We start from the raw sequence: 230,686 nt of genomic DNA on the forward strand, positions 1-230,686 counted from the left end.
TCGGTGGTGTTTGCCGTGTTGCTGGTGATCTGCAGCGGCACTTCGGCCTGGCTGCAGGTGCGCTCCAACCACATGCATGAACTGGAAGTGGTGCAAGGCCTGTCCCGCGACCTGGCGGCGCACATTGCCCGCGATACCCAACTGATGGACGCCGACGGCCTCAAGCCCGATGCCGTGCGCAACCTGTTCAGCCAACTGATGCTGGTTAACCCAAGTGTCGAGGTGTACCTGCTCGATATTGACGGCCGTGTGGTCGGTAACGCCGCCCCCAGCGGGCATTTGCTGCGTGACCATGTGGATCTTGCGCCAGTGCGACGCTTTCTGAGCGGCGCCATGCTGCCGATTCTGGGGGACGACCCGCGCAGCGTCGACGGGCGCAAAGTGTTCAGCGCGGCGCCGCTCAAGGCCAACGGCCAGCAAACCGGCTTTCTGTACGTGGTGCTGCTGGGCGAAGCCCATGATGTGTACGACGCTAAGGATGCCACCGGCATGGCCTTGAAGATCGCCCTGTGGTCCATCGGCCTGGTCGCCCTGCTCTGCCTGATGGCTGGCTTGATCGCCTTTGCCTGGATCACCCGGCCCCTGCGCCAACTGACCGACAAGGTCGGCCAGTTCGACATTAACGGCGCGCCGAAAGCCGCCGAAACGACGGTGCCCGAACTCAACAGCGGCGATGAAATCGCCGTGCTCGATCACGCCTTCGTGCAAATGGAAAACCGCCTCGGCGAGCAATGGCGCGCCATCACCCATCAAGATCAGGAACGCCGGGAGATGGTCGCCAATATTTCCCACGACCTACGCACGCCGCTGGCGTCCTTGCACGGCTACCTGGAAACCCTGTCGCTCAAGGATGCGAGCCTGAGCCCCGAAGAACGCCGGCGCTACCTGGGTATCGCGCTGGACCAGAGCCGCAAAGTCGGCGGGCTGGCCCAGTCACTGCTGGAGTTGGTGCGCCTGGAGCATGGTTTTGTGCAGCCGGTGATTGAAGGCTTCTCGCTGCCGGATCTGGTACAGGACATTTTCCAGAAATTCGAACTGACCGCCGAAGCCCGCGCCATTACCCTCACCGCCACTCTGCCGCCCCAGGTGCCGACAGTGCTGGCCGACCTGGGCCTGATCGAGCGGGTGCTCACCAACCTGCTGGACAATGCGCTGCGCCATACCCCGGTGAATGGAGAAGTCGAGGTGATCCTGGCGCCCGAGGCCGGTGCTGTAGCAGTCACGGTCAGCGACAGCGGCCCCGGAATCGCTGCCGAATTGCACGAAGGCTTGTTTCTGCGCGCCTTCACCATCGGCGGCGCGCGTCGCGATGGCGGCCTCGGCCTGCGCATCGTGCACCGCATCCTGCAATTGCATGGGCGCAGCATCCAGTTGGTGGAACGGCCTGGGCATGGCGCGACGTTCAGGTTCTCCCTGGAAACCCGCGCATCAGCGCGTTGAGTGACCTCTGAACGGGGGTGGCGGCCTGCCCTTTGGCGTGCCTCCGACCTTAGGGCGCTGGATTGTGTGGGGGCTGGCTTGTCTGCGATGGCGGGTTGTTGGTGGTGGTGTACATATCCGTTGCTGCGGTAACGGCTGAGTAGGGTTCCGCTCTTACAGCGGGTCACTTTTGTAAAGACACAAAAGTAACCAAAAAGTCTTCGCCCCAACACTCGGTGCCTCGCTTAGGCTCGGCATGCCCGCAATCCGCCAGTGATTTGGGGGGCCGCCGCGATGGGCCATCCTTGGCCCAGCGCGGCTAAACCGGCATCCCTGCCGGTTTACCCCCCAAATCCCTGTCGAATTCCGGCCATCGTGTTTAACGGGGCGATTTCAGATCAAGATCAAAAGCGCAGATCAAAAGACCGCTGACTTCGCCAGCGAAAAGGATGTAAGGGCCGGAGCAACAGCAACAGCAACAGCAGAGTCATACTCGGTCAAAGGTGGGAGGCCCCGCCACCTCTTCGATGTAGCGCTGTCGCGCATCAAACTGGTTCATCGTAAGGTTGAAGAACGCGGGCGGGGCAAAGGCCGTAACCAGCACTGGTGTGACAGCACCCGAGTGGGAGAGTGGCCTGCACGGTATCGGCGTGGAGTCATTGTCGGCACAGCTAGCTGTGACCACGTATAAGAGAGTGAATCCGCTCGCCACCGTGTACCCCGCCCGCGTCATTCAATCCTGCGAGGAATTGTCATGACGCGCAAGAACCAAAAACGGTTTGAAGTTATTCACCCTGACTGCGCTGCCGTTGATGTTGGCGGCGGTGAACATTTGGCTGCCGTTGATCCGACGAAATGCGATGACCCGGTTAAAAGGTTTTCAACCTTCACCGACGATTTGCACGCCATGGCCGATTGGTTTGAGTCCATGGGCGTCAAGATGGTGGCGATGGAGGCGACCGGCGTTTATTGGATCCCACTTTTCGAGATACTGGATAGACGAGGTTTTGAGGTCTATCTCGTTAACTCCCGCGCGACTCGACAAATTACCGGACGAAAGTCCGATGTACTGGATTGCCAGTGGATTCTTCAGCTCATGACGCACGGCCTGTTGAGAGGCGCTTTTCGGCCCTCGGACGAAGTGTGCTCACTGCGCTCACTGGTCCGTCAGCGTGGCAATAAGGTGCGTGACCAAGCCAAAGCGCTTAATCGGATGCAAAAGGCGCTGGTCCAAATGAACATCCAGCTGGCTCAGGTCATCAGCAACATTGCCGGGGTGACGGGCATGAGCATTTTGCGAGCAATCGTTAAAGGCGAACGGGACCCCGAAGTACTCGCCATGCTCAGAGACAAGCGCGTCAAAGCAGACCAGGCCACTGTCGCCCGCAGCTTGCGCGGTAATTGGCGAGCCGAGCATTTGCATGCGCTGAGTCAGGAGTTGGCAGCTTATGATTTTCTGGAAAAACAGATTGGCGAGTGTGATCAAGCCATTGCGCAGGCACTGGAGCGACTACCCGTTCTTCAGGCGGATGTTGTTCCGCCCAGCAAAACACTGCGCAACCCACACCGCTCAAATGAGCAGCAACTGATTTTGCATCGCGCGCTGAACAAGGTCATGGGCGTGGATTTGACCGCAATCCCAACCATCGGAATCGACACGGCGTTGGTTTTGGCCAGTGAATTGGGGGCGGATTTATCACGCTTTCCGACTTCGCAGCACTTCTGTTCGTGGCTAGGCCTTGCACCGCCGACGAGAATTTCGGGAGGAAAACCCCTTCCTGGAAAGACGGTGAAAGTGATTAATCGAGCTGCGCAAGCGCTGAAGCAAGCTGCCTCTATTGCACGCAACGATAAAAGTTTTATCGGTGCCAGCCACCGAGCGCGCCTGACCCGGATGGACACCTGTTGTGCCATCAAGGCGACAGCTCATCAACTGGCACGGCTGATCTACGCGATGCTGACCAAAGGTCAGCCTTATGTTGAGAAGGGAATGGAGGAATTTGAAGAACGTAGCCGAGACCGACAACTGCGCGCCCTGGAACGCAAGGCGCGAAAGTTGGGGTTGCAGCTGATTGAAGCGGCTTAATTTTTAAGAGCAAAAACAATGAGTTATTTTTTGTTTGATAAGAGCTGGCTTGCCTGCGATAGCATCAACCGGTTGTACCTGATGTACCGAGGTGCCTGCATCGCAGGCAAGCCAGCTCCCACAGAAAAGCAGTTCTTCAGTGTATTCAGACAGGCTTTTGCTTTGCACTTGATCTGGCTCTTGCTTCAACCACTCAGGTCGGCTTTCAGGCCGCCGTGCTGTAGATCTTGATCTTGATTTTGATCTGAGACGCCCCGTTAACCACGATGGCCGAACGCAGGCTTGAATCCGTGGGTAACCCGGCAGGACGCCGGGTTAGCCGCGCTGGGCCAAGGATGGCCCATCGCGGCGGCCCAAGGATTCAAGCCGGAGTGAGGGCATGCCGAGCCTAGGCGAGGCACCGAGTGGTGGGGCACAGACCTTTTGGTTACTTTTGGGGCGTTTGCCAAAAGTGACCCGCTTTAAGAGCGGAACCAATAGAAGCCGTTACCGCAGAAATGGATATGTACACCGACAAACCGCTATCGCAGGCAAGCCAGCTCCCACATTTTTCACCGAGTTTGACCTGAACTAATGTTCCAGCCGTTACATCCCTTCCACCGCCCACCAGCGCGGCAACAGCTGCCGCACACGGGCTTCGCCAAAGCGGTCATCGATCAACATCACCACGCCTCGGTCCTGCTGGCTGCGGATTACCCTACCTGCCGCCTGCACGACCTTTTGAATGCCGGGATACAAATAGGTGTAGTCATAACCCGCGCCGAAAATCGCGCCCATCCGCGCTTTCATCTGTTCGTTGACCGGGTTCAGTTGCGGCAACCCCAGTGTGGCGATAAACGCGCCGATCAACCGCGTGCCAGGCAAATCGATGCCTTCGCCAAACGCGCCACCCAGCACCGCAAAGCCGATGCCTTGGCTGTGCTGAGTGAATTGGTCCAGAAACCCCTGACGCTCGGCCTCGGCCATGCCGCGTGACTGCAACCACAGCGCAATCTGCGGGTGCCGCTCGGCCATCAACTGCGCCACCTGTTGCAGGTAATCAAAGCTTGAAAAGAAGGCCAGATAGTTGCCCGGCTGCACAGCGAACTGCCGGGCAATCAACTCGACAATCGGCCCCAGAGAGGCTTGGCGATGCACAAAACGCGTGGAGATCGCATCAACGATGCGCACCTGCAGTTGCTCGGCCTGAAACGGCGACTCCACATCGATCCACGCGGTGTCGGCAGGCAAGCCGAGCAAGTCAGCGTAATAGTGGCGCGGGCTCAGGGTCGCAGAGAACAGCACACTGCTGCGCGCTGCGGTCAGCCTGGGCCTGATGAATTCGGCCGGCACCACGTTGCGCAGGCACAAGGTCGAAGCGCTGCGTTTGCCGAACTGGCGTTTGCTGATATCGAAGATGAAGTGTTCATTGAACAACTCCGCCACCTTGGCAAACTGCAACGCCTCGAAATAGAAGGCTTGCAGGTCGCCGCTGAGAGCTTCGGGGTGGTCGTTGAAGTAATCGCCCATGGCGCTGGTGCACAGGCTCAACGCCTGGAGCAGCTTGTCGGGTCTGCTGGCGTAAGCCTGGTACGGCGCGACCTGGTCCTTATGCACGGCGTTCCATTCGCGGTTCAGGCGCTGCAAGGGTTTTTTCAGCGGCTCCGGCGCGCTGTCGCGCAGGGTCTTGAGGCTGTATTGATCGAGGCTGGCGCTGTACATCGAGCGGGCGCGTTCCACCAGGTTGTGGGCTTCGTCCACCAGCACCGCCGCGCGCCATTGGTTCAACTGGGCCAGGCCGAACAGCATGGCGCCGAAGTCAAAATAGTAGTTGTAGTCGGCGACCACCAGGTCGGCCCAGCGCGCCATTTCCTGGCTCAGGTAATACGGGCAGACGTCATGGGCCAACGCCACCTCGCGCAGGTTGCGCTGGTCCAACAGGCGCACCTTGGACGCCGCCACGCGTGCCGCCGGCAAGCGATCATAAAAGCCCTTGGCCAATGGGCAGGAATCACCGTGGCAGGCTTTGTCCAGGTGCTCGCAGGCCTTGTCACGCGCCACCAGTTCGAGCACCCGCAACGGCAAGTCGGGGCTGCTGGCGTAGAGCACTTGCGCGGCGTCGAGGGCCAACTTGCGGCCGGGCGTCTTGGCGGTGAGGAAGAACACCTTGTCCAGCTGCTGCGGCGCCAGCGCCTTGAGCAGCGGGAAGATCGTGCCGACGGTCTTGCCAATGCCGGTAGGCGCCTGGGCCATCAGGCAGCGGCCGGTGCTGACGGCCTTGTAGACCGACTCGGCCAACGCACGCTGGCCGGTGCGAAACGCGGCGTGGGGAAACGCCAACGCCTGTGCGGCCTGGTTGCGTGCCTCGCGGTGCTGCATTTCCTTGCGCGCCCAGCCGAGGAACAGCGCACATTGCTGGTTGAAGAACTGCTCAAGATCGCCCGCTGCAAAGCGCTGGTTCAGCAAAGTTTCGCCTTCGCCGACAATATCGAAGTACACCAGCGCCAGATCGATCTCTTGCAGGCCGAGCTTCTGGCACATCAGCCAGCCATACACCTTGACCTGCGCCCAATGCAATTGGCGATGGTTGGCGGGCTGGGCATCGAGGTCGCCGCGATAGGTTTTGACTTCTTCCAGGCGATTGCTGTCCGGGTCGTAGCCGTCTGCCCTGCCCCGCACCTTGAGCTGCTGGTACTCGCCTTCCAGCGCCACTTCATTCTGGTAATGGGCGCTGCGGCGCGAGGCTACCGTGCGATGGCCAATAATGCCTTCCTGGGCGCTGGGCGACGGCGTAAAGCGCAGGTCCAGGTCGCCGACCTTGGCCGTGAACTCGCACAGCGCGCGCACCGCAACGTTGTAGCTCAAGCGGTTTGCGCCCAGCGCACATAACAGACGGTCACCGGCATCTGGTTCTCGCCGCAGAACTCCAGCCAGCGCAGTTGGTTGTCTTGCAAACGGTCACCGGGGCCTTTGACTTCGATCATGCGATAGGTCTTTTGCGCCGGCCAGAACTGGATCAGGTCCGGCATGCCGGCGCGGTTGGCGCGGATATCCAACAGCAGGCGTTCAAACCAGTAGCGCAGGTGTTCGGCGGGCAGGCACGTCAGGGCTTGCTCCAGCAGCTCTTCGCTGAGCAGGTTCCAGAACACGAACGGCGACTGGATGCCCCATTTGTCCACGTAGCGCTGGCGGATGGTGGTTTTGTAACGTTCATCCGTAAGCTGTTCGAAGCACGCGGCGAACAACACCGCGCGACGCTGATGAAAGTCTTCGCTGTGCAGGTCCACCGGCCCGCGTTGGAACGGGTGGAAAAACGAACCTGGCAGCGGCGCGAAAATCGCCTCCCAGCACAACAGCCCGAACAGTGAATTGATCAGCCCGTTTTCGACGTAATGCACCGGCGCATCGGGCTCACTCAAGTGCGCTTGCACGCAGGATTCCACCGACATCAGCGGCGCCTGCACCAGTGCCAGGTCCAGGCGCGTGACTTCACGTGGCTTGACCTTGGGCAGCGCCGGTTCACCGAGCTTGCGCCGCAGGCGTGGCAGCACGCGCAACAGGTGTTGTTGTTCGCCGGCGCTTTGCGGTGCTTGCTGCGCCGCGCACGCCAGGGCCATGGCTTGCGCGTAATCCTCCTGGCGCTCGAGCACGCGAATCAACCGCGCGCGCGCGCCGGGATAGGCGCAATCACGGTAGATCCGGGCCGCCAAATCCAGCTCGGCACTGCGCTCGCAATAGTGGCCGATCTGGAACAGCAATTTAGCCCGACGTTTTTCCAGCCAGGGGTTGTCGGTGGCCAGCAGCACGATCTGCGCCAGTACCTCGTCCAGTGCCTGCCCGGCTTCGAAGGCTTGCTGGCATTGGTGCAGGAACAGAAAGCCGTGCACATCGTCACGGCTGCGCAGGCCACGGGACTCGGCGCAGAACTCGACTTTTTCGTAGGTATAGATGCCCAGATCAGCCAGCACGAACTCGGACCAGTCCTGGTGCAGGTTGCCGAAGAACATCAGCCGCAGGCGGTCGCACAGGTCCATCACGGTGAGGCTGTAGAGCCTGTCGTTCAGCTCGGGGCACCACTGTGCAAAGCTGCGTGACTCGGTGAACTGCACCGCCAGCCCGTCCAGCCAGTCGGCCTTCTTGCCTTTGGGTTGGTCAATCCACGGCGCGAAGGCGGCGAGGATTTCGCCTTTTTGCAGCAGCGCAAACAGCTCAGCAAAACTCAACGGGCCCTGCTGATCGACCCAACCCAACTGCACCAGTGCCAGCGCTGCCGTGTGGGGGCAGCCAATTTCGAGGTAATTGAGTTTGCTCCCGCGAAAATGCACACCTTTGCGCATCACCATACGCACCAGTAGCGCCTGGGACGGCTGCGGCAACCTGTCAAATTGCTGAATAAACTGCATTTCGTCCGGGTCGAGCAAATCGGCATAACGCTGCCCCAGCCACAGCAGTACTTGGCGGAAGTTATGCAGGTAATACAGGGGATCGTCGAGGGGGTTGGCCATGTCGCGCACTGATTGAATACTGGTTATGCATACAGAGTGCCGCCAGCGGCGGGCTGTTGCAATGAGTAATAGATAAATGGCCCACGCAACTTTTTGCATAAAAGTGATCAGATAGGACAGTTGATGGCGTAACATTTGTGGCCCGAAGCCTTAGGCGCGGGACTTTTCAGGGTTAAAGGTAAGGGTAATGAACATGAAGAATTTGGGTCTGCCGTTGGTTGCACTCACTTTTCTGCTGATGGCCGGTTGCTCCACGCAAACCGTAGTGACATTGCAAAATGGCACGCAGTATTTGACCAAGGACACCCCCAAGACCAAGACAGCCGATGGGTTCTATGAATTCACCGACATCGCCGGCAAGCACATCCGCATCAAGGCGGATGACGTTGCGACGGTTCGCAGCGAAAAGTGAAAGCAATCGTCTGAACATCAAAAGCCCCGCAATGCGGGGCTTTTTTGATCGTTCCCATGCCCCGCGTGGGCATGCAGCCCAGGACGCTCCGCGTCCAAAGGCGTGACGCAGAGCGTCACAAGAGGCATTCCCACGCAGAGTGAACTGACCCCCAAAGGTTGGACACAACCTTTGGGGGTGTCATGGGTAAGTACACAGAGCAAGTAAAACTGGCAGCAGTGCAGGACTACTGTTCCGGTAGCGCGGGTTTGAGGGATGTGGCACACCGTCACAATGTGGATTTTTCATCCCTTCGCCAGTGGGTTGCGGCCTATCAGGTGCATGGCGCTGCCGGGCTGAAACAGAAAAAGCTGCAGCGCTATAGCAACGACTTCAAACTGTCTGTTTTGAAACGTATGCGTAAGGAACAGCTGTCCTATCGGCAGACGGCGGCCTTGTTCGACATCCGCAGGTTCGGCATCATCGGCCTCTGGGAGCGCCGCTATGATGAGGGCGGTTTTGATGCCCTTACCAAGCAGCCTAATAGAGCCGGACGTCCGAAAAAAATGCCAACCACCATTCCTCCTGTTCAACCCGACTCACCCGATGATGAGTCGCGCTCACGCGATGATTTGCTTGCCGAGGTAAAGCAGTTGCGGATGGAAAACGACTACCTAAAAAAGCTCGATGCCTTGGTTCAGGAGAAGAAACGAGTAGCGCAGCAGAAAAAGCGCGAATCGTAATAGGACTGAGGCCGCGGCACTCTCTCGAAAGCCTGCTGAAGTTCGCCGGTTTGGCACGCAGCACCTTTTACTATCAGCAAAAGGCGCTGCAAGCGGCTGATAAGCACGCTGAGCTGAAAGACAAGATTCGTTCGACGTTCGATGAGCATAAGGGCCGGTATGGCTACCGCCGGATAACGGCTGCGGTACGAAGCGCTGGTCATCTCGTCAATCACAAGACGGTTCAGCGACTGATGGCGCAGCTTCAGCTCAAGAGCTTGGTGCGCGTGAAGAAATACCGAGCCTACAAGGGTGAGGTAGGCAAGGTAGCGGCAAATCTTTTGAGGCGTGAGTTCGAAGCTCCGTCACCCAATCAAAAGTGGGTAACCGACGTTACAGAGTTCAAAGTTGGAGGCCAGAAGCTTTATCTGTCGCCCGTTTTGGATCTGTACAACGGCGAAATCATTTCCTATGAGGTTGCCAGAAGGCCGCTGTTCGATATGGTCGGGAAGATGCTCAAAGGTGCATTCAAGCGACTTCAGCCGCATGAAAAACCGGTTTTGCACTCAGACCAGGGCTGGCAGTATCGAATGCCCATTTACCTGCAGGCTCTCAAAAAAAGCTCCGTGACGCCGAGCATGTCGCGCAAGGGTAACTGCTACGACAATGCGGCCATGGAGAGTTTTTTCGGCACACTGAAGTCAGAGTTTTTTTATCTGAATAAATTTAACGACCTTGATGAGCTTCACGCTGGCATCGACGAGTACATCCAGTATTACAATCACTCGCGTATCAGACTGAAGCTAAACGGCCTGAGTCCTGTTGAATACAGAACTCAGGCCGCTCAGGCATAGATGGGTAAACGTCCAACTTTGTGGGGTCAGTTCAGAGCGTGGGAACGATCAGTAACGATCAGTACCGGTAGTACGGGTGGTAATACGGGTGATAGTAGGGATGGTAGTAGTACGAGTGGTAGTACGGCCGATAGCAGCATGGGCCGGGATAGGCCGGATACACCGCACACCCGCCCAAGCCCAACAGCACCAGGGCGCACAGCAGCAATCGAAATCGGGACATGCTCGGTTCCTCACATGACGCGCAAAACAGCTCGCGGGTAGTGATTAAACGCGTGAGGCCTGCCGAACCCGTCGCAGCGTTGCGCCGCTGATCGGTGAAGATTTATTTACCGAAGGATTTTCGCCAACCCGGCGTTTAACCGATAAGCCGCCTTCATCTTCGAAGGCGGTAGAACGGAGAAAGACGGCCATGGCACTCATGTCCCGGACGGTACGCGCGCTGTTACTCATCCCCCTGAGCCTGGCGGCCCTGGCCAGTGCGCCGGTGTTTGCCGACACCATCATCATTCGCCAGCCGCCGCGGGTCATCGTGGTTGCTCCCCCGCCGCCGCCGGTTTATTACGGGCACTGGGGTTACGCCCCTCGGCCTTATTACTACCCACATCATGTTTACAGCTACGGCTATGGTTACCCCCACCGGCCGTACTATGGTGGCGGCTGGCGGGGGCACAATTGGCGCTGATCAGCCGATGCTGACGCCGTCCGCCCACAGGCCGCCATGCCCGACGCCGACCAGGGTCACCGAGTCGGCGCCAAAGGTCAGCACCGTGTCTGCGCCGACCACTTTGGCATGATCACGCAGGTCGGTGCTGCCCTCCACGTTCTGGAACACCAGCTTGTCCGTGGTTTGGTAGCCAATCACCCGATCGTTGCCAAAATGGCCGCTGAACAGGAAGGTGTTATGCCCACTGTTGTCGCGGATCGTGTCATTGCCTTTGCCGCCTTCGATAAAGTCTGCGCCCTTGCCGCCCTGGATCAGGTCATTGCCGTCGCTGCCGATGATGAAGGTGTTGCCCTTGTGCGGTTCGGCGTTGCGGTTAAGGTCCTGCACCCAGGTGGTGGCCCGCGCCGGGTCGGACAGGTTGGCGACAATCACTGTGGAGTCGCGGGTCATCTGGTCGTAGAAGCCGGACTCGAGGATGCGCGTCATGCCGTCGCCATAACCGGTGGGCAAATGCGAGACCCAGGTCGGCAGGTTGACGATCGAAAACGGCAGGATATTCCACAACGTCGAAGCGTAGTGGTCGTTGAAGCTGACGATATTGTCGGTGGTCGAGTCGTGGGGTTTGTCGTGCACGCCCAAGGACGACAAGTTGAAGGATGAGCCGTCGAGCGCGCGGAACACCGGGTCGTTTTCGTAGCCGATGTTCAGCACTTTATCGCCGGCACTCTGGGTCGGTGAGGCATAGGCCACGTAGTTGGCGTCTTTGTAGAACCCCGACCATTTGTTGTTGCTTAAATCCGCCATGCTGTTGACCGCGAGCCCGCCCAGGCTGTGGCCGCTGACCACCACGTCCTTGCCGCTCAGGCCATGCGCGCCGGCATAGTCGGCGACATTTTTGAGCAAGCCGCCGAAAGCTTCACCCGCATAGTTTTTTGCATAATCCTTGGGGCCAAAGGCCGCCAGCAGGTCGCTGATCACATCGCCGATGGAGTCGGTGATCAGGCTTTCCCGTGGCCCCGAGGTGCCACGAAAGCCGATGCCGATTTCGAGCAATTTGCCGGCGTCATCGTACTTACCCAGCACCTCGACCTGGGCCGTGGTGTAGCCGGCCTTTTCGCCAAAGAAAGTGCCGCGCGCATCGACCTTGCCGCCATAGCCCAGGGCACTGGCGCTGATGGGCGTCCAGCCGGCTTTCTGCACCGCCGCAAGCGCAGCTTTTTCCGAGTCGGGGTTCCAGGGAATGCCGGGGATCACACCTTGTGAATCCGTGCTTCCCAGCAGCGCCCCCACCAGCGTGGCCGGCAAGCCAAGCCCCAGGCCGTTGTGCTGGTAACCCACGGCAAAGCCGTTGTCCAGGTTGTGGTAGGAATACAGCGTGATCGCCATGGCATCGGCGAACAGCGTTTTGGAGCCCTCGGTGCCGAGGTTTTTATAGTCAAAGATACCCATGGTAGTGCCTCTCTGTTGTTGGATTTGTAGAGAAAGCGAAAACACGTTTCAGCGTTGGACGCTGGTTTTATGTGGGAGCTGGCTTGCCTGCGATAGCCTCGCCTCAGTGTCACTGACACACCGAGTTGCCTGCATCGCGGGCAAGCCCGGCTCCCACATAAGCCCAACCCCACACAAGGGATGAAGCCTTTTAGAACGCCCAGTCGAGGCTCAACCCCACCCCGTGGACCTTGTCCTTGCTGGCCAAGAGACCGTTGTAATCAAAGTTCACCCGCGCATCCTTACTCAGCGCCAGGCTGACCCGCGCACCGACCAACGCGGCATCGCGCACCATCGGTGCACTTTCTACCGCAAACGCCGGGCCGCCCGAGGCAAATGCCAGGTGCTGCTCGGAATCGGTGCTGCTCAGGTTGTGCTGCCAGCCCAGCGAACCGGACACTTCCAACTGCTGGTGATCATTCACATTGAAGGTTTTCAAGGCGCGTACGCCCAGGGTGCTCAGCACCACATCGCGGGTGTCGTCATGGCCTTTGAGCGCGGCGGCGTCACCCTTTTCGGTAAAACCGTCGGTATCCAGGTGCACATAGGCCAGGTTGGCGAACGGCTCCAGGGCCAGCGGTTGCAGGTTGACGCGGTAAGCCGCCTCACCAAACACCTGAGTGCTGCTCGCGTCGACTTTGACCTTCTGCTTGCCGGCCACATCGCCGTATTGCAGGTCACGCTTCACATCGGCGCGATGCCAGCTGTAGGTTGCCCCACCGCTCAGGCGCAAGGCACCGATCTCATGCCCGGCATAGGCACCGAAGTGGTAGCTGTCGACCGAGGCCCGGGAATGGGTGTCGTTACCCATGTTCAACGAGGTGTCGCTGTAGCCGGCGACCAAACCGATACGCGTCGACTCATCCAGCGCGCCATCCACACCGGCGAGCATGCCGCCCAGCGAGGTGGTGTAGCCCGCGGTGTCGCTGCGGCTGTCGGTCTTGCCCCACGCGCCCAAGGCCTTAACCCAGACGTTGCCACGGCTGTCGATGGTTTCGCTGCTGGCGCCCATCTCGCCATTGCGCAGACGCTCGCCGACGGCTTCGCGCACGTAACGGCTGTCGTTGATCAACGCACTTTGCAGTGCCGGGTAGATTTCGCCGGAGAGCTGCTGGAACGCGCCTTGGGCCGAGGCCGCATTCGGTGCCAGCAACAGGCTTTCATACACCGCGTTGCCGGCGCCTAACTGGTCCGCCGCCGCCGCGACCGCACGCTGGTTCGGCGTGACCGCCACACTGGCAAAGCTGTTGGTGCGTGCCACGTCCAACTGCACGCCGTTGGCGGCATAGTTGAGGGTGCCGCCGATAAACAGGTAGTTCGGCAACACCGCGCCGAAGGTTCCGGTCACGCCGCCTGCGGCTTGCAGGATGTTGTACTGGCGGCCGATCAAGCTTTGCGCCTGGGCGTTCGTCAACAGCGTCGGGCTGTTTTCCAGCGCCAGGGTCACAGTACCGCCATTGAGCGTGGCGGTGCCGCCGGCCACAATGCGGTCGCTGCTGGTGGGCGACAGCTCCACCGCGTAGGTCGAACCCGCGTCAAAGGTGACATTGCCCGCCACATTCAAGGTGCCGATGGAGTTGCCCGGCGCCACGGTGCCGCCGCTTTTGGCGGTCAGCGAGCCGATACGGCCCGAGCCACCGAGCACACCGGCCTGGCTGACGGTGACGTCGGAAGTGACCGAACCGTTGATTGCCAGCAAGCCCTGGTTGACCAAAGTCGGCCCGCTGTAGGTGTTAGTGCCAGTCAGTACCAGCGCGCCGATGCCCTGCTTGGTCAGGCCGCCATGGCCGGAGATGTCATTGCTCCACACATCCAGGCCGCAATGCACGTCGGTGCACAGACGCTGGGTCGGTTTACCGGCATCCACCACCGCACCGATGCCTGGCAGGTCGGCGACAAACTGGCTGCTGCCATAGGCACCGTCGATACGGAACTCAGCAGGAATGTCCTCGGCGGTGACGAACATCCCTGGCCCGTTGACTGCTTTGCCCAGGTTGATCATGCCCCAGCCATACAGCGCGTCGATGCCCGGCGCGCCAAGGTCGGTGGCGGTGGTTTTGAGCACGGTGGCGACCTGCTCGCCGCTCATGTAGGGGAAGCGCTCCATCAACACCGCCGCTGCGCCAGCCACATGGGGCGCCGCCATGGAGGTGCCGTTTTTGTTGGCCCAGTCGGTGGTCAGGTTGCTCAGGTCGGTGCCGTTGATGATCGAACTGAAGATTTTGGTACCGGGTGCCGACACACAAAAGCTCGCCGCATAACCGCAGCGCGACGAGAAGGTGCTGATCACATACGGGTTGGCACTCGCGGTGTCCGGGTTTTGTTGCAAGGCGGCTACCGACAGCCAGTTCGGTGCAATTTCCGGCACAAAGTACGCCAGGCCCGACATCGCGTCCGGGTTGTTGCGGTTGTAGTCGTTACCAGCGGCAAAGATGGTCAGCACGCCGCTGCGGGCCGCATCGATTGCGCCTTGGTAGGCGCCACCGGCAAGCGTGCCGAGGATCGGCCGGATGTTGTTGAACTGAGCCTGGGCTTCATTGACCGTGAAATTGGGGTACGCCGGATCGCGCCCGCCCTTGGCGTATTGATCGCCAATGCCGATACCCCAGCTGTTGTTGATGATGCGTGCGCCGCTGGCCACCAGACCATCCCAACCGGCCTTGTACACCGCACCGTCGTTGCCGAGGATGATCCCGTCTTCCGGACCTGGGTCGCCGTTTTCGGCGCTGAGGATTTGCGCATTGAACGCCACGCCGTGCATCGGCCCGCCGTCACGGTTACCGGCGGCAATCCCGCCGACGTGGGTGCCGTGGTTACCCAGCTTGCCGTTGGAGTCCTTGGATGGCGTGCCGTCATAGCGGAACGCATCACCGGCCTTCACCGGAATATACGGGTCGGTGTATTGGCGGATGCCTTCGGTGACAATCGTCACCACCTTGTTGGGGCTGGCGAACTCCGGGTGCTGCGCATACACCGGCTGGTCAAAGATGCCCAGTTTGACGCCTTTGCCGGTGTAGCCGGCGGCATACGCGGTGTCTGAGTGGATGGCGCCCAGGCCCCAATCGGCCTTGAACTCACTGCTGCGCCAACTGGCGGCATCGCCCAGTTTGCCGGTTTCCACATAGGGTGCGGCCTGGGCGGTCCCCAGACTTGCCAGGCAGCACAGCAGCGCGCCGTATGGCACGCAGCTCAAAGCCTTGAGCGGGTAGCCCGGGCCTGTGTGAGTGGCGGTATTTAACCCTGGTTTGCGTTTGTTCACGGTGACCTTCCTTAGTTTTCTTATTGCCGGTAGGTGAATCACTTTTCTTCAGCGCCGCAGTGCTCAGGTGGGAGCTGGCTTGCCTGCGATAGCGTCAGCTCAGCCGACCTTTTCATCGACTGACCCACCGCCATCGCAGGCAAGCCAGCTCCCACAGTTAGAACTGCCAGTTCAGGCTCAGCCCCACGCCTTGGGTTTTCGCGCGCCCACTCAACTGGCCGTTGTAATCCAGGTTGACCCGCGTGGCCTTGCTCAGCGCCAGGCTGGCCTGCACACCGACCAGCGCGGCATCACGCAACAACGGCGAACTGCGCACGGCAAACGACGGCCCGCCGGCGACAAACGCCAAGTGTTCTTCGGATTCAACTGCCGTCAGGCTGTGCTGCCAGCCCAGCGAACCGGACAGTTCCAACTGCTGATGGTCGTTCAGTGGCAGGGTTTTCAAGGCACGCAGCCCGAGGGTGCTGAGCACCGCATCGCGCCGATCGCTGCCACGCTCAAGCGCAGCCGAATCACCTTTTTCATGGAACGAGTCACTGTCCAGGTGGACATAGGCCAGGTTGGCGAACGGCTCCAGCGCCAGCGGTTGCAGGTGAATGCGGTACGCCGCTTCAGTGAACAACTGCGCCGTGCGCGCATCCAGCTTGGTCTTTTGCTTGCCGCTGACTTCGCCGTATTGCAGGTCACGCTTTACGTCGCCGCGATGCCAGCTGTAGGCGCCGCCCACGCTGACGCGCCAGTCGCCCAGTTCACGCCCGGCGTAAGCGCCGAAGTGATAACTGTCGATGGACGCCGATGAATGCGTGCCACTGCCCATGTTCAGCGAACTGTCGCTGTAGCCGGCGACCACACCCACGCGGGTCTGTTCGTCCAGCGCGCCGTCCACACCGGCGAGCAAACCGCCAATCGAGGTGGTCGAGCCTGCCGTTTCGCTGCGGCTGTCGATCTTGCCCCAGGCGCCAAGTGCCTTGAGCCACAGGTTGCTTTCGCCGCTCACCGGCACATGGCGCAGGCGTTCACCCACAGCGTCACGCAGTTGCAGGCTGTCGTTGATCAGCATCGCGCCAATCGCCGGGTAGATCTCACCCGACAGTTGCTGCAAACCCTGGCGGGCGGTGGCCACCGAGTCCGACTGCAACAGGCTTTCATACACCGAGTTACCGGCGCCCAGTTGCTCGGCCGCCGCCGCGACATTGCGCTGGTTACGCGTGGCGGCAACGCTGGCGAACGCTGCGTTATTGCGCCCCACATCCAACTGCACGCCGTTGGCGGCATAATCGAGGGTGCCGCCGAGGAACAGGTAATTAGGCAGCACCTGGCCGAACTGGCCCTGGATGCCACCCGCTGCCTGGAGGATGGTGTATTGGCGGCCGATCAGGCTTTGCACCTGGCTCTGGCTGAGCAGTGTCGGGCTGTTTTCCAGTGCCAGGGTCACGGTGCCGCCGCCCAGCACGGCTTTGCCGCCTGCGACGATGCGGTCGCTGCTGGTAGGCGTGAGTTCCACCGCATAGGTGGAGCCTGCGCCCAGGTTCACATCACCGGCCACCTGCAAGGTGCCTACGGAATTGCCCGGTGCCACGGTGCCGCCGCTGTTGACGCTCAAGGCGCCGATACGTCCGGAGCCGCCGAGGGTGCCGCTGTTGTTGACGGTCACCGCCGAGGTCAGCGAACCGTTGACTGCCAGCAGGCCGCCATTGACGCTGGTCGTACCGCGATACGTGCTGTCGCCGCTGAGCACCAGGCTGCCGGCGCCGGATTTGATCAGGCTGCCCTCGTACACGCGGTTGGCGGCGGCCTGATCACGGGCAGTGCCAACGGCGTAATCGGTCTGGTCCTGCTGGCTGGCATTTGCGCCCACGCCGTTCTGCCAGCCCTTATCGATCAGGGTTTGCTGCCAGGCGCTGTGCTCGGCGCGGTCTTCGGCCTGGCGCTGAACCAAGGCTTGGTCGGAGATACCATTGCTCCACACATCGCCCTGCCCGGCCGCCAAGTTGACGTTCATTGCGCCGAGCAATTGCCCCGGCCCGTGCATCGCTCGGCCGAGGTCCGGTACGCCCCAGCCCACAGTGGTGTTGGGCGCCTGGGTGATCGAGCCGTCGAGCTGCGTGGCGGTGGTCAACAGCACTTGCAACGCCTGCTCATTGCTCATGTACGGGTAGCGCTCCATCACCAGCGCCAGCGCGCCGGTGGCATGCGGTGCCGACATCGAGGTGCCGGATTTGACCCCGTAACCGCCGTCGGGAATGGTGCTGTTGATCAGCGCGCCAGGCGTAGAGATGCACCAGTATTTGGCAATGCCGCACTTGTTGTATTTCTGGTTATTGGCTTTATCCAGGCCGGATACCGCCAGCCAGTGGCCTTCCAGTTCCGGCTGGAAATACGGCAATGCCGAGCGCACGCTGGCATTCGCATAACCGCTGTTGCCGGCGCTGAACACGTTAATCACCCCGGCTTTGGCCACGTCCGCTGCGGCATCCAGCCAGGTGCCCTGGTTGTAATGCTGGGCATAGGCGGCGTGCAGGTCGCCGAGGGTCTGGTAGCTGACATCCTTGGGCTGGCTGCCCCAGCTGTTGTTGATCGCACGCACGCCGGAATCCACCAGCGCGGTATACACCGCCTTGAAATACTTGGGGTCCGGGGTCGGGCCAAACAGGAAGCTGTCGTTGGCGTTGGTATTGCCCACATAGATTTGCGCGTTATACGCCACGCCATGTATGCCCACGCCATCACGTGCCGCGCCCATGGTGCCGGTGACATGGGTGCCGTGGGAGTCATTGTTGGGGTTGAGCGCGCCGGTGGTGCTGAACGCGCTGCCATCCACATACGTGCCGCTGGCGCTGACCGCGTGGTAGCGGTCTTTGGAAGCTTCCGGGTGGTTGGGATCAAAACCCGAGTCCAACGCGCCGACTTTGACCCCGATGCCGGTAATGCCGGCCGCATAGGCCTCATCCGCCTTCATGCGCCCCAGGCCCCAGTCACTCTGGAATTCGGCGGAGCGCCAACTGGCGGGATTACCCGCTTGGCCGTTTTCGGTATAGGCCGCCTGCGCCGCAACGGACAACAGGAGTAACGAGCCTGCGGTAAACGGTTTGAAACGTGGTGAATGGGTGATCATCTAACCCCTCCTTATTCTTCTTATGGATGCTCATTTCACCGGGCCGAAGGCCTCATCGACTTTCGCCAGGTCGGTGTCACGCAAGTTGCCCGCGTAGTAGTGCAATTTGGTCCAGGCCATCAAATAGTCGTAACGCGCCTGGGCCAGGTCGCGACGGGTGCTGTACAGCTGCTGCTCGGCGTTCAGCGCATCGAGGTTGACCCGCTCGCCGCCGAGGATGCTTTGCTTGGTCGACACCACCAGCGCTTCGGCCGAGGTCAGGGCCTTTTGGTACGCGCGCAATTTGCTCACGCCCGACAGGCACGCACTGAACTGGCGGCGCAGTTCGATCAGGGTTTCGCGGGTCTTGCCTTCCAGTTCGTACTCGGCCTGTTCCATGCCACGGCTGGCCTGGCGGGTTGAGGCGGAGATACCGCCACCGGCATACAACGGCAGGCTGACTTCGACGCCGATGGTGTTGGTGTCGTAGCGCTGGTTGTAGGTGTTGCCGCTGTCGGACTCCTGTTTGCGCGAGCTGGCATACGCGGTGATCTTGGGCAAATGCCCGGCGCGGTTGCGCTCCACTTCATAACGCGCGACTTCCACGGCCTGGCGCTGCGATGCCAGCGTGGGGTTATTGCTCAGCGCCAGTTCATGCCAGGTGTCGTAGTTGGCCGGGGTCAGGGTGAAGGCGGCAAAGCTCTGGTTCAGCGGCGCCAGGTCGTGAATGTCGACGCTTTGCACGCCGATCAACGCCCCCAGTTCACGCAAGGACGCGTCCTGCTCATCCAGTGCCTGGATCTCTTCGGCGGTGGCCAGCTCATAGCGCGACTCGGCTTCGAGAATATCGGTGCGTGTGCCTTCGCCCTGTTGGAACAGGTGCTGGTTCTGCTGGAACTGCTGCTCGTAGGCCTTTTTCTTGGCGCGGGCAATGTCGATCTGGTCCTGGGCGAATAGCGCCTGGGTGTAATAACTCAGCACGCGCACCAGCAACGCCTGGCTCTTGTCGCGAAAGCTTTCATCGGCAAACAGCGCCTGGGCCACGCCCTTGCGGTAGTTGGCGTAGGCTTCGTAATCGAACAAAGGCTGTTGCAAGCTGAAAGTCGAGCCATAGCTGTTGTAGTTGCGGTCGTCGCGGTAACTGCCGCCGCGCCCGTCCGGCAGGTGCGCTTCGGAGTTGTTGCGGCCCTTGTTGTAGTTGTACGACAGGCGCGGCAACAGCCCGGCACGGCCAATGGTGCGGTTTTCCAGGCCGGCATCGCGCTCCTTGATCGCGCCCAGAAACACCGGGTCGTTACGCAAGGCCTGTTCGTATACATCAAACGGGCCCATGGCGGCGTGGGCACTGGTGCAGCTCAACAATAAGGTGATGAACACAACGCGCATGCTCATTCCTCAGTCAACGCAGAACCGGCGCGATCGAGCAGCGGCTTGAACAGGTAATTGAGCAGCGAACGTTCGCCAGTACGCACAAACATTTCGGCGGGCATGCCCGGCTTGATCACTAGGCCGTGGAGTTTTTCCAATGCAGCCTCGCTGACCGTGGTGCGCAGCACGTAGTAAGGCTGGCCGGTCTTTTCATCGAGCATCTGGTCGGCCGAGATCAGGCTGACTTCGCCCGGTACACGCGGGGTGCGGCTCTGGTTGAAGGCGGTAAACAGAATGTCGACGGGTAAGTGCGTACCCACCTTGTCGACCAGGTGCACCGGCAAATGCCCTTCCACTTCCAGGCGCGTGCCTTGTGGCACGATCTCCAACAGGGTTTCACCGGCGCGCACCACGGCGCCCTCGGTGTGCACACTGAGGTTGACTGCAATGCCATCGGCTGGCGCATTGATCTCGCTGTGCTGCAAATCAAAGCCCGCCGAGGTCAGTTGCTGCTCCAGGGTCAGGCTGCGCAGTTGCGCGTCGGCCAGTTGGCTGCGCACTTCTTTCTGATATTCCTCACTGTGCTGCTGCAACTTGAGGCGTGACTCGAGAATGCCCTGCTCCACGCGTCCGCTTTCGCCAGTGTTCTGCGCCAGGTCCTGTTGCACCTGGGACAGTTGTCGCTGGTAGTCCAACAAGCGGTTGCGCGGGATATAGCCGTTGTCGGCCAAGGGTTGCAGGTTGGCGAGTTGATCACGCAGCGATTGCGCCTGGGCGGACAGGTCGGTGCGCGCGCGGCGCATGCCACTCAGTTGCGAGGTGGCGCCATCGATATTGGCGCGGATCCCGGCCTGCTCGCGGGCAAAGGCTTCGCGGCGGCTGCTGAACAATTGGCGCTGGCCTTCCAGCACCAACGCCAAAGCCGGATCGGGGTTGGCGCTCAGCTCAGCGGGAAAGGTAATCGCTGCCTGGTTGTCGCGCTCGCTCTGCCAGCGTGCCACGCTGGCCCAGGCCATGCGGTACTGGGCTTGCAGCGACTGCACGTCGGCCTGGTTCTGGGTCTGGTCGAGGCGAAACAGCGGCTGGCCTTGTTTGACCAACTCGCCCTCCTTCACCAGGATCCGGCTGACCACGCCGGGGCTGAAGGTTTGCACGGCCTTGCGCTTGCCCGAGACCACCACCGTGCCTTGCACGGGAATGCCTTGGTCCAATGGCGCGAGGCTCGCCCAGAGGAAAAACCCACCGGCGCCGACAACCGTCAGCAACCAACCCATCTTCACGAAAAAACCGGCATCACGCTCTTTAAAACGGGGCTCAACTGTAAGGCTGCTCATGCGCCTGGATTCCTTCCGGTCTGGTACTGACGGCTAAGGCTCACACCGGCCTTTTCCCGTGGCGCTTCCTGCTGTTGCTGGCCCGACAACGCGCGCAGCACTTCCTGGCTGGGGCCGAATGCCTGCAATTGGCCTTCGCTGAGCACCAGCAACTTGTCGGCCTGGGCCAACGCCGAGGAGCGGTGGGTGACCAGCACCACGCTGCTGCCCTGGGCTTTCATCTGCACGATGGCGCTGGCCAGGGCGGCCTCGCCCACGGTGTCAAGGTTGGAGTTGGGTTCATCCAGCACGATCAAACGCGGCGCGCCGTACAGCGCACGCGCCAGGGCCACCCGCTGCTTCTGGCCACCGGAGAGGCCGCCACCGTTGTCGCCCAGCACGGTGTCGTAGCCTTGCGGCAGACGCAGGATCAACTCATGCACGCCCGCCTGTTGCGCGGCTTTCACCACCAAATCCGGGTCGGCGTCACAAAAGCGCGCAATGTTGTCGGCAATGCTGCCGCTGAACAGTTCGATGTCTTGGGGCAAGTAGCCGATATGCGGGCCGAGGTCGTCGCGGTTCCAGCGATGGATATCCGCGCCGTCCAGGCGCACGGTGCCGGCCAGGGTTGGCCACACCCCAACCAGTACGCGGGCCAGGGTCGACTTGCCCGAACCCGAGGCACCGAGCACGCCCAGCACTTCACCGGCGCCAAGGCTGAAACTGACCTGCTGCAGGGTTGCCATACGCCGCCCGGGCGGACCGGCGCTGACGTGTTCGAAACTCATCTGGCCCTTGGGCGCCGGCAAGGTCATTGGCTCGGCTTCGGGTGGAAATTCACGCAACAGGTCGTCAAGGCGCTGGTAAGCCAGCTTGGCCGAACTCCACTGCTTCCAAACCGCAATCAGTTGGTCGATGGGGCTGAGCACGCGGCCCATCAGGATGGAACCGGCGATCATCATCCCCGCCGTCATCTCGCCCTTGATCACCAGAAAGGCGCCCAGGCCCAGCACCAAGGATTGCAGGCACAGGCGCAGGGATTTGCTCAGCGAGGTAATCACCGAACCGGTGTCGCTGGCCCGGTTCTGAAACCCGAGGAACTGCGAATGCACCGCGAACCAGCGTTTGCGCAACGCGCCGAGCATGCCCATGGCCTGGATGGTCTCGGCGTTGTGCAAGTGGCTGGTGGCCAACTGGGTCGACTGCTGGGAAAAGGCTCCCGCCTCGCCCAGTGGTTTTTTGGTCAGGTACTCATTCAGGCACGCCAGTGCGATCAACAGCACAGCGCCCGCCGTGGCCAACACGCCCAGCCACACGTTGAACAGGAAAATCACAAACAGGTAGATGGGAAACCACGGCGCATCGAAGAACGCAAACAGCGCAGGCCCGGTGATGAATTGGCGGATCACGGTCAAATCGCCCAGCGACTGCCCGGCATGCCCCTGGCCGCGTTGCAGGTTGCGCTCAAACGCGGCTTTGTACACCCGCAAGTTGAAGCGCCGTTCCAACTGACTGCCGATGCGTATCACGACAAAACTGCGCAGCACTTCCAGCGTGCCGATAAACACAAAGAAGCCCACGACCATCAGCGTCAACATCACCAGGGTGGTTTCATTCTGGGAGGACAACACACGGTCATACACTTGCAGCATGTAAATCGACGGCACCAGCATCAACAGGTTAATCAAGGCGGTAAAGCAACCGATGCTGATCAAAATGCTCTTGTATTCACCCAACGCCCTGAATAAAGGCGCAACCGCATGGGACTTCGCCATAGTGTCTGATCTTCCCCAAAGCCAATGACGCGCAATAGTTGCCCCTGCCCTGAAGTGGGACGGCCAACTATTAATCTCTAGCTATAAGCTTATAACTTTTTAATTAAGGTGTTCGTTGCAGCACAACTTCCGCTATTGAAGGTGTGTGCCCTTTGTATTCACCGTCTTTCTCGCGGTTCAAATGAACAATTCCGCTGCCCTCGGCGTTAAACAGCCAGATACCGTCCGGGGTCGGCGACCAGCTCAGCGGTTTATCACCCAGCCAACGTTCGGCACAGTCGACATCACCGGCCACGGCGTTGGGCTGATCCAACAGGTCGAGTGCACACACCTGGTCCTTTTGCTGCAATTGCCAATGGCCGGCCAATTGCGCGGTGGTGGGTAAAACCAGACTACTCGCCATGACGTGGGCTCCTGCCGAAACGAACAACACCTGTGAAGCACAGGCGATCAAATGGGAAAAACGCGGCATCTGCTGCTCCATCCTGAGTGCGCGGCGCCGGGGCGCCGCGCGCTTTACATCAGGCTACGATGTCGCTGGCGACGGCCTGGCCGACGGTGGTGACGAGGAAATCCGCCACGCCGTGCCCGGAGAAGTCCACCGCCAAGGTGCCCAGGTTGGTACCCGAGGCGTAGCTCAGTACAGCATCGCCGGCATGCCCGGTGAATGCATTGACGAAGCTCAAGCCCGCACCTTTGGTGATGCCGGACAGGTCGATCTTGTCCGAACCGGAGGTGAAGTCAAAGATCTTGTCCGCCGCACCCGGCTTGGAGTCGGAACTGGCACCGTACACAAAGGTGTCGTTGCCGGCGCCGCCCCACAGTTGGTCCGCACCGCCACCGCCGTAGATGATGTCGTTGCCGGCACCGCCTTTGATGATGTTGACGGCGTTGTTGCCGATGATCAGATCGTTGCCCGCACCACCGAACGCGTTCTCGACGGTAACGCCCTGGGCGATGGACACGTTGCCCACCAGGCCGCCAACGTCGGAGAACGAGCCTTCATTGAGGTTGATCTTCTGGTTTTGGGTAAAACCGGAGAAGTCCAGGGTGTCGTTGCCGCCACCGTCCCATACCGAGAACACCAGCTTGTCGGCATTGGATGTGGCGCTGAGGAAATCACGCCCGGTGTTGGAGTTGAAACCGTAGGTGGTGTCGCCGGCGCGAGTGGCGTAGTTGGCACCATAGAGCTTCTGGATCGCGGCAATGTCGTCGATCAGCGGGCCGGACGAATAGGCTTCGACCCCGCCTTTGCTGAAGTTCTGGTTAGTGTTGCTTTCGCTCCAGTAACTCATGACGCTGTAGCCACGCGTGTCCTGTCCATAGTCCGCGTCTTTGTACGATGGGTTGCCGGTCCCGGCGTTGTAGTCGCCAGGGTGAGCCAGGCCCAGGGTGTGGCCGATTTCGTGGGTCAGGGTCTGCCGGCCATAGTTGTTCAGGTCCGGGGTCTTGTTCGGCGTGTAGCTGTTGTTGGTCAGGTACCACGAGGTGCCGTCATAGCCCGCGCCGGTGCCCGGCAGGTAGGCGAACGCTGCTGCGCCGGCCTGGCCTCCGCTGTAGTTGCCGAAGGTCATGTGTGTGTCACCACCCGAGGCGCTTTCGGTAAAGCTCACGTTGGCGACATCCGCCCAGGATTGCATGGCCAGTACGGCCTGTGCTTTCTGCTGGGTGTTGAACTGGCTGAACCCGGAGATGCCATGTTTGTTCATGGTGGCCGAGGAAGCCGAGGTGAGGAAGGTGTAAGTCAGATCGATCTTGCCGTTGTGATTCACATCCTTGTACGAGGCGCCATCACGCAGCAGGTGGTCTGCTGCCTGGTCCACGGAAAAGGACGGTTTGCCATTGACCGTGAGGTTGCCGCCACGGTCATACAGATGGCTGAAGCTATCGATTTGCGAGTAAGCAGTGCTGGCTTGCGCGGCAGATACAATAGCTTTGTCTTTTACTTTTGACATAAACGTACTTCCTTGTTTGCAAGTGCATCAGTCTTTGTTCGATAGGAACCTCGCGGGCGAGGATCGTCCTATCACTCGCCTCTTTTGAAGGCGTATCGAAACTGACACAACTTGAAATCTTTCGTCTACAAATATTTCCGCAACAAAAATGTGACGTAGATTCAACTTGAGGAAGTCGCACACAGCGTTTATTGGGGGTAATTGCGCTTGCGCGGCAAATCGCCGCCGACTGTTATTTAAATATTAAATAGCGGTAAAGCCGCTCTAGCTGAACGGCCCTCTTGAATAATGGATCCAATATATTGACACGGTGTCATAGTTCAATATTAAAGAGCCACCACCCGCACTATTAAAGTGCGTGCCCCCAATTACCGGGACAGGCTCCAACCGCACTTGTTTAACGCGCCGATTAATACTTCGTCGCCAAGACCGGGCACCGTGATGCCTTCTTCCGTCGTCATGTCCTCGCCCGCCAGGATCGCGTTGATGATCGCTTCCTCCACCGCCTCTGCGGCGGCACTGAACAAGGGCGAAATATGGTCGTTGTTGACCATGCGCAACACGCTGCTGAGTGCCAGGTCCTTGCGCCCGTAATCTGCCGGTGGCAACCCGTGATTGCCCGTGGCGAAGGCCAGGAACAGGTCGCCACTGGAATCCTCGGTGCCGCCGCCGGTGCGCGCGATACCGATGGAGGCGCGTTGCGCCAGGCGCTGGCATTGATGGGGCAGCAACGGCGCGTCCGTGGCGATGATCACCACGATCGAACCCATGCCCGGTGTGCCGCGCTCAGCGAAGGGCGATGGAATGCCCATCAACTGGCGCCCGACCGGGTAGCCATCCACGCGCAACTCCTGGCGCTTGCCATGGTTGGCCTGCACCAGCACGCCGACGGTCCAACCGCCCTGCTCCTCAGACACCCGCCGGGATGCGGTGCCGATGCCGCCCTTGAACTCATGGCAGATCATGCCGGTGCCGCCGCCGACTGCGCCCTCTTGCACCGGCCCGCCCTCGGCCGCGTCCAGCGCCTGGCGTACATGTTCAGGCTTGACATGCTGGCCCCAGATATCGTTGAGCAAGCCATCGTAGGTTTCCATCACCACCGGCATGCACCAGTACACCGCCGGGTCCGCCAGGCGCTCGCGCTCCAGGGCGATCAGGCTGTCGCGCACAATCCCGATGCTGTGGGTGTTGGTGATGGCGATGGGGGTAGTCAGCAGCCCCGCCTCGTTGATCCACTCAAGGCCGGTGGCATCGCCATTGCCGTTGAGCACGTGGTAGCCGGCGAAACACGGTTGCTGTCGCGCCTCCCCGGCGCGCGGCTGGATCACACTGACGCCGGTGCGCACCTGCTTGCCGTCGACACTGGCCTTGAGCGTGGCGTGACCCACGCGGACGCCGGGAACATCGGTGATTGCATTCAATTCGCCGGGTGTGCCCAGCCCCAACGTAATGCCCAACTGACGTGCACGCATACCCACTCCTTACAATTTCTGATACGCCGGACTCGTCCGGCCACTGATGCAATACAAAATCACCGACAAGGCCAGCAAGCCGATAATGATCATGATGTCGCGTACCGACGCCGCCGCGATCAGGGTCACCAACAGGTAACCGGCGCCCAGCACGGCCAGCAATGCCGGCAGCGGCCATAGCGGCATGCGATATGGATGCTCGCGATCACGCAGCAGTACCCGGCTCATCAGCGCGCTCAACGCCACCACCAGGTACACCAGTATGATCAGCAATACACTGAACGACGTCAGGTCCGCCAAGTTCGAGCTGAAACTCAACAGCGCCGAAGGCACCGCCAAAAACAGCGTAGCCAGCCACGGTGAATCCCAGCGCGGGTGAATGCGCGTAAACAGCGCGTTGATGCGCGGCGTCCACAGGGCATCACGGCCGCTGCTGAACACCACTCGGCCAATCTGAATGACAATGGCGACAATTGCGTTGAACACCGACAGGAAGATCCCGGCGCTGACCAGGCGTGACAGGGTTTCATTGCCGTGGCTGGTCAGCAGATAGCCAATCGGGTCAGGACTGCTGATCATCGCGCTCAGCGACGGCGCGCCGATCAACAGCGCCGTGATCGGCACCAACTCGATCACCACCACCAGCCCCAGCGACCACAGCACCGCCTTGTGTACGCCTTTGCCACCACACTTCATGTCTTCGGCCAGCAAAACCGCAGGGCCATAACCATTGAACGAGAACAGACCGATGCCCACGGCGCCAATCACCAGTGCCCAAGGCGCCAGATGCAGCACACCGTTTTCGACGATCTGCGGCTGGAACAGCACGCTGGCCGGTTGTGCCGGGTTGCCAAAACCGATAAACACGATCACCAGCAACGCCGCCACTTCCAAGAGCAGGCACGTGCCGGTAATCCAGGCATTGAGCTTGATATTGAGGATACCCAAGGCGTAGCTGCACACCACGATGACGAGGGCGACGGTTTGTGCGTCGAATTTTGTGCCCAGGGCATTGTTCAGGTACGTCGCGGCGCCGGTGGCCAAGACCGGCGGGATAAACAACAGCATCACCAGCACCGTCAGAAACGTCGCATAACCGGCCATGCCGCCAAACACCCGCTTGGCATACACATATTCACCACCGGCGCTGTTATGGGCACGACCGAGTTCGGCGTAACAGAAGGCGAACATCAGCGCGAGCAAGGCGGCCATCACAAACGCCAGAAACACACCACTGCCCGCTTGCTGGATGGCAAACGGGGCAATCACGAATACGGAGCTGGCCGGCGTGACCGCCGAAACCGTAATGGCCACCACATCAAAAACACTCAGCGTTGGCTTGAGCACGCCGTCTGGCGCGGGGGAAGCACTCATATCGTTATCCTCTGTCGTTTTTTTTGGTAGGAGGCAGAAACGAAAAAAGTCAGGCGGTGGCGAGATATGCTTCCCGCTGGATGACGGCAAAGTAAACGCTGTGTTTATGCAGGCCAATGCCCCTATTGGCGTACTCCCCTTGACGATACCCGGCAAAAGCCGAACCCTTGGCTGATCTATTGAGGGCTGGAGCCGTGTTTATGAGCCTGTTCAGAGAGGTCGGCATGCATGCTGGCCTGGGCCGCACCGTCGCACACCTGGGCACCGAGCGCTTCTGGAAGCAGTTGGTACTGTTGCTGCACCAATGCCTACCGTTCGATAACGCCCTGGCGATTTTTTACCCCCTCGATGGCCCGCCCCTGGCTCTGGAAGAATACGACGCCCAGCCCAGCAGCAAACCAGCCTCGATGCTGGTGTACCTTAATGGCCTATACCTGATCGACCCGTTTTACCAGGCCTACCGCGACGGTTATGCCAGTGGCGTGTATCGCCTGGAGGAAGTGGCGCCGGACCATTTTCGCCAGAGTGAATACTTCCTCAACTACTTCCACGACAACGTGCTCGAAGACGAGGTGCAATTCATTTTGCAATTGCCGGGTACGGGGACGTTGTCGTTATCGCTGGGCATGCAGCGGCGTTTCAACTTTGAAGAAACCGGGTTGATGACGACGCTGGCGGCCTGGGTGCTGCCGTTGATGCAACAGCACTGGCAGCAAAGCACCCAGCGTACGCCGGCGATGGACACGCAAATTCGCGACGCGCTTAGCCATTTTGGCAGCGGTGTACTGTCGGAGCGCGAGCTGGAAGTGGCGCGCCTGGTGTTGCGCGGGTTCTCGTCCAAAGCCATGGCCGAGCGTTTGAAGATCTCGCCGGATACCGTGAAGGTGCACCGGCGACACCTGTATGCAAAGCTGGATATTTCGTCACAGCCGGAGCTGTTTTCGTTGTTTATCCAGTCGTTGGGGCATGACGTGGAAAAACCTTAGCCATTTAAATAAATCAACGTCAGCACGGCGCTACTTGGCAGTGTGGGTATTACCAGTAAAGGCCACTAGGAACGAAGAGTTTATTTTTGGAATCTATAATGTGGTCTTTGTTAACCGACCGACCATCAATTTTAACCATGAAGTCCGGCCCATGCTCATTGACCTTGACCCTCAGCGTGGTGATACGCATTGTATTGTCCACCCGCAGATAACCGTCACCGACGTTTTTAAGCTTTTCGCCATCACCCACATAGTTGATTTTATCGATTCCCTCTTCCCACAGCATATCGGAAATATCAACCTTATCCCGTTCGGGGCGAAAACTGAAAATGATATCCGACCGGGTACTAAGGGAATCACTTAACCTGTTGTATTTAAATGTGGTTTCGCCTTCCGGGCTAAACAAATGGTCAGCGCCGCCGCCGCCGACCATGACGTTGGGCAGGTTGGTCTTGGGTGCCAAGCTCTCGTCGGCTTTTGTTCCGCGAAATTCAGGAGCGGAAAAGCCTGGACGAATCCATTGACCACTGCTGGGTGGGCTTGCATAGGTAGTCATATAATCACCTGTGTAAATTAGGATTGAGTGTTTTTTCAATCGCCACAAGGAGTAAACCTCTTACAACCTAATACGCTAACGAACAATGCTACATCATTAAATACTGCTGCTCGCTACTCCCTGCGACAGACTAAAATCTCCCACACAATCGTCATTACCTGCCATCTAATATCTTTAACAATTCCTTTCTGGCAAATCTCGAAACAAGTATTGAATATAATTAAATATTTACAGCTACATTCCAAACATCAGCAGACTTAACGGGGTTTGTTGTTTATCCCGCTAAAATCTGTAAAACCAGGACGCAGAGCGTCGCTGGCTGCATTCCCACGCAGAACATGGGAACGATCGTACGATCGTATGGCTGAGGGCTTAATGTGGCGAGCGGGCTTGCCCCGCGTTGGGGCGCGAAGCGGCCCCAGTGAGGAAGAATGCGCTGTATCAGGCAGTTCTCAGTGGGGGGTTTTGGGGCTGCTTCGCAGCCCAACGCGGGGCAAGCCCGCTCGCCACAACAGGCCCGCTTGCCACAACAAGCGGGCTAGCCACAGGAAGCGGACCAGCCACAGAAAGCAGGCCTCCAAAGCAGGCCTAGCGGCCGGTTCGAATGGTGTTCCACACCCGCGTACGAATCCGGTCGATGTTCAGCGGCATTGCTTCAAGTGCAAACAGCTTGCCCATCATTTCCGGGCTTGGGTACACCTTGGTGTCGGTCTTGATCAGCGGGTCTACCAGGCTGTCGGCAGCGGCGTTGCCGTTGGCGTAGTGCACGTAGTTGGTGATGCTGGCCATCACTTCCGGGCGCAGCAGGTAGTTCATGAACGCGTAACCGGCTTTTTCATCCGGGGCATCGGCGGGCATGGCGACCATGTCGAACCAGATGGCGGCGCCTTCCTTGGGAATGTTGTAGCCGATGTTCACGCCATTCTTGGCTTCCTTGGCACGGCTTTCGGCCTGCAGGATGTCGCCGGAGAAGCCGACGGCCACGCAGATATCGCCGTTGGCCAGGTCGGCGGTGTATTTCGAGGAATGGAAGTAGGCCACATACGGGCGCACTTTCATCAGCAGGTCTTCAGCTTTTTTGTAGTCCTCGGCCTTCTTGCTGTGGGGCGGCAGGCCCAGGTAATTAAGCGCCGCTGGCAGCAGTTCCGGGCCGTTGTCGAGAATCGCCACGCCACATTTTTGCAGCTTGGCCATGTTCTCGGGTTTGAAGATCAGGTCCCAGGAGTCCACGGGCGCGTTATCGCCGAGCACCGCCTTGACCTTGTCGATGTTGTAGCCGATGCCGGTGCTGCCCCACAGGTATGGGAAACCATGCTCGTTGCCCGGGTCGTTGTTTTGCAGGGCCTTGAGCAGCACCGGGTTGAGGTTTTTCCAGTTGGGCAGCTGGCTCTTGTCGAGTTTTTTAAGCGCGCCGCCCTGGATCTGCCGGGCCATGAAGTGGTTGGACGGAAACACCACGTCATAGCCGGATTTGCCGGTCATCAGCTTGCCGTCGAGGGTTTCGTTGCTGTCGTACACGTCGTAGGTGAAACCGATACCGGTTTCTTTCTGGAAGTTCTTGGTGGTGTCCGGCGCGATGTAGTCCGACCAGTTGTAGATCTTCACCGTCTCGGCGGCCTGGCTGATAGCGGCCACCAACATCAAGGGCAACAGGGCAATGGCTTTCATGGTTCGATTTCCTGGCGGTTTTAGGGCTGTTTTTATGGCAGGCGATCAAGGATCAAAGCGTTACAGCATCAATACGTAGGTCTTGCGCACGGTCTCGTGGATGTCCCAGATACCGGTGCTGTTGGCCGGCAACATCAGTGCATCGCCGGCTTGTAGGTGAACGACTTCACCGTCGTCGGGGGTGAAGGTGCAGCGGCCCTGGATGAAGTGGCAAAACTCCTGGGATTTGATCTGTCGGCGCCAGCGGCCTGTGGTGCATTGCCAGATGCCGGTTTCGACGCCATCGTTGCGCTCAACACTTAAGGTCGAGGCCACGGCGATGGGCTCGCCCAAGGGCACGGCCACCGGTGACGAGTCCGGCAGGTGGGCATTCAGCGCGTCTTTGAAGTGAGTGATGCTCATGGGTTTTCCCGTGTGAGTGAAACGTCTCAGTGCATGAAACCTTCCATGAACCCGGCCACGCCGGTCGCCAATTTGCGCCGCCAAGGCGCGGTGTTGGGGTTGGCCAACACCTGGTCTTCATGGACAAAACTGCGAATGATCGCGTTGTAACCCAGCCATCGGCAGGGCTCGGGCTCCCACGCCTTGAGCGCGTCCAGGCCACGCTCGCGGATCACCCAGGGCTGAGTGGTCAGCGGCGTATCGAGGCCCAGAATCATGTCGGCCAGCGTACGACCACCGAGGTTGGTGGCGCCGACGCCCTCCCCGCCATAACCGCCGGACAGCGCGATACCGGTTTTGTGATCGCAGAGCATGTGCGGTCGGAAGTTGCGCGACATGCCGAGGTTGCCGCCCCAGGAGTGGGTAATCCTGACGTTTTTGAGCTGTGGGAAGAGTTCGCTGAACAGGTAGCGACGCAGCTCCACCTCGTCGGTGCTCAGGTCAAAGTTATGGCGCAGCTTGCCGGCAAACTGATAGCCGCCACGGGCGCCGAATATCAGGCGGTCATCCGCCGAACGCTGGCCGTAGGTGACCTGGCGGCTGCTTTCGCCAAACGCCTGGCCTCGGTTCAAGCCGATCTCATCCCAGGTGCTGGCCGGCAACGGTTCGGTGGCGACAATCAGGCTTTGCACCGGTAACTGATAGCGCCCCAACGGCGGCAACGTGGTGGCGTAACCCTCAACCGCCGGCACCACCCACGCGGCGCGTACGCTGGCATTGGCCGTGCGCACGCTGCCGGACTGCCAATGGGTGACCGGGCTGTTCTCATAGATCGTCACGCCCAGGCTCTCCACCACCCGCGCCAGGCCGCGCACCAGTTTGGCGGGGTTGATGGTCGCGACATGGGGTGCATAGATACCGCCATACGGTTTGGCGATGCGGATCTGCTCGGCCAGTTGTTGCGGGCTCAGCCAGCGGTAATCCGCTTCGGTGAGGCCCTGGGCGTAGAGCTTGTCCAAGTAACGGCGCAGGCTGCCTTCCTGCTCCGGGTAGCGCGCCGCGCAGTACAGCACGCCGCCCTTGCGGTAGTCGCACTCGATGCCTTCGCGGGTCAGCACCTGGGCGACTTCATCGGGAATGCCGTGCAGCAAGTCGAAAGAAGCGCGGCGCTGTTGTGGCGACAGCCCGGCCAGCAGGCGGTCTTCGCCGAGCAAATTACCCATCAGCCAGCCGCCATTGCGGCCCGATGCGCCGAAGCCTGCGGTCTGCGCTTCGATAATCGCGATGTTCAGCTCAGGGGCCTGGCGCTTGAGGTAGTAGGCGGTCCACAGCCCGGTGTACCCGGCGCCGATAATCGCCACATTGACGTCCAGGTCGTGCGCAAGGGACGGCCGCGCTACCAGCGGGTCGTCCAACTGGTCCATCCATAAACTGATGTTGCGCCATGCCGGCATGCCAAGCTCTCCACCCTCATTTCGATAGGCTGGATCCTAGAGCGCGGCGTTATGGGCTGTCTTGCGCGCGTGCACGCAGAGAAATTTGTTTGACGTAGGCCTTGGGCGATTGCCCGGTGTGCTGGCGGAACGCGCTGTAGAACGCCGACAAAGAGTTGAAACCCGCGGCAAAGGCCAGGTCATCGACCTTTATCGGCGGCACGGCCTTGGCCAGCGCGGCCAGCAAGTGTTGAAGCCGGGCCTGGTTGACGTAGCGGTAGAAGCTCTGCCCCAGCACCTGGTTAAGCAGGTAGGAAATCTGGTTGCGGCTGTAGCCGCACTCCGTGGCTACCCGTTGCAGGTCCAGGTCCGGGTCGAGATAGGGTTGCTTGCGTTCGAAGTACTGCTGCAGATCGTTGGCCATATGCCCCAATTGCTGGGGCGACAGGCCCAGGCGGCTGACCGTCGGACGCAGGGCTTGGGCCGGCTGCTCGTGCACCAGGGAGGCGTACTCGTTGACGCGCCAGATCAATCCATCGCGCACGGTGATCGCCTCACTGGTGCGAAATGACACCAGGCCCTGCCCGCCGCGCAGCGTAATGCGGTACTGGATAAACGCGGTGTCGCCGTCGGCACGAATGCGGTCGATGTGCTCGATCGCCTCGTCGGCGCCACGCGGCATGCTGGCTTGCAGGTACTCGCGCAATTCGGCGTAGCCCACCACGCGGTTTTGGAAGAAATCGTGGTATTGGATATCGGGGTGGTAGTAGGACATCACGCCATCCAGGTCACGGTGGCGCCAGCACAGGTGATGGCGTAACACCAGATCGCCGGTGGCTTGGGTTTGTTCGCACTCTTCACTCAAGACAGGTTGCATGGAAGGCTCTGCGGCGGGAATGCCTGGTAGATTGCCGAATTTGCAGGCTGCATTCAATGGCCAACTGTAACTTCTGACTAATGGCCTTTTGCCTAGTTTTGAGTAAGACATGACCTACGTCATATAACCGCAAAAGAACTGCCGAACGGCCCCTAAAAAGTCACCGCGCGCTTGCGAACGAATGCTATTTTGAAGGTCTTGATGCCACGACCAGTGAAGGTCATGGCCCCTGCCGCGAGCTAAAGGAAGCGCTCAATGAACAAGGTGGGCAACATGAACAAAGTGACATTTCCCAACGCCTGCCAGCTGATGCGCTGGCATTTTCATCCAATGGGCTTCGAGGGCAGCATGGACGCCCCCGGCAGCATGGTCGCGCGTCTGTTCGACCGGGCCAGCGGCGAGACGTTGATCGCGATTGCCGGCATTCCTTGCGCCACGGTGATGAATGCGGCCGATGTCGAACGCATCATAGAAGCGGTGGAGGATGAGCTGGAGTGTTTTGTGCCGCCGCTGTCGTTGCGGGCTTAACATTCATTTATAAGGCGATGACTATCTAATGTGGGAGCGGGCTTGCTGTGGCGAGGGAGCTTGCTCCCGTTCGACAGCGCAGCTGGAGCAGGCTTTTTTGGGGGGGCGCTTCGCACCCCAGCGCAAGCAAGCTTGCTCGCCACACTTATAGAACTGTGTATAGCTCCTAGCTGCGTCGGTCATCAAAAAACACCTTTCGCCCATCGACCCGCTCCGAAGCCCTCGGCACATTCACGCCCTGGCCTTCCGGCTTCTCCACATACCAGTAGCAATGGCTCACCGCCCGAGTAATGCCGACATAGGCCAGGCGCAGCACTTCGTCTTTCTGCGCGGTGTCGTAGGGCTCGCTGTCGCCGTCTTTGCCCAGGCCCGCCATGCGGTAAACCTGGTTTTTGTAAGGCGAACTGGTGACGTGCTGGCAATCCCCGAGCAGGAATACCGCGTCTGCTTGCAGGCCCTTGGCACTGTGATAAGTCAGCTGTTTGAGTCGGCGATCCTGTGGCTGCAAGCTAGAATCCACATTAACTACGGACTGAATATGCTCTTGAATCAACAGCTTATCGCTGCTTTTTCGATAAAGCATTAGCACCGTATCACCCCGTTGATAGTGTTCCGCCAACTGCCGGCCCAGCGCGGCGTCGTCCCGTTCCAGCACTACTACGGGTTGCAAAGCCTTGGGCTCGCCACTGGCCTTGGCCTTCTTGCCGGGGATCGCGGGGGCCGTGCGTACCACATGCTCGGCAGCGTCGATGATGTGCTGGTGGCTACGGTAGTTCTCACTCAGCATCACGCGTGTGGTGCTGGGCGATGGGAACTCCTGGTTGAACGCCATGAAGTATTTGGGCGAACTGCCGCGCCAGCCATAGATCGACTGCCAGTCATCACCCACGCACAGCAAGGACGAGCGTTGCGCGCCACGCCCCACATGCATCGCCGGGCCACGGCTGCGAATCTCGCGCAGGCTGGCGCGAACCCACGAGACGATCTGCGGCGATACGTCCTGGAACTCGTCGATCATCAGGTGCGACATCGGCCGCAGCAGTGGATCGCTGAGCAGCTTGAGGTTCTCCGGGGTGTTCTCACCGAACAGCGAGAACATGCGGTTATAGGTCATGATGGGCGGCGATTGATCGAGCAAGTGATCTTCCAGCGCCTTCCAGAAAATGCTCAAGGCTTCAAAGTAGCCCCGGTCCGGGTCGTCCTTGGCGAAGCTCATTTGCCCCACAGCCGTTGGCACATCCAACCCGAGATTCTCGATAAACCCGGCCGCCATCACGAAACTGTCCAACAGCGGCGCCGAGGCCAGCTCGCCCTTGACCTTGTAATCAAAGCCCGGCCCGGCGCTGGCATCACCCGCCAGACTGGTTAAAAGGCGCCTTGACGACTCATAATTATCTAACCATATCAGTGGCTTGCGACAGAATGCTTGAAACAAGGTGCGCTTTACCGCCCATTCGGCACGCACGGAAAGCTTTGCATTCGGCCGGCTGACCTGAGCGTTTTCCCGCGGATCAAAACCCAGTACCACCCAGGCGTCCAGTTCCGCGATGTAGCCGTGGCAATGAAACAGCGCACCATTGATTTCGAAGGTCTGGCGACTGGGCTCTATGCCCTTGATCGGCCAGGCGCCGGCGCGAAACCACAGATCCTCGATCACGTCGCAGAGTTCTTCATCGCGCTTGGCCGCCAGTTCGGTGACAGCGATGCGCTTTTGCACGTCCGGGTGGTCGCGCTCAAGTTCTTTGAGTTGCAGGCCATGGCGGGCCAGCGGTGCGATCAGCTCGCGAAAGCGCGCATGGCGGCCATGCAGGCGGTGATAACAGCTGTTCATCTGTTGGCGCTGGGCATCGCTGATGCGCAGGTCGAAGGGGTTGCTGTCGGCGTCCTCGAAACCGCTGCTGAGGTTTTCAAACGCTTGCAGCCGTTCGAAGCCTGGCAGGCTGCGTACCATCGGCAGGATGCGTGAATGGAAGGTGCGCACCACGGTCTGAGCTTCTTTGAAACCAAGGGGCTGGCCCCACAGGCCGAGAATCTCCATGAGCTTGTTGATGAAGTCTTTGCGCGATTCGCGGGTGAAAGTCACCACGGTCATCGAACTCAGCTCAAAGCCCAGGTAGTGGCTCAGCAAGAGGATGCGCAGCACCAGCGAGGTGGATTTACCCGCGCCGGCACCGGCAATCACCGAGGTCGAGGGTGTGTCACTGAAGATCATCTTCCACTGCGCAGCACTGGGCTGGGCATGGGCCGGCAGCAAGCGTGCTACGTCAGCCTTCATGCGCTTCTTCACGTCGGCCGTGAGTGGCAGGCGCCAATCGTCGAACAGGCTGTCATCCACCCCCGGCGCACGGTGCTCATCGGGGCGGAAGTCGCGGATCAGCAACACCTGCCGACCTTCTTCGAGGCCGTCAGCCTTGCCTTCGCGGTAGCCATACTCCACGCCGGCTTCGTGCCCGCTGCGAAAGCCGTCAGCCTGGCCGTGCAGCCAGGAGAACCGGTGCTGGGCACGCAAACGCGTGAGGCCATGGCCAAACAAACGGGCGGCGAGTCGTTTCAGCAGAGGCATTTCTGCCAAGGGGCGCAGTTCAGGGGGCAGATCAGGCGTTTGTTGCGGCACGCGGACTCCAGCGATATGGGTGGTTCTGGTGAAGGTGCCATGGTCGCCGGAATCGGCGCGCAGTTCCAGCCAATTGCTTTGTTGTCATGCGGTTAGGCGATGAAGTAAAAGTCAAAACGCCAGCAATCAATCGAATGAATTGATGGGAATCAGGCATTTTTTACGCTTTTTATCGATCATGTACTGCTGGATGATAGCCACCATCCACAGGAGATCCCTCATGCTTGAACTTCGACCTTTCAATAGCCTGGGCGGTGCCCATCATGGCTGGCTCGATGCCCATCATCACTTTTCCTTCGCCGAGTACCACCACCCCAAGCGTATGCACTGGGGCAACCTGCGGGTGTGGAACGACGACATCATTGCGCCCGGCACGGGCTTCCCGCAGCACCCGCATCGCGACATGGAAATCATCACGTATGTGCGTGAAGGCGCGATCAGCCATGCCGACAACCTCGGCAATAACGGCCGCACCGAAGCGGGAGACGTGCAGGTCATGAGCGCCGGCACCGGGATTGCCCACAGTGAATACAACCTGGAAGCCACGCCGGCGAAGATTTTCCAAATCTGGATCATCCCGAATGAAGCCGGGCTGCCGCCATCATGGGGTGCCAAGCCGTTTCCCAAGGGCAATCGCGAGGGTTTTGTGACCCTGGCCAGCGGCAAGGCCGGTGACACTGAAAGCTTGCGCATTCGGGCGGACGCACGTCTGGTGGCGGCTAACTTGAAGGCTGGGGAAAGTGCCGAGTATCGGCTGGACAGCGGGCGCCGGGCGTATCTGGTGCCGGCGACCGGGGTGATAGAAGTCAATGGCCTGCGTGCGCAAGCGCGAGACGGTGTGGCGGTGGAAGATGAGCAGGTGTTGCGGGTGACCGCGGTTGAAGACAGCGAAATCGTGCTAGTAGACCTGGCCTGACCTTCCGCCCGAACCCAATCAACTGTGGGAGCCGGCTTGCCTGCGATAGCGTCAACTCTGTGTACCTGATGTACCGAGTTGTGCGCATCGCAGGCAAGCCAGCTCCCACATTGTTGGCTGTGCGTCAGTTAGAACTGATGGCGCCGTCTACCAGCACCTGCGCCTCTTCCACCAACTGCTTGAGATGGTCTTCACCCACAAAGCTTTCGGCGTAGATCTTGTAGATGTCCTCGGTGCCCGATGGCCGCGCGGCGAACCAGCCGTTTTCGGTCATCACTTTCAAGCCGCCGATTGCCTGATTATTACCCGGCGCATGGCTGAGGATTTGCTGGATGCTCTCCCCGGCCAGTTGCGTCGAGGTGACCTGCTCCGGCGACAGTTTGCCCAGCAACGCTTTCTGCGCCGGGGTCGCCTTGGCGTCAACACGAATCGCGAACGGCTCACCCAGCGCATCCGTCAGGCCACGGTAGATCTGGCTTGGGTCCTGGCCTTTGCGCGAGGTCATTTCAGCGGCCAGCAAGGCCGGGATAAGGCCGTCTTTGTCGGTGCTCCACACCGTGCCGTCCTTGCGCAGGAACGAGGCGCCGGCGCTTTCTTCGCCACCAAAGCCCAGCGAGCCTTCGAACAGGCCGTCGGCAAACCACTTGAAGCCTACCGGCACTTCGTACAGGCGCCGGCCGATACGCGCCGCAACGCGATCAATCAAGCCGCTGCTGACCACGGTCTTGCCCACAGCGGCATCGGCGCGCCACTGCGGACGATTCTGGAACAGGTAATCAATCGACACGGCAAGGTAGTTATTCGGTGCCAGCAGGCCACCGGATGGCGTAACGATGCCGTGGCGGTCGTGGTCCGGGTCACAGGCGAAGGCGACGTCGAAACGTTCCTTGAGGCCGATCAAACCTTGCATCGCATAGCTGGAGGACGGGTCCATGCGGATCTGGCCGTCCCAGTCGACGCTCATGAAGCGGAAAGTCGAGTCGACCTCGGTGTTCACCACGTCCAGGTTCAAACGGTAATGCTCGGCAATCGCCGACCAGTAGCGCACGCCTGCTCCGCCCAACGGATCCACGCCCAGGCGCAGGTCGGCGCTGCGGATGGCGTCCATATCGATCACATTGACCAGGTCAGCTACGTAGCTGTTGAGGTAGTCATGGCGATGGGTGGTGTCGGCCTTGAGCGCCTGGGCATGGGTAATGCGTTTAACCCCGGCCAGCCGGTTGGCCAGCAACTCGTTGGCCTTGGCTTCGATCCACTTGGTGACGTGGGTATCGGCCGGGCCACCATTGGGCGGGTTGTACTTGTAGCCGCCGCTTTGTGGCGGGTTGTGCGACGGTGTAATCACGATACCGTCCGCCAGGCCACTGGTACGGCCACGGTTGTAGCAAATGATGGCGTGGGAAATGGCCGGGGTCGGCGTGTATTCATCGCCTTCAGCCAGCATCACGTGCACGCCGTTGGCTGCCAGCACTTCCAGGGCGCTGGCGCCCGCCGGGGTCGACAGCGCGTGGGTGTCCAAGCCGACGAACAAGGGGCCATTGATGCCCTGGGCTTCACGGTACAGGCAAATGGCCTGGCTGATGGCAAACACGTGCCATTCGTTGAAACTCAGCTCGAACGAGCTGCCACGGTGCCCGGAAGTACCAAAGGCTACGCGCTGGGTAGAGATCGCTGCATCAGGCTGGCCGGTGTAATAGGCCGTGACCAGTCGCGGGATATCCACCAGCAACTGAGCTGGCGCCGGCTTGCCCGCAAAAGGACTGATTGTCATGCATAAACCTCGAGAAAGAAGGAGTCGGAAAAAATGACAGTTTACTGAGAGTTGGACTACTGCGCGACGGTATTGATCCTACAAGCCATAGAGAAGTTTCATGCATCTAGCTGATCTGTGCATCACGCAGCGCCTCGCCCACCGATGCCAGGGCGATGTCCAGGTTGGGCTGCCCGTGGAAGGTGCTGCTCAACCGCAGCTGCTGGTGGTGCAGGCCGCACAGGCTGAACAGCTCACCGGGCGCCACGACTACCTGACGCGCCAGCAAGGCGTGGAAAGCCTTGCGCATGTCCACCGCCCGGGTCGCGCCCAACCAAAAGGTCGCCCCGCCCGCCGGCATTCGGTAATTCACTTGATCACCCAGGTGCCGATCCAGGAGTTCTCTCATTTCGCCCGCCTGGTCACGCAGCAGCCGGCGCAAGTGATGCAGGTGCTGGTCGATTTTGCCGCTGTGGTACAAGCGCGCAATCGCGCGCTGGCGAATGGAGGACAGCCGGAACGAGCGCAGCAGGAACTGGCGCTGTAATTCACTACTAAAGTGTCGCGACAACAGGTAGCCAAACGGCGCCTCTGGCCCGAGTATTTTCTCTAAAGAGGCAAACACCACCAACCGCTCAGGGTTGACCAGATCGCGCAGGGCAACCGGTGCCGACTTGAATCCCAATTCACCGCAGGTGTCGTTTTCCAATAGCCAGCAATCGTACCGATCGAGCAGTTGTGCCACCTCCAGGCGGTCTTGAGGCTGCAAGGCAAAGGCTGACGGCAGGCTGACCGACGACGACAGCAAAACCAATTGCACCGATTCGTTACGTAGCATTCCTTCGAGCACTGCCAGCTCCAGGCGGCCATCATCACTCCAGGGCAGCTCAAGGATACGCACCCCGGCATCCTGCAGCAGGCGCAGGATCGACCACTCGCAGGGCGACTCGACCACCACCGTGGAACCGCGCAAACCCAATACTTCGACAAGGATGTCGAGTACCCCGCGTAAGTCTGCGCCGATGTAAACGTCATCAGCGTGCCAGCAGCGGGTGGGTGAAGAGGTGTAGCGGGCCGCCAGCGCCGTTCTCAGCTCCCATACCCCGCAGGGCTGAGACCAAGGCTGCAGATGCCCTGGATACTGGCGCACCAGCTCGCGCTCAAGGCGCAGCAAGGTACCGTCCAGTGATGCCAGCAACGCCGGTTCGTCGCCACTGAGCACCGTCATACCCGGCCGCCGGGCCGCGAGGTAGAGACGTTCAAGCAAATCCCCGCCAGGGCAGGCCACCGTGTGCCCGGCAAGCGGCCAAGCGAAGTAACCCGACTTGGCCACCGAATACACCCTGCCCTCCTTTTCCAGCAGCGAATACGCATATTGAATGGTCGAGATTGACACGTTCAGGCGCTGGGATAACTGGCGCAGCGACGGTAGCTTCACCCGCGTATCGGTGCTGACCTCGTTAATCAGGTTGATCATGTAGCGATAGACCGCCTGATAAGCGAAATCAGCCTGCCGCGCACCTCGCAATGTCATCGCCCAGCCAGCTGCAAGGCCATGCCGTCACGCGCCTGGGCCCTTGGCAAAGGCGCATTGCGGGCGCCGCCGGGGGCCAGGTTCATCGGCCGTTTGCGATACAAATGCTGCAGCAAAATCAATGGCAGGCCACTGGCGTCGGCCACCCATTGCTGCAACATTTCGGCTGCCGGCTTGCCCTGCAAGACCTTGTGCAGCTCGGGCAACGCCACCAGCATGCCGGGGTGGCACTGGCGCAGGTAGCCTTCCAGCCGTTCGCCGTGATGAATGAAAGGTGAAAACAACAGGCAGACCAGCTGGTTCTCGTCCAACCCGAAGAACTGTTGGGCATGGCTGCTCGACACCGCGCGCTCCTCGTGATTGAGCAACTGGTTCACCAGCTCTTCGGGCACCTGCCGACGTCGCAGATGATTGCGCGCCTGGCCCAGGAACTCTTCGACGCCCTCCTCGTAATGCAGCTCGCGCAGGCATTCGGCCTGCAAGCCGCGCAAGTGCGCCATCAACGGCGGGTTGGCAAAGCTCGGGTGGCTAAAGTGAAAGCCCTGCGGATCCGGCGTATAAGCCATGAAATCGATGAGCGATGGCGAATTGGCGCGGTCGATGCCTTCGAGCAGGTCGGCAATCCCGATATAGGCGAGGTGGCGATACCCACCTGGGCTGACGTCCGCCTTGGGCACATAGTGCTCGCCATACAGGTCACGGTAGAAGTCGCCGCTCCACTCATCCATGCGCGTAAACAACCCGCCGAGCGACGTCGGCTTGCCTTTGGCAGTCTTGACGCTTTTGGCTCGGGCAGCCTTTTTCAGCCAGGCCAGCAACTGGCTCTGTTTGCGCGCGGAGTCGCCACTGACCAACGCGTGCACGCCACCGTTCCAGGCGGTGACACGCTGATAAAAATCCCCCAGGGCCAGGTAGGCATCGTTACACAGTGTGGCGCGAACATCGCCGGAGGTCAGATGCCCCACCATCAACATGTTGCGCTGATGAGCTTCACAGCCGCGGCTGGAGGCCGGGCGCTGATGGTTGAAGGGCAACACCTGTTCGTTCTCGACCATCAACAGTTCGACTCGGTCGTCATCGTGGAAAAACAGCCGGCTGTAGCCGCGATGAATCGCCTCGAGGGTGTCTTGCGTCATACCGGCGTGGCGCAGCGTCGCCACCCGTAGCTGGAACGTCTTGGGCGCACGCCCGGCAATACTCAACTGTGCGGCACGCAGTAACGCCAAGGTGTAGCTGCTGACTTCACCACCACCGTGGGCCACCAGCACTTTGTAATCGCCTACCTGTTCCATACCGCCAGCGGCAACGACAATACGCTGAATCAATAATTGAAGTGCGGTGCGCTCTGCGCGTGTGAAGTACCCCACCAAGCGTTGTTGAACTTGCTGGTAAACATAATTCATGGCCTGCTCGTGAATAGCGCTCATAGTTCTACTACCTGAGTTGAAATATCAGTTCCAAACAACTGCCGAGCGTAGTTGCGCGATCTAGTGCATAGGTAAAAACGTTCCCGGCGGCGCACTGTGTGCGACAGATAAACACTAGCACCCGGTAACAAATCGATAGGAGCTGCTGATTGAGCTCACCCTCCAGCGTGCCTGACCCCAAAACGCCGTACTACAAGCATCCTGGCGATTGGCTACGGCACTCCTAGGAATATTCAGACAAGCTCCTACAACCCATTAACCTTGAACTTAAAGATCTATCCGACAAATAAAACTTGTCAAACTTCAATCTCCAGCTATGCATCGATTGAAACCCACCCTTGGAATGGCGACTGCCTCGCGTCCTGGCAGAGGCTGCGTCACTCGTAGTATCAGGAAGTGCCTGCTGTTGAATCAGGAAATCATTCATAACTCAGTCCTTGAGTTGAAAGTGAAGTGCCAATTATCGGGACTGAAATAATGATTAACAGATACAGAAACTGGCCGGAAAGCAGTTCAGATAATGATGGGGGCAAATGTGCAGGGCCCAGACACAACAACGCCGCGCTGAATTTCAGGGCGGCGGAGGGAAAAAGAGCATCGTTTGCGGGGCCGGATGGCCTTAGCGCGTTTCAGGTAACGCGCGGATTCAACCCTGTTAAATGGCGCATTTGCCCCATGCGCCCAGGGTTTTCAAGCATCATTTACGAATCTTCCTACACCTCAAACAGCCTCAACCTGCAACGCTACGCGCTCGCGGCACGGGCATTCGTCCATGTAACGGTGTGCTTCTACAAACTGGTTGAACGCAAACACTGTGGTTTTCAGTGGCACCAGTACGCGGTCGGCCGTCAACTGGTTGATGTCACGCAAGGCGCGCTGCAAGGCAACGTGGTCCTGAATGATGCCCAACTCCGGCTTACCGGTGAAGTTACCGATACAGTGCACAAAGAACTGGATGTTCTTCTGGAACGCTGCACAGGCCGGGAATGGCGTCTGGTTGCCACCTTGCAAACCATAGAGCACCAGGCTGCCACGCGGCGCCAGCACATCACCGAGCAACGACATCTGCGGGCCGCCCAAGCCATCGAACACCACATCCACGCCGCGGTTATCGGTGAACTTGTTGATTTGCATCAGCAGGTCCTGCTCTTCGGTGACGATGACCTTTTCGGCCCCCAGCGACAGCAGGTATTCACGCTCGGCGCTGTCTTTGGTCGCGGCGATCACTCGCACGCCCAGCGCTTTACCCAATTGCACAAACGAAGGGCCGGCACAGTGGCTGGCGTCAGTCACCAAGGCAAATTGGCCGGGTTTGACCCGTGCCAGATCCATATAGGCAAAGTAGGCGATCAACAGCGGCGTGTAATGCACGCTGGCTTCAATCGGGCTCAGCACATCCGGATAACGGGTCAGCGCCGAACGCGGGAGTACGATTTGCTCGCCATATACCGGGTAATCATTGGGGCTCTCGGCCGGAAAACTGGCGACTTTATCGCCCACCGCCAAGTCATCCACACCCTCACCGAGAGCCACCACCACCCCGGCCATCTCATGGCCAAGGCCGGACGGCAGACGTGCATGGGAAGACGCCAGGTTCTGGCGCCACAGAATGTCATACCAGCTGATGCCAATCGCTTCGACACGCACCTGCACTTCGCCCGGTGCGGGCTGCGCGGCTGCATGCTCTTCGCATTTGAGCACCTCGGCCGGACCAAACTTGTGAAAACGGATCGTGCGGGACATCGCAAACCTCGTCAAAGTAACCTCTAATGCCATGAACTCTATCTGGGCTTTCCGGGTAAGACCACCGGTCGCCATTAATAGTCGACATGCCTGTCATTGATTCCGCAACCGAGGCATTCACCTCAAGGATCGTAGGAAAACTCAATTATCCGGTGCAGAGTACCAGCCTTTCCCCGTAAGATTCATGCCGGTCATTGTTTACATGTGGCCGCTCACGTCAAGTTTGCTGACTCTTCCAGGACACAAGATGAACCGTAACGACCTGCGTCGTGTCGACCTTAACCTCTTGATCGTATTCGAAACCTTGATGCATGAGCGCAGTGTGACCCGCGCTGCCGAGAAATTGTTCCTTGGCCAGCCGGCCATCAGCGCGGCGTTGTCGCGCCTGCGCGGGCTGTTCGATGACCCGCTGTTTGTGCGCACCGGGCGCAGCATGGAGCCGACCGCACGTGCCGTGGAAATCTTCGCCCTGCTCTCCCCGGCCCTGGACTCGATTTCCACCGCCGTGAGCCGCGCCGCCGAATTCGACCCCGCCACCAGCACCGCCGTGTTCCGTATCGGCCTGTCCGACGACGTTGAATTCGCCCTGCTGCCGCAACTGCTCAAGCGCCTGCGTGCCGAGGCGCCAGGCATTGTGCTGGTGGTGCGCCGCGTCAACTACATCCTGATGCCGGGCCTGCTCGCCTCTGGGGAAATTTCGATTGGTGTGAGCTACACCGCCGACCTGCCGGCCAACGCCAAACGCAAGGTGCTGCGCCGCAGCCTGCCGAAACTGCTGCGTGCCGACAGCGTGCCCGGCTCCCTGAGCCTGGACGACTTCTGCGCCCGCCCTCACGCCCTCGTATCCTTCGCGGGCGACCTGAGCGGGTTTATTGATGAAGAGCTGGAAAAACTCGATCGCAAACGCCACGTGGTACTGGCCGTGCCGCAATTCAATGGCCTAGGCACACTGCTGGCCGGCACCGACATCCTCGCCACCGTACCGGATTACGCCGCCGAGGCACTGACTGCAGCGGGCGGTTTGCGCGCCGAAGACCCACCATTGCCGGTGCGCACGTTTGAGCTGCATATGGCGTGGCGTGGGTCGCAGGATAATGATCCGGGGGAGCGGTGGTTGAGGTCGCGGATTCAGATGTTTTTCGGGGACCCCGATAGCCTGTAACGGAATTCCACTAAATTCCATAAAACCTTTTAATAACAACAATTTATTGGTTATTTAAGTCCATAGCCGCCTGTCTAAATCCAATGGATTCCACGACTCATGGGGGCATAATTGGGGGCAAATTTCGGTTCCTTAAAAAGGATGCCCCCACCGATGCCCCCAGATAATGCGGTTGTTTTCAAACGAAAACTCAGCGATGCCTTGATCCGGTCACTGACCGAACCTGGCAAACACGCCGATGGCGAAGTTCCTGGCCTCTACTTGGAGGTGAGGGCGTCGAGTAAGGTCGGCAAATCTCCTTCCAAGGTTTGGCGATTGAAGTATCGGCTGCATGGGAAGGAAAACCGCTTCTCCATCGGCGCTTACCCCGACATTAGCCTCAAGGAGGCGCGCGACATTGCCCGCGGCGCACGCCGCGACGTGGCTAACCACACCGCTCCGCTCAAGGCCAAGACCGCCAAGATCGAGGCACAGTTGCTCAATGAAGAGCGCACCTTCGCTTACGTGGCCGAGCAATGGTTGGCATTCAAGTCTGCCGAACTGGTGACCAAATCCATCTCGGGCTTTACCGGAGCGCTGAACAACCACATCTTGCCTGCCATTGGCAAAAAACCGATCAGCGAGATCAAGTTGGAGCACATCACTACGATCATCACTGAGTTGCGCCGCCAGCGGACCATGGCCATGGCCCGGCGCGTGCGCACCATCATACGTGCCGTTCTGGGATTTGCCGAAGGTCGCGGCTGGGTGGAGCGCAACGTGGCGCTCAGCAACATTGAGGAGTTGAAGATTCGCCACATCGTGACCAGCAACCCGGCGATCGAAAGGCCGTCCGACCTAGGCAGGTTTCTTCTACGGCTTGATGACTGCAACGACGGCAGCGTAGCCGCAGCAATGCGGCTGCTGGTCATGTTGCCGGTTCGCCCAGGCGAACTGGTGCAGATGCGCTGGGAAGATGTCGACTTGGTGGGCGCCGATTGGCGTTATGTGGTGAGCAAGACCAAGCACCTGGACAAGAGCAAACACATCGTGCCGCTGCCTGAGCAAGCGTTGGTCCTGTTACGAGAGCTACATAAAACCCGCGTGGTGGATGAAGACGGCAAAGGCTGGGTGTTCGTCTCGCCGGTCTATCCAGGCCGCCCCATTAATCCTACCTCCATGCTCAAGTCCTTCCAGCGTATCTGGCCTGAGTACGACATCACTGCCCACGGCTTTCGCGCTACCTACCGGACCATTGCCCACGAGCACTTGGGTATAGACCCCATCGTGCTCGAACTGTCGTTATCCCACCGTATGCCAGGCGCGTTGGGAGCTGTGTATGCGCGCGCGCAACTGCTGGTACAGCGCCGGGAGGCGGCTCAACAATGGGCTGACTACCTAGACCAACTGCGGCACAACGCAGCTCAAGTGAGGAAAGACTGACGACACAGCGAAAACAATCAGAAGATTTGAGCTGGAAACGATATTGATAGCCCATTTGCTCGCCCATCGCTTGCCTGAATTCCGGGCCAAATATCCAGAAATCACACTTTAGATGTCTGCACAGCCTCAACAGGTATCGTTGAGCCGACGCGAAGCTAGGTGGCATTACGCCTGACCCGTCCCGAAGAACCCAATGATGTTGTGCGCAAAATTGGCCATATTCCGTATGCCTTGCATGCCAGTCCCAACTAAACATTCTTTGATAGTCCAGACAGGTGGGCATTCATCGTTTACGACGCACAATTTGTGGATCTGCCGCAACAACAGTGGCTTCTGAACATTGCTGGCGAGCGTCGAATTGGATGTGAGCTAAGCGATGTTAGTAGTCAATTGGTGGTTGCATGCTCTGGAGCTGGGATTGCTGGATCACCAAGATTTCTCGGCGATGCACAACCAGGACTGAAACGCATCGAATATGACGGCGCACCCTTTTCAAGAAACGTCTGGCTAGTGGTTCACCACGATTTGAAACGCTCGGTTCCTATCAGAGCTGTGATGGACTTTCTTACCCACACGTCAAAATCCGTACGCCTGTAATTGCTGACAGCCTCAAACACTGAATATCCCTGGAGCCCGATCTCGAAGATGGCGCTATACCCAGTAAAACTGAACAGACTAAGATTGACCGCCTCGCCTGAGCAGAAACGGATCGTAAAACCCCTGACGCTGCGTGGCGCATCAGGGGTAAATTTAACAAGCCTTTATGTTTTTAGGCGCATCAGTTTTCGGTCAAAGGAGCTGCTGGCAACGGCGGCTGACTGCGCTGCCACACCGAACCGTAGCGGGTGTATTGCGGAGGCACAGGGATAGCTGTGCGCAACTCATCGGCGGCAGTGCGAGCCCAGAAGGGATCTCGCAACATATCTCGGCCAACCAGCACTATGTCTGCCCTACCGTTCTGGACGATCTCTTCCGCCTGACGACCACTTTCGATCAGGCCCACCGCCCCCGTCATGATGCCCAGTTCACGACGCAGCAATTCAGCCGCAGGAACCTGGTAGGCAGGAAAAGCGTTCACTTTGACCATTGCAATGCCACCCGATGAACAGTCGATGAGGTCAACTCCCTGCTCTTTCATCCACTTGCCGTAGATCAGGAAATCTTCAGGAGTATTGCCGCCTTCGGTGTAATCGGTCGAAGAAATACGGACAAACAACGGGCCTTTCCATTCGGACCGAACAGCGTCAATTACTTCTCGGACGATACGATAACGATTCTCGTGACTGCCGCCATATTCGTCGGTGCGATGGTTAGCCAGCGGAGAGAGAAACTCGTTCAGGAGGTAGCCATGTGCGGTATGTACTTCTACAACATCGAAATCAGCTTCGCGGGCGCGACGTGCGCCTTGGCGGAATGCCTCAACGACGCCTTTGATGCCGTATAGGTCGAGCGCCTGAGGTACTTGCGAATCCTTGGTAAACGGAATAGCCGATGGGGCAATAGACGGCCCCGGAACGCCCAACTGACGACCTGCGTGGCCCAGCTGACAGCCTGCCTTGGCGTCAAAGCGTTGAATGGTTTTCACCAGCCTTGCCAGCCCCCCAACTTGTGCATCGTCCCAGATACCGATATCGCCGGGGCCAATAACGCCGTTGCAAAGGATGGCTGTGGTTTCCAAAAAAACGAGCCCTGCGCCGCCCAATGCTCGAGCACCGTAATGCACGGTATGAAAATCAGTGACGCATCCGTCTTCGCTTGCCGAGTGCATGCACATTGGAGACATTGCAATTCGGTTGCGAAGTGTTAACCCACCAATGGTTACGGGTTCAAAAAGTTTTGCGGCCAAAATTCAGATACTCCAATAGTTTGCTCAAGAATGCGCGGGGCACGTGCTTCTGCTCTCTACGCGTTTTGAACAAGGCTATCGAAGATAATAAAAACGTAAATACTGCAAAAATTTGCATATAGTACGCTTAAGCGTACTGCAAGAGTCCGAGCAACTGGCCTTAAGCTTCTAGCTAATCATGGGGGCGATGTCGGACTTTCCGCCAGGTGGCTGCTCGTCCGCCCTCATCTGAGCGGCAGTGGTCATGCCCCGACGCTTCAACCACGCATCTCCCCAGTCACATAGTCCCAGGATAAAAGGCTCAAGGCTTCGGCCCTCATCACTAAGTGCGTATTCGACCTTGGGCGGTACTACTGGGTAGACAGTTCGCACTAGGAGACCGTCTTCTTCCATATCCCGAAGCTGCTTGATCAGCAACCTAGGCGGCACTCCAGTGAGACGTCGCTGCAATTGGTTGAAACGGTGTGTGCCATCCAGTAGCAGGTGATAAAGGATTACGCCCTTCCACTTTCCACCCATGATGTGCAGTGCGGCCTCTATAGAGCACCCAGGGGCACCATCATAATTACGAAGCTTGGTCACAACGGTCTCCAAAGGGCAGTACGCTTTATGGCACTACCTACAAATTTATGGCGTTTTTCTAACAAGACCCAGTGACTGTACCACGTCCGAAGTGGCCAACACGTCTTGGGCCGATTACTCTCGGCTGCACCACCTACAAGGGATAGGTTGATGATTCAGCACACCCTACCTGACGCTGCTAGTCTTCCAGTTCACTCCGAGGAAATGTCGACATGTCAGCCCCTCCCCAATTACCGGACATACTTGAAACCCTCCACGAAAACGAACTCGCGCTTGCCGACGCCATTGAGTCGATAGCAATGTGGATAGATCAGAGGGGATCCATCGGCGTTTCCAGCACCGCCCTCGGTGGTATCACCACGCTCGAATTGAATGCCGAGTCCGTCAGAAAGGGCATTGAACCACCGAGAGAAACCGCCAAATGAAACCTAGTTACTCATTCTCTGTATCGCTTGAGAATCGATACCTCATGAAAGGATTCTCGTGATGCTGATCAAAATCGAAGAGACAGAGACGCCCGAAGACTGGCTCGTGTGGATGAATGCATGGCGCGTTAAGTTTCACAGTTATGCCGAAGCCGAAGCCTTCGTCAAAAGGCTGGAGGGTCGCATAAATGCAGCCCACCCTTTACCTATCAGCATAAGTAGACCTATGGCTGAAGTGTCTTGAAGAGAATTCGTTGCCAGATCAAAAAACGTCATCGCTTTGTAACCCTCCAGCCGTAATACTGCGTCTATTCAACGCCTGCTGTTTTTTCTGCTGCCACATTAGGCGGCTTTTTTTTGCCTGAGGACGTTGGCAGCAATTTCTCCAGGTCAGCTAACTGAGCCTCAGCTTTCTCGAGCGCCGTCGCGGCGCATCGCCGCCAGACCTCTTCCAGCTGGTGTAGATCTGATTCGACCAATGCTTTTTGACACCACTGATAATGGTCGTGCCAGGCACCCAGGGCCGATTGAAGGGCCTTGAGAGAGCTTGCCGCCTTACCCGAAAGCGGTGACAGCTTGGGAAAAGCCTCTGTCAGGTAGCGAGTTCGCTTGACCAGGATTCTCAACTCGTGCCGATCAGATTCAGCGTCATCTACCGCCGCATGCAATCGGTCGATCTGCTTAGTCAGTGATTTTTCAATTTGAGACTGGACGTGCTGCAAACCGCCGTTGATCTCAGCCAAGCGAAAGATTGAAGGCCACTCATCCAACTGAGTGAACAGATTCTTGAGGGCCGGGCTTTTTAGAATCTTTGAATAGTCATAATCCAAGTGCGCTTTGCGGAACTGCGCAAGGTCAGGAAAGCCCCTTTCCTCTAGCTCCTCAATCAACACCTCAAGATCGCGCGCCGGCGTGGTTAGCCTTCCGACTTCCGCCGCAACATTATTCAGCGCCATGACTTCGCTAATCGAACGCATCGGTCGGAGTAGGCTCCGGATGCGCCTCACAGATATTCTGAGGTCATGCAAAGCCTCGCTGTCAGTCCTCGCTTCCAACCGTGCACGGGAGTGATACAGGGCGATCTGAAGGGTCAGTATCTCAGCAACGAACTCGTCAACGAAGGACATGCAGTCATCTCTTTGAAGCGTTATGGATACGAGCTTAGCAGAAGCGCAAGTCGTCAAATATTGATCCTGCTCGCGATTTGATAAGGCCATCAATGACCTAGCCTGAATGCTATGATGGTCGTGTGCCTATGAGCGCCCAGGTGGGCAACGAGCTCTACGCGAGCAACGGCCTGGACCGTGGCCATTTGGTGCGCAGGCAAGACCCTATAGGGGCGAAGAAGCGACCATCGCCAACCTCGACACCTTTCACTTCACTAACTGCTCGCCGCAGATGAGCGCGTTCAACCAGAAGACCTAGTTGGAACTTGAGGAGTACATTCTCGACAATACACGGCGCTGGAAGGCCCGAGCCACTGTGTTTACAAGCCCGGTGCTGGCTGAAGATGACCGTGTTTACCGTGGTGTCAAAATCCCCAAAGCATTCTGGAAAGTGGTGGCCTATTTGGGGGATGACGGCAAACCTTCCGCTAGCGCTTATATGATCGACCAGAGCCGTCACCTCGATCAGTTGGACTCGGTGTTTGGCCAACTCAGAACCTACCGCCGCAGCGTGTTGCAAATCGAGCAAATGGCCTGTATTCGTCTTGCCAACTTGGCCGACTATGACGGGTTCAGCAACGAAGAACGCGCGACGGGCACGCACATTGAAGCGCTTATCCAAGGAACAGAGGATATCCGGCTTTGAGCAACATAGCCGCAGGTGGACAAAGCTTATCTGTGCTGTGATGCAGGCTACTTGCCTTAGAACGGTGCTTGGGCCAAGTTTGAACCGGACGCCAATAAGTAACGCGGGTGTGGTCAGCTAACCGTCAATACCGTCTGTGAGTCGGCGACTTTGCAAAGGTCGTAGGGCGTTATGTTGATTCCTCGCACCAGTCGCTTCAATACCTGAGTACCCACTACGTCGAGGTCAATGATATTGAGGCATGCAGAGTCCTGCTTCAGAGAACTCATGATATGACGATCTGAACCCATAGCCCAGGCCAGCAACACACGGCCAACCGCGTCGTGGCTGACGAGTAGAAGCGATCTCCATGCTGGCTCGCCAATGAGCCGAAAAAATTGCTCAAGCACCCGATTTTCAAAGCTGTCCCAATGCTCTCCCCCCAAAAATGTGCCATCACCTTCGCCTATGGTTTCGTAGGCCTGGCATACTCGGTCATCAGGGTGCTGTGGGGTGATTTTACTGAAGCAACCTGCTTTTATATCGCTAAACGCTTTAGCTTGCTCAAGCATGCTTTCCTGCTCGTCCAGCAAGATATTTGCGGTTTGTCGAGCACAAGAATAATCGGAGCACACAGCCCGATCGAAAGCCACATGTTGCATCATCACCGAGAGCTCTCGGACCTGACGAACTCCTTTATCAGACAGGTCGACACTCCGAGGATCCAGCGCCATACCGTCATCGCTTAGCCGCTTCACATGCCCGCTAATGACTAGATAACAACGTCTCCTGCGAAGATTCGCCGGGTAGACCGGAGTATGTTCGGCTGCATGTGCGTCGATTTTCATAGCGCCACCCTGTGATTGCTTATGCTTAGAGACAAGAACGCCGATCGCGTTGAACCCTCATCAGGTCATGATCCACGTTTGACCGCTATCGGACATTGCAGCAGCAATAAAGTCACCAATACATGACCGCACCGAAGAGAAGCTCAGTGCGGTCACGGTCTGGCTCGTTACTGAAGGCTATCTTTGACTTCCATTACCAACGCAGTCATGCCCCCGGTTGCGAAATTGGCAGCGTCCATTGATGCCTTCATCCCCTCAGACGAGTACTGAGAGTCTTCTAACGACTTGAGATCTTCATAACCTAGCAAGGCGATACGATAGTAAGGACCTCCGCCACCAATGATGGTTATAGGGCCCTCACTAACAGAGAAGCTTTTCAGATGCGGCATTTTCTGGACCAGTGGAATATGAACATCTTTGTAATACTGATCGAACGCTTCTGAATCCGTTGGAACGCCATAAAGCACTATAATTTGGTACATGGATTATCCTCGCTCTATTAATGGTAGATCTTTATATGACAACGGCTCCCTTAAGATCATTGACAGTCAGTATTCGGGCATAAAAGCTTACCCGTGCACTGTTCAAGACCGTCAACTGCCCAGTTTCGCCTTATAACATCACCGCTTTACTCCACATCGACCTCATTGCCTTACAGCGCTGCGAACCCTATACACAAACGCGCACGCAGCCAGAAATTTCAGCTCTTTAGCTTGACTCGAAAATCGATGTGGCAACCAGGTCCCCCAATAACAGGCGCGAGACTTTCTTACCTGATGGGGTCTACTCAATTCTTATGAAAATGAGGAAGAACGTGCTCTCCCAGAAGATTGAGAGTCTGCATGTGCTGTTCGTGGGTCATCGCATCAACAGTCAAAATGACCTCATCCACTCCGCGTCTCTCGAGCGCCTTCAGAGATTCAATAATATCATCAGGCGTGCCCACCATAATGGATGGACTAAGTTCTATAAGCTTCTCAAGATTGCGCTTATATTCCTCAATCTTCTGGATACCACCAAAGTATTCGTATGAAGATTCTTTCGCCAGAGGCAAGTAGATATCCAGAATGAACTGGACATAGCCGTAAGCCCTCATCCGTACTTCCGCCATCGCGGTCGCCCGATCTTTTGCGCAATGAACGATTGGTACATAATAGCCATAAGAATTGTTTACTTGGCCATTCACGGGTTTAGCACTTCCGATTGAATCGCGGTAAGCACCGATGCATTCGTCCACGTAGTCCCACCCGAAAAAATTGTCAAAGGTAAGAATTCCAACACCGTACTCAGCTGCCAATTTGTGAGACTCGGGGCCAGAACTTACGGAGAACAGATGGGGAGAAGGTTTTTGCAACGCCCTCGGGTTAACCTTAACCTCTTCGAAAGGCCAATACTGACCATCAGAGTTTGACACAACGCCTTTTGTCAAAGCCTGGCCAATAATGGTTATGGCCTCTTTCCACCGATCCCTAGTCTCGGACGGCTTGACACCAAATGCTTGCATTACGAGCTTGTTGTTACCGCGCGCCGTACAAAGCTCAGCCCGCCCTTTCGACAATATGTCAAGCGTGGCCAGGCGCTCTGCTACTGTAATTGGATTGTGGAAGGGGATCGTTACAGCCATGTACCGAATAATGATGTCTTTGGTAAGCGCTGCAACAGCGCCATAGAGCGCGTCGGGGGCTGAGATGGTCGGACCATCAATGAAGTGGGCTTCAGAGGTGCCCCAGCAATAAAAACCTAGCTCGTCCGCACGTACCGCCTCGCGGATCATGTCATCAAATCTGATGCGCCGCTGTACACGGTCGATGCCAGTAATGTTGATAAGTATGTGGGCCTGCTGAACCCCGGCCAAGCCGCTCTTGTCAAGGGTATCAAGGGCTACAGCATGCCCGTGTATCCATCACGTCGAACATGTGGCGTGCCTGACTTTGTAGCAGAGAACACTAAGAAGAACCTCGGGTTTGCAAAGATGAGTGCCGATGGCACGGCCCTGGCCGATGCCTACACGCCCGGCGTCCCCTTTCTCGAGCCTAAAACAGGGGCCGAGGCGATGTGGAATGCAAAAATGCGTTACCGCGGCGTAGGGATGGAACTAAGCCGTCTGACCACGTCCATTTCACCGCGTAAGGGTGGCTCGGATTGGATAAAGCTTACATCCGATCTATACACCTATATGCCGTGGGCGATAAAGAACGGAACAAAGTTTGCGGACGCAGGCAATGTAGAGGCGATGACGTACTTCAGTTACGTCTCCCCTGTGGCATTGGCGGGCCAGGCTGCAACCTACACGAGCAGCGCTGATAAACCGGCGGAGGTTTTCTACTATTTCCCAGGACAACGGCGCACCCGTCGCATGCCTACGTACTCTTACGACGCTCCGCAGATTGGCTACGAAAATCAGTACAACGTTGATGAGTCGTACACGTTTTCAGGTTTACTGGACCGTTTCGACTGGAAACTCGTAGGCAAGAAAGAGATGGTGGTTCCCTACAACGCCTTGGGGATGTACGACTTCAATGCCAAGCATGAAGACGTATTGCAGCCTGAGTTTGTCGCCGCCGCACAGCGTCGCTATGAATTACACCGTGTATGGGTCGTCGAGGCGACGGTAAAACAAGGCATGCGCCATTCTGCTCCGAAGCGGACCTTTTACATAGATGAAGACAGTTGGGCGCTCCTTGGTGCTGTTGATTACGACGCTCAGGGCAATATTTCGAAAGTACGCGAAGGATACGTAATCCCCGTGTATGAAACCGGAACATGCGATTCTCTTGCATTTGCTCAATATAACTTATCTGAAGGCCGCTACTTGGTAGATGGGTCACCGATCGGAAGTGGCAAAGACATTAAGTGGATTGTTGATGGTGCCGGAAACCCTCACATGAAAGCGGGATTTTATACGACTGAAAACCTTCGTGCTATGAGCGAACGATAAAATCACGAGAAATAAATATCATGAAGAATTTTTCGATCCACTACGATGAAGTGTATGTGTTTTCTGTTAAAGCTGCAGCTACAGCCTTGCTGGTGGTTGGCAGCAGCAATGCAAGCGCTTTCAACTTCTCTAACGATGCCGACACGATTCGCGGCAGCCTAGATTCTACAATATCCGCAGGCTCAGGCATTCGCACTGACTCGGCCAGTAAAAGTCTTGTAGCGCCTACTTACAACTCGGCCACCGGGGCAAAGACCGGAAATGGCCATATGGGGCAACTTAGTGGCTTAAGCGATCAAGGTGACATCAACTATGACAAAGGTGATGCATTTACCACATACTTGAAAGGCAGCCACGAACTGCTACTCAAGATGCCTGCCGAAGGATTGTCTTTCATGGCCCGAGGAACGTGGTTGCGTGATGTATCGGCGACAGATACTACAGGCGACACCAGCGGGCAAGATGCCTTCGCCGCGGCCCCACCGGATATCAGGGACGGCCTGGCGTCACACGCGCGAGAAAAACTGGCTTTTCAGTCTCGGTTGCTTGATCTATGGATAAGTAAGACGTTTGACATCGGTGATCAACAAGCCAGAGTTCGAGTCGGCAACCAAGTCATAAGCTGGGGTGAAAGTATTTTCGAAGTCGGCGGTATCAATGCCACAAACGGTATCGATGTTAACCGGGCTTCGCAACCTGGCGCGCAAATCAAAGAGTTCGTATTGCCTGCGCCAATTCTCAGTGTCGCTTCCGGGCTAGGTAATGGATTTAACGCCGAAGTCTATATCCAAGGGCATTGGAACGAGAGCTACTTGCCTCCTGTGGGTAGTTATTGGTCAACCTCCACGGTAGGACCAGGAAGCGGTGCATACGGTGTCCGAACTGAGTCTGCACGCGATAGTGGGCAATATGGATTGTCCTTACGGTACCAACCCGATGGCGCAGCTCTCAGCTTAGGAGTTTATGCCATCACTTACCACGATAAACTTCCGCAAATATCACTCGATGCGAGTGGCACCACGGTTTACATGTATCCGGAAGACCGTCACATGTTCGGTGTTAGTGCAAACTTTCCATTGGGCGATTGGGCGATCGGAACCGAGTTATCCTATCGCCCCAAAGATGCGGTTTCTCTAAATGCTTCTAGCGGTTGTGTTTCGCAGGAGGGCAAATGCTGGGTGGACGAGAAAAAATTCCAATGGCACTTAACATCGCTGTTTACGCTTCAACCCTCAAATTCTGGCGGGCTTCTGAAGTTACTTGGCGCCGATACCGCCACACTGACAACAGAGACCGTGGTAATCGCTTATCCTGGGCTGCACGACAGTTATCAAGGATCGCCAATTGCCGCCGGTGGTTGGCTCTGGGGCAATCAGTCAAACGACCTGGCAGTAACCGGCGCTCTAAATAGCCCAGGTGATTCCAAAGGTACAAAGTACTCGGGTGGGTTGGATGTCGATTTTAACTGGATCTACGATGGCTCGCTAATTGGTGGATGGCAAGTTAACCCAGGGGTTTATGTTCGCAGGGGGATGTTTGGCTATACGCCTAACATTAGCGAACAATTCATGGAAGGAGTCACTTCGGTGAATATGTATGTCAACTTCATACAGAATCCGGCGGACTGGCAGGTCGGTATGAATTATACAAAGTTCCTCGGGCCATCTGATCCGCTCACCAATCCACTCCGCGACCGTGACTTCGTTGGCATCAACGTATCCCGTAATTTCTGAGGCGCTATATGAAGGCATTACCCGAGGCCGAATCCGCGCAGCCGGACTTGCTAGTTCGGATATTGAAAAAGCTCGAGAACATACTTTTCGGTCACAAGCAGCTGGTGCTGGGAGTGCTGATTTTATTCACGACGTTAATGGCGTTTTTTGCCGTTCAGCTACGAATGGATGCTGGATTCGAGAAGCAACTTCCAATGGGTCATGAGTATGTTGCAACGTTCAACCAGTACCGCGGAGAGCTCTTGGGGGCGAACCGACTGACCGTGGTCGTCAGGGCTAGGAATGGTGCCATTTGGACGCAAAATGGATTGAAGCGCGTTTATGACGTTACCCAAACACTCAAGTTTTTACCACACGTGGCGGCCAGTAGCGTTCAATCCCTGTGGACACCAAACTCTTTCGTCACGGAGATCACGGAGGACGGGTTCAGAGCTGACCCGATTATTCCGGGCACTGTGACCCCGGATAGCCTGGACGCCGAATCCATCGCCTCCATTACCGCATCTGCAGTCCAAGGCGGCTTTATTGGCAACCTAGTGGCTCGTGATCAAACCAGCGCGATGGTGACTGCCGACCTGAACGAGGTCGATGCTAAGGGTGAGCATATTGATTATGTCGATTTCGACCGAGAATTGGAGGCACAGCTTCGATCTAAGTTCGAAGACGATCAGTTCGAGATTCAGATCATCGGCTTCGCCAAACAGATTGGTGACATCGCAGAAGGCGCCTCCTCCGTCCTCGAGTTTTGTATCATTGCTTTGTTACTCACTGCTCTGGCTGTCTACTGGTACTGTCGTTCAGTCCGCTTAACGTTGCTACCGCTGGCCTGCTCTCTCGTATCGCTCGTTTGGCAGTTTGGCACTCTGCGCTTGCTTGGCTTCGGGCTTGATCCGCTCGGTGTCCTCGTCCCCTTCCTGGTGTTCGCGATTGGCGTTTCACATGGTATCCAACAGATCAACTTCATCGTTCGTGAACTGGCAAGTGGCAAGTCAATGGACGCGGCTGCCAGATCGAGTTTCAGTGGACTCTTAGTGCCTGGGACACTCGCTTTGGTCACGGCATTTGTCTCGTTTATAACCTTGATTTTGATGCCTATCCCGATGGTCCGAGAGCTCGCCATCACGGCCTCGCTTGGCGTTGCATACAAGATAATCACCAATTTGATTATGCTGCCCTTGTCAGCATCCCTGTTGAAGGTGAGCCATAGCTACGCGCAAGGTGCGGAATTGAAGGCGACTCAGCGCGCGCGCTGGTTGCGGGTTTTGGCACGCATTGCAAAACCTCGAAATGCTGCTGCAGTCTTGTTCATTGCTTTAACAGTGTTTGCAACGGCGGTTTGGCAGAGTCGAGATCGCGTAATAGGAACGCTGCAAGCAGGCGCCCCTGAACTTCGACCGGAGGCACGATTCAACAAGGATGCGGTGTCAATCGCTTCAAGTTATGACGTCGGATTGGACTGGTTAACGGTTGTGTTTGAGGCGCCTCCCATGTCATGTGAAGACGTCCAGATTGGCGTCTACCAAGACCGATTTGTGTGGGCTATGCAGTCTGTAGAAGGCGTCATGTCGGTCCTGTCCTTTTCTTCGCTCTTACGCCAGTACAATGAAGGCTATAACGAAGGAAACCCTAAGATGTCTGTAGTGCCGATCGACTCGGCTAACTACTCCTCAATGGGGGTAGAAATTGCTCGAGTTCCCGGCATCATGCGTAAGGATTGCAGCATGACTGCGGTGCACATCTATCTCACGGACCACAAAGCAACGACCATCAGCCGCGTAATCGAGGCGGCGAAAAAATTTCGCGATAAAGACAAGCTGGCAGGTGTCACCATTCGATTGGCATCGGGCAACGCGGGCATCTTGGCGGCTGTCAACGAAGAGATCGAGCACAGCGAGCTGCCTATGATGCTTTACGTGTATGCGACGATCATTTTGCTGGTGTTTTTCGCCTATCGTGATTTTCGCGCAGTTCTCGCGTGCTGCCTTCCGCTCACAATCGGAACCTTCATTGGTTATTGGTTTATGAAGGAACTGCAGATAGGTCTGACCGTAGCAACGCTCCCTGTGATGGTGCTCGCCGTCGGTATCGGTGTCGACTACGCGTTCTACATATATAACCGGCTGCAGCTTCACATGGCCAATGGTGTAGGTGTCGTCCAAGCTTTGGAACAGTCAATCTTAGAGGTAGGAACTGCCACCATTTTTACCGCCATTACGCTGGCAGTAGGCGTCGCGACCTGGTCATTTTCGGAACTCAAGTTCCAAGCGGACATGGGTAAATTGCTCGCGTTTATGTTCATCGTGAACATGGTGATGGCGATCACTGTTTTGCCTGCTTTCGCGGTTTGGCTTGAACGACTTTTCCCGCGTCGCCGCCCCGTCCGCGTCCCCGGGCTGTTGGCACACTGACCTCTGGAGCAGATAGTATGAAAACGTTATTTAAGCGACAGGCGCGTGTTTTGGCGATTGGCACGGTCGTGATCATGGTTTCAGCATCTTCATTTGCGGATATTGTTGGCCCTCTCGAGCCTACGCCAGCAACGATATCCCCCATAGCGACTCAAGCAGCGATGCTGGCCGCCACCTGGGCTGGCCAGAGAGCTGTGAGTGTTGGCGACAATGGCACGATTTTGTTATCCGACAATCACGGAGCGTCCTTTCAGCAAGCCCAATCGGTGCCGGTCAGTTCAACGCTGACTGGCGTGAGCTTCACTGACGACAAGCATGGTTGGGTTGTGGGGCATTGGGGCGCGATTCTGGCAACGGTCGACGGTGGTGAGCAATGGCAGATCCAACGGCTCGCGCTGACGGAAGATCGGCCGCTGTTCGCAGTCCACTTCTTTGATATTAAACAGGGGCTCGCTGTGGGCCTGTGGTCACTCGTTTTGACCACTCAGGATGGTGGAAAGACCTGGACCGAACAAAAGCCCAACCCTATGGACAAGTCACTGTCTGACCTGAACTTGCTGAGCTTGTTTCCTGATATTAAAGGTGGCGTATACGCAACCAGCGAAAGGGGCCGGTTGCTTCACTCAACCGACGCTGGGCGCAGTTGGGACTACTTGGATACGGGCTACGAGGGTTCTCTGTGGTGCGGGAGGCAGTTAGTCGACGGTACGCTTTTAGTCGGCGGGCAGCGTGGGACAATGCTTCGCAGTGAGGACGATGGAAAGACTTGGGTGCGAGTACCGATTGGCAGGAAAAGCTCGATTACCTCTATCGACGTAAGCGGTCGAGAAGTAATTGCCGTTGGGCTGGATGGACTGCAGATGAAGAGCCTTGACGGTGGCCACACGTTTACAGACATTGCAGCCCCGAATAGAGAATCACTAACTGCGGCTCTTGCTACAGAAGATGGCAAATGGCTGCTCTTTTCCCGCCACGGAATCGTCCATCAGGTTGAATAGTGTTAAGCACGTAGAATGTTTGGAGTACTATACAGCAATGATGCGTGTGCTTACTTAAGGACAAGCACACCCTAGCCTACTTGACCTTACTTTCACTAATGGCCTGGTGATTCACCACGACCTCATCAATAATGGCTCTGAACACCTTTTGGATCACTTCTATGGAGACACCGTGACGTAAAGCCAGGAGGGAATACCTCCTCATTTGCTCAGCTTCGCGAGAAGGATCTACCGCCTCCAGGCACCGGGTGGCCTTTATAACGCCAATCTTGCCCGTAGCGATGAATCTTAGCGCAAGTGTCCTGATGAGTTCCTCATCCAATGTATCAATTTCCGCCCTCAAAATACTCAACTGGTCGTTACTCATACGGGTTGCCTCGTAGACTAGAGCCGCCACACAAGTGTCAGCCTTCGTTTATAACCCCGTCCTTGAAGTTCGCATTTGGGTGACGTTGCACTGCCTGTCCCTAAGAGGTAAGCAACGCATGTTGCCAAGTCAGCATCTATATTCTTCACTTCCCGGATGTGCCACAACGTACTGGCGCTGAAGGCCCAAACCCTGGATCCCTAACTCCATCACATCACCGGCTTTCAAGTAAACCGGAGGTTTTTGTCCCAAGCCGACTCCCGGTGGCGTGCCGGTGCTAATCACATCTCCTGGCATCAGGGTCATATAACGACTGATATGACTGACAAGCTCTGCAACACCAAATACCATCGTACGCGTGTTCCCGCTCTGGTAGCGATGACCATTCACCTCCAACCACATGGATAGGTTCTGCGGGTCCGGTACTTCATCTTTGGTCACCAACCACGGTCCGATAGGGCCAAAGGTGTCGCAGCTCTTCCCTTTTACCCACTGACCACCGTGTTCGAATTGAAAATCACGCTCGGATACATCGTTGATCACAACGTAGCCTGCTACATGACGTAGCGCATATTCAGGAGCTACGTCGCGTGCAACATCGCCAATCACAACACCCAGCTCTACTTCCCAATCACACTTACTCGCCCCCTTCGGTATGATCACAGCGTCGTAGGCCCCGCAGATGGCGGTAGTGGCCTTCATAAATAATATTGGCATCTCTGGCACTGCAACTCCCGAATCGGCAGCATGATCGGCGTAATTAAGCCCTACACAAATAAACTTGCCGACCTGCCCAACAGGAGGCCCGTAACGTACGTTCCCCTCAACCAGAGGAAGAAAAGACGTGTCTATTTCACGTAGCCTTCGGAGGCCGATCTCGGAGAGGTGCGCACCAGCAATATCGTCAATGAAGGCTCCGATGTCGCGCAAAGTCCCTGAAGAGTCCAATATTCCTGGCCTCTCGCTACCCGGTTTACCATAACGGAGCAACTTCATTGTAGGTCCTCTCGAAGCACCAAATTGGATCGACAGCAATGTCAACGATCCATCGGGATCGCGTGCATAGCCCTTGTTAAATAACGTTAAAATTGCATGGTCCTCAGGTATGGCATTAAAAATGCGTTTCCGTGACGCACTGTGGTCTATGCGGCTAGCCGTGTCTGGTTATCGCATGCCCGCTGAAATCGCACGGCATCCTCGATCCAAAATAGTAAATCTGCACCCTCGTCTCCCGCCATCCTGCCCTCTCCCCTGCACTTCTCAGCGGCGAGACCAATGCTGCGCGACAAGCCAATGACCCGACCATCTCACACCAAATGTTACAATATAACGATGCATCCATAAATGGCAAAAAACCGGCAAAGCACGAAGGCCAATCCTCCAGAGCCTTCACATTCAAGACACAGCCTCCGTAGTTATAATGTAACAATTGCTAGGTTAATTTGCGCGTTCCGGTGAAGGAGACCAGCCGCCTCGTCAGACGTCGCCTAAACAAGCGGACAGAACGAAGAGGTCCACTCCAGGCGGATACATAGAGATCGAGGCCAGTCGAATGTGCCTAATTCTTACGACACACGTAGTGATTATTTCGGCAGCAAATTTGAACGGGTGATTCGGAAAGTGAACCAAAGAGAACTAAGGATGGCCGCGGTCTTGCTACCGAGATAAACCGGAGGTTTTGAGATGGGCGAATTGATGAGAACACAGAACTCGCGCATCGCCGCAATCGGTGAGTGCATGATAGAGCTGCGCCAAAACAGTGACGATACTCTGCATCATGGATTTGGTGGCGATACGTTAAACACTGCGATTTACATGGTTAGATTATTAGGAGACCGTGCAAAAATTGACTATTTTACGGCATTAGGTAATGACAGCTTCAGTGATTCGATGTGCCGTGCGTGGGCTAAAGAAGGTATCGGATTGACAGGGGTGCAGCGCCTTCCTGGCCGTTTACCCGGACTTTATTGCATTCAGAACGATGCCGCAGGGGAACGCCGATTCTTATACTGGCGCACTGAAGCTGCTGTTCGCGATTGTTTCGCCACTCTGCAGTCGAAAGAGATTCTCGAAACCTTGACACAGTACGACCTGCTTTATATCAGTGGCATTACTTTGGCAATTTTAGGCGAACACGGTCGAGGTCGCTTGTTACCTGCGTTGCGTCGAGCACATGAAGGAGGCACGCGGATCGCTTTTGACAATAATTATCGACCTCGCCTATGGTGCAGTGTCACAGAAGCACGAATAGCGTACCGAAATATATTGCCGATTACTGATGTGGCGTTAGTGAGCGAAGAGGATGACCAGGCATTGTTTGGCTACTCTACCACTGAACAGCTACTTTCAGCTTACGCCGAGTTTGATATCGAGGAAATCATAGTTAAGAGAGGTTCAAACAGTTGCCTATTAGATTGCGAAGGGGAACGAGCTGAGATTGATAGTCAGCGGGTCGATCAAGTGATTGACACAACCGCAGCCGGAGACTCGTTCGGAGCAGCTTATCTGGCGTCGCGCATCCTTGGTAGAAGTCCTGGATTATCTGCGGTCAATGGTCACCGACTTGCTAGCCTGGTGATACAGCATCCCGGAGCCTTGATTTCGACAGAGCTGATGGCTAATTTCGCAATATGAAATACATCTTAAGCTTTCCAATTTTCATTGTTCGACTTCAAGCGTTTTTTCTACATAGAGCCCTATGAAACCGGGTGCGTCCCTTTATAGTTGACGATCACCCGGCGAGGGCAGAAGTTAATGGTTATAAGCGCTTTCGTTATGCTCAGCCAAATCCAGCCCCATTTCCTCAACATGCTCATCTGCCCGCAAACCAATCAGCGCCTTGATCACTTTTAGGATGATCCAGCTGACTGCGAAACAGTACACCGTGGTGAACAGCACCCCTTTTATCTGTGCCACTACCTGACCACCCAACGTCACACCTTCCACCAGACCACCCAGCGACGGCAGGCAGAACACGCCGGTTAGCACCGCGCCAATCATGCCGCCGATGCCATGCAGGCCGAACACGTCGAGGCTGTCGTCGTAACCGAAGCGTTTCTTCAGCACGGTCACGCTGAGGTAACAGAACACGCCGCACAGCAAGCCAATAGCCAAGGCGCCGCCGACTCCAACGTACGCACACGCCGGAGTGATGCCGACCAGACCTGCCAGCGCACCACTGGCCAGACCCAACGCGCTGGGTTTGCCGACCTTGAACCACTCGGTGAACATCCAGCCTAGAATCCCGGCACACGCGCCCAGTTGGGTGTTGAGCATGACGATCCCGGACAGACCATTCAGCCCGCCGCCCGAACCTATGTTGAAACCGAACCAACCGACCCAGAGCATCGCCGCACCGACCATGGTCAGGCTCAGGTTATGAGCGGGCATCGGCGCGTTTGCGTAGCCCTTGCGCTTGCCCAGCATCAGGCACGCTGCCAGCGCCGCAACGCCTGCGTTGATGTGCACCGCGGTGCCGCCAGCGAAATCCAGCACGCCCCAGTTGTGCATCAGCGCACCCGCTCCGCCCCAGACCATATGCGCTACCGGCGCGTAAACCAGGGTGAACCACACGGCCATGAACAGCAGCGCCGCCGAGAACTTCATGCGCTCGGCGAACGCACCAGCGATCAGCGCTGGGGTGATGATGGCGAAGGTCATCTGGAAGGTCACGAACACGCCTTCGGGGATATCCCCCACCAGGCTTTCAGGCGTCATCCCGGCCAGAAACGCGCGACTCAAGCCGCCGACGAAGCTGTTGAAGCTGACCTGACCTTCGACCATGTTAGTGGTGTCGACCACCATGCTGTAGCCGTAGATCACCCACAACACGCCGACTAGTCCGGCCACGCCGAAGCACTGGGTGAACAGCGAAAGCATGTTCTTGGCCCGTACCAGACCGCCGTAAAACAGTGCTAGCCCCGGCAGGCACATGAACAGTACCAGCACCGCCGCGGTGATCATCCACGCGGTGCTGCCAGTGTTGAGCGTCGGGGCGTCGGCCGCCTGAGCCAGAGGAACGAAAGCGCCGAGCGCCCCGGATGTAAAGGCAGAGAGAAGAAGGGATTTGCCGGAAAGATGGTTAACCATTTTCGAAGCTCCTGCAATGAATGGAAAAGTGCCTGGCAGAAAGCGATGTGATGAAGCGTCGGGCCTGGTTGGCCTCTTTTAATTTGATGAGCGTGATCCATGTAGGAGCGCGCTTGCCCGCGATGGCTGTATGTCTGCAAAAAATGCGTTGTCTGACACGACACTATCGTGTTCAAGCGCGCTCCTACAGGGCCGTAGCGCCTTTTAGTACCCCTGCCCCGGAATCCACGAAGTCCCTGCCAGTGGCACCCGAGCCATGGCCGCCGACTCAACGGTCAGTGCCACCAGATCCTCGGGATCGAGGTTGTGCAGGTGCGATTTGCCACAGGCGCGGGCCATGGTTTGCGCTTCCAGCACCAGTACACGCAAATAGTTGGCCAATCGGCGACCGCCCTCGACCGGATCAAGACGCTTGGACAGCTCCGGATCCTGGGTGGTGATACCGGCCGGGTCTCGACCGTTCTGCCAGTCGTCATAGAAACCCGCCGCAGAACCGATCTTCTTCAGCTCTTCGTCCAAACGCGGATGGTTGTCGCCCAGGGCGATCAACGCAGCCGTACCAATGGCCACGGCATCAGCGCCCAATGCTATTGCTTTGGCCACGTCGGCACCGTTGCGAATGCCACCCGAGACAATCAACTGCACCTTGCGGTGCATACCCATCTCCTGCAGCGCCTGAACTGCTTGCGGAATGGCCGGCAGAATCGGAATGCCAACGTGCTCGATGAACACTTCCTGAGTCGCCGCCGTACCGCCCTGCATGCCGTCGAGCACGATGACATCAGCCCCGGCTTTCACGGCCAGCTTGACGTCGTAGTAGGGGCGGCTCGCGCCGATCTTCACGTAGATCGGTTTTTCCCAATCGGTGATTTCGCGGATCTCGGCAATCTTGATCGCCAGATCGTCCGGGCCGGTCCAGTCCGGGTGACGACAGGCCGAGCGCTGATCGACGCCAATCGGCAGAGTGCGCATGCCAGCCACACGTTCAGTCACTTTCATGCCCAGCAGCATGCCGCCGCCACCGGGTTTGGCACCCTGTCCCAGCACGATCTCGATGGCATCGGCTTTGCGCAGATCGTCCGGATTCATGCCGTAGCGGGACGGCAGGTACTGATAGACCAGATGCTGCGACTGACCGCGCTCTTCCGGGGTCATGCCGCCGTCGCCGGTGGTGGTGCTGGTGCCCGCGATGGTTGCGCCACGGCCCAGGGCTTCCTTGGCGTTGGCAGACAGCGCGCCGAAGCTCATGCCCGCGATGGTCACCGGAATCTTCAAGTGAATCGGCTTCTTGGCGAAGCGGTTGCCGAGGATCACATCGGTGCCGCATTTCTCGCGATAGCCTTCCAGCGGATAGCGCGAAACGCTGGCGCCGAGCAGCAGCAGATCGTCGAAATGCGGCAGCTTACGCTTGGTGCCGCCGCCGCGAATGTCATAGATGCCGGTTTCCGCGGCACGCTGGATTTCCTGGATTGTCAGGCGATCGAAAGTGGCCGACTCGCGCAGGACGGGTGGGGCTTTTGGAGTATTGGACTCGCTCATGTTCTTGCTCCTGAATCAGTACGCGGAGGCGTTATCGACTTTGAAGTTGTACAGCTGACGGGCCGAGCCATAGCGCTTGAAATCCGAAGCCTTCTCGTTGAATCCGGCGCGATTGAGCAGCTCTTGCAGCTCTTCGATGTGCTCGGCGCGCATCTCTTTCGCGATGCAGTCCGAGCCCAGCGACTCGACGTTGCCTTTGACGTAGATGCGGGTCTCGTACAGCGAGTCGCCCAGCGCATCGCCCGCATCGCCGCAGACCACCAGGCGACCGGCCTGCCCCATGAAGCAGCTCATGTGGCCGATGCTTCCGCCGACCACGATGTCGATGCCCTTCATGGAAATCCCGCAACGGGCGCCGGCATCGCCTTCAATCACCAGCAGACCGCCGTGGGCCGTGGCGCCTGCCGCTTGCGAAGCGCTGCCTTTGACGCGTACATAGCCCGACATCATGTTTTCGGCACAACCCACGCCGACGTTGCCATGCACGGTGACTGAGGCTTTCTGATTCATTCCGGCGCAGTAGTAGCCGGCGTGCCCCTGAATATCGATGGACACCGCTTCGTTAACGCCGACCGCCAGGTTGTGCGCACCGTTGGAATGGGTCACGACCCACTCACGGTCCTGCACGTTGTTGACTTGATCATGTAGCGCCTGATTCAGCTCACGCACGGTGGAGGTAGAAAGATCGATAGTTTTCATATGTGCGTTCCTTAGGCCGACTCGCGTTCCCAGATGTACATGGTGGCGGGAACGGGTTCCCAGACTTTGGCCTTCTCGATGCCCGGCAGGCTCGACAGCGCCTGATATTCCGAGGCCATGGCAACGTAATCGTCGGTCTCGGCGAGGATCGCCGGCTTGCAGGCAATCGGGTCGCGGATCACCGCAAAACCGTTGCGCGTGCCGATCGCGAAGGTGAAGAAGCCATCCAGCGCTTCCAGCGAACTGTCCAGTGCGGTCTTCAGCGAATCGCCCTGTTGCAGACGCCAGGCCAGGTAACCGGCGGCGACTTCGGTGTCGTTCTCGGTGTCGAAATTGATCCCTTCGCGGCGCAATTCCTGACGCAGACGGAAGTGATTGGAGAGCGAGCCGTTGTGCACCAGACACAGGTCCGCACCGGTGGAAAACGGATGGCTGCCTTCCATGGTCACGGCGCTTTCCGTGGCCATGCGGGTGTGACCGATGATGTGGCTGCCTTTCATGCTGCCCAGACCGAAGCGCTCGGAAATTTCTTTCGGCAGGCCCATGCCCTTAAGGATTTCTATGCTCTTGCCAGCGCTCATGATGCGCACGGTCGGCGCCAGTTCACCCAGCGCGGCACGTACTGAGGCTTCTTCAGCCTTGATCTTCAGGACGATGGCGCTGGCGTTCTGGAACCAGTCCAGCGAAGCACTGAGCTTGCCTTCAAGCGCTGCGATGAGCGCCTTGAAATCGTAGTGTTCAGTGGTCGCCTGCAAGGTCAGCTTGACCCAGCCATCGCCCACTTCATCGCCATAAATGGCAAAACCTGCGCTGTCCGGACCGCGATCGGTCATGGCTTCGAGCATCGGCTCGAAGAGCTTGCCGAGCTGGGATTCCAGCGCCGGATTCTTGAGATAAAGACCTACGATTCCACACATATTCATAACTCCTGGGCAGATGACGCCCAACCCATTGGCAAGCGTCAGAAACGGGTTTGTTAAAACGAGGGGATTAGAAAAACTCTGTGTAGCGCTTCACTTCCCAATCACTCACATGCCGGCTGTATTCCACCCACTCCATGCGCTTGAGCTTGATGAATTCACCGACGATTTCGTTGCCCATCACTTCGGCAAACAGCGGGTCGGCTTCCAGTGCATCGCAGGCTTCTTTGAGCGACTGCGGCAGGGTCTTGATGCCGCGTGCGGCGATTTCTTCGAGGCTCAGTTTGTAGAGGTTCTCGTTGCAGACCTGATCGATTTCCAGCTGACGATCGATGCCGTCCAGGCCGGCGGCGATGATCGCGGCGCTGACCAGATACGGATTGCAACCGGCATCCGGCAGGCGGAATTCGAGGCGGCCGTAAGGCACGCGGACCATGGCCGAACGGTTGTTGGAGCCAAAGGCGATAAAGGCTGGTGCCCAAGTCGCGCCGGACAACGAGTTGCCGACCACCAGGCGTTTGTAGGAGTTGACCGTCGGCGCGGCGAACGCACACAACGCCGGGCCATGGGCTAGCAAACCGGCAGCGAAGTGGTAGGCCATCTTCGACAGGCCCATGCCACTCGGGTCGCTGGCGTCGTGGAAGAGGTTCTTGTTGGTGGCGCTGGCGATGGACAGGTGGAAGTGCATGCCATTACCGGCGCGCTTCGGGTCGGGCTTAGGCATGAACGAGCAGATCATGCCCATGTCATTGGCGATTTCACCGGCGGCCATGCGGAAGAAGGTGAAGCGGTCCGCCGACTCCATGGCATCGCTGTAGGTGTAATTGATCTCGAATTGGCCGTTGGCGTCTTCGTGGTCGATTTGGTAGATGTCGAAACCCACTGGCTGCAGCGCTTCGGTCAGGCGTTCGAGGAATTCACGGGAGCGCGACAGGCCTTTGTAGTCGTAGCAAGGTTTGTCCAGCGAATCGCTAGCGTCGACCAGTTGCAGGGCACCCGCGGCGTCGCGCTTGAACAGGCTGAATTCAGGTTCAAGGCCGGTGTTGAGGATCCAGCCACGGTCGCTCAGACGCTCCACCTGCTTTTGCAGCACGTAACGACTGTCGTACGGCCATGGCTTGCCTTCGACGTGACCGATGCACACTACCCGGCCATATCCCTTCTGCCATGGCACTGGGGTCAGTGACGACAGATCGCCCTTGGCCATAAAGTCCGGCCCGTGGGGCTCCATGCCCATGCCACAAATGGCGAAACCAGCAAAACCTGCGCCGTCTTCAGCGACCATTTGCAGGCCCGAGATCGGCACCGATTTGGTCTTGGACGAACCATGGATATCGACAAACTGGGCCAGCACGTACTTGATGCCGTGCTCCTCGATCAGCCGCTGTGTTTCGGGTGGCAACATGTTCATTCACTCCTGGTGAAAAACTACGCATGAGAGTTTTGTTGACTGATGGCTTTTATTCCAATCAGGAAACTATCTTTCTCATCAGGAATGCAAACCTCTTGCCAACTTGCCAATGCATACAAAGAAAGGCTGATGAAGGGGAATTTGCCCTCTATATATGGGAAACTCGTTTTCACTAGGGGAATATGCTGTCGCAGACAGAGCATCCAGAAATCAAATCGCACATTCCTGGTGCGAATTTAAAATTATTGAACGGAAACCGTGCGCAGCCGATGAATACGCCAGTAGAACAACAACCGAAGTTGAAGCTTGAGCAATATCTGGGTATTCAAATCAAGCGCCAGCGGCAAGCGCAGGAGTTGAAACTGTCCGATGTTGCGCGCATCGCAGGAATCAGCCAGGGCATGTTGAGCAAGATCGAGAACGCCCAGGTCTCCACCAGCCTGGAGAACCTGAGCCGCCTGTGCGACGTGCTCGGCATGCCCATGTCCAAGCTGTTCAGTCAGTACGACCAGCAAGGCAGCAGCGCCCTTTTGGTCAAGCATGACGAAGGGCTGGAAGTGGTGCGACGCGGCACCGAGAAAGGCCACACCTATCACCTGCTCAACCACACCCGCGGGCCGAAGAAGAGTTTCGAGGCCTACATGGTGACCATGGACGACGCCAGCGAAGAATTCCCGACCTTCTCCCACCCCGGCACCGAGTTTCTGCACTTGCTGGAAGGCGAACTGGTGTATCGCCACGGCAATCAGCTGTACCACATGGAAGCGGGCGACAGCCTGACCTTCGACGGCGACATCCCCCATGGGCCGGAAGAGCTGGTGCAAGTGCCAATACGCTTATTGTCGATCATGAATTACGGCGCACAGGGAGAGTAAGTAAGGGCCTCGACATAGGGATATTGAATAGTTTTGTACCGGCTGGTGATGGACCATCCTCTCAGCGTGACGCAAAATGCCCCCCTAGCCTTGAACCGGATTGCACCATGTACCTAACAAAACTCGAAATTTCCGGCATTCGCTCTCACAAAAACTTCGTGTTCCAAGTACCCGAAGAAAAACCTTGGGGTTGGCACGTTATCCTCGGTGATAACGGCGCTGGTAAGTCAAGCTTTGTTAAATCGTTGGCGCTCGCGCTGGCAGGCCCCACTGAGGCCCGAGCATTGCGTCAGGACTGGAGCACTTGGTTGAGTGTAGGCAGCGAGCAAGCCATTGTGACTGCTCATCTAACATGGAACCCTGAAGTTGACTCGATCACAGGTCAGGGCCGTGCCCCGGTTAAGAAGCTGGTCTGCCAGATCATGATCGAATCCAACGATGAGGCCCTGAGTACCGGAGCAATTCTAGTGGAGGGGAAGCACAAGTCGAAAGGGCTCGAACGCACCCTATGGGGCCGAAGCAGTGGGTGGTTTTCCGCATCCTTCGGACCATTTCGCCGCTTCACCGGCGGCAATCGTGATTACGAGCGCATGTTCTACACCAACCCTCGCCTGGCACCGCACCTTACCGCCTTTGGTGAGGACATCGCGTTGACTGAATGCTTGGAATGGCTTAAATCGCTGCACATCAAACAACTCGAAAGCAGAGATGACTCGCAGTTCCTGGACAGTTTGATTGCCTTCATCAACAACGGTGAACTTTTACCCCACGGGTCACGAATCAGCAGAATCAGTTCTGAGGAAATAATCTTTGTCGATGGGAACGGCAACGAGGTCAGTGTTGATTTCCTCAGCGATGGCTATCGCTCAATTCTCAGCCTCACCTTTGAGCTGATTCGCCAATTGACCATCAGTTACGGCCAGGCGGCTGTAGCACAGGAAATTCAGACCGGCGCCATAAGCCTACCAGGTATCGTAGTCATAGATGAGGTCGACGCGCACCTGCACCCATCCTGGCAAAAACGTATAGCACCCTGGTTCTTGAGCGTGTTTCCTAGGCTGCAATTCATCGTTACCACTCACAGCCCTATCATCTGTCAAGCCGCCGAACACGGCTCCGTATGGCGCCTACCGACACCAGGCACTGATGAATCGGGTGGGAAAATCCAAGGCGATACACTCAATCGTTTGATCTTCGGCAACATTCTTGAGGCTTACGACACTTCCTTTTTTGGAGTCGATGTGAGCCGCTCCGAAACCTCGCGCTCCCAGTTGCTGGAGTTGGCGCAGCTTAATCGCAAGCAAGCATTTGGTGAATTGAGCGAAAACGAGTCCATGAGAATAGCCGCGTTGCGTGCAACGATGCCCACTGCGGCATCGGTGGCCGAACGGTCGGGACTGGAGGTGGAATGATTCAGCTCCCTTACACGGATGTTCCGCAGGAAATGCTCTCTGGCTTGGCCGACTACCAGAGGGTTGTCGACAGTCAAGCCTCGTATGCGGAGCGAGTTGCCAAGGCCAAATCCGAGTTTTCCACACGTAACAAAAAAACCAACATGGTTTTCAAAGAAGTGCGAGCTGCACTGTCGAGGATGTGCACGAACACCCGCCGCTGCTGCTATTGCGAAGATTCGATGGCGGACGAAGTCGAGCATATCGCGCCTAAAGACCTTTACCCTGAACGGGTGTTTGACTGGCAGAACTATCTATATGCCTGCGGGCCGTGCAACAGCCCAAAAGGCAGCCAGTACGCAGTCGTAACAGCCACCGGCGAGCTACAGCCAGTCAATCGACCTAAGGGTGCTCCAGTCACCCCTCCTATGGGCGGAACACACGCGCTGATCAACCCGCGATTGGAAAACCCTCAAGACTTCTTATGGCTGGATATTGTCGACACGTTCAATTTTGTCGCGTTGGCTGATCCAGGAACCATTTCGGAGAGAAGGGCCATCTATACATGCAAGATTTTGGCGCTGAACAATCGTGATGTTCTCATTGAGGCCCGACGTGTAGCGTTCGGCTCATACCGAGCACGGCTTTTTGAGTACATCCATAAACGCAACGGTGGCGCCGAAGACGCTGAATTGCTCAGACTGATTGCCGGTTTGAGGTCAATGGCAAATCCAGCAGTATGGGCCGAGATGAAAAGGTCGCATGCGGCACGTCCTGAGATCAACCAGTTGTTCATTCAAGCGCCAGAAGCTTTGACCTGGTGATTTTGATCTAGCTTGGCAATCTGCCTCTGGTCGTGTGACCCACGACCTTAAAAATTTTCCCACCAGTTAAAAAAGTTTCCAGAAACCTCTGGACGCGTTGTCTCCTTTCGCCTATAAAACAGCCTTCATGAATATTTAATTCCTGATAGGAATTTTTATTCATCTGCAAAATACCCGTTCACCCCTGAATTTTTCGCGCTGATCGTTATCCGTTTGCTGAACTACCGCCATCTTCCAGAGGACATGCCATGCAACACGAAAAGAACCATTTCATTCTCAAGATCAGCTGTCCGGCGACCTCCGGCATCGTTGCGGCGGTCACCTCTTACCTGGCGGGCAACAGCTGCTACATCGGTGAAATGGCGCAGTTCGACGACGAATTCAGCGGCAAATTCTTCATGCGCGCGGTGTTCCGTTTCAACGACGGTCACGCCGGCGAGATCGCCCAGCTCAAGGCCGGTTTCGAAGACGTGGCCAAGGCGTTCGATATGCAGTGGGAACTGCACGACACCCGCGAGCCCATGCGTGTGCTGCTGATGGTGAGCAAGTTTGATCACTGCCTCACCGACCTGCTCTACCGCTACCACAAGGGCGAGATGGAAATGACCATCACCGCCATCGTTTCCAACCACCTCGACCTGCGCCCCATGGCCGAGCGCGAAGGCATTCGTTTCATCTACCTGCCGGTGACCAAAGACACCAAGGCCCAGCAGGAGGCGGCGCTGATGAGAGTGGTCGACGAGACCGGCACCGATCTGGTGGTCCTCGCCCGCTACATGCAAATCCTCTCCGATGACCTGTGCAAGCAACTGTCGGGCCGAGCCATCAACATTCACCACTCGTTTCTCCCTGGCTTCAAAGGCGCCAAGCCTTATCACCAGGCTTACGAGCGTGGCGTCAAGCTGATCGGCGCCACCGCCCATTACGTCACCAGCGACCTGGACGAAGGCCCGATCATCGAGCAGGAAGTGCAGCGCGTGGATCACGTCTACCTGCCGGATGATCTCGTCGCCACAGGTCGTGACACCGAAACTGTTGCCCTGTCGAAGGCGGTGAAATACCACCTGGAGCATCGGGTTTTCCTCAACAAGGACAGAACGGTAATCTTCCGGTGAGCACTTCCAAAATAATCGATGGCAAAGCCGCAGCCGACCGCGTACTCGCTCACGTCAAAGCCGACGTGCAGAAACTGAAACTCGAAGGCATTGAGCCTGCGCTGGCAGTGATTCTGGTGGGTCAGGACCCGGCCAGTCAGGTCTACGTGCGCAACAAGATCCTGCGCGCTGAAGAGGCCGGGATTCGCTCGCTGGAGTACCGCCTGAGCGCCGACACCTCTCAGGCGCAGCTGCTCAAGCTGATCGCCGAACTGAACGCAGATGACGGCGTCACCGGCATCCTCCTGCAGTTGCCGCTGCCTGCACACGTCGAAGAAACCCGTGCCCTGCAGGCCATCGCGCCGGGCAAGGACGTCGACGGTTTTCACAGCGAAAACGTCGGCGGCCTGAGCCAGGGGCGCGATGTACTGACGCCCTGCACGCCCAGCGGCTGCATGCAGTTGCTCGAAGACGCCTGCGGTGACCTGAGCGGCAAGCACGCAGTGGTCATCGGTCGCTCGAACATCGTCGGCAAACCCATGGCCGCCCTGCTGCTCAAGGCCCACTGCTCGGTGACCGTGGTGCATTCACGCAGTGTCGACGCCAAGGCTCTGTGCCGTCAGGCCGACATCGTCGTCGCCGCCGTCGGCCGCCCACGGATGATCGACGCCAGCTGGCTCAAGCCAGGTGCAGTGGTCATCGACGTCGGCATCAACCGTATTGAAGAAGATGGCCGCAGCCGCCTGGTGGGTGACGTCGATTTCGACAGCGCCCTGCCCCAGGTTTCGGCGATCACCCCGGTGCCGGGTGGCGTCGGCCCGATGACCATCGCCTTCCTGATGAAAAACACCGTGACCGCTGCCGTTCAGCAGGCCCACGCGCAGCGGTCCCAATTGCACAGCAGCACCTCGGAGGCCGTATGCCTTTCAATCTCCTGAAATACGGGCTCAGCTCGGAATACCCGGTCGAGGTCGATCTGCCTGCGCCGAAAGAACTCAAATCCTCTTACGACGTGGTGATCATCGGCGGCGGCGGCCATGGCCTGGCCACCGCGTACTACCTGTCGAAATACCACGGCATCACCAACGTCGCGGTGCTGGAAAAAGGCTATCTGGGTGGCGGCAACACGGCGCGAAACACCGCCGTGATCCGCTCCAATTACCTGACCAGCGAAGGCGTGCGTTTCTACGCCGAATCGGTGCGCATGTTCGAAGGCCTCTCCAACGAGTTTGACTTCAACATCATGTATTCGCACCGGGGCCAGCTGACCCTGGCCCACACCGACGCCACTGTGCGTTCGTTCCGTCAGCGCGCAGAGGTCAACAAACACTTCGGCGGTCGCACCGAGATGATCGACCGCCAGCAGATTCGCGAACTGGTGCCGTCGCTCAACCTTGATCCGGGGTACATCCCCGTACTTGCCGGCCTGTGGCACATCGACGGCGCCACGGCGCGGCACGATGCCGTGGCCTGGGGTTACGCCAAGCAGGCGGCCAAGCGTGGCGTGGAGATTCATCAGCTCACTGAAGTTCAGGAACTGGTCATCGAAAACGGCACCATCACGGCGGTCAAAACCAATCGCGGCACCATCAAGTGCGGCTGCGCGGTTCAGGCGGTCGCAGGCATGAGCTCGCAGCTGATGAAGAAGGCCGGGATTCGCTCGCCGATCCAGACCTTCCCGCTGCAAGCCATGGTCACCCAGCCATTCAAGCCCTTCCTCGACCCGCTGGTGAGTTCGTCCGCCCTGCACTGCTACGTGCAGCAGACCAGCCGGGGCGAAGTGGTGTTTGGGGGCGGGTCTGATCCCTACCCGCTGTTCAACACCCGCTCGACACTCGATCTGAAAGAAAGCCTGCTGGCCCACGCCATCGAAATGTTCCCGTTCCTGGCCAACGCCAAGCTGATGCGCCAGTGGGCCGGGATCACCGACATGACCCCGGATTACAGCCCGATCATGGGCCTGTCGCCGGTGAAGAATTACTACCTGGACGCTGGCTGGGGCACGTGGGGTTTCAAGGCCACGCCGATTTGCGGCAAGACCATGGCTGAGCTGGTCGCCAGCGGCGGCAAGGTGCCGGAACTGATTAGACCGTTCGGTCTGGAGCGGTTTTCGACCTTCCAGCAAGTCAACGAAATGGGCGCGACAGCGGCCAGTCACTGACCGCCATTGAGTAAGGAGAGAGAGATGAAAGTCATGACTTGCCCGCTCAACGGGCCGCGCAATATCAGCGAATTCACCTACGGCGGAGAGTTCAAGCAGATGCCCGATCCTCAGACCTGCAGCGACGCCGAGTGGGCCGATTACGTGTTCAACTGCGAAGACGTTCTGGGTGTGGTTCGCGAATGGTGGATGCACAATCCGTCCAGCTATTGGTTCCTGGCCGAGCGCCACACCGGCAGCGACGAAATCCTGCGCACCCTCGATCCCAAAGAGCTGTTCAGCCAGCGCGTCGAGTTCATCGCCGCTGCCAAGGAGACCGCCCGATGAGCCGCCTTCCCGCCCCCATGGGTCTGTTGATCGACCGCAATCAGCCGCTGGATTTCACTTTCGATGGCAAGCCGTATCAGGGCTTTGCCGGCGACAGCATCGCCAGCGCCCTGCTTGCCAACGGCCGCTTTCTGCTGTCTCGCTCGTTCAAATACCACCGCCCACGCGGCCCCCTGACCATGGCCGGGCAAGACGCCAACACGTTGGTGCAGCTGCCCAGCGAGCCCAACGTGCTGGCCGACAGTCACTTGCTGGAAAGCGGCGTTCAGGTCACCGGGCAGAACTTCAACGGCTCGCTGGACAACGACAAGGACGCTTACCTCGGCAAGTTCTCCAAGTTCATGCCGGTGGGCTTTTATTACCGCTCGTTATACAAGCCCAAGGGCGCGTGGAAACTCTGGGAGCCGATCATTCGCAAGAAGGCCGGCCTGGGTGTGCTCGATCTGAAATTCCAGCCCGAGTATTACGACAAAGCCTATCTGTTCGCTGATCTGGCCGTGATCGGCGCAGGCCCTGCCGGTCTTCAGGCCGCACTGACTGCCGCCAACGCTGGCGCCAAAGTGCTGCTGATCGAGCAACAGCCGGTCCTCGGCGGCTCGCTGACTTACGCCCGCTTCGATCTCGAAGGCACTCGCTCCGAGACCGTGCGCACTGAATTGGTCAGCGCCGTCGAAGGCCACGCCAACATTCGCGTGCTGAAAAAAGCCACCTGCAACGCCTGGTTCACTGACAACTACCTGCCGGTGATTCAGGGCATGCGCATGTACAAAGTGCGCGCCGCGCAATGCCTGATCGCCAGTGGCTCGTTCGACCAGCCGGTGATTTTCCGTAACAACGATTTGCCCGGCGTGATGCTGACCAGTGCCGCGCAACGCCTGATGAAGCTCTACGCAGTCAAGCCGGGCAAGCGCGCTGTGGTGCTGACGGGCAACGATGACGGTTATCTGGCCGCGCTGGACCTGCACGATCAGGGCGTTGAAATGGCTGCGCTGGTGGACATGCGCAGCAACCCCGCCGACCGCGCCCTGCTGCTGGCGCTGGAAAAGCGCGGCATCACCTGCCATCTCGGCAGCACGGTATTTGAGGCGCGGCACGAAAAAGGCATGCGTCACGTCAGCGGCGCCGACATCCGCACGATCACCGGGCAAGGTCAGGTCGCCGGCAGCGGGTTGGTTCTCGATTGCGATCTGCTGTGCATGTCCGGCGGCTATATGCCGGTCTATCAGTTGCTGTGTCAGGCGGGCGGCAAGTTGGCCTACGACGACCAACTGGCGGAATTCACCCTCAGCGGCCTGCCGAAAAACCTCAGCGTTGCGGGGTCGGCCCATGGTTATCACGCGCTGGACAATGTGCTGGCCGACGCTATTCATGCCGCTGCCGATATCGTCATGGCGCTTGATCTGGAACTGGCCGCCAAGCCTCTGGCGATGCGCCCTGAAGCGCAGGTCAACTTCCCGTGGCCGATCTTTCCGCACCCCAAAGGCAAGGATTTCGTCGACTTCGATGAAGACCTGCAAGTGCGCGACATCATCAACGCCACCAAAATCGGCTATCGCGACGTGCAGCTGGTCAAGCGCTACTCCACTGTAGGAATGGGCCCATCCCAAGGGCGTCATTCGGCATTGCCGACAGCGCGACTGGTTGCTGCCTCGACCCAGCGCAGCATCAGCGAAATTGGCGTCACCACAGCTCGTCCGCCCTTTGAGGCCGAGAAACTGGCCCACGTCGCAGGGCGTGCGTTTGACCCGTACCGGCAGACGCCAATGCACAAACGGCATGTGGAGGCTGGCGCGAAAATGATGCCCGCCGGCATCTGGCAGCGTCCGGCTTATTACGGCAAGACCACCGAGCGTGAGGCCTGCATGCAGGCCGAAGCGCTGCACGTGCGCAACAAGGTCGGCATCATCGACGTATCGACCCTGGGCGGTCTGGACGTGCGCGGCCCGGACGCCGCCGAATTGCTCAACCGCATGTACACCTTCGCCTTCCTCAAGCAGCCGATCGGTCGCTCCCGTTATGCGCTGATGACCAACGAGCACGGCGTGGTCATTGACGATGGCGTGTGCGCACGCTTCGGCGAGCACCATTTTTACGTCACCGCCACCACCAGCGGCGTTGATCGCATTTATCAGCAAATGCTCAAGTGGAACGCACAGTGGCGCCTGAATGTGGACATCGCTAACGTCACGGCGGCGATTTCGGCGGTCAACGTGGCAGGACCGGATTCACGCAAAGTGCTGGAAAAGGTCTGCCAGGATCTGGATCTGTCGGCTGAAGGTTTTCCTTATCTGGGTGTGCGTCAGGGCACCGTGGCGGGGATCAAGGCGCGCTTGCTGCGGGTCGGTTTCGTCGGCGAACTGGGCTATGAAATCCACGTTCCCGCTCGTCACGCATTGAAGCTGTGGGACGCATTGATGGAAGCCGGCAAGGCCTTCGATATCCGCCCGTTCGGCGTCGAAACCCAGCGTCTGCTGCGTCTGGAGAAAGGCCACGTGATCATCAGTCAGGACACCGACGGCATGACCCATCCGGGCGAGATCGACATGGGTTGGGCGGTGAGCCGTACCAAGCCGTTCTTCGTCGGCCGCCGCTCGGTGGATATCCTCGAAGCCCAGCCGCAGAAACGCAAACTGGTGGGTTTCACGCTGCCCAAGGCCAGCCCGCAACCGCTGGAAGGCCATCTGGTGCTCAGCGGTCCGGACATCAGCGGCAACGTGACGTCCTGCGAGTACTCGCAATCCCTGGACAAGATCATCGGTCTGGCCTACGCCGCGTTCGATCAAAGCCAGCCAGGGCAGCAGATTCCGATTCGTGTCGAGGACGGCGTGATCGTCCAGGCCACCGTGGTAAAACTGCCTTTCTTCGATCCTGAAAACCAGCGCCAGGAGCTCTGACATGTCGAGCCTCAACACAGAAAGCTACATCGAACCCGCTCCGCTTCAGCTCGGCGCTCTACAGCAATGTGTGCTCGTCGATCTGACCGAGATGCCGAGGGTTGGTTTTCGCGGTCAGCAGAGCGCCGATTACTTGCAGGCCCGTGGCTTCAGCCTGCCGGATGCGCCGAACCGGGCGGTCACTCAGGCCGATGGCAGCCATGTGGCACGTCTGTCACAGACTGAATACCTGATCCTCGGCAGTCTTCAGGACCGTGGCGAACGCGTCGCCGATGAGGAAGCGCGCTGGGAGCTGGATCACAGCGCCAACTATCTGCTGCCCCGGGAGGACAGCCACGCCTGGCTGCACTTGAGCGGCGTGTGCATCGCTGAGGTCATGGCCAAGCTCTGCGGCGTCGACCTGCGCCCTGCCGCCTTCCCGCCGGGCGCAGTTGCGCAGACCTCTGCGGCGCGCATCAACGTGATCGTAATCAATCTGGGATCGAAAGGACAACCGACATTCCAGATCCTCTTCGACCGTGCGTCTATTAAATATTTCAAGGACGCGGTGCTGGATGCCATGGCCGAATTCGATGGGCAGGAGCTGGAGATAGAAACACTTCAGTGAGCTCTAACCTTGCAGCAAATCATTTTACCGGCAGTGGCGATTTCAATGATGTCACCGCCTGCAAACCATGGGACCACAGACAGTACAAAGGTCGTTATCAAGGAGTATCCATGAACATAGCTGAAGTGCCTGACAAGGAAGCCGACTACAGCGTCCCCGCCCTCGCCCGCGGTCTCAGCGTACTGGGTATGTTCAACGCCCACACACGCAGCCTGAGCCTCCAAGAAATCGCCGAGCGACTGGGCGTTAGCAACTCGGCGGTTTACCGCATTCTGTTCACGTTAACCAACATGGGTTATCTGAACAAGCACAACACCCAGTACGAACTCGGCGCGCGGGTCATCAGCGACGGCTTCAGTTACCTGGCAAGTCGAGACATCGTCGAAGTGGCGATGCGGCACCTCAACGAACTGCGTGATCGCACCTCGTTGTCCTGCCACCTGAGCATTCGCGAGCAGACCGATAGCCTGTACCTGTATCGCGCGTTTGCCGCGCAAAGGCTTTCCGTGAATATTCCAGTAGGTACCCGCATCGCCTGTCACTGCACGGCTATGGGCCGCATGCTCCTCACCTCATTGAGTGAAATAGAGCTAGGGCAGTTATATCAGCTTGTCCGGCTGGACGATTATCCAGCACCCGCACCGCGTACGTTGCTTGAGCTACAAAATTTGATTAGCGAAGACCGAGACAGGGGCTGGGTATTGCACCGATCCGATTACTCAACCGCAATTGCCGCGCCGATCAGAGATCATAACGGACACGTCGTGGCCGCGATCAATCTCTCCGGCCCAGATGCGGTGATGGACTCTGAGGACGTTAAAGAGCAATTTCGAGCTTTACTACTGGCAAGTAGTATAAGCATCAGTAATGAACTGGGTTATTCCCATCCATTTGGTTAGATGAAAATAGCGACTGTTTGGCGTCCCGTTAATACCTGCACTCCACTCTCATCCCACACATCTAAGCTCTGCAAAGAGTAACCATTACCGGCTTTTCGGCTAAATGTACGTATCAAAAACCAGCCACCTACAGTCGAAGGATTTGGTAAATCGAATGTCCAAGAAACAGTGCTAAATAACGCGGGCGCATCAAAACAAGCACTGACACCCGGTGGCACGCAATCAGCGAGTGCAATCAGCGCAACAGTGGAGTCGATGCCTTCGGCGTCAACATGTCTAGCCCAGACGATTAACTCTGGTATCGCTGCACCTGAAAACGGTAACGCACCGCCTGCCGGACGAAATTCAAAGTTTTGAGCGCAAGGAGGAGCATTATGGTCTAACACTAAAGTTGGGAAGATATGCGGACCACCTACATCAGGCATTCGCGTAAAATCGTGGATAATCTTACTCACCCGGGGGCGAGCAAACTGCATGACCATATGTAGAATATGCCTATCTTCAGACACAGTGTCTGCCACCATTGAGATCAGCGACTTCCCCTCATACAAGTGCGTCGCGCTGAACGTCTGAGATGCAGAGCAAGGACCCAAAAATGACACATGGGCAGACATCAGGGGGGGCAGTTCCTCTGGAGCCTCTAGCATCGCTGTATGCAACGAAAGCGCGGCGGACAAGCCACCATAAACGGTTCGTCCTTGAAGCCAGTCTGATGGTGGGGAAAACGGTTCAGTTGCTTTAAACTGCTGGAAAATATGGGTTAACGAACTCATTGCGTTCCCCGATCAGATGTATTGGGAATTAGAAGGATTGAACTTCAAACTTTACAAAGACTATCGAACCGAAATCATCAAGCCTATTAGCACTCTGAGAGATTGCTGTGGCTGTGTGACCGGTTGATTACGCGAACGAGCAGGAGTACAGCTGGGCGACAGGCGGTACTTATAGCGGTATGTTAGGTCTATTGTCGGAGTTTAAGCCACGGCGGCGGAAGCTGGCCATTATGGCGATCGGACTCCAGAAAAGCACAAAAACTGTCAAGCACTAGAATAAACGTTAGCTCATATTTTTGTGGTCGGCGCTGACCCCATTCAGGCCAGCGCCAGACTATCTATACAATTACCTTATACGAACTTCCTCGCCCTCACTTAATCACGATAGGGTTGACCGGAGCCCCGCTACCGCCTACAACCTTTAGTGGTGCTGCTGTATAAAGAAAAGTCCATTGACCATCACGTACGCAGTCTTCAGCGAGTGCATCCAGCGCGATGATCTCGCTGAATGTCACTCCTAAATTTCGCATAAGTGCATTATGCAGAGGTAACTGGACGCCGCTCACCGGATCAACAGTAACTTCGTTGGCGATTGTGTCGGTTACAAGGTTAGGAATTTCCATTTCATGAAACCAATGCACCAGCTCTGGGCTGAAGGTGAGACCAGGCTCTAGAAAATTGTCATAGAACTCTTCCGCTGAAACTTTATAAAACTTACCAATCCACCCAGTCCTGATAAGCAAAATATCATGCTTCTGGATCTCGACCCCCTGAGCCTTCGCGGCAGCGACGAGATCAACATGGTTGAATGTTTCACCTCGGTCCAAATATTCCTTGCCGCGGAATCTGGCCATATCGATCAAAATGCCACGGCCAACAATACCCCGCTCCGCTAATGGGAGGACGCTAGCCTTGCTAAGTCCTCCTACAGTCGTCATAGCATCAAATCCGTTATAAATCTGATCGCCATACCACGTGTGCCCGAGGGCATCGTACTGACTGGAACCTTGCAGATACATAACCATCATGTCATCGGCGTATTGAAGCCCTCCGGCAAGCGCGTCCGCCTTCCCGGCAACGTACATCCCTCGATCCATAACGTTCATTCGTTTTGCTCCGGTACGGCCCGGCCACACAGGGTCTCCATGGGGAGACCCCATGGGAACCTGCAGGGTAAACGTCTTACCCTGTCTGATGGCCGCAGCGCCCCGTAATACTTCATATGGATTTAGGAAGTTGAGCGCGCCCACCTCATCATCGTCCCCCCAACGACCCCAGTTTTTTGGCAGTTTTTCAAACAGTGCCGCGACACCTGGCACGTTACTTACGTCAGTACTTTCACACATAACGGACACCTTTTATTTTTATAGCCTACGAGGCGTTGATGGATCTTGTGTTCAGCCAACAAATGGCTGGTTTTCTACGCTCCATCGAATATGACGACAAACGTGCAGCCGATGAGAGCCTCTGAGCGGGTGGGGTTCTACCGCACTCAACCCATAGAAAATTTCCCAAAAAGTCTGTTAATAAGAACTTTTTTCTGAGCGCGCAAAAGTGGGTCGGTGAATGACACTCCTATCACGTCACTTGACCTTTGGATCGGGAGGGATGAACGCGCGCAGGAAAAACCTGAGATCAATATGAAGCGGCATCTGAGAGGCATCTGAGGTGCAAGGCCAATGCTTTTCAGGGGCTTTTTTTGCGTGGCTATGGATGAGAACCATGTGCAACCTCATATTTTTATTCTTTCTGGTCATACATCATTGATACATGTCTTACCAGATAGAAAAGCTAGCTACACCCAGCAAGCTTGTCAACTACAAAAAGTCGCAGCAAGCTCTTTGAACGCAACCTACCAGGCATATTGCACGAAGAAAAGGCGGCCTTGTCATGCAGCATTGGACTTGTAAGACCACCCTAAAATCCGCCACTATTCGGCATTACTGTTGCGCATGCTCAAAAACAGGATGGACAGATGAAAAGTGCGACCTCTCAAACGCCACAGCCGCTTCCGCTGGAAATCGTTCATTGGCTCACGGGGGAAATAAATTCAGGTCGATTGGCCACAGGTGATCAGCTGCCGAGCGAACGAAAACTGTGCGAACAGTTCTCCGTTAGCCGAGCTGTGGTGCGTGAAGCGCTGTCGCAACTCAAATTTGAAGACCTGATCACAACGCAACAGGGCAAAGGTGCCTTTGTCGCCAAGCGCGGAGAGCGGCACGCTTTTAGGCTGAGCGAGGTCTCGTTGGGCGAAGAAAACTCGCTCCTGCACATCTTGGAGTTTTTGATCACCATCGAAGTAGCTGCCACTCGTCTGGCGGCAACGCGTCACACCGCTGAGGACCTCAAAAGGATTCGCCAAGCTCTGATTGGCATGGAATATGCTATTGTCAACGATCGGCTAGGTGATGAGGAGGACTATGCGTTTCACCAGGCAATCTTTGCAGCGGCACATAACCCCCACTTCAAAGCGCTGAATGAGTATCTGGATCATAGTGTCCGTCGTCTTATACGCGAAGCACGAAGCAATACTGCCAAAAACTACCATGAGCTGGTCCAGGACGTACAAAACGAACACCAAGCAATTTTTTTGGCGATCCAAGCTAGAGACTCGGTGAAGGCGGGCGAAGCGGCAGAGCGGCATCTGCGTAATGCAGGCAAACGAATGAACATGTACATCGAAGACTGACACTCACGCCTTCTGTTCGATCCATCCTCTATCGGGTGACTTAACACCTGTGCGGAGAACGACGACCAGTGCTTATAATTGATCACAGATATAGAGGCTGGAGTGGAACGAACGCCTACTGGGCGGCGTCAACAGTTGATCAATACTACCACCATCATACAGCCGCTCCCCCGCTGCGCCGTTCGCTCCCATGCCGCCAATAGAGGGCAATGCGTTTATTGCAAGGGTCTGCCAAACGGAGACAAAAACTGCGTTGCTTCGACGGAAAATCTAGCAGCAAGTGTCAGCGCGTGTGAACTTCGACTGTAATTGCCGAAAAACTCTTTTATGCCACCCGAGTCTGCCCACAGTAGCATCGCCTTCTGTTGCCCAGTCACCCCATCAACCGCCTCCAACTCAACAGCCAAAGCGCCGTTGAGTAATGGACCAATCGCGAGGGAGGTAAGCGTGTTCAGCACTGGAGAGGCTTCCGTGATACGCGTAATGCGTACTTTGACACGAAGGATGGGATCAGCCACCCCCTCCCCGCCTGACAGGTAGAATTGTTTCTGCATTTCATTATGGAACTTGTCCTGTAACACGCCGAGAACTTCTGCACCTACCTCAGGGGAAATTTCTTCTGACCCGGCTGGAGAGATCAGAACCGGGTCAATTATCGCAAACCTATATCGACCAAAGTCGCCAGGTTGGGGAGGGATCGACATGACATTTTCTCCGCTCGGCACTAGCCCCTGATAAGACTGTGCCTGATCAGACCTCACTGGGGTATGCGATGCACACCCGCTTATGCTGCCAACCACAAGCGCTAACGCGAAGCCAAACCGCACCTGACACTTTGCCTTCGAAGGAGGGCATGACACCCCGCAAAACACTCTATTAAAAGGCTTCTTTCCAGATTCCAGCATAATTCTCACGTCCCTCTCAGGCATGGGAATGCCCAGGCCAGGGCCAAATATCATTAATTGGACGTCAGTGACCGTCATTCATCATGAAGCTAAGCATATTTATGCTTGAGCACTTTCTGAACGACTGAATATGCATAAGTCATCTAACAAAATAGCAAAATTAAGCGACCGGTAAGATAGCTCTAGATTAGCTCAAGGTGCGTCCCTGCCATCAACAAGTAAGCTCAACACCCACTGGCCCTTGGCCTATTGCTAAAGAGCGTGGCTATAAAAGAGTGAAAATGATTCGATCCCATCATTCGGCTCTTTAATGCCTGCGTTTGAGTAATGAATCACTCGAGCACCCACGCGTTGCGTGTCGCCAATCTTCAAACCTACACCTAAACGATCTTCAAAATTGAAAGCAGATCCAAACTCTCTGTCGCCTGCACTACTGCCGGAAAAAACCGAAACCCCCACTCCCAATTCTATAAAAGGCTTAATATTGGAAGAGCCGAACTCATAAACAAAAACGGGAGCAAAAGAGAGCGAGTGTCGTGCCCCGGCTTTTTTACCTGATTCCCAGTAGGTATAACCGTAATCCCAATACCCTGTCAGTTTACCTGTCGAACTTTGCAGCCAAGACTGATCCCAATTTACTCCCACGCCTGCGCGAGCAGTTAAGCCACCCTGACTGGTCGATCCAATAGCCGAAGACAACTCAATCGCTTGAGCACCAAAAGATAGAGGTAAGAGTGCAAGCGCACCCAAGATGATTTTTTTCATATGAATACCTGCTCGTAGCCAGCATTATGAGTGAGTGCTATATCAGCCCCACCTATTAGAAAATAGGGATGACTCTATAAATCGGTCTTAGGAGAGCAATGCCGCGCCATGACACTCTCCATTATTAGAACTAACAGCCTGTTCAGGTCATTCAGCTGGCGTGCTGCGCCCCTAGTTCGATTAACAACACTCCGCCGACGATGAAGATAATCCCTAACCCCATTAATTTGGTCAGTGGATCCTTGAAAAGTAGCTTTGCAACAATTGCCGTCAGTGCGACGCCGCTTGCAGACCAGACACCGTAGGCCACCCCAATACTCACCCCCTCAGCGAGGGTTAAGCTAAGCAGCGAAAAGGCAACCAAGTAGGATGCCGCAACGGGCAAAATCCAGATTTTGCGGCGAAAACCATCCGAAGCACGCATGGATAGTGTTCCGCTGACTTCAAACAAAATCGCGCCGATCAAATAGAACCAACTCATAGTGTTTGCTCCACTTTCCCATGCGCCGCACCTGCGCCCATTTCGACCAACCACACGCCGGCAATGATGCAAGCAATCCCCAGGCCCATGATCCAACTCAGGGAATCATCGAAAATAACGTGTGCCATGACCGCTGTAAGCGCAACGCCACAAGCAGCCCAAATACCGTAGGCCACGCCAATAGCCATGCCCTTACGAAGAACCATCGAGAGCGATACGAAGGCGCCCACGTACCCGCAGACGACCACAACGAACCATTGAGGGTTATCCATAGCGGCTCGAAGTGAGAGCGTCGCCACCACTTCGAGCCCTATGGCTGCAAAAAGCCAAATCCACTTTTTCATCAGGTTACCTCTTAACTCCCTAAGTATTAGTTTGCCCCAGCCAGAGCTGCTAGAGAGGCATTGGTTTGACAACCAGCATTCGAGTCCGCCATCCAATGTGTCGCCGAACCCACGATACGACTGCCGAGTTCTTTAACTATTCGTTGGTGAGCCAGCACTAAGGCCTCTATTCCAGTACCGGCGTCCTGACGCATCACTGAGCTGCAGGTCAGGCTTCGATGAGCACCATCAGTCCCGGTGCGTCTTAGGCTCCAAGCAGCCTCAATCAATGAGTACCGACCTGGAACCGACTCAAAACGACGTACGTCAACCTGGAGAGAAACATGGGGCAAGCCAGGCTCGCGTGCAAGCCCTGCTCCGTCGACGCGGCCCATTTGTAGCCTTAACTCATGCCTCAACGCCGCTCTCACTTCATCTGCCAAGGGCGCGGCCCAGCGCTCAGTTTCAAGTATCTGCATACTGCTTTCGCCTTGACGAACAACGATCTGAGGCTGATCAACCTGAACGGGAACATTGACCGTCGTAAGTGAATATTGAAATGGCACGGCGGCGTTGGCGTTGACGGAATCTGTAGCAGGAACCAAGGTGTAATAGCGCGTGGGCGCAGAACTGCAAGCAGCCAGTGCCAGAAACGCCACGGACCAACAGAAACGTATGTTCACTTGGCAGACTCCGCCGGTTGAGCTGATGAGGCAGACGTGCTCGGACGAAAGCCATCGGGTTGACCTTCCTTTACTCGGCCGCGAATCAGCGCTTCGGGGTGTCGGCTCAAGAGATCACTGAGTACCCGCACTGATCGAGCGGAGCGCTGAACCTCATCCATAACTTGGCCAAATTGCTGGCGCTGTGGAGAGTCTTCAGCAAAACTTTCATTGACTACCGACAGTGTCTTTTGAGTCTGCCCCAAAGCATCCCGCATTTGCGGCAGGACTTGCCCGTTAACTTGCTGCAAGGTCTTACGCATCTCGACCAAGTTGGCATTGAGGTTATCCGCAATGCGTTCGACTGGAATTTTGCTCAATTTTTCCACGATACGCTGCACCTGATCCTGCAACTTGTCTAAACTCCCGGGGATCGTAGGCATTTCCATAGGTCTGGCCGCAAGGTTAAAAGGTACCGATTGAGCATGAGGGACGAAATCAAAAGAGACATAAAGCTGGCCCGTCAGCAAATTTGCCGTTTTGACCTGAGCGCGCAGCCCCTCTTTGACAAAGATCGATATCAACTGGGCTGATTTCTTACCGTCTTCATCATGACCAGCATCATAGGCCGTCAGTATTTGCTCATAGGCCTGGCCCAAGCGCTGGGGATAAATGACCGCACCGACCACGACTGCAAAGTTATTAGTCGAACGGTTGAAGTCCAAATCGGTTGACACCACCTTGCCGATATTTACCCCTAGAAACTCCACAGGCGCATTTATCGCCAAGCCGCGCATTGACTGATCAAAATGCATACGAATGAAGAACGGCTCACCATCAGGCGGTGCCAAAGCTGTTGCCTGATCTTTAAAGAGTGGAAACGCGCCGCGTTCGTCTGCTGCCTTCGCATCATTCCCATAGGGCGGTTCCATAAACGCAATGCCGCCCGACACAATCGAGGCGACTGACTGAGTATCAACCTTCAGCCCATCCGCTCCAAAGGTGACGTCCACACCGCTGGCGTTCCAGAAACGAGTGCCTGTGGTGATAAAGTCATCATTGGGAGCATTCACGAAAATCTCGATTTCTACGCCCTTACCGTCGGCAGACAACTGATATGAAACGACCTGCCCAACTTCGATGCGACGGTAATAGACAGGCGAACCAACGTCCAGTGAGCCAAGGTCATCTGCACTCAATGTGTAGCGCTTGCCTTTCTGCCCATAGGTAATTGGCGGTGGACTTTCCAAACCCTTAAAAACGATTCTGGTTTCAGGGGACTCACCAGGGTCAGCTCCGATGAAGGCGCCCGAAAAAAGCGTATCCACGCCTGAAATACCTTGCGCACCGATTCGAGGGCGAACCACCCAAAAGCGTGAATCCTGAGCTGTAAAGGCCTTGGCGGCGTGCTCTAACTGGACAGTCGCCACCGCGTGGTCGCGATCATCGCTCAAGGTAATGTCGGATACTTGCCCGATGACAACGTTTTTGTATTTGACCTGTGTTTTTCCAGCGACCAAGCCTTCAGCACTGAGAAAGGTGACTTTTATTTCAGGCCCCTTTGACAGGATGCTGTGAGCCGCCATTGATAAGCCAATTAATGCCGCCACTATGGGTAGTAACCAAACCAACGAGACCCCCTTACTTCGATCCTTTACACCCGGCGCTTCAGGCTTTCGTTGAGTTTTGACATTAAACTGATCAGACATCTTCAACCTCAGCATCCCACATAAGACGGGGATCGAAACTCATAGAGGCCAGCATGGTGAAGACCACGACAAGGCCGAAAAAAACAATCCCGATTCGTGGCTCGATATTGCTCAGCAATTCAAACTGCACCAGTGCGGCAAGCACAGCGACGACCAGCACGTCAAGCATCGACCAGTAGCCAATGCGCTCTACGACGCGATAGAGACGAGCGCGCTCCAAGGTGCGCCATTGGCTACGTCGCTGGGTGCTCATCAGTAACAGGAACATAATCAGAAACTTCATACAGGGCACTACAACACTGGCTATAAAAATGAGCGCCGCGATGTCCCATGCCCCGCCCTTCCAAAGTTCGAGCACACCACTCATGATCGTACTCTCGCGGCCATTACCGACAATATCGGTGCGCATCACCGGCAATAAATTGGCGGGGAGATAAAATAGCAAGCCCGTCAGAAGAAGCGACCAGGTTCTAACAAGGCTATTGGGTTTGCGTCTATGCAATGTCGCGCCACAGCGCGAACAAATTACTGCATCACTGGAACTTGCCTTCTTACAGGTGTGACAGAGAACCAGTTGCAACTCTGAAGCAATTGGCGGACGTTGAATCGTCATACGTCCTTTGCCTCATCCCATAGCCGCTGCATACTTTTGCTGGTGACAATGATGCTGACAACGCAGAGTAATACTAATGCAACCAGCCCCATACCTGGGCGCACATCTAACAGCCCACTTAGTTTAATGATGGCGACCAAAATACCGAGTAGACATACTTCCAGCATGCTCCAGGGCTTCAACTTCACTAAAAGCCGCATACACCCCATAAACCCCGGTGCACGCCTACCCTGGTAGGCAAATCCAAGCAACCAGCACAAGAGACCAATTTGCAGCCCTGGGGCTAGTATGATGCATACACCTGCTACGAAGGCAATTGGCGTAATATCTCCTCGTGCAAGTGCCCATACGGATGACCACAATGTTGCTTGATTCCCCGCACCCTGAAAACTTATATCGATTACGGGAAAAACATTAGCAAATACGAACAAAAGCGCGCTGGCTATCGAGATTGCAAACAACTGTTCAATCGTCAGCGCTGAACCTTGCTGGAGCACACCATCGCAACGCGTGCAAATGGATGTCTGACCTGGCTTCAGCGGCAAGGATTCGAAGACTGAATCGCAGTGCTCACAGATAATCCAGTCATCACACTGATGCATAAGAGTGTTCCTAAACGTTGTTCCGGCAGTCAATTCGACTAATACGCAAACGCAGAAAGCGGACTTAGACATGCTCACTGACTTGAATAATAAGTGCACACCAACATAAACCACGCCGGCACACCAATAAGCACTCGGAACAAGGCTACACCCTGTTTTTCAATAAACGGTTTGGAAAATATCAAGATTTGATCAAGATGTTACACAGACGTTAATCGGATCCTGATTTCGCCGCTTCGAGTACGTTTGGCGGGCCAAGGACCGAGAATCCTGCTACCCGCCTTCAACGCTGTCGGGACGCATCCGAGACGTCGCGCTTACACCCGTCAAAGCCTCAACTCACTGAGCAGGAGGGTTAAGCAGTCTCAAGCTTGCAATTGGCACACTACTGTTGCTTGATTAATCGCTGATCCGAGCAGTGAGTCAACCACATGCTCAACCTCCTGAATCAGCCATAGGGAATTGACATACGAATGGCTAGCCCACCCCCTTCACGGTTGTATGCGCTGATAGAACCGCCGTGAGCGTCGCAAATAGCGGAAGCAATTGACAAGCCCAACCCAGTCCCTCCCAAAGGACGGGCGCGAGAACTTTCCGCTCGCCAAAAACGGTCGAATATACGCGTCAACTGGTCATCCTCCACCCCAGGTCCACGATCGGCAACAATCAGGTGAAGCGCACTTTCACATTGACTGGCCTTTATTTCTACGGACTTACCCGGTGCGGCGTAGCAGATCAAATTATCGATCAAAATGGAAAGGACCTGGCCAAGCCGATCTCTGTCAGCCAGCAACATTAACTCAGGCCCAACCTCGATCTGGATGACAACATTAGCCACAGCAAGCTGAGGTGCGGCCCACTCAAGTCGCTCCGACACCAATGCGTTCACCGAAAACAGACTTTTCTCCATCGCTAACTGGCCCGCCCGGGCCAAAGATAATAGATGCAGGTCACCCACCAGCCGATTCAACTGATCAAGTTGGCCCTTGACCAGCATCAACTGTTGCGGATCACTGGGGAAGACCTCATCCAACATCCCTTGCACACGCCCAGCCGCCGCATTAAGGGGTGTTCTTAACTCATGGGCAAGTACAGCACTGGATACCCGAATCTCACGCTCATATTGCTCGAGCTTGGCAGTCATTCTATTGAAGTCTTTCGCCAGCTTTATGATTTCAGCGGGGGCGCCAGGGACGCTCAGCGCACGCACCGAAAAATCGCCCTGCGCCACCTTTCGAGCGGCACGGGCCACATCCGAAAACTGCCGAGATAGCGGGCGAGAGGCCAGTAATCCGCCCAAAATAACAACGGGAATTGAAATCATGACAAATGAGGCTAGCCACAGCCAATCACGGCTCGCGATACCGGGGAGGAAGTCACGTACATCGTAATAACGCTGGAATAGCTCCCATAAGCGAGCCTCATTATGATGCGGATCTGCGCGAAGCTCTTCGAGTTCCGGTCTCACCGACGCAGGAATTTGCTGGGTCGTGTTGTAATCCCAAATTGCAAATCGCAGCCACATACCAAAGGCAATACTGAGGATGACACCAAGCGCGAGTGCACTCATCCGCAAGCAGACCCAATACCAGAGTGTAGAGCGATGTTTACGCGAAAATGGTAATTTCACTGCGTCCCCCGGAACCGGTAGCCGACGGCGCGTACGGTAACCAAAACATTGGCGATACCATTGGCCTCCAGCTTACGACGAAGATTATGGATATGCGCGTCGATGACTCGATCTAAAGCTCCGCTCTCTGGTAAGCACGCCTCCAACAGTTCACCACGGGTAAATGCTTTGAAGGGAGCTCTCAGCAACGTCGCCAATATATTAAATTCCGTAGGCGTAAGGTCCAACACAACACTGCCCTGTTCCAGACCTTCAACATGCGCGGTAAATGTTTGAAGATCCACCAACAGCGCACCATCGCGTAGCTGATCTTTTGATATAAGACGACTGGAATCTGTTCGGCGTAGTACAGCGACCACTCTGGCGACAACTTCTTTCGGATTGTAAGGCTTGACTATGTAGTCATCCGCCCCATAGCGAAGTGCGCCTAACTTATCAGGCTCATCACCGATTGCGGTCACCATAATGACCGGCGTGTCACCCAAACGGCGAATAGCGGAAAGAACTTCTGTGCCGCTCAACTTGGGCAACATGACATCCAGCAACACCAGATCCGGTTTCCAGCGTGCGTGCATTTCAACACCCCGAAGACCGTCTTCAGCAATAGCTACTTCAAAACCGTCTCGGCGAAGGTAGGCCTCAAGCGTACTTGCACTCAAGGCGTCGTCCTCAACCACCAGTATTCTTTTACCTACCATGCGAGCCTCTTAATAAAACCTTGATAATTTCCGCAACGATTCTTGAAAGTCTGCTGCCACCATCTCACTCCAAGATAACAGCGAATGGTTGAGTTGATGGCTACTTTCTTACCAACAGAGAATCAGACCGGTTTCTTCCGACGCAGTGGGACACTGGTATTCGGGGTGCTGCTCCCTGTAGTCATCAGTCTATCTGCTTGTTCACTGGCACCAACGTACCAGCGACCTGAAGCACCGATTCCAGCACGGTTTGACAGCTCGACGGTTCCCACCTCCAAGGTTCCGGAAGGAAGATCGGAACCGCTCTCTAGCCAGGAACGCCTTTTTCTTACGGCGTTTTCGACAAGCGATGATCTTGTCCCGCTCGTCGAACGTGCTTTGGCTAACAATCGTGACTTTAAAGTCGCGACGCTCCAGGTCGAACAAGCACGCGCGCTAAATCGAATTGATCGTGCACAGCAGTTACCCAGCGTGAATGCCTCAGTCCAACGCTTCCGGCAGAAATTCAATGATCCCAGCCTCGACGCTCGCTACGGGCAGAAATTGAGCGCTGCGACCATCGGCACATCGGATTTCGAGCTGGATTTCTTCGGCCGGGTTCGCAGTCTTTCCGACGCATCCAGGCATCGGTATATGGCCAGTGCTCAAGGACAACACGCGTTTCGCGGTGCTCTGATTTCAGAAGTTCTACGTGCCTATGTTATTGATCGCGCAGCTGCGGCTCAAGCGCAACAACTGCAAAACGCATATCTCGATACGCTGACCCTGCTCAATCTCGCCGAACGCCAACGAGACGTTGGGACGTTATCTGAAGATGAAGTGAACCTGCAACGCAGCGACACCGAACACTCACACGCAAGAATGCAGCAGGCTCAAACCGACGCGGCCGCCGCACGACATGCGCTGCAGTTGCTGACTGGCTACGCTGGCGCCTCCCCCGCGGGAAAGGTCGAGGAATTGGCCAACCCAAATGAGTCGCTCGACTGGCTGAATTCGTTGCCCTCTGAGGTGCTGCTGGAACGTCCCGACATCCTTCAGGCGGAGGAGCAACTACGGGCCTCAAATGCTGACATCGGTGCGGCCAGAGCCGCGTTCTTTCCATCAGTTACGTTGAGTACCTCATTGGGTACTGCCAGCGATGGTTTGGGAAACCTATTCGATGCAGGTGGCCGCGTTTGGACCTTCATTCCTCAAATCACGCTGCCCATTTTCAATCATGGCCGTAACAGCGCCAATCTCGATCTGGCACAGCTACGTAAACAGGCGGCTGTGGCCGACTACGAAAGAACCGTGCAATCAGCGTTCCGAGAAGTATCCGATGTGCTCACAGCCCGCAACGCGCTGATTGAACGAGTGCGCAGCGAGCGTGGACTGGGGATCACAGAGGATGAACGTGTTCGGCGAGCGACTGCGCGCTTCGACGCAGGATGGGAGGACCAACCGCGGCTGTTGTCGGCACGCCTGCGGCTCCACCAAACCCGCATCGACGGTATTTTCGCGCAACGGGACTTAGCCCTCAATCGTATCGCCCTTTTCCACGCCTTCTATGGCGTAAGCATGAACGCTCCAGCAACGTTAGGAAAAAAATCATGAAAAAACTTTCTGCATACGCATTACGACGCTCTGTTGCCCAAGTGTTCTACGGTTCGGTGATGTCCTTGCCCCTGGCTCTTCAGGCGCAGGCTGAAACAGCTTCAATCACCGACAGCATCTTTGGTGGCGATACTCAAGCCAGCGTCGGTGTCGGTGTTGCTGGTGGGCCCCGCTACATGGGCTCAAAGGATTACCGGAGTGTACCGGTTCCGGTTCTCTCGCTAAGCCGCGGCATTTTTTTTGTTGATACCTATCGAGGGCTAGGCTTGCAATGGCAGTCGCCTTCAGGCTTCTACATCAGTCAGTCCTTTTTCTACGACGCTGGCAGGGATGATCGCAATAACGACTTTAGACCTGGGGCTAACCGACTCTCAGGCATGGGCGAGGTCGACAGCACAGCAACTAGTATTCTGTATCTAAGTCAGCAATTGACGCCGTGGCTCTCGGTCAATGGCGAAGCCGAATTTGCGCTGGATGGCGGAGAAAGGGGCACGCGCTATCGCGCCGGACTCGAAGCGACGGTGTTGAACCAGTCAAGAGACATCATTGTGCTTGGGCTTGACGTCCGAGCTGCCGATCATCGCTACAACCAGGCCTATTTCGGCGTAACTGGTCAGCAATCTCAGCAATCGAGGTTTACCGCATTTACTCCTGGAGGCGGCCTGAATCAGTACGCTCTGAACGCGAACTGGACTCATAAATTTGACGAAAACTGGTCAACGTATGTGCTGGTAACCGCATCGGAATTGGGCGGAAAAGTTGAGGACAGCCCTCTGATCGAACGCAAAGGCGCGCTGAGCGCCGTTACCTCCATCAGTTATACGTTCTGACCCTGCTAGACGGCGGTCGCTCAACTATCAAACATCGGGAATACATGTCGTGATCCATGCCCCTCGCGCGCCTCTTGTACCGTTAATAATGATGTTAAGTCTAATTGCAGGGTGCGGCCGTTCAACGCCGCCCCCACAAACCCCGCCCCGTTCTGTGAAGGTTGAAACCGTGCGTGATAGCGAGGGCAATCGCCTTCCTATCACGGGCCGGGTCCGGATTGAACAACGCGCTGATCTGAGCTTTGAAGGTTCAGGCCGTATAGCTTCCATCGCCGTGGATGTCGGCGATACGGTTCGGCGAGGCCAAACACTCGCACGGCTGGATCCAGAGCCTGCACAACTCAAACTACAACAGGCCCGTGCGGATGTGAGCGCCGCCAAAGCGCAAAAAGCCGAACGAGATCTGAATTTTCGCCAGCAGCAAGCATTGTTTGATGATCGCGTGATCTCACCCGCGACCCTCGCCGCTGCTCGTGCAGCCTACCTGAGTGCCAACGAGCAGTTGGACAGCGCAAAGGCAACAGAAGCGCTGGCCAGTCGAGCCGTGCGCACCAGCGCCATTGTGTCGCCATTTAATGGACGCATCGTCGCTCGTTCAGTTCAACCCTTCGTAGATGTGACAGCAGGACAAAGCGTGCTTCAGATTGAGGGCGCCGAGAAGGCTGAAGTCGTCGGCATGCTTCCTGCCGCGTTGGTTACTAAACTTAAGCCAGGGGATGTCGCATCGGCCTATACAAACGCAAACCCTGCGCAAGACGTCTCCATCCGATTGGAAAGCCTGTCCAGTCGCCTGGAAAATGGCGCGCTGGTACAAGCCATCTTCCGTCCAGTCGAACCAAGCAGCGAACTTCGCAGTGGCGAGACGGTGCTAATTACGTTACCAATAGCGCAAGCGCATGCGCCTTCTGTGCCGGTTACGGCACTTATCCCACAAACACAGAGCAAACAAGCAAGTGTCTTTGTGTACGATGCAGCCACCGCCAAAGTCAGCCGTCGCGAGATCACCCCCGAAACGGTGGAAAACGGTCGAGTACTCGTACGTGACGGCCTTGCCGTCGGCGAAACCGTCGTGGTTGCAGGCGCCGCATTCCTGGTTGATGGGCAGGCGGTACGTCTGTATCAACCCGCCACACACATCGGCCGGGACAAAGCCTTATGAACCTGACTCGAAGCGCACTCGGCGCGAGCCGGCTGACCTTATTTACCGCACTCCTGATTTTGATAGGCGGGGTATTAACGTTTCTGCGGTTTCCCTCCCAAGAGGAGCCAACGATCACCATTCGTGACGCGCTCGTTGCAATTTACTTTCCGGGTATGCCGGCAGAACGCATAGAAAATTTGCTAGCCAGACCGACCGAAGAAAAGTTACGCGAACTGGCGGGCATAAAAAAGATCATCACAACCGTGCGCCCCGGAAGCGCGATGATTCAGATCACGGCATACGACCAGGTCAAAGACCTTAGTGCGCTATGGCAGCGTGTACGCGCTAAGGCGAGCGAGGCAGCGGCAGGATACCCGCAGGGCAGCCTGGGACCGTTTGTCGATGATGATTTCGGCCGCGTGGCCGTGGCATCCGTCGCAGTTACCGCGCCCGGCTTCAGCATGAGCGAAATACGCGAGCAACTTAAAAATACTCGTGAGCAGCTCTACGCGTTGCCAGGCGTTGAACGTGTCTCTATATACGGCTTGCAAGAAGAACGCATCTACCTCGAATTTGACCGCCAGCGCTTGGCTGGCCTCGGGCTGAGTCCCAACGCCGTACTGGAACAACTGCGTACTCAAAACGTTGTGACACCTGGAGGACTGCCCTCTGTTTCCGGATCGGCTTTCACCGTGATGACAACCGGTGAGATGCGAACTCTGGACGACCTGCGTCGCTTTCTAATCTCCGCACCGAGGGGCAATGACACAACAGTTGTGGCGTTGGGTGAATTGGCAGACGTTCGTTTGATGCCAGCCGATCCGCCGGAAACGGCGGCAATTTATGAGGGGCAACCGGCCGTCGTACTTGCCGTTTCGATGGCATCCGGGCAGAACATCGCAGCTTTCGGCCTCCAATTACGGCAACGATTGAACGAAATCGCCAAACAACTACCGGCCGGTTTTTCCCAACACGTCGTGACCTTCCAGGCCGACGTGGTTGAGCGTGAAATGGGCAAGATGAATAGCGTGATGGCCGAGACGGTCATTATCGTGATGGCTGTAGTGATGTTGTTTCTGGGCTGGCGCACCGGGCTTGTGGTGGGGGCAATCGTGCCGCTAACTATTCTCGGGTCATTAATTGTCATGAGCGCGCTGAAGGTCGAACTGCAAACGGTGTCCATCGCAGCGATCATCATCGCCCTGGGACTTCTGGTGGATAATGGCATTGTGATTGCCGAAGACATCGAACGACGTCTTCAGGCCGGAGAGGAACGTCGCTCTGCTTGCATAGAGGCAGGGCGGACGCTAGCGATTCCACTGTTGACTTCATCGTTGGTTATTGTGTTGGCGTTTTCACCTTTTTTCCTAGGTCAGACCAGCACAAATGAGTACTTGAGATCACTTCCGATAGTGCTCGCTGTAACGCTGCTGGGGTCGTGGGTATTGAGCCTGACGGTGACACCCTTGTTATGCCTTTACTTTGCCAAGGCGCACGCCCCAGCAGACAATAATCAGGCAGCCTACGATTCAAAACTGTATCGGGGCTATCGGCGCGTTATCCAAGCGCTCATGCTCCATAAACTGATGTTCATTGCCGTGATGCTGGTTATGCTGACTGGAGCCGTTGCGGTACTCGCGTCCCTCCCCTACAGTTTTTTGCCTGAATCAGATCGGCTGCAATTTCAGATGCCATTGACGCTAGAACCCGGTACCGATTCTCGTCAGACACTGCAGACCGTCAAGGACATCAGCAACTGGCTAGCGAATGACCAGGAAAATCCAGAAATTGTCGACAGCATCGGCTACGTCTCAGACGGTGGCCCACGCATCGTACTGGGATTAAATCCACCGCTGCCTGCGACGAACGCAGGCTACTTCACCATCAGTGTGCGCCAAGGCAGTGACATGGATGCGGTGATCGCTCGTGTGCGCAACCATATGCTTGCGGCGTACCCGCAAGTGCGTGCTGAGCCAAAGCGATTTTCCTTGGGCACCACCGAATCTGGAAAGGCGGTCTATCGCGTCAGCGGACCGGACGAGACCGTATTACGTGCAGCGGCCAATCATATAGCTAAGGCTTTGCATGGTCTGCCAGGCACGGTCAACGTGCAGGACGATTGGGATGCTCGAATCTCAGGTTACGAAGTGGTGGTTGACCAGGTACGCGCCCGACGCGCGGGCGTGACCAGCGCCGATGTCGCTCAAGCGCTGCAGACTCGATACTCAGGCGCACAGGTGTCTCAGATCCATGACGATGACACGACCGTGCCAATCATGCTGCGTGGGTCGATGACTGAGCGTGACCAAGCTGAAGACGTGGGTAGTACATTGATCTATCCGCAAGCGAACGGCTCGCCGGTTCCGCTGGCGGCTATAGCGCAGGTGACGCTCAGTTCAGAGCCCTCTGCGATTCAGCGTCGCAATTTAAACCGGACCATTACCATCTCAGGCCGCAATCCTGAGCTGACGGCGGCGACCCTAGTCGCGCAGATTGCACCTAAGGTGGCAGAGTTTAAACTTCCACCTGGATATCATATTGAAATTGGCGGGGAGATGGAGGAATCCGCAGAGGCCAATGAGTCGTTAGTGCAATATATGCCAGTTGCCGTATTGTCGATGTTGTTACTGTTCGTCTGGCAATTCAACTCGTTCCGAAAACTGCTGATCATCGTTGCCAGCATCCCTTTTGTACTGATTGGCGCCGCGCTGGCCTTGGTAGTGACCGGCTATCCATTTGGATTTATGGCCACATTTGGATTGCTGTCCTTGGCAGGGATCATTGTGAATAACGCGGTCCTGCTGCTTGAGCGAATCGAGGTGGGTGTCGCCGAAGGCCAATCCCGTCACGATGCTGTCCTGACGGCAGCAGTAGAACGGCTAAGGCCTATCTTGATGACCAAACTGACCTGCATTGTCGGACTGATCCCGTTGATGATGTTTGCCGGCCCTTTGTGGACAGGCATGGCGATCACGCTAATTGGTGGTTTGGCACTCGGCACCTTAGTTACATTAGGGTTGATCCCAGTGTTGTATGACCTGCTTTTCGCGGGCGCCATCGGGGAGCGGATCACCAACAACGAGAAAGAACAGCACGTTTAGACATGGAAGCGTCCGACTGAGGACGCCTTCCCGGCGTTGGGCGATACCGGGCGTCGGTCGCAACCATTTTTCGATGTGACCGATGTCTCGCCGACGGGCCCAGCCTTGAGCGAGAGTACGGATGATTACCATTGGAAGTAATGCTCCGACGAAACGCCGGCGCTATTGCAACCGATCGGACGCTCTTCACGCCACTTCAGCGCAGATTGAACTGCATGAGCGGCGCTAGACGAGCTTTCCCCTCTGTCGTAGCGTTGCGTTCCATTGGGCAAAGACTGTGAAGGGAGAAATCACATGAGCACCACAAGAAAATTCGTGATGGTTTTGTCTGCCGTGGGCATTTAGGGCGGATGCGCCGTAACAACTCTGACACTCTCGCTCGCAAACCCATGAGCACGCTTGAGCAGGATCGGCAATTGGTCACCATGGGGATTTTTCGGCCATCTGTTTTGGAAACTGATGCCGAATTGGAGAAGATTTCGCCTAACAGTCCTAGAGCCCTACAACCGCTGAGACAAAAGCTTGCGGCCACTCAGCAACAGCAGAACAGACTTCAAGCAGAGGAAGCCTTACACCCGCCAGCTACAGCCACTTCGCAACCGGAAGACCAACAACAGCGCATGTGTTCTTTGAATAATAGGGCCGCCGTATATTTAGTGCCTTGCTAAAGCATTCTGCGCACAGTTCCTGCGAACGCGGGTTAGAGTGACTCACGCTGGTACGCCCTGCTAAGGCCCGAAGCTTGACCAAGTAAGCGTAGAGCTTAAACAGCTACAGTGTGTCCTACCACTCCCCACATCGCTCCAGGGCTGGATCAGGCCGATGCCGATCAATTCGCGGAGTCGAGATACTGAGTGTGGATTACCCGCTGCATTCGGATCCGATGCACGTTGACTTGTCTATCTCCAACCTGATGGCGGGCCTCTGCGACAAAAAGGCCTATCCAGCGAGACCTAGGATGTTCACCTTGCCCAGAACGATGAGCTCAAAACCGGGCGCTAATCACAGATTAATCAATATCCATTGCCTTTAGGCGATCTATTACGTTGATCAACTGCTCCACCTCGACCATAAGCTTCACGGCATCATGGGGATGGCCTGAGCGTTTAAGATTGAACGCTAGCTCAGCAAGCCGCTCGGCATACAATTCAAGCTTGCTGAGGATAAGCGAGCGCTCGAACGTGGACGTTTGGGCCATCACAGCACCTTTTTTATTATCATGGCCTCTCAAATTAGGCCGAGCCCATTAATAAACGGTCGAGTTATTGTGAATTTTTCGTTAAGACGTCAATTTTTATAAAAAAATACTGTTCTCGCCAAAAAAAACTCCAACCAATTGATTCATAATGAAATATCAAAAATAGACCGAATCAGCCGTACTACTAACTGTTGCGGCGGCATGGCGAATGGCTGCGCTGGAGCAACAGCTCTCAGGCTCAGAGAGCTGTGGATAGCCTCTACGCTATTCGAATATAGATTTCGCCTAATGAGACCGGGGTACATGCTTAAGGTCCCAGTCCGCGTCAAGCAACTAAGTGCAGACATAACGGCCAGCGATCAGTAGTCCAAGTCTTATCTGCCAAAGGGTCGCATTTGAATATCACTACAGATTGATCGACCACTCATCATCTAAGTCTCTGAATATCCGGCCATTGATAAGAAATTGATAGACTCTTCATACAATCTTGATAAATAGATGACAAGCTAGAGGCACAAGTAGTAAAAAATCCGTTTTAGCGGCCACTTGCCTAATAAATAGGAGTAATCCTATTTAAAGTCTGGTGGCCCTCCGCCATAGACATTTTCTCCTTTGGGGCTATGGCGTTTTTCTCCTGCAGCTGTCGCCTTAGGCCTGGGCTGCCAAGACCTGTCGGCAACTTTAGTGCTGGATCGTAGATTTCATGACCTAGCTAGCACCTATCAGAAGAAGGATCTTCACCTAACCCGCATTGAACGCCAGTACCGTCTACGTGCCACTCACTAGCCATGCTAGGCAGTACATCAAGCGAGCGGGTTCGTTTAAGTCAGTTGTTAGCAGGAAGCTCGTATCTTCTAAAACGAATGTGAGACCTAACGATGCATCCCCGTCTACCATCCAAAAAAAGGCCTTGGGCACGGAGATAAAGCGATGTCAGAAACGCATAGTGGTGATAGTGATACGCAGCTGCAGAACACGGCTGCGCTCTAAGCTACATAGATGGCGAGGACCGCATTATCGTCAGTTTTCCGTTCCAGGCATGTAGCAACGGGAAGGAGGTCGATTCATGTATGAGTCCCTACAAGGCATCGCCGCCATCGCGGCCGCCAACCAGTTTTTTGATGACTTGTGCCAGTTGGTGGACGATAGAGAAGAGCTGCCCCTTTTACGACCTCAGGTCGAAGCATATCGCTGGAAGGCCCTCAATCATGCGGGAGCGGGGAACACATATCATCAAATGCGAGGGTTCCTGTGTGGTCTGATGGTCTCCGAAATATTGGACGTTGAACAAGGCCGGCACCTGCATCAGCGCCTCGAAAATAGTTATGACGGTGGATGGAGTTGATTAGGGCTCCAGCCGGCAGGAGAGACAGCTGAGAGGTAAAAATAGTTGCGATATCGTGTCCATCCTTAGTTTTGTTTTGCGATGTCCTAACCGTCCTGTGAGGGGAACGGCTCGGCATTCTTAGAATAGCCACCCCTCACATACCGCCTGAAAAAACGCATCAGGACGACAGAAATTGTGACTTATCAGGGAATATAGGACAGCAACCGCATGGAAGCCTAGATCAAATGTTGGATCTTTAGACGTTACCTAGCGGGTCTGCCCTTTGATAACAGGGCTACCTCTATGTACGATCTCAATAGCTTCCGCTCAATTGAAAAGCTGTTCTATAGTCCCATCGAAGCAGCAATACGCTGGTGCGATCTTATTGCTCATGAGGCTCAGATTCTGGAGTTAACATGGGACACCCCAGGGCGAATTATCCACGGCTTTCCACAATGGCCATGCTTGCACATCAACACAGAAAAAATTCTGGATGCCATTCGAAACCACGAACTACCTTACGGAGCTCTGGGAACTACGGTTGCACCAGGTACTCCCGTCGATATTAAATTACTGACTGTCAGGCATTCGGATTTAAAGCGGTGGATGTTTCACTACCATCCAGATCAGCGCCCCACCTTCCTTTTCAGCCCAATTGCCGCCGATCAGGTTGCGATCCATTACAGCACCTACTTGATATTACAAGCAGATCGGGACGCCTTACAGGTGCAGTTAAAGGCAACCGAGAAACACCTCCAAACGCTGATCGATGAGCTCAAAGCAGCTGGGCTGGAGCGCGAGAATCTGCGCGTGCTTGCCGAAAACAAAGAGCAGGTCAGTAACCAAAGCAAAGCGAGCTACCTGAATGTCATTGGAGCGCTGGTAAATACCATACTGGGATCGTCCTCAACAGGAAGAAAGCACTCTATATTCGATAGCCAGGCTTCCATCGTCGACTCCATAACCGCGTATTACGACGGAGTACCAGGGCTGAGCAAGCGATCGTTGGATGAGAAATTTGCGGCCGCAAAACGTAGTCTCGCCCAAGCCAAAAGATGAGGGTTGCACCGCAATCACCGACGTTGCATTGCAATGACCGGCAGTGTTTTTTGGTATTGAATCCAGGTCACTTCCCACCCAACGCCATCTGGCTCTAGGAGTGACCACCATGTCCCATCAATCCTCCCCCACCGTTGCTGCGACGCCAAAACAAATCGAACGTCATATCATGCGGCGCGACGAGGTAGAGCGTAAAACCGGTTTCAAGCGTGCCCACATCTACAACTTGATGAAGGAAGGTAAATTTCCTCAGGCTAGACGCATTGGCATGCGTGCGGTCGGCTGGGACTCGCTGGAGATTGAGCAGTGGGTCGTTGAACGCTTAGATAAACTGGCCTGATGCCATGCGTGTGATTTCGGTGGTATCCACCAAAGGTGGGGTGGGCAAAACCACAATAGCCGCCAACCTTGGCGGTCTATTGGCAGATGCGGGTCTGCGCGTTCTGCTACTCGATCTGGATAGCCAACCCACCCTCTCCAGCTATTACGCCTTGAGTCAGAAGGCTGATGTGGGTGCGTACGAGTTCATCGCATTCAACTTAACAACCCCTGCGCAGTTCATTTCCAAGACAGTGATTACAGGACTTGACCTGATCCTATCCAACGATGACCAAGGCCGACTTGGCTCACTGTTAATACACGCCCCGGATGGACGGCTGCGGCTGCGCAATCTGTTAAGTATATTGCGCCCCCATTATGACCTGCTGTTGATCGACACGCAGGGTGCACGCAGCGTCCTGCTGGAGGTGGCCCTATTAGCCTCCGATCTCGCCCTTTCCCCTATCACTCCGGAAATGCTCGCGGCCCGCGAACTGCGCCGCGGTACCTTGAAGCTGCTCAGTGAGCTCGAACCGTTTAGTCACCTGGGCATTTCGCCGCCACCCTTGCGGCTATTGCTTAACCAAGTGAACGCCAATCGGGTAGACAGCCGGATGATCATCAATGGCCTGCGTGAAAGCTTCGCTAAGGTGACCAACATCTCAGTTCTAGACACCGTAGTTCCAGACCGAGTGGCTTATCTCAATGCCGCCTCCCTTGGTCTACCAGCCCACCGTATCGAGACTCGCCAGTCACGTGAACGACGCTCGTCCTCATCATTGGAAACCATGCAAGCGCTGGCTATTGAGTTGTTTCCGGAATGGCGCGAAGCGATTTCTAGGTTGAGTAGATACGCAGAGGTTCGATAAGGCGAATTCCGAAGACGGTATTTTGTTTGTTCAACCTTGAGGCCAACAGCGTTTGGCGAGGAGTCTTTGGATGTTGGATCAGTTTCCCATCATCGTTCAGCCATCCATTCGGCAAGATCATCCACCTAGTGAAGAGTACTGCACTGTGGTCTTTCGCCTGCAGCGTGGGCGCTCGGCCATGGGTAGGTTTCTCGCGAAACTGTCTCGGTATTTCGAAGGTTCGGGAACAGCCGAGATCGTTAAGTTTGAGGTCGGTGACCATTTGCGTAACCGGCGTTAACTGAGGCTGTTCAAATGAAGAAGCTCAGTCAGGAGGAGATCACCGACAAACTGCACCAGGACCATTTTCCTCGGGGTCCAGAACTGGAGCGACTATCCGATCCAGTCATCGACACCCCTATGCTGGTCACGCTGGAGCAGTTGCGGCCCTACGAGCACAACCCACGCTTCATCCGCAATCCGCTGTATGACGATATCAAAGCCTCGATCCGTGAACGTGGGCTGGATCAACCACCGCCGATTACCCGCCGCCCGGGAGAAACTTATTTCATCATCCGTAACGGCGGTAATACTCGCTTGGCGATTCTCGGCGAACTGTGGCAGGAAACCCGTGACGAACGCTTCTTTCGCATTCACTGCCTATTCCGGCCTTGGAGCAATGAAATCAGCGCCCTGCTCGGCCATCTGGCCGAAAGCGATCTGCATGGCCAGCTCACATTCATTGAGCGTGCGCTGGCCGTGGCCAAACTCAAAACCATGCTCGAACCAGATGGAGCTGTGCTCTCGCAACGTGAGCTGGCACGACGTCTCGCCGCTGGGGGTTATCCAATTTCGCAGTCGCACATCAGCCGGATGCTGGACACCCTTGAACACCTACTGCCCGCCATCCCGCAAACCCTGTACGCCGGATTGGGTAAGTCCCAGATCGAACGCCTGATCGCTCTGCGTAGCCAGGCCGAACGAACCTGGAACCGTTATCCAACCGCCACCGTTGAGTTCGCCGAGTTTTGGTTCGGTACCCTCGTCGACTTCGATGCCGACCCCGAATCCTTCGATCTTGAGCAAATCCAGGATGAACTGCTCGAACGCATGGGCCGCTTACTCGGACAGTCCTACCGCATGTTAGCCCTGGAACTGAGCGATACTCAAAGGGTCATCTCGACGCCTAGCGTTGTCGTCACCACGCCCTCAGAGAACAGCCATCTGCCGAGCGTTGATGAAGCCGCGGTAGGAACTCCCTCCTCCGAGTCCCGCCCCAAATCAACTGAGACCAGGACTCAGACCGAAACAGCGCGAGAGGAACTGCTTACACCGCCTGAAACCAATGTCGTTTCAGCGGTCAGCCCTACGTCCCGAGTTCATCAGATTCGCAAACAGATCGAGCGCGAAACTGCCACCGAAGCAGCACCGACGGACGACGGCTGCACGATCGACGACATCTGGATCATCGCACCAACACTGGATAACCCCGAACAACTACGTTTAGCTATCGCCGGACTGGCTCGGGAAATGGCGACCTACGCCGGACATCCCGAGAGCATCATCGATCAGAAGCATGGCATGGGCTTCGCCCTCAACATCGAGCGAGTTGATCTTGCAGCACCTCGCGCGACCGGCGTTCATTTAATGCTACTGGCCCTGCTGCGTGCTCAAGACGAAGTGAACTGGGAGGATCGCAAGCAACTGCCTTCAGCGCTGTTCGGGCAGCTGTTGTTGGGGGTCTATCAACTCCCGCTCACAGATCGTCCCGCCATGGATGTGGGACTGGAGCGGCTGCCCGACAGGCTGTTAATCAAACTGTATCGCCTGATCCGTTTGGCCCGTCGTCTCATCGACCTAACGCTTGCCCCTGAAGACGACTCACCGGAGAAATTGCCATGAGCCTGTCCTTCAATGTGCTCAACCAGGCCATGCTGACCCAGGTACTGCATGAGCTGCGTCTAGGTAATCTGCAACGCTGCAAGGCACTCGGGCTGAGTGAGGACGACATCTACTTATTGCAATCCTTACCGCCCACCACGCTGTCGCGCCTGGCCCATGCCACCGTGTCTTGGGTCGAGGTTAAGATCGACTCACCAGTGTTACACCGGTTGATCGAGCAGGCTGATCGCGACGAGCAGAACGAGCGCTTGATCAACCGAGCGCTCAAACTCGGCGCCAGCAGCACCATCATGTATCGGTGCTTCGGCTTGGCGCATTCGGAAACCGCCCTGCGTCGACGTCTGCTCAAGATAGAAACCCGTAAGGGCCGTCCTCAGAATTTGAGCGAAGCGCAGGAACATGCGCTCTGGCAGCGATGGTGCCAGCTACGCGCTCAGGACGGCTCCGAGGATCAGCTCGACGCCATGATGATGCTGGCGGAGGAGCAACGGATCAGCTTGACCATCGTCTGGCAGCAGATCGACCAGTACAGCAATGGAACATGAACACTACTCCTTCCAACCGCTGGCAGCGTGTCCTGCAGCAATGCACCCAGCAACTGAGTGAATGCTGGCCAGCACGCCCTACCACTGAGCAACCCTCCAACCAGGTTCTGCAGGCTAGCTTTCTGTTCAGTGGTCAATCACACGAGGTCGTACCGCGTCGGCTGCTGCTGGACAGTCGGCTGACACCGTTGGAACGTAATGCCTGGCAGGTGTTTCGGCTCATTCTGCAAGGCCGTGGCGTGGTCACGCCACGCTATGAGGATTTGCAGCCGTACTTGTCAAGCGTGCCCTACGGTGCGGCAGCCTCCCGTGAAACCATTGCTCGGGTGTTGACGATGCTCAGGTTGACGCGCTGGCTCAGTTTGGTGAGTCGCGGACGCGATCAGCTCAGCGGACGTCTTCAAGGTTCGTTGTACGTTCTGCACGATGAGCCGTTAACCCCCGCCGAAGCCATAGAACTGGATCAGGATTACCTGGAGCTAGTCGGACATGCCCTCGGTCATGCAACGAAGGCTGTGCGTATTGTCGCCCAGCACATTGTGGAGGAAATCCGCCAAGACACGAACATCGATCGGGATCGGTTACCGACGCGACTCGACAGCTGGGGCGAACTTTGGGCGCAGCAAGGATTGGATCCGGCAACCGATGCCACTCTGCACGATTCCGAACGGGGGGAAGATGCCCTCGTTCGAAATCGTGCAGGCCCTCGTTCGGAATCCGAAACAGGCGTGAACGCCAGTATTTCTGGCACCGTTCGGAATCCGAATGGCGCCTGTACTGTATTAAAAGAAAGTATAAGTACTGTACGGTGCGCGACCCCAGCGGTGGATAACCTTCACTGGCCCGAGCCGATGCACCTGAGTCCGAGCGAGCGTCAGGCCGTCACCGTGGCGCTGAATAAGCTCAAACCCTCGGATCGTCAAGCAGTACTCAACGAAGCCGGTGCACGCTGTGCGGCCGGTGGTATCCGCAAGCCAGCGGCCTATCTGATGGGACTGATACAGCGAGCACTGAAAGGCGAATTTCGTCCTTGGGTAGGTCAGGCAGAGTCGTCCCCCGTTGCAGTACCGGCCACACCGGCCCCCTCGCGCCCCTCTCGACAACCGGGCGAACCTGCATCAGCCCTCGCTCAAGCGTGCCTGAATGAGCTACGCCAACTGCGCGGCAAACGCTCTGAAGGTCAGTAGATTTGATGCCAGTGGCATCAAATCCATGAAGTTCCACTCTACGAACACATCGGACCAAACCATCAAACTTTTAAAGAAAAGCCGGGACATCTCCTCCCGTGAATGTAGACGTCAGTGGATTTGATGCCAGTGGCATCAAATCCACTGACGTCTACATAGTTAACCCTCTTAAACCAAACCGAACAGACCGCATTCAGCTTTTTGGCTGTCCTTGCCCCTCATCTGTCGCAACGTTCCTGTCCAAGCGAATGCGAGGACAACACCGTGGCCGATCACTATCAACTCAATCTGGGTTCATTGCGCAGCAGCATCACCCTGACCCTGCACACCCACCACGCCGCCCGTATCTGGCAAGGTAGGGTCGCACGTGAAGGCGTCCACTCGATCATGGGCATGGCCGGCTACATCAGTGTCACCAACCTGATCAAACAAACCGCGGCCCAGGACGATCCCTACGCCGACTGGGCCATCGTGCAACTCGAAGAAAAACTGATGCAGGCCAAGGCTGGGATGCTGGAACTGACCCAACAGCTGGACCGAATCAGACAGGACCTGCCGACACAGATCGACATGGGCGACAACCTCAACATCCACCCCGTCACCTTGCCATTGTACATCGGCAGCCAGCTGGGTTTTCTGGCGGTCTACCTGCTGACCGAATACGACACTCTGGTGCGCCGGACCCTATTGGCCCATCACACCGCCCTGATCGGCCGCATCGACATGGAAGCCTGGATCGACGACGGCGCCCATTTGCTGCGCAGCCTGTTTGGTCAGGCACAGCGCTACCGGCACGCCGGCGTCACGCGTGATGACATGGCGGCGAACAACGCCCGTGCCATTGCGGCCATCGAGAAGATGGGTTTACCCCCGATGGACATCCTGGAGGGTCATCGCCGCTCCCAGTTCGCGCCGCCAATCACTCGCCGTGGTGCGGTGGCAGTGGATGACGCCGACGCGTTGGCAGAGGACGTGGGAGCGTCGTCTGCGACAGTGAATGAGCCGGAGGACGAAGCATGAATCCGATGATCCCGGCTCATCCAATGCCCTTCGAAACATTGACACCGGATGCCTATCGACAACTCGAACACGCTGCCTACCTAAAAGGCCTTTTAAAACCTTTTAAGGGTAAGGGGGAGTTGGAGCATCTGGCGCAGGTGGCGAGGGAAATCGAGGCGCAGTTGTGCCGCCTGATGGAGGCGGTGTTGCAGCAGGCTGGACAGCCCCCTTACTCACTGTTGGATATTCGATTGGTGCTGCAGAACACCAGCGCTGGCAGCACCTTTTTGCGTTGGCGCACCCGTGATTTTGCCCGTATGGGAGTCTCGGTCTGGGAACGCCAGGTCTGCAACAAAGCCTTGCCGCAGGTCGTACGCGAGGGATTACACCGTTTCGAATGCAATCGCATCGCGCTGAACCTACAGATGAGTGTGGTGCATTCGCTCTACCGCCAGGCCACGACCTGCGCGATCAAAATGGACAGTGCCGAACGGCTGCTGCGCCAGTTCACAACCGCAGTGGAGGTATCAGGATGAGTACTTTTTTTGTCGGCGAAGGCAACATTGGCAGTACGCCAGAGTTCCAGGAGTTTTCATCAGGCAATGACGAGCCACGGCGTTTACTACGGCTGAATGTGTACTTCGACAACCCCGTGCCACGCGAGGGCAGCTATGAAGATCGGGGCGGCTATTGGGCGCCAGTTGAGCTCTGGCACCGCGAGGCAGAACACTGGAGCACGCTGTACCAGAAAGGCATGCGTGTGCTGGTCGAAGGCCGTACCGTACGCGATGAGTGGGAGGACAGCGAAGACAATGCGCGGGTGACCTTCAAGATCGAGGCCCGTCGAGTCGGCATCCTACCCCATCGGGTACACAGTGTGGTCATGCGGGAACGATCCAGTGAACCGGCCGCATCTGCGGCAGATGTTAAGCAAACTACAGACCATGCCAGGTCGTCTGCGTCAAAGTCCAAAAAGCGCAGAGAGCCGTCGTCTCCAGGTTGACGGGCATTAGGCATAAAAAATGCGCCTACGCGAAGTTTCTTGCCATTATTACTCGCTGCTCGTGAAGATCCGCCCTGCTGCCCCACGCCACACCTAGGCCCGATCTATCCATGGCTGCCTTCATCGACAAATATGAGGAACCTGTCATTCGGGTTTCTCATAGCTCGCCACTGCTGTTTCCAACAACGCTGCTCCGAACTCAACCCGGAGCAGTTCTATGCGTCTCTTTCTCTGCGAGAAACCCTCCCAAGGTCGTGACATCGCCAAGGTTCTCGGAGCCAGCCGACGTGGCGATGGTTGCTTGATCGGGCCCGAGACAACCGTCACCTGGTGTATCGGTCACCTGCTGGAACCGGCCCCACCTGAAGCCTATGGCGATCAGTACAAATCCTGGTCGTTGGATCATCTACCGATCGTTCCCGAACATTGGCAGGTCGAGGTCAAACCCAAGACTGCAGCACAGTTCAAAGTCATCAAGCGCCTGCTCAGCGAAGCTAGCACCGTCGTCATCGCGACCGATGCCGATCGCGAAGGCGAGATGATTGCCCGCGAGTTACTGGAACGCTGCAACTACCGAGGCCATGTTGAGCGCCTCTGGTTGTCCGCACTCAACGAGGCGTCAATTCACAAGGCACTGTCCTCACTGAAGTCTAGTCAGGAGACCTTCCCGCTCTATCACTCAGCCCTCGCACGCAGCCGCGCTGACTGGCTGATAGGCATGAACCTGAGTCGGTTGTTCACCCTCCTCGGACGGCGGGCAGGTTACGACGGTGTATTGTCAGTTGGGCGCGTCCAGACACCCACGTTACGTCTGGTGGTCGATCGGGATCGGGCAATTGCCAGCTTCGTCTCGGTGCCCTACTGGGACGTGGACGTGCACCTGTCCTCAATGGGGCAACCATTCATCGCGTCGTGGTTACCACCCAGTTCAGGGGCTGACGCGGCCGGCCGTTGCCTGCGGCGGGCGCTAGCCAGTAGCACCGTCCAAGCGATCTCTAGCAATGAAAGCGCCACAGTACTTTTGCTGCAGACTGAGCATTTCCGCGAAGCGCCCCCCCTGCCCTTCGACCTGAGCACACTGCAAGAAGTCTGTTCACGCAAGCTGGGACTCGGCGCTCAGGAAACCCTTAACATCGCCCAAGCCCTATATGAAACGCACAAAGCCACCAGCTATCCGCGCAGCGATTGCCGCTATTTGCCAGAGAGCATGTTCAACGAGGTAGCCGCGGTATTCGATGCCCTGCTCAGAATGGATCCTGCGTTAAGCCCAGCGCTCGCAAGCGTCGATCAATCATTGCGCTCACGAGCATGGAACGATGCCAAGATCACCGCGCACCACGCCATCATACCCACCACCGAGCCAGCGAACCTTGGGCGGATGTCCGAACAAGAACGCCAAGTCTACCAACTGATTCGTAGCCACTACCTCGCGCAATTCCTGCCGCATCACGAGTTTGATCGAACCGAGGTCGAACTGGAGTGCGGCGCCGAACGTTTGACTGCTGTTGGCAAACAGATCCTCGTCCAAGGCTGGAAAAGCTTGCTATCCGACAGAGCCGAAGGCGATGAACCCGGTCAAAAATCCCAGGTATTGCCCGTCCTACAGCAGGGTACGCGGTGCGCAGTGGACAACGTCGAACTCAAATCCATGCGCACCGCTGCTCCCAAACAGCTCACCGAGGGCGATCTTATTAAGGCAATGAAAAATGTGGCCAAGCTGGTCAACGATCCGCGCCTGAAACAGAAACTTCGGGACACCACCGGTATCGGCACCGAAGCCACGCGAGCTGGCATTATCAAAGGGTTGATTGATCGCGGTTATTTGTTGAAGAAAAAACGAGCGTTGATGGCCTCCGCAGCGGCCCATACCCTGATCGAGGCAGTGCCCGCTGCAGTCGCGGATCCGGGTATGACAGCGATCTGGGAGCAGGCTCTGGATGAAATCGAAGCGGGACGTCTGACCTTGGATGCATTCGTTGCCAAGCAGGCGCACTGGATTACACAGCTGATCGCAAACTGCGGAGCGCTCACTTTGTCGGTACCGGTCGAAGCCGGGCCGGCTTGCCCCAATTGCAATGCCTCAATGCTCAGGCGTAAGGGAAAATCAGGGCCGTTCTGGTCATGCTCCCAGTACCCGGACTGCAAAGGCACTGTGCCGATCAGCAAAGGTACGCGTCTTCAATGAGTCGCCATTGGTGTTCACATGAACCTCGGGGGGGTGTTGTCAGTGCATCATCAACGGCGCCTGACCCTTCTCCAAGTCGTCTAGCGGTCGTCCTATTTCACGGGCCAAGGCGATGCCTGTCGCGATCCATATCTGCCCCAGCTCGTTGAACGCTTTCAGGTGAGCAGGATCTTCGTTAAGCCAATGAACAAGGCTGTCGCGGTGTTCAGGGTTATCAGGGCAGTCATGGATCTTGATAAACAGCTCCAGTGTTCGAGCCCAGATCAGGTCCATGTCTTGCTCTCGCTGCTCATCCATGCTCAACCTTGCCTCCATTTGGTCCTATCAGACCGCTCAGTCTCACTGGTCACTACGCGCTCTAATTCCTGGGGGAACACATGTCACGTCGCGACAACCAGATATTTCAGTCAATATAACAACCCTATAAGTCGATACTCAACCTACAAGGATGTTCATGTCAATGGGTCTTTGCTCAACCATTCGGGTTGAATTGGAGAACTCATCACTTGGCACATAAACATCCAACCCAAGCCCAAATCGGGCGCATGATCGCGAAGCACCGAACCCAGCGTAATCTGACCCAGGAAGAGGTGGCTGAACGCCTGGGGATTGGCAGTGAAGCCATCTCGCGCCTGGAGCGGGGTGTGGTGGAGCTCTCCGTGGTCAAGCTGATGCAGTTAGCAGATATTTTTGAATGCAGGATGGATGAGCTGCTCACGGAGTCGAGCAGTCGTCCCAACGACCAAGGCCAGATGATTGCGGGTATGCTGAACGGTCTGAAAGAGAGTGACCGTGCCTTTATCCTGGCCACCGTCGAGCAATTGGCTGCTCATCTCGCCAAGAAATAGGCTCCTTCACTCGTAGTCGATCTCGAGGCGTTGAGGGTTGCCCTCAGCCTTGACGTCATCCTTCCCACTCTGCTGTAGTGCCTTCGGATCATCGCCTACGGCGACCCAAGACCGATGCGCTCCGGGTAGCTCGGTCGGACTTCTAGAGTTCGGGGCCTTCTCTTCAGTGGGATTTCATTCCTGTTTGTGCTCGACCTGATCAATGTGGCGGATGACCGCTGTTGCTTGTACCAGGCAATAGCGGTCATCCGCTTCGGCGATTGTATTCAGCCCCGGAGCCCGCCGGGGAAACACTGGGCACCCTTTGTGCGCGGATGCGTGCCAGCATGTTCCGATCCAGGCCACGACACGGGTCGGTTGGCGAATCATGGCGCAGTTAAATCAAGTTTTGCGAGGAGCTTATCGACTGCGTATGACCGTCAAAGGTGGCTTTTCTCTTCTTCGCCTGGCACCCCGCCAGGCGCACTCTTCACTTTCTTCAGTCCAGTGACTACCACTATATTCCGGCCATAAAAAATCGGGTGGCAGCGTCTTGACGCTCCCCTATGACAGGCTTATACAAAGGGCGTGGTTCGCTGTCGTTGACAGCCCAGCCCAGGTAGCCAGAACCTTCAAGGCTACGCCACGTTCGTGGTGGTTTACCCAAGTGCGATCAGCGTTCGGAAGCTCGCGCGGTTACCGCTTCAGCGGTGATGAATGCCCACTACCCTATGCTTGCGGATCACCAACGCAGATGCTCCTCTGCTGCACCGCTATTTCCCCAGACGCATCGTTCTGATCGTCATCGGCTTGCCGGTGCCGAGTCGCTCATCGCTCGCCTTCACCTTACCCACTCTGACGGGGGCTCACTTCCCCGTCAGGGACTGTGCGTCGCCGTTTTCCCTTGAAACAGGAGAACTACCATGGCCCACGCCAACCAATCCCAAGAAGTGACCACCTACTTCAACCTGCACACCGTCGGTATCGGTTACCTCAACCGTGTTCGTGAAGTCCAAGTCCGCCGCGGCCAGCCGTTCATGGCCTGCGATATCGCCGCCCTGCACGGTGCCTCCGATGCGGTCGAGTACACCCGTTTCGACTGCAAAGTCGCGGGGGGCGAAGCTGAACGCTTGATTCGACTCTATATGGACGCCGTCAACGCCGAGAAAAAGGTCTTGCTGTCGTTCCGTATCGGCGACCTGTGGATCGATCCATTTCTCTACGAGAAAGGCGAGAAACAAGGCCAACCGGGCGCCAGCCTGAAAGGTCGTTTGCTGTTCATCGACTGGATCAAGGTCAACGGCACGTTCGAATACAAAGCGCCCGCCAGGCAGCAAGTAACAGCACCTGCTGAGCCAGTGCCAAACAGTGAGCCATCCTCAGCGTCGGCAGATGCCGAAGCTGAGGAGTCCGCAAACCCAACAGAGGCTCGGGTCGAACCTGAATCTCCACCCACTCCCCGCACGGCCCGCCGTGATGCCACCCGTACCGTTCAGTCCGCCTGAACAGTCCACGATGTTCCTCATCAAGGCGCTCCGTCGAGCGCCTTTTCTTCAATCCGCACAGGAGAACCAACATGGAATCCTTCTGGCTTTGCGACGACTGCCTGTTCGCTACGGCTTACGAGGACTACAGCACGTTGTCGCTCTACTACACGACGAATGAAATCGAGAAACGCATCGCTGACATCCCTCGTGGACTGGTTCGCTTAATGCCCATCAGTGCCGACTTCGATCCCGAAACTGGCTGGGGAATAAAAGCCTTTTCCCCATTGCCCTGCGACGGTTGTGGTTCACACCTACACGGTCAACGCCACCGATTCACGCGGCTGTAAACAGCGCGCCACCTGCTAACGCCCGCGACTCCACACCCACCTCGGGGACACCACTCCCCTCGGGCGTGTACCCCTGATTTTTCCCTTCGGAGGTACCCCCATGAACACCCCACTCACCCTGATTGAGACCTCGGATTTCGAGGCTGATTGTATCGTCCAAGAAAACCAGGTGATCGACGAAGCACTGCATATTCTGGATCGTCGGCTGTTCAACCGCGGCCCTAACCTGACGTCGCCTGACGCCGTGGCCTCATACCTAAAACTGCATCTTGTGCAACAAGAGCATGAAGTCTTCGGTGTGATATTTCTCGATGCCAAGCACCGGGTGTTGGCGTTCGAAGTCCTCTTTCACGGCAGCATTGATGGCGCCAGCGTTTACCCCCGCCAGGTCGTCAAGCGTTCCCTAGCGCATAACGCCGCGGCCGCCATTTTTGTTCATAACCACCCCTCAGGTTGTACAGAACCCAGCCAGGCGGATCACGTCTTGACTGCACGGTTGAAAGAGACCTTGGCCTTGATCGAAGTGCGCGTACTGGATCACTTCATCGTGGGTGAAGGTCGTCCTCTCTCTCTTGCCGAACATGGCTGGCTTTAACCCTCACAGGCGTCTTCGGGCGCCTTGTTCATTTTCATTCTGGAGAACCTTCATGAACCCCACACACCAAGCTGCAGCCCTGCTGACGGCCTCCAACCCATTTGCTCGCGGTTACGACAACCTTCATATCGAACGGCTGCTACTGATCACCTACGAAGACGACTGCCCTCCCTGCTTTCGACCCGTGCACGACACACAGGCCCATCTGCCCGACGACGAGCTGCAACTGTTCCCCTGCCTGTTCAATGACGATTTCGCCATTATCAGCAAAGGCCATTCCATTTCGGATGATTTGGACGAACGCTGTCAGTCCAGTGGGCTAGTGCGCCAAGTGATCTACGCTGTAATGGGCGAAATGCTCAACGAGCGGCATCACCTCGGTGATCTGTACTCCCTGGAAGAGGCCCAAGCCATGGTCCATCGCTTGAGCTTCGAAACGGGACACTACAGTCGAGCCTGGGAAATCAGTACCGCGCACCTTCCCGAAGCAGCGATGCTTTATCTGGAGGAGTGGGTCAGTAACTTCGCTCTGCGGCAAACCGGCCTCTTGTTCGAGCTTTTTACGCTGCCAGATTGCTGCGGTATCGGTTGCAAACTGATCGGCACGCCATGGACGGACGAGAACTTGCTGAACATTGAGGGCAATCGTTATTCGAGCTTGAGACAAGAACAACTCGACGCAGGCACACCGGAAGCCTTGGTCAACGTACTGTATTTGGCGGCATTGGCGGATGTGCGATTGTTGATCTTCGACCCCGACGCTGCCGTCTTGGATGGGCTCGCCATTTTCGATGAATAGCAACGTGTTCAGCGTTAACACGACCCACCTTGAATCAACTTTCTCACTGAATCGCTCCTTCACCTCATGTCAGGTTCTGCACTGAATCTGACATGAGGTTTTTTCCATGGAGCGTTTTTTCACGCCTGTCTGCCTGCTGGGTTTGTTGAGCGCCTGCACCGCGCAAATCCCCAACCCTTTGCCGACCGATCCAGAGATTGACAGTGGCTCCAATCGGGCCCAGCACTCGAAGGGCATAGCCGAAGAAAGCCATCCGGCAGAGCTTCGTTATGGCCGCTACACGCTGGTCAGCACCGAGCCCACCACGGAACAACGCGATCTTCTTGCCCAAATCATTGACGTGAGCATCCCGTCCAGCCTGAACCCTTCGGTGCAGGATGCATTGCAGTACGTATTGCAGCGCTCGGGCTATGCGCTCTGCCCCGTTACCGCGTCGGTGAGGGTGCTGTTTACTCGGCCCCTCCCCGCTGCCCATTACCGGCTTGGTCCAATCCCTTTACGCCGCGCGCTGCAAGTGCTCGCTGGCCCCGCCTGGCAACTCACGACCGACGAAGTCAGCCGTTCAGTCTGCTTCGAACAGCAGAAAACGGAGACCGGCGTCGCGCTGATCACACCCGTCTCGCCCTATCTGTTGGAGGCACGCCCATGAGAGCCTCGACGTTTCAAACCCTCATCATTGGGCTGCTTTGCTTGGCGATCGCCGGCCTGAGCGGTGGTTTGTATAACCAGTATCAACGCGTGGCCGAACTGCAGAGCACGAACACGCAATACCGACAAACCCTGGACTCCCTACAACATGATTCAAGCGCCCTCAAGGACGCCCAGGAGAAGCTGCATTACGCACTGAAAGACCTGAAGCAGATGGTCGATACCGGTGAGCAACAGGCCAATACCCTCGATCCGATGCTGGATCAGTGGGCACAAGAACTACAGGAGCTGCGCGATGGTCTGGCAGCCCGCGCCACCGAGGCAGACCTAACAGCGCTGCGCGCACGCCTTGAACAGGTCGAGCAGCAGCTCCTGGACCTCAGGACAAAGCCATTCCCTCCACCGCCGACGCCTTCTGCGACCAAACCGAAAAAGACCGCTCGCCCCAAGCCCGTCCCGCTCTCGCCACCGTTCTCGGTGTTGGGGGTCGAATCCCGTGGTGGTCAGCGTTTTTTGGCAGTCGCACCTCATGACAGTCGCTCGCTCACGGATGTCCGGCTGCTGCATAGCGGCGAGCAGCTCGGAGCCTGGCACCTGAAAGTGCTGGAGTCGAACTCAGCCATCTTCGCGGTGGCCACTCAGCCAGACCAGACCGTGCACCTCCCTTGAGAAGCGAACATGAACAGAGCGCTACTGCCCACCGTCGTCTGTCTCGCTTCGCTATTGGCCATGGGCGCTGCGATGGGCAACCCCGTCACGACACAGTCACGGACCCAGGACACGCAGTCTGCTCCGCTGGGGCGCTCTGACTCTGAACAGGCGGCGAGCTGGGGTCTGACGGAGCAGGAGTGGACGCGCTTCGAACAGATCCAAGCCGGCCCACGCGGTTTCTGGAGCCCGCACCTCGATCCGTTAACCGCACTCGGGGTCGAGGCCCAGACCGACCAAGAGCGCCAGCGCTATGCCCAATTGCAGGTAGCGCTGGAAGCCAAACGCGCTGAGCGCGAGTTGGCCTACCAAAACGCTTACACCGCGGCCTGGGCCAAGCTGTTTCCCGGGCTGCTGCCGATCCAGGGCATGGCATCCCCGTCCCCTGCCAGCTCAGCGGTCATGCCGCGTCAAGCCTTGTTTGTGGAGGACCACTGCCCAGCGTGCACCGCCGAAGCGCAGCGTCTGCAAAACAGTGACACGGCGTTCGATATCTACCTGGTGGGCAGCCAAGGCGAGGATGAACGCGTCCGTAGCTGGGCTCGGCAAGCAGCCGTTGATCCGACCAAGGTTCAACGCCGGCAGATCACCCTGAACCATGACCGTGGTCGCTGGTTCAGCCTGGGAGCCCCGGGGCCATTGCCTGCCACATTTCAAGAGGTGAATGGACAATGGCAACGCATCGACTGAGTGGTATTGCGCTCATGCTGACAATGCTCGCCGTCCAGGCTGACGAACTTCCGCCTCCGGCCTACCAATTGGCGGCGCATGACGCCGACATTCCTTCTACGGTGCTATTCGCTATCGCCCTGCAGGAGAGTGGTATCCACGTCCGTGGTCGACTGCTGCCCTGGCCCTGGACACTGAACATCGCTGGAACACCTTACCGCTTCGCCACTCGCCAGGCCGCCTGTCACGCTTTGCTTCAGGCCCTCGCCCGACATGACGCCAAGCGGGTCGATGCCGGACTCGGCCAAATCAACCTGGGTTACCACGGACAACGTTATTCCACCCCCTGCGAAGCCCTTGATCCCTACCGAAATCTCGCCGTGACCGCCGCGCTGCTGCAGGAGCATCACGCCGTCACCGGTGACTGGGTGTCAGCTGCCGGACGCTATCACCGCCCGGCAGGAGGAACGTCGGCGGCGCGTTACCGCGCCGGATTTACCCGGCAACTCGAACGACTGCAGGTTTCCTTTAAACAGGGCACACCACCATGAAGCGAATTCACAGTGCGTATTACTTCGCCGTGCTCTTGGCTGCGCTCGCCCATCCAGGACTGTCGTTTGCAGAAGCTCAGCCTGGCGGTTTCACCCGTCCCCAGTTTGACGCTTCCAGGCCGCCAATAAACAACAAGACCCTGCCTGCTCGGGCCATACATGCAGACCTACCTGCATTTGCCGATGAAACCTGGATACTGCCCGTGCGCAGCTCTCACTTGAGCCCAGGCCAAATCACAACTCGCGCCCTGGACATGCCGGGCTTGCGGCCATTTTTCCTTGTCGGGCAGGATCCCCAATCGTTGGCTTGGCTGCATCAGCGTGCGACTGAACTGCAAGAAATGGGGGCGGCCGGCCTCGCCGTCGAAGTGACCGATACTGAAGCCCTGGCCCGAATTCGAGCGGCCGCGCCGGGCATCACCATCCTGCCGGTCAACGGCAACGACATCGCCACCCGCCTGCAGATTGAGCACTATCCCGTCTTGATCACTTCCACCTCACTGGAACAGTGAGTCCAGGTCATGGCCGAGCATGCGATGGAGTCCAAGCTCCGGCCAGCGGTGGAGCTGTACACCGTAGCAATCTGTATCGCTGCCGCGGTGTTGTGCGTGTACTCGCCCTGGGCTGTGGCCCTGTCATCCGAGATCGGGCTGGTGGCGGCGCTGGCCTATGCCCTGTTCGGCCTTATCCGGCTGCGACAAGCTTGGGAGGTGCTGCGTTATCGGCGCAATATCCGGCGGCTGCCCCGCTACGAGCTGACCAGTCGGCAGATTCCGGTAAGCCGCAAGCGTCTGTTCATGGGTCGCGGCTTTCGCTGGACCCGCCTGCATACCCAGCGCTTGGTCGAGGCCCAGGATCCGGCGGTCGCCCACTATGTCGACCAACCGACCAGCTACCGCCTGGCCCGTGGACTCGAACGGCGCCTGGAGCATGCACCGTTTCCACTCTCGATACTGGCCCGTGTCACGGCCTGGGACAGTGCCTTCAATCCGTTGCGGCCTTTGCCCCCGGTAGGTGGCTCGCCACTGTTGCATGGGGTCGAGCCCGATGAAACGGAAGTCAGTCTGCCGCTGGGCGAACGGGTCGGACACACCCTGGTGCTCGGCACTACCCGTGTCGGCAAGACCCGGCTCGCCGAGGTGTATATCACCCAGGACATTCACCGCGTCGAACATGAGGTGGTCATCGTCTTCGATCCTAAGGGCGATGCCGACCTGCTCAAACGGATGTACGTCGAAGCCAAACGCGCTGGTCGGGAAAAGGAGTTTTATGTGTTCCATCTAGGCTGGCCGGAGATCTCCGCCCGCTACAACGCCGTGGGGCGTTTCGGACGTATTTCGGAAGTGGCGTCGCGCATCGCCGGGCAGCTCAGTGGTGAAGGCAACTCCGCAGCCTTTCGCGAGTTCGCCTGGCGTTTCGTCAACATCATTGCCCGCGCTCTGATCGAGCTGGGCCGACGTCCGGACTACCTGCAGATCCAGCGACATGTGGTCAACATCGACGCACTGTTTATCGAATACGCCCAGCAGTTTTTCGCCAAGACCGACCCAAAGGCGTGGGAAGTGATCGTCCAGCTTGAAGGCAAGCTCTCCGAGAAGAACATCCCCCGGCATATGATCGGGCGCGAAAAGCGTGTGGTGGCCATCGAGCAGTACTTGGCGCTGAAGCGGGTATTTGATCCGGTAATGGACGGACTGCGTTCGGCGGTACGATATGACCGTACTTACTTCGACAAAATCGTTGCCTCGCTCCTGCCGCTGCTGGAGAAACTCACCACCGGCAAGACCGCCCAGTTACTGGCTCCAAACTACACCGATTTAGATGACCCGCGGCCAATCTTCGACTGGATGCAGATCATCCGAAAACGCGGCATCGTCTACGTCGGTCTGGATGCACTGACCGACGCCGAGGTGGCCGCCGCGGTGGGCAACTCCATGTTCGCCGACTTGGTCTCGGTCGCCGGACACATCTACAAACACGGCATCGACCATGGCCTGCCCCAATCGGGTAACAACAGTGACAAGTTGCCGATCAACCTCCACGCCGATGAATTCAACGAGTTGATGGGTGATGAATTCATCCCGCTGATTAACAAGGGCGGCGGTGCCGGTATCCAGGTAACCGCCTACACCCAGACCCTCAGCGATATCGAAGCGCGAATCGGTAACCGCGCGAAGGCCGGTCAGGTGATCGGCAATTTCAACACCCTACAGATGCTCCGCGTGCGCGAAACCGCCACTGCGGAACTGCTCACCCAGCAGTTGCCCAAGGTTAACGTGCTGACCAAGACCCTGGTGTCGGGTGCCACCGACACCTCCGATCCTGAAGCCAATACAGACTTCACCTCCTCCTCGCAGGACCGTGTCAGCAGCACCAGTGTGCCGCTGATCGAGCCGGCTCACATCGTCAGTTTGCCCAAGGGGCAAATGTTCTCCTTCCAGGCCGGTGGGCAGCTCTGGAAAGTCCGCATGCCATTGCCAAAACCCTCCAACGACGATGCCATGCCCAAGGACCTGCAGGAGCTCACCCAGCGAATGCGGGCGACCTACAACGCGCAAGCGGGGCAGTGGTGGAGCGCAAGCAGTGGCGGCCCAACTACCAACTTCGATTTAGATCAGGTGGGGTAGCCCTACCCCTCCTGGTTTCGATTCAGCAAAACACATACAGAAGGCGCGTTAACGCCATCAGCCATGTGGCACCAATGGAGTGAATGATGGTGACTTCCGTACAGAACACGCCGCCACAACCGATCCAGCATCCGGGAATGATCGTCTCGGCCATCAGCCTGGTCCAGCGCATCATCGGCTTGCTGGTTGCCTCACTGCTGTTCTCGATTCTGATTGAATTCGCCGGTTTGCTGCTATTCTGGAGTGATCAGGGCTGGCGACACAGCCAAGCCATGTTGAGTAGCGAATTGGGTTGGGTCAGCGAGCACTTCAAATCTTCACTCATCATTCAACAACCCGGACAGACGATTGTCCAGTGGCTGGATTTTCTCAATCAATGGTTGTTGGTCAAGACCGGCTTTGCAGATTTTGCCCAGCAGGCGCGGGTGTCGAGCCAGGGCAAAAACTTCTGGAGTTGGATCAATCAGCTGTACGTAAGCATTGAGGATTTCGTGCTGGCGGCGGTGTATGTGACCTTTACCTTCGTGGTGCGCCTGGCCATTCTGGTCCTGTCCACACCACTATTTTTGTTGGCCACGTTTACTGGTTTTGTCGATGGTTTGATGCGCCGCGACCTACGCAAATTTGGCGCTGGCCGAGAGAGTAGTTTTGTTTATCACCGTGCTAAACGTGCGGTAATACCACTACTGGTCGTGCCTTGGATTATCTACCTATCCCTGCCCTTTACGATTAATCCAATGGTGATATTTCTACCTTGCTCCGTGATGCTTGGGGTGACTACGGCAATCACAGCCGCGACGTTCAAAAAATATCTCTAAGCGCTAAGTTAAGCTTTTTTCTAAAATCATTACGGGGGTGGTCATCCTTCGCGAGTGGTGTTTCGGCTGCTTACGCGCTGAGGTACGCCTTCGCTAAGAAATGGATTTGCGCGCAGCAATCCCCCAATCTACTTTGGTAGTGCACAGGCCCAATGTCCGCTATATAGGCCAAATGACGGTAGGCGCACGGCGAACACGCCTTGCGTAGTTAAACGGATGCCCACTTGTGCGGCAGCAACTCCATGATCTCAATCGCCCGTCGCGTCGGCAGACAAGTCAAACTTGCTTCAGATAAGCATATGGATCATGCCCATTCATGCGCGCATGACTGGATCAAACTCATGATCGCAGCAGCCCGTTTTCCGCTGCTTAGCGATCCGGCAAGGAACCAATTCGAGCGCCCAAAATAGGCGTTGGTGGCGCAGATACCCCGCCATCAGGTCGGGGGTAGACTAGTCCACGTACATCGCATTCCCAATACAGCCCATAACCCATCCCCAGAACCTCAACCTCCGCGAGTTGATTGGGCTCGGCGTGTCCCAGCCCCGGCTCCATGTGGAGCGGAGCTGGAAAGCGAAATTGCCGCCATTGGTCAGGCCCGATCACGCGGTCAAGCTGGCGATAGTAGCAGGCCGTCGTCATGCACGGCTCGCCCTCCTCCTCGCGCTCGCCGAAATTTTGCACTGAAATGCTTTTAGCAAGGCACTAAATATATGGCGGACCCATTATTCACAGAGCACATGCGTTGCTCTTGCTCTTCCGGTTGAGAGGGGGCTATAGCTGGCGGGCTTAAGGCTTCCTCTGCTCGAAGTCTGTTCTGCTGTTGCTGAGTGACCGCAAGCTTCTGTTTCAGCAGTTGGAGGGCTCTAGGACTGTTAGGCGGAACCTTTTCCAATTCGGCGTCAATTTCCAAAACAGACGGCGGAAGAATCCCCATAGCGACCAATTGCTGATCCTGCTCAAGCGTACTCATGGGTTTGCGAGCGAGCGTGTCAGAATTGTTTACGGCGCATCCGCCCAAAATGCCCACCGCAGACAAAACCATTGCGAATTTCCTTGTGGTGCTCATGTGATTTCTCCATTCCCAGCCTTCGCCCAACGAAAAGCAACCCTACGACAGAGGAGTGAGCTCGTCTAGTTACTCATGCAGTTCAAAAAACTTGCTCCGTGCATGTGCCATCCTGGATCCGAGGTAACGCCTAACCCTTCGACCGTGCCAACTGTTAGCTGGCATGGGGTGGCGCGCTGGATCGTACTATCTTGATTCAGCGCGCATCTCGGGGCCACCCATGCCTTAATTAGAACCACTTATTACAGCTTCCGGGAGAGTTTTTAATGGTCTTATAGTCAGTGACTATATTTTGCGCGTTAAATGCAATTTCTAGAGTACATTTTTTATCATAGTATTTTGTGCTGGATGTAGGTGTCAGCATCACGCCACCGCTAGGGCCTGCGCTGACGGTATTCGCAGTGTCCGTTAAGGAATATTGACTTTCATAAAACCATCTCGCAACAGACCCGCCGTCAGCATTCTTAACCAGTTGGGCGGGCTTTCCATATTGAGCATATGCTACCTGTATATTAGCCCCCTCAAACTTATTCTGATTTATAACGTCCGGAATGGTGGGCACAGTATTTGCCAGCACTTCACAGCCGGATGCTAACACTGACAAAAGAATTAATATCAAATACTTCAATTTGCATTCAGGCATACTGAACCTTTTCTGCCGTAAAAATTGATGAGCGTGAATGCTGCTTGAGTACGCAGTCTTATCCTCCAAACGGTGCGCTCTTTATCGGCTGACCTTTTGGTGCGCAGGCTGGCGGGTTGGACATGCCGAATGTCAAGATGTTACCTCCGTTGATAATGCAGTTAAACTGCTTGTTATCATTGGTTTTTAGCAGTACGTAGGTATTGGTACCTTGCGTTCGCCGGTTGATAACTGTCAGGTCGGCTGGAGCATAGCCCAACGCACCAGCGCTTTGAGATTTTACGTCATCGTCACTCAACATATTCGTCTTACTGGCAAGAGCATTGCAGCCACTCAAAAGCGCAAGTGTGGTTAACATTACATACAACTTAAGCAGCGACATATCACACATCCTTTTGTTGACTGAAAAACTGAGTAGATGATCGAATTGAGACATCCGTAACCTACCTCACCTGGATTGAGTAGAGTAATAGCTGTACAAATTTCATCAATCCGGCGGATCGAAGGGATATCAACTATAAAACGTAATAAAAAAAAACGAGAAAAAATTCTTTGCCCCTGCGTCCCAATTCCTTGCCTGTCCGTCTCAACCCGAAGTCATTTGATCAAGCACGGTCCGAAGCGAAAAACCAGTGTGCACAGAGGTCTGGCCTGCTGAGCCGAAGTGTTCAGATGCAATGAGGCAGTCCCGCGCCTCTTTTGGCGAATAGCCGAAAGCCTTCTTGAACGAGCGACTGAAGTGTGACTCGCTTTTGAACCCAAATTGAAAGGCCAGCCCGGAGGTTCGATGCTGAACGTTGCTATCTCCTTGGAGAATAGCCCTTATCTTGTCTAACCGGCGTCGTTGTATGTAAGCCGCAACACCGGACTCTTGCTCGAATAAACGATAGAGTCCAGCCCTTGAAATCCCCATGTGCCGGCATATGAACGCTGGCGCCAGATCGGGGTTCAGCAGATGCTGTTCGATCAGGTTCCGGGCGCGGTTGAACAGTGAGCGATCAATTTCGGTTTCAGCGCTTTTGAGGTTTGGAATGGAGGGTGTTATCGCGGCCGCGACCATGGCCAGAGTCGCTTGTTGTATATAGAGTGTCTCATCACTTTTAAAACTGGCTGACCGCGCTCGTAGTGCACGCATGTGATCGGCAAGCAGGTCGCTCAAACCGCCCCTCAATACCAGCCCATGAATGTCCTTATTGCCTAATTGCGCTGCCAGCAAGTCCCGAGGAACCGTCAGGATAATCGTATCGCCTGCCGTGATAACGCAATCCAGTTGCTGAGCAAGGTCCAACACATAAATCTGCGAGTGACATGCCACCAACGGTGCCTGACCGGCCAAGCCGTTGATCGAATGAGACAGGCCTAGGCAGATATAGTAATGGTCGAGGCCGTCGCGGCGGATCATCTGAGCTGACCGTTTGACATCATAATGCACTGGTTTTTGTGTGCCCTCCCATACGCCGCACCCCATCAACAGCGCGCCCAGGTAACAGGTGGTCAGCCGATAGTTGAACGCTATTGATTCAGACTCGCCAATCCTCACGTCAAAGAGTGCATTCACCTCTTCACGCCAGACTTCAAAACGCTGTCTAGGTGGGTAGGGTTGAGTGCTGAAGCTATAAGAGGCGTTCTCCACATGTACTCCTGCTAAAACAGATAGAGCGACCTAAACTGCTGAAGTTCAATGGCCATCATCTGTGCGATGATACGGAGATGATGGCGACTTCCCTGAAATTCTTCCTGTTGTATTTTCTTGGCGCAATCAATGTCAAATGAAAGATTTATTGTTCATGTGCTTCGGCCGTTAAAGCCTTTGATCAGGGCAATACAAAATCGCAATGAGAGACTCCTACGAACCGTCTTGATCCTCTGACCACCTAAAGGGTGCGATGACTTCGAGAACATAGGTGAATTGAAAAGAGGCGAACTGGAGAAATATCTGCAGCAGTACCTACTGCGTCGATATCTGGGAATGGTGAAACGAAGGGGTTTCCAATCGGAGGCGGCCGGAAACTCCAGGCCCCGATGTCACGAATCTTGCGTGGCTGGCTATTTGGACACGCCAACCTGCGCCGAGCCCCCTGAAAAGCGATACATCTCACTTCGCGTTTGTGACTGAATAATTCGACCTCTAACGTAATTCTGGCTCAATCTCCAAATGGGCCAACGTCATGTCGACTACCGTCTTTCGCTATTTTTTACTCTTTTCACTGATTATCGTCCATGGGAGCAGCTATGCCGCAACTGCTCATGAGCAGGAACAGCTCAGTCTAATTCTGCAGCAACTCGACATTATCGAACGTCTTGCAACTCAAGCGACGGCAACCAGCGCGTCTGAACCTGGCAATCGCTATCGCTTCGACTATCCCTCTCTGATGCAGGACATCCAACGTATTCGCCAAGGCGTGCAAGGCTATCTCTCTCCTTCTCGCGCTCAACCCCGCGATCCCACTGAATTGGTCGGCGATTATCGCCTCGACACCCCGTCCGTAGAGCCGTCGCCATGAGCATGACTGACGCGCAGACAGCTGCCTTCCAAAACGCCTCCGGCTTTTCGGCGCAGAGCAGTTCGTCGCTCTGGCTATGCCTGGTTTTGGTCCTTGGTTTGCTGTGGTGTGCCTGGGTGATGTGGACGGCTTACCGGGGATGGGCCACCGGCAGTGTGCGCTTCGGAGCCTTCGGCGGCAGCGCAGCGCGCGTGCTGCTCACCTTGCTGGTCCTGATGTTCTTCACCCTGTCCTAACACCGGAGATCACCGTCATGCTCAAGTTCCTTATCCCCCTGAAAAACAACCTGCATGATCGTGCCAGTCAGCGCGTGATCGGTCTGCTGCTGGTGCTCGGCCCAAGCCTAGCCTTTGCGGAACTACCCACTATGGAAGCCCCTTCACGCGGTGAAGGTTCCGGGTTGATCGAGACGATCAAAAACTACGCCTACGACGGCGGCATCCTCCTCGGCCTGCTGATCGCCCTGCTCGCTTTCTTGGGTGTGGCCTGGCATTCCCTGACTGTATATGCCGACGTGCAGAACCAGCGCAAGACTTGGAAAGACCTCGGCGCCGTCGTCGGCATCGGAGCCTTGCTGGTGGTAATCATCATCTGGTTCCTGACCAAGGCTGCCGCGATTCTGTGAGGTTGGCATGAACGACGCTATCGAACGCCTTGCCGACGGCACCTTGGTTTTTCTACCGGAGCGGCTCAACCGTGATCCCGCCGTCTTGCGCGGTTTAACCAATGATGAGATGTGGTTAGCGCTCGGCACCGGCGCCGTCATTGGCCTGCTGCTGGGCGTTCCTCTGGCGATCGCCACCGCCTCCATTGCCATGGCGCCGACCAGCATGATCGCAAGCATGGCGTTAGTGTTGTTTGCTGGCGGCACGCTACTGCGTCGCGCCAAACGGGCCCGGCCAGAGACCTGGTTGTACCGCAAGCTCGAATGGATAGCGGCCAGCCGCTGGCGTCTGGGGCGCAGCAGTCTGATCCTGCACTCCGGCGCCTGGACGGTTCGCCGTTCGCGTCGACTGCGCCCTGCCCTGTCCCGGTGGCTGCCATGAGCCGATTCCGAAACAAGGTCGATGCCCAACAGGCCCATATCTTCAGCCTGCGTCTGGCGGTAGTAATTCTCGCCCTGCTCTGTGCCGGACTCTGGTATGGCTGGCGCACGGCACCTACCGACCTGACCGTACATGTCCCCCCGGATCTGCGTTCGGGTAGCACGCGCAAATGGTGGGATATCCCCTCAGAGAATGTCTATGCTTTTGCCCTCTACATCTTTGGTCAGCTCAATCGTTGGCCCTCAGATGGCGAGCAGGATTATCGCCGCGCCATCTATGGCTTGCAGTCCTACCTGACACCTGCTTGCAAGGCCTTCCTTGACGGAGACTACGAATACCGCAAGGCCGCCGGCGAACTTCGCCAGCGGGTGCGTGGCGTCTACGAAATTCTGGGCCGAGGTTATAGCGAAGATCCGGAACTCAGGGTCAAGCAACTCGATCGCGACAGCTGGCTGGTCACCCTAGACCTCAACGCGGATGAGTATTACGCCGCCGAACCGGTGAAACGGGTGGCGGTACGTTATCCATTACGCGTGGTGCGTTTTGATCTGGACCCCGAACGCAATAAGTGGGGGCTGGCACTGGACTGTTATCAGGGCACGCCGCAAAAAATCGCTCTGCCTGGAGGTGAGCTATGACGCGGATTTCTATCCTGGGGCTCACCATCGCACTAATGCTATGGGGAGTTGCAGCGCAGGCCGTCGAACTGATGCACTGGGAACGCCTCCCCCTCGCGGTTCCGCTGGTGATCAATCAGGAACGAGTGGTCTTTGTCGATGAGGATATTCGAGTCGGCGTGCCCTCAACCCTGGCGGGTAAGCTGCGCGTGCAATCAACCGGCGGCACGCTGTACCTGCGCGCGTCGGAAGCCATTGCACCGACCCGACTGCAACTGCAATCGGTCGCGACGGGCGAGATCACCCTGCTGGATATCGCGGCCACGCCTGGCGATCAACCGCTGGAGCCCGTGCGTATTCTCAAGAATGCCAAGGTGCAAGCTACCGAGGCTGAATCTAGCACTTTCCTTGCTCCAGAACGCACGCCGATCCCGGTCGCTTTGACGCGCTATGCCGCGCAAAGCCTGTACGCGCCGCTGCGCACCGTGGAGTCTCTACCCAATGTACGCCGCGTCCCGCTCAAGCTACGCACCGAACTGCCGACTCTGCTGCCGAGCGAAAACGTGTCCAGCACACCCATCGCCGCCTGGCGGCTCGATGACTATTGGGTGACGGCGGTGAAATTGCGCAATCGTAGTTCAGAGATGGTGCAACTCGATCCACGTCGGCTTCAGGCCAAGCTGTTCGCCGCGACCTTCCAGCATGCTTTCCTCGGGCCGGTCGGCAGTGCAGAAGACACAACGATCGTCTACCTCGTCACTCGCGGTGCCGGCCTCGAACACGCCGTGCTGCTCCCGTCCGTTGCGCGAGGTGCTGACGATGAAGGCTAACGCCTTGCTCAAATGGTTGGTACCGGCTGCGCTACTGGCCGTGGTGTTTATCATCCTGAAAACCTGGATCGCCGGTAATACTCCCTCTCCAGAGCACCCAGTTGATCAGGGCAACATCCGGTTATCCGCCGAGCAAGCCAAGTCGCTCGGCATTGCTGGCGATACCCCACGCGACACGGTCGCCACCTTGGTCGGCCAGGTGAAGGCCATGCGCAGCGACATGCTCGGCCTGAAAAAACACAACGATTCGCTGCAGACGGAGAACAACCGCCTGCGCGAGCGAGAAAACAGCGTCGATTCGCGTATCCAGACGGCTCTTGGCAGCGTGACCCAGCAGGTCGACGAGGGCCGTCGCCAAGCCAACGAGGCCCGACTCAAAGCGGAACAAGACAGTCGCCAGGCTCGCGGTCTGCTGACGCATTTGCAGGAGCAGTTGTCGGGGTTGACCGGTAAAGGCAAGGACATGCCGATCGGATTGGGGCTTGAGCCGGGCGACGGGGCGCAGTTCGACGGGCAGCATTTTGCCAATGATGCGTTGCAGTGGATTGAGCCCTCGGATGCTCCACCCACCGACGCCCGAGGCAAAACCAAGACCTCCCCCGCACTGAGTCTGCCTACCGCCTTCAACTCACTGGAAGGCTTGAAAGACAACGCTATTGATCGCAGCCAGAAACAGCTGCGTGCAGTTACCCAGGGTGAGCGTGATCCGACGCGATCCGCTGATCGTACCGAAGGCGCGAAGCCGGTCTACACCATTCCCGAAAACGCGACATTGATGGGCTCGGTCGCCATGACCGCGCTGATCGGCCGAGTCCCGGTGGACGGCACGGTGAATGATCCCTATCCCTTCAAGGTGCTGGTCGGCCCCGAGAACCTGACTGCCAACGGCATCGACCTGCCGGACGTCGCGGGGGCCGTGATGAGCGGTACGGCGTCCGGTGACTGGACTCTGTCTTGTGTACGCGGACAGGTCGAGTCAATCACCTTTGTGTTTACCGATGGCACCATCCGCACGGTACCTCAGCCGAAGGCGGTCGCCAGCCGCAATGCCTCCACCGCCCAGAGCTCGAACACCGACAAGATCCGCGGCGGACTCGGCTACCTGTCCGATCCGTATGGCATTCCTTGCATTGCCGGCGAGCGCCGCTCGAACGCCCAACAGTACCTCGGCAGCCAGAGCCTGATCACCGCGGCTGGCGCCGGTGTCGCTGCCTTGCTCGGGGATGAGCAGCACAACAGCAGCGTGATCAGTTCGGGCGGCAGTACGCTCGGGGTCACCAGCAGCAATGGCAATAGCACGCTGAATTCAATTCTCAGCGGTGGGGTCGGCGACATCCGCGAGTGGGTCAACAAACTGTATGGCGAAGCCTTTGCTGCCGTGTACGTGCCACCTGCCGCACAGGTCGCACTGCACCTCGACCATGAGATCACCATCGACTACGAGCCCAAGGGCCGGAGCGTTCGCCATGAAAAAGACCATGCTTCTCTGCCTGACCTGGATTAGCTTGCTCTGCTGGGTCCTGACGGGGTGTTCCACCGACAAGGACACGCTTTTGCCCCATGGCGAGCAAACCATGCTGGACATCTGGAACGGTGCCGGTTCGCAAGGCACTCAGCAGCAACTGCTGGATGCTCGGCAGCAGTTACGCCGTCCGCTGGCCCAGGCAGATTTCTCCGCCTCTCTCCAAGAACCGTACACGCGCACCGCGACGAACGAGATCCACAATTTGTTCCCGCGCCTGCCCAATCCCGATCTGGTGCTGTACGTGTATCCGCATCTGAGTGGTACCGAGCAGGCACCGATCCCGGGTTACTCGACCGTCTTTCCGTTCTACCAACGGGTGCAGTACGCATTGCCTGGTGAACGTCAGGAAGACTTGTAGTGCGTACCGGCGATGCGGGCAACCGCACTGCCGCGTGGAAAGCCTGGCGCCACCCATTGCGCCCTCGCGCCACCTTGGCCGATGACGCCACACTCTATGCGCACAACCCTAGCTTCACCGATCACCTGCCGTGGGTCGAGTATCTCGACACCGAACAGTGTTTTCTGCTGGATGACAATCGCTCGGTGGGTGCGGTATTCGAGTTGCTGCCCATCGGCACTGAAGGGCGCGAACCCGATTGGTTGATGGCGGCCCGAGATGCCCTTGAGGATGCCCTGCAGGATAGTTTTGACGAGCTGGATCAAGCGCCTTGGGTGGCGCAGTTTTTCTGCCAGGACGACAACGATTTCACCCCCTACCTGAACCGGCTCACTGGCTATGTTCAGTATAGCGCCCGAGGCACGGTCTTCACGGAGGCGTATTTGGAACTCAGCCGCCGTCATCTGAAGGCCATCGCCAAGCCCGGCGGTCTGTTTGAAGATAAGGTGGTGACGCGCCTGCCCTGGCGTGGCAATAACCGCCGGGTGCGCCTGGTGGTCTATCGCTGGCTTGAGTCTGACGCTGAGGAGACAGGACTCACCCCGGTGCAATCCCTGCATCAGGCTTGCGAACGTATCGCGTCTTCGTTGCAGACGTGTGGGGTGCAATCGACGCGAGTAGATGGCCGCGGTCTGTATGCCTGGCTGGTGCCCTGGTTCAATCCGGCACCCAATCTAACCGATGAAGCGCCCGAGGAGTTCTACCACCGCGTGGCCTATCCGGAGTTGGGCGATGGTGAGTCGCTGGAACTGCCCTTCGATCATGACTTTGCCGAACGGCTATTCTTCAACGAACCGCGTTCGGATGTGCAACGAGGACTCTGGTACTTCGATGAGCAACCCCATCGGGTCATGGTGGTGGACAAACTGCGACGGGCACCGTCGATTGGTCAACTCACCGGAGAAACCCGTAAGGGTGATGCAACCAATGCCCTATTCGACCAGTTACCCGAAGGCACGGTGATGAGTCTGACCTTGGTGGTCAAGCCGCAGGATGTGCTCGAAGACCAGTTAAACCGATTGGCGCGCAAAGCCATCGGTGAAAACCTGGCCTCGACCCAGACCCGTCAGGATGTCGAAGAGGCTCGTGCGATCATCGGTCGCCAGCACAAGCTGTACCGCGGCACCCTGGCGTTCTATGTGCACGGTCACGATGAACAGCAACTGCACCAGCGCTCGGTCAGCCTGGCCAACGCGCTGTTGGGCGCGGGGCTGCAACCGGTACGTGAAGGCGATGAGGTCGCCGCCTGCAACAGCTACCTGCGTTGGTTGCCGATGGCTTACAACCCGGCCCGCGACACACGCAACTGGTACACCCGCCTGATGTTCGCCCAGCACCTGGCGAACCTGGTTCCGGTTTGGGGCCGCAGCACCGGCACCGGTCACCCGGGTATCACCCTGTTCAACCGCGGCGGCTCGCTATTGAGCTTCGACCCATTATCATGCCTGGACCGGGCCATGAACGGGCATCTGCTTTTGTTCGGTCCGACCGGCGCCGGCAAGTCAGCCACCCTGGTCACCCTGCTGATGCAAGTCATGGCGGTGTACCGTCCTCGCCTGTTTATCGTCGAAGCCGGCAACTCATTTGGCTTACAAGGCGACTACTTCGCGACGCAGGGTTTGTCGGTCAACAAGGTCCAATTGAAACCTGGCGCCTTGGTCAGCCTCGCGCCTTTCGCTGATGCTTACCGTCTAGTCGAGCAGCCAGATAAGGTGGCGAGTCTGTCGATTGATGAGTGGGACGATGAGGCGGTAACCAATCGTGAAGACCAACGTGATGTGCTCGGCGAATTGGAGATCACCGCCCGGCTGATGATCACTGGCGGCGAGGCCAAGGAAGAAGCTCGTCTGAGCCGGGCTGATCGCAGCCTGATCCGCGAGTGCATTTTCGAAGCGGCGCAGGCGTGTGTCGCGGCGGGTCGCCAAGTACTGACCCGCGATGTACGTGACGCCTTGCTGCGCACCGCCGCCGACTTGCACTTACCAGAGAAGCGTCGTGAACGTGCCCAGGAAATGGGCGAATCCATCGACCTGTTTTGCCAGGGATTCGAGGGCGAACTGTTCGATCGCGAGGGTACGCCTTGGCCCGAAAGCGATGTTACCGTTGTCGATCTGGCCACGTACGCTCGCGAAGGCTACGAAGCCCAGATGTCCATCAGCTACATCAGCCTGATGAACACCGTGAACAACCTTGCCGAGCGCGACCAGTACTTGGGCCGACCAATCATCATGGTCACCGACGAAGGCCACATCATCACCAAGAACCCGCTACTGGCGCCATTTGTGGTCAAGGGGACGAAGATGTGGCGCAAGCTTGGGGCCTGGTTCTGGCTGGCGACGCAAAACCTTGCCGACTTCCCTACTGCCGCGCAGACCATGCTCAACATGATCGAATGGTGGATTTGTTTGAACATGCCCCCTGCGGAGATAGAGGAAATCGCCCGCTTCAAGAAGCTCACGCCGGAACAGAAAGCTTTGTTGCTCTCCGCCAGTAAGGAGCCTGGGAAATACACTGAGGGGGTCGTGCTGTCGAAAAAACTCGAAACGCTGTTTCGAACCGTACCACCCAGCCTCTATCTCGCCTTGGCCATGACGGAGCCCGAGGAAAAAGCTGAGCGCTGGAGGTTGATGCAGGAGAACGGTTGCTCGGAGTTGGAGGCCGCTTACCGGGTAGCTGAACGGATCGATAAAGCGCGGTTCAGTCGCCGATAACCGAAAGATGATTGCACACAACCTCGTCAATAATTGTGCGAAATATCTTGAGGATCAGTACTGGGTTAAGGCCGTGCTGTGTAGCGAGAGCCAAGTAGCGCTGTTCCTGTTGTGACTCGCGCACAGAATCCTGGGCCTGCCATTGTTGCCGTGCCTTGAGCCGCCCTACCTGCTCGGTAACCTGAAACCGTCGAGAAAGTAGGATGATTAGCTGTTCGTCCAGCTCATCGATGGTTTCCCGCAAGCGTGCCAGTTCAACGTTATTCATTGCCTACACCACACGCCCCAACAATCTGTTGGCCAATACCGATGAGTGGCTGATCTTGCCATGCAACTCCACCGGGCGTTCCTGCAAGATCGCACACCATTGGTTCAGTACCTCGATGAAATGCTCGGTCTGAGACAGCAACGCGGCAGTGTTGTCTTCAAAGATACTGGTCCACACCGTCACATCCGAGGAGGCCAGACGAATCTGCTCGAAAAAGCTGCGCCCGATGAATGAACCGGTTTGCGGGTTGATGGCCAATTGATCGCCAAAGGTCTCCATCAGCGAGAAGGCAATCAAATGGGGCAGGTGCGACGTCAAGGCGGCGATGTGATCGTGCTGGCGCGCGTCGACCCGACACGTGACGGCACCGAGGGCCCGCCAGAATCCCTCGACACGTTCGATGGCACTCGTCGGCGTGGTGGCAAGGGGTATCAACAGGCAACTCTTGCCAGCAAACAGATCCTCACGCCCGGCCCCCGGCCCGCTTTGCTCGCCGCCAGCCATGGGGTGGCCCGGCACAAATGAAACATGCGCCGGCAAGCGATCGCCCACCTCATTGATCACCATTTGCTTGGCCGAGCCGACATCGGTCAACACCGCGCCGCGTTTCATGCCCTCGGCCAACGCTATGACCACCGTTGCCACCGCCCCCGTTGGCACACAGACCACGACCAGGTCACACTCATGTAACTCCGCCAGGCTGCCCGCACACCGCGGCGCGAGGCCAAGCGCTTCAACCTCATGGCAGACCTGGCGACTGCCATCGAAGAGGTGCAGGTGAATATGGGGATAGTTTGATTTCACCGCCCGCAGGATTGAGCTGCCCAGCAATCCCAAGCCAACGATACCCAAATGCCGTATGTGCTCCATGCTTCCCACCCTCCAGGCCTGAGTCGTTTCACCGATGCGCGCTATGAAATTAATACGCAAGTGATCAATAAGCAAGAACGCGAAAATCCTGAAGATGCAATCAATCGACGAGCTGCCACATGAATTCCGTCAGCTAAAAAAGCTTAATCTCCCGAAAACACGGGTCCGCATGCAAGCCTCCGGCGCACCCGCCGGATCGGCATCGCCGGCAATACTCTGCTAGAATTGGGTGTGAATACATCCTGACTGTTCGTGTGTATTCACTTTAAAGCAGGCTACAGCCGTGAGGCATTGCAGCTAACCCGCAGTCCCGTCGTTAACCGGCAGGCAGATCGCTTCAGCCACTACCACCGGAGAAGCGGCAGTTAAATACAACAATAGGTGTACCGATGTATTCAAGCTTACGTTCCTTAGCAGACGATACGTTTTGTCTGCGCCTGCAGCGAGCGGCCAGGGTGTGGCGCAAGGTTTCCGACGAAGAGTTGAGCAATCTTAACCTGTCCGAGGCCACGACCACGCCCTTATGGCTCATCAATAAACTAGGCGAAGGCCTGCGCCAGCGTACCCTTGCTGAACATATGGGACTTGAAGGACAGTCCCTCGTGCGCCTGCTTGATCAACTGGAAAGCGCCGGCCTGGTGGTACGCAGGGACGATCCTTCCGACCGTAGAGCCAAGGCCCTCTACCTCACAGACGCCGGGCGCAAGCTGGCGGAACAAGCCGAACTGGTTGTCAGGAAGATTCGTGCCAGGCTGCTGGACGGGGTCCCCGCCGAACACTTGGCCATTGTCGACGGGGTATTCGACAAGATCATCACGGCCGCCATCGACTGACACCTTTCGCGCCGGATCAGCCCCCGACCCGGCGCGCGCTCCGTTTCAAGCACTCATCCCCCGCTAAAAAACATTCGCTTACAATACTTGCGATTAGATCGCATGAGATCTAGTCTCCTTCATGCAGCATCCGTCTGTCGTGTTTCAACCATCGACCGCATCTCTGCAGCTCAGCCAAGGGACGGCGTTCGGCACACTCTTTAGCCAGTGGAGCTCAGTCATGTCAGATTCGCCAGAAGTCAGGGACGCTACGCGTGAACGGATAGCTCCCGCCCCGGCCTTACACCGGCAACAAATCATCGACCTGCTCGACCCGCAAAGCTTCCACGAACTGGACGCCCACGCCGAGCATGATTGCGTGCATTTCGGGGCTGCCGCCCGCAAGACCCGGGGCGACGGTATTGCCACCGGCCATGGCACCATCGAGGGTCGCCCAGTTATCGTCTACGGTCACGACGGCAGCTTCATGGGCGGCAGCTCAAGCCGCATTCATGCCCTTAAAATCTGCAAAGTGCTGGACATCGCCCTGCGCACCGGCGTGCCGATCATTGCACTGAACCACTCATCAGGGCTGCGGATTCATGAGGGGGTGGACGCCGACTCGCAGTTCAGCCACGTGTTCTACAAGACCGTCAGGGCTTCAGGGGTCGTGCCGCAGATTTCCATCGTTCTCGGCGACTGCATCGGCGGCGCGGCCTACACACCGGCGCTCACGGATTTCATCATCATGGTGGACAATCAATCGGCCCTGTTCCTGACCGGGCCCGCCGTGATCCGCCGCGCCACCGGCGAAGACGTGACCAAGGAAGAAATCGGTGGCGGCTTCATGCACGCCAGCGAAACCGGGCTTGCCCACTTCCTCGTGGACAGCGTCGAAGAGGCATTGAGCCTGACCCGCGACTTGCTGTCCTACCTGCCGCAAAACAACACCGCCCGACCAAAACTGACGGAAGGTCCCGCCACCTGGCGCTACCTGACCCCTGCCGTCGCCGAGCAGGTCCCCAGCGAGAAAAACCTGCCTTTCGATGTGCGCCAACTGATCGAGGCGGTTGCCGACGAGCAATCGTTCCTTGAAGTGCAGCCGCTCTATGCACGCAATATCGTGATTGGGTTTGCCAGGCTGGGCGGCCAAAGCATCGGCATCATTGCCAACCAGCCGTCGTGGCTGGCGGGTTGCCTGGACATCAATGCGTCCACCAAGGCGGCGCGCTTTGTGCGGCTGTGCGATTCATTCGGCATTCCGCTGCTGACGCTGATCGACGTTCCAGGCTATCTGCCGGGGCGGCAACAGGAACGTTCGAACGTGATTGGTGCAGGCGCCAAATTGATGCATGCCTACTGCGAAGCCAGTGTGCCGAAAATCGCCGTGGTGTTGCGCAAAGCCTATGGCGGCGCCTACCCCACCCTGGCCAACCGCTCGGCCACCGACCTGATCTATGCCCTGCCCGGCGCCGAGATTTCGGTGATGGGCCCAGAAGGCGCCGTCGATGTGATTTTCCGCAAGGATATTGCTGCCGCCGCCGACCCTCAGGTACGCCGGGAAACCCTTATAGATGACTACCGTCAGGCCCACGCCAGCGCCGAGTATTCGGCCAGCCGCACCTACATCGAAGGGCTGGTGGAACCCGAACACTTGCGCAATACGCTGATCGCCAATTTCGCACTTTTGCAGGACAAGATCCCGGGGCTGCCGGCGAGAAGACATTCGAACATTCAACTGTGAGGGAGCATGGTCATGGCTATTCCAAGGGACCCAAGTAACGATTACCACAAAGAGCAAATAGCCCGGCGCCTGGCCTGGGTCGCGGAACAGACGGACACCCCGTTTCCTTACATTGGCGGTGCGCCGATCAGTGGCGAACAAGTCAAAGGTACCTGTGAGAATTTCATTGGTTTTGTCGGCACCCCCTTGGGTGTCGCGGGCCCGCTGCTAATCAATGGAACGCGGGCCCAAGGTGCATTCATCGTGCCGCTGGCCACCAGCGAAGGGGCGCTGGTCGCCTCCTTTTCCCGGGGCATGAACCTGATCACTGACAGCGGCGGCTGCACCATTACCAACCTGGACAACGCTCAGCCTTCACCTGGGCAGCCGGCCTACCGGTTCCTCGGCGATGCGCTGACGAAGATTTCCGCGATCGTTTTGCACAACGCCAGCGACGCCCCGCAGTTCGACGCCTGGCTCAGGGCGCACATGGTCGACATTGTTGCGACGGCCAACGCCACCAGCAACCATGCGCGTCTGCTGGAGTTGACGCCGCTGCTCCAGGGCGACCTGGTAGGGCTGGCGTTCACCTACGAAACCGGCGACGCCATGGGCCTGAACATGGCCACCAAAGCCAACGAAGCCGTGTGCCGCTACCTCAAGAGCCAATGCCCGCAGTGGGTGGACTACTACTTCAATACCCTGGGAGGCGACAAACGTTTCGTCGCGGACCAGGCCAAAGGGCGTTACGTGTCGGCCAGCGTAAGAATCCCCAAGGCCTTGGTGGAACAGCGTCTGCGCACCACGCCCCTGCGCATGCAGCGCTTCCTGCATGCCTGCAACAGCTTGCTGGCCCAGCGCGGAGCCACCGCGCCAAACATTCACGTGGCCAATGCGCTGACAGCATTGTTCATCGCGTGCGGCCAGGACCCTGCCTTCGTCACGGTATCGTTCAAGAACGCCTGCACCACCTTCGATGTGCTGGACAACGGAGACCTGCTCGCCAGCGTGACCCTGCCCAACCTGATTGTTGGCACCGTCGGCGGCGGCACACGCCTGCCCGCCCAGCAAGAATGCCTGCGCATGCTTGGCTGCGCCGACGATGCGCGCAAATTGGCGGAAATCGCGGCGGCCGTGGCGCTGGCCGGGGAAGTCTCGGTGGCAGGAGCCGTCAGCGCCGGTGAATTTACCCGCGCCCATACCACCCTGGGTCGCGGCCAAAGCGCCGAGGCAACCCCCATACAACTGGCAGGGGCATGACGATGGTGAGTCGAATACTGATTTGTTGTCGCGGGGAAATCGCACACCGTTTTATCCGCACGAGCCAACTGCTGGGCATCGAGACCGTGGTGATTTACAGCGCCGACGATGACGAAGCGCCCTTTGTCCTTGCCGCCGACGCCACTATCCGTGTCGAAGCCTGGGACCCGGCCACGCTGATCGAAACCGTGATCGGTGCGGCGGTGGACTGCGGCGCCGACGCCGTCGCGCCTGGCTACGGGCCCTTGGCGGAAAATGCCTTCTTCGCCGAAGTATGCGGGTACGCAGGCCTGGTGTTTATCGGCCCCAACGTGGCCGCCTTGCGCCATACCGGCGACAAGATTGCCGCCCGCACGGCAGCCCAGCGCGCCGAGGTGCCCGTAGTGCCAGGCCTGACCATCGACGCCGACGTCGAGACTGGCGCCCGCGCGGCCGATGCCCTCGGCTACCCGGTGTTGCTCAAGGCCGCCCTCGGCGGTGGCGGGCGCGGCATCCGCGTGGTGACGCAGCCGGCTGAGTTTGCCGGGGCCTTTGCCGAAGTGCGCCATGAAGCGATGCGCGCCTTTGGCAGCGATCAACTCTACCTGGAGAAATTTCTCGGGGAAGCCGTGCGCCACATCGAAGTCCAGGTGATCGCCGACAAGCATGGCCATTATCTGCACCTGGGCACGCGAGAGTGCAGCGTGCAGCGCCGTCGACAGAAAATCGTCGAAGAGGCGCCGGCCCACAACCTCAGCGACGACGTTCGGCAACGCCTGCATGACGCCGCGCTGGCCGTGGCCCGAGAGGTTGGCTACGACAGTGTCGGCACTGTGGAATTTCTGGTGGACGCCAGTGAGCAGTTCTACTTCATCGAAATGAATGCGCGAATCCAGGTCGAGCATCCGGTGACGGAGCAAATCACCGGCATCGATATTGTCGAGCAACTGATTCGTTCGGCTCAGGGCCAGCCGCTGAGCATCACCCAGGCGCAGGTGCAGTTTCACGGGCACGCTCTGGAGTTCCGTCTGTGCGCTGAAAGTGCCCATGGCGACTTCCTGCCTACGGGCGGCCACGTCAGCGACTACCGCGTCCCAGAGGGGCCGGGGATTCGTGTGGATTCCGGGATCCAGATCGGCTCACTGATGTCGCCGATGTTCGACAGCCTGTGCCTGAAACTGATCGTCTGCGCCAACCACCGAGCCTTCGCCGTGCAACGCGCCCGCGCCGCCCTGGACGAGTGTCTGGTGGCGGGCTTCAGCACCAACCTGCCGGTGCACGCGTGGCTGCTGTCTTACCCGCCCTTCATCGATGGCAGGTATGACCTGTCGATCTGCAACCACTTCCCCTCAGCCCATGCGCTGCCCGCCGAGGATGCACGACTCATGCACGCCGTGGCGGCACTGGCGCGGCATTTACAGCCGCCCTCTGCGCCTGCGCCACGACCGGCCAGCCACCAAGCGTCAGCCTGGACGCAGCGCAACAGCCACTGGCTGTTGTCCTGATAGCCCTCAAGGAGCAAGCCTGCATGAGCAGATCAGCGAACACAGCGTCGCTCACGACATTGGCCGGCAGCGTCGAAGGCGATGCCGGCACGGCACAGGTTCATATCGAAGACCTCGGCAACCAGCGCTATCAGGCGGTGTTTGCAGATGGCCACACCCTCGTGCTGGATATCCTGCGCCAAGACGAACTGCCTCACGGCACCACCCGCTTGGCGCTGAAGGTCGATGGCCAACGCAAGACCGTGCACGTCACCCCCAATGGCGCCCAAGAATCGACCCTGGACCATGCCGGCAGCCGACGCAGCATCAGTTGGCACAGCGCCAGGCGCCGCGACGGCGACGGGGCCACTGCGCGCCAGGACTTCAGTGCAACCCTGCTCGCGCCCATGCCTGCACGCGTGCTGGAGATTCTGATCAGCGAAGACAGCCTCGTCGAAGAGAACCAGCCGTTGCTGCGCATCGAAGCCATGAAAATGGTCATGACCTTGTCGGCGCCCGGGCGCAGGCGGATCCAGACCCTACACATCCAGCAGGACGACGGCATCCTCGCCGGCCAGTTACTGATCACCTTTGCCAAAGTGGATTGAACGTGTTGCACCTCTGACGTCGCCGCAACAGGGCGGCAATCGGTCACGTTTCTCATATTCAATGGAGTTGAAATGACACTGGAAGCCCGCATCACCCAATACTGTGACGACCTGACCTTTAGCGCCATCGACCCCGCAGCCCTGGAAATCGCCAGCCGCTCCTTGCTCGATGCCCTCGGCGTATCCCTGGCCGGCGCCCGTGACGAGGGGGTCAAGGTGCTGGCCGGCATCGTCGAGCAATGGGGCGGCCAACCCCAAAGCCGTGTACTCGGCCGCCAGCAGGCATTGCCCGCACCGGCGGCGGCGATGCTCAACGGTGCCGCCGCGCGGGTGCTCGACTTCGATGATGTAGCCGACCCTTTGGGCACCCACCCCAGCGTGGCCATCCTTCCGCCCTTGTTGGCGATCGCCGACCTTGTAGATAAGCCCATCGACCGGCAGGCCTTCATCACCGCCTTTGTCATCGGCCAGGATCTGTCCATTCGCCTGTCGCGGGCACGGAAGGAAACGCTGTTGGAGAGTGGCCGCTACGACCTGTGCAAGGTGATCGCCGCCACGGCCGCTGCCGGCAAACTCTATGGGCTGCGCGGCACACAACTGCAGCATGCACTTGGCATCGCCTACACCAGCGCCTTGGGCGAAACCCAATGTATGATCGACGGCGCTTCGACGGTGTTCTATCAGCAGGGTCTGGTGGCAGCCAATGCGGTGCGCGCCGTGGTACTTGCCGCCAATGGCTTTACCGGGGCGAGCCAATTTCTGACCGGCCGCTGGGGCTACTACAACGCCTTCGAACCCGGCTCCCAAGTGGAGACCATCGACGCCGACCTGGGCAGCCTCTTCAGCAACACCGACGGTATTGCCTTCAAGCCCTACCCCACCTGCCGCCCGAATACTTCAGCGGTCGCCTTGGCCCTGGAACTGGTGCAGGGGCGCCGTCTGAGCGCTGCCGAGGTGGTGCGCATCGACGTCCAGACCAACCAGCAGATCCACGACCTGGTGAGTGCCCCGGTCGAACGCAAGCAGGCCCCCACCACGGTGGTCGAGGCGCGCTTCAGCCTGGCATACAACATCGCCACGGCACTCACCAACGGCGATCTGTTCATTGATGACTTCAACGAGCAGGCGATCCTGCGACCCTCGATCATCGCGTTGAGTCGCAAGATTTTCCCCCGCCAGGACCCGGCCTGCGAAATTGCCGAACTGGGCACCCACGGCAAGATCAAGATCCGCATCGAGCTGACCGACGGAACGCTCCTGCAAGGCGAGGTCAGCTACGCCAAGGGCAACCCACGAAACCCCATGAGTCAGGAAGAACTGCAGGCGAAATTCAACAAGTGCCTGGCCTATTCGGACGCGGCCCATGCCAAAGCGCAATCGGCAACCATCGTCGACTGGATCTTCGACCGCGACGCCATAAACCCCGCCTATCAGGTACTGGCCAAGGCCCTGCACGCGCCGCTTTAAATCGCCCCAAACGACAACAGGCACATCAAGGATGTGCCTGTTGTCGTTTGGGCCTTGAAGCGCTGGTCTTCAGGAGACTTTTTCTACCTCCACGACCGCGATGCGCTTGACCGCACTGCGCTCCACCTGCCTGCCATCGATCTGCGCCAGCAACTCGACCTGCCGTTGCTCCGCAATGCCGATCGAGCGGGCCTTGACGTGCCCGTACCCGCGAATGGCTTCAGGCAAACGTGCCCAGCTCACCAGCATCGGCAACGTGTCGGCAGTCAACTTCGGCAGCAATGCGATCAACGTACTCTGGTACTCCTCCAGCAGGCGTTGTTCTTCACGACGCTCCTTGAGCAGGCCGAACGGGTCCAGAACCGTATGTCGCAAAAAGCGCAGCCCGGCCAGCGCGCGGAAGACCGGAATGATCCAGCCGGACACCTTGATTTTGCGTGGTTCGCCCGTACGCTTGACCAAGCCATCCAAAAACGGCGGGGCGAGATGAAAGGTCACCTTGGGCCGCCCGACGAAGGATTCGCCCAGGCTGCTCAGAAACGCCGGCGAACTGTGCAGCCGTGCCACTTCGTACTCATCCTTGAAAGCCATCAGCTTGAACAGGTTGTGGGCCACCGCATGGGCCAGCGTAACGTCCCCGAGCCCCTCGGTGGCTTTGACCACCTGCTCGACCAAGGCGCGGTAGCGTGCGGCGTAACGTTGGTCCTGGTAGTCCACCAGCAACGCACTGCGCTGTTGCACAACCTGCTCCAGGGTGAGCGCCTGCGGCGGCTGGGCAGCCGAGGCTGGCTTGAGCTGGCTTTCGACGAAGGCGGGATCCGCCGCCAGCAGACGCCCCCAGGCAAACGCCAGCCGATTGGACTGGACGTCGCCGCCGTAGATTTCCAGCGACCGGTCAAGGGCGCTGAGGGTCAGGGGCACCACGCCCTGCTGCCAGGCGACCCCCAGCAGCAGGATATTCGCCTGCATCGGCCCAACCACTGCCGCCGCCACTTTGCGCGCATCCACGGACTGGTAACGCTCGGCGCCCACAATGTCGATCAGGCGCTGTTCGATAGCCGCAGTTTCCAGACGCAAGGCCGGGTCCAGCAACATGGCACCCGCCTGGACTTCACTGGTGCTGGCAACCACCCGGGATCGGCCGCGCAGCAGCACGTTCAAGGCTTCATCTTCGGACGCGACAGCCAGATCGGAAGCGATCAACACGTCGGCGCAGGCTCGGTCGATCCGATGCTGATGCAACTGCTGGGGGTCATGGGCGAAGCGGATATGGCTGAATACCGAACCGCCTTTCTGAGCGAATCCGGTAAAGTCCAGGACCGACACTTCAAGCCCTTGCAGGTGCGCGGCCATGGCAATCGTTCCGGCCATGGTCACCACGCCCGTGCCGCCAACCCCCGTGATCAGCAGTTCAAAAGTCCGCTCAAAACCTGCAGGTTCGGGCGTTGCCAAGGCCCCGGCCAGGGCCAGGACCTCTTCGGCCGGCAACAGTTTGCGGCGCGCCTTGGCCGGGGTGCCGGTAACCGTGACAAAGCTGGGGCAAAAACCCTTTACGCAGGATTGATCGAGGTTGCAGCTGTCCGTATCAATGCTGCGTTTGCGGCCGAATTCGGTCTCCACCGGCACCACGGACAAACAGTTGGACTTGGTCTGGCAATCGCCACAGCCCTCACACACCTGCTGGTTGATTACCACACGCGACTGCACCTTGGCCGGCGGTAAGCGCTTGCGTCGGCGACGGGCCTCGGTGGCACACACCTGATCGAACACCAATACGCTCACGCCAGGCAATTCCCGCAGGCGCCGCTGGACGCTATCCAAGGTATCGCGATGGTAGACCTTCACCCCGTCCGGCAAGCTGTCGCGGGCCTTGTAGCGACTCGGGTCATCCGCCACCACGACGACTTCGCGCACCCCTTCGCTCAGCACCAGTTCGACCACCTGGCGCACGCTCAGTTTACCGTCCACCGGCTGGCCGCCTGTCATCGCCACCGCATCGTTGTACAGCACCTTGTAGGTGATATTCGCGTTGGCAGCGATGGCTTGCCGAATCGCCAGGTAGCCGGAATGGAAAAAAGTACCGTCGCCCATGTTCTGGAAAATATGCGGAGTCGCCACAAAGGCCATCTGCCCCAGCCAGTCCACGCCCTCGCCGCCCATCTGCACGCTGCCACTGGTGGCGCGGTCGGGCATGCGGGCGGCCAGGGCGTGGCAGCCGATGCCTAACCTGGCCTCACTGCCTTCCGGCAGTTGGGTCGAGGTGTTGTGGGGGCAGCCCGAACACAGGTAAGGCGTGCGCTTGAGCCAATGGAACTCACGGGACACCGGGCCCTCGATCCAGTAACGCGGTACGTCGATGGCCAGGCCGAACGGCGCCAGGCGCGTCGACAGGACCCGCATGATCCTCGACGGGCGCAATTCTTCGGCGACCGACAACAGCGGCTGCCCGCGCTCATCGAGTTTGCCGATGATCAAGGGCCGGTTCTCCGGCTTGGCGTTGAACAGGCCACGCTTGAGTTGGTCCTCCACGACGCCTTGTTTTTCTTCGATAATCAGCACCCGCTCACAGCGCCGGGCCCAGGCCTCCAGCACCGGCGACAAGGGGTAGACAACGCGGATGCTGAGCAGAGCGACGCCAGCCTTTTCCAGCGCGCCCAGCGACACTCCGCCTCGCTCCAGGGCTTCGCGCACGTCGCCATAGGCCTTGCCGACCGCCGCGATCAACAACCGAGGAAAGGCCGGCGCCACTTCCACTCGGTCCAGAGGGTTAGCCCGAATAAACCGCCGCGCCGCCTCGATCTTGTGAGAAAACCGCCGCTCGATCTGCATGCCTGGCAGGTCCGGCCAGCGCCAGTGCAACCCATCGGGGCCCGGGTCGACGGCCGGCGCCACGAAGCGTGGCGCTGCCACCGCATCGACTGATCTGGAGGCTTCAACGGTTTCGGTCACAGCCTTGAACCCGACCCACAACCCGCAACACCGCGACAGCGCCCAGCCCCACAAGCCGCAGTATTCATAGTCGGCAAGCCCAACCGGATGGATCACCGGCAACCCCCAGGCCATCAACGCCTGATCCGACTGGTGGGACATCGACGACGAGACGCAGCCATGGTCGTCACCGGTGACCACCAGCACCCCGCCATGGGGCGACGAGCCATACGCGTTGCCATGCTTCAAGGCATCCCCGGAGCGGTCAACACCCGGTCCTTTGCCATACCACAGGCCGAAGATGCCGTCGTGCAACCGGGCCGCATCGCTTTCCACCCGCTGTGTGCCGATCAGCGTGGTCGCCGCTAGGTCTTCGTTGATCGCCGGCTGAAAGCGGATATTGGCTTTTTCCAGCAGCGGCCTGACCCGCCACAGCTCCTGGTCCAGCCCGCCCAGGGGCGACCCTCGATAACCGCTGACAAATCCTGCCGAGTTGATACCCGCCGCCCTATCCGCAGCAGCCTGGGCCAGCAGCAGGCGCACCAGCGCCTGCTGGCCGCTGAGGAAGACTTTCCCGGCAGGCTCCTCAATGCCGCGCAAGTAACGAGAGTCGAGCCGATATTCCAGATCCAGAGTCATGTCCGAGCCTCTTGAGTGTGCACGTGATTTGGATGGGAGGCAGTGACAGAAAGGGTTTTCAGTCCTTGGCGGGCGATCAGAATCGCCTCTCGCAGTACGGTTTCATCGCCAATATGGTTCATCAGCAGCAGCACCAGTTGGGCATGAAGCAAGTGCCCGGCCGACGCATCCAAATCCTGGCAGGCGTCCGTCAGCAGTTGGAAATAACTGTCCGGGCTGCTCAAGCGGCATTCCGTGGCCAAGCCAGTGCTCGAAGGGATGGCTGACGGGCTCATGACACTTGCTCCTGTGCATAGGCCAGCACTTCGGTGGCTGAAGCGATGGCAATGGCACGCTCGATGGCCAGCGGATCGAGAAAGCTCAGGGTCGTCAGCACATGCTGGTCCGGACGGATCACCACCACTTCCCCCGGCTGTAACCCGTAGCGCGAAACCGCCAGGCCGGCGTGGTCCCACAGCAGGTCAAGCGTCGCTGCGGGCTCCCGCGAGCTCAGCACGATGACGTCGACCGGGTAGGCCGAGGCAATCGTCTTGGGCACGGCGCCTGAACCGGGCTCATACACCAGCACGGTAAACCCCCGGCGCCCCAGGTGGTTGAGCAGCCAGTCGGGCTGGCCGCGCACGCTGATCGGCGCATCGGGAGCCGCTGTACCGGGTGAAATCCGCCCCCCGTCAGGGTCGGCGAAATGCTCGAACTGACCCACCCCTTCCAGCCGTGCGGGTTTTGACAGGCGCCCGGAGTTAATCAGCGCCCGCCCCCAGGACGTGTTGCGAGCCAGCGCCAATGACGCTTCGCGCAGCACGTGTACGGCAGGACTGGGAGGGGTGATGAAATCCGCGCTGCGGGTGGAATTGAGGATGTTTTCGTCGGCGGCGAACACCCGCTCCTCGTCATATGATTGAATCAGCGAGGTTGACGCACCGTGCAGGAGAATACCCGCCAGGCGCCAGCCCAGGTTGTCCGCATCCTGAATCCCGCCATTGCCTCCGCGCCCGCCAAATGGGCTGACCTGATGCGCGCTGTCACCTGCAAAGACGACCCGCCCCTGCACAAAGGTCTCCAGCCGCCGGCAGCGGAAGGTGTAGACGCTGATCCAGTCGATACGCAACGGCGTCTGCTCACCGAACATCGCGTGCAGCCGTCGGGCGACTCGCTCGGGCTCGCGCTCTACGGCAGGGTCGGCGTCGGGGCCCAGCTGGAAATCGACTCTCCACAGATCATCCGGTTGCTTGTGCAGCAGCACCGAATGGTTGGGATGAAAGGGTGGGTCAAACCAGAAACGCCGTTCTGCAGGAAAGTCCGGCTTCATTTCCACATCGACGATCAGGAAGTGGTCATCGAACACTTTGCCGATAAAGGGCAAGTCCAAGGCATTGCGCACCGCCGACCGAGCACCGTCGCACGCGACAAGCCAGTCACATTGCAGCTGGTAGGCGCCGTCAGGGCATTCAACGCTGACGGTCGCCCCCTCGGGCCGGTGCTCGACCCCCACCACCCGGCTCAGGCACTGCAGGTCCACCAGGCCCGTGGCCAGACACGCCTCCACCAGCCATTGCTCGATGTAGGTCTGCTGGATATTGAGGAAGGCGGGGCAGCGAAAGCCAGGCTCCAATTGGAAGTCGAAACTGAACACTTCATGATCTTTGTGAAAGACCCGGCCGAGTTTCCAGTCGACTCCCTTTTCCCGCAACTCATCCGGCAACCCGAGGCGGCCGAGAATTTCCAGGCTGCGCTGGGCAAACACAATGGCTCTGGAACCTTCCGTCAATGTCTGCCGGGCCTCCAGCACCACGCTCGCCACGCCTCGACGGGCGAGATCAAGGGCCAGGGTCAACCCCACCAGACCGGCACCGACAATCACGAGGGGCACCGTGCGGGCCGTGCTGAGCTGAACATCCAAAGGGGTGGAATAGGTCAAGCTGGACGGCTGATGCATGAGTCGTCGCCTCCGATGGCAAAGTGTCGCGTTCACGAACGCAAGCAGGTCCTGGCAAGGAACTTAGCTCCCTTACGCGTAGTACGCAAGTACGCCATAAGTGAAGATTTATAGTGTTAAAAACTATGTTTATAGCGTTTTTGACTACCCATCAGACGCTGTTCCTCTACGCCGCCTTGCCCTCCCGGCAATCAATCCCTTGATAATAAAAACAATTAAACCCAGAAAAACCAGAGCTTCCAGCTCTCTTACACCGCCACGCCGATCCCGTTCGAGAAAAACCCGAAAAACTATATTGCAAGCGATCTATTCGTGAGCTACTTTATTTTTCGAGATGAGCCCATGTTGAACAGAAGCCCAGGCGTACCGGGACGTCGAGTCCATGGAAGGGCAATGACTTATTTCAGGAGAAGCCATGATCGACATCATCCAGGAAGGCGCCGCACTCACGTCCGATTCCGCCGCTGAGAGTCAACCGCTGACGGTGCTTTGCACACTGTTGTCGCGCGCCGACAACACGCCGTTGAGTCAGCGGCGCAAAGGCCCGCTGCAAATGCTCGACCTCTATGGCGAAGTGCTAGGCGACCCGGCCAACACCGCGAACGCCTTTGAAGTGCAACCCAATCTCAACTTCGAAAAATGGACCGAGTACTGGCGCAAGACTCACGGCCCGCGTTTCACCCATGCCCTGCCGACCCAGGCGGACGGACACCATCCCTTGCTGCGCTACGACCAGATCCACCGCCTCAGCGCCGGCCCTTCCAACCTGCGGCCGCTGCCGTATCTGCCACCCCTCGATGAAGACGGCCGGCTGTTCGACACGGTGATTGGCCATGTGCCGCCCTATCAGCGCTCGGAATGGGACGGCATCGCCTACCTCGGCTTCGCCAATACCGACGCCTTGCAAGTCACCTTCGGCCACGAGGAAATCACCCGGGCGATCCTCCCCGAGGACCAGGTGATCTTCCGCGAACTGTGCCCGATTCTGTGCCGCCAGCACATCGTGATACCCAGCGCCACCTCCAGGGAATCAATCCTGTTGATCAGCCTGGTGCGCCGTGACCCGGCGTTGAGCCGCGACCAATTCCAGCAGCGCTGGCTGGAGGAATATGCCCCTCGCCTGCTGGCGCAACCGGCGGCCCACCGCCTGGTCAGGAGATATGTGCAATTGCATAACATCGGCCCGATCGTCGCGGGCCAACCGCTTTACCACGAAGTGGGCAAGGACATCGACGGTGTAGCCATCACCGCATTCGGCTCTATCACAGACCTGGAGGAATTCCTGGTTGACCCAGCGATAGCCGCGCTCACCCAGAGCCAGTTGCAACTGATCGACCCGCAACACCATGAGTATTGGACCGCCCTCGCCTTCCAGGTAGTCAACCAACTGACCGGTGAAACCCGCACCACCAGCCACGCGCCAGTTCAACAGGACGTCACCGAACCCGCCGAAGCAGCGACCTGATCAACACGATCAATCCCCTTATGGAACAAGCGGAGATGCATCTATGCCCAATGAATGGTCACCCTCATCCTGGCGTGAAAAAAATGCCCTGCAATTGCCCGAGTACGCCGACCCCGAGCGCCTCGCCGCCGTCGAAGCGCAGCTGCGCAACAGCGTGCCGCTGGTGCTGGCCTCCGAGGTTCGCTCACTGAAGGCGCGCCTCGCCCAAGTCGCGCGGGGTAAAGCGTTTTTGTTACAGGGCGGTGATTGCGCCGAATCCTTTGCCGAGTTTCACCCTGGCGGGATCCGGGATCTGTTCCGAGTCTTTCTGCAAATGTCAACAGTGCTGGCCTTCAGCACAGGCGTACCGGTGGTCAAGGTGGGGCGTATCGCCGGGCAATTTGCCAAGCCACGCAGTACGCCTCACGAAACCATCGACGGCGTCACACTGCCGAGTTATCGCGGCGACATCATCAATTCCATTGAGTTTAACGAGCAGGCACGCCGACCCGATCCCGAGCGGATTCTTCTGGCCTACCACCAATCCAGCGCGACGATGAACCTCTTACGCGCCCTGGGCCGCAGTGGCTTTTCCGACATGCGTCATGTGCAGCAGTGGAACACGCGCTTTATTGCCAGCGCACCGGAGGGGCGACGATATCAGTTGATCGGCCGGCGGATCGAGGAAGCCCTCAAGTTCATGAATGCCTGCGGCGTCTCACCGGAATCGGTGCAGGCACTGCGTGAGACCGAGCTGTTCACCAGCCACGATGCCCTGCTGCTCAACTACGAAGAGGCCTTCACCCGACTCGACTATGCCAGTGACGAGTGGTACGACTGCTCAGCGCACATGCTGTGGATCGGCGAGCGCACGCGCGGCGTTGACGATGCCCACGTAGAGTTCCTCAAGGGCGTGAAGAACCCTATCGGCCTCAAGTGCGGGCCCACCCTGCAGGAAAACGACCTGCTGCAGTTGATCGACGCGCTCAACCCGGAGAACGAGGCCGGGCGCCTCACCGTGATCGTACGGATGGGCGCCGACGTGCTTGCAGAACGCCTGCCGCAACTGGTGCGCGCGGTGAAAACTGAAGGCCGCGATGTGGTGTGGTCCGTCGACCCGATGCATGCCAACACCATCAAATCCAGCACCGGGTACAAGACGCGTCGTTTCGCATCGGTCATTACTGAAGTCGAGCGTTTCTTCGATGTCCACCAGGCAGAAGGCACCCATGCCGGCGGTGTGCATTTGGAAATGACCGGCGCCGACGTCACCGAATGCACCGGGGGTGGCCAGCGCATCTGCGACGCGGACTTGAGTAATCGCTACCATACCCATTGCGACCCGCGCCTGAACGCGTCCCAGGCACTGGAACTGGCCTTTCTAATTGCCGAAAAACTGAAGATCGAAAACCCCGAACCGGCGAACCTTGAGCTTGCCCTTTAAGCCCTTACCGCACACCATAAAAAGCCCATCCGATCAGGCTCGGATGGGCTTTTTATCGGATATCAAACGTCCGTCATCATCGCTTCGCGATCAAAACGCTTGATATCCAGCAAGCGGTTTTCGAACACTTTGTTGGGCCATTGAGGATCCGCCAGCAGCATCCGCCCCAACGCCACCAGGTCCACCGCCCCCGACTGCAACTGTTCCAGCACCGGGGCCAGGTCTGCCTGCCCGGCATCCGGACTTTCGCTGCCGCGCAGCTGGGCAATGGAGTAAGCCTTGTCCAGCCCCACGCTGCCGACCATCATGACCGGCTTGCCACTCAAGCGCCGGGTCCAGGCGGCCAGGCTGTCGGCGCTACCCTCGAAGGCCGGCTCCCAGAAACGTCGCGTGCTGACGTCGAAAATATCGACACCGGCCTCCACCAGAATGTCGAGAAAGACTTTCAGCTCGTCGGCATTGTCGACAATCCGCGCCTCGTAATCACTGATTTTCCATTGGGAAAACCGGAACATGATCGGGAAGTCCGGCGCAGTAGCCTCACGCACAGCACGCACGACCCGCGCCGCAAGCCGGGTGCGGTTGGCCAGCGAGCCCCCGTAGTCGTCCTCGCGCTGGTTGCTCCTGCTCCAGATAAAGCTGTCGATCAGGTACTGATGGGCACCGTGGATTTCCACCCCGTCAAACCCGGCGGCCTGTGCATCCCTGGCCGCCTGGGCATAGGCCGCAATGACCTGCTCGATATCGTCAAGGGTCATCGCCTTGACCACGACGTCGTCGCCCTCTTTGATTTCCGTGGGGCCGTAACCCGGCACCTGAGGGTCCGGGCCCATGCCCGGGCGTCGGATCGGGCCGACGTGCCACAACTGAGGTACGATGCGCGCGCCCGCCTGATGCACCGCCCCTACAACCCGCTTCCAGCCCTCCAGTGCCTGAGGGCCGAAGATATCGGGTACATTGGTATAGCCATTGGCAGCTGGGTGGCCGATAAAAGTGCCCTCGGTGACGATCAACCCCACCCCGCCTTCGGCCCGACGCTGGTAATACGCGGCAGATTGCTCGCCAGGTACACCTCCCGGCGAACGCTGACGGGTCATGGGTGACATGACAATACGGTTTTTCAAGCTATGCCGCCCAAAGGGGATTGGCCTGAACAGCACTTGGTGCTGGGGTTCACGCGCTTGACTCATGATGTGCTCCTGGACTGATTCGCGAAGACGAAACGGCACACGCAGTGACCGCTCACGCGGTACTGGCCAGGAATCCGCCATCGATGCGCAAGTTTGATCCATTGATATAGGCCGCCCTCGGACTGGACACAAAAGTCACCAGGTCGGCCACTTCATGGGGCCGCCCCAAACGTCCGACCAGGGTCGGTGAAATCTCCGCGGCGATCTTGCTTTCAATGGCCGGCCAGTCGCCTTTCCAGGCATTTTTCTGCGCCACCGAATGCCAGTGGTTCTCTGCAGCGGGTGTCAGCACATCCCCTGGGCTGATGCAGTTAGAGGTGATGCCCGTACCACCAAACTCCTTGGCGAAGGTTACCGCCAGGCTCACACAGGCCGCCTTGGTCGCCGCGTAGGCGCCAAAATTGGCGAAAGGCCGCGTGGCGGCGATACTGCCCAAGGTGATGATCCTCCCCCAACCGCAGTCGATCATGCCGGGCGCCAGCAACCGCACCAGGCGGATCACCGAGCCGACATTCTGGTCGTACAGATTCAGCCAGTCGGCAGTCTCGCTTTCCAGTACCGGCGTGGGTGGAAACGCGCCCGCATTGGCCACCAGAATATCAATGCCGCCGAAGGCTGCCAGCGCATAATTAACCACCTCGCGCGCCTGATCGTCACTGACCAGGTCGCCACAAGCCACTGCGGCCCGCCCTCCCGCCGCGTGAATGGCGGCCACCACCGCCTCACTTTCAGGCCGTCGCCGGCCATGAACAACCACTTCGACACCTTCGGCGGCCAACGCCAGGGCAATCGCCTTGCCGATGCCGCTGTTGCTGCCGGTGACCAATGCTCGTTTACCCGTCAGTTGTAAATCCATTTATCCACCTCAACGATTGGTATACCCAAGTGTTCAGTTTTTTTCCGGCGCTCCGCCGACATTGTCAACTTTCACCGTCAGCGCACACAGCACCGCACACACTGCCGTCAGCACCGCAATCAACACCAGCACCGCGCTGAACGAATGCTGATAAACCGTGGCCAGCAGTTGCCCCAGGGCGTCCTTGTCGGCGCTGGCGGCCTGCCCCAGCACCGAATTCAGTTGGCCGCTGGCAACGCGGCCCGCCCAGTCACCGACCCGCGCAGGATCCAACAATGGATTTTCACCCGACAACCGCTGCAAGCCCGAAGCTGTATACCCCACCAGCAACGCACCGATGATCGCAATGGCAACCGCTTCGCCGGCGACCCGCATGGTGGTGAAAATACCGGCCGCCATCCCGGCGCGCTCCTTGGGCACCACGCTCATGGACAGGCCGTCCATCAGCCCCCAGGGCAAGCCGCTGCCAATGCCGATGACCAGCATCGGCAGGACGATGGTCCAGATACTTGCGCCCGGTTCCAGGGCAAACGCCAGCCAGCATTCACCCAGCGCGGCCAGCAGCAGGCCGGCGCCGCACAGGTAACCAGGGGCAATATGGCGCGACAGTGAGCCGGCCAGGAACGGCACGATCAGCATGGGTGCGGTCAGCGGCAGGATGGCCAGACCCACTTCGGTCTCGTCGTAGCCTTGAACGCCGATAAACCAGATCGGCAGGTAGACCAGCAACGCGACAAAACAGAACCCGGTGGAGATGGGTAACAGCTGCACCCCGACAAACCGCGGAAACCGGAACAGACTCAGGTCGAGCATGGGCTCGCGGGACTTGAGTTCTACGATGACAAACAGCAGCAGCAACACGCCGCTGCCCACCAGCAACGCAACGACATTGGGATAGCCCCAACCCTTTTCCGGTCCAGACACGATCCCCAGGATCAGCGCACCCAAGGCCAGCGTAAACAAGGCGATGCCCCACCAGTCGATACGCTTGGCATTGGGATCACTGGACTCATTGACCTTCTGGAAACTGAACACGAATACCAGCAGTGACGCCAGGGCAATTCCGAAAAACAGCGCGCGCCACCCCAAGTGAGCAATCAGCACCCCCACCAGCATGGGCCCGAATGCCAGACCGACACCGAATGAGGTTCCGAGGAAACTAAAGGCCCTCAGCCGCAGATGATCATCGAACTCCTGGGCGATAAGCGCAGAGGCGGAAGTCAGCGTCAGCGCCCCGGCGATGCCTTCAATGCCACGGAATACGTTGAGGAACGTGATATTCGGCGCAAAGCCGATCAACAACGACGTGAGAAAAAACAATAACAGCCCCGAAATAAAGCATCGCTTACGACCGAATCTATCTGCCAACGCCCCTCCCGCCATCACGCAACTGCCAAAGGCGACATTGTACGCGTTGACCACACCGCCCAATTCCAGCAGCGAACCGCCTAGGTCCCGGGCAATCATCGGCGTGGCAATCGCAGGGCCGGTGAAAACGATGGGAATAATGATTCCCGCTGCGCAAAGCGGTATCAACACTGAGTAGCGGTTCTTCGAGACCGGTTGAACGCGTTCTTCCAGGAGTTCTTGAGAAATGCCCATTTAGTCATGCCCTCGACTCGAAAAAATCCTTAAACCTCTGCCAGGCTATAGCGGCCAACCACTCTTACAGCTGAGGAAATTTAAGTTTTATGCTCTCACGCTGATAGATCGCATGCAACTCAATTTTAGTCTCTGAATGACTACTTACGACTAGTCCAGATAAGAAAAACATGCCACCCGTGGAGAATGAGGAAATCGCCCGCTTCAAGAAGCTCACGCCGGCACAGAAAGCTTTGTTGCTCTCCGCCAGTAAGGAGCCTGGGAAATACACTGAGGGGGTCGTGCTGTCGAAAAAACTCGAAACGCTGTTTCGAGCCGTGCCACCCAGCCTTTACCTCGCTCTTGCCATGACGGAGCCCGAGAAAAAAGCCGAACGCTGGAGGTTGATGCAGGAGAACGGTTGCTCGGAGTTGGAAGCGGCTCTCCAGGTAGCTGAGCGTATTGACCAGGCCCGTGGAATCGGGACATAAGGACAGATTTGGAGCCCATATGGCGTTACGTCTGCGCAGGGCTGGAGTGCCGTTTTTTGGTGGATGTGCCCGAACTATCTGCGTAGATTACTCATCGACACTCAGCCAAGCGGAAGGAGTCACACATGAATAAAAACGATCTAATCGAGGCCATAGCGGGCTCAGCCGACCTCCCGAAGTCCACCGCGGGACGCGCACTGGATGCCCTCACAACCATCATATCCACTGCGTTGAAAGGCGGTGAAAACGTCACCTTGGTTGGTTTTGGCACCTTTGCGGTCAAAGCGCGTGCAGCGCGCGACGGACGTAACCCTCAAACGGGCGCCACCATCAAGATTGCAGCCTCGAAGACGCCTAGCTTCAAAGCCGGTAAATCGCTGAAAGACGCGGTTAACTAGACGCTGGTGGCGATTACCTAATACCAACTCTGCGAGAGCGCTGGTATTGGGCTTCGGCAGCCGAAACGCTGGCTGAACTCTGGGAGCCTTCGAACTATGTGTTTGAACGCGTCTTGAGCGGCGTTTCTTTCAGCTTTGATTTGAGCTGGGTGGCACACTGCTTAGCCGCTGCTGAATCCTCAACAAAAAACCAGCTTCAAAAGCATCCTGGCAATCACCGACAGGAAAGGTTTTGCGCGTTTGCGCCAATTCCCACCACAGTGGAATCTCGCCGGACGTATCAAGCCAAGCCTGGGCGCATTGCACGCCACGTTCGATCATTGGGGCAAATTCGTTGCCCCAAGGTGTCAAAAGACTCGAGCAACCATCCGCCGCAGGAATTGAAACGTAGTTTTCGTCCATACACACCCAAGATTTCTGATTTATTGTTAGACGCGCAGGCCAGCCCCGAAATCTTAACGACACCAAATGAACGCTCGATAACAGGCAAGGGCATCAAATAGCCTAGATCAACGCCAATGTAGACTATATCCCGTGGATTGAGAGTCCCTCAAGGCGCAATTTGCGCGCATGACTCAAGACTACGAACAGCTTCGTCTGCAGCTGGCGGAAAACATCCGCTTGATGCGACGCGTGAAAAACCTTACCCAAGAGCAGCTCGCGCTCATGGCCGAGGTGGATCGCACGTACGTCAGTCAAATCGAGCGATGCACAGGCAATCCGTCGCTGTTGGTCCTGTGCAAGCTCGCCAATATTCTCGAAATCACCACAGATCAGCTACTTGTAGAACCCGATATCCTGCGCAGCGCCCTTCACGTCAAATAATAGTCTCACGTCTCACAAATCCGATAGATCTGCCTTCATAATTTCCACTGACAGTCTTCCGCCCGAAACCGAACCTGACCTGGCCATTCACCTTATTGAGCCTGGATCATGCCTGTTGCCTGCTCGTCCATCCCGCCCACAAAGCTACGGCCTTTGGCGCTGAGCGTCCTGCTGGCGTGCGGCCCAAGCATGGCGCTGGACACCGGCAGCATTACGTCCTCTGCACTTTCGCCAAGCTGTCTCGAATACAGGGTCGTCGGTATTTGTTTCTGGCTCCTGTGCACACCCTTCGGCTGCACAGTCAAAACCTCGACCAAGGTGCGTCATTTCATTCCTGAGCTGGTGGTTTCGAGCTACGCCACTACCGGCAATAATCCATGGACCGAGATGGCCACCCTCTCCGTTCCCATCAATGGTGCGGAAGGTGGCGGCAACCTGATCACGCCAAACACCCACCGCGACAACCTGCCCCGCTTCAAGAACGTCGATGGCATCGGCCACCCCGGTGGCTGGATCGCCACGCAACTGGCTTCGCAATCCGGCTACGCCTGCGCCAGCGGTGCAACTGCACTCATGCCTTACTACCTGAGTACCCTGGATTCACTGGCCTGGCGCCATGGCATCCCAGAAAGTTTGTACCCCGAGTCGCTCGTACCGGGGATCCATGAAATTGGTCGTCAGGCTTCGGGAAACATGTGGGGCAACGTTTATCCCCGCCAGGGCTTTCTGGTACAGCCCGACGATTTCAAGGCGGCCGCAGTCATGGCGCAACGGGCCGGCGACGTGGTTACCCGCAACTGGCAGCCGCATGTGTATGTAGCGCTCACGCCCGCCAAACGCGACGGCTACTGGCCACCTGGCCCGATCGTTGAAAACGACGCTTCGACCCACACATGGCAATTGCTCTACCCTCAGGTTCAGCCCACGTGCGCCATCTTCCCAAGCGATCCGGTACAGAGTTCGGACGGGGGCTACGCCTGGTCGTTGTGGCGGCCCTATAGCTGTTGCAAACGTGAGGGACAGACATTCCTGTTCAGCATCGACTTCGAAGGCGGTGCTTCATGAGCCGGCTTCACGCGCGACCCTGGTTGGGCACAATGAGTCTGGTGCTCTATGGACTACTCGCCATGGCCACGCATGCCCACGCCGCCGAAGGCGATTACCGCCTGGGTACTCAGGGCGAAGTACTCGACGACCGAGTGATGTACACCATTGGTGGCGGCTCGGCAGCGGGCTCACCAAGTTCGCTCTATCGCCCCAACGGGCTCGGCGTCGGCGCGTCCTGGCGAGCAAACATGATGTGCGGAAACATGAGCCTGACCAATACTCTGCAAAACCAGTTGAACGGCTTCACCGAAGGCTTCCAGCAGATCATGGGCAGCGTTGTGCAGAACGCGACCCAAGCGGTGATGTCGCTGCCAGCGTTGATCATCCAGCGCGCTAACCCCGGTCTCTATGAGTTGCTGAGTAACGGGGTGATGCAAGGTCGTATCGACTTCGACCGCTCCAAGCTGACCTGCCAGGCCATGGCCGAAAAGATGGCGGACAAAATCGGTCAAGCCGGCTGGGGCGCATTGGCCAAGAACCAGGAGATGCAGGGCAACCTCGAACAAACCGGCGGTGATGCGGTGGCCGCGGTGAAAAACACCGAAACCCATAACGGCAACAAGGGGGTGTCCTGGGTCGGCGGCTCAAAGGCTGGAGGTAATGGGCAAACACCTATTCGGGTGACTTCCGACGTAGTACGCGCGGGCTATAACCTGCTCCATAACCGTACGGTGGATGATAGTGCCTCGATCAGCAGCAGTGATTGCCTGGGTGGCGCTATTTGCCAGACCTGGGCTTCGCCCCAGGAGGAATCCGAATGGGCCGTTCGCGTATTGGGCGAGAGCGAAATCGCGACCTGCGACAGCTGCGAAACCCTGCGTGCTACCGCTGGCAGTGGATTGACGCCCCTGATCCAAGAAACCTACAACGAGCACCTGAAGGCCCTGCAAGGGATGCTGTCTGGCTCCCTGCAGCCTACCCCTGACAACCTGGCCAAAGCCTCCAGCTCAATGCTGCCGGTGACCCGTGGTGTGATTGAAGCCTTGCGTGACGATCCTGATCAGGAACTGCTGGCGCGACGCCTGGCCAGCGAGACAGCCTTGTCCAGTGTGCTCGATAAAGCGCTTCTGCTGCTGCGCACACTGCTGGCAGGCAGCCACGAACCAAACATTGCTTCTGCCGAGCCGGCCCAAACGGCCTTGGCAAAAAACATCGACACGCTGGAGCGTGAAATACGCCTGCTGCAGGCCGAACTACAGGTTCGGCAGATGCTGGCCACCAACACCGCCAGCCTGGTGCTCGATCGGCATGCCGGAGGCGCCGATGCTTCGCGTACCGTCGAGCAAGGCGACCCTGAGCCGGGCCGACTCAATGATGCTGACGCCAGGCGTAAGTGAGCCATGAAACGCTCACCGCTATTCACTCTGCGTTCAGGTCTGGGGATTGCCGTGCTGATGATCCTGACCGCCGCACTGGTGGCCTGGATCGGCCGTACTGCGCTGGGCAGTTTCGAGGCACGGCAGCAGGCAATCGAATCCGTACGACCTTATCTGCGGTGGTGGCGCGCCCTGCTCTACGGCGCCCTCTTTGCGCTCTGGTGGGATCTGCTTCGGCGCTACCGACATCGACCCCAGGATCGACTGCGCGTGAAACGCATCGGGACATTAGGGCTCTTGCTCTTTACCTGCGTCGAGCTCACTCGATTGTGAGGTCACCACCATGCTCATGAGCACCAACAGCTACCTGGAGTTTTACCTCTCCCTGCTGGCCTGGATCATCAACAACGGTATCTGGAACGTCATGTCCGATACTGGACTATTCGCTGCGCCCTTCGGCGCGATCATCTTGCAAGAGTGGTTGTCGGCCCGTCAGCAAGGCGCGGATGAAGGCAACAAAGGATTGCTCTCGGTACCTCGAATCGAGAACCGGCTTTGGCTGGCCTACATTGTCGTATTGTTCGGCTGCGCGCCGGTCTTTCCGCTAAACCTCGCTTCAATGGCGTTTGATGATGCAGCGAGCCAACGCTGCGGTGTCAGCGTGGCCAAGCCAGCAGAAACTGCCTGGGGCACCACGTTCAACACCATCGGCGAACGCTCTGCAAACGTGCCAATCTGGTGGTTTCTGGTGCACGCCCTGAGCAAAGGAGTGACCGCAGCGGCCACCGCGGCCATCCCCTGCGCACCGGATATCCGACAGATGCGCATGGAGATCGACAGTTCTCGCATCGATAACCAGGTATTGCTACAGGAAGTCGCCGACTTCACTCGCGACTGCTACGGCTATTCCCGCTCTCGACTTTTCACCAACCGTCCTCAGTTGGACAAGGCACAAAGTCACGATGCGTCCTGGATCGGCTCACGCTATTTTCTCGACACGCCGGGCTACTACGACACCGATCGCTCACGGACACCGCGAGTCAGTTGGCCCTATGATGAAACCCGAGATACTTCCTTGCCACGGTTGGAGAATGGCGCGGGCTACCCCACTTGCAGACAGTGGTGGAGTGAAAACGGTGTCGGGTTGCGCGAGCGCTTGATCGAGCAGGTCGATCCTTCGCTGCTGACTCAACTGAAAGGTTGGTTGACGGGCCGTTCAAGCAACGAGATCGAAGATGCCACCCTGCGTGAGCTGGTCAGCCCGCGCCAGCAATCGCTGTCCATGTCGCCCGGACAGGTGTACCAAGACTACGGCTCCAGCGCTCGTGGCGGTTCGATCAATCAGGGGCTCAATAACCTGGCCACCAATACCGGGTTGGCCCTCGGCTCCTTCAGCAACTTCCCGGCAATGAATGCACTACGCGCAGCCTTGCCGATGGTGCAGGCGTTCCTGATCATGGGCATCATCATCAGCTTGCCGCTGATCCTGCTGGTCAGTACCTATCAGTTGAAGACCGTCATGACCGTGACGTTCGCGCTGTTCACCTTACACATGCTGACCTTCTGGTGGGAACTGGCGCGTTGGGTCGACTCCAGCATGCTCGATACCCTGTACAACCAGGTTTCGGCTTCCAATCAGGTGCTGTTGTCGCTGCCCACATCCGGGTTTATGGATGGGACTGTCACCGCGCAGGTGATCGAGTACGTGATGGGGGCGATGTTCATCGTGCTGCCGATGGTTTTTCTAGCCACCATGAGTTGGGCCGGATATAGCGTAGGTTCAGGCGTAGAAGGAATGTTCAGCAGGGGAACCCACGCAGCACAGACAGCGAGCTCTAACGGAACCTCTCAGTTGATGAGCGGTGCAAGAATTGTTTCGGGTAAATCGAGCTCAAAATAACCAAGAGGCTACTTCAGAGAACCCCATTTATCGTACCGCTCAGGCCAAGACGTTCTATGCATTGGATCATCGAGATCGTCAATACCTGGAGTGTCTGAATCTTGAATTGGGATAGCTGCTAATACGACGATTGTGCACATCAGCACAAATAACCAGAAGCTGACAAAAAGAAATACTCCGAGCAGAGCCAACTTGGCAGTCAGAAAACTCGCGCGAACAAGAAATTTACCTGCGGGCATACCTACCGTCTCCGCACGCTCAACCACGCGGGATTCAAACGTTTTCAACCTACGGTAACCACGCTTCACCGACATACCACAGACGTGCGCCCAGCGGTGGGCACGTGAACGCTGAACAGGTTGCTGAATCGGCATGGTCTCGCCCTCTTCTGAGCGTTTTCATGGTTGAGACAAGAGCAATAGCGTACTACTGAAATCGGCCGGCGTCTGACCGTTTATCAGTTTGCCCCAGCCGAAAAATCTTCACTGGAAGACAGAAGACAAGCTCCGTGAAACAGCGTCTCTACAGTCATTGACCCATACAAATCGTCCAGTTAAATACAAGGTACGGATCGCTGTTATCGACAGCACTTTCCCAGGTAGTCAGAACCTTCAAGGCTACGTCACTTCGATGATGGTTCTTCCCCAAGTGCGATTAGCGTTCGGTAGCTCGCACGGTCACCGTTTCTACGGTGATGAACGCCTACTGCTCTTCTGAGCGTCTTCCGAGCCCCGCTCGTCAGGAAAACCCTCTTGATTTTCTTCAACCCACTGCGGGGAAATCTTTTCCCGCACGGGACAGGTTTCTTCGCGTTTTCAACGGAGACATACCATGCCCGACTCACTTACACCGGAAACACTGAACACCCTTCGGTTGCCCATCGTGTTCACACCTGGCGCATGGCAACGCGCAGTACAGCTCGAGCGTTCAGATCACGCGGGGAAGCTGCAGATCGATCGGTTGAGCCACGTATTGCGCGCAGCCTTCGAAGCCCACCTGGCCTATCCACAAAAGCCCTATGTGCTGTTCGAGGTAGTCCACATTGAACCAACCGATCACTTCGACCACGACCCGTTGCTGCAATTGAGTCTCAGCCTACTCCAAGAACCGGGTCAGTCTGGTGCCTTACTGATAGCGCTTGCAGGAGAACACCAGCGCTAAGCGCAATGGGCGGCGCCCACCTCCACACTCGGACGCCATGCAAGACCTGCATCAATCCAGCCCATCACCCAACCGGGGAACCCTCCCCGACGGGCACGGAGTTCCTCCGTTTTCTCTCGAGGAAATTGCCATGCGCGATATCTACCAAGACGTAACTGACAAGATCGTTACCGCGTTAGACCAAGGCGTTGCTCCCTGGATCAAACCCTGGTCCTCAAGTGGCTCAGCTTACATCGGTCATCAACCCTACCCCATCAACGCCATCACGCGACGTCCGTATTCGGGCATCAATTTACCGCTGCTCTGGGCCGAGGCCAGTTTGCAGGGGTTTACTCAGGATCGTTGGCTAACCTTCAACCAAGCCAAAAAAGCCGGTGGGCACATCCGTAAGGGTGAGCACAGCACTCTGGCTGTGCTCTACAAGCCTATGGAGCGCGAGGAACAGACTGAGTCAGGCCAACCCGTACTCGATGAAAACGGTCAGCCCAAGGTCGCTCACTTTGGCATTCTCAGGACGCATTTTTTGTTCAACATCGAGCAAACGGAAGGGCTCGAAACGTTCAACGAAACCTTGCTCGAAGCGTGCCCGACCGCCCCCTTCCTAGCCAACAGTGCTGCAGAAAATCTGCTTTTAAGTACTGGCGCACACATCGTTCATCGGCCTGCCGACGAAGCCTTTTACCACCCGATCAGGGATCTCATCCAACTGCCGACAAAAGCGCAATTTCACGATGAAGGTGGGTACTACGCCACCGCACTGCACGAGCTGACGCACTGGACCGGACATCTTTCTCGGCTGCAGCGCGAGGGTGTGACCTCATCCTGTCCGTTCGGCTCGCCAGGCTACGCGTTTGAGGAGTTGATCGCCGAGATGGGCGCTGCTTTTTTATGCGCTTACGCTGGCATTCAGGGAGAGCTGCGGCATGAGGGTTACATCGACTCCTGGCTCAGCCTGCTCAAAGCAGACAAGCGTGCGATCTTTCGCGCCAGTGGCCAAGCCCGAAGCGCCTCGGAATATGTACTCAACCTGGATCAGCAACTGAAGCAAGCGGTCTTGGATGACTCACTGTGCATGAACGACGTCGCTTAATTGTTACCCCACCACTGCAAACGCTTCACAGGGCCCAACGCGAGTTGAGCCCTTTTTTCTGTTTCCAGAAAACAGACAGCATCATACGGCGGGCCCATCACGCAAAGAATAAGAGAGGGGCGCACACCCGCAGCCTGTCATTCCGCATCCAGATTCTGCGCCAGAAAATCCACCAGCTCGAGCGGACTCCGGCTGTCGATCACCTTGTAGATCAGATCGCGTTTACTGCGCGGCAACTTCTTGACCACGCTCTTCGCTGAAGCCCTGACGGCTTCGTCGGTCCCATGGATACGTGCCGCGAGCAGCAGCACGAGCGTGGCGTCAGTAAGGTTCATGGCAAGACCCAAAAAATAGGCACCGCAGTGTACCGACTCTTTTCTTTTTCGTACCAGCCCCCCAACAAAACGAAGCCTAGCAGTATCGGTATTCCGATTGCCGCACAAAGGGACACGAGCCAAAAAGGACGGGTAAGGGTTGGAAGGGAATGGGGACTCAAGGGTAAGAGCGCTATCCGAAAAGGCGAAAAGGCCACTGACCCACCCACCTTCTGGAGGTCACAATGCTCAGTCTGTTTCGCCGCAAAAGGCAGAAGCCCCCTCCGCTACTGATCGTGAGCGTCGCCGAAGGCTTCCTGCCCATCGAGTCGGCCCACAGCTTGTTAGCAGCAGAGCACCGCCGTCAGTTGCTCGATCGCATCTGGCAATACACTGCCCTCTCCCACGTCCAATTCACCCAACTCTATTTAAATCCAATTCATCGCTACGCCGAACAAGTCCAGCAACTCCCGGCCAGCGAGACGCACCACCATGCTTATCTCGGCGGCATGCTCGACCATGGCCTGGAGCTGGTCGCTTGCAGTTTGAAACTGCGTCAGTCGTATCTGCTTCCCACCGGTGCTGCGCCCGAAGACCAAGCCGCCCAGACTGACGCCTGGTCCGCGGGCATCGCCTATGGCGCCCTGCTGCATGATATAGGCAAGATTGCCGTGGACCTGCTGGTCGAACGCCAGGATGGCCGTGTTTGGCATCCTTGGCAGGGCTCCCTGGATCAGCCCTACCGTTTTCGTTACATCAAGGGTCGTGACTACCACCTGCACGGCGCCGCCGCAGGCTTGCTCTACACCCACATTCTCGACCGCCCAATCCTCGATTGGCTCAGTGGATTTCCGCCACTGTGGGCCAGTCTGCTGTATGTCCTGGCGGGCCAGTACGAACGTGCCGGCGTTCTCGGTGAGTTGGTGATGCAGGCCGACCGTGTTTCCACCGCGCAGAACATCGGTGGCAACCCGAAGAAGGCACTCCTGGCCCCGACGCATTCGCTGCAACATCACTTGATCACCGGACTACGTCATCTGGTTCAGCACGAGCTGAAACTCAACCAGCCGGGTGCCGCGGGATGGCTGACCCAGGACGCCCTCTGGCTGGTCAGCAAGACGGTCACGGACAAGCTACGAGCCTATCTGCTGTCGCAATCGATTGAAGGCATTCCTTCGTCCAACCTAGCGGTGTTCGACGAGCTGCAGTCGCATGGGCTGGTCGAGTCCACCCCGGAAGGTAAAGCCATCTGGACCGCGCTTGTGGCACAGGGAAATTGGCAGCAGAGTTTCACCTTTCTGCGCCTTCAACCAGCACTGATTTGGGGAAACGAAGACCGGCCCGAGGCTTTCAGCGGAACGGTTAGCATTGCAGCCCATGACCACTCAACTGACACCCAGATACCAACACCAGCGCCCGAGACAGTCAGTGCACGATCAGGTCAAAGCCAACCGCAGCCGGATCCCACGGCGCTAGAGGATGCCGATTACCTCGGCACGCTGCTGGACATGTTCGAGTTGGAAGAGCCTGAGGCCAGTGACGCACCGTCAGAAAGCGCTCTCGAAACTTCAACCCTCCCTTCGGATAACCCAGGCCAAGCTTTCTTGGATTGGGTCAAGGAGGGTATTCAGAGTCACAAGCTGATCATCAATGACAGCAAGGCCAAGGTTCACACGGTGGGCGGTACCGCGTTCCTGGTCACCCCCGGAATTTTCCAGCGCTATGTCCAGGAATTTCCAGGTATCGCCCACGGTGCGAACGACGGCGTCGACGAGTGGCGCTGGGTACAGAAACAGTTTGAGAAACTGAAGGTCCATCGAAAGCGTGACAACGGTCTGAATATCTGGGCTTGCCAAGTACGAGGACCCAGGAAGAAAACCATCCTGAAGGGGTATCTGATTGAGGATCCAACGCGCTTTTTTGAATTGATACCGCCTGATAATTCTTTTCTCAATATCGAAACAAATTAAATTTCCAGAGTGCCCATTTATCGGAGGTTAAAAGCCAATCGGCCATTTGGCAGCGGATATGTTCGAAGCGCTGAACACCCGCTGCACGGACATTGTCCATTCTTATCCAATTACAAACCCAGCATGTGAGTAGATCCTTCATCGCCGATTGGACTCGAAGAAACGGTATTTCGAGGTTACCAACGAGTTGCTCGAAGAGTTCATCGCCAAGCTTCATGAGGTAAGTGTCAAGCTTTACGAAGTCCTCGCCATCATGAAGCTAGAACTGGGCGACTGAGCGCCTATCATCTGCCCTCACTAACGTACCCGAACGTCAAGCGGGATCAAAGTTTTGGCGACCACGGCGGCGTGCCCGCTCCATTACTGTTGGGATATTCTGCCTGGAGACCTTCGCGCAAGATGTGATTGCTCCCGTGACCAGCCCACATGCCAAGCGAGCTTCATCCCGAAGCAACGCCCATCCCTGCCAAGGAGTGCACTATGCCAGCCAATTACCCTCCGGAGTGGTTTCAGATGGGGGACTTCCGGCGGCGTCGACTATTAGCCTGATGCGACTCACTAAATCATAGCCTGCCCCTTCCTGTGGCCGCGAGCTTGGTTATTGCGGACTATGTCGATCCCCCTACCCTGGCCAGGCGACTCCCTGACTGAAATCCGCAAAGCATGCAGCCGGGCCGAAGTATTCTCGGCGTCCGCCGACCATACACGACCCGACCTCCTAGCTCGTCACTCAGACCAGGATAAAAACTCAGATATGCAGAGTTCGTTCGTATGCTGCCAGCACGGCTTCATGCATGGCTTCAGACATCGTCGGGTGCGGCAGGATACTTTCGATCAGTTCGGCTTCGGTAGTCTCCAGGCCCCGAGCGATGGCATAGCCCTGAATCATCTCGGTGACCTCCTCGCCAACCATGTGGGCGCCCAGCAATTCGCCGCTGTCAGCGTCGAACACAACCTTGACGAAGCCCTCCGTGGCCCCCATCGCAATCGCCTTGCCATTGGCCGCGAATGGAAACTTGCCGACCTTGAGCGTCTTGCCAGCAGTGCGAGCCTGGGCCTCGGTGTAACCGACGCTGGCGATTTGCGGGTAGCTGTAAGTACAGGCTGGCACGCTGCGGGGATCCAAGGGATGGGGGTTCTGGCCGGCGATCTTCTCGACACAGATCACTGCTTCGTGGCTGGCCTTATGCGCAAGCCATGGAGCTCCCGCCAGATCGCCGATCGCGTAAACACCCGGCTCGCCCGTGCGGCAGAACTCATCCACCAGCACATGGGTGTGCTGTACTTTGATCTTGGTCCCTTCCAACCCCAGGTCGTCGACATTGCCAACAATACCTGCAGCCACTAGCACCACGTCTGCCTGCAGGGTCTCATTGCTCTTGCCTTCAAGGTGCAGATGCACCGTGCCCTGCTCCACTTTGCTGCTTTTGAGAGCACAGCCGGTGTGTAGGTGGATACCGTCCCGAATCAGGGCCTTTGCCACATGGGCACTGACCTCTTGGTCCTCCACCGGGAGAATCCGATCGGCCATTTCCACCACGCTCACCTGCGCGCCAAGAGCGTGATAGAAACTGGCGAATTCGATACCGATCGCGCCAGCGCCAACGATCACCAGCCGTTTGGGTACGCTTTCCGGCACCAGTGCCTGACGATAGGTCCAGAAGTGCTTGCCGTCCGGCTCCATGCCTGGCAGCCCGCGCGCCCGCGCTCCGGTTGCCAGAATGATGTGCGGTGCGCTCAAGCTGAGATCACCCTGCTCCCCGGACACTTTCACTTGCTGGGGCCCATCTAGCCGTGCATGTCCATTGAATACCTGGACGCGGTGCTTTTTCATCAGCCCACTGACGCCCCGGTTCAACTGGGTCGCGACATCGCGGGACCGCTTCACGATAGCCTTCAAGTCAGGTTTGGCGGAACCGACCTCGATACCAAAGCTGGCCGCACTGCCGATCAGACGCAGCACGTCGGCACTGCGCAACAGGGCCTTGGTAGGAATGCAGCCCCAGTTCAGACAGACCCCACCCAACTGCGCTTTTTCCACTACCGCCGTGCGCAGACCCAACTGGCTGGCACGGATGGCCGCCACGTAACCACCAGGCCCCCCACCGACGACGATTACATCGAATTTCACTTCACTCATGGAACATCCCTCAAATCAGCATACCCAGCGGGTTTTCCATCAGGCCCTTGAACGCTGCCAGCCATTGGGCCGCCAGCGCTCCGTCCACTGCTCGATGATCTACTGAAAGGGTGCAACACAACACCGAACCAACGCGCAGTTCACCATTTTCAACCACTGGCTTTTTCTGGGTCGCGCCCACCGCCAGAATGGCTGCGTGGGGTGGATTGATGATGGCGCTAAACTGCTCGACGCCGAACATCCCCAGGTTACTGATGGTGAAACTGCCGCCCTGGTATTCCTCGGGGCGCAGACGTCCATCGCGGGCCCGTCCGGCCAACTCCACCACATCCGCGCTAATTTGCGAAAGCGCCTTACTGTCGGCATTACGCACTACCGGTGTGATCAGGCCGTTATCGGTGGACACCGCTACGCAGACATCCGCGTGGTGGTAGCGCCGCAACGCCGTTTCGGTCCAGGTCACATTCATCTCCGGAACCTGTCGGAGGGCGACTGCAACCGCCTTGACGATGAAGTCGTTGATTGAAATCTTTCTCGGCGCTTTCTGGTTGACCTGCTCGCGCAGGGTAAGCAACGCCTCCATCCGGCATTCCACCTCGAGATAGAAATGCGGCACTGTGGACTTGCTCTCGACCAAGCGGCGAGCGATAGTCTTACGCATGCTGCTGTGCGGGACTTCCTCAAAGTCGACGGCCGATATCGAAGGTTCAACGGCTGCGGACGCAAGGCTAGCGACGGCGACCGCTACGGCCTCGACGTCGCGCTTGACGATTCGCCCATTCGGACCGCTGCCCTTGAGAGTCGTCAGTTCAAGCCCCATGGCCGCTGCCAGACGGCGCGCCAGAGGACTTGCGAAGATTCGCCCGTTGTTGCGCGCGTCAACTACCGGCGTCTTATCAGCCCGGGACTGAAGTTCAGGTGCGTCCTCTATTACCGACTCATTGGCCGCCGACAGCGCACCGGCCTTTGCAAGCAGTTCGTCGATATCTACATCGGTTTCGCCTCTGGCAAACAGCACCCCAATCGGCGCGCCCACTTCCACTTCGCGTCCCGGTTCGACCAGGATCTTGCCAAGCACCGCTTCTTCTTCAGCAGTCAACTCGACCAGCGCCTTTTCGGTTTCGATCTCGGCGATGCAGTCTCCGGTGTTGAACGCGTCGCCTTCCTTGAGGGTCCAGTTCTGGATCGCGGCGTGGGTCGTATTGGCCGACACCTCGGGCATATGTAAGAGCTTGGCCATCAGGCACTCCGGTCGTTAAACAAGTCTGGACGGTAGGCGGCGATATCAGCGTACTCGACCAATTCCAGCACGTTGCCTTCCGGGTCCCGGCAGAACAGCGCCTTCACATCAGGACGCAGCTGGATCGGCACGTCGCCGGCGAAGAAGCTCGCGCCGGCATTTTTCAGCTCGTTTACTAGGCTTGAAATGTCTTCCACGATGAATGTCAGGTAGCTCGCATTTTGGCGGTCCAGGATCAACCCCTGCTCGTGGTGGGTCGGGGTGCGCTCTGGCGCCAGCAGCTTGATGCGTTCGCCGTAGGGCGTCTGCAGACGCATTACGCTGTAGCCGCCTTCACTCAAGCCCACCTGTTGCGCGGCGGAGGCCGGCATTTGCACCTGGGCGACAAAGGTAAAACCCAGCACGTCCTGATAGAAACGACTGAGGGCAGGAAGATCGACGCAGCAAATTCCTACCTCCATTGGTACCAGCATCTTTACGCTCATTGGTGTGCCCCTTTTTCGCGGATGACCAGTTGCAGGCCTTCGATGACTTCCTCGGTACGCGCGCAAGCGGCACGTTCCAGGACTTTAGAAATACTCGGCGAGCCTTCGCCTCCGGTCACGCGCTGGATCGGCTGGTCAAGCCAGTCAAAGCAACGGCGCTGCAGTTCGTCCGCAAGCCAACCACCATAGGACGTACCCCGAGCCCCCTGCTCGACAATCAGCACGTTGTTGGTCTTGCGGATACTCGCCTCAACCGTGGTCCAGTCAAAGCTGGCGCGGTCGAGAAAACGCAGGTCAATGACTTCGGCATCTATGCCAGTCTGTTCTACCGCTTCCATAGAGTGTCCTACCATGCTCAAGTACGTGAGGATGGTCAGTTCACGACCTTCACGGCGCACGGCTGCTGTGCCGAACGGGATCTGATAGTCCAGGTCATCCACCGGCACTTCACCGCTCTGGCTGTACAGGTCGACGTGCTCGATCACTAACACCGGGTCTTTGCAGGCCAGCGCGGCATTCATCAAGCCGATGTAGTCGAACGGCGTGGAAGCCGCAACAATGCGCCATCCAGGATTGGTCACGTAGATACCGGCCGGGTCCATGGAGTGCTGCGAACCATAACCTGTGCCCATGGCGATCTTGGTGCGCAGCACCAAGGGGACGTCGCTTTGCCCGCCGAACATATGCCGAGCCTTGCCGATCTGGTTGAACACCTGGTCGGCGGCGACCCACATGAAGTCGGGGTACATGAACTCCACTACTGGTTTAAATCGTCCATCCAAGGCCATGCCACCACCCAATCCGCAGAAGGCGTTCTCGCTGATGGGGGTGCCGAGGATGCGCTCTGGAAAAAGCTCTTTCAGACCGCGGGTAGCGCCGTTGGTGCCACCTTTGAGACGGTGAACGTCTTCCCCCATGACGACGATACTGTCATCAGCTTCCATGCGCCGGTTCATAACGTCGGCGATAGCATCGATAAACTTGCGCTGCTCCAGGCTGCCACGATAGCTCGCCTGCTCACAGGTGTGGGCATCGGCCAACTCGCTTAAGTCGCCACGAATACCCACATCACGAAAATCAGGCGAAGGCCACAACTGAGGTCTAATCCTCCGCTTGCCTGGTTTGCCTGCGGGGTCAGCTTCCAGCAGTGCGGCAGCCGATTGGGCCATTGCCAACTTGACGGCTTCACGCAGGTCGGCCAAGCCGGCATCGTCGATCAACTTGCGCTCTTTCATTTCCCGGGCCAACCGCTCCAGGGGATCACGGGCGCGCCAGCCCTGCTCTTCTTCCTTGCTGCGGTAGCCGAATGCGCTGCCGGGGAATGGACCGTTCTGATGGAAAAACCGGTACACATCGGCCTCGATGATGGTCGGACCGTTACCGGCGCGCATATGCGTCAGCGCTTGCTGCATGGCCAAATAAACTGCCAGCGGATCCATGCCGTCGACTTTCCAGCTCGGGATATTGAAGCCCTGCCCACGTGCCGACAGTCGCGGCTCGGCGGTGGCTTCCTCAACCGTGGTGGAGACCGCGTATAGGTTGTTCTCGATGAAAAAGCAGAGCGGCAATTTCCAGGCCGCCGCCAGGTTCATGGTCTCCAGCACCGAACCGATGTTCACTGCGCCGTCACCGAAGTAGGTGATGGCTACGGTATCGGTGCCGGCATGCCGATGTGCCCAGGCGGCACCCGCCGCAAGTGGCACGCCACCACCGACGATGGCGTTGGTCCCCAGCGCACCGGCCTCAGCCCACTGCAGGTGCATGGAGCCGCCACGGCCTTTGCAGAATCCCTGGGACAAGCCCAGAATTTCCGCCAGGGTACGTTGCAGCAGATCCTGGATGGGGGCTGTTACAGGTACTTTCGGATCAATTCCATCAGGCATCAGGTATACCAGTGCCTTGGCCAGGAATTGGTGATGACCACGGTGCGAACCATTGACTTCATCCGCAGCGCCCAGGGCGACAATCGAACCCACCGCGCCTCCTTCCTGACCGATACTCGAATGCGCAGGACCATGCACCAAGCCTTCACCGGCTAATTCAAGGACGGTCTCCTCGAAGGCACGGATCAAGTGCAACTGGCTGAGCATGGTACCCAGCAACGCAGGGGAGGCCTGCTTCCAGTCGGCGTCAGTGGAACTGAGCTCGACCCACGGCGAGGCCGACGATAAGGCAACACTTTTCGGCATTTCACTTCTCCACAATGGTTCAAATCGACAGGCTACGGCGGACCGGCAAAACGAAGGGCAAGTTAGAAACCATTGGCGGTCCAACCGCCGTCCGACACGTAAATCTGCCCGGTGATGAAGGTTGCGCTGCTGGATGCGAGGAAAAGCGCCAGTTCTGCCATCTCGCCAGGTTCGCCGAGGCGTTGCAGCGGTGTACGCTTGCGCAGAGCCTCGACGTCCAGGCGTCCGGCCCGCTGCAGTTCATCCACCAGCGGCGTGCGGGTATAACCAGGGCCGATGGCGTTCATGCGGATACCGTGCCGGGCCCATTCCACCGCCAGACACTTAGTCATGGAGACCACGGCGGCCTTGGTCGCACAGTACGCTGTGCGGTCAGCGGAGTGAGAAACCCCCCACATCGACGAGGTGTTGATGATTACGCCAGCCTGCTGGTCGATCATGTACCGAGCCGCCGCCTGGGCGCAGAAAAACACACTGTTGAAGTTGATCTCGATAGCCCGTCGCCATTCGGCGGGTGTGATATCCAGGGATGGCTTGTTGATCGACACCCCCGCGTTGTTGAGCAAGACATCAATGCGCCCGAAACACGCCTTAGCGTGAGCGAAGGCGGCCTCTACAGCCGCTTCATCGGTGACTGACGCCTGAAAACATTCGACACGGGTCGTCGGGAAACGATGCTGCAACGTGATCTTGGCGTCTGTCATGGACTGGTCATTGATGTCAATCAGCAGCAGGTGCGCGCCATTACGGGCAAAACCTTCGGCCAGGGCCAGGCCAATACCGCTGCCGCCACCGGTAACCACGACCACCTTGTCTCGGATTCCGGAGTAAGCGCTGTGCTGGAAAACGGCTGAATGGTGCTCGGACTGTTCGGGCGTAGCGGGAGTGTGATCTGTATGGGACATGATGTTCTCACTTGTTATTATTTATGGTCATACATCTTTAGTTACTTGTCAGACCAGTTATCAAAAATAACTCTCAGCCTGGGGTATGTCAAAGTGTTTTGCTGAAAAAATATCGCCCCACCAGCCAGATCGGCTCCAGGCGCATCGATGTGTAGCTGCAGGACAGAATGGCCTGCGGCCCTTGACACCGAAAAGCGAAGCCTCCTACTATCCTGTCAGACAACAATAAAATATGTCAGACAGGTTAGTATTATGAGTCCTATTAGAGCGCTGTTGCGCACACTGGCTTCAATGTTCCACCCCGCCTGCGCCAACCCTGGCCACGGTTCGCCTCCCTCCCAACTCCCGATCGATTTTTTTCGGATCTGCACCCTGTGCCCAGGTATGCGTCTCGCCCATCCATGCGCGCTCACACTCCCATCTTTGAGGTTTCCATGCACATCAGTGGCCAGACACAACTGATCGGCATCGTTGCCGATCCGATCGCCCACGTAAAAACCCCGCAGGTGATCAACCATAGCGCCGCCAATCAGAGCCTGGACTTGGTCTGCGTGCCTCTGCACGTACGCGGCGCGAACCTGCGCAAGGTACTGCTCGGGATATCCGGCATTGCCAACCTGCATGGCCTGGTGGTGACCATTCCATACAAGGAAAGTATCGTTGAATTCTGCGACGAACTGACCGACACCGCACAGCAAGTCGGCTCGGTCAACGCGGTAAGGATCGACCCCGAGAACGGTCGGCTGATCGGTGGCAACTTCGACGGCGAAGGTATGCTCGCCGGGTTGCACCAGCAGGGGCACCGGCTGGAAGGCAAGCGCGTACTGCTGGTGGGAGCCGGCGGTGCTGGCAAGTCGATTGCCTGGTCGATTGCCAAGCAAAGCCCCGCTCGACTAGCGATCTACAATCGCTCCCCGGCTCGTGCTGAGGCCCTATTGGAACGCCTGAAAACGCAGTTCTCCGACATTGATTTGAGCGTGAGCGACGGCAATGCGCAGAGCTTCGACGTGATCATCAACGCCACGTCGCTTGGGCTCAAGGACGACGATGCCCTGCCTCTGGATCCGGGTACGCTGCGGGCCGGTGCTCTGGTCTGTGAAGCAGTCATGCGTTCAGGCGACACCGCGCTGCTGACAGCGGCACGGGAGCGCGGCTGCCGCGTTCACCATGGGCAACACATGATCTACGGCCAGATCGTGCAGATTTGCCGCTTCCTTGGCGTCGACCTGCAGCACGAAAATGTGGCGCGCATTCTCGGACCATGACCCCCGGTATCCCTTTGGAGAAACGACCATGTACGATTTCAACAATCGCGTCCTTCTGCTCACAGGTGCCAACGGTGGAATTGGCCGTGAAGTAGCGAAACTGTTTTATCAATGCGGCGCATTTCTGGTACTTACAGACCTGGATGGCGACGGCTTGGCGGATTTTTCCCTGGAACTCGACCCCAGCGGAGAGCGCGTCGTTACCCTGCGGATGAATGCGGCCAACCCTGAAGATTCGGCCAAGGCGGTGCAATTGGCCATAGATCGCTTCGGTGGCATTGACTTCCTGGTGCCTTCGGCCGGTTTGTACCAGTCGCAACCGATTCGGCAGATGACCGATGAACAATGGCGTCAGACCCTGGGCATCAACCTCGACGGCGTGTTTTATCTGTGTCGTCGGGCGATTCCTGCATTGCGCGCCAACAGCGCGATCGTCAACCTGACTTCGATAGCTGCCCACCGCGGTGCGTTTTCCAACGCCCATTATGGTACCTCCAAGGGCGGCCTGCTAAGCCTGACTCGCGCCCTAGCCCGTGAACTGGGTCCGAAAACCCGCGTCAACGCCGTATCCCCCGGCATCATCGAAACCCCGATGACTCAAGCTTTGATCGCCACCCGTGGCAGCGACTCAGTGGAACAAACCCCTCTCAAACGTCTTGGCCAACCCAGCGAGATTGCCTCGGTGATAGCTTTCCTGTGCAGCAGCGGCTCGAGCTTCATTACCGGTGAAGTGCTGCATGTGAACGGCGGGTTATACATCGCCGGATGAGCGCCGTCCCCTCCCTGTCCTTTCAATGAGGACGGGGAGGTACTGCTCAACAATGCGCCGCCCCCCCGTATTTTCGATGACCGTCACACCCTACTTCAGCAGCACATATACTGTCCTTGCATACGGACCGCTCCTAGGAATTATGCAAGCCCGCGTCCTTCACCACGAAACGCACTGGGACTCAACCCGGCCCAGCGCTTGAATGCTCGCCGAAAACTGCGAACATCGCTGTAGCCCACCTCTTCCGTGATTCGTTCGAGAGTCAGGCTTGGGTTACTCAACAAACTCATAGTTCGTGCTCGGCGCACCTGCTCGCGCAAGCTTTCAAAGGTCAGCCCATGCTCGATCAGCCGTCGACGCAAGGTGCGCCCACTCATATTTAAGTCACTGGCCACCTTTGCCAGCTGGCTACGCTGCAAATCCCGGAAAATTGCGCGCTCTACCGCTTGAATCAAGTCCATTTTCTCATGCAATTGAGTGCTTTCCTGCTCCAGTAAATCTAAGGCTTGGCGCAGCGCCAGCGCGTGATGATTGGGAAGGCGCACGTCCATCCAGTGACGAGCCAGGACCATACGATTATGCAGACCACCGAACCGCACATCTGCGCCAAATATATGGAGATATTCATCTATGTAAAGCGGCGCGGTATGCCTGAATTCTACCCGCAAAGGCGCGAAATCTTGCCCCAGCAGAGCTCTGCCATACACCATGAGGCTGGCCAGGAACTCCTCGCTCACAAACACCTGCACCTCTGCGTCGGGCAGCAAGCATTCGACGTCGACGAAGACTTCCTGTCCGCATTCATAGGTATGTGAAGAGGCGATCGCACCAGAGGTATGCTGATGGCGTTCGCCAATTGCAAAGGCATCGCGCAAGGTCTTGCACAGCGAAACGACATGGCCGAGCAGGCCCAACGTACCGAGTACATTCTGATACCCGACCCATAGCCCCAACCCCTGATCGGGCAGTACCTTGAGTGCGCGCTGAATCATCGCGACCGCCTGGCGATAGGAGACTCTCTGGGCCGGATCGTCCAGATCAGCCAGGCTAAAACCCAAACCGCGACAAAGATGTTCCGCGCTTACCCCTTTTTGCGCGACCACTTGCCCGAGGGCTTGCAGCAGAAAGGTTGACACAAGGGCCATGTCATGATGTGGATCAGCCGGTTTCCTTTGCATGGCGCTTCGATTCCCGACCGAATTTTTCAGTTCTTGTTTTGGACAACATGATAACAATCATAGGCCCTTGCAAGAGGTGCTGCATTCTTGGCAAAAATTGTCCGCTAAAGTCCCCCATATGGCCGCCATTACCCTACCCTTCCGCGCGATGAGGGCTTATTACAGTCAGCTCTTTAGAGGCCAAATGGACATGAGCAAGAACTTGACTCTGGTTACAGCTCAGGAGCCCCCTCCCCTGTAAACCGAATCTGAAGTGGTGGAAAATTTTCCCCAAAGCTCTATAGCAGATCTTCAGATGTAAACGGGCCAAGTGTCGACGATCTTCCCGCCCCGTACTGCCAGCAACTCCCCAAACTGCAACAGCACAAACTCGCTCTGGGTCGGGCGCAGAAACACCTGGTCTTCCACGTTCAGCCCCACCTTAGGCGAACCATTGACCATCTCCTGATTGGAACTGCGCCCGTATAGGTTATTACTCTGCAACCCTTTGGGCGATTCAAACTCAGCCATCCAGTTCCCCCCATAAATAAAGAACGTGGCGCGCTGATTGGCATCCCACCACGAGAACAACCGCGACTTGCCGTCCAGCGCCGGAATATCCACTGGCCCGGTGCTCTTCAACACAGGCGTGGCGATATAGGTCGCCGGCGCATGCTCACTCAACGACGGTAAGTCATAGTGCGTCGGCTTGAGCAACGCGGTGCCCACCGACACCTCGCTGCTGAGTTTTTCCTGCTCGTGAATGCGATAACTCGGGCTGCCCGCCGTGTTCAACGTCAGCCCGTCACGCCACAGCGGCGCAAAGTGCTGACGGGTGTAATCCACATAGCCGCTGTAGCGTTGCATGACTTTCTCGAACAAATCCTGAGGCGAACCCAGAATCCCCGGCACGCCCATCCCCACAAACGGGTCGTAGCCCATGAACCCGCTGAATTCCAACTGCTGCGGGTGCGCGCTGATCAGCGTCAGCATCTGCCCCAGCACCGCGTTGTCGCTGATGCCGCCGCGATGCAGGCCCACATCCAGTTCAATATTGACCCGCAGTTTCGTGCCCAACCCCTGGGCAAGCGTCAGGTATTGCTGCAGGCGCTCAGGCGTGTCCAGCAGCCATTGCAACTGCCGGGACGGATCGAACGGGCCTTTGTGAGTTTGGTAAAACAGCTCGGCCGATTGCACCGGCAACGGCTTGCCCATGAGCATGTCGGCCTCGGGAAACGCCAGCGCATCGTGATTGAGAAACGGCTGGTGAAACGACATCAACCGCTGCGTCCCGGCGCGCTTGGTGATGTAGGCCAGTAGCCCCGGCGACGGCAGGGACTTTTCTACCAGCCGTAAGTGTTTACTGCCTCGTTTGACCGACTGCATGACCACATCGATGTTGTGGTCCAGGCGATCTAAGTCGATCAGCATCACCGGGCGCATCGGCCCGTGGGCCTTGAGTTCGGCGTTTAAAGTGCGGAAGTAATCGTTGTAGGGGCTGCCCCGGTCACTTGGGCGCAGCAACCAGGCACCGGCGGCCAGCAAAGCGCCAGTGCCTAGTACAAAATGTCGGCGGTTCATCAGGCCACTCCCAAAATAGACGACAGGTGCGCGTTGAGGAATTTACCGCTGGGATCAAGTTCGCGGCGCACTCGGGTGAACTCCTCCCAGCGCGGATACAACGGTTCCAAGGTGCGGGCATTGAGGGTGTGCAACTTGCCCCAGTGCGGGCGGCCGGCATATTTCCAGAAGATCGGTTCCACGGCGGCGAAGAAGTTGTGGTGGTCCATGGTGTAGTGCTGGTGCACGGAGATTGAACAGCTGTCGCGCCCCTCGAACATGCTCAGCGGAATGTCGTCGGCCTTGACGTAGCGGTACTCGATGGGAAACCAGGTGCGCAGGTCCTTATCGCTGATCAGCTTGAGGATTTCCCGCAGGCAGGCCGGACCGTGTTCGGCGGGCACCGAATATTCCATCTCGTTGAAGCGCACGTCGCGCACGTTGCTGTACACCTGGAACGACTCGGCCACCCGGTCATCGAAGTTGGCAAAAAAACGCAGGCTGTTGAGCAACGTGCCCCGGACGTCGGAGAAATCGCTGACGTATTTGTCAAGTTTTTCGATGATCGACACGAACTCGTTACCGCCCGCCTCGGCCGGGTCCATGGGCGGGGTTTCGGGGTCGGTGGTTTCGTTCAGGGCGATGGACAAGGCGTAGTCGGAATGGGTCACCACGAGCATTTCCCAGTGCTGGTTTTCCCGGGCGTTTTTCGCCACGTCTTCCAGCAGATCTTCGGTCTTGGCGATCCACTGGTGCTGTCGCAGACGGTAGGGTGCGCGGTTTTGCAGGCGGACCTGGGTGGCCACGCCAAGGGCTCCGAGGGACACCCGGGCGGCGCTGAACACGTCGGGGTGGCGGTTGGCGTCGCAGTCCAGTACCTGGCCCTGGGCGGTCACCAGCTGCAGGCCGGTGACACAACCAGAATACGAGGTAAAACCCACGCCCGTGCCGTGGGTCGAGGTGGAAATCGCCCCGGCCAGGGTCTGGTAGTCGATATCCGCCATGTTGGGCAGCGCCTGGCCGACGTCCTTCAATGCCTGGCCCATGCGCGACATCGGCGTGCCGGCGGCGAAGGTGGCCTGCAAGGTGTGCGGATCGTGATCCAACAGACCGTTGAAATAACTCAGGGAAAGCAGCGTGCCGTCTGTGGGCACCAGGGCACTGAACGAATGGCCCGAGCCCACCGGCCGCACCTTGCCCGGTGCCTGGCCGATGACCTGCACCAGTTCATCGAGGTTTTTCGGCGCCTGCCGGGCCAGGGGCAAACAGGTTTGCGCCCCCGACCAGTTGCGCCAGGGAATCAACCGCGGTGCCCGGGCCAGCTGGGCCAGCACCGGGTTACTGGTCAATGCCGTGAACGCGCCAGCTACCGCGCCGCGCTGCAATAATTCTCGCCGTGAAAGCCCCATCGCCTACCCCGTTATTCTTATTGGATGTGTTGACCCGACATAAAGCTGATCAGCCCCAGGAATTGGTCTTCGGAGCACTGCACGCACAGGCCCATCGGCGGCATGCCGTTGTAGCCATTGATGGTGTGGTCCAGCAGAGTGTCCGGGCCCTGGGCGATGCGCGGGCTCCAGGCCGGGCCGTCACCGGTCAGCGGTGCCCTGGAGGCCGGATTGGCGTGGCATAGCTTGCAACTGGTGTCGTAGACCTGGGCCAGGGCTGAGTCGCCGGGCATGGCGTTGGCCGCCGTGGCGCGTTCGGATGAATGTTTCGGTTTGTCGCCACAGGCTGTCAGCAGGCAGGTCACGGCCATCAGCAGACTTATGCGACGGGGGTTGATTGCCCGCATAGCCACCCTCTCTATCTTATTGTGTGAAAGCGTGATCAACACTAATACAACCACGGCACGGCGTTGAGGTCATTCGGGGACAGAAAGGGGACCAGAGCGGACAGCCCTGCGTAATCTGCACGGCCGATACTCTCAACGTCGAATACGCCGTGACTCATGGATAAAGGGCTGACCCTCTCACTAGCATCGGGGGTTCAGTTCAAGCGTCTTGTAAAAATCAGCCCGAAAATTGTGCCGAACCGTACAAAGGCAGCGCTTTGCATGCTGGCTGTTGTGGCCTGTAACGCCGCTCTTTGTGTACCAGCGAAACCTGGCCCACAGGCTTGTCAAAATGGAACACGTGGGCCATGAGCGAGTACTTGATTTTCCTCTATTTCATCCAGATGACGCACAATCCGCACACCAAGTCGACACCTACTGAACGATATCAATGCACCATTTCACAAGCTGGAGGGTCCTTTGCGCTTGGCAGCTCAAGCATTTTGCCGAGGTATAAATACGGCCGGACACTCGTTAAAACTCTCTTCGTCGAGAGCGCTAACACGCGCAAGTAGCCAACCGCTCACCGCCTATCTAGCGGCGAGCTCACCACGGGAGTACCGTACCTAAGGTTATACGTAACAGTTCTTATCCCGCTGGTTATACCCTCATCTATGCTCACAACATCGACCGGGAACTGACGACGTGCTGCAAGACGCAGTGGTCGACTTAGGACGTTCGCTCATTCGAGAAGTTGAGGAAGAAACGGGCCTGACAGCTGAAGACTTCACGCTGGTAGACGAATGGATCCGAGTTGAAAGTGACATGCATTTCGCCTTTTTCAAGGATGCGCAGTTGAAGTGGTCGCGCCTGGAAGTCTCCGATCCAATCGAAAAATTTCTGGCGGAGCAGATAGATCCAGAACCGTCCGACGTCGTGTTGGAAAAAAAGCATCAGGTCTGGCTGGACTCACCCTACCGATGTTCCCGCGAGAGTATTTTGAAAAGAGTCTGCCTAATCGTTGAACGCTTGGCGTCGTTATTCTAGGTCGGTCACAAATGGAAAAACCGAATATCGAATATGGCAACCAGCTACGCTGGTTTGCCCTCACCAGGATAAACATTCTCTCAGCACTTTCGCAGATCGTGCAGATTGGTACAGTCACCCCGCTGCTATCGCTTTCGCTTGAGCAGCAAGGGGTGGAGCCAGCAAAAATCGGGGTGGTTGTCAGTGCCTCGTGGTTGGCTATTTTGCTGCTCTACAAATGGGTTCCACGCTTACTGGCCCGTATGGGGCTCGTCAGAACTAACATCCTCAGTGCAGCGCTGACTATTGCTGCGCTGATCGGTATGCCCCTGACAACCCATCTGGCATTGATTTTTTCACTGAACTTCTTGCTCGGCATCGGCTTGATCCTGCGCTGGATCGCGTGCGATACGTGGATCGTTGCAGTCGCCTCGAAAGACGAGCGCGGCCGGGCGATCGGCGTCCATGAGGCCTTGATGGGCCTGGGTATTGCTATTGGCCCGCTCCTGCTGATTGTATTTGGCGTGGGAAGCGCCGCGCCCTACTACGCCTGTGCCTTTATCGTGTTGATGTCCGGCGCGCTGGCCTTAACCCTCAAGACCTACGATACGCAACCGAAAACACCGGCAGAAAATCACCATGGAAAATTGTTTAGCGTCATTCCAACAGCTCTTTGCGGCGCATTTATTGCTGGCTTTTCTGAAACCTCAGCCGTGTCGTTCCTTGCAGGCTACAGCCTCTCGGCTGGCTACCTGTTGACCGCCGCGACACTCCTAATATCAGTATTCGGAATTGGTGGCACCGTCCTTCAACTGCCAATTGGCTGGATGGCTGACCGCAGCTCTTACAAGATCGGCCAGTTAGTCTGCAGCTTGATACTGTTGCTGGGTTCGTTGGCCATTCCGCTCAGCCAGCCGCATCCTTGGTTGGCGACGATGATCGTGTTCCTCTGGGGAGGCGCTATTGGCGGCATGAACACCTTGGCTGTAATCGAGGTAGGAGACCGAGCTGGCGAACATCAAGTGTCCACCGCCATGACGGCGATTGCGATGTTCTACACCTTGGGCAGCGTATTGGGTCCCATTGTTACCGGGGCCACAATGTCTTATGTCAGCGAGCAAGGATTGATGATCTCAGTGGGAGCAGTTGGTGCGCTGTTCATTGCAATTGTGCTGTTGCGTAGCATTTCGCCAGCAAAGTGATTCGCACCAACTGGTTGGCTGAAACTGTGCCCTGCTGTTATCCAGCACTCAGTAAGTCACGTTCTCGCCTGCTATAGCGGGAAAGAGTCTCAGACCGCAGTTAATGACTAGCATTAATGGCCAGACAATCATCGCAAATTTTTTTATCGCCCTAGGCTTGCGGCTTACAGCACATCGGCTCCCGGCCAACCAAACTGCTGGGCAATTCACATCCTATGGGTCATCAATCCAGAGCCGCGCCTACCCTTGTACCCGTGTCAAAGAATTTTCGACCGGCCGTTATCGCAAGCCATACTATGCAGCTATGGAAACATGATGCTGAAACCGTCGCTGCCTTCGCTGTCGAACCATTGCCGCATCTCATCGGCGACGGTCTGCTCAACGCCGACCAAGGGCAACCCTGCGCATCCCCCGAGACGGAGGACCAGTTGCCGGACGGTCAGCTACTCGGGGGCGGCCAGCACAGCGATCCGTTCCTGAGAGCTCTGGCTGGCATTAGTAGGCGGAATCATTGGGAGAAAACATCTAGATCGAATGTGCTGGCATCCGCCCCCCAGAGCGACGGACAGCGAGGCAATAGCGCTCTGCTCCTGCGCCAGGATGTCGGTAACCTGTAGGCAAACGTCGCTAGAGCCCCTACAACGGGGGCCGGTGCCAAGAGTATTCACAGACATGGTGATGCTCTCGTTGATCAAAGCCTGGAGCCCGAATACATTTCGGAGGCCCGCGCCAGTCCTTGCGCATCGATATACGCCCGGATGTTGGTCAGTTTTCCATTTCGCACAGTAATGGCGAAGAGCCAATCGTCCTCCCATGTCCTAGTTCGCAACCTCAATCCTCCCACTAGCGAGACCAATGACCAGCACCCGGTCTCCCTACGCCGCAACCTCGCCGGTTTCCATGAGAAAAGTTTCCATCGTGTCGAATTGCGTCCGAAACAGATCCACCAATCCTGAGTGCCAGCGGCGCGTGCCGGCCAGCGGTCAGTCCTCGCCCGGAATGATTCAATCGATATCTTCGGCAGCCCACGTTAGCAGACCTTGCATATCGGCGCGGCCGGTGGCTGCAAACGCATCCTTCACGATCTGAACATACTCTTGCGCGTTCATCGAAATCTCGCCATCTCTTTTCAGATCGCGACGCAATGGACCTGACGGGTGTCGGCGACTCAGCCGATCTCGACGTTCAAGGCGATATCCCAAGTACCGGCACCATTTTTTGCAAGGCCGATCATCATCAGGCCGAGCGCCTCGAGCGTCTGCGCCATGTGCAGGCCGCCGACATCCAGCGGGCGCAGCCCAAGACTCTCGATGAAAGTCGAGACGCGTGCCTTGACTTCTGGATCGTCGGCGGCGATGAACGTGTCGAGGCGCCCTCCTTTGGCAAGGACATGGCCGAAAAGCGTGTTGAACGCCTTTACGACATGCGCGCTGGCGGGGGCGATCTTGGCGATCTCCTGCGCACCAGAACTGCCGGCGGGAGAGACAAGGCCCGAGAGGTCCGGGGAGGCCGTATTGGTGATGTCGATGATCACCTTGCCGTCGAGCGCGTCCCCGTAGTCGGCCACCACCGACGCCGCACCAGTGTAAGGCACGGCGAGAATGACGATTTCGCCGGCTGGAGGGGCCTCGTACTTCCCTGTGGTCGCTCCTGCTGCGAGCTGGTCGGCCAATGCTTGCGCCTTGGCCGGGTCGCGGCTGACCACCTCAACGGTGTATCCCGCTTTGGCGGTACGACCGGCGATCGCCGCGGCCATGCCTCCTGAACCGATGATGCTGATAGTGCTCATGTGTAATCTCCAAATGAGTTGGGGTATTGCCCGCTGTCTCTGAATGGGCTTCCCCCGATTAGTATCCCGTGCGTGCCGGGCAGCATCCGCCGCCCTTCTGCCATGCTCGGGGCGAACGGATCGCGACGTCGCTGTTCGCCGGACGATTTGCGACTCGGCGAATAGCCTGATGATCACTCAGGCGGCAGGGAAGTAGTGGCCATTGTCCATATCGGCAAACAGGCCGGGCTGCACTGGTGCCCAGCCGAGAGTCTGGCGCGTGATATCGTTCGACGCCGGGGTATCCAGCGTTACCAAGTTCGCGAGGAAGCCGAAGAAACCTGGCCCCATCATTACGTCAACGGGAATGGGCACGGCGGGAAGGTTCAGACGGCTGCCAATGGCCTCCGCGATCTCGCGGTACGGGATAGACCCTTCGGCAACCGCGTGCCAGCATCTGCCAGCGGGACCCTTCTCCAGCGCCAGGCGGAACAGGGTAGCGAGGTCGCGGGCATGCACTGCCGCCCACCGGTTGGAGCCGTCGCCGGGAAAGCCAACGACGCCCTTTTCCTTTGCTTGCCCGATCAGGACCTGAAGGAAACCGGCCTTGTCGGTTGAGCTGTGCATGATTTCAGAAATGCGCACGACCGAAGACCGCACGCCCCGCTCTGCGAGACCGATGACGGTAAGCTCCACGATGTTACGAACCCGCAGGGAGCCCTTATATTGATCGCCAGCCGGAGAAAGAGCCGGATCCTCCTCGGTCGCCGGTCGGCTCTGCAGCGGCCCAGGAACCGGCCACCCCACGTTAGTTGGCGAACCGATGCTTCCCGACACGACCAGCGGTTTTCCCGTTCCAGCCAGTGCATCACCGTAGGCGAGCATGATCTGGACTTCCGCTGCGGCAACAGCGTCGAGCCCGCCGACCGGAAGCAAGTCTTGTCTGTGCGCTACATGGATCACGCCGTCGGCGGCTGCAGCCGCCTCCTTGAGCCCGTCGAGATCATCGAGATCACCGCGACGCACCTTTGCGCCAAGCGCAGTGAGCGCCTGCGCCGCACTGTCCGACCGGGCCAACGCAGTGACCTCGTGGCCGGCGGCGATGAGGTCGGAGATGATGTATGGACCGGAATGACCGGTCCCGCCAGTGACGAATACGTGCATGTTGGTGTTCCTTGTAAGTGATGTGATGCGAAAAGTTATGCGAGTGCACTCAGCCGAGAAAGCTGACGCCGATTGAGAACCTGGTGTGCTTGACGGAGTGGGTCATGAGACCCAGCGACAGCAGGCAGACGTGCTCCAGCGTCCGCGCCATGGGCAGTAGCCCAACGTCAAACGGCCGCAGCCCGAGACCTTCGACGAACGCCGAGACACGTCCCTTCGCCTGCGCGTCGTCTCCAGCGATGAACACGCCCAGCGAGTGGCCTTCGACAGGACCGGCAGCCAGGACGTGGGAGAAATGGGTGTTGAACGCCTTGATGACTTCGGCGCCGGCTGGCGCAGCTTTGGCGATTTCCTGCGCGCCGAAACTGTCCTCAGGGGTCACAAAGCTTTTGAAGTCAGGGGCGACGGGGTTGGTAATGTCGACAAGAAGCTTGCCTGCCAATTCTTCGCCGTACTGCGTCACCACCTCGAGAACCGCTGAATAGGGAACCGCCAGGATCACAATATCCCCGGCCGGGGCGGTGCCGAACGTTCCTGTCGTCGCGCCAGCTCCGATCTGCTCGGCCAGCGCCCGCGCCTTGGTGGCGTCACGACTCATCACCTCGACGGTGTGTCCGGCTTTGGCGGCAAGGCCGCCGATCGCTGCGGCCATGCCACCTGAGCCGATGATGCTGATAGTGCTCATGTGCAGTTTCCTTACAGATATGGGTTGACCATTCAAGGACTGCCGGCGTGATCCGGTGACTGCGTTCAACCTGCGAACCATGCTGATCGCCTCACTTGCAAAAAGCAAGTGAATTGCAGAAATTTACTTTCGTTATGCAAGCAATGTTAAGAATCACCTATGAAATCAATATCTAAAGAAGACATTCGGTTCCATCGGCGCAGTGAACTATGGCGTGGAGATCTTCGGCGACCGGTGGTCGCTCTTGATCATGAGGGTGGTGGCTCGACTACATCGAAGCCCCTGGCAGGTCGACAAAGAGGTGAAGGCGCTGGTCCGCAATCGCGGATGTATCTTTCCCGAGATCAGAAACCTCGCGACCAGAATGGCCTTGTCCAAGCCACCTGGTCGACTGCTACTACCGACCCCTTCCCATGAAGACGGCGTCGTGACCTGTCAGGGCTTCACGAACCGATAGACGAAGCGATCTGTCTCGCCCTTGATGGCGGGATCGAACGCCTTGATCGAGTGTGGATCGTCCTTGTTCGCGAGCAAAGTGCTTTGCGCGTCCAGTACAAAACCGGCCGCTTCCACCTCCTTGTGAACGGATGCGGGCTCAATCCGATGCAGTGACTGGGCATTGCTCGCGCCCGTCCCGATGGCGGCGGCGTGGTCGATGATGACGTAGGCCCCACCAGGCTTCAGCCGCTCAAAGACGGCTCGATTGAAGTCGGCGGCCGTGGCGCCCCTCGCCTTCATCAGATCAGTGTGGAGATCGTGGTAGAACAGGTGCAGCCACAGGACATCCGCCGGTTGCGTGACCTCCGGCATCGCGGTCAGGTCGGCGGAGACGGCTTCGACATTCTCCCGGCCCGCCTCCTTCGCGAGCGCCTGCATGCTGCCGAGCGGATCGTTCTTGAAGTGGGCGACTTCGGCTGGCACAAAGCTGTAGACCCGCCCTTTTGGCCCCACGGTGTCGGAGAACAGACGGGTCCATTCGCCGTCGCCTGGGTAAACGTCGATGACGGTGGAGCCTGCATCCACGCGTGCGAACCGGAGCAACTCGGATAACTTGGTTGTGTCGTACACGGGGATCTCCTTTACGGCTGAGTATTCGCGTTCAATGTCCTAACCATGCTGGTCGCTTCACTTGCAAAGCGCAAGCGAATAACAGGAGTTTACTTGCACCATGCAAGTGATGTTAAGATCCCCCCATGAAAACCACATCTAAAGAAGACATTCGGTCCCATTGCGCAGTGAACTATGGCGTGGAGATCTTCGGCGACCGATGGTCGCTCTTGATCATTCGCGACATCGTTTTTGCGGGTAAGAAGACCTATGGCCAGTTCCTGAAGTCGGAAGAAGGTATCGCGTCCAATGTCCTTGCGTCCCGCCTCGCCTTCCTTGAAGGACAAGGAGTTCTCTCGAAGGCCCCCAACCCCGACGACAGGCGCAAGGATTTCTATACGCTGACAGAGAAAGGCCTGGACCTCATCCCCATCGTGCTCAACATCGTTCTTTGGAGCGCGAAGCACGATTCGAAGTCGTACGCACGGGACCTTGAGGAGTTCGTGACCCGTTTAACTCAAGACCCCACGCAGGTGAGCGAAGAGTTGAAGGCTCTGGTCCGCAGGGGCGGATGCATGTTTCCTGAGAGCAAGGGATGAGCTAGAGGCAACCGCGCCCTCTCACATTGCATGGATTATGGGCACACACCCGGCTACAAGTTGCAGCCGATGTCCGAAACGGTTCTGGAAGGCACCATTGAAGTTTCACCAACCCCGGTGGCTGTTGAGGGTCGATTTCAGTCGGTTGCCACTGGCCAATCTGTTGCATCGACCGGTCGAATCCACAGTCGTTAGCCACCCTGCTCCGCCTCAGAAATCGCCAATCGCGATCGCCCGCGCACTACGCGCAACTGGGGGCAAAACTGGGGGCATATTTGGAATTTTTCTGCCTGAAAGTATTGCTCTAGAGCCCAGTCAAAATGTTTTTCGGCGACCCTGAGAGTCTTTAGGCGTTGTCGGGCAGGCTGTTCATCTGATCATTTCCGCCTTTTCCACACACCATGCAGCGCCATTCAGCTCCAGCGGATTGCTGTTCTCTGCGTCCTGGGCGCTGTGCATGCGCGCAGCAACGCCGACGGTTTGGCCGTCACAGTGCCGGGGCGGCGGGCAAGGCAATGCGGGTGCGCCGCTCATTCAGGGCAAATACCGTCATCGCCAGCGCCGCAATCGCGCCGGGGATGGCAAAGGCCATGAAATTCAGTTGCAGAGGCAGTTCGATCGCCATCAGCGCACCGCCCAAGAGCGGGCCGACTATCGCGCCATTGCGACCGATGCCGGACGCCCAGCCCAGGCCTGTGGCGCGAACCGACAAGCTGTAGAGCTGCGCAGCCCCCGCGTACAGCAGAATTTGCGTACCAATGGTGGTAGCGCCCGCGACAAAGATCAGCAGGTACAGGACCGGCATCGGGCTGTTGATGCCCAGCAGGCTGATCGAGATCACGGCGGCAGCGAAGAAGCAGATCACCACTTTCACCAGGTTCAGACGGTCGCCCAAACGGCCGCCGAGCAGCGCCCCGGCCATGCCGCCCAGGTTCAGCGCGATCAGGAACGACAGGCTCGAGCCCAGGCTGTAACCGGCGCCGGCCATCAGCTTGGGCAGCCACGAACTCAATGCATAGACCATCAGCAGGCAGCAGAAAAACGCAATCCAGATCATCGCCGTACGCACTGCCAGGCCATGGCGGAACAGCTCTACCACCGAGGCGCCTGTGCCTTTGCTGTCGGCGATCACCAGCGTATCTTCGACCTCGATCCCGGTGCCGGGCGACAACCGATTAAGCAGCGCGCGGGCCTTGTCTTGTTGGCCCTGGCGGATCAGGAAAGCGATGGATTCAGGCAGCCAGTACACAATCAGTGGCAACAGCAGCAGCGGAATCACCGCCACAAAAAACATCGACTGCCAACCATAGGCCGGCAGCATGAAAATCCCCACGCTGGCGGCGAGCATGCCGCCCAGAGAATAGCCGCTGAACATGCAGGCCATCAAAGTGCCGCGCAATTTCTTCGGCGCGTATTCGTTGATCAGCGCGGCCGCGTTGGGCATCAACCCGCCGCAGCCGAGCCCGGCGACAAAACGGCAGATACCGAACTCGGTTGGGCTGCCGGCAAAGCCATTGGCCACGGTGGCCAGACTGAACAGGGTGAAACAGAACACGATGCCTTGCTTGCGCCCGAAACGGTCCGCCAGGGTGCCGAAAATCAGCGCACCGAACATCATGCCGAACAGCGCATAGCTGCCCAGGGCGCCGGCCTGCAACGGCGTCAGCCCCCACTCGCGCATGATTGACGGCAGCACCACGCCGTAGATAAACAAGTCATAGCCGTCAAAGATCAACAGCAAGGCACACAAGCTCACGATCAACCAGTGGAAGCGGTTGAACGGGGCATTATCGATGATCGAATGGACATCATGGGTACGCATGGCAGTGCTCTCTTTATTGTTGTTGTGAGTCAATGTCAGCTGTTGGAAAAGCCTTAGCCGAGATCGCCGCCGCCCACCGGCAAGGTCACGCCGGTGATGTAGGAGGCCTCGTCGCAGGCCAGGAACAGAATCGCGACAGCTTGTTCGTCGATGCTGCCGTAGCGTTTCATCGGGCTGCTGTCGAGGGTCTGGTCGACGATCTGCTGGTACCACACACGCTCTTGCTCGCTTTGCGGCTGGCTGTTGCGCGGGATCCGCCGTGGCGGTGCCTCGGTGCCGCCGGGCGCGGTGGCGTTGACGCGGATCCCGCTGCCGGCAGTCTCCAGGGCCAGGCAGGCCGTCAAGGCATTCACGCCGCCCTTGGCCGCGCCATACGGCACGCGATTGACCCCACGCGTAGCCACGGAAGACACATTGACGATGGCGCCCGCGCCCTGCTCCAGCATGTAGGGCAGCACGCAATGGCAGCACCACAACGTAGGGAACAGCGAGCGACGCACTTCGGCTTCGATTTCAGCCTCGGCGTAATGCTCGAAGGGCTTGGCCCAAATGGTTCCGCCGACATTATTGACCAGCACGTCGAGACGCCCAAAGCGCGCCGTGGCGGCGGCCATCACCCGCGCGCACTCGCTGTATTGTTCCAGGTCGGCGGTCAGCAGCAGCGCTCGCTCATGCTGCAACTCATGCACAAGCTCGGAGCGATCCACCGCGACCAGCCAGGCGCCCTCCTCCAGCAAGCGCTCGGCAACACGCCGGCCGATCCCTTGGGCTGCGCCGGTAACCAGCGCGACCTTGTTGTTAAACCGTTGAGTCATGCGGCAGTCCTCAGGCGGCATCGCACGTGGCGACGGCGTTAGCGGTGAATTTCTCGTAATGGAAGCTGGCCGGGGCCACGCCTTGCTGCTTGAAGTGTTCGCGCACCGCATCGACCATCGGCGGCGGGCCGCACAGATACACGTCGACATCGCCGCCATTGAGGGCTTCGTCGGCCATGTGCTGGGTCACATAGCCCTGGCGCGGGTGAGCGGTGTGCGGATCAGCCACGCAGGTCACCAGGTTGAAGTCGGGCAAACGCGCGGTAAAAGCCTGCAACGCCTCGACCATCACCAGGTCCTGATCCCGCGTTACGCCGTAGATCAACCGGATCGGGCGGGTTTCCTGGCGCTGCGCGAGCACTTCAAGCATCGACAGGAACGGCGCCAGGCCGGTACCACCGGCCAGTAACAGCAGCGGCCGCGCCACCTCACGCAGGTAGAAACTCCCCAGTGGGCCGGTGATCGCCACGCTGTCGCCCGGCTGGGCGCGCTCAAGCCAGGTGCTCATCAACCCGCCGGGCACGTGCTTGATCAGGAAGCTGGCGCGCGTGTCGCCCGGGCGACTGCTGAAGGAGTAAGCGCGTGTCTGCCCACTATCGGGCACGCTGATATTCACGTACTGGCCGGGCAGGAATACCGGCGCCTGGTCAAGCTCGAAACTCACCGCCAGCGCGGCATCGGCATGTCGGGTGATGCCGGCCAGCGTCGCGGCAAAGTGCGTGGTGCCGGTCTTGCAGGCGCTGGACGGCACCGGCACGGCGATCACGCAGTCGGACTGCGGCACCATCTGGCAGGTCAGCACCTGGCGCGCCTGCGCCTCGTCGGCGCTCAGGGCGTCGTCGATATAGTCGTCACCCAAGTCGTAGGCGCCGGTTTCACAGCGACATTTGCAGGTGCCGCACACACCGTCCGAGCAGTCCATGGGCAGGTTGATGCGTTGGCGGAAGGCCGCATCAAGCACCTTTTCCCCCACCTTGCAGTCGATGAAGCGGGTCACCCCATCCTCGAAGTTCAGGGCGATGGCGTACGTCATGGCGGTGTCCTCAGATGTGGTAGATGTCGATGACCTGGTGGATGTAGTCGTTTTTCAGCACCACCTTCTTGCGCGTGATCAGCGGCTGCTCGGCACGGATGTCGAGGCGATAGAAGGAGCTACCGAAATAACTGTCGGTGGTTTTGTAGCGGTGGCTGAGGGTGTGCCAGTTGAAACGCAGGTCCACCTGCGCGCCGTCGTCAGCCAGCACTTCGAGGTTGCACAGCATGTGCACGGTGCGCGGCTCGGGCGTGCTGGCGCTGGAGCGCTCGGTCTTGATACGGAAGATGCGGTCTTCCAGGCCGTCACGGTTGGGGTAGTAGATCAGCGAGATTTCGCGCTGCGGGTCTTCGGTGAGGGTGTCGTGGTCGTCCCAGGCGGGCATCCAGAACTCGGCCTTGGGCGAATAGCAGGCCAGCCAGTCATCCCATTGGCGGTCGTCGAGCAGGCGTGCTTCACGGTAGAGAAAATCCAGCAGGTGCTCACGGGCAAGGCTCATGGCTGCACCTCGCGGTCGCTGGCAATCAGCCCTTGCTGCTCGCGCTCGATCGCACGCTGCAGGCTTTGGGCCCAGTGCGCGTGCTGGCGCACAAACAAGCCCTCGTCCTCGGTCTTGACCCCGCTGAGCTGCGGTTGCATACCCATGGCCAAGGCATTTTCGTCCGCGCCTTCGACCCACTGCTTGGCGCCACGGCTCAAGTCATTCCACAGGGTGCTCGCGCCTTGGTAACCGGTCTGGCAGGCGCGGAATTCCTCGAGGTCATCCGGGGTGCCCATGCCGCTGACGTTGAAGAAGTCTTCGTACTGGCGAATCCGCGTGGCGCGCTCTTGGGCGCTTTCGCCGATGGGCGCCATGCAATAGATCGTCACTTCGGTTTTATCCACGGCGAGGGGGCGCACCACGCGGATCTGGGTCGAGAACTGGTCCATCAGGTACACATTGGGGTAGAGGCAGAGATTGCGGGTCTGGTCGACGATAAAGTCGGCGCGCGCCTGGCCCAGGCGTTCGGCCAAGGCTTCGCGGTGATCGTGCACCGGGCGCACTTCGGGGTTGAGCAGGCGCGTCCACAGCAGGATATGCCCGTGGTCGAAGGCGTAGACGCCGCCCAGGCTTTTCGACCAGCCATTGGCGTCGACGGTGCGCGTGCCCTCGGCTGCGTAGTTGCGCCGGCCCATGGTCGCCGAGTAGTTCCAGTGCACCGAGCTGACGTGGTAACCGTCGGCGCCGTTTTCGATTTGCAGCTTCCAGTTGCCGTCATAGACATAGGATGAGCTGCCGCGCAGCACCTCCAGGCCCAAAGGCGCCTGGTCGACCATCTGGTCGATGATCACGCGGGTTTCGCCCAGGTAATCGCGCAGTTCCGGCACCGCATCGCTGAGGCTGCCGAACAGGAAACCGCGGTAGTTTTCAAAGCGCGCCAAGCGCTTGAGGTCATGGGAGCCGTCGCAGTCGAAGCTGTCCGGGTAGGCGCCGGTCTTGGCGTCCTTGACCTTGAGCAGCTTGCCGGCGTTGCTGAACGTCCAGCCATGGAAGGGGCAAGTGAATGAGCCCTTGTTGCCTTGTTTGCGCCGGCACAGCATGGCGCCGCGATGCGCGCAGGCGTTGACCAGGCCATGCAGCACGGCGTGTTTGTCACGGGTGATAACCACCGGCTGGCGGCCGATCCAGGTGGTGAAGTAATCGTTGATCTGCGGCACTTGGCTTTCATGGGCCAGGTAGATCCAACCGCCTTCGAAGATGTGTTTCATCTCCAGGGCAAACAGGTCGGGGTCGGTGAAGATATCGCGGCGGCAGCGGAACACCCCAGTGGCGGGGTCTTCCTGTACGGACTCGCGCAATTGGCTGGCGAGTCGGTCGAGTCTACTGATCATAGGGCGGGCCCTCCGTTGTTCTTGTATCAGGCACCCTCACCGTACGTGTTCGCCCTGCGCGTCAATATCCGCCGCCTGCACATCGCTATCCGCCAGGCGCACGTCGCTTAACGATGGCGTTTGAAGGTCTGCGACGGCAGTTCGCCGAAGCGTTTGCGATAAGCCTCGGAAAACCGCCCCAAGTGCATGAAACCATGGTCCAAAGCCACCTCGGTCACGCTGCGCGTGCTACTCAGTTGCAAGCGTGCGTGCACGCGTTCGAGCTTGCAGCGGCGCACATAGTCGCGCGGCGACAGCCCCACCTGATGCTCAAACAGGCTGTACAGCGAACGTTCGCTGACCTTGGCCACGGCCATCAACTGCTCGACGCTGATGTGATCTCCCAGGTGCTGCTGGATAAATTCGCGCACCGCTTCAAACCCACCGCCGTGGGCAGCCTGGGGGATCACCCGCAACACATTGCTGCCCAGCAATGCCAGCAGCTTGTTGGCCACGATGCGTTCGTACAGGCCCTGCATATGCGGCTCGGCAGCGTTTTCCGCCTCATGGCAAATCAGCCCGAGCAACGGCAGGAAGCCGCCCATTTCACTCAGCGCGTGGCGCGCCGTCGCGAAGCGGATACCCACCTGCGGCAGGCTCCAGTGCTGCTCCAGGCAGGCGTTTTCCAGCAGGCGCACCGGCAGTTTGATGATGAATTTCTCGCAGTCGGCCGAATAGGTCAGGTCTACCGGGTCGTCCGGGTTGATCAGCAGGATTTCTCCCGGCCCGAACACGTCATCGCCGCCACGGGAGCTGGATCGGCAATGCCCGCTCAACAGGATCTGCAGGTGATAGATGGTCTCCAGCGCCACCGATGTGACCCGTACCGGTGCGCCGTAGCTGATGCGGCACAGGTCCAGGCTGGCGAAGGTGCGATGGCTGATACTCGCCCGGGGTCGACCCTTGGGAGGCAGGCGAATGCAGTGGCTGCCCACGTGCTGGTTGACGTAGTCCGACACCGCGTAGGCATCGGCGCCCCGGAAAATCTGGCTGCGCTCACTCAATAGCACGGTCATGGTTGCGCCTCTTTTATAGTTATTGGGCTCAGGCTGACGCGTGGGTACGGGGCCGTCCAATATGGATAAAGTCTGAAGGGATACCCTGGAGGTATCGTCGGGCGTTCTGCGCCAGGGTTTCAGCGGTGCGCCGGGGTGCGCAGGGTTTGAGGTGAGGATGGCGTGCTAAAACTTTGAAACAATACGCTTGGCCGGATTGGACGGCCGCTCGGGGACCTAGCGATACCCCCGCGCCTGAACATCGAACAACTCGGCATAGCGCCCACCCGCCGCCATCAGTTGATGATGGCTGCCCTCCTCGAGGATTCGCCCATCATCCAGCACGATGATGTGGTCGGCATTGCGCACGCTGGAGAAGCGATGGGAAATCAACAACGTCATGCGGCCCTTGGCGTGCTCGCGAAAGTGCTCGAACACTGCCGCCTCGGCGCCGGCGTCCAGCGCAGCCGTCGGCTCGTCAAGAATCAACAGATCTGCCTCCTGGCGCATATACGCGCGTGACAAGGCGACTTTCTGCCATTGCCCACCCGACAACTCCTGGCCGCCAAGCCAGCGCCCTAACGGTGTGCCGTAGGCCTTGCTCAGGCGCTCGATGAATTCGGCAGCCACCCCCTGGGTTGCGGCAGTGCGCCAGCGCGCCTCGTCGTTCAGCGCATCGACGTCACCCACGCCAAGGTTCTCGCCGACGGTCATCTGGTAGCGGATGTAATCCTGGAAAATCACTCCGATGCGCTGGCGCAGTGTCTGTTCATCCCAGTCTTGCAAGTCGCTGCCATCCAGCAGAATGCGCCCCTCGTGCGGGGTATACAGGCGCGTGAGCAGTTTGATCAGGCTGGTTTTGCCCGAGCCATTCTCGCCCACCAGGGCCAGGCTCTGCCCCGGCGCCAAGTGCAGGTTGATGCCGCTCAATGCCGGCCGCTCGGCGCCGGGGTAACTGAAGCCCACGTGTTCGCAGCGCAGACCATCACCGGGACGCGCGCCCTGGGTAAGCCGGCCACGCGGCACAACCACAGGGGTCAGCAGGTACTCATAAAGGTCCGACAGAAACAGGCTGTCGTCATACAGGCCGGCAATCGCGCTGAGGCTGGCGGTGATCGCGCTTTGCCCCTGCTTGAACAGCACGATGTACATGGTCATCTGGCCCAGGCTGGTCTGGCCGCGCACGGTGTCCAGCACCACCCAGGCGTAAGCCACATAAAACGCCGCGGTGCCCAGCAGGCCCAGGGCAAAGCCCCAGGCATCCCGGCGCACCGTCAACTGGCGGTCTTCGGTGTACAAACGCCGGGCGTTGTCGCGGTAGCGTTTGAGGAACAGCGGCGCCAGGCCGAACAACTTGACCTCTTTGGCATGGGTCTCGTGGGACAGCAGCGATTCCAGGTAATTCTGCTGCCGGGTCTCGGGCGCGCGCCGGTGGAACAGGCGAAACGCATTGCCCGAGAAATGCGTCTCGGCGAAGAACACCGGTAACGCGCCGACCACCAGAATCACCAGCGCCCACGGCGAAAAGTGCACTAACAGCACGGCGAAGCTGATCAGCGAGATCAGGTTCTGCACCAGCCCCAGGCCCTTGGTGACCAGGCTCAGCGGCCGTGTCGACGCGCCCTGGCGCACGCGCACCAGCTTGTCGTGGAACTCGGCGTCTTCAAATTGCAGGAGTGAGAGGGTCTGGGCTTTTTCCAGAATCATCAGGTTGACCTTCACCCCCAACTGCACCCGCAGCAACGATTGCTGCATGGACAACGCGCGCTGGGCGGCGGCCAGCAGCGCCAACACGCCCGCCTCGGCCAGCACGTACTGCATCACCGGCCACACGGGCGCCTGGCTGCCGGCTGCATGAATCTGCATCGCGTGCACCACGCCATCGACAATCCGCTGGCCGATCCAGGCAGCCAGCGCAGGCAACAGACCGGCAACGATGGTGGCCAGCAGCAGGCCTATGAATAAGGGACGCGACGTCCCCCACACCAGCTTCAGTGCCCGGCGCGCCTGGATGGAAAACGCGCTCAATCGATTCAACAGCACCATGAATGGCATGGACTCCGTGTGGGGGGCTGGGGTGAGACGGGTGGATTATGGCAGGCGATGGCGTTACGCACATCTAAAGGCGAGGCAACGGGAGATTGATTAAAACAGAATAAAGAAAGGCGCTCCGCAGAGCGCCTTGAACACAATTATTGCAGGCTTACTTGACGCTGGTCTGGCTTGCCGGCAGTACCGATCTCGATACGTTTTGGCTTGGCTTCTTCGGGTATAACCCGAAGCAGCTCGATGGCTAACAGACCATGGGTGAGCGATGCACCTTGCACTTCGATATGGTCAGCCAGCCGGAACGACAAGCGGAAGGCGCGTTGCGCTATCCCTTGATGAAGGTAAGTCACCTTCTCGTCGTTTTCACGCTTTCCACCAGAAACGCTCAATACGCCATTTTCAACCTGAATGTCTATGTCCTCCTCAGTAAGACCTGCCACTGCAATCACAATGCGGTATTGATCATCACCATGCTTCTCCACGTTATGCGGTGGATAGGTATTACCGGCCTCACTACGAAGCGCCGATTCAAACAGGTCGTTGAAGCGATCAAAACCCACAGACTGACGGAACAGAGGGGCCAAAGAAAGAGTAGTAGCCATAGTAAATCTCCTGAGTGTTCTCCAAGTGATTTAAGACGCGACCCGATTGCGGCATCGCGTAGAACCGAAAATAGGTACTACCAAAACGTTTTCAAGAGTCTCTCGAAAAAAATTTTCAACTCGATGTTCGGGCTAGCGGAGCCCGATCCCACGTGGCTACGGGCAGGTAGATGCAGTGCTCACTGATCAGAAGCTAGTAGCCTTTTGACTTCGGCAATGATCAAGTCGATGTTGAATGGCTTCGCCAACACTGCATCAAACAGATCCGATCTCTGCATACCGATGTGTGCCTGAGCACCGCTCATCAAGATGATCGGCAATTGATTAGCGCAAGGGAAAGCTCGAACGGCTGTGGCGAATTCAAGGCCGTCCATCACGGGCATCATAAAGTCGGTGATGATCAAGGCTGGCCTTTCTCTGTCCAGCACTTCCAGTCCTTTTCGACCATTGCTGGCAGTCACCACCATGAACCCCTCATCCTCCAGTGCGAAGCTGAGAATGTCAGCGATCAAATACTCGTCGTCGACGACCAGGATGGTGGTCATGTTAATTCAACCCACTCAAAAGCTTAAGAAATTGAACCGGGCGATGTCTCAGTGGGGACTGAAGGTTCATGTCTCGAAGCCTTTTTCAGGAAAACATCGCGATCTTGGATGACCACCTCAAATCTGGAGGGGTCATAAGAGCTATCTCGTACCTTAAGAATGGAAAGTGTCCTGCTTAGTTCAGAGGAATTCTCAGAGAACCGCATCAGCATCAAGTTATCGACGATGCTGGACAGGTCAGAGTTTGGCGCGCTGACCTCGGAGCCAAATAGATCACGCATTTCCCAGGATGCGAAAACGGTTACGCCCCTGCATCGCAGCTCATTCATCAGCGCACTCAAGAAGTCAGTAATTCGCGCCGGGTTTGTAGAGACTCGGGTCATACCGCTCAGGCTATCGATGAACAGGCGCTTGATGCCCTTTTCTTCTACAAGACTCAACAGGCGTGCGCCCAACCCATCCAGTAAACCCTCAGTCGTCGGCTGCCAGGCAATGCTCAGGGCGCCGCTGTCCTCCATGCCCTGGATATCGATACCCAGTGATTGGCCTTTGAGTCGTAACCGTTGCGGGCTTTCATAAAAGCCAAAATGCAGTCCTGGAGCCTCCACCGTCGACTCGGCCAGAAACTTCAGGCCCAGCGTCGTTTTACCAATGCCGGAGGGGCCCATGACCAGAGACACGCTGGAACTGTAAAGGCCGCCACCCAATATGCCGTCCAGCGAAGCAATGCCACTGGGAATACGCGTCATGTCGGCGCTGTCGGGGGCGGACGGGTGGCTATAAAGGCTTTCGAGACGAGGGTAGACCACCAAGCCATTGTCGGTAATCTCACACTCATGCAGGCCTGTCATGGCTCCACTGCCGCGAGTTTTACGCAGTTGAATACGACGTACCGAGCGAGTACCAAATAGCTCTTCGCCCATTTCAATGACGCCATCAACCATGGTGTGCTCTGGGCTGCCGTCGTCGAGACGCGAGCTGGTCAGAAACAGCACTGTGCAACCGGCGAAAGCAGCGTGCCCTTGCAACTCGGAAATGAATTTCTTGGTGTCGATGTGCGAGTCGGCTTTTGAGCGAGCGTTAAGCAGGCCGTCTACCACCATCACTGTAGCTTTTTGGCGACTTATCTCGCGCCGAAGCAGTTTTACCACCTCGTTCAGCCCTTCGTTTTCCAACGTATCAAACGCGCTGACAAACTGAATGTCGGCACCCACTTTGGAAGCGTCGAAAAAGCTCAGGGTAGAAAGAAACTGAAACAGACGGTCGTGTGACTCGGCCAGCAGCGTGGCGACCAGAACCCGGCCTCCATTGTTCGCATGATGGAACCCAAGTTGGTTGGCCAGGATCGTTTTGCCAGACCCTGGCCGCCCCTGGATTATGTAGGAGGCGCCCGCGACCAGCCCTCCCTTGAGCAGAGCGTCGAGCCCTTCGATTCCACTTTGGAGGCGTTTTAGCTTTTCCACAATGCGACCCTGATCTGAAAAACAGGCTGTTTAAGCCGAGTGATGGGAATGCTAACGCCATTTACGCTTTAGAGCCATTCAGACCTGGAGCACGGTGGGCGAATCAGCGGGGATGGAGCCCCAGATCGTCTCTCCCCATGCACCCATTCGCAGGTGACGGCGGTAAAGACCTCACCTTGACCTTGTGGAAGTGCACCACCATGCCGACCCCGCGCCTATGCAAATCGACACGAGTGTCACCGGGCGCCAGTCGGATGGCGGGTGGCAACTTCAGAAGCACGCAAGGTCGCACTGGGCGGCAGATATCTCACAGGGGCGGTATCCAGCGAGTCATCGGAAAGGCGCGTACATGAACGTTAGCTCATACAGCAGCCAAGCTTACTGTAAACGTCGCCTCCCTGACGGGGCAGTGGCTCAATTGACACTGAATGCTCGATGATGGGAAGGCTTCTCGGTGTACGGGATCCGGAACGCCAACAAGGCGATGAGCCTTTACTCCTTCGCCCTCAGCACAACAATCCCCGGCGTGTTGGCCACATACGCCAGAAACGGCGAATCCACCACCTTCTGGCTGCCTGAATGCGAGGACGCATTGCGCAGCACCGGGCCTTTGTCCGTCATGATAAAGAACCCCACATGGGTCACATCCAGCCCGGCCAAGGGCGTATAGATGCCAATAAAATCGCCCTCGTGCAGGCGATTGATGACCGTCTTATCGATAAAACCAGCAGGAATGTAAGTCACCGTACGCTGGACCACCGGCAGGCCAGGCAAATAGGCGCTGCCGTCGGCTTTTTGGTTGAGGCGTTTTTCGCGGCGCACAGCATGGGCGCTTAGCTGCGCGGTGATGTCTTGCGCCTGTTTATACGTGCCGCTGTAGGCCCAATCCGTGTAGAAGTGCTTACGGCTGAGAAAATCGAGATCGCCATCAACATAACGCGTGCGCAACAGGTTTTTCATAAAGTCGGGTTGTGCTGCTGACTGTCGCAGGGCCTCGACGTAATCAAGGTAGGTAAAGCAATCCAGGCCTCGAAAATCGACCACCAGTTGTTCGGGGGTGCTCAGTGAGCCCTGTAACTTGTTGGCAACATAGGGCGTGCCTAAAAAGGCCTCCGAGATGAGGCCGATCTGTTGGCCCGCGGGAAGAAACCGGTAGTTTGGACGCTCTTGGAGAATCGCATTGAGCTTCTCAACGGTGTAAGGATCCAGCGGTGAATCGGACGTCAGCGGCCCATTTTGCTGAGGTTCGAACGCAGGATTTCCAGTAGTTGCCCCCGACGAACCACAACCCGCCAACAGCATCGACATCAAGATAAAAACATAGGGTGTGCGCATCTGATTCTTCACTTATTCAAGGGGCATCCGATCATACCGGCCAGCGCCGGTCAGCCGTGGCCGGCGCTCAAGCGCTCCCACAAAAAGCCGTAGACCAGCGCTTTCATGTACGCACTCTGGGCGTTGTCCGCCGCGCCGCCGTGGCCGCCTTCGATGTTTTCGTAGTACGTCACGTCCTGGCCGGCATCAATCATCTTGGCCGCAAGTTTACGGGCGTGGGCCGGGTGTACGCGGTCATCGCGGGTCGAGGTGGTGAACAGCACGGGCGGATAGGTCTTGGCCGCGTCGAACAGGTGGTAGGGTGAAAACGTCTGGATGTAGGCCCATTCTTCGGGCACGTCCGGGTTGCCGTACTCTTCCATCCACGAGGCGCCTGCCAGCAAATGGTGATAGCGCTGCATGTCGAGCAACGGCACTTGGACGACCACGGCCCCGAACAGCTCGGGGAATTGGGTGAGCATATTGCCGGTCAACAGGCCGCCATTGCTGCCACCTTGCACGGCCAGGTGCCGCGGCGAGGTGATGTTGCGGCGGATCAGGTCTTGCGCCACTGCGGCAAAATCCTCATAGGCGCGCGAGCGATTGTGTTTGAGCGCCGCCTGATGCCAGCGCGGGCCGTATTCGCCGCCGCCGCGAATATTCGCCACCGCGTAAACACCGCCTTTGGACAGCCAGGCGCGGCCCAACCCGCCGGAATACTCCGGGCACAGCGACACTTCAAAGCCGCCATAACCGTAGAGCAAGGTCGGCGCGTTGGCGTTGTACTGCAAGCCCTGTTCATGCACCAGGAAATACGGCACGCGAGTGCCATCTTTGGACACGGCAAAATGCTGTTCAACTACATGCCGGCTCGCATCGAAGAACGCCGGCATGGCTTTGAGCACTTCGGGTTGTGCGCCAAGCTCGACCAGCGACAGTGTGACCGGCGTGAGGAAGCCGCGCGTGACCATCCACACAGCGTCGCTGTCATCGCTGTCAACGGCACTCACGTCCACGGTCGCCAACTCCGGCGCGCCGATAAATGCGCTGCGTGCCCAGCCGTGTGCGCCAGGCGTCAGCACGCTGAGGCGGTTTCTGACGTCCTCCAGCACGTTGAGCACCAAGTGGTTGCGGGTCCAGTCCATGCCGGCCAGCGAAGTAGTCTGCGATGGCTCGAACAGCACGTCGAAATCCCGCGCACCGGCCATGAACCGTGCAAAGTCGATGGCCAGCAACGCGCCGGCCGCATAGCCGTCACCTACCGTCCAATCATCGCGCAATTGCAGGAGCAACCAGTCTTTGTGTACCGACTTGTCGGCCGAGTTCGGCGCGTCGATTTTGCTCAGCGTGCCATCCTGGGCGCACAGGTACAGTTCATTGTTGTAGAACGCCAGGGTGCGGCTGACAAAATCACGCTCATAGCCCGGCGTACTGTCGTGCATCGCGGCGATATACATATCGTCGTGCGCGCCTTCGTAGACAACGCTGGCGGCAGTCAATGGCGTGCCGCGCTGCCACTGCTTGACGATGCGCGGGTAACCCGAGCGGGTCATGCTGCCCGGCCCGAAATCGGTAAACACATACACGTTGTCGTGGTCGATCCAACCCAGCCCGCCCTTGGATTCGGGCAACTCGAAGCCGGCATTGACCCAGGCTTTTTCGACCAGGTCGAATTCGCGCGTGACACTCGCGTCTGCGCCGCCACGGGAGAGTGCGACCAACGCGCGTTGATAGCCTGGGTACAGGCAGTCGGCGCCGTGCCAGACCCAATTCTCGTCTTCCAGGGCATTCAACGCATCGATGTCCAGCACGGTTTCCCAGGCCGGTTGCGCCTTGCGATATTCCGCCAGCGTGGTCCGCCGCCACAGGCCGCGAGGGTGGGCGGCGTCGACCCAGAAGTTGTAATAGTGGGCGCCGATTTTTTCCACGTAGGGAATATTGCTGTCCGAATCGAGCACCGCCAGCAGGTCGGCCTGCAAGGCCTTGAAGGGCGCGGATTCGGCGAGCCGTGCGTGGGTCTTGAGGTTCTGCGCGCGCACCCAGTCCAGCGCTTGTGGGCTGTCGACTTGTTCAAGCCAAAGGCAAGGATCGTCGCCCGTGGAAGGCGGTGTCGGGAGGTTTGGCATGGTCGAATCCTGTGAAAAATCTGTGCGGAAAATCGATGAGTGTCACTCAGCCGCGCCTAACCCTGCAACCAGCACCTCCACTACCGCTTGCACCTTGGGCAGCGCGTAGCGGTTTTTGACCCAGGCCACGCTGATGCCCATGCCGACACTGGCCAAGTGCGGCAAGACTTGCACCAGCGACCCGTCCTGCAAGTGTTGCTCAACCAGCCACGACGGCAGTTGCGCGATACCGCAGCCGGCCAGCGCGGCCATCTTCAGCCCGTCGCCATGGCCGATCACCAGTTGCGGCTGCCTGTGGCTGTGCAGTGTTGCGCCGTGTTCGCCGGCGTGCTGCCAAGGGCTGACGCGGCCATCGACCCAGCCGTAGGCAATGCACTGATGCTGCTCAAGGTCACGCTCGGACCGCGGCATGCCGTGAAGGGCGAGATACGCGGGGGATGCACACAGCACATGCCACTCGCGCGTGAGCAAACGGTGCGCTACCGTTTCCGGCCAGGCCGGGGCGTCGCCGATTCGCACCACGATATCCACGCCTTCCTTAAGCGGATCGACAAATCCATCGGAAAAGGAGATGTGCGGAGTCAGCAATGGATGAGTGTGCAGCCACGGCAGCAGGATCGGCAGCACCTGCGCCTGGCCAAAGGCACCGGGCAAGTCGATGCGCACACGCCCGCGCAACTCAGTGTTTTCAGCCTGCAGTGCCCATTCGGCTTCTTCCAGTTCGGCTAACACGCCGGTGCAGGTACGCAGATACGCAACACCTGCATCCGTCAGCGCTAACCTGCGCGTAGTACGCTGGAACAGTCGAGCTCCCAGGCGAGCCTCCAGGCGCGCAATGCTTTTACTCACCGCCGAAGCGGTCAGGTTCATTTTCTCGGCGGTCGCCGTAAAGCTGCCGTACTGCGCGACGCAGACAAATACATCGATGCCCTTGAGGCGCTCTGAGGAAAACATGCACAGTCCTTATTCATGAATTGAGTTCCTGTATCTCAATAAAAACCATCCTAAATCAGAATTCAGTTCAAACGTAAGCTGCTTCCCTGCTTATAAATGGATTATGAGGCTCGAATGCTGGCCACGCTGAAACACTACCCCGCCACCCTCAAACTGCTATTGAGTGCCTCGCTGATACTGACACTCGCCCGCGCTATCACCCTGCCCTACCTGGTCATTTACTTATCAGGCCAGTTTGGCTTGAGCATCGCCGACATCGGCCTGGTGATCGGCAGCACACTGATCATCGGCTCGCTGCTGAGCCTGTATGGCGGTTTTCTGGTGGACCGGATGAGCAGTTACCGGCTTATCCTGACCTTCTGCGGCGTGTTCACCCTGGGCTTTCTCGGTGCGTCTATCGCGCCCGCGCTCTGGCTGTTCTATCTGTGCCTGGTGTCGGTGAACCTGGCGTATGCGGTGATCGATATCGCGGTAAAAGCCGCCTTTGGCAGCCTGCTTCCCGTCGAACAGCGCAGTGAAGCGTTTTCGATCAAATACACGCTGACCAATATCGGTTACGCCGTCGGGCCGTTCCTTGGCGCCGGGTTGGCCGCCGTGGATGCCAGCCTGCCGTTTCTAATGTCAGCCGGGCTTGGCGCCGGGTTCTGGTTGACCTACTGCGTATGGGGTGACAGGCGTTTGCAGACTTCGCAAACGAACCAGCCACCCGTGGCGTTCCTGGCCGTCGGCACACTGCTACTGCGCGATTACCGCCTGGTGTGCTTTACCCTCGGCGGACTGCTCAGTGCCGTGGTATTCGGCCAGTTCACCGCCTACCTCTCGCAATACCTGATCGTCACCACCACACCTCAAGAGACCTATCGGATCATCAGCACGATTGTGGCCACCAATGCCCTGACGGTGATCAGCTTGCAATACAGCCTCGGCAAACGGATTTCCCCGCGTTACCTGAACCGATGGCTGGCCGCAGGGCTCAGTCTGTTTATCATCGGGCTGGGCGGCTTTGCGCTGTCGACCACGCTGCTGATGTGGGTGCTGTCGATGGCAATTTTCACCCTTGGCGAAATTATTGTGTTCCCGGCCGAATACATGTTCATCGATAACATCGCGCCCAATCACCTGCGCGGCATGTATTACGCCGCGCAGAACCTGAGTAATGTCGGCGCGGCGTTGGGGCCGGTGTTGTGTGGGTGGGTGTTGGCCACGCAGCCGGCTTACAGCATGTTTTATATGTTGGTGGTTTTTGTTGTGACGGGCGGGTTGATGTACTTTTTGGGAGGGTTGGTTGGCAGTCAGCGTGGCAACCTGGCGCCACCGGCAGACGTTTGAGTCTGTTGCCGCACACCGACAGCAGCCTGTGAGCCTCGTTCCTTGCAGGCCACGCAATACACTGTTGTCATCACGCCCATTGATAGCTCCCTAACGAAACCGCCATTCTAGGGGGCTGGCCTCGCGCTTATATCATTCCGAATGATAGTTACCTTTGTTTCATTCGATTCGTGACATAGCACCTCGCCGCGCATGATCCGCCCATCTCAAATACATTGGCGGATGCACCTCATGGAACAGTCACTCAAACACTTGCGCTTCCCCTTGGCGATTTTGGCCGTGGTGGTGATGAGCGCCTGCGGCAAGACCCCGGATCAAGCGGCCGCCATGCCCCCGGCGAAAATCAGTGTGGCCAAGGTGCTGGAACAACCGGTCAACGAGTGGGACGAATTCACCGGTCGCCTGGAAGCGCCAGAAACCGTGCAGATTCGTCCGCGCGTGTCCGGCCAGATCGATCAGGTGGCCTTCACTGAAGGCGCGCTGGTGAAGAAAGGCGACCTGCTGTTCCAGATCGACCCGCGCCCGTTCCAATCTGAAGTGCGCCGCCTCGAAGCCCAGCTTGCACAAACCAAAGCCGCCGCCAGCCGTAGCGATAATGAAGCGCAACGTGGCGAACGCTTGCGCCAGAGCAATGCGATCTCCGCTGAACTGGCCGACTCGCGCACCACTGCCGCCCAGGAAGCCCGCGCCGCTGTCGCCGGGATCCAGGCGCAGTTGGACCTGGCCAAGCTGAACCTGAGCTTCACCCGCGTAACGTCGCCGATCAGTGGCCGCGTCAGCCGTGCCGAAATCACTGCCGGTAACCTCGTGACCGCCGACACCACGCCGCTGACCAGCGTGGTTTCCACCGACAAGGTTTACGCCTACTTCGACGCCGATGAGCGCGTGTACCTCAAGTACACCGAGCTGGCCCGGGAAGGCCGCCGTGGCGCGACCACACCTGTGTACCTGGGCCTGTCGAATGAAACCGGCAACCCGCACCTGGGCCAGATGAACTTTGTCGACAACCAGGTCAACCCGGCCACCGGCACCATCCGCGGGCGCGCCGTGTTCGATAACAGCAAGGGCGAATACACGCCTGGCCTGTATGCCCGCTTGAAGCTGGTCGGCAGCGGCACCTACTCCGCCGTGTTGATTAACGACGAAGCGGTCGGCACCGACCTCGGCAAGAAGTTCGTGCTGGTGATGGATGGCGACAAGCCGGCTTATCGCTCGGTGGAACTGGGGCCGAAGATCGAAGGCCTGCGCATTGTGCGCAGCGGTTTGAACAAGGACGACACCATCGTCGTGAAGGGCTTGCAGCGCATTCGCCCGGGTTCGCCGGTTGCGCCGGAAACGATCCCGATGGCCAGCAAGGAAACCCTCGCCGCCTTGGCACAACAACGACAAGCGCTTGAAGCCAGCAACCTGGAGCAAGTGGCGCCGGATAAAGCCGCGCCCAAGCTCGCAGCCGTCGCGACTCCACGCGGTTAAGGGATACAACTCAAGATGAATTTTTCCAAGTTCTTCATTTCGCGGCCGATCTTCGCAGCGGTGCTGTCGCTGTTGATCTTGATCGCCGGTGCGATCTCGCTGTTCCAACTGCCGATCAGCGAATACCCGGAAGTGGTGCCGCCTACCGTGGTAGTACGTGCCAACTTCCCGGGCGCCAACCCTAAAGTCATCGGTGAAACCGTGGCCGCTCCCTTGGAGCAAGCCATCACCGGCGTCGAGAACATGCTGTACATGTCCTCGCAATCGACCGCCGACGGCAAGCTGACCCTGACCATCACCTTCGCCCTGGGCACCGACCTGGACAACGCGCAGGTACAGGTACAGAACCGTGTGACCCGCACGCAGCCAAAGCTACCTGAGGAAGTGACGCGTATCGGTATCACCGTGGACAAGGCCTCCCCTGACCTGACCATGGTGGTGCACTTGACCTCGCCGGACAAGCGTTACGACATGCTCTACCTGTCCAACTATGCCTTGCTCAACGTAAAGGATGAGTTGGCGCGTCTGGGCGGTGTGGGTGACGTGCAGTTGTTCGGCATGGGCGACTACTCCCTGCGTGTATGGCTGGACCCGAACAAAACCGCTTCGCGCAACCTGACCGCCACCGATGTGGTCAACGCAATCCGCGAGCAGAACCGTCAAGTGGCCGCCGGTGCGCTGGGTGCGCAACCTGCACCGAATGCCACCAGCTTCCAGTTGTCGGTGAATACTCAGGGCCGCCTGGTCACTGAAGAAGAGTTCGAGAACATCATCATTCGCTCAGGCGATAATGGTGAAATCACCCGCCTCAAAGACATCGCACGGGTAGAGTTGGGTTCCAGCCAATACGCGCTGCGCTCGTTGCTCAACAACCAGCCGGCGGTGGCGATTCCGATCTTCCAGCGCCCAGGCTCCAACGCGATCGAGATCTCCAACGAAGTACGCGCCAAGATGGCGGAGCTGAAAAAGAGCTTCCCGGAAGGCATGGATTTCAGCATCGTCTATGACCCCACTATCTTCGTGCGCGGCTCTATCGAAGCGGTGGTTCACACCCTGTTCGAAGCGCTGATCCTGGTTGTATTGGTGGTAATTCTGTTCCTGCAAACCTGGCGCGCCTCGATCATTCCGTTGGTGGCGGTCCCGGTATCGTTGATCGGTACCTTTGCAGTGATGCACCTGTTTGGCTTCTCGCTCAACGCGCTGTCGCTGTTCGGTCTGGTACTGGCCATCGGTATCGTGGTGGACGACGCCATCGTGGTGGTGGAGAACGTCGAGCGAAATATCGAGTTGGGACTCGACCCGTTCCCGGCCACTGAAAAAGCCATGAGCGAAGTGACCGGCCCGATCATCGCGACCGCGTTGGTACTGTGTGCGGTGTTTATTCCAGCGGCCTTTATCAGCGGCTTGACCGGGCAGTTCTATAAGCAGTTTGCGTTGACCATTGCCATTTCCACGGTAATCTCGGCGTTCAACTCGCTGACCTTGTCCCCTGCCCTGGCCGCCGTGTTGCTGCGCAGCCATGACGCACCGAAGGATCGCTTTTCCAAGGTGCTCGACAAGCTGTTGGGTGGCTGGTTGTTCCGCCCGTTCAACCGCTTCTTCGAGAAAGCCAGCCATGGTTATGTGGGCACTGTACGCCGGGTGATTCGCGGCAGTGGCATCGCGCTGTTCCTGTACGCCGGCCTGATGGTCCTGACCTGGCTGGGCTTTGCCCACACACCAACCGGTTTCGTACCGGCCCAGGACAAACAGTACCTGGTGGCCTTCGCGCAATTGCCGGACGCCGCGAGCCTGGACCGCACCGAAGATGTGATCAAGCGCATGTCCGACATCGCGCTTAAACAACCCGGCGTGGAAGCCGCCGTCGCCTTCCCTGGCCTGTCGATCAACGGCTTCACCAACAGCCCGAACAGCGGCATTGTGTTCGTGACCTTGAAGCCCTTCGATGAACGTAAAGACCCGAGCATGTCCGCCGGTGCAATTGCCGGGGCACTGAACGGTAAATACAGCAGCATCGAAGAAGCCTATATGGCGATCTTCCCACCGCCGCCGGTACAGGGCCTGGGTACGATCGGCGGGTTCCGTCTGCAAATCGAAGACCGTGGCAACCTGGGTTACGACGAGCTGTACAAAGAAGTGCAGAACATCATCACCAAGAGCCGCACCACGCCTGAATTGTTCGGCCTGTTCACCAGCTACACGGTCAACGTGCCCCAGGTCGATGCTGCTATCGACCGCGAGAAGGCCAAGACCCACGGCGTGGCGATCAGCGACATCTTCGACACTCTGCAGATCTACCTGGGCTCGTTGTATGCCAACGACTTCAACCGCTTCGGCCGTACTTATCAGGTCAACGTGCAGGCAGACCAGCAGTTCCGCCTGGATGAAGACCAGATCGGCCAGTTGAAAGTGCGCAACAACAAGGGCGAGATGATCCCGCTGGCGACCTTTATCAAGGTCAGCGACACCTCGGGGCCGGACCGCGTAATGCACTACAACGGCTTTATCACCGCAGAAATCAACGGCAACGCCGCACCGGGCTACAGCTCCGGCCAGGCACAGGCGGCGATTGAAAAGTTGCTGAAAGACGAACTGCCTAATGGCATGACCTACGAGTGGACCGACCTGACCTATCAGCAAATCCTCTCGGGCAATACCGCGCTGTTCGTGTTCCCGCTCTGCGTACTGCTGGCGTTCCTGGTACTGGCCGCCCAATACGAAAGCTGGAGCCTGCCACTGGCGGTGATCCTGATCGTACCGATGACGCTGCTGTCGGCCATCACCGGGGTGATTATCTCCGGCGGCGACAACAACATTTTCACCCAGATCGGCCTGATTGTACTGGTGGGCCTGGCGTGTAAGAACGCGATTCTGATCGTCGAGTTTGCCAAGGATAAACAGCAGGAAGGCCTCGATCCGCTGGCCGCGGTACTGGAAGCTTGCCGCTTGCGTCTGCGGCCAATCCTGATGACCTCGTTCGCCTTCATCATGGGTGTGGTGCCTCTGGTGTTGTCCAGCGGTGCCGGTGCCGAGATGCGTCATGCCATGGGCGTGGCGGTGTTCTCCGGGATGATCGGGGTGACCTTCTTCGGTCTGTTGCTGACCCCGGTGTTCTACGTCCTGATCCGTCGTTATGTGGAGCGCGGCGAAGCACGCAAAGCGGCCAAGGCCTTGAAGCTGGAGACACAGCAATGAGCGTGAAAGTATTTTTACCGAGCTTGCTGGTACTGGCGCTGAGCGCCTGTGCCGTAGGCCCGGACTACAAAACCGAAAAATTGGAGGCGGCCAATATCACGGCCGCCGCCGACACCAAAAGCTATGACCACGCCAAGTACGAAGGCATCTGGTGGCAGCAGTTCGAGGACCCGACCCTCAACCAGTTGGTCACCCAATCGCTGAGCGGCAACCGTGACCTGCGTGTGGCCTTCGCCCGTCTGCGGGCGGCACGCGCCATTCGTGATGACGTGGCCACCGATATCATGCCGGTCGTGACCTCGCGCGCCAGCAGTGATGTGGGCAAAGGCCAGATTCCGGGCCAGACCACCAAGCGCGTCAACAGTGAGCGCTACGACCTGGGCCTGGACATGGCCTGGGAAGTCGACTTGTTTGGGCGTATCCGCCGCAACCTGGAGGCCAGCGACGCTGACCAACAGGTCGCCGAGGCCGACCTGTACCAATTGCAAGTCACCATGATTGCCGAATTGGTAGACGCCTACGGCCAATTGCGCGGTGCGCAGTTGCGTGAACGTATCGCCCTGGACAACCTGAAGAACCAGCAGGAATCGCGCACCATCACCGTGAGCCTGCGTGATGCCGGTGTGGGTGATCAGCTCGATGTGGAACGCGCCGACGCACGCCTGGCGGCGGTTGAAGCCAGCGTGCCGCAACTGCAGGCCGAGCAAGTGCGCGAGCGTAACCGCATCGCCACCCTCCTCGGCCAGCGCCCCGACAAGCTGAGCGTAGACCTGAGCCCCAAAGACCTGCCCGCGATTGCCAAGGCCTTGCCGATTGGCGACCCAGGCCAGTTGCTGCAACGTCGCCCGGACATTCTCAGCGCCGAACGCAAACTGGCTGCGGCCACTGCGCGTATCGGCGTGGCCAAAGCCGACCTGTTCCCCCGGGTCAGCCTCAGCGGCTTCCTGGGCTTTACCGCCGGGCGTGGTTCGCAGATTGGTTCGGCTGCCGCCAATGCCTGGTCCCTTGGCCCTAGCATCACTTGGGCCGCCTTTGACCTGGGCAGCGTGCGTGCGCGTTTGCGCGGTGCGAATGCCGAGGCCGACGGCGCCCTGGCGACCTATGAGCAGCAAGTGTTGCTGGCACTGGAAGAATCCGAAAATGCCTTCAGTGATTACGGCAAACGCCAGCAGCGCCTGGTCTCGCTGATTCGTCAGAGTGAGTCCAGCCGCGCTGCCGCGGATCTCGCCGCGATCCGTTATCGCGAAGGTACCGTGGACTTCCTGGTATTGCTCGACGCGCAACGTGAGCGCTTGGCGGCTGAAGACTCCCAGGCCCAGGCCGAAGTGGACCTGTATCGCGGCATTGTCGCGATCTACAAGGCCCTGGGCGGCGGCTGGCAGCCGGACACGGTCGTAGCCAGCAGCAAGTGATGTAAAGAGCTCCTTTGGTTGGTCGCATCCAGCCAATTTTTAGCCCTGCGGCTCATTCGGCCGTGGGGCTTTTTTTTGCAGATGCTGTGAGCTGAGACATTACGGCTTGGCCGTACAGGAAGGCGACAGTTGTCGGGGGGGCACAGAGTCAGGGTTAGACCCGCGAGAGATGAGCATCCCTGCTCCAAACAGTCGTTGTCGCGCGTTAAGTCGGCAGCGAATAGCTGCCTTCAGACACTGTGGGCGGTGATTGCTGGAAAAAATCTACTGTGCCGTTAATCGTATTTGACAAGGCGATGTTTCCCACTAAGTTAGTCACCTCTTTGGCCGCACGCTCACGGGGCGACAGCCTGATTAATTGCTCGGTTTTTTTGCCCCCACTCACCAATTTTTTGAAATAAGAGAGTCCTTTTCCTAATGACGTGGGGACGTTCACACCCACGCTTCTGACGCCCATTGCGGTGAGACGGAATAAGGATTTCGCCGTGCCAGCCACGGCGCCCGGAAGATCAAACATCGACAGCACTGCTTTACCCGTAACGGCAAACTTCGTCGCTATCGAGCCTGCCTTGGCGAACGCACTGACAGCACTGGCAACCACCAACAGAGCACCGAAAATTTCCAGGCCCAACCCAACAGCGCCCAGGGCAACACGACGGCGGTCGCCTGAGGCGATTTCTTCGATATTGCCTTTAAACGGAATCAGGGTATTGACGACGAAAGTATCGATGGCATCCAAACGCTGCTGAACCGCTTCGTTATACGTCGTGCCTGCAGCTTGCTTCATCAGTAGCAGGCGGTCGACGAGCAAATTTTCCCGTTGCAACGTGCTCAGAATTTCAGTTATCCGTGAAGATGAAAAGGTATTGGGCAAACCCGCTGATGCGTCCTGACCCATTGGCGGCGCGGGAAAGTGCGCAACCACCTCAATATCAACCGGCAACGTTGGGGTAAGACGCCGGCGCATGATTCTCCCGAAGGAATCGGTACCCGAATCACTCATAAACGTCATGGCGCTCACCAGTTCCGGGCGTTCTGCGTAGCTGTTAGTGGCGGGGATAAGCTCATAACACTTGGCGCCCAACGCGTCCCTGAGGAATAGGATCGGCCCGATTTTTTGCTGGGCCTCATCCTGATTGAGGCCGCCCTCCTGAGTCGAAGCACCATAGACCGTGACCTCTCCTGACTCCAACCTTCGCCGGTCTTCAACAGGCAATTGGCTCATCAGCATTTCGTGGCAATGACCTGATAATTTGCCAAGTGGTCAAGGCCTTGCATAAAAGGCTGATCAAAAACGGCTGCGATCGGCCTCACGTTCACCAGTTGGCGCTTTAAAGCCTCAAAAGCGGTTTTATCCGAAGGGTTGATAAAGTTCCATTCTTTCGTGTGTATGTTTTCGGCCGTCAACTCGCCTGACATGTATAAGTCCTTGATCGAACAAGGCCCCGCTGCAAGCCCGGAGAGCGTGACTTTTGGTTTACCGCTTAAGTTAAGGGCTGTTTCCACCATATGGCTGTGGGTTAAAACCGATATCACTGTCGAACTGGCGCTGAACAACACGCTTGGTTTATTAAAGAACTCACTCTGGCCAGGACACACCCGGTCCAATTCCTCCTCAGCCACTTGCGTGCGGGTATTGAGTAATGCGCGGGCGTTATCGAGGCTGGCGGCCATTCGCCGACTTTCCTCAACGCGCTCATTGTAAGTAACCAACGCGACATTCAGCGCCGAGGGTGAGTAATCACCCTCAGCGCTCACTACGCCCTGGGCCACGGCCCAGTCGTATATCGGCCCGGCAGAGTGCATTGCTTCCAACTGTTCGTGCTCAGGCGAAATCGGTTTCAGTAAGGCACGAGAGCCAATTTGCTCTGCGCTCATCAGGCGCGAACTGCCTTGGGAGGCCATTTCCACCAGTGCCGTTTGAACACGCAGGCTCACCAGTGGCAACGTCCCTACACGTAACGAACCGGCGCCCTCCACCCGAAACTCGGGAGCGACCGTCGCCAACAACGCGTGGGTGAGCAATATCGCGGATTCAAGCGGTAATTGGAGCTCCTTGGCCATGTGCTGCTCAAGTTCGGTACGCACCTGCAACAGGGTTTTTCCTGTGTTCGATGCCGAATACAGGTCGTAGCCGCCGATATGATTACGCTGCGTACCCAGTTTTGGATCAACGACCAGCAGATCACGGGTCAGGATCATCTGCTTACGATAGCTCGGCGAAGCTTTTCCGGGCGCCGCTGACGGGTCGTCTTTGAGTGCAGCAAGAATGGGCTCGCAGCGCCTCAGCCCGGAGCCCAGAGTCAATGCCTGGCTGATGAGTTCGTCGGCATTCTGGCGGATGTATTCCGGGCTCTTGCCTGCCCAGGGTTTGGGTGAGCAATCAAGCAGTGTCAGCTTCGGCGGTGTGCTGGCGCCGGGGGCTGAACGGCGGACTCTGATACGTTGCTGCTCGGTCAGGGCGTCAGGGGATTGCTTATCTTCCAAAAAATTGCGGGCATAGCTGCCCAGTGCGGGCTCTGGGGGCAGCGGGTTGAGTTTCCAGTTCAAGATGTTGCGCAATTCGCTGACAGTGTTGATGGCGGGTAATTCGTTCGAGGTTGCAAACCGAAGCAATTGCCATAGGTCGCCGGTTGATTGTGCCCTGATTATTTCTCCGGTTGTTTGCGCATGCTCAATGGCACTGTTGAGCAGTTGCGCGAGCGTCGGATGGGCCAGAACTGGATCCGTCAGGTTATGCCACGGTCCGGATGTGCCGTTGGCGCATAGCATAAACTGCCCATTCTCCAGCCGAACCTGGGCCTTCACATCGATGCCTTTCGCGCTCAAGATCGGCGCCATCAGAGGGTCACGCATCAAGCGCTTCAGTATTCTGAGACCCGAGCGATTGGCAATGCCAAGTGTCGACCCCGGTGCTATGGCCTGGGAAATCGCTCTGAGGTCGATGTCCTCGTCGTCTGGTTTATCCTTGAGCTCACTGAGCAGCGTGGTTATCAATGCGCGTTCATTTTCTATATCCATAAACTCGCGTTCTGCCAGCTTGCGCACTTCAGGTGAACGCAGGGGGTCATCCTCTACACGCTGTACCGCAAAACCGTTGGCTTTGAGCGCTTCGGCATCATTATTGTTGATGGGCCAGCGAACGCCGTAGAACGCCGCGATCTCAGAGGGCAAAAGTCTGCTTGGGGGGCTGCTCAGGCCCTTCCCTTGCGGATCGAGCATGGCAGCACTGGCAATTACCTGGCGTGCGATCGGCCACCAACCGCTGCCATCAGCCGGGGTAAATGTGGTGATTTTGCCGGTGTCTTGCGACTGTACCGTCAGCGTGTTCCCCACTATGCGGAACGTTGACATACGGAATTTTTGTGCCCTTACCCACGCCTGCATGGCCGGCGAGTTCCACGCGTCAGCCAAATGGCCCACCCACTTACCAACCGACGTCTCTGGCGACACATCTTGAAAGCGCCAATCGCCTTGGTGATGATCTGCCAGCATCGTGGCCAGTTCAGTGTCAGCTTCAGCGGTTGTCTTAACGCCAACAACCGGCTTGTCAGATTGAGCGGTTGCCGTCGCCAGGTTCAGCTCACCGGGTGGCGGATTGGATTGGCGCGTGCGTCTACTGTTGCCTGAATCAATACTGGATAAGCTCATTAAAAGTACTCCAGAGAACGGAGTCTAATACTCTGGAAATTACTGATTGCAACGAGATAGGCTAATTCCGAAGCCGAGATGAGCAAGTGTATGTACGCATTTCCTTCCACGGTCCGCCCCATGAGCCTGCGTCACATAGGCGGCAACGCGTCACTGAGGATCAAACTACGGTAGTGCCCCGGGTTTGAGCCGGACCATTTGCGAAAGGCTTTGTAGAATGAGCTGACATCAGCAAATCCAAGGCGCACGGCAATTTCAACAAAACTGATATCGGCCTCGGCGAGCCAGACAATCGCCAGTTCCTTGCGCACGCTATCCTTGAGCCCCTGATACGTCTGGCCTTCATCGGCCAGCCGACGACGTAGGGTTGACGCCGAAATACACAGGTTGGCGGCCAAGCCTTCGGTTTCCGGCCAGGTATTGGCAGGCATATGGCGCAGGTCATTTTTGATACGAGTGGCGAGGCTCGCCGGGTCGCGGTACTTGACCAGTATGTTGGCCGGCGCATGTGCCAGGAACCGCTTGAGTTCTTCCGGGCTGCGCTTGATCGGCAGGTCCAGGCAGTCGGCAGCAAAGATCATGCGCGTGCGCGGCCGGTCGAAGCGCAGGTTGTCGGAAAACATCACGCGATAGTCGTCGCAAAACTCTGGTGGCGGGCAGCGCAGTTCAATGGCGAGGATCGGAATCCGCCGCCCCGCCAGCCAACAAGCCACGCCGTGGACGATCATCCAATAGGTGAAATAGGTAAACGCGCGTTTGGGTTCGGGTTCGAGCAAGACGATTTCTGCCAGGCTCTGTTGGCGCACCAGTTGTGCGGGCATTTGCTCGAGCATCAACGACAGAAAACCCAGGCCGGTTTCCAGGCCGGCATCCAGGCTCGGTTGCGCCATCGCGGCGCGGCACAAGAACGCCAGGCTGCCGGACTTGAGTGCGCGCGGGTCCATGCCAAAAAACTCGTCGTCCATGCGCCGCGCCAGCAAGCGCCACAGGCGTGCGTAGGCCGTGGCGGGCACGCGGGCGTCGGGCTGCTCGAGCAGCGCCGGGTCTATCCCGACCTTGCTCAACGCTTCAACCGTGGCCGCGCCGGGCGCGCAGCTTTGCAGCAAGGCTTCGCGCACAAGATGGATAGAGATGGTGTCTTTTTCCGCCATGGGAATCGGGCTATTCAATGCTGCAAAAGATGGCATGCATCATAAGGGCGGTTGCGATTCGCCACCACCGTTCAGCCGCAGTTCAGCAAAGGTCAACATTGGCTGTTTAGTAATGAGTATCATTATGTTACAAATTAGCATCCTAACCAGTCTTGATGCGGTGCCGAATGCTTGTTCCCTTTCTAATCATGCTGCGCGAAGGCATTGAAGCCGCATTGATCGTTGGCATTATCGCCAGTTACCTGCAACAGACCGGCCGTGGCCAGTGGATGCCCGCCGTGTGGATCGGCGTGTTCCTGGCCGCTGCGCTGGCCCTGCTGGTAGGCGGTGGCCTGGAATTGGTCAGCGCCGAATTCCCGCAAAAACAACAGGAACTGTTTGAGGGGGTGGTCGGCCTGGTCGCCGTCGGCATCCTCAGCTCCATGGTGTTCTGGATGCGCAAGGTGGCGCGCTCCATCAAGCATTCCCTGCACGAATCCCTGGATCATGCACTGGCCGGCTCCAAGCACCAAGTCATCGCGCTGATCGCCATGGTGTTCTTTGCCGTGGCCCGTGAAGGCCTGGAAACCGTGTTCTTCCTGCTTGCCGTGTTCCAGCAAAGCGAAGGTCCGGGCGCACCGATTGGCGCCCTGCTCGGCTTGATCCTGGCGATTATCGTCGGCTTCCTGATCTACACCGGCAGCATGCGCCTGAACCTCGGCGCGTTCTTCCGCTGGACCGGCCTGTTCATCCTGGTGGTGGCCGCCGGCATTCTTGCCAACTCGGTGCAGGCCCTGCACGAAGCCGGAGTGTGGAACCACCTGCAAACCGTGCTGTTCGACTTCAGCGCCGTGCTGCCGATGGACAGCCCGCTGGGTTCGGTGCTCGCCGGGATGTTCGGCTACCAGGAAGCGCCGACCGTGAGCACCCTGGGTGCCTATCTGATTTATCTGGTGGTGGCGCTGGTGATGTTCTTCCTGCCCGCGCCCGCCGCCAAGCCTGTCACCAAACCTTCTTCCGTTTCCAGCCAGTAAGGACCGTCTCTTGTCCAACCAGAACCCTCAACCGGCACCGCCGTCGCGCGCCTTGCGCTGGGCAGTGGCCGGCTCGGTGGTGGTGATGATCGCCGCCGGTGCGCTGTTCTATTACGCCTCGCAATTGGCTGCCGCCAAGCGCCAGACCAACCACAATGAAATCGCCGTGACCATTCACGGTCACGCGTGCGAGCCGAATGAAATTAGCGTGCCTGCCGGGCGCGCGAGTTTTCGCATTATCAACCGCTCCGACCGCGCGGTGGAATGGGAAATCCTCGACGGCGTGCTGGTGATTGAAGAACGCGAAAATATCGCGCCGGGCCTAAGCCAGGTGATCAACGCCAACCTGTTGCCCGGCGACTATGCGATCACCTGCGGCCTGCTGAGCAACCCGCGCGGCACCTTGCATGTCACGCCCACCGCTGAGTCCGATGCCCAGGCCAAGGCAAAACCGTCGATGGTGGCCTTTATCGGCCCGCTGTCGGAATTCCGTGTGTACCTGAGCGGCCAAGGCAGTGCGCTGGTCAAGGCCGTGACCGCGCTGCAGCAAGCCATTGCAGCCGGTGACCTGGCCCAGGCGCAGGCGCTGTATGTACCGGCACGTGAGGCGTATCAGCGCCTGGCTCCCGCCGCTCAACGCCTGGCCGAGCTGGACAACGCGATCAACGCCCGCGCCGATTACTTCGAAAAACGCGAGCAAGACCCGGCGTTCAGCGGTTTCCATCGCCTCGAATACAGCCTGTTCCAGCAGCGCAGCCTGGAGGGCCTCAGCCCGATTGCCGAGCGGCTGGTCACTGACGTCACCACCCTCAAGCAACAGCTGCTTGCGCAGTCGCTGCCACCCGAACAACTGGTCAGCATTGTGGTGCGCAACCTCAACAGCCTGGCGGATGTGCGGGCTGCCAGCGGTGAAGAGGAGCGCTACAGCCATATCGACTTGAACGGTTTTGCCGCCAACCTGGAGGCTGCCCGCAAGGTGGTCGACCTGATGCGTCCGTTGCTGAGCAAATCGGCGGCGGACCTGCTGCCGAAAATCGACAGCGCGCTCGATGCCTTCGATGCCCAACTCAACAGTTTTAAAGTCGACGGCCAGTACAGCCGCTACGACAGCGTCACGGCCGATCAGCGCAAGCAGATCGCCGACAAGGCCAAGGCTCTGGCCGTTGCACTCGATGGAATCGACCCCGCCCTTGGCCTCTCCGGCCTGCAGTGAAGACGACCTAATAGATGAGTGATTCAGAACAGTTTTCCGCGCAACGTCGCCGCGTCCTGCTGGGCATGGCCGCCACCGGCGCCGCGATTGCCGGCAGCACCCTGACCTGCCCGGCCATGGCCGCTGCGGCCGAACAAGTCACCACCGCACCGCGCAGTGACAAGACCCAGGACCACCACGACTTTTTCGGCCAGCACCAGACCGGCATCGTCACCCCGCGCCCGGCCTGCGGCATGCTCGTCGCATTCGACGTGCTGGCCAGCGATCGCGAAGACCTGGAGCGCCTGTTCCGCACCTTGAATGAGCGCATCGCGTTCCTGATGACCGGCGGCACCGTGCCGCAAGTCGACCCGAAACTGCCGCCCACCGATTCCGGGATTCTCGGCCCGGTAGTCACCCCGGATAACCTGACCATCACCGTCTCGGTCGGCGAGTCGTTGTTTGATGAGCGCTTCGGCCTGGCGGCAGCCAAACCCAAGCGACTGAGCCGCATGGTCGGCTTCCCCAACGACGCGCTGGAACCCGCCCAGTGTCACGGCGACCTGAGCCTGCAATTTAGCTCGAACACGCCGGACACCAATATTCACGCACTGCGCGACATCGTGAAAAACCTGCCCGACCTGCTGCTGGTGCGCTGGAAACAGGAAGGCAGCGTACCGCCCCAGGCACCGGCCAAACCCGGTGAACCGGCGCAGAGCGCACGTAACTTCCTGGGCTTTCGTGATGGCTCGGCCAACCCGAATTCCAATGACGCCAAGGCCATGGACCAGATCGTCTGGGTACAACCTGGCAGCGACGAACCGGCGTGGGCCGCCAACGGCAGCTACCAGGCCGTGCGAATCATCCGCAACTTCGTCGAGCGTTGGGACCGTACGCCATTGCAGGAACAGGAAAGCATCATCGGCCGTATCAAACCGACCGGCGCGCCCATGGATGGGCAAAAAGAAACCCAGGTGCCCGACTACAGCAAGGACCCGGAAGGCAAGTTGACCAAGCTCGATGCGCACATCCGCCTGGCCAACCCGCGTACCCCGCAGACACAGGCCAACCTGATCCTGCGTCGGCCGTTCAACTACTCCAACGGCGTCAACAAAAACGGTCAGCTGGACATGGGGCTGTTGTTCATCTGCTACCAGGCTGACCTGGAGAAAGGCTTTATCAGCGTGCAAACCCGGCTCAATGGCGAGCCCCTGGAGGAATACCTCAAGCCGGTTGGCGGCGGGTACTTCTTCACCTTGCCTGGGGTCACCGGGCCCAAGGATTTCCTTGGCCGCACGCTGCTCGCTGCAACGCACTCTCAAACCACTGCCAACACCTAAAACAAACCAGAGCGGAAAACGTCCCATGAAGAAGTCGACTATCGCGTTGTCGTTGCTAATGACCCTTTCACCGCTGGCAGCCTTCGCCGCCACCGCGCCCCTGGACCTGGTAGGCCCGGTGTCGGACTACAAGATCTACGTCACCGAAGAAATCGGCGAACTGGTCACGCAGACCAAGGCCTTCACTGACGCCATCAATAAAGGCGACCTCGCCACCGCGCAGAAACTTTACGCGCCGACCCGCGTGCACTATGAGTCCATCGAGCCGATCGCCGAGCTGTTCAGCGACCTCGATGCTTCGATCGATTCACGTGTCGACGACCACGAGAAAGGCGTAACTGCTGAAGATTTCACCGGGTTCCACCGCATCGAGTACGTGCTGTTCTCCGAGAAGACCACCAAAGGTCTGGAAACACTGACCGCCAAGCTCAACACCGACGTCAATGACCTGAAAACTCGCGTGGATGGCCTGACCTTCCCGCCGGAAAAAGTCGTCGGCGGTGCAGCAGCTCTGTTGGAAGAAGTCGCTGCCACCAAAATCTCCGGTGAAGAAGACCGTTATAGCCACACCGACCTGTATGACTTCCAAGGCAACATCGACGGCGCGAAGAAAATCGTCGACCTGTTCCGTGGCCAGATCGAGAAGCAAGACAAGGCTTTCCTGGCCAAGGTCGACAAGAACTTTGCCACCGTGGACAAGATTCTGGCCAAGTACAAAACCAAAGATGGCGGTTATGAGACCTACGACAAGGTCAAGGAAACCGACCGCAAAGCCTTGGTTGGCCCGGTCAACACCTTGGCTGAAGACCTGTCGATGCTGCGCGGCAAGTTGGGCCTGAACTGATTGAACACCCAGGCGTTCGTGCGGCCTGCACCGGCCGGCGAACACCTGGGGTGCTCATGCCTTAGCGTCAAGCCGGTGTGAATTGCTCCAGCGGTGTCCCTTCAGGTTCCTGAGTGGTTGGATTGATTGCACACCACGCGCCGTTCTTTTCCAGCGCAAGCATACGGCCAACCTGCGCCTTAAGGGTCAAGCCCCTGGGCAGCGACGCGCAGCCTTGCACTGACTTCCCACCCACCGGATGCTGCGCGTGAGCCGAGCCGCGGTGTCGGCAAGTGGAGTCAGGTCAGGTGCCGGTGCCGTCGGCAGCACCGGTGGAGTAAACGTGGGCGCTTGATAGAATGGCGAGATATTACAAAATTCTGTAGAGCAGCCGCTCGATCCGCACCCGGCTGACCCGGCGTAGGAACTTGCCAACCGCTGGCGGATAATCCACCAGCGTTTGCAAGTGTTGATACCGCTCGATACGCGTGGTGTGCTGGAAGATCTGCGCCAGCTCAGTACGCCGTGGCGCCAGCCATTGGCCTTGTGGGTCATCAATCAGCAACGCGTTTTCCAGATCGAGGCGGAATGCCCGTGGGTTGAGGTTGTTGCCGGTCAGCAAGGTGTAACGCTGGTCAACCCACATACCTTTAAGGTGATAAGTGTTGTCGCCGTCACGCCATAAGTGCAGGTTCAACTGGCCGCTGTCGATCATCGGCTGATGGCGTTTGGCGAAGCGGCGCAGGCTGATTTCATACAGGTAAGGCAACGCCGAGATCACCTTGAACGGCTCGCTTGGCGGGATGTAGAAATCGTTGGCGGTTTTGTCGCCGACGATGATGTCGACTTTCACCCCGCGCGCCAGGGCGCGGTTTATTTCGCGGGTCACCGGCAGCGGCAGGTTGAAATACGGCGTGCAGATGGTTAGCTGATGCTGGGCACTGGCGATGAGTTCGAGGATCACCCGGTTCAACGGGTTGTTCTTGCCCACACCCAGCAACGGGCTTACCGACAAGTGCCCATTGGGCAGCAAACCTGTGGTGGTGTCGTAGGTCGCGTGCTTCAAGCGGCTGCGCAAGTCACCGATGTCATTGCGCAGGCTGCGGGTGGTCGGCAGGTTCGGCAAGTCCAGGCGATGCACGGCCTTGGACGCGACCAGGCCGTGTTCCACCAGGTGTTGCATCGAGTCAGCCAAGGGCTTGCTGTGGATCAGGTGATAGCGGTCAAAGCGGTATTTGTCGAACTTGTGCAAGTACACATTGTTCAGGCTGGCGCCGCTGTACAGCACGCTGTCATCGATCACGAAACCCTTGAGGTGCAACACGCCGAACAGTTCGCGGGTTTGCACCGGCACGCCGTACACCGGTACTTCGCTGGCGTGGGAGTGGGTCATGGCCTGGTACCAGGCGCTGTTGCCCGGCTGCTTGCCGGCGCCGATCAGACCGCGCTGGGCGCGCAACCAGTCAACCACCACCACGATATCCAACTCGGGCCGTGCCGCCTTGGCGGCGTGCAAGGCGTCGTAGATTTCCTGCCCCGCTTCGTCCTGCTGCAAGTACAGCGCAACAATGTAGATGCGTTGTGTGGCCTGGGCGATTTTTTCCAGCAGGCACAGGCGGTACGCAGCGGCACCGGACAGCACATCGATGGCATCGGGAGACAGCGGGAAACCACGCAGTTTGGGCAACAGGGAGCGTTTGAAGAACGACGGCATAAGGCTCGCAATGGGTCGAATCCGAAGAGGCACAGAGCTTACACCATGGGGCTGCTCAGGTCTCGTCGCGGACAATGGAAAAAAATTAATTGACCAAGAAGAACGATCGTTCTACTGTTCGGTCCATGAACGCTATCAACAGCAACGAAACCCGCGACATTATCCTCGACGTCACCGAGAAGTTGATCTATCGCCACGGCATCGCCGCCACCGGCATGGAGTTACTGGTGAAAACCGCCGGCGTCTCGCGCAAAAGTATTTACCGTTACTTTGCCAATAAAGACGAACTGGTCATCGCCGCCCTGCAACGCCGCGACGCACGCTGGATGCAGTGGCTACGCACTGAAGTGGAGCGCAGTGAAGGCAGTGGCGAGCGCCTGCTGGCGCTGTTCAGCGCTCTCAAGGCGTGGTTTGGCTCGGCAGACTTTCGCGGCTGCGCCTTTATCAACACCAGTGGCGAAACCGGCGACGCGCAAGACCCGGTGCGCCTGCTGGCCAAGGCGCATAAACAAAAACTGTTCGAGTACGCACTTGAACTGTGTAAAGCACATGGCACCCCCGACCCCGAACGGCAGGCCGCGCACTTGCTGATCCTGATCGATGGCGCCATTACCGTTGCCCTGGTCATGGGCGATTCAACAGCAGCTGATAATGCGCAATGCATGGCGCGAACGTTATTAGGACTTTGAACGCACAGGCTGAGCAACTTTCGACAACACCTTGGTATTGATAGGAGCTGCCCCATGTCAACGACAGCAGAACAACGTCCGCCGCTGCCACCGTTCACGCGTGAATCGGCCATTCAAAAAGTGCGCCTGGCCGAAGACGGCTGGAACTCCCGCGACCCAGAACGCGTGTCCCTGGCGTATACCCTGGACACGCAGTGGCGAAACCGTGCCGAATTCGCGCATAACCGCGAAGAGGCCAAGGGTTTTCTCACGCGCAAGTGGGCCAAGGAACTGGACTATCGACTGATCAAGGAACTGTGGGCATTCACCGACAACCGTATCGCCGTGCGCTACGCCTATGAGTGGCACGACGACTCCGGCAACTGGTTCCGTTCCTATGGCAATGAGAACTGGGAATTTGACGAAAACGGCCTGATGGCCAACCGTTTTGCCTGCATCAATGATCTGCCGATCAAAGCAACCGAGCGCAAGTTCCACTGGCCACTGGGCCGACGCCCGGATGATCATCCGGGGTTGTCTGACCTCGGCCTGTAAGCCACACGCAAATAAAATGTGGGAGCTGGCTTGCCTGCGATACAGACGATTCGGTTAATCAGGAACACCGAGGCGATACTATCGCAGGCAAGCCAGCTCCCACATTGGACCATCAGCCTCTGTCAGTCCTGATTCAGGCCGACGCGATACAGTACGCCCTTGTCCTCATCGGTCAGCACGTACAGGAAACCGTCCGGTCCCTGACGCACATCGCGAATCCGTGCCTTCAACCCGCCCAGCAGGCGCTCCTCATGGATCACCTTGTCGCCATCGAACTGCAGGCGGATCAACTCCTGGCTGGCCAACGCGCCGATAAACAGGTTGTGATCCCAGGCTTTGAAACGGTCTGCGTCATAGAACGCCATGCCACTGATGCCGGGTGACTTTTCCCAGACGTGATGGGGTTGCACGGTGCCTTCCACAGCCTTGCCCTGGGCTTCTGGAATCGGCGTCAGCGAATAGTTGATGCCGTGGGTTGCCAGGGGCCAGCCGTAGTTCTTGCCGCGCTCGATGATGTTGATTTCATCACCACCGCGCGGGCCATGTTCGTTTTCCCAGATCGTGCCGCTCCAAGGGTTCAACGCCAGCCCCTGCGGGTTGCGCTGGCCATAGGACCAGATCTCCGGGCGCACGCCCTGCTGGCCCACAAAGGGGTTATCGTCCGGCACACGGCCATCTGGGTAAATGCGCACGACCTTGCCTTGCAACTTGTCCAGGTCCTGGGCCGTCGGCCGATCATTGTTCTCGCCCAGGGTCACAAACAGGTAGCCATCGCGGTCGAACGCCAGTCGCGAGCCGAAGTGATTGCCGGTCGACAGCTTGGGCTCCTGGCGCAATATCACTTTGAAGTCTTTGAGACCACTCAAGTCATCGGCCAAGCGCCCACGCCCCACGGCAGTGCCGGCTTTGCCACCTTCGCCGCCGCCTTCGGCATACGACAGGTAGACCAGGCGGTCCTGCTTGAAGTCTGGCGACAGCACCACGTCGAGCAAACCGCCCTGCCCTTTGGCCCACACCTGCGGCACGCCGGTCAACGGCGCAGACAGCTTGCCGTCCGGGCTGACAAAACGCAGGTGGCCGGGGCGCTCGGTCACCAAAAAGCCTTGTTTGTCCGGGAGAAACGCTACCGCCCAAGGGTGGTCGAGGCCCTTGGCGATTGGGGTGGCGGTGATGCTGCCTTGCTCACTGGGGAACTGCTGGGCATCCGCCGCCATGACGGCCGTCACGGGTAGCAGGGTTGCGCAAATAGCGGCTAACAGGGTTTTGCGTAGAAACATAAGACAGAGTCCTTACCGGCGATTGCCGTTGGCATCGTAAGTGGGCGCTTTGGGTTCAGTGGCAGGCCGGCTCGGGGCCGCGTTACGCGTCGGGTAACGATTGCCGATACCGCCGTTTTCCACGGTGGGTGCAGGGCCGGTCGGCGCGGGTTGAACCCCGCGGGTGGTGGCCGGCGCATTCGGTTGGGTGCCCTGCATGCTGTTGGGGTTAGCCCGATGGATTGGGCTGTTATTGGTGTTGTAGCTGCCGGGCAGGTTCTGCGCCTGGGCCAATGGCGCCAGGGCCAGGCCCAGCGCGACTACGGCGAGGTAACGCACACAGCTGTTCATGACAAAGCCTCTTGGGGGCGAGTGGTACGTGCTTTCGATAACACGCTACGCCTTGGGTTCGGCTTTCGACATTAAATAGTTTCTCATCAGATGTAACACGATCTGTCCACGCATCTGTCCACGCATCTACCAGCCGAAACTTTTGCACCCGCCTGCGAGTCACCAGAACACTGACTCTTCTCAAGGAACCGCAGCCATGCCAAGGGCAATCTGGAAAGGCGCCATCAGTTTCGGCTTGGTCCATATCCCGGTCTCGCTGGTCTCGGCCACGTCCTCTCAGGGCGTAGATTTTGACTGGCTGGACAAACGCAGCATGGACCCGGTGGGCTACAAGCGCATCAACAAAACCACCGGCAAGGAAGTCACCAAAGACAATATCGTCAAGGGCGTGGCCTTTGAGAAAGGCCGCTATGTGGTGCTCAGCGAAGACGAGATTCGCTCGGCCCACCCCAAGTCGACCCAGACCATCGAAATCATCGCCTTTGTCGCCGCCGACCAGATCCCGCTGCAAAACATCGACACGCCCTACTTCCTGGCCCCGGACAAACGCGGCGGCAAGGTCTATGCGCTTCTGCGTGAAACCCTGAAAAAAACCGCCAAGGTCGCCCTGGCCAACGTGGTGCTGCACACCAAGCAACACTTGGCAGCATTGATGCCGCTGCAATCAGCGCTGGTACTGGTGATGCTGCGCTGGCCCGCCGAAGTGCGCAGCCTCGACGAGCTGGAACTGGGCAGTGACGTGACCAAACCGAGCCTGGCCAAGGGTGAATTGGACATGGCCAAGCGCCTGGTCGAAGACATGAGCGCCGACTGGCAGCCGGACGATTATCGCGACAGCTTCCAGGAAAAGATCATGGCGCTGGTGGCGAAGAAAGCCAAGGCCGGCAAGATTGAAGACGTTGAGAGCCAGGCTGGCAGCGAAGAGCGCAAATCGGCTGATGTGATCGACCTGACCGAGTTGCTCAAGCGCAGCCTGGCCGGCAAGCCCGCCGCGAAAAAGCCTGCAGCCAAAAAACCGGCCGCGAAAAAAACCAGCAAAAAGGCCTCTTGAGTCCGCCATCAGCAGGAGAACGCCATGGCCAAGCCCCTGAGCGAATACACGCGCAAACGCGACTTCGAGATCACCGCAGAGCCCGCAGGCGATGCGCCCACCGGCAAATCCAAGGCCTCGGCGCTGTCTTTCGTGATTCAAAAACACGACGCGCGCAACCTGCACTATGACTTTCGCCTGGAACTCGATGGCGTACTCAAAAGCTGGGCCGTGCCCAAAGGCCCGAGCCTGGACCCCAGCCAGAAACGCCTGGCGGTCCACGTTGAGGACCACCCGCTGAGTTACGGCAATTTCGAAGGCAACATCGCCGCCGGGCAGTACGGCGCCGGTGATGTGATCGTGTGGGATCGCGGGGTCTGGCAACCTCACGACGATCCGCACAAGGCGTATGCAGCCGGCAAACTCAAATTCACCCTGGTCGGTGAAAAACTCTCCGGCGATTGGGCACTGGTACGCACCCGCCTCAAGGGCAGCGGCGACAAGGAGCAGTGGTTGCTGATCAAGGAAAAAGATCAGCAAGCCCGCCCGGCCGCCGACTACGATATCGTAAAAGCCCAGCCCAAAAGCGTGCTCAGCGATGCCACCGTCGGCAAGCCCGCGCCAGCGCCTGAACCGCGAGCAAAGCGCCAGAAAGCCAAGACCGCCCTGCCCGATCAATTCGCCCCACAACTGGCAACCCTGGTCGACCGCGCCCCGGCCGGCGACTGGCAGTACGAAATCAAATTCGACGGCTACCGCATGCTGGCCCGAATTCGCGACGGCGACGTGCGCCTGTTTACACGTAACGGCCATGACTGGACCGACCGATTGCCGCGCCAGGTCAAGGCCTTGCAAGCCCTCAAGCTCAAGGACAGTTGGCTGGATGGCGAAATGGTCAGCCTCAACGCCGACGGTCTGCCGGACTTCCAGGCGTTGCAAAATGCCTTCGATATCGGCCGTAGCCTGGACATCGTTTACTACCTGTTCGATGCACCTTTTTTACACGGTCAAGACCTGCGTGAAGCACCCGTGGAACAACGCCGTTCTGCGCTTAAATCCGCGCTGTCGGGCAGCCGTAGCAAATTGCTGCGGTTTTCCGAAGCCTTCGCCGCCAACCAACGCGACATCTTCGAAAGCGCCTGCGACCTGGCGCTCGAAGGCGTGATCGGCAAGCGCATCGGCAGCGCGTACGTGTCCAGCCGCAGCGCCGACTGGATCAAACTCAAATGCCGCCTGCGTCAGGAGTTCGTGATTGTTGGCTACACCCGGCCACAAGGCTCGCGCACCGGCTTCGGCGCCTTGCTGCTGGCGGTCAATGGCGACAACGGCTTGGTGTATGCCGGGCGTGTCGGCACCGGGTTTGATCAGCACGCACTCAAAGCCATCTATGCCCAGCTGACACCTCTGGCGCGCAAGACTTCACCGCTGCAAAACCCGCTGACCAGCAGCCAGGCACGCGGCGTGCACTGGGTGAAGCCCGAACTGGTCGGCGAAGTCAATTTCGCCGAATGGACCCGCGAAGGCGTGGTACGCCAAGCCGCGTTCATTGCGTTGCGCAGCGACAAGCCTGTGGCGCAGATCATCCATGAGCAACCGCGCGCGGCAAAATCCCTCAAACAGGCTCCAGCGCCGAAAAAAACCGGCAGCGGCGTGAACATCACACACCCCGACCGCGTGATTGACCGGCAAAGTGGCACGCAAAAGCAGCAGTTGGCAGACTTTTACGCGAGCATCAGCGAATGGATCCTGCCGTTTCTGCGCCACCGGCCCGTGTCGCTTCTGCGCGCGCCGGAAGGCATCGAAGGCGAGCAGTTCTTCCAAAAACATGCAGAGCGCCTGGCCATTCCCCATATCAAGCAGTTGGACCAGAGCCTCGACCCCGGCCATGCACGGCTGATGGAAATCGACACCACCAAAGCCCTGCTCGGTGCCGTGCAGATGGGCACGATCGAGCTGCACACCTGGGGCGCGACTGCCGACAAAATCGAAACCCCGGACCTGTTTGTACTCGACCTCGACCCGGACCCCGCACTGCCCTGGAAAAGCATGTTGGAAGCAGCGCAATTAACCTTGTCGGTGCTTGATGAGTTGGGCCTTGAGGCGTTCGTCAAGACCAGCGGGGGCAAAGGCCTGCACCTCGTTATTCCGTTGGCACGCCGGGATGGCTGGGAGACGGTGAAGGCCTTCGCCAAGGCCATTGCGCAGTTTATGGCAATGCAACTGCCTGAACGCTTTACCGCCACCAGCGGCCCGAAAAACCGCATTGGCAAGATCTTTATCGACTACCTGCGCAACGCCCGCGGCGCGAGCACGGTGGCGGCCTATTCGGTACGGGCACGCCCGGGCCTGCCCGTCTCGGTGCCGGTGAGCCGGGAGGAATTGAAAGGGTTACGCGGTGCGCAGCAGTGGACGGTGACTAATCTGCACGAGCGTTTGGACACGCTCAAGGACGACCCTTGGGCCGGTTACGCCAACCGGCAAAAGATCAGCAAGAAGATGTGGGACAAACTGGGGGCAGAGCCGCTGCGCTGACGGGTGTGGGAGCTGGCTTGCCTGCGATGGCGGTCGTTTGGTGGGGTACATATCCGTTGCTGCGGTAACGGCTTCTATTGGTTCCGCTCTTACAGCGGGTCACTTTTGGAAAGACCTGTACGGACCGGACACATGGTTGACGGGTGTGCGGGGACATGGTGGACACTTCTCGGCAAGCTAACTGCGCCGGGAGGCCATCATGCCCTGGAACTCGAGAGACGCCATGAGCCTAAAAGAAGAGTTTGTTTCCTTAGCAAAGAAACCCGGCAGTAATAAGCGAGAGCTGTGCCGACGATTCGGCATAAGTCCGCAGACAGCCTACAAGTGGCTAAAACGCTACGAGGCCGGCGGTTCTGCAGGCCTGCAAGAGAAGTCACGTAAGCCCGTCAGCAGCCCCAAGCTGACCCAGGCCGAGCTGGAGGCTGAGGTTATTGCACTTCGCCAAGATCATCCGGCATGGGGCGGACGCACAATTAGCAGCATGCTGGACAAGCGAATTGCCCCCAGTACTGTCACGAATGTCTTGCACCGGCATAGCTTGATTAAACCCTCAGATAAAGAACCAGGGGCCCTGCTGAGATTTGAACATCCTGAGCCCAACGATCTTTGGCAGATGGATTTCAAAGGCCACTTTGCAATGCAGCAAGGCCGATGCCACCCCCTGACCATCCTGGACGATCATTCGCGGTTCAATCTGGCCATCCAAGCGTGTGATAACGAGCGAGGTACCACCGTAAAAGAGAAGATGAGCAAGGTATTTGAAATTTACGGTTTACCAGCACGTATCAACGTCGACAATGGCGCGCCTTGGGGCTCACCGCGTAATCCTGGCGAGATCACCGAGTTGAGCATTTGGCTGGTGCGTTTGGGAATTCGGATAAGTTTCAGTCGTCCCTACCATCCGCAAACAAATGGGAAAATCGAGCGTTTCCATCGATCACTCAAGGCAGAAGTCCTTAACGGACGTCACTTTTCTACACTGGCAGATGCCCAGCTAGCTTTCGATCAATGGCGTGAAATATACAACCTGCAACGTCCCCATCAGGCGCTGGAATACAAGGTGCCAATGGACCGTTATCGCAGCAGTTCTTGGGATTATCCGCAGCAACTACCGGAGTTTGAATACGGACCAGATGACGTATTAGCCAAGGTTTATCACAGCCGTTTTCGCTTTCAGAAAAGCTATTTCAGCATCGCAAAAGGCCTGGCAGGGCAACACATAGCAATCCGCCCTAACCCTGAAAGCGATGGTCTGTTCGATGTCTATTTCTGCCATCATTTTTTGCGAACTATCGAAGTTAGTAAGCCTGATTATGGTCAATAATGTGTCCACCATGTCCCCGCACATGTGTCCACCATGTGTCCGGTCCGTACAGAAAGACCCAAAAGTAACCAAAAGGTCTTCCCCCCAACACTCGGTGCCTCGCTTAGGCTCGGCATGCCCGCAATCCGACAGTGATTTGGGGGGCCGCCGCGATGGGCCATCCTTGGCCCAGCGCGGCTAAACCGGCATCCCTGCCGGTTTACCCCCCAAATCCCTGTCAGATTCCGGCCATCGTGTTTGACGGGGCGATTTCAGATCAAGATCAAGATCAAAAGCGCAGATCAAAAGACCGCTGACTTCGTCATCGAAAAGGATGTAAGGGCCGGAGCAACAGCAACAGCAACAGCAACAGCAACAGCAACAGCAACAGCAGAGCCATACTCGGTCAAAGGTGGGAGCTGGCTTGTCGAATCGTCGCACCGCTGCGATAGCATCAACTCAGTGTGCCTGATGTACCGAGGTGTCTGCATCGCAGGCAAGCCAGCTCCCACAGAAAAGCACATGTTCAGAACTGCATGCGGTCAACTGTGGGAGCGGGCTTGCTCGCGAATGCGGTGGGTCAGTTACAGATGAATTGACTGACCCACCGCTTTCGCGAGCAAGCCCGCTCCCACATTTTGACTGCGTTGCATCAGGTAGACAGGCTTTGGTTTTGCACTTGATCTGGCTCTTGCTTCAACCACTCAGGTCGGCTTTCAGGCCGCCGTGCTGTAGATCTTGATCTTGATTTTGATCTGAGACGCCCCGTTAACCACGATGGCCGAACGCAGGCTTGAATCCGTGGGTAACCCGGCAGGACGCCGGGTTAGCCGCGCTGGGCCAAGGATGGCCCATCGCGGCGGCCCAAGGATTCAAGCCGGAGTGAGGGCATTCCGAGCCCAAGCGAGGTGCCGAGTGGTGGGGCACAGAGCTTTTGGTTACTTTTGGCTGGGCCGGCATTCCGGGCGTTTGCCAAAAGTGACCCGCTGTAAGAGCGGAACCAATAGAAGCCGTTACCGCAGCAACGGATATGTCCCCCAAAGGACCACCCCCAAGTCAGATCAAAATAAAAATCACCGCCAACCCAGCAAAAATCGCCCACTTCTCCAGGTAATACCGCGCACGGTTACGCTTCTTCAGCTCTTTGCCACGCAAACGGATCTTATACAGCCGCGTAAACGCACGGTTCAACCCGCCGGTCTTGTCACCGTCATCATTAGGCGAACCCGCAGCCGCCATCACATTACGACTGAACCAACGGTTAAACGCCGCCGCCCAGCGGTACTTCATCGGGCGCTCAATGTCACAAAACAAAATGATACGGTTCTGCTGTGTAGTGTTCTCAGCGTAGTGAATGTAAGTCTCGTCAAACATCACCGGCTCACCGTCACGCCAGTAGTAACTCTCACCATCCACATTGATATAGCAACCCGGATCATTCGGCGTATCCAGCCCCAAGTGGTAACGATAGGAGCCTGCATAAGGATCACGGTGGCGCACCAGTTTAGAGCCCGGTGGCAACTCGGCAAACATCGCCGCCTTGATCGAACCAATGCCCTGCACCAACTCAGTAGTGCGCGGGCACAGCTTCATCGCCGACGGGTGACTGTCGCCGTACCACTTAAGGTAAAAGCGCTTCCAGCCCGACTTGAAGAACGAGTTGAAACCCACGTCATTGTATTGGTCCGAGCGCTTGATCTCGCCCGCGCGCATCAGGTTCTGGCCTTCCTGGCGGATTTCCTCCCAGTGCTCCTGCAACGGGCTCAGGTCCGGAAAGTCGCTGGGCGACAGAAACGGACGGCTTGGCTGCTTGGAAAACAAGTAGAGGAAGCAGTTGATCGGCGCCAGGAACGTCGAGTGATCGCTAAGCTGGCGGCCCAGCTTGTGTCGCACTCTGCCACGCAGGTGAACATACGCAATGGAGGCAACGTAGAGAACAACAATGATGAGTTTCAAGGGATTCGTCACAAGTCAGAAGAGAACAGGCTGCTCCTGCGTGCACACAACGGCCGAGGATTTATAAGCAGCACCTGAAATCACGATTACATAGTGGCGGCTGGCCGGACGAGTTACTTCCGGAACCACGCCATTGACCGTTATTTAGCCACAGTTTGTAACCAAAGGTTAACTAAGAATTGTGAAAAGCTGTCTACGCAGCGCAGCGGGCTCGCATCCGCATGCCCGGACGCAAGCCCTCTGCGTGGGTGTTTACAGCACAGGCGAGTCGTCTGTGCGCTGGCGTCCCGACGAGGGGCCCGCTGGCGAGCGCGACTGGCGGTAGCTCAGAATCAAGTGGCGGATCAGCGCGATCAGCACACCCACAAATGCCCCAGCCACCAGGCTCAGCACCAGAATCATCAGTTTTCTCGGCTTGATCGGCCCCAGCGGCTCCTGGGCACGACGGTCGACGCTCACCAGCTCCAAATTGCTCATATCAATGTTAAGGCTGCGTAACCGGGCGATTTCGGTGCGAAGCGGTTCGACATCACGCAGGAAGATATCCTCGTTGCCGCGCTTTTGCAGAATTTCGACTTCACGGTTGGTGTCCAGCAGTTGCAACTCCTTGCCAATTTCAGCGATACGGCCGCTGGTAAAGTCATCACTGGTGCGCTTTTGCAACGCATTGCGCTCAGCTTCCAGGGCCTCAGTGCCGAGAAAATACAGCGGAATTTTCTGATTACTGATCTCGGTGCGCACCACCTGACTGGAACCGGCGCGGTTAGTATCGGCCATGGAGGATGGCGTGGTTGGCTGATTGATGCCCATGGACTTGGCAATCGAGATCGCTTCAGCCAGTTCGGCCAGGCGGTCGGTGCGTTCGATTTTCATCTGCAGGCGCAAGCCTTTGAGCTCATCTTGCAACCGTGCACGTTTGAGCCTGTCGGCCTCGAGCAGAACCGCAATCTTGGACTCTTTTTCAGTGTCGTAATTGGCCCGGGCCGCGTCGATCTTGCCCTTGAGCTCGGTGAGGCGGTTATTGACGATCACCTTCAGGTCGGCGCCCACTTGTTCGCGCTGTGCGGCGATGGCGTAGTCGACCAACCCGTTAAGGATCGCAACGCCGTCAACGTCAGAGGGGTATTGCAACTCCAGTCGGATAGCACTGTTCGGCGACTCTGCTGCCTTGGAGTCGGGAACGCTCAGGCTGATCGCGCTACGGTTGAAGTTTTCAAAACTCTGCTCGACGCTCAGCCCAGGCCTCAGGTAAGCCTTGAACAATTCTTCATGGCTTTTAAAGAACGCCAGGCGAGCCCCATAGGAATCCAGTTGCGCGCCTACTTTTACCAACGCCTCCGAGGGCGGCAGCTTGTAAACTTCGGAGCGGTTCAGCGCATCCAGTTCATTGATCGCCGCCGGGCGCAACACACTGCTGACCTCGTACTGCTTGGGCGTAACCATCGCGTAACCTGCGCCCAACACCCCCGCAAGAAGGGTGCAGCCCACTATGAGTATCTTTTGCCGCCAAATGGCATGAAACAATTCAAACAGGTCAATTTCATCTGAAGTGACAGATGAACTGATCGGAGAAATTTGATTCAAAATAAGCGCACCTTAAGATTGACATTAAAAAGCCACCACCCCTAATCATTCGGACTGAGCATCCGAAAGGCATGGAAGGTCAGAGACAACGCTCTGATTGCGAATGTGTTATGGCAGTCAGACCACCTAGCGTGGCGAAAAATCCGACCTTATTAGAGATTGTTTCTGCTTGATGTCAATGACTATACAAGGTAACTCCTTATGTATAACTGAGAATGCGAGCAGCTTAGTCAATGAATGGTCAAATCGCTCGAAACCCACCAAAAAACCGTATTCCAGCCAGGTTTTAAACACATTTTCGTTACAATGCGGCCGATCAGCCTCCAGCAAAAGGAACTTGCATGAAAACTCTACCCGATCCTGACTTCACCGCGCTGCAGGGCGCCTGGGAGCAGGTCTCCCTCGAAGACAGCGGCGTACTCAACCCTGCCGACGCACACAGCGCTCCCGGTGCCATTACCACGATTGAGGGCGACCACTTCGAAGTCCGAACCGTTGCTGGCGACGTATTGCTGGCTGGCCGTTTTTCCCTTGACAGCACCACCACGCCCAAACGTATTACCTGGGTAGACTCCATGGGCGATGACGCCGGCAAAGCGTTACCT

General features: G+C 57.9%; 201 protein-coding genes and 3 pseudogenes (2 of these 204 running past the window's edge). 104 read left to right on the forward strand and 100 right to left on the reverse strand.

Annotation, left to right across the window (positions count from 1 at the left end; all coding sequences use genetic code 11):
* Together P5706_RS16440 and P5706_RS16445 are read left to right on the forward strand one after the other, a co-directional pair.
* Positions 1-1,440 carry the 3' portion of a sensor histidine kinase gene (locus P5706_RS16440; RefSeq protein WP_200432669.1) on the forward strand. The gene continues 27 nt to the left of window position 1, outside the view, so the window shows 1,440 of its 1,467 coding nt (coding positions 28-1,467); the start codon falls outside the window, past its left edge; it ends in the stop codon at positions 1,438-1,440.
* A 733-nt stretch (positions 1,441-2,173) separates the two neighbouring features.
* On the forward strand, positions 2,174-3,505 hold the full coding sequence (locus P5706_RS16445) for an IS110 family RNA-guided transposase (RefSeq protein WP_285679304.1): 1,332 nt from the start codon (positions 2,174-2,176) through the stop codon (positions 3,503-3,505).
* Positions 3,506-4,090: 585 nt separating this feature from the next.
* Here the strand turns inward: P5706_RS16445 and P5706_RS16450 are convergent.
* On the reverse strand, positions 4,091-6,349 hold the full coding sequence (locus tag P5706_RS16450; protein ID WP_285680208.1) for an ATP-dependent DNA helicase: 2,259 nt from the start codon (positions 6,347-6,349) through the stop codon (positions 4,091-4,093).
* The gene (locus P5706_RS16455) at positions 6,346-7,989 is read right to left on the reverse strand and encodes a VRR-NUC domain-containing protein (protein WP_285680210.1); all 1,644 of its coding nucleotides are present in this window, start codon (positions 7,987-7,989) and stop codon (positions 6,346-6,348) included. The genes P5706_RS16450 and P5706_RS16455 overlap by 4 nt, the downstream gene beginning before the upstream one ends.
* Before the next feature lie 187 nt (positions 7,990-8,176).
* On the opposite strand from P5706_RS16455, the gene P5706_RS16460 reads away from it, so the two are divergent.
* Both P5706_RS16460 and P5706_RS16465 read left to right on the forward strand, forming a co-directional pair.
* On the forward strand, positions 8,177-8,401 hold the full coding sequence (locus tag P5706_RS16460; RefSeq protein WP_017135598.1) for a YgdI/YgdR family lipoprotein: 225 nt from the start codon (positions 8,177-8,179) through the stop codon (positions 8,399-8,401).
* 182 nt (positions 8,402-8,583) lie between these two features.
* Positions 8,584-9,956, forward strand: a protein-coding gene (locus P5706_RS16465; RefSeq protein ID WP_285678350.1) for an IS3 family transposase whose coding sequence is annotated in 2 segments (ribosomal slippage) — positions 8,584-9,055 and positions 9,055-9,956 — 1,374 coding nt in all. Because the reading frame shifts where the segments join, the coding sequence is not laid out codon by codon here.
* A gap of 58 nt (positions 9,957-10,014) precedes the next feature.
* Here P5706_RS16465 and P5706_RS16470 read toward each other — a convergent pair.
* Positions 10,015-10,179, reverse strand: coding sequence for a hypothetical protein (locus P5706_RS16470; RefSeq protein WP_162843021.1), 165 nt, complete (start codon positions 10,177-10,179; stop codon positions 10,015-10,017).
* A gap of 198 nt (positions 10,180-10,377) precedes the next feature.
* Here P5706_RS16470 and P5706_RS16475 point away from each other — a divergent pair, with 198 nt between their 5' ends.
* Complete coding sequence (locus P5706_RS16475) at positions 10,378-10,641, forward strand: hypothetical protein (RefSeq protein ID WP_244657832.1); 264 nt, start codon at positions 10,378-10,380, stop codon at positions 10,639-10,641.
* Here the strand turns inward: P5706_RS16475 and P5706_RS16480 are convergent, their stop codons facing one another.
* The 10 genes from P5706_RS16480 to P5706_RS16525 form a co-directional block, all read right to left on the reverse strand.
* A complete protein-coding gene (locus P5706_RS16480) occupies positions 10,642-12,072 on the reverse strand; it encodes a polyurethane esterase (RefSeq protein WP_285680214.1) in 1,431 nt (476 codons plus the stop codon).
* 190 nt (positions 12,073-12,262) lie between these two features.
* Positions 12,263-15,370, reverse strand: a complete 3,108-nt coding sequence (locus tag P5706_RS16485) for an autotransporter outer membrane beta-barrel domain-containing protein (protein ID WP_285680216.1) — start codon at positions 15,368-15,370, stop codon at positions 12,263-12,265.
* 157 nt (positions 15,371-15,527) lie between these two features.
* On the reverse strand, positions 15,528-18,485 hold the full coding sequence (gene eprS / locus P5706_RS16490) for an autotransporter serine peptidase EprS (RefSeq protein WP_285680218.1): 2,958 nt from the start codon (positions 18,483-18,485) through the stop codon (positions 15,528-15,530).
* A gap of 30 nt (positions 18,486-18,515) precedes the next feature.
* Positions 18,516-19,850 (reverse strand): TolC family outer membrane protein, encoded by a 1,335-nt coding sequence (locus P5706_RS16495; protein ID WP_056859967.1) that lies wholly within the window; start codon positions 19,848-19,850, stop codon positions 18,516-18,518.
* Between the two features lie 2 nt (positions 19,851-19,852).
* A complete protein-coding gene (locus tag P5706_RS16500; RefSeq protein ID WP_285680221.1) occupies positions 19,853-21,166 on the reverse strand; it encodes an HlyD family type I secretion periplasmic adaptor subunit in 1,314 nt (437 codons plus the stop codon).
* On the reverse strand, positions 21,163-22,920 hold the full coding sequence (locus tag P5706_RS16505; RefSeq protein WP_285680223.1) for a type I secretion system permease/ATPase: 1,758 nt from the start codon (positions 22,918-22,920) through the stop codon (positions 21,163-21,165). Before P5706_RS16505 ends, P5706_RS16500 begins: the two co-directional genes overlap by 4 nt.
* A 103-nt stretch (positions 22,921-23,023) precedes the next feature.
* Positions 23,024-23,392: a protease inhibitor Inh/omp19 family protein gene (locus P5706_RS16510; protein ID WP_200432678.1), complete on the reverse strand. Its 369-nt coding sequence runs from the start codon at positions 23,390-23,392 to the stop codon at positions 23,024-23,026.
* 49 nt (positions 23,393-23,441) lie between these two features.
* Positions 23,442-24,875 carry a serralysin family metalloprotease gene (locus P5706_RS16515; RefSeq protein WP_285680226.1) on the reverse strand — a complete coding sequence of 478 codons (1,434 nt, stop codon included), beginning with the start codon at positions 24,873-24,875 and terminating at the stop codon, positions 23,442-23,444.
* Between the two features lie 368 nt (positions 24,876-25,243).
* The gene (locus P5706_RS16520) at positions 25,244-26,347 is read right to left on the reverse strand and encodes a DmpA family aminopeptidase (protein ID WP_285680228.1); all 1,104 of its coding nucleotides are present in this window, start codon (positions 26,345-26,347) and stop codon (positions 25,244-25,246) included.
* A 9-nt stretch (positions 26,348-26,356) separates the two neighbouring features.
* Positions 26,357-27,721, reverse strand: a complete 1,365-nt coding sequence (locus P5706_RS16525; protein ID WP_200432681.1) for an APC family permease — start codon at positions 27,719-27,721, stop codon at positions 26,357-26,359.
* Positions 27,722-27,921: 200 nt separating this feature from the next.
* Here P5706_RS16525 and P5706_RS16530 point away from each other — a divergent pair, with 200 nt between their 5' ends.
* A complete protein-coding gene (locus P5706_RS16530) occupies positions 27,922-28,707 on the forward strand; it encodes a helix-turn-helix transcriptional regulator (RefSeq protein WP_285680230.1) in 786 nt (261 codons plus the stop codon).
* 49 nt (positions 28,708-28,756) lie between these two features.
* Here the strand turns inward: P5706_RS16530 and P5706_RS16535 are convergent, their stop codons facing one another.
* The 5 genes from P5706_RS16535 to P5706_RS16555 all read right to left on the reverse strand — a co-directional run bounded on the left by P5706_RS16535 (position 28,757) and on the right by P5706_RS16555 (position 33,622).
* Positions 28,757-29,263 carry a M10 family metallopeptidase C-terminal domain-containing protein gene (locus P5706_RS16535; RefSeq protein WP_285680232.1) on the reverse strand — a complete coding sequence of 169 codons (507 nt, stop codon included), beginning with the start codon at positions 29,261-29,263 and terminating at the stop codon, positions 28,757-28,759.
* 588 nt (positions 29,264-29,851) lie between these two features.
* On the reverse strand, positions 29,852-30,931 hold the full coding sequence (locus tag P5706_RS16540) for a polyamine ABC transporter substrate-binding protein (RefSeq protein WP_200432684.1): 1,080 nt from the start codon (positions 30,929-30,931) through the stop codon (positions 29,852-29,854).
* A gap of 60 nt (positions 30,932-30,991) precedes the next feature.
* Positions 30,992-31,333, reverse strand: a complete 342-nt coding sequence (locus P5706_RS16545) for a cupin domain-containing protein (RefSeq protein ID WP_285680234.1) — start codon at positions 31,331-31,333, stop codon at positions 30,992-30,994.
* Between the two features lie 26 nt (positions 31,334-31,359).
* Positions 31,360-32,766 (reverse strand): NAD(P)/FAD-dependent oxidoreductase, encoded by a 1,407-nt coding sequence (locus tag P5706_RS16550; protein ID WP_285680236.1) that lies wholly within the window; start codon positions 32,764-32,766, stop codon positions 31,360-31,362.
* Between the two features lie 49 nt (positions 32,767-32,815).
* Complete coding sequence (locus P5706_RS16555) at positions 32,816-33,622, reverse strand: helix-turn-helix transcriptional regulator (RefSeq protein ID WP_200432687.1); 807 nt, start codon at positions 33,620-33,622, stop codon at positions 32,816-32,818.
* Between the two features lie 255 nt (positions 33,623-33,877).
* Between P5706_RS16555 and P5706_RS16560 the strand changes: the two genes are divergently transcribed.
* Positions 33,878-34,150 carry a DUF1652 domain-containing protein gene (locus P5706_RS16560; RefSeq protein WP_026013572.1) on the forward strand — a complete coding sequence of 91 codons (273 nt, stop codon included), beginning with the start codon at positions 33,878-33,880 and terminating at the stop codon, positions 34,148-34,150.
* Between the two features lie 166 nt (positions 34,151-34,316).
* Here the strand turns inward: P5706_RS16560 and P5706_RS16565 are convergent, their stop codons facing one another.
* Entirely contained in the window at positions 34,317-36,764 is a 2,448-nt protein-coding gene (locus P5706_RS16565; RefSeq protein ID WP_285680241.1) for a UvrD-helicase domain-containing protein, read from the reverse strand.
* A gap of 220 nt (positions 36,765-36,984) precedes the next feature.
* Here P5706_RS16565 and P5706_RS16570 point away from each other — a divergent pair, with 220 nt between their 5' ends.
* A complete protein-coding gene (locus P5706_RS16570) occupies positions 36,985-37,680 on the forward strand; it encodes a pirin family protein (RefSeq protein WP_285680243.1) in 696 nt (231 codons plus the stop codon).
* 124 nt (positions 37,681-37,804) lie between these two features.
* Here the strand turns inward: P5706_RS16570 and pgm are convergent, their stop codons facing one another.
* The 4 genes from pgm to P5706_RS16590 form a co-directional block, all read right to left on the reverse strand.
* Positions 37,805-39,451 carry a phosphoglucomutase (alpha-D-glucose-1,6-bisphosphate-dependent) gene (pgm, locus tag P5706_RS16575; protein WP_285680245.1) on the reverse strand — a complete coding sequence of 549 codons (1,647 nt, stop codon included), beginning with the start codon at positions 39,449-39,451 and terminating at the stop codon, positions 37,805-37,807.
* Between the two features lie 106 nt (positions 39,452-39,557).
* Entirely contained in the window at positions 39,558-40,964 is a 1,407-nt protein-coding gene (locus tag P5706_RS16580; RefSeq protein WP_285680247.1) for an aminotransferase class I/II-fold pyridoxal phosphate-dependent enzyme, read from the reverse strand.
* Positions 40,961-42,391 carry a hypothetical protein gene (locus P5706_RS16585; protein WP_285680249.1) on the reverse strand — a complete coding sequence of 477 codons (1,431 nt, stop codon included), beginning with the start codon at positions 42,389-42,391 and terminating at the stop codon, positions 40,961-40,963. The genes P5706_RS16580 and P5706_RS16585 overlap by 4 nt, the downstream gene beginning before the upstream one ends.
* A gap of 720 nt (positions 42,392-43,111) precedes the next feature.
* Positions 43,112-44,134, reverse strand: a complete 1,023-nt coding sequence (locus P5706_RS16590) for a zinc-dependent alcohol dehydrogenase family protein (protein WP_017135574.1) — start codon at positions 44,132-44,134, stop codon at positions 43,112-43,114.
* 247 nt (positions 44,135-44,381) lie between these two features.
* Between P5706_RS16590 and P5706_RS16595 the strand changes: the two genes are divergently transcribed.
* The 3 genes from P5706_RS16595 (at position 44,382) to P5706_RS37025 (ending at position 47,315) form a co-directional block, all read left to right on the forward strand.
* Positions 44,382-45,296, forward strand: coding sequence for a LysR family transcriptional regulator (locus P5706_RS16595; RefSeq protein ID WP_069787568.1), 915 nt, complete (start codon positions 44,382-44,384; stop codon positions 45,294-45,296).
* 153 nt (positions 45,297-45,449) lie between these two features.
* Positions 45,450-46,718, forward strand: a complete 1,269-nt coding sequence (locus P5706_RS16600; RefSeq protein ID WP_070413575.1) for a tyrosine-type recombinase/integrase — start codon at positions 45,450-45,452, stop codon at positions 46,716-46,718.
* A 306-nt stretch (positions 46,719-47,024) separates the two neighbouring features.
* A complete protein-coding gene (locus P5706_RS37025) occupies positions 47,025-47,315 on the forward strand; it encodes a LysR substrate-binding domain-containing protein (RefSeq protein ID WP_153425704.1) in 291 nt (96 codons plus the stop codon).
* 181 nt (positions 47,316-47,496) lie between these two features.
* Here P5706_RS37025 and namA read toward each other — a convergent pair whose 3' ends face one another.
* Both namA and P5706_RS16610 read right to left on the reverse strand, forming a co-directional pair.
* The gene (namA, locus tag P5706_RS16605; protein ID WP_070413574.1) at positions 47,497-48,564 is read right to left on the reverse strand and encodes an NADPH dehydrogenase NamA; all 1,068 of its coding nucleotides are present in this window, start codon (positions 48,562-48,564) and stop codon (positions 47,497-47,499) included.
* A 168-nt stretch (positions 48,565-48,732) separates the two neighbouring features.
* Positions 48,733-49,083, reverse strand: coding sequence for a winged helix-turn-helix transcriptional regulator (locus P5706_RS16610; RefSeq protein ID WP_153332835.1), 351 nt, complete (start codon positions 49,081-49,083; stop codon positions 48,733-48,735).
* A gap of 275 nt (positions 49,084-49,358) precedes the next feature.
* On the opposite strand from P5706_RS16610, the gene P5706_RS16615 reads away from it, so the two are divergent.
* Together P5706_RS16615 and P5706_RS16620 are read left to right on the forward strand one after the other, a co-directional pair.
* Positions 49,359-49,571 carry a hypothetical protein gene (locus tag P5706_RS16615; protein WP_070413572.1) on the forward strand — a complete coding sequence of 71 codons (213 nt, stop codon included), beginning with the start codon at positions 49,359-49,361 and terminating at the stop codon, positions 49,569-49,571.
* 61 nt (positions 49,572-49,632) lie between these two features.
* Entirely contained in the window at positions 49,633-49,815 is a 183-nt protein-coding gene (locus P5706_RS16620) for a hypothetical protein (protein WP_070413571.1), read from the forward strand.
* Positions 49,816-49,879: 64 nt separating this feature from the next.
* Here P5706_RS16620 and P5706_RS16625 read toward each other — a convergent pair whose 3' ends face one another.
* Entirely contained in the window at positions 49,880-50,698 is an 819-nt protein-coding gene (locus tag P5706_RS16625) for a CHAD domain-containing protein (protein ID WP_070413570.1), read from the reverse strand.
* A gap of 110 nt (positions 50,699-50,808) precedes the next feature.
* Here P5706_RS16625 and P5706_RS16630 point away from each other — a divergent pair.
* Positions 50,809-51,383: pseudogene (locus P5706_RS16630) on the forward strand (DNA/RNA non-specific endonuclease); the annotation flags it as partial.
* A 113-nt stretch (positions 51,384-51,496) separates the two neighbouring features.
* On the opposite strand, the gene P5706_RS16635 reads toward P5706_RS16630, so the two are convergent.
* From P5706_RS16635 to P5706_RS16645, 3 genes are all read right to left on the reverse strand, one after another.
* Positions 51,497-52,210, reverse strand: a complete 714-nt coding sequence (locus P5706_RS16635) for a histidine phosphatase family protein (RefSeq protein WP_070413569.1) — start codon at positions 52,208-52,210, stop codon at positions 51,497-51,499.
* Positions 52,211-52,377: 167 nt separating this feature from the next.
* The gene (locus P5706_RS16640; protein WP_054895773.1) at positions 52,378-52,692 is read right to left on the reverse strand and encodes an EthD family reductase; all 315 of its coding nucleotides are present in this window, start codon (positions 52,690-52,692) and stop codon (positions 52,378-52,380) included.
* Between the two features lie 305 nt (positions 52,693-52,997).
* Positions 52,998-54,065 (reverse strand): LLM class flavin-dependent oxidoreductase, encoded by a 1,068-nt coding sequence (locus P5706_RS16645; RefSeq protein ID WP_078468115.1) that lies wholly within the window; start codon positions 54,063-54,065, stop codon positions 52,998-53,000.
* Between P5706_RS16645 and P5706_RS16650 the strand changes: the two genes are divergently transcribed.
* Genes P5706_RS16650 through P5706_RS16665 form a run of 4 tightly spaced genes read left to right on the forward strand, consistent with a single transcriptional unit; the run spans position 54,042 to position 60,287 of the window.
* Positions 54,042-55,148, forward strand: coding sequence for a DUF1329 domain-containing protein (locus P5706_RS16650; RefSeq protein WP_231740685.1), 1,107 nt, complete (start codon positions 54,042-54,044; stop codon positions 55,146-55,148). The genes P5706_RS16645 and P5706_RS16650 overlap by 24 nt on opposite strands.
* Before the next feature lie 20 nt (positions 55,149-55,168).
* Positions 55,169-56,881 (forward strand): DUF1302 domain-containing protein, encoded by a 1,713-nt coding sequence (locus P5706_RS16655; RefSeq protein WP_070413567.1) that lies wholly within the window; start codon positions 55,169-55,171, stop codon positions 56,879-56,881.
* 8 nt (positions 56,882-56,889) lie between these two features.
* Positions 56,890-59,289, forward strand: a complete 2,400-nt coding sequence (locus tag P5706_RS16660) for an efflux RND transporter permease subunit (protein WP_070413566.1) — start codon at positions 56,890-56,892, stop codon at positions 59,287-59,289.
* 17 nt (positions 59,290-59,306) lie between these two features.
* Positions 59,307-60,287 carry a WD40/YVTN/BNR-like repeat-containing protein gene (locus P5706_RS16665; protein WP_070413565.1) on the forward strand — a complete coding sequence of 327 codons (981 nt, stop codon included), beginning with the start codon at positions 59,307-59,309 and terminating at the stop codon, positions 60,285-60,287.
* A gap of 76 nt (positions 60,288-60,363) precedes the next feature.
* Here P5706_RS16665 and P5706_RS16670 read toward each other — a convergent pair whose 3' ends face one another.
* Both P5706_RS16670 and P5706_RS16675 read right to left on the reverse strand, forming a co-directional pair.
* Positions 60,364-60,654: a chorismate mutase gene (locus P5706_RS16670; RefSeq protein WP_054895786.1), complete on the reverse strand. Its 291-nt coding sequence runs from the start codon at positions 60,652-60,654 to the stop codon at positions 60,364-60,366.
* Between the two features lie 129 nt (positions 60,655-60,783).
* Positions 60,784-61,650: a fumarylacetoacetate hydrolase family protein gene (locus P5706_RS16675; protein WP_070413564.1), complete on the reverse strand. Its 867-nt coding sequence runs from the start codon at positions 61,648-61,650 to the stop codon at positions 60,784-60,786.
* Between the two features lie 687 nt (positions 61,651-62,337).
* Between P5706_RS16675 and P5706_RS16680 the strand changes: the two genes are divergently transcribed.
* A complete protein-coding gene (locus P5706_RS16680) occupies positions 62,338-63,288 on the forward strand; it encodes a sugar kinase (protein ID WP_099421682.1) in 951 nt (316 codons plus the stop codon).
* Between the two features lie 117 nt (positions 63,289-63,405).
* Here P5706_RS16680 and P5706_RS16685 read toward each other — a convergent pair whose 3' ends face one another.
* The 5 genes from P5706_RS16685 to glnT all read right to left on the reverse strand — a co-directional run bounded on the left by P5706_RS16685 (position 63,406) and on the right by glnT (position 69,306).
* On the reverse strand, positions 63,406-64,743 hold the full coding sequence (locus P5706_RS16685; RefSeq protein ID WP_054895788.1) for an ammonium transporter: 1,338 nt from the start codon (positions 64,741-64,743) through the stop codon (positions 63,406-63,408).
* Positions 64,744-64,947: 204 nt separating this feature from the next.
* Positions 64,948-66,282, reverse strand: a complete 1,335-nt coding sequence (locus P5706_RS16690; RefSeq protein WP_054895789.1) for an FMN-binding glutamate synthase family protein — start codon at positions 66,280-66,282, stop codon at positions 64,948-64,950.
* Between the two features lie 15 nt (positions 66,283-66,297).
* On the reverse strand, positions 66,298-66,981 hold the full coding sequence (locus P5706_RS16695; protein WP_054895790.1) for a GltB/FmdC/FwdC-like GXGXG domain-containing protein: 684 nt from the start codon (positions 66,979-66,981) through the stop codon (positions 66,298-66,300).
* Positions 66,982-66,992: 11 nt separating this feature from the next.
* Positions 66,993-67,898: a class II glutamine amidotransferase gene (locus tag P5706_RS16700; protein WP_054895791.1), complete on the reverse strand. Its 906-nt coding sequence runs from the start codon at positions 67,896-67,898 to the stop codon at positions 66,993-66,995.
* 73 nt (positions 67,899-67,971) lie between these two features.
* Positions 67,972-69,306, reverse strand: a complete 1,335-nt coding sequence (gene glnT, locus P5706_RS16705; RefSeq protein WP_078468117.1) for a type III glutamate--ammonia ligase — start codon at positions 69,304-69,306, stop codon at positions 67,972-67,974.
* A gap of 275 nt (positions 69,307-69,581) precedes the next feature.
* Between glnT and P5706_RS16710 the strand changes: the two genes are divergently transcribed.
* From P5706_RS16710 to P5706_RS16755, 10 genes are all read left to right on the forward strand, one after another.
* Positions 69,582-70,187 (forward strand): helix-turn-helix domain-containing protein, encoded by a 606-nt coding sequence (locus P5706_RS16710; protein ID WP_054895793.1) that lies wholly within the window; start codon positions 69,582-69,584, stop codon positions 70,185-70,187.
* Positions 70,188-70,294: 107 nt separating this feature from the next.
* On the forward strand, positions 70,295-71,599 hold the full coding sequence (locus P5706_RS16715; protein ID WP_070413562.1) for an AAA family ATPase: 1,305 nt from the start codon (positions 70,295-70,297) through the stop codon (positions 71,597-71,599).
* Positions 71,596-72,402: an HNH endonuclease family protein gene (locus tag P5706_RS16720; RefSeq protein ID WP_070413561.1), complete on the forward strand. Its 807-nt coding sequence runs from the start codon at positions 71,596-71,598 to the stop codon at positions 72,400-72,402. The genes P5706_RS16715 and P5706_RS16720 overlap by 4 nt, the downstream gene beginning before the upstream one ends.
* A 248-nt stretch (positions 72,403-72,650) precedes the next feature.
* The gene (gene purU, locus P5706_RS16725; RefSeq protein WP_070413560.1) at positions 72,651-73,517 is read left to right on the forward strand and encodes a formyltetrahydrofolate deformylase; all 867 of its coding nucleotides are present in this window, start codon (positions 72,651-72,653) and stop codon (positions 73,515-73,517) included.
* Entirely contained in the window at positions 73,514-74,434 is a 921-nt protein-coding gene (gene folD / locus P5706_RS16730; RefSeq protein ID WP_070413559.1) for a bifunctional methylenetetrahydrofolate dehydrogenase/methenyltetrahydrofolate cyclohydrolase FolD, read from the forward strand. The genes purU and folD overlap by 4 nt, the downstream gene beginning before the upstream one ends.
* Positions 74,416-75,657, forward strand: coding sequence for an FAD-dependent oxidoreductase (locus tag P5706_RS16735; protein ID WP_070413558.1), 1,242 nt, complete (start codon positions 74,416-74,418; stop codon positions 75,655-75,657). Before folD ends, P5706_RS16735 begins: the two co-directional genes overlap by 19 nt.
* 24 nt (positions 75,658-75,681) lie before the next feature.
* The gene (locus P5706_RS16740; protein ID WP_070413557.1) at positions 75,682-75,984 is read left to right on the forward strand and encodes a sarcosine oxidase subunit delta; all 303 of its coding nucleotides are present in this window, start codon (positions 75,682-75,684) and stop codon (positions 75,982-75,984) included.
* The gene (locus P5706_RS16745; RefSeq protein WP_070413556.1) at positions 75,981-78,878 is read left to right on the forward strand and encodes a 2Fe-2S iron-sulfur cluster-binding protein; all 2,898 of its coding nucleotides are present in this window, start codon (positions 75,981-75,983) and stop codon (positions 78,876-78,878) included. Before P5706_RS16740 ends, P5706_RS16745 begins: the two co-directional genes overlap by 4 nt.
* Position 78,879: 1 nt before the next feature.
* Complete coding sequence (locus tag P5706_RS16750) at positions 78,880-79,485, forward strand: sarcosine oxidase subunit gamma (RefSeq protein WP_070413555.1); 606 nt, start codon at positions 78,880-78,882, stop codon at positions 79,483-79,485.
* A gap of 110 nt (positions 79,486-79,595) precedes the next feature.
* Complete coding sequence (locus tag P5706_RS16755; RefSeq protein WP_078468118.1) at positions 79,596-80,384, forward strand: IclR family transcriptional regulator; 789 nt, start codon at positions 79,596-79,598, stop codon at positions 80,382-80,384.
* On the opposite strand, the gene P5706_RS16760 is transcribed toward P5706_RS16755, so the two are convergent.
* On the reverse strand, positions 80,381-81,157 hold the full coding sequence (locus tag P5706_RS16760; RefSeq protein ID WP_078468119.1) for an acyl-CoA thioesterase: 777 nt from the start codon (positions 81,155-81,157) through the stop codon (positions 80,381-80,383). The two genes, P5706_RS16755 and P5706_RS16760, sit on opposite strands and share 4 nt — an antisense overlap.
* A 371-nt stretch (positions 81,158-81,528) precedes the next feature.
* Positions 81,529-82,503 carry a cyclase family protein gene (locus tag P5706_RS16765; RefSeq protein WP_054895803.1) on the reverse strand — a complete coding sequence of 325 codons (975 nt, stop codon included), beginning with the start codon at positions 82,501-82,503 and terminating at the stop codon, positions 81,529-81,531.
* A 629-nt stretch (positions 82,504-83,132) separates the two neighbouring features.
* Here P5706_RS16765 and P5706_RS16770 point away from each other — a divergent pair.
* On the forward strand, positions 83,133-83,846 hold the full coding sequence (locus P5706_RS16770; protein ID WP_054895804.1) for a FadR/GntR family transcriptional regulator: 714 nt from the start codon (positions 83,133-83,135) through the stop codon (positions 83,844-83,846).
* A gap of 215 nt (positions 83,847-84,061) precedes the next feature.
* On the opposite strand, the gene P5706_RS16775 is transcribed toward P5706_RS16770, so the two are convergent.
* The 10 genes from P5706_RS16775 to P5706_RS16820 all read right to left on the reverse strand — a co-directional run bounded on the left by P5706_RS16775 (position 84,062) and on the right by P5706_RS16820 (position 92,234).
* Positions 84,062-84,829 carry a DUF3313 family protein gene (locus P5706_RS16775; protein ID WP_070413553.1) on the reverse strand — a complete coding sequence of 256 codons (768 nt, stop codon included), beginning with the start codon at positions 84,827-84,829 and terminating at the stop codon, positions 84,062-84,064.
* Positions 84,830-85,003: 174 nt separating this feature from the next.
* Complete coding sequence (locus P5706_RS16780; protein ID WP_078466820.1) at positions 85,004-85,516, reverse strand: acyloxyacyl hydrolase; 513 nt, start codon at positions 85,514-85,516, stop codon at positions 85,004-85,006.
* 151 nt (positions 85,517-85,667) lie between these two features.
* A complete protein-coding gene (locus P5706_RS16785) occupies positions 85,668-85,997 on the reverse strand; it encodes a DMT family transporter (protein WP_054895806.1) in 330 nt (109 codons plus the stop codon).
* Positions 85,994-86,341, reverse strand: coding sequence for a DMT family transporter (locus P5706_RS16790; RefSeq protein ID WP_070413552.1), 348 nt, complete (start codon positions 86,339-86,341; stop codon positions 85,994-85,996). Before P5706_RS16790 ends, P5706_RS16785 begins: the two co-directional genes overlap by 4 nt.
* 26 nt (positions 86,342-86,367) lie before the next feature.
* Positions 86,368-87,003, reverse strand: a complete 636-nt coding sequence (locus P5706_RS16795) for a PqiC family protein (RefSeq protein WP_070413551.1) — start codon at positions 87,001-87,003, stop codon at positions 86,368-86,370.
* A complete protein-coding gene (locus P5706_RS16800) occupies positions 87,000-88,691 on the reverse strand; it encodes a PqiB family protein (RefSeq protein WP_070413650.1) in 1,692 nt (563 codons plus the stop codon). Before P5706_RS16800 ends, P5706_RS16795 begins: the two co-directional genes overlap by 4 nt.
* Positions 88,684-89,304 carry a paraquat-inducible protein A gene (locus tag P5706_RS16805; RefSeq protein WP_054895808.1) on the reverse strand — a complete coding sequence of 207 codons (621 nt, stop codon included), beginning with the start codon at positions 89,302-89,304 and terminating at the stop codon, positions 88,684-88,686. The genes P5706_RS16800 and P5706_RS16805 overlap by 8 nt, the downstream gene beginning before the upstream one ends.
* Positions 89,301-89,906: a paraquat-inducible protein A gene (locus tag P5706_RS16810; protein WP_070413550.1), complete on the reverse strand. Its 606-nt coding sequence runs from the start codon at positions 89,904-89,906 to the stop codon at positions 89,301-89,303. The genes P5706_RS16805 and P5706_RS16810 overlap by 4 nt, the downstream gene beginning before the upstream one ends.
* Before the next feature lie 448 nt (positions 89,907-90,354).
* Positions 90,355-91,476, reverse strand: coding sequence for a sensor histidine kinase (locus P5706_RS16815; protein WP_078466821.1), 1,122 nt, complete (start codon positions 91,474-91,476; stop codon positions 90,355-90,357).
* A gap of 56 nt (positions 91,477-91,532) precedes the next feature.
* Positions 91,533-92,234 carry a response regulator gene (locus P5706_RS16820; RefSeq protein WP_054895811.1) on the reverse strand — a complete coding sequence of 234 codons (702 nt, stop codon included), beginning with the start codon at positions 92,232-92,234 and terminating at the stop codon, positions 91,533-91,535.
* Between the two features lie 84 nt (positions 92,235-92,318).
* On the opposite strand from P5706_RS16820, the gene P5706_RS16825 reads away from it, so the two are divergent.
* The 4 genes from P5706_RS16825 to P5706_RS16840 all read left to right on the forward strand — a co-directional run bounded on the left by P5706_RS16825 (position 92,319) and on the right by P5706_RS16840 (position 98,899).
* Positions 92,319-93,827, forward strand: coding sequence for an efflux transporter outer membrane subunit (locus tag P5706_RS16825; RefSeq protein ID WP_197432295.1), 1,509 nt, complete (start codon positions 92,319-92,321; stop codon positions 93,825-93,827).
* Positions 93,824-94,657 (forward strand): MipA/OmpV family protein, encoded by an 834-nt coding sequence (locus P5706_RS16830; protein ID WP_070413656.1) that lies wholly within the window; start codon positions 93,824-93,826, stop codon positions 94,655-94,657. The genes P5706_RS16825 and P5706_RS16830 overlap by 4 nt, the downstream gene beginning before the upstream one ends.
* 91 nt (positions 94,658-94,748) lie before the next feature.
* Positions 94,749-95,816, forward strand: a complete 1,068-nt coding sequence (locus P5706_RS16835; RefSeq protein WP_256670895.1) for an efflux RND transporter periplasmic adaptor subunit — start codon at positions 94,749-94,751, stop codon at positions 95,814-95,816.
* Complete coding sequence (locus P5706_RS16840) at positions 95,813-98,899, forward strand: efflux RND transporter permease subunit (protein ID WP_070413658.1); 3,087 nt, start codon at positions 95,813-95,815, stop codon at positions 98,897-98,899. The genes P5706_RS16835 and P5706_RS16840 overlap by 4 nt, the downstream gene beginning before the upstream one ends.
* Before the next feature lie 1,009 nt (positions 98,900-99,908).
* On the opposite strand, the gene P5706_RS16845 is transcribed toward P5706_RS16840, so the two are convergent.
* Positions 99,909-100,097, reverse strand: coding sequence for a hypothetical protein (locus P5706_RS16845; RefSeq protein WP_070411906.1), 189 nt, complete (start codon positions 100,095-100,097; stop codon positions 99,909-99,911).
* 1,066 nt (positions 100,098-101,163) lie between these two features.
* Here P5706_RS16845 and P5706_RS16850 point away from each other — a divergent pair.
* The 12 genes from P5706_RS16850 (at position 101,164) to P5706_RS16900 (ending at position 111,470) form a co-directional block, all read left to right on the forward strand.
* A complete protein-coding gene (locus tag P5706_RS16850) occupies positions 101,164-101,442 on the forward strand; it encodes a hypothetical protein (protein ID WP_070411907.1) in 279 nt (92 codons plus the stop codon).
* Positions 101,443-101,727: 285 nt separating this feature from the next.
* A complete protein-coding gene (locus P5706_RS16855) occupies positions 101,728-102,483 on the forward strand; it encodes a coiled-coil domain-containing protein (RefSeq protein ID WP_070411908.1) in 756 nt (251 codons plus the stop codon).
* A 109-nt stretch (positions 102,484-102,592) separates the two neighbouring features.
* On the forward strand, positions 102,593-102,823 hold the full coding sequence (locus P5706_RS16860; protein ID WP_070411909.1) for an AlpA family transcriptional regulator: 231 nt from the start codon (positions 102,593-102,595) through the stop codon (positions 102,821-102,823).
* 4 nt (positions 102,824-102,827) lie between these two features.
* The gene (locus tag P5706_RS16865) at positions 102,828-103,670 is read left to right on the forward strand and encodes a ParA family protein (RefSeq protein ID WP_070411910.1); all 843 of its coding nucleotides are present in this window, start codon (positions 102,828-102,830) and stop codon (positions 103,668-103,670) included.
* 70 nt (positions 103,671-103,740) lie between these two features.
* Positions 103,741-103,950, forward strand: a complete 210-nt coding sequence (locus P5706_RS37030) for a hypothetical protein (protein WP_070411911.1) — start codon at positions 103,741-103,743, stop codon at positions 103,948-103,950.
* 14 nt (positions 103,951-103,964) lie between these two features.
* The gene (locus tag P5706_RS16870; protein ID WP_070411912.1) at positions 103,965-105,551 is read left to right on the forward strand and encodes a ParB family protein; all 1,587 of its coding nucleotides are present in this window, start codon (positions 103,965-103,967) and stop codon (positions 105,549-105,551) included.
* The gene (locus P5706_RS16875; protein ID WP_070411913.1) at positions 105,548-106,096 is read left to right on the forward strand and encodes a DUF2857 domain-containing protein; all 549 of its coding nucleotides are present in this window, start codon (positions 105,548-105,550) and stop codon (positions 106,094-106,096) included. Before P5706_RS16870 ends, P5706_RS16875 begins: the two co-directional genes overlap by 4 nt.
* On the forward strand, positions 106,093-107,283 hold the full coding sequence (locus P5706_RS16880; RefSeq protein WP_070411914.1) for an STY4528 family pathogenicity island replication protein: 1,191 nt from the start codon (positions 106,093-106,095) through the stop codon (positions 107,281-107,283). Before P5706_RS16875 ends, P5706_RS16880 begins: the two co-directional genes overlap by 4 nt.
* Positions 107,284-107,547: 264 nt before the next feature.
* On the forward strand, positions 107,548-108,303 hold the full coding sequence (locus P5706_RS16885; RefSeq protein ID WP_070411915.1) for a PFL_4669 family integrating conjugative element protein: 756 nt from the start codon (positions 107,548-107,550) through the stop codon (positions 108,301-108,303).
* On the forward strand, positions 108,300-108,818 hold the full coding sequence (locus P5706_RS16890) for a DUF3158 family protein (protein WP_070411916.1): 519 nt from the start codon (positions 108,300-108,302) through the stop codon (positions 108,816-108,818). The genes P5706_RS16885 and P5706_RS16890 overlap by 4 nt, the downstream gene beginning before the upstream one ends.
* Positions 108,815-109,285 (forward strand): single-stranded DNA-binding protein, encoded by a 471-nt coding sequence (locus P5706_RS16895; protein ID WP_070411917.1) that lies wholly within the window; start codon positions 108,815-108,817, stop codon positions 109,283-109,285. Before P5706_RS16890 ends, P5706_RS16895 begins: the two co-directional genes overlap by 4 nt.
* A gap of 217 nt (positions 109,286-109,502) precedes the next feature.
* Positions 109,503-111,470, forward strand: coding sequence for a DNA topoisomerase III (locus P5706_RS16900; RefSeq protein ID WP_070411918.1), 1,968 nt, complete (start codon positions 109,503-109,505; stop codon positions 111,468-111,470).
* A gap of 39 nt (positions 111,471-111,509) precedes the next feature.
* On the opposite strand, the gene P5706_RS16905 is transcribed toward P5706_RS16900, so the two are convergent.
* Positions 111,510-111,767 (reverse strand): hypothetical protein, encoded by a 258-nt coding sequence (locus P5706_RS16905; protein ID WP_070411919.1) that lies wholly within the window; start codon positions 111,765-111,767, stop codon positions 111,510-111,512.
* 209 nt (positions 111,768-111,976) lie between these two features.
* Between P5706_RS16905 and P5706_RS16910 the strand changes: the two genes are divergently transcribed.
* From P5706_RS16910 to P5706_RS16965, 12 genes are all read left to right on the forward strand, one after another.
* Positions 111,977-112,318 (forward strand): helix-turn-helix domain-containing protein, encoded by a 342-nt coding sequence (locus P5706_RS16910; RefSeq protein WP_070411920.1) that lies wholly within the window; start codon positions 111,977-111,979, stop codon positions 112,316-112,318.
* A gap of 902 nt (positions 112,319-113,220) precedes the next feature.
* The gene (locus P5706_RS16915; RefSeq protein ID WP_070411921.1) at positions 113,221-113,802 is read left to right on the forward strand and encodes an STY4534 family ICE replication protein; all 582 of its coding nucleotides are present in this window, start codon (positions 113,221-113,223) and stop codon (positions 113,800-113,802) included.
* 71 nt (positions 113,803-113,873) lie between these two features.
* A complete protein-coding gene (locus P5706_RS16920) occupies positions 113,874-114,131 on the forward strand; it encodes a hypothetical protein (RefSeq protein WP_058426001.1) in 258 nt (85 codons plus the stop codon).
* A gap of 100 nt (positions 114,132-114,231) precedes the next feature.
* Positions 114,232-114,726 carry a RadC family protein gene (gene radC / locus P5706_RS16925; RefSeq protein WP_058426002.1) on the forward strand — a complete coding sequence of 165 codons (495 nt, stop codon included), beginning with the start codon at positions 114,232-114,234 and terminating at the stop codon, positions 114,724-114,726.
* Between the two features lie 52 nt (positions 114,727-114,778).
* Entirely contained in the window at positions 114,779-115,525 is a 747-nt protein-coding gene (locus tag P5706_RS16930) for a DUF5983 family protein (RefSeq protein WP_078466823.1), read from the forward strand.
* 106 nt (positions 115,526-115,631) lie between these two features.
* A complete protein-coding gene (gene pilL2 / locus P5706_RS16935; RefSeq protein ID WP_058426004.1) occupies positions 115,632-116,174 on the forward strand; it encodes a PFGI-1 class ICE element type IV pilus protein PilL2 in 543 nt (180 codons plus the stop codon).
* The gene (locus tag P5706_RS16940) at positions 116,171-116,842 is read left to right on the forward strand and encodes a chemotaxis protein (protein WP_078466824.1); all 672 of its coding nucleotides are present in this window, start codon (positions 116,171-116,173) and stop codon (positions 116,840-116,842) included. Before pilL2 ends, P5706_RS16940 begins: the two co-directional genes overlap by 4 nt.
* 9 nt (positions 116,843-116,851) lie before the next feature.
* A complete protein-coding gene (locus tag P5706_RS16945; protein ID WP_070411925.1) occupies positions 116,852-117,571 on the forward strand; it encodes a TIGR03759 family integrating conjugative element protein in 720 nt (239 codons plus the stop codon).
* The gene (locus P5706_RS16950) at positions 117,553-118,101 is read left to right on the forward strand and encodes a lysozyme family protein (RefSeq protein ID WP_070411926.1); all 549 of its coding nucleotides are present in this window, start codon (positions 117,553-117,555) and stop codon (positions 118,099-118,101) included. Before P5706_RS16945 ends, P5706_RS16950 begins: the two co-directional genes overlap by 19 nt.
* Positions 118,098-118,613, forward strand: a complete 516-nt coding sequence (locus P5706_RS16955; protein WP_078466825.1) for an integrating conjugative element protein — start codon at positions 118,098-118,100, stop codon at positions 118,611-118,613. The genes P5706_RS16950 and P5706_RS16955 overlap by 4 nt, the downstream gene beginning before the upstream one ends.
* A gap of 9 nt (positions 118,614-118,622) precedes the next feature.
* The gene (traD, locus tag P5706_RS16960) at positions 118,623-120,728 is read left to right on the forward strand and encodes a type IV conjugative transfer system coupling protein TraD (protein WP_070411928.1); all 2,106 of its coding nucleotides are present in this window, start codon (positions 118,623-118,625) and stop codon (positions 120,726-120,728) included.
* Positions 120,729-120,814: 86 nt separating this feature from the next.
* Positions 120,815-121,546 carry a TIGR03747 family integrating conjugative element membrane protein gene (locus P5706_RS16965; protein WP_070411929.1) on the forward strand — a complete coding sequence of 244 codons (732 nt, stop codon included), beginning with the start codon at positions 120,815-120,817 and terminating at the stop codon, positions 121,544-121,546.
* 208 nt (positions 121,547-121,754) lie between these two features.
* On the opposite strand, the pseudogene P5706_RS16970 reads toward P5706_RS16965, so the two are convergent.
* The 5 genes and pseudogenes from P5706_RS16970 to P5706_RS16990 all read right to left on the reverse strand — a co-directional run.
* Positions 121,755-121,949 (reverse strand): annotated as a pseudogene (locus P5706_RS16970) (transposase domain-containing protein); the annotation flags it as partial.
* 291 nt (positions 121,950-122,240) lie between these two features.
* Positions 122,241-122,615, reverse strand: coding sequence for a hypothetical protein (locus P5706_RS16975; RefSeq protein WP_070411930.1), 375 nt, complete (start codon positions 122,613-122,615; stop codon positions 122,241-122,243).
* Between the two features lie 229 nt (positions 122,616-122,844).
* Positions 122,845-123,327, reverse strand: a complete 483-nt coding sequence (locus P5706_RS16980) for a hypothetical protein (protein ID WP_120265759.1) — start codon at positions 123,325-123,327, stop codon at positions 122,845-122,847.
* The gene (locus tag P5706_RS16985) at positions 123,317-123,640 is read right to left on the reverse strand and encodes a hypothetical protein (RefSeq protein WP_070413470.1); all 324 of its coding nucleotides are present in this window, start codon (positions 123,638-123,640) and stop codon (positions 123,317-123,319) included. The genes P5706_RS16980 and P5706_RS16985 overlap by 11 nt, the downstream gene beginning before the upstream one ends.
* 204 nt (positions 123,641-123,844) lie before the next feature.
* Positions 123,845-124,891, reverse strand: coding sequence for a helix-turn-helix domain-containing protein (locus tag P5706_RS16990; protein WP_083294012.1), 1,047 nt, complete (start codon positions 124,889-124,891; stop codon positions 123,845-123,847).
* Positions 124,892-125,426: 535 nt separating this feature from the next.
* Here P5706_RS16990 and P5706_RS16995 point away from each other — a divergent pair.
* Genes P5706_RS16995 through P5706_RS17035 form a run of 9 tightly spaced genes read left to right on the forward strand, consistent with a single transcriptional unit; the run spans position 125,427 to position 132,888 of the window.
* Entirely contained in the window at positions 125,427-125,762 is a 336-nt protein-coding gene (locus P5706_RS16995; protein WP_070413469.1) for an integrative conjugative element protein, RAQPRD family, read from the forward strand.
* A complete protein-coding gene (locus P5706_RS17000) occupies positions 125,759-125,998 on the forward strand; it encodes a TIGR03758 family integrating conjugative element protein (RefSeq protein WP_070413468.1) in 240 nt (79 codons plus the stop codon). Before P5706_RS16995 ends, P5706_RS17000 begins: the two co-directional genes overlap by 4 nt.
* 17 nt (positions 125,999-126,015) lie before the next feature.
* Positions 126,016-126,387 (forward strand): TIGR03745 family integrating conjugative element membrane protein, encoded by a 372-nt coding sequence (locus tag P5706_RS17005; protein ID WP_070413467.1) that lies wholly within the window; start codon positions 126,016-126,018, stop codon positions 126,385-126,387.
* Positions 126,388-126,394: 7 nt separating this feature from the next.
* Complete coding sequence (locus tag P5706_RS17010) at positions 126,395-126,808, forward strand: TIGR03750 family conjugal transfer protein (protein ID WP_070413466.1); 414 nt, start codon at positions 126,395-126,397, stop codon at positions 126,806-126,808.
* Positions 126,805-127,446: a PFL_4703 family integrating conjugative element protein gene (locus P5706_RS17015; RefSeq protein ID WP_070413465.1), complete on the forward strand. Its 642-nt coding sequence runs from the start codon at positions 126,805-126,807 to the stop codon at positions 127,444-127,446. The genes P5706_RS17010 and P5706_RS17015 overlap by 4 nt, the downstream gene beginning before the upstream one ends.
* A complete protein-coding gene (locus tag P5706_RS17020) occupies positions 127,443-128,255 on the forward strand; it encodes a TIGR03749 family integrating conjugative element protein (RefSeq protein ID WP_070413464.1) in 813 nt (270 codons plus the stop codon). Before P5706_RS17015 ends, P5706_RS17020 begins: the two co-directional genes overlap by 4 nt.
* Positions 128,245-129,759, forward strand: coding sequence for a TIGR03752 family integrating conjugative element protein (locus tag P5706_RS17025; RefSeq protein ID WP_070413463.1), 1,515 nt, complete (start codon positions 128,245-128,247; stop codon positions 129,757-129,759). Before P5706_RS17020 ends, P5706_RS17025 begins: the two co-directional genes overlap by 11 nt.
* Positions 129,722-130,138: a TIGR03751 family conjugal transfer lipoprotein gene (locus tag P5706_RS17030; protein WP_058426018.1), complete on the forward strand. Its 417-nt coding sequence runs from the start codon at positions 129,722-129,724 to the stop codon at positions 130,136-130,138. The genes P5706_RS17025 and P5706_RS17030 overlap by 38 nt, the downstream gene beginning before the upstream one ends.
* The gene (locus P5706_RS17035; RefSeq protein ID WP_078466827.1) at positions 130,138-132,888 is read left to right on the forward strand and encodes a conjugative transfer ATPase; all 2,751 of its coding nucleotides are present in this window, start codon (positions 130,138-130,140) and stop codon (positions 132,886-132,888) included. Before P5706_RS17030 ends, P5706_RS17035 begins: the two co-directional genes overlap by 1 nt.
* Here P5706_RS17035 and P5706_RS17040 read toward each other — a convergent pair.
* Together P5706_RS17040 and P5706_RS17045 are read right to left on the reverse strand one after the other, a co-directional pair.
* Positions 132,875-133,156, reverse strand: a complete 282-nt coding sequence (locus P5706_RS17040; RefSeq protein WP_070413164.1) for a chorismate mutase — start codon at positions 133,154-133,156, stop codon at positions 132,875-132,877. The genes P5706_RS17035 and P5706_RS17040 overlap by 14 nt on opposite strands.
* A 3-nt stretch (positions 133,157-133,159) precedes the next feature.
* Positions 133,160-134,026 (reverse strand): prephenate dehydrogenase, encoded by an 867-nt coding sequence (locus P5706_RS17045; protein WP_070413165.1) that lies wholly within the window; start codon positions 134,024-134,026, stop codon positions 133,160-133,162.
* A 389-nt stretch (positions 134,027-134,415) separates the two neighbouring features.
* Here P5706_RS17045 and P5706_RS17050 point away from each other — a divergent pair, with 389 nt between their 5' ends.
* The 6 genes from P5706_RS17050 (at position 134,416) to P5706_RS17075 (ending at position 141,359) form a co-directional block, all read left to right on the forward strand.
* Positions 134,416-134,859, forward strand: a complete 444-nt coding sequence (locus P5706_RS17050; protein ID WP_078466828.1) for a MarR family winged helix-turn-helix transcriptional regulator — start codon at positions 134,416-134,418, stop codon at positions 134,857-134,859.
* Positions 134,860-135,079: 220 nt separating this feature from the next.
* Positions 135,080-136,582 carry an acyl-CoA carboxylase subunit beta gene (locus tag P5706_RS17055; protein ID WP_070413166.1) on the forward strand — a complete coding sequence of 501 codons (1,503 nt, stop codon included), beginning with the start codon at positions 135,080-135,082 and terminating at the stop codon, positions 136,580-136,582.
* A 12-nt stretch (positions 136,583-136,594) separates the two neighbouring features.
* Positions 136,595-137,821: a hydroxymethylglutaryl-coenzyme A reductase family protein gene (locus tag P5706_RS17060; RefSeq protein ID WP_070413167.1), complete on the forward strand. Its 1,227-nt coding sequence runs from the start codon at positions 136,595-136,597 to the stop codon at positions 137,819-137,821.
* A gap of 2 nt (positions 137,822-137,823) precedes the next feature.
* A complete protein-coding gene (locus tag P5706_RS17065; protein WP_078466830.1) occupies positions 137,824-139,305 on the forward strand; it encodes an acetyl-CoA carboxylase biotin carboxylase subunit in 1,482 nt (493 codons plus the stop codon).
* 23 nt (positions 139,306-139,328) lie between these two features.
* Positions 139,329-139,892, forward strand: coding sequence for an acyl-CoA carboxylase biotin carboxyl carrier protein subunit (locus tag P5706_RS17070; protein WP_078466831.1), 564 nt, complete (start codon positions 139,329-139,331; stop codon positions 139,890-139,892).
* A 72-nt stretch (positions 139,893-139,964) separates the two neighbouring features.
* The gene (locus P5706_RS17075; RefSeq protein WP_070413169.1) at positions 139,965-141,359 is read left to right on the forward strand and encodes an MmgE/PrpD family protein; all 1,395 of its coding nucleotides are present in this window, start codon (positions 139,965-139,967) and stop codon (positions 141,357-141,359) included.
* A gap of 69 nt (positions 141,360-141,428) precedes the next feature.
* On the opposite strand, the gene P5706_RS17080 is transcribed toward P5706_RS17075, so the two are convergent.
* The 3 genes from P5706_RS17080 to P5706_RS17090 are packed head-to-tail and all read right to left on the reverse strand — an operon-like array spanning position 141,429 to position 146,862.
* Positions 141,429-144,926 carry an indolepyruvate ferredoxin oxidoreductase family protein gene (locus P5706_RS17080; RefSeq protein WP_070413170.1) on the reverse strand — a complete coding sequence of 1,166 codons (3,498 nt, stop codon included), beginning with the start codon at positions 144,924-144,926 and terminating at the stop codon, positions 141,429-141,431.
* Positions 144,923-145,201, reverse strand: a complete 279-nt coding sequence (locus P5706_RS17085; RefSeq protein WP_070413171.1) for a DUF2783 domain-containing protein — start codon at positions 145,199-145,201, stop codon at positions 144,923-144,925. Before P5706_RS17085 ends, P5706_RS17080 begins: the two co-directional genes overlap by 4 nt.
* Positions 145,198-146,862 carry an FAD-dependent monooxygenase gene (locus P5706_RS17090; protein WP_070413172.1) on the reverse strand — a complete coding sequence of 555 codons (1,665 nt, stop codon included), beginning with the start codon at positions 146,860-146,862 and terminating at the stop codon, positions 145,198-145,200. Before P5706_RS17090 ends, P5706_RS17085 begins: the two co-directional genes overlap by 4 nt.
* Positions 146,863-147,277: 415 nt before the next feature.
* On the opposite strand from P5706_RS17090, the gene P5706_RS17095 reads away from it, so the two are divergent.
* Together P5706_RS17095 and P5706_RS17100 are read left to right on the forward strand one after the other, a co-directional pair.
* Complete coding sequence (locus P5706_RS17095) at positions 147,278-148,327, forward strand: EthD domain-containing protein (protein ID WP_070413173.1); 1,050 nt, start codon at positions 147,278-147,280, stop codon at positions 148,325-148,327.
* A 43-nt stretch (positions 148,328-148,370) separates the two neighbouring features.
* Complete coding sequence (locus tag P5706_RS17100; RefSeq protein WP_070413174.1) at positions 148,371-149,750, forward strand: class II 3-deoxy-7-phosphoheptulonate synthase; 1,380 nt, start codon at positions 148,371-148,373, stop codon at positions 149,748-149,750.
* Between the two features lie 62 nt (positions 149,751-149,812).
* Here the strand turns inward: P5706_RS17100 and P5706_RS17105 are convergent, their stop codons facing one another.
* The 3 genes from P5706_RS17105 to P5706_RS17115 are packed head-to-tail and all read right to left on the reverse strand — an operon-like array spanning position 149,813 to position 153,398.
* Positions 149,813-150,940 carry an NADH:flavin oxidoreductase gene (locus tag P5706_RS17105; RefSeq protein ID WP_070413175.1) on the reverse strand — a complete coding sequence of 376 codons (1,128 nt, stop codon included), beginning with the start codon at positions 150,938-150,940 and terminating at the stop codon, positions 149,813-149,815.
* Between the two features lie 52 nt (positions 150,941-150,992).
* The gene (locus P5706_RS17110; RefSeq protein WP_070413176.1) at positions 150,993-151,796 is read right to left on the reverse strand and encodes an SDR family NAD(P)-dependent oxidoreductase; all 804 of its coding nucleotides are present in this window, start codon (positions 151,794-151,796) and stop codon (positions 150,993-150,995) included.
* Positions 151,797-151,829: 33 nt separating this feature from the next.
* Complete coding sequence (locus P5706_RS17115; protein ID WP_070413177.1) at positions 151,830-153,398, reverse strand: MFS transporter; 1,569 nt, start codon at positions 153,396-153,398, stop codon at positions 151,830-151,832.
* 167 nt (positions 153,399-153,565) lie between these two features.
* Here P5706_RS17115 and P5706_RS17120 point away from each other — a divergent pair.
* Both P5706_RS17120 and P5706_RS17125 read left to right on the forward strand, forming a co-directional pair.
* Positions 153,566-153,868: pseudogene (locus P5706_RS17120) on the forward strand (conjugative transfer ATPase); the annotation flags it as partial.
* Between the two features lie 125 nt (positions 153,869-153,993).
* A complete protein-coding gene (locus P5706_RS17125) occupies positions 153,994-154,266 on the forward strand; it encodes an HU family DNA-binding protein (RefSeq protein WP_070413179.1) in 273 nt (90 codons plus the stop codon).
* Positions 154,267-154,395: 129 nt separating this feature from the next.
* Here the strand turns inward: P5706_RS17125 and P5706_RS17130 are convergent, their stop codons facing one another.
* Positions 154,396-154,668, reverse strand: coding sequence for a LasR-specific antiactivator QslA (locus P5706_RS17130; protein ID WP_070413180.1), 273 nt, complete (start codon positions 154,666-154,668; stop codon positions 154,396-154,398).
* A gap of 168 nt (positions 154,669-154,836) precedes the next feature.
* On the opposite strand from P5706_RS17130, the gene P5706_RS17135 reads away from it, so the two are divergent.
* The 5 genes from P5706_RS17135 to P5706_RS17155 all read left to right on the forward strand — a co-directional run bounded on the left by P5706_RS17135 (position 154,837) and on the right by P5706_RS17155 (position 159,414).
* Entirely contained in the window at positions 154,837-155,091 is a 255-nt protein-coding gene (locus tag P5706_RS17135) for a helix-turn-helix domain-containing protein (protein ID WP_078466833.1), read from the forward strand.
* A 108-nt stretch (positions 155,092-155,199) separates the two neighbouring features.
* A complete protein-coding gene (locus P5706_RS17140) occupies positions 155,200-156,156 on the forward strand; it encodes a TIGR03756 family integrating conjugative element protein (RefSeq protein ID WP_070413157.1) in 957 nt (318 codons plus the stop codon).
* Positions 156,153-157,535, forward strand: coding sequence for an integrating conjugative element protein (locus P5706_RS17145; RefSeq protein ID WP_078466834.1), 1,383 nt, complete (start codon positions 156,153-156,155; stop codon positions 157,533-157,535). Before P5706_RS17140 ends, P5706_RS17145 begins: the two co-directional genes overlap by 4 nt.
* A gap of 3 nt (positions 157,536-157,538) precedes the next feature.
* Positions 157,539-157,847 carry a hypothetical protein gene (locus tag P5706_RS17150; protein WP_070413459.1) on the forward strand — a complete coding sequence of 103 codons (309 nt, stop codon included), beginning with the start codon at positions 157,539-157,541 and terminating at the stop codon, positions 157,845-157,847.
* 10 nt (positions 157,848-157,857) lie between these two features.
* On the forward strand, positions 157,858-159,414 hold the full coding sequence (locus P5706_RS17155; RefSeq protein ID WP_070413458.1) for a conjugal transfer protein TraG N-terminal domain-containing protein: 1,557 nt from the start codon (positions 157,858-157,860) through the stop codon (positions 159,412-159,414).
* A gap of 8 nt (positions 159,415-159,422) precedes the next feature.
* On the opposite strand, the gene P5706_RS17160 is transcribed toward P5706_RS17155, so the two are convergent.
* The gene (locus P5706_RS17160) at positions 159,423-159,788 is read right to left on the reverse strand and encodes a DUF3742 family protein (RefSeq protein WP_078466835.1); all 366 of its coding nucleotides are present in this window, start codon (positions 159,786-159,788) and stop codon (positions 159,423-159,425) included.
* Positions 159,789-160,245: 457 nt separating this feature from the next.
* On the opposite strand from P5706_RS17160, the gene P5706_RS17165 reads away from it, so the two are divergent.
* Entirely contained in the window at positions 160,246-160,575 is a 330-nt protein-coding gene (locus tag P5706_RS17165; protein WP_070413457.1) for a hypothetical protein, read from the forward strand.
* 130 nt (positions 160,576-160,705) lie between these two features.
* Positions 160,706-161,665 (forward strand): ArdC family protein, encoded by a 960-nt coding sequence (locus P5706_RS17170; RefSeq protein ID WP_070413456.1) that lies wholly within the window; start codon positions 160,706-160,708, stop codon positions 161,663-161,665.
* Between the two features lie 137 nt (positions 161,666-161,802).
* Here P5706_RS17170 and P5706_RS17175 read toward each other — a convergent pair whose 3' ends face one another.
* The gene (locus P5706_RS17175) at positions 161,803-162,000 is read right to left on the reverse strand and encodes a DUF7740 domain-containing protein (RefSeq protein WP_007901093.1); all 198 of its coding nucleotides are present in this window, start codon (positions 161,998-162,000) and stop codon (positions 161,803-161,805) included.
* Between the two features lie 224 nt (positions 162,001-162,224).
* Between P5706_RS17175 and mobH the strand changes: the two genes are divergently transcribed.
* Positions 162,225-163,949 (forward strand): MobH family relaxase, encoded by a 1,725-nt coding sequence (gene mobH / locus P5706_RS17180; RefSeq protein ID WP_070413455.1) that lies wholly within the window; start codon positions 162,225-162,227, stop codon positions 163,947-163,949.
* A gap of 748 nt (positions 163,950-164,697) precedes the next feature.
* Here the strand turns inward: mobH and lpdA are convergent.
* The 5 genes from lpdA to P5706_RS17205 form a co-directional block, all read right to left on the reverse strand.
* Complete coding sequence (gene lpdA, locus P5706_RS17185; RefSeq protein ID WP_078466836.1) at positions 164,698-166,089, reverse strand: dihydrolipoyl dehydrogenase; 1,392 nt, start codon at positions 166,087-166,089, stop codon at positions 164,698-164,700.
* Between the two features lie 10 nt (positions 166,090-166,099).
* Positions 166,100-167,329, reverse strand: a complete 1,230-nt coding sequence (locus tag P5706_RS17190) for a pyruvate dehydrogenase complex dihydrolipoamide acetyltransferase (protein ID WP_070413453.1) — start codon at positions 167,327-167,329, stop codon at positions 166,100-166,102.
* Entirely contained in the window at positions 167,329-167,802 is a 474-nt protein-coding gene (locus P5706_RS17195; RefSeq protein ID WP_285680344.1) for a VOC family protein, read from the reverse strand. The genes P5706_RS17190 and P5706_RS17195 overlap by 1 nt, the downstream gene beginning before the upstream one ends.
* A gap of 8 nt (positions 167,803-167,810) precedes the next feature.
* Positions 167,811-170,003 carry an alpha-ketoacid dehydrogenase subunit alpha/beta gene (locus P5706_RS17200; protein WP_070413452.1) on the reverse strand — a complete coding sequence of 731 codons (2,193 nt, stop codon included), beginning with the start codon at positions 170,001-170,003 and terminating at the stop codon, positions 167,811-167,813.
* A 62-nt stretch (positions 170,004-170,065) separates the two neighbouring features.
* A complete protein-coding gene (locus tag P5706_RS17205) occupies positions 170,066-170,908 on the reverse strand; it encodes an SDR family NAD(P)-dependent oxidoreductase (RefSeq protein WP_078466837.1) in 843 nt (280 codons plus the stop codon).
* Between the two features lie 434 nt (positions 170,909-171,342).
* Between P5706_RS17205 and P5706_RS17210 the strand changes: the two genes are divergently transcribed.
* Together P5706_RS17210 and P5706_RS17215 are read left to right on the forward strand one after the other, a co-directional pair.
* Complete coding sequence (locus P5706_RS17210; protein WP_070413451.1) at positions 171,343-172,173, forward strand: shikimate dehydrogenase family protein; 831 nt, start codon at positions 171,343-171,345, stop codon at positions 172,171-172,173.
* Between the two features lie 28 nt (positions 172,174-172,201).
* Positions 172,202-172,942, forward strand: a complete 741-nt coding sequence (locus tag P5706_RS17215) for an SDR family NAD(P)-dependent oxidoreductase (RefSeq protein ID WP_070413450.1) — start codon at positions 172,202-172,204, stop codon at positions 172,940-172,942.
* Positions 172,943-173,082: 140 nt separating this feature from the next.
* Here P5706_RS17215 and P5706_RS17220 read toward each other — a convergent pair whose 3' ends face one another.
* The 4 genes from P5706_RS17220 to P5706_RS17235 all read right to left on the reverse strand — a co-directional run bounded on the left by P5706_RS17220 (position 173,083) and on the right by P5706_RS17235 (position 177,454).
* Positions 173,083-174,120 (reverse strand): AraC family transcriptional regulator, encoded by a 1,038-nt coding sequence (locus tag P5706_RS17220; protein WP_070413449.1) that lies wholly within the window; start codon positions 174,118-174,120, stop codon positions 173,083-173,085.
* 291 nt (positions 174,121-174,411) lie between these two features.
* A complete protein-coding gene (locus tag P5706_RS17225) occupies positions 174,412-175,620 on the reverse strand; it encodes a DSD1 family PLP-dependent enzyme (protein ID WP_161952160.1) in 1,209 nt (402 codons plus the stop codon).
* A 59-nt stretch (positions 175,621-175,679) separates the two neighbouring features.
* Positions 175,680-177,008: a D-arabinono-1,4-lactone oxidase gene (locus P5706_RS17230; RefSeq protein WP_161952161.1), complete on the reverse strand. Its 1,329-nt coding sequence runs from the start codon at positions 177,006-177,008 to the stop codon at positions 175,680-175,682.
* Between the two features lie 77 nt (positions 177,009-177,085).
* Entirely contained in the window at positions 177,086-177,454 is a 369-nt protein-coding gene (locus tag P5706_RS17235) for a c-type cytochrome (protein ID WP_070413445.1), read from the reverse strand.
* 684 nt (positions 177,455-178,138) lie between these two features.
* Between P5706_RS17235 and P5706_RS17240 the strand changes: the two genes are divergently transcribed.
* Both P5706_RS17240 and P5706_RS17245 read left to right on the forward strand, forming a co-directional pair.
* The gene (locus tag P5706_RS17240) at positions 178,139-178,480 is read left to right on the forward strand and encodes a hypothetical protein (protein WP_070413443.1); all 342 of its coding nucleotides are present in this window, start codon (positions 178,139-178,141) and stop codon (positions 178,478-178,480) included.
* Between the two features lie 11 nt (positions 178,481-178,491).
* Positions 178,492-179,661, forward strand: a complete 1,170-nt coding sequence (locus tag P5706_RS17245) for an MFS transporter (protein WP_070413442.1) — start codon at positions 178,492-178,494, stop codon at positions 179,659-179,661.
* Positions 179,662-180,829: 1,168 nt separating this feature from the next.
* Here the strand turns inward: P5706_RS17245 and P5706_RS17250 are convergent.
* The 4 genes from P5706_RS17250 to P5706_RS17265 all read right to left on the reverse strand — a co-directional run bounded on the left by P5706_RS17250 (position 180,830) and on the right by P5706_RS17265 (position 184,346).
* Positions 180,830-181,450, reverse strand: a complete 621-nt coding sequence (locus P5706_RS17250) for an NADPH-dependent F420 reductase (RefSeq protein ID WP_070413440.1) — start codon at positions 181,448-181,450, stop codon at positions 180,830-180,832.
* A gap of 177 nt (positions 181,451-181,627) precedes the next feature.
* Positions 181,628-182,593 (reverse strand): SDR family oxidoreductase, encoded by a 966-nt coding sequence (locus P5706_RS17255; RefSeq protein ID WP_070413439.1) that lies wholly within the window; start codon positions 182,591-182,593, stop codon positions 181,628-181,630.
* A 49-nt stretch (positions 182,594-182,642) separates the two neighbouring features.
* Positions 182,643-183,278, reverse strand: a complete 636-nt coding sequence (locus P5706_RS17260; RefSeq protein ID WP_070413438.1) for an NADPH-dependent F420 reductase — start codon at positions 183,276-183,278, stop codon at positions 182,643-182,645.
* 435 nt (positions 183,279-183,713) lie between these two features.
* On the reverse strand, positions 183,714-184,346 hold the full coding sequence (locus tag P5706_RS17265; protein WP_070413437.1) for a class I SAM-dependent methyltransferase: 633 nt from the start codon (positions 184,344-184,346) through the stop codon (positions 183,714-183,716).
* Positions 184,347-184,471: 125 nt separating this feature from the next.
* Here P5706_RS17265 and P5706_RS17270 point away from each other — a divergent pair, with 125 nt between their 5' ends.
* A complete protein-coding gene (locus tag P5706_RS17270; protein ID WP_070413436.1) occupies positions 184,472-184,924 on the forward strand; it encodes a winged helix-turn-helix transcriptional regulator in 453 nt (150 codons plus the stop codon).
* A gap of 487 nt (positions 184,925-185,411) precedes the next feature.
* On the opposite strand, the gene P5706_RS17275 is transcribed toward P5706_RS17270, so the two are convergent.
* From P5706_RS17275 to P5706_RS17335, 13 genes are all read right to left on the reverse strand, one after another.
* Complete coding sequence (locus P5706_RS17275; protein WP_285680354.1) at positions 185,412-186,746, reverse strand: MFS transporter; 1,335 nt, start codon at positions 186,744-186,746, stop codon at positions 185,412-185,414.
* 53 nt (positions 186,747-186,799) lie between these two features.
* Positions 186,800-187,561 (reverse strand): 1,6-dihydroxycyclohexa-2,4-diene-1-carboxylate dehydrogenase, encoded by a 762-nt coding sequence (locus P5706_RS17280; RefSeq protein ID WP_285680356.1) that lies wholly within the window; start codon positions 187,559-187,561, stop codon positions 186,800-186,802.
* A 10-nt stretch (positions 187,562-187,571) separates the two neighbouring features.
* Positions 187,572-188,594: a benzoate 1,2-dioxygenase electron transfer component BenC gene (gene benC / locus P5706_RS17285; protein WP_200432702.1), complete on the reverse strand. Its 1,023-nt coding sequence runs from the start codon at positions 188,592-188,594 to the stop codon at positions 187,572-187,574.
* A gap of 10 nt (positions 188,595-188,604) precedes the next feature.
* Positions 188,605-189,093 carry a benzoate 1,2-dioxygenase small subunit gene (gene benB, locus P5706_RS17290; RefSeq protein ID WP_285680358.1) on the reverse strand — a complete coding sequence of 163 codons (489 nt, stop codon included), beginning with the start codon at positions 189,091-189,093 and terminating at the stop codon, positions 188,605-188,607.
* A complete protein-coding gene (locus tag P5706_RS17295) occupies positions 189,090-190,466 on the reverse strand; it encodes an SRPBCC family protein (RefSeq protein ID WP_285680360.1) in 1,377 nt (458 codons plus the stop codon). The genes benB and P5706_RS17295 overlap by 4 nt, the downstream gene beginning before the upstream one ends.
* 107 nt (positions 190,467-190,573) lie before the next feature.
* Positions 190,574-191,521 carry an AraC family transcriptional regulator gene (locus P5706_RS17300; protein ID WP_285680362.1) on the reverse strand — a complete coding sequence of 316 codons (948 nt, stop codon included), beginning with the start codon at positions 191,519-191,521 and terminating at the stop codon, positions 190,574-190,576.
* Positions 191,522-191,737: 216 nt separating this feature from the next.
* Positions 191,738-193,546, reverse strand: a complete 1,809-nt coding sequence (locus tag P5706_RS17305; protein ID WP_285682757.1) for an ABC transporter ATP-binding protein — start codon at positions 193,544-193,546, stop codon at positions 191,738-191,740.
* Between the two features lie 146 nt (positions 193,547-193,692).
* Complete coding sequence (locus tag P5706_RS17310; protein WP_200432705.1) at positions 193,693-194,151, reverse strand: Hsp20 family protein; 459 nt, start codon at positions 194,149-194,151, stop codon at positions 193,693-193,695.
* A gap of 179 nt (positions 194,152-194,330) precedes the next feature.
* On the reverse strand, positions 194,331-194,696 hold the full coding sequence (locus tag P5706_RS17315; protein ID WP_285680365.1) for a response regulator: 366 nt from the start codon (positions 194,694-194,696) through the stop codon (positions 194,331-194,333).
* Positions 194,697-194,719: 23 nt separating this feature from the next.
* A complete protein-coding gene (locus tag P5706_RS17320) occupies positions 194,720-196,159 on the reverse strand; it encodes an ATPase domain-containing protein (RefSeq protein ID WP_285680367.1) in 1,440 nt (479 codons plus the stop codon).
* A gap of 492 nt (positions 196,160-196,651) precedes the next feature.
* Positions 196,652-197,494 carry a DUF1460 domain-containing protein gene (locus tag P5706_RS17325; RefSeq protein WP_285680369.1) on the reverse strand — a complete coding sequence of 281 codons (843 nt, stop codon included), beginning with the start codon at positions 197,492-197,494 and terminating at the stop codon, positions 196,652-196,654.
* A gap of 50 nt (positions 197,495-197,544) precedes the next feature.
* Positions 197,545-199,599: a prolyl oligopeptidase family serine peptidase gene (locus P5706_RS17330; protein WP_285680371.1), complete on the reverse strand. Its 2,055-nt coding sequence runs from the start codon at positions 199,597-199,599 to the stop codon at positions 197,545-197,547.
* Positions 199,600-199,641: 42 nt separating this feature from the next.
* Positions 199,642-200,553, reverse strand: a complete 912-nt coding sequence (locus P5706_RS17335; RefSeq protein WP_285680373.1) for a LysR family transcriptional regulator — start codon at positions 200,551-200,553, stop codon at positions 199,642-199,644.
* Positions 200,554-200,667: 114 nt separating this feature from the next.
* Here P5706_RS17335 and P5706_RS17340 point away from each other — a divergent pair, with 114 nt between their 5' ends.
* The 4 genes from P5706_RS17340 (at position 200,668) to P5706_RS17355 (ending at position 207,962) form a co-directional block, all read left to right on the forward strand.
* A complete protein-coding gene (locus P5706_RS17340) occupies positions 200,668-201,882 on the forward strand; it encodes an MFS transporter (RefSeq protein ID WP_285680375.1) in 1,215 nt (404 codons plus the stop codon).
* Positions 201,883-202,113: 231 nt separating this feature from the next.
* A complete protein-coding gene (gene mexE, locus P5706_RS17345; protein ID WP_200432711.1) occupies positions 202,114-203,355 on the forward strand; it encodes a multidrug efflux RND transporter periplasmic adaptor subunit MexE in 1,242 nt (413 codons plus the stop codon).
* Positions 203,356-203,370: 15 nt separating this feature from the next.
* Positions 203,371-206,550, forward strand: coding sequence for an efflux RND transporter permease subunit (locus P5706_RS17350; RefSeq protein ID WP_285680378.1), 3,180 nt, complete (start codon positions 203,371-203,373; stop codon positions 206,548-206,550).
* Entirely contained in the window at positions 206,547-207,962 is a 1,416-nt protein-coding gene (locus P5706_RS17355; RefSeq protein WP_099549834.1) for an efflux transporter outer membrane subunit, read from the forward strand. Before P5706_RS17350 ends, P5706_RS17355 begins: the two co-directional genes overlap by 4 nt.
* 205 nt (positions 207,963-208,167) lie before the next feature.
* Here the strand turns inward: P5706_RS17355 and P5706_RS17360 are convergent, their stop codons facing one another.
* From P5706_RS17360 to P5706_RS17370, 3 genes are all read right to left on the reverse strand, one after another.
* Positions 208,168-209,187, reverse strand: a complete 1,020-nt coding sequence (locus P5706_RS17360) for a hypothetical protein (RefSeq protein WP_285680381.1) — start codon at positions 209,185-209,187, stop codon at positions 208,168-208,170.
* A complete protein-coding gene (locus P5706_RS17365; protein WP_285680384.1) occupies positions 209,187-211,613 on the reverse strand; it encodes a hypothetical protein in 2,427 nt (808 codons plus the stop codon). Before P5706_RS17365 ends, P5706_RS17360 begins: the two co-directional genes overlap by 1 nt.
* A gap of 131 nt (positions 211,614-211,744) precedes the next feature.
* Positions 211,745-212,764, reverse strand: a complete 1,020-nt coding sequence (locus P5706_RS17370) for an AraC family transcriptional regulator (protein ID WP_285680386.1) — start codon at positions 212,762-212,764, stop codon at positions 211,745-211,747.
* Between the two features lie 167 nt (positions 212,765-212,931).
* Here P5706_RS17370 and efeU point away from each other — a divergent pair, with 167 nt between their 5' ends.
* From efeU to efeO (P5706_RS17390), 4 genes are read left to right on the forward strand one after another with little or no spacing between them, the layout of a single operon-like run.
* On the forward strand, positions 212,932-213,777 hold the full coding sequence (gene efeU / locus P5706_RS17375) for an iron uptake transporter permease EfeU (RefSeq protein WP_285680388.1): 846 nt from the start codon (positions 212,932-212,934) through the stop codon (positions 213,775-213,777).
* A 10-nt stretch (positions 213,778-213,787) separates the two neighbouring features.
* A complete protein-coding gene (gene efeO, locus P5706_RS17380) occupies positions 213,788-214,990 on the forward strand; it encodes an iron uptake system protein EfeO (RefSeq protein WP_285680390.1) in 1,203 nt (400 codons plus the stop codon).
* A 14-nt stretch (positions 214,991-215,004) separates the two neighbouring features.
* The gene (gene efeB / locus P5706_RS17385) at positions 215,005-216,309 is read left to right on the forward strand and encodes an iron uptake transporter deferrochelatase/peroxidase subunit (protein WP_200432716.1); all 1,305 of its coding nucleotides are present in this window, start codon (positions 215,005-215,007) and stop codon (positions 216,307-216,309) included.
* Positions 216,310-216,334: 25 nt separating this feature from the next.
* A complete protein-coding gene (efeO, locus tag P5706_RS17390) occupies positions 216,335-217,153 on the forward strand; it encodes an iron uptake system protein EfeO (RefSeq protein ID WP_200432717.1) in 819 nt (272 codons plus the stop codon).
* A 349-nt stretch (positions 217,154-217,502) separates the two neighbouring features.
* On the opposite strand, the gene pssA is transcribed toward efeO (P5706_RS17390), so the two are convergent.
* A complete protein-coding gene (gene pssA, locus P5706_RS17395; RefSeq protein ID WP_200432718.1) occupies positions 217,503-218,846 on the reverse strand; it encodes a CDP-diacylglycerol--serine O-phosphatidyltransferase in 1,344 nt (447 codons plus the stop codon).
* A 125-nt stretch (positions 218,847-218,971) separates the two neighbouring features.
* On the opposite strand from pssA, the gene P5706_RS17400 reads away from it, so the two are divergent.
* Together P5706_RS17400 and P5706_RS17405 are read left to right on the forward strand one after the other, a co-directional pair.
* Positions 218,972-219,535: a TetR/AcrR family transcriptional regulator gene (locus P5706_RS17400; RefSeq protein WP_285680396.1), complete on the forward strand. Its 564-nt coding sequence runs from the start codon at positions 218,972-218,974 to the stop codon at positions 219,533-219,535.
* A 54-nt stretch (positions 219,536-219,589) separates the two neighbouring features.
* The gene (locus P5706_RS17405) at positions 219,590-220,069 is read left to right on the forward strand and encodes a nuclear transport factor 2 family protein (RefSeq protein WP_285680398.1); all 480 of its coding nucleotides are present in this window, start codon (positions 219,590-219,592) and stop codon (positions 220,067-220,069) included.
* A 122-nt stretch (positions 220,070-220,191) separates the two neighbouring features.
* On the opposite strand, the gene P5706_RS17410 is transcribed toward P5706_RS17405, so the two are convergent.
* Positions 220,192-221,346 carry a PQQ-dependent sugar dehydrogenase gene (locus P5706_RS17410; protein WP_285680401.1) on the reverse strand — a complete coding sequence of 385 codons (1,155 nt, stop codon included), beginning with the start codon at positions 221,344-221,346 and terminating at the stop codon, positions 220,192-220,194.
* Positions 221,347-221,358: 12 nt separating this feature from the next.
* Positions 221,359-221,676 (reverse strand): hypothetical protein, encoded by a 318-nt coding sequence (locus P5706_RS17415; protein WP_138817564.1) that lies wholly within the window; start codon positions 221,674-221,676, stop codon positions 221,359-221,361.
* A gap of 196 nt (positions 221,677-221,872) precedes the next feature.
* Between P5706_RS17415 and ku the strand changes: the two genes are divergently transcribed.
* From ku to P5706_RS17430, 3 genes are all read left to right on the forward strand, one after another.
* Positions 221,873-222,727, forward strand: a complete 855-nt coding sequence (gene ku / locus P5706_RS17420; protein ID WP_285680404.1) for a non-homologous end joining protein Ku — start codon at positions 221,873-221,875, stop codon at positions 222,725-222,727.
* A 24-nt stretch (positions 222,728-222,751) separates the two neighbouring features.
* Positions 222,752-225,238: a DNA ligase D gene (ligD, locus tag P5706_RS17425; protein ID WP_285680406.1), complete on the forward strand. Its 2,487-nt coding sequence runs from the start codon at positions 222,752-222,754 to the stop codon at positions 225,236-225,238.
* Positions 225,239-225,437: 199 nt separating this feature from the next.
* Complete coding sequence (locus tag P5706_RS17430) at positions 225,438-226,562, forward strand: IS481 family transposase (protein ID WP_285679088.1); 1,125 nt, start codon at positions 225,438-225,440, stop codon at positions 226,560-226,562.
* A 1,035-nt stretch (positions 226,563-227,597) separates the two neighbouring features.
* On the opposite strand, the gene lpxO is transcribed toward P5706_RS17430, so the two are convergent.
* Both lpxO and P5706_RS17440 read right to left on the reverse strand, forming a co-directional pair.
* A complete protein-coding gene (gene lpxO / locus P5706_RS17435) occupies positions 227,598-228,497 on the reverse strand; it encodes a lipid A hydroxylase LpxO (protein ID WP_200434458.1) in 900 nt (299 codons plus the stop codon).
* A gap of 252 nt (positions 228,498-228,749) precedes the next feature.
* Positions 228,750-230,081, reverse strand: coding sequence for a Wzz/FepE/Etk N-terminal domain-containing protein (locus P5706_RS17440; RefSeq protein WP_285680408.1), 1,332 nt, complete (start codon positions 230,079-230,081; stop codon positions 228,750-228,752).
* 341 nt (positions 230,082-230,422) lie between these two features.
* Here P5706_RS17440 and P5706_RS17445 point away from each other — a divergent pair, with 341 nt between their 5' ends.
* Positions 230,423-230,686, forward strand: the 5' portion of a protein-coding gene (locus tag P5706_RS17445) for a TIGR03067 domain-containing protein (protein ID WP_200434460.1). It continues 123 nt past the right edge of the window; only the first 264 of its 387 coding nucleotides appear in the window; its start codon is at positions 230,423-230,425; the stop codon falls past the right edge of the window.

Source organism: Pseudomonas sp. ChxA (assembly GCF_030263855.1).
GTDB lineage: Bacteria > Pseudomonadota > Gammaproteobacteria > Pseudomonadales > Pseudomonadaceae > Aquipseudomonas > Aquipseudomonas fluorescens_CB.

Bases quoted from the DNA above. Each gene is read 5' to 3' on its own strand.
- P5706_RS17025 (WP_070413463.1), top strand. From the start codon at position 128,245: ATGAAGGCTAACGCCTTGCTCAAATGGTTGGTACCGGCTGCGCTACTG.
- P5706_RS16685 (WP_054895788.1), bottom strand. From the start codon at position 64,743: ATGGTTAACCATCTTTCCGGCAAATCCCTTCTTCTCTCTGCCTTTACA.
- P5706_RS16805 (WP_054895808.1), bottom strand. From the start codon at position 89,304: ATGACGATTCAACGTCCGCCAATTGCTTCAGAGTTGCAACTGGTTCTC.
- P5706_RS16750 (WP_070413555.1), top strand. From the start codon at position 78,880: ATGTCGAGCCTCAACACAGAAAGCTACATCGAACCCGCTCCGCTTCAG.
- P5706_RS16700 (WP_054895791.1), bottom strand. From the start codon at position 67,898: ATGTGTGGAATCGTAGGTCTTTATCTCAAGAATCCGGCGCTGGAATCC.
- purU (WP_070413560.1), top strand. From the start codon at position 72,651: ATGCAACACGAAAAGAACCATTTCATTCTCAAGATCAGCTGTCCGGCG.
- P5706_RS17115 (WP_070413177.1), bottom strand. From the start codon at position 153,398: ATGGGCATTTCTCAAGAACTCCTGGAAGAACGCGTTCAACCGGTCTCG.
- P5706_RS17400 (WP_285680396.1), top strand. From the start codon at position 218,972: ATGAACGCTATCAACAGCAACGAAACCCGCGACATTATCCTCGACGTC.
- P5706_RS16865 (WP_070411910.1), top strand. From the start codon at position 102,828: ATGCGTGTGATTTCGGTGGTATCCACCAAAGGTGGGGTGGGCAAAACC.
- P5706_RS17130 (WP_070413180.1), bottom strand. From the start codon at position 154,668: ATGGACGAAAACTACGTTTCAATTCCTGCGGCGGATGGTTGCTCGAGT.
- P5706_RS17300 (WP_285680362.1), bottom strand. From the start codon at position 191,521: ATGACCGTGCTATTGAGTGAGCGCAGCCAGATTTTCCGGGGCGCCGAT.
- P5706_RS17040 (WP_070413164.1), bottom strand. From the start codon at position 133,156: ATGAATAACGTTGAACTGGCACGCTTGCGGGAAACCATCGATGAGCTG.
- P5706_RS16535 (WP_285680232.1), bottom strand. From the start codon at position 29,263: ATGACTACCTATGCAAGCCCACCCAGCAGTGGTCAATGGATTCGTCCA.
- P5706_RS16590 (WP_017135574.1), bottom strand. From the start codon at position 44,134: ATGTCCCGCACGATCCGTTTTCACAAGTTTGGTCCGGCCGAGGTGCTC.
- glnT (WP_078468117.1), bottom strand. From the start codon at position 69,306: ATGTTGCCACCCGAAACACAGCGGCTGATCGAGGAGCACGGCATCAAG.
- benB (WP_285680358.1), bottom strand. From the start codon at position 189,093: ATGAGCCTTGCCCGTGAGCACCTGCTGGATTTTCTCTACCGTGAAGCA.
- pgm (WP_285680245.1), bottom strand. From the start codon at position 39,451: ATGACAATCAGTCCTTTTGCGGGCAAGCCGGCGCCAGCTCAGTTGCTG.
- P5706_RS16985 (WP_070413470.1), bottom strand. From the start codon at position 123,640: ATGTCGCTGCTTAAGTTGTATGTAATGTTAACCACACTTGCGCTTTTG.
- P5706_RS16695 (WP_054895790.1), bottom strand. From the start codon at position 66,981: ATGAAAACTATCGATCTTTCTACCTCCACCGTGCGTGAGCTGAATCAG.
- P5706_RS17005 (WP_070413467.1), top strand. From the start codon at position 126,016: ATGCTCAAGTTCCTTATCCCCCTGAAAAACAACCTGCATGATCGTGCC.
- P5706_RS16815 (WP_078466821.1), bottom strand. From the start codon at position 91,476: ATGAGTGCACTCGCGCTTGGTGTCATCCTCAGTATTGCCTTTGGTATG.
- P5706_RS17340 (WP_285680375.1), top strand. From the start codon at position 200,668: ATGCTGGCCACGCTGAAACACTACCCCGCCACCCTCAAACTGCTATTG.
- P5706_RS16975 (WP_070411930.1), bottom strand. From the start codon at position 122,615: ATGAGCACCACAAGGAAATTCGCAATGGTTTTGTCTGCGGTGGGCATT.
- P5706_RS17275 (WP_285680354.1), bottom strand. From the start codon at position 186,746: ATGCGTACCCATGATGTCCATTCGATCATCGATAATGCCCCGTTCAAC.
- P5706_RS16455 (WP_285680210.1), bottom strand. From the start codon at position 7,989: ATGGCCAACCCCCTCGACGATCCCCTGTATTACCTGCATAACTTCCGC.
- P5706_RS17235 (WP_070413445.1), bottom strand. From the start codon at position 177,454: ATGCGGGCAATCAACCCCCGTCGCATAAGTCTGCTGATGGCCGTGACC.
- P5706_RS16890 (WP_070411916.1), top strand. From the start codon at position 108,300: ATGAATCCGATGATCCCGGCTCATCCAATGCCCTTCGAAACATTGACA.
- P5706_RS16880 (WP_070411914.1), top strand. From the start codon at position 106,093: ATGAACACTACTCCTTCCAACCGCTGGCAGCGTGTCCTGCAGCAATGC.
- P5706_RS16525 (WP_200432681.1), bottom strand. From the start codon at position 27,721: ATGAGTGCTTCCCCCGCGCCAGACGGCGTGCTCAAGCCAACGCTGAGT.
- P5706_RS16635 (WP_070413569.1), bottom strand. From the start codon at position 52,210: ATGAAAATCGACGCACATGCAGCCGAACATACTCCGGTCTACCCGGCG.
- lpdA (WP_078466836.1), bottom strand. From the start codon at position 166,089: ATGAGTGAAGTGAAATTCGATGTAATCGTCGTCGGTGGGGGGCCTGGT.
- P5706_RS17095 (WP_070413173.1), top strand. From the start codon at position 147,278: ATGATCGACATCATCCAGGAAGGCGCCGCACTCACGTCCGATTCCGCC.
- P5706_RS16665 (WP_070413565.1), top strand. From the start codon at position 59,307: ATGAAAACGTTATTTAAGCGACAGGCGCGTGTTTTGGCGATTGGCACG.
- P5706_RS16710 (WP_054895793.1), top strand. From the start codon at position 69,582: ATGAATACGCCAGTAGAACAACAACCGAAGTTGAAGCTTGAGCAATAT.
- P5706_RS16495 (WP_056859967.1), bottom strand. From the start codon at position 19,850: ATGCGCGTTGTGTTCATCACCTTATTGTTGAGCTGCACCAGTGCCCAC.
- P5706_RS17050 (WP_078466828.1), top strand. From the start codon at position 134,416: ATGTATTCAAGCTTACGTTCCTTAGCAGACGATACGTTTTGTCTGCGC.
- P5706_RS16735 (WP_070413558.1), top strand. From the start codon at position 74,416: ATGCCTTTCAATCTCCTGAAATACGGGCTCAGCTCGGAATACCCGGTC.
- mexE (WP_200432711.1), top strand. From the start codon at position 202,114: ATGGAACAGTCACTCAAACACTTGCGCTTCCCCTTGGCGATTTTGGCC.
- P5706_RS16840 (WP_070413658.1), top strand. From the start codon at position 95,813: ATGAACCTGACTCGAAGCGCACTCGGCGCGAGCCGGCTGACCTTATTT.
- P5706_RS16670 (WP_054895786.1), bottom strand. From the start codon at position 60,654: ATGAGTAACGACCAGTTGAGTATTTTGAGGGCGGAAATTGATACATTG.
- P5706_RS17055 (WP_070413166.1), top strand. From the start codon at position 135,080: ATGTCAGATTCGCCAGAAGTCAGGGACGCTACGCGTGAACGGATAGCT.
- P5706_RS16785 (WP_054895806.1), bottom strand. From the start codon at position 85,997: ATGAGTTGGTTCTATTTGATCGGCGCGATTTTGTTTGAAGTCAGCGGA.
- ligD (WP_285680406.1), top strand. From the start codon at position 222,752: ATGGCCAAGCCCCTGAGCGAATACACGCGCAAACGCGACTTCGAGATC.
- P5706_RS17310 (WP_200432705.1), bottom strand. From the start codon at position 194,151: ATGGCTACTACTCTTTCTTTGGCCCCTCTGTTCCGTCAGTCTGTGGGT.
- P5706_RS16540 (WP_200432684.1), bottom strand. From the start codon at position 30,931: ATGAAAGCCATTGCCCTGTTGCCCTTGATGTTGGTGGCCGCTATCAGC.
- P5706_RS16870 (WP_070411912.1), top strand. From the start codon at position 103,965: ATGAAGAAGCTCAGTCAGGAGGAGATCACCGACAAACTGCACCAGGAC.
- P5706_RS17355 (WP_099549834.1), top strand. From the start codon at position 206,547: ATGAGCGTGAAAGTATTTTTACCGAGCTTGCTGGTACTGGCGCTGAGC.
- P5706_RS16480 (WP_285680214.1), bottom strand. From the start codon at position 12,072: ATGGGTATCTTTGACTATAAAAACCTCGGCACCGAGGGCTCCAAAACG.
- P5706_RS16770 (WP_054895804.1), top strand. From the start codon at position 83,133: ATGAAAAGTGCGACCTCTCAAACGCCACAGCCGCTTCCGCTGGAAATC.
- P5706_RS16860 (WP_070411909.1), top strand. From the start codon at position 102,593: ATGTCCCATCAATCCTCCCCCACCGTTGCTGCGACGCCAAAACAAATC.
- P5706_RS17270 (WP_070413436.1), top strand. From the start codon at position 184,472: ATGAAAACCACATCTAAAGAAGACATTCGGTCCCATTGCGCAGTGAAC.
- P5706_RS17415 (WP_138817564.1), bottom strand. From the start codon at position 221,676: ATGAACAGCTGTGTGCGTTACCTCGCCGTAGTCGCGCTGGGCCTGGCC.
- P5706_RS16835 (WP_256670895.1), top strand. From the start codon at position 94,749: ATGTTAAGTCTAATTGCAGGGTGCGGCCGTTCAACGCCGCCCCCACAA.
- P5706_RS17150 (WP_070413459.1), top strand. From the start codon at position 157,539: ATGAAACGCTCACCGCTATTCACTCTGCGTTCAGGTCTGGGGATTGCC.
- P5706_RS17215 (WP_070413450.1), top strand. From the start codon at position 172,202: ATGTACGATTTCAACAATCGCGTCCTTCTGCTCACAGGTGCCAACGGT.
- P5706_RS17085 (WP_070413171.1), bottom strand. From the start codon at position 145,201: ATGAGCCCGTCAGCCATCCCTTCGAGCACTGGCTTGGCCACGGAATGC.
- P5706_RS17280 (WP_285680356.1), bottom strand. From the start codon at position 187,561: ATGACTCAACGGTTTAACAACAAGGTCGCGCTGGTTACCGGCGCAGCC.
- P5706_RS17100 (WP_070413174.1), top strand. From the start codon at position 148,371: ATGCCCAATGAATGGTCACCCTCATCCTGGCGTGAAAAAAATGCCCTG.
- P5706_RS17165 (WP_070413457.1), top strand. From the start codon at position 160,246: ATGCCCGACTCACTTACACCGGAAACACTGAACACCCTTCGGTTGCCC.
- P5706_RS16755 (WP_078468118.1), top strand. From the start codon at position 79,596: ATGAACATAGCTGAAGTGCCTGACAAGGAAGCCGACTACAGCGTCCCC.
- P5706_RS37030 (WP_070411911.1), top strand. From the start codon at position 103,741: ATGTTGGATCAGTTTCCCATCATCGTTCAGCCATCCATTCGGCAAGAT.
- P5706_RS16545 (WP_285680234.1), bottom strand. From the start codon at position 31,333: ATGAGCATCACTCACTTCAAAGACGCGCTGAATGCCCACCTGCCGGAC.
- P5706_RS16780 (WP_078466820.1), bottom strand. From the start codon at position 85,516: ATGAAAAAAATCATCTTGGGTGCGCTTGCACTCTTACCTCTATCTTTT.
- mobH (WP_070413455.1), top strand. From the start codon at position 162,225: ATGCTCAGTCTGTTTCGCCGCAAAAGGCAGAAGCCCCCTCCGCTACTG.
- P5706_RS17190 (WP_070413453.1), bottom strand. From the start codon at position 167,329: ATGGCCAAGCTCTTACATATGCCCGAGGTGTCGGCCAATACGACCCAC.
- P5706_RS16620 (WP_070413571.1), top strand. From the start codon at position 49,633: ATGCTGATCAAAATCGAAGAGACAGAGACGCCCGAAGACTGGCTCGTG.
- P5706_RS16570 (WP_285680243.1), top strand. From the start codon at position 36,985: ATGCTTGAACTTCGACCTTTCAATAGCCTGGGCGGTGCCCATCATGGC.
- P5706_RS16580 (WP_285680247.1), bottom strand. From the start codon at position 40,964: ATGACATTGCGAGGTGCGCGGCAGGCTGATTTCGCTTATCAGGCGGTC.
- P5706_RS16775 (WP_070413553.1), bottom strand. From the start codon at position 84,829: ATGACGGTCACTGACGTCCAATTAATGATATTTGGCCCTGGCCTGGGC.
- efeO (WP_200432717.1), top strand. From the start codon at position 216,335: ATGAAGAAGTCGACTATCGCGTTGTCGTTGCTAATGACCCTTTCACCG.
- P5706_RS16610 (WP_153332835.1), bottom strand. From the start codon at position 49,083: ATGGGTGGAAAGTGGAAGGGCGTAATCCTTTATCACCTGCTACTGGAT.
- P5706_RS16905 (WP_070411919.1), bottom strand. From the start codon at position 111,767: ATGGATGAGCAGCGAGAGCAAGACATGGACCTGATCTGGGCTCGAACA.
- P5706_RS16950 (WP_070411926.1), top strand. From the start codon at position 117,553: ATGGCAACGCATCGACTGAGTGGTATTGCGCTCATGCTGACAATGCTC.
- P5706_RS16560 (WP_026013572.1), top strand. From the start codon at position 33,878: ATGAACAAGGTGGGCAACATGAACAAAGTGACATTTCCCAACGCCTGC.
- P5706_RS16475 (WP_244657832.1), top strand. From the start codon at position 10,378: ATGTCCCGGACGGTACGCGCGCTGTTACTCATCCCCCTGAGCCTGGCG.
- P5706_RS17065 (WP_078466830.1), top strand. From the start codon at position 137,824: ATGGTGAGTCGAATACTGATTTGTTGTCGCGGGGAAATCGCACACCGT.
- P5706_RS17370 (WP_285680386.1), bottom strand. From the start codon at position 212,764: ATGGCGGAAAAAGACACCATCTCTATCCATCTTGTGCGCGAAGCCTTG.
- P5706_RS16895 (WP_070411917.1), top strand. From the start codon at position 108,815: ATGAGTACTTTTTTTGTCGGCGAAGGCAACATTGGCAGTACGCCAGAG.
- P5706_RS16555 (WP_200432687.1), bottom strand. From the start codon at position 33,622: ATGCAACCTGTCTTGAGTGAAGAGTGCGAACAAACCCAAGCCACCGGC.
- P5706_RS16825 (WP_197432295.1), top strand. From the start codon at position 92,319: ATGGTTGAGTTGATGGCTACTTTCTTACCAACAGAGAATCAGACCGGT.
- P5706_RS16965 (WP_070411929.1), top strand. From the start codon at position 120,815: ATGGTGACTTCCGTACAGAACACGCCGCCACAACCGATCCAGCATCCG.
- P5706_RS17405 (WP_285680398.1), top strand. From the start codon at position 219,590: ATGTCAACGACAGCAGAACAACGTCCGCCGCTGCCACCGTTCACGCGT.
- P5706_RS16470 (WP_162843021.1), bottom strand. From the start codon at position 10,179: ATGTCCCGATTTCGATTGCTGCTGTGCGCCCTGGTGCTGTTGGGCTTG.
- P5706_RS16820 (WP_054895811.1), bottom strand. From the start codon at position 92,234: ATGGTAGGTAAAAGAATACTGGTGGTTGAGGACGACGCCTTGAGTGCA.
- P5706_RS17365 (WP_285680384.1), bottom strand. From the start codon at position 211,613: ATGAGCTTATCCAGTATTGATTCAGGCAACAGTAGACGCACGCGCCAA.
- P5706_RS17325 (WP_285680369.1), bottom strand. From the start codon at position 197,494: ATGCGCACACCCTATGTTTTTATCTTGATGTCGATGCTGTTGGCGGGT.
- pilL2 (WP_058426004.1), top strand. From the start codon at position 115,632: ATGGAGCGTTTTTTCACGCCTGTCTGCCTGCTGGGTTTGTTGAGCGCC.
- pssA (WP_200432718.1), bottom strand. From the start codon at position 218,846: ATGCCGTCGTTCTTCAAACGCTCCCTGTTGCCCAAACTGCGTGGTTTC.
- P5706_RS17315 (WP_285680365.1), bottom strand. From the start codon at position 194,696: ATGACCACCATCCTGGTCGTCGACGACGAGTATTTGATCGCTGACATT.
- P5706_RS16875 (WP_070411913.1), top strand. From the start codon at position 105,548: ATGAGCCTGTCCTTCAATGTGCTCAACCAGGCCATGCTGACCCAGGTA.
- P5706_RS17070 (WP_078466831.1), top strand. From the start codon at position 139,329: ATGAGCAGATCAGCGAACACAGCGTCGCTCACGACATTGGCCGGCAGC.
- benC (WP_200432702.1), bottom strand. From the start codon at position 188,594: ATGACGTACGCCATCGCCCTGAACTTCGAGGATGGGGTGACCCGCTTC.
- P5706_RS16740 (WP_070413557.1), top strand. From the start codon at position 75,682: ATGAAAGTCATGACTTGCCCGCTCAACGGGCCGCGCAATATCAGCGAA.
- P5706_RS17245 (WP_070413442.1), top strand. From the start codon at position 178,492: ATGGAAAAACCGAATATCGAATATGGCAACCAGCTACGCTGGTTTGCC.
- P5706_RS16845 (WP_070411906.1), bottom strand. From the start codon at position 100,097: ATGGCCCAAACGTCCACGTTCGAGCGCTCGCTTATCCTCAGCAAGCTT.
- radC (WP_058426002.1), top strand. From the start codon at position 114,232: ATGAACACCCCACTCACCCTGATTGAGACCTCGGATTTCGAGGCTGAT.
- P5706_RS16690 (WP_054895789.1), bottom strand. From the start codon at position 66,282: ATGAGCGAGTCCAATACTCCAAAAGCCCCACCCGTCCTGCGCGAGTCG.
- traD (WP_070411928.1), top strand. From the start codon at position 118,623: ATGGCCGAGCATGCGATGGAGTCCAAGCTCCGGCCAGCGGTGGAGCTG.
- P5706_RS16520 (WP_285680228.1), bottom strand. From the start codon at position 26,347: ATGCGTGCACGTCAGTTGGGCATTACGTTGGGGCTGGGCACACCCGGC.
- P5706_RS17140 (WP_070413157.1), top strand. From the start codon at position 155,200: ATGCCTGTTGCCTGCTCGTCCATCCCGCCCACAAAGCTACGGCCTTTG.
- efeB (WP_200432716.1), top strand. From the start codon at position 215,005: ATGAGTGATTCAGAACAGTTTTCCGCGCAACGTCGCCGCGTCCTGCTG.
- P5706_RS17360 (WP_285680381.1), bottom strand. From the start codon at position 209,187: ATGAGCCAATTGCCTGTTGAAGACCGGCGAAGGTTGGAGTCAGGAGAG.
- P5706_RS16850 (WP_070411907.1), top strand. From the start codon at position 101,164: ATGTATGAGTCCCTACAAGGCATCGCCGCCATCGCGGCCGCCAACCAG.
- P5706_RS17330 (WP_285680371.1), bottom strand. From the start codon at position 199,599: ATGCCAAACCTCCCGACACCGCCTTCCACGGGCGACGATCCTTGCCTT.
- P5706_RS16760 (WP_078468119.1), bottom strand. From the start codon at position 81,157: ATGAGTTCGTTAACCCATATTTTCCAGCAGTTTAAAGCAACTGAACCG.
- P5706_RS16615 (WP_070413572.1), top strand. From the start codon at position 49,359: ATGTCAGCCCCTCCCCAATTACCGGACATACTTGAAACCCTCCACGAA.
- P5706_RS16765 (WP_054895803.1), bottom strand. From the start codon at position 82,503: ATGTGTGAAAGTACTGACGTAAGTAACGTGCCAGGTGTCGCGGCACTG.
- P5706_RS17170 (WP_070413456.1), top strand. From the start codon at position 160,706: ATGCGCGATATCTACCAAGACGTAACTGACAAGATCGTTACCGCGTTA.
- P5706_RS17205 (WP_078466837.1), bottom strand. From the start codon at position 170,908: ATGTCCCATACAGATCACACTCCCGCTACGCCCGAACAGTCCGAGCAC.
- P5706_RS16505 (WP_285680223.1), bottom strand. From the start codon at position 22,920: ATGGCGAAGTCCCATGCGGTTGCGCCTTTATTCAGGGCGTTGGGTGAA.
- ku (WP_285680404.1), top strand. From the start codon at position 221,873: ATGCCAAGGGCAATCTGGAAAGGCGCCATCAGTTTCGGCTTGGTCCAT.
- P5706_RS17305 (WP_285682757.1), bottom strand. From the start codon at position 193,546: ATGGTGCTGTTGAATCGATTGAGCGCGTTTTCCATCCAGGCGCGCCGG.
- P5706_RS16955 (WP_078466825.1), top strand. From the start codon at position 118,098: ATGAAGCGAATTCACAGTGCGTATTACTTCGCCGTGCTCTTGGCTGCG.
- P5706_RS17020 (WP_070413464.1), top strand. From the start codon at position 127,443: ATGACGCGGATTTCTATCCTGGGGCTCACCATCGCACTAATGCTATGG.
- P5706_RS17255 (WP_070413439.1), bottom strand. From the start codon at position 182,593: ATGCACGTATTCGTCACTGGCGGGACCGGTCATTCCGGTCCATACATC.
- P5706_RS16640 (WP_054895773.1), bottom strand. From the start codon at position 52,692: ATGTACCAAATTATAGTGCTTTATGGCGTTCCAACGGATTCAGAAGCG.
- P5706_RS17260 (WP_070413438.1), bottom strand. From the start codon at position 183,278: ATGAGCACTATCAGCATCATCGGCTCAGGTGGCATGGCCGCAGCGATC.
- P5706_RS16945 (WP_070411925.1), top strand. From the start codon at position 116,852: ATGAACAGAGCGCTACTGCCCACCGTCGTCTGTCTCGCTTCGCTATTG.
- P5706_RS16855 (WP_070411908.1), top strand. From the start codon at position 101,728: ATGTACGATCTCAATAGCTTCCGCTCAATTGAAAAGCTGTTCTATAGT.
- P5706_RS16745 (WP_070413556.1), top strand. From the start codon at position 75,981: ATGAGCCGCCTTCCCGCCCCCATGGGTCTGTTGATCGACCGCAATCAG.
- P5706_RS17160 (WP_078466835.1), bottom strand. From the start codon at position 159,788: ATGCCGATTCAGCAACCTGTTCAGCGTTCACGTGCCCACCGCTGGGCG.
- P5706_RS17125 (WP_070413179.1), top strand. From the start codon at position 153,994: ATGAATAAAAACGATCTAATCGAGGCCATAGCGGGCTCAGCCGACCTC.
- P5706_RS17010 (WP_070413466.1), top strand. From the start codon at position 126,395: ATGAACGACGCTATCGAACGCCTTGCCGACGGCACCTTGGTTTTTCTA.
- P5706_RS16930 (WP_078466823.1), top strand. From the start codon at position 114,779: ATGAACCCCACACACCAAGCTGCAGCCCTGCTGACGGCCTCCAACCCA.
- P5706_RS17200 (WP_070413452.1), bottom strand. From the start codon at position 170,003: ATGCCGAAAAGTGTTGCCTTATCGTCGGCCTCGCCGTGGGTCGAGCTC.
- P5706_RS16500 (WP_285680221.1), bottom strand. From the start codon at position 21,166: ATGAGCAGCCTTACAGTTGAGCCCCGTTTTAAAGAGCGTGATGCCGGT.
- P5706_RS17110 (WP_070413176.1), bottom strand. From the start codon at position 151,796: ATGGATTTACAACTGACGGGTAAACGAGCATTGGTCACCGGCAGCAAC.
- P5706_RS17210 (WP_070413451.1), top strand. From the start codon at position 171,343: ATGCACATCAGTGGCCAGACACAACTGATCGGCATCGTTGCCGATCCG.
- P5706_RS16550 (WP_285680236.1), bottom strand. From the start codon at position 32,766: ATGCCGGCATGGCGCAACATCAGTTTATGGATGGACCAGTTGGACGAC.
- P5706_RS16625 (WP_070413570.1), bottom strand. From the start codon at position 50,698: ATGTCCTTCGTTGACGAGTTCGTTGCTGAGATACTGACCCTTCAGATC.
- P5706_RS17075 (WP_070413169.1), top strand. From the start codon at position 139,965: ATGACACTGGAAGCCCGCATCACCCAATACTGTGACGACCTGACCTTT.
- P5706_RS17430 (WP_285679088.1), top strand. From the start codon at position 225,438: ATGCCCTGGAACTCGAGAGACGCCATGAGCCTAAAAGAAGAGTTTGTT.
- P5706_RS16460 (WP_017135598.1), top strand. From the start codon at position 8,177: ATGAACATGAAGAATTTGGGTCTGCCGTTGGTTGCACTCACTTTTCTG.
- P5706_RS16810 (WP_070413550.1), bottom strand. From the start codon at position 89,906: ATGCATCAGTGTGATGACTGGATTATCTGTGAGCACTGCGATTCAGTC.
- P5706_RS17030 (WP_058426018.1), top strand. From the start codon at position 129,722: ATGAAAAAGACCATGCTTCTCTGCCTGACCTGGATTAGCTTGCTCTGC.
- P5706_RS16510 (WP_200432678.1), bottom strand. From the start codon at position 23,392: ATGCCGCGTTTTTCCCATTTGATCGCCTGTGCTTCACAGGTGTTGTTC.
- P5706_RS17195 (WP_285680344.1), bottom strand. From the start codon at position 167,802: ATGCTGGTACCAATGGAGGTAGGAATTTGCTGCGTCGATCTTCCTGCC.
- P5706_RS16585 (WP_285680249.1), bottom strand. From the start codon at position 42,391: ATGAGCGCTATTCACGAGCAGGCCATGAATTATGTTTACCAGCAAGTT.
- P5706_RS17250 (WP_070413440.1), bottom strand. From the start codon at position 181,450: ATGAGCACTATCAGCATCATCGGTTCAGGAGGCATGGCCGCGGCGATC.
- P5706_RS16720 (WP_070413561.1), top strand. From the start codon at position 71,596: ATGATTCAGCTCCCTTACACGGATGTTCCGCAGGAAATGCTCTCTGGC.
- P5706_RS16515 (WP_285680226.1), bottom strand. From the start codon at position 24,875: ATGTCAAAAGTAAAAGACAAAGCTATTGTATCTGCCGCGCAAGCCAGC.
- P5706_RS16995 (WP_070413469.1), top strand. From the start codon at position 125,427: ATGTCGACTACCGTCTTTCGCTATTTTTTACTCTTTTCACTGATTATC.
- efeU (WP_285680388.1), top strand. From the start codon at position 212,932: ATGCTTGTTCCCTTTCTAATCATGCTGCGCGAAGGCATTGAAGCCGCA.
- P5706_RS16530 (WP_285680230.1), top strand. From the start codon at position 27,922: ATGAGCCTGTTCAGAGAGGTCGGCATGCATGCTGGCCTGGGCCGCACC.
- P5706_RS16915 (WP_070411921.1), top strand. From the start codon at position 113,221: ATGGCCCACGCCAACCAATCCCAAGAAGTGACCACCTACTTCAACCTG.
- P5706_RS16445 (WP_285679304.1), top strand. From the start codon at position 2,174: ATGACGCGCAAGAACCAAAAACGGTTTGAAGTTATTCACCCTGACTGC.
- P5706_RS16660 (WP_070413566.1), top strand. From the start codon at position 56,890: ATGAAGGCATTACCCGAGGCCGAATCCGCGCAGCCGGACTTGCTAGTT.
- P5706_RS16900 (WP_070411918.1), top strand. From the start codon at position 109,503: ATGCGTCTCTTTCTCTGCGAGAAACCCTCCCAAGGTCGTGACATCGCC.
- P5706_RS16800 (WP_070413650.1), bottom strand. From the start codon at position 88,691: ATGTCTGATCAGTTTAATGTCAAAACTCAACGAAAGCCTGAAGCGCCG.
- P5706_RS16830 (WP_070413656.1), top strand. From the start codon at position 93,824: ATGAAAAAACTTTCTGCATACGCATTACGACGCTCTGTTGCCCAAGTG.
- P5706_RS17000 (WP_070413468.1), top strand. From the start codon at position 125,759: ATGAGCATGACTGACGCGCAGACAGCTGCCTTCCAAAACGCCTCCGGC.
- P5706_RS16715 (WP_070413562.1), top strand. From the start codon at position 70,295: ATGTACCTAACAAAACTCGAAATTTCCGGCATTCGCTCTCACAAAAAC.
- eprS (WP_285680218.1), bottom strand. From the start codon at position 18,485: ATGATCACCCATTCACCACGTTTCAAACCGTTTACCGCAGGCTCGTTA.
- P5706_RS17350 (WP_285680378.1), top strand. From the start codon at position 203,371: ATGAATTTTTCCAAGTTCTTCATTTCGCGGCCGATCTTCGCAGCGGTG.
- P5706_RS17080 (WP_070413170.1), bottom strand. From the start codon at position 144,926: ATGACTCTGGATCTGGAATATCGGCTCGACTCTCGTTACTTGCGCGGC.
- P5706_RS16680 (WP_099421682.1), top strand. From the start codon at position 62,338: ATGGGCGAATTGATGAGAACACAGAACTCGCGCATCGCCGCAATCGGT.
- P5706_RS16940 (WP_078466824.1), top strand. From the start codon at position 116,171: ATGAGAGCCTCGACGTTTCAAACCCTCATCATTGGGCTGCTTTGCTTG.
- P5706_RS16655 (WP_070413567.1), top strand. From the start codon at position 55,169: ATGAAGAATTTTTCGATCCACTACGATGAAGTGTATGTGTTTTCTGTT.
- P5706_RS17175 (WP_007901093.1), bottom strand. From the start codon at position 162,000: ATGAACCTTACTGACGCCACGCTCGTGCTGCTGCTCGCGGCACGTATC.
- P5706_RS17060 (WP_070413167.1), top strand. From the start codon at position 136,595: ATGGCTATTCCAAGGGACCCAAGTAACGATTACCACAAAGAGCAAATA.
- P5706_RS17145 (WP_078466834.1), top strand. From the start codon at position 156,153: ATGAGCCGGCTTCACGCGCGACCCTGGTTGGGCACAATGAGTCTGGTG.
- P5706_RS16675 (WP_070413564.1), bottom strand. From the start codon at position 61,650: ATGAAGTTGCTCCGTTATGGTAAACCGGGTAGCGAGAGGCCAGGAATA.
- P5706_RS17045 (WP_070413165.1), bottom strand. From the start codon at position 134,026: ATGGAGCACATACGGCATTTGGGTATCGTTGGCTTGGGATTGCTGGGC.
- P5706_RS17220 (WP_070413449.1), bottom strand. From the start codon at position 174,120: ATGCAAAGGAAACCGGCTGATCCACATCATGACATGGCCCTTGTGTCA.
- P5706_RS17135 (WP_078466833.1), top strand. From the start codon at position 154,837: ATGACTCAAGACTACGAACAGCTTCGTCTGCAGCTGGCGGAAAACATC.
- P5706_RS16595 (WP_069787568.1), top strand. From the start codon at position 44,382: ATGAACCGTAACGACCTGCGTCGTGTCGACCTTAACCTCTTGATCGTA.
- P5706_RS17295 (WP_285680360.1), bottom strand. From the start codon at position 190,466: ATGATCAGTAGACTCGACCGACTCGCCAGCCAATTGCGCGAGTCCGTA.
- P5706_RS17410 (WP_285680401.1), bottom strand. From the start codon at position 221,346: ATGTTTCTACGCAAAACCCTGTTAGCCGCTATTTGCGCAACCCTGCTA.
- P5706_RS17090 (WP_070413172.1), bottom strand. From the start codon at position 146,862: ATGCATCAGCCGTCCAGCTTGACCTATTCCACCCCTTTGGATGTTCAG.
- P5706_RS17105 (WP_070413175.1), bottom strand. From the start codon at position 150,940: ATGAGTCAAGCGCGTGAACCCCAGCACCAAGTGCTGTTCAGGCCAATC.
- P5706_RS16600 (WP_070413575.1), top strand. From the start codon at position 45,450: ATGCCCCCAGATAATGCGGTTGTTTTCAAACGAAAACTCAGCGATGCC.
- P5706_RS17155 (WP_070413458.1), top strand. From the start codon at position 157,858: ATGCTCATGAGCACCAACAGCTACCTGGAGTTTTACCTCTCCCTGCTG.
- P5706_RS17335 (WP_285680373.1), bottom strand. From the start codon at position 200,553: ATGTTTTCCTCAGAGCGCCTCAAGGGCATCGATGTATTTGTCTGCGTC.
- P5706_RS17015 (WP_070413465.1), top strand. From the start codon at position 126,805: ATGAGCCGATTCCGAAACAAGGTCGATGCCCAACAGGCCCATATCTTC.
- P5706_RS16920 (WP_058426001.1), top strand. From the start codon at position 113,874: ATGGAATCCTTCTGGCTTTGCGACGACTGCCTGTTCGCTACGGCTTAC.
- P5706_RS16790 (WP_070413552.1), bottom strand. From the start codon at position 86,341: ATGAAAAAGTGGATTTGGCTTTTTGCAGCCATAGGGCTCGAAGTGGTG.